We start from the raw sequence: 230,686 nt of genomic DNA, 5'->3' as shown, positions 1-230,686 counted from the left end.
GACTGGGTATCGGGGAATTTTCGTATGAAGCAACCGCGGTTATTGTAGCGAGTGGTGGTATCGGTGCAAATATAGATTTGGTACGCAAAAATTGGCCAGAGCGTCTCGGCACACCTCCAAAAAATATGGTTTGCGGTGTGCCTGCATATGTAGATGGCCGAATGCTAGAGATTACCGAGCATGCGGGTGGACGCGTCGTCAATCGTGACCGCATGTGGCATTATACTGAGGGCTTGAAAAATTGGGATCCTATTTGGCCAAATCATGGTATTCGTATTTTGCCAGGCCCTTCCTCATTATGGTTTGATGCAGAGGGTAATCGCTTTGGGGCACCAAATTTCCCAGGTTTTGATACGTTAAGTACGTTAGAAGCCATTCAGAAAACAGGGTATGATTATTCATGGTTCATTTTGACAGAAAAAATTATAGAAAAAGAGTTTGCTTTATCTGGATCTGAGCAAAATCCTGATTTAACCAATAAAAGTATTCGTGAAGTATTAAAACGTGTATTACCCGGCCCACCTGCAGCGATTCAAGCATTTAAAGATCATGGTGAGGATTTTGTTATTGCTTACGATTTAAAGGATTTAGTCGACGGAATGAATAAGCTTGCTGGCAATGAACTCTTGGAATTTATGAAAATAAAGGAGCAGATTTTAGCCAGAGACCGGGAAATGGACAATAAGTTCACGAAGGATTTACAGCTTACTGCCATTCAAGGTGCAAGAAATTATGTGGGAGATAAGATTGTGCGTGTTGCGAAACCACATAAATTTTTAGATACTAAAAATTGGCCACTGATTGCAGTAAGGTTAAATATTCTAACGCGTAAGACATTAGGCGGTTTACAGACCAATCTTGATGGTGCCGTACTCGGAATGAATGGTGAGCCCGTACCTGGATTGTATGCCGCCGGAGAAGTCAGTGGCTTTGGTGGTGGCGGTGTGCATGGCTACCGCGCATTAGAAGGTACATTTGTGGGAGGCTGCTTATTTAGTGGACGACAAGTTGGACGATATTTAGCCATTGATAAATAAAATATATTAAAATAGCGAGCAGTATCTTATCTCACTAGGAGGGAAGGTTACTGCTCGGGTGAAGTACCGTATCGCTCAGATGGAGAGGAGTATTGCTCGGGTATAGTGCCGTACCGCTCAGGTAAGGCGATCCCTGATCCCCCAGCTCAGAAGAAGTCATTGTAAGTTCAACTGGATGTATGGGTCGCTCTAAAACAGAAAACTTGTCACTATTTTGTTATTTAAAGTGCAAAAAAAGCATCTTCCTAGGGAGATGCTTTTTTCTAATCATTATCAGACTGTACTCAGTGCATAATTAGATTGCAGATATTTGAGCCTGTGCAATTTTTGCGATTTGTTCCTCAACTTGCTCTTTTGTCCATTCATTTTCTTCAACGAAGAAGTTACGTTCAGCTCGACGGCAATCGTCTGAGCAGCTGCGCATATAAAATCCCTCGTGTTTTTCTTCGCATAGCAATAATTTATGGCAAGCGGGGTTAGCGCAGTTGGTATAGCGCTCTGTCGGCTCGCCTGTGAAGTAATCTTTGCCTACAACAACATGCTCCACCTGATTAATTGGTACACTGCGACGTCGGTCAAAGACAAACATTTGACCATCCCATAATTGTCCTTTTACGTCAGGGTCTTTTGCATATGTGGCAATACCGCCATGTAATTGGCCGACGCTTTCGCCATATCCTTCACGTTTTAACCAGCCAGAAAACTTTTCACAGCGGATACCCCCTGTACAATAAGTTAATATTTTCTTACCAGCAAAATCTTCCTTGTGTTCCTCCATCCAAGCGGGTAAATCTCGGAAGTTCTCGATATCAGGGCGCACTGCTCCACGGAAATGTCCTAAGTCAAATTCATAGTCATTGCGTGCATCGATGACAACCGTATTGTCCTCTTGCATACGAGTCATGAATTCCTTTGGTGTTAAATAATCCCCTGTGATTTCTAATGGATTAATGTCGTTTTCTAAGCCAAGATGCACAATTTCGCGACGAGGACGGACATGCATTTTTTTAAAGGTATGTCCTTTTACCTCATCGATTTTCCACATAATATCGTTAAAACGCGTATCAGCTTTCATATGATTCATGTAGGCCATTGTTTGCTCGACAGTACCAGAAACAGTGCCGTTTATGCCTTCTATACCAACTAATATACGGCCAAGCAGTCCGAGTTCATTGCATAATGCTAAATGCTCTGCAGCAAATGCTTCAGGGTCTTCAATTGCAATATATTTATAAAAAAGTAATACACGATAGTCTTTTTGAGTCACAACGATTTACCACCTTTAATTCAATATTCGACATTAAATATAGCATATCAAGTGTTATTTTGCGTAGGAGAGAAGGATTTTTCACAAAAAACACGAATAGTACATAGTGAATGACTATTCATATTCGGGGGTGTAGTACATGGAATTTACAACAATTACATTAGAAAAATTAGAGCGCCGCGCTACGTTAACGCTAAATCGACCACAGGCCATGAATGCGATGGATGGTGTAATGATGCGAGAATTAGCAGAGTGTTTTGAAGCTCTTCAACAAGAGCAAGAAATACAAGTTTTAGTTATTCGTGGGGAAGGAAAAGTCTTTTCTGCTGGTGGTGATATAAAGGCCATGGTAGATCCAGATAAGCCACTTGATATTGATGAGGCTATGACCTATTTAACGCGAATTGTGAAGGCTTATTATCAACTGCCGATGCTAGTCATTGCAGCAGTTCATGGTGCGTCAGCAGGCCTAGGGTTTAGCTTAACGCTAGGAGCAGATATCATTGTTGCTTGTGAAAATAGCAAACTAGCTATGAATTTTATTGGAATTGGCTTAATTCCTGATGGTGGCGGTCATTTCTTCATGAAAGAACGTGTTGGCAATGTGAAGGCTAAACAAATGATATGGGAGGGCAAAGTGCTAACAGCAACAGAAGCGCAAGAAGCGGGCTTAATTGATTATGTAGCCCCAGAGGGTACTGTTTTTGCAATGGCTGACCAACTAGTTGGTAAAATGCTGGCGTCTCCAATCGTATCCATGATTACAACGAAGAAAATACTACATGCGCAAAATTTACCGCAATTAGAGCGCATTTTAGAGATGGAAGCAGAAGGACAATCGGCTATGCGTAAAACAACCGATCACGTTGAAGGTATCCATGCATTTATAGAAAAAAGAATGCCTGTTTTTACAGGTAAATAAATAGCAAGTCATGGCAAAATGATTTCTTTTGTTGCCGCTTTACTTTCAGTTTATGAACAACATTAAAAGGCACTTAGCATAGTTTGCTAGGTGCCTTTGCCTATTCCAACGCCTAAACATGAAATAGAATTAATTTTCCAGATGCATTAACAAGTCGATGTGTTTTTTCAGATACACCTTTTTCTTCAATTTGCTGTTGACCGCTTATTTTTGCGGCTTCATCGCTTTCAAATGTCCATGTTTCATCAAATAATGTTTCTCCTGTTTTTTCAAAAGCTGTAAAGCGGTAATTCTCCATACTAAACCCCACCCTTTATTTGAAGATATTTCTATTATACATAGAAGAATTATAAACTTCACGAATAACTAGCGAATATTTTGATAATTTATAAAAAATGTGGAAATATTTTTACAATGGTGAGAAGAAATAGCGCTGAATTCTTTTTCATCTGACATGAATTATGATAAAATAGAACAAATATTCGCTTTCGGCAATGTTTAGAACAAGGACTATTTCCAAAAGTGTTGGTCTGAAAACATTAGATTAAATTCATTTAGAAGGAATCAATTGTATCAGCACAATTGAAAATTTATACTTACCATAATTACGCCAAGGCGTAATTTATCTATTACTTGAGGTGATTGGATGACAGCAATTCGTTTTTTCCACATGGCAGATTTACATTTGGATAGCCCGTTTAAGGGTTTATTTGGTTTGCCAGAGCAAAATTTTAAAAAAATACGTTCTAGTACTTTTGAGGCTTTCGAGAAAATTATTCACAAGGCAATTGATGAGAAACCTGATTTTTTACTAATAGTTGGTGATCTTTATGATGGAGAACACCGCAGCCTACAAGCGCAAAGACGTTTTCAAGACGCGATGGAAGTACTATTTCAGCACAACATACCGGTTATTTTGAGCTATGGTAATCATGATCACTTAAATGGTTCGTGGACACGCTTTGCTCTGCCTAGTAATGTGTATGAATTACCAGCTGAGACAAGTGTTGTACAATTGAAAATACGTGGTCAAGTGGTTAAAATCTATGGCTTTAGCTATAGTGAACGACATATAAAGGAATCAATGATTGAAAGTTACCCTACTGCGAATGATCAGCATGCTATTCATATCGGCATGTTGCATGGCAGTGAATCGAGTGATACAACACATGCTGTATACGCCCCATTTAAAAAAGAACAACTTCTAGAGAAAAACTACCATTACTGGGCGCTTGGTCATATTCATAAGCGTCAGCTTTTACACAAGGAGCCGCCAATCGTATATCCAGGAAATATTCAAAGTCGCCATCGTAATGAGCAAGGGGTAAAGGGCTTTTACGATGTCACATTATCACAAATTTCGGCTGAATTGATGTTTGTGCCAACTTCTGCAGTTGTTTATAGCAAAGTAGAAGTTGACTGTACAGGAGTTTTTCACGCAAATGAATTACTAGAAAAATGTGGAGCGGCACTAGCTGATAATCGTCAAGAATACGGTGCATCTGTCGTAGAATTACATTTGAAAAATATCGATGAGCAGGCAGAAGCCTTATTTGAACACGCTACAGTAGAAGCTTGGCTTGAAACCATTCGAGAGGAAGAGGAAGGTATCGAGCCGATGTGTTGGGTACAAAAACTTATGTATCATCGAACGGCAACACCTTATGAACCAACTACGGCAACTGAATCTGTGATAAATTTAATGGAGCAATGGGACATTTCGGCGTGGAAAGATATTCTAAGGGATTTGTATCAGCATGCGGGTGGTGCACGATTTGTCGAGCCATTAACTGAGCAAGATATCGAACATTTAAAGTCTAGCGCACAAACGTTATTAGCAGATGAAATTCAAAGGGCGTGAAAGACATGCTAACAATACAAAAACTCCAAATATACGGCTTTGGCAAGCATGAAAATGTCACTATCTCTTTACAAGATGGTGTTACAATTTTTTATGGCATGAATGAAGCAGGGAAGACGACGATTCAACAGTTTATATTACAAATTCTTTTTGGTTTTCCAACAAAGCAACAAGCACAGCGAAAATATGAACCGAAAGCATCGACAAAATTTGGTGGTCAGCTGACGATAGTGCATCCGATTTATGGCCAGTGCACAATTGAACGAGTCAAAGGAAAGGCAACTGGTGATGTTACTGTTTATATGGCAGACGGTGCTAAGGGTCATGAGGAGCTCTTAGCAAAATTATTATATGGCTACACAAGGGCATCATTTGAGGCTATTTTTTCCTTTTCTATTCATGAACTGCAAGGCATTGAAAAAATGTCAGAAGAAGAACTGACTCATTTATTACTGGCATCTGGGACAACGGGCATTCATCAATTATCGTCACTTGAAAAGAAATTAGACAAGGATGCTGGAGAACTATTTAAAAAGGCTGGTAAGCTACCACTCATTAACCAAAAGATTGAGCAAATGAAGCAACTTGAAAAGACAATCAAACAAGAGCAAACAGCTATTCAAACATTTGAAGACAAGTCACGCAAATTACAACAACTGGATCACCAGCTGTTACATTTGAATAAACAACAAAAAGAACTACAACAAGACTGGCAACAACTTACGATAATGCAGCAGGCAACGCCACTTATTCAGCAGCAACAGACGCTACAGCAGACCTTAACAAACTATGCACAAGTTGAATTCCCGGCTGAAGGGATAAGACGCTATGAGCAGCTAAAGGATCGACTCACACACGTAACATTACAAATGGCGCAGCTAGAAGAGCAATATCAAGCATTACAAAAAAGGCTACAACTAACGGTAGATGAGTCAGTAATTGATGAAATGGCTAGACTTATGCACCAAGAGGCAACATGGAATCAATTACTCGTCAAGGAGCAGAGTTTTATTGATGAGCTTTTCTTAATCGAACAAGATATTGAAGCACAGTTCCGCTTATTAGGTGTACAAGAACAGGAAGCACAAAAAATCCTGCTTGAGAAAACTGTCTCATTACAACAGGAAGAACAGTTCCAGCATCAGTTAAGTATCTTATTAAAAACTGAAGAAGAGCTGAAATTTCATCTGCATTCGATAGAACAAATACATGCGGAGCTAGATGGTATAGCTCGACAGAGAAAGCAACTGGAACAGGAGTCATTAACAACTGAGGAAGAACATATTTTAGCACAGTGGCCTCAACGTAAAAAACGACTTGAACAATTACGACACGTAAAGTTACAGCGTTCGAAGCAAAAACAGCCGGCATCATTACTATTTTTTGCTTTGGTTATTTGTCTGTTCGTTTTGTTATATGGTGTTTGGCAAAAAAATATGGCAGTTATCATTGGTGGCGCAGTGATGTCGCTATTTTTTGTACTGTTGTTAAAAAACGTGTGGCCAACTGACGAGCCTACAAGCGAGCAACATAGGCAATTACTACGGGAATTAGAGCAAGAGGAAAATATTGTACAAGCTTTACTTATGAAAAAGCAACGACTTGAGGATCGCCGGACGCTTATAACAGAACAACAGCAGGAAAAGGAGCGTCAATATGCACAATTAGAGCATAAAATTCAGCAGGCAGAGCAGGTGACTGTAGAAGTTACTCAAATGCTTCAAAGTTTTTTAGGGCGTTATCATTTACAAGGCAATGTGCCAAGAGCTTTATTACCTGAGCTGTTTATGCGTATTCGCGGTGTACAAGAGCTGGCAACCAAGAAAAAAAGTACTTCCCAGTTGCTTCATTCTATCCAAGCTGAAAAAAGAGCGCTTTATGAACAAATACAGAAGCTATTACAGGAACATTATAGTGAGCAGGAAATTTTTATGCATCTGCGGACATTTTATCTTACTATACAACGGGAACAACAAGATATGGCACACATCCAAGAGCAGCTTACTAACCTCGCATCAAACATGCAAGAAGCACAGCTTCTTATAGAAAATTATGAAAAGGAAATTGCTCAGTTATTGCGTGCTGCAAATGTACAATCAGAGAACGCATATTACGAGACATTTGCACAGTATGAACAACAACAACAATTAAATACTGCACTACAAGCAATTCAAAGTCAGTTAGCATCCCTAAATGTAAGCAATCAAGAGACTGTTATGACCGAAGAGCAACTCAGCGAGAAAATGCATGTGTTAGAAGAACATCGCATTGCAATTCAAGTAGAAATCGATCGTTGCTTAGAAGAGAGAGCCGCACTACAAATGCAAAAAGAGTATCTTCTCAATGATGAAAAATATGGACAATTATTGCAACAATTTGAGGAAGAAAAATCGGCATTACAACAGTTAATTGAGCAATGGACTGCAAAAAAGGCGTTAGCAACAGCAATACATGACACATTATTCCAACTGCGAGAGGAAAAATTACCTCACGTCCTTTCACAGGTCAATGCTATTTTTAATTTGTTAACAGGTGGTCGTTACGACAAACTTTCAATTAGTGAAAGAGGTCATTTTGAGGCACAGGCAGTTTCAGGTGTGCGTTATCATGTAGCAGAATTATCACAAGCCACAAAGGAGCAAGCCTATATCTCATTACGAATAGCACTAGCGAAAACGCTTGCAACATCTGCGCCTTTCCCATTTATTATGGATGATCCTTTTGTCCATTTTGATCGAAACCGTACAAACAAAATGGTACAATTAATGAAAGAAGTAGGATATGAACGTCAAATTTTATATTTTACTTGCCATGAAGCGATGCTCGAGTTTTGGCAAAAAGAGCAAATTGTCGATCTAGGAGCACTAGCAAATGAAAGGGGAGTGACGTCAACATGAAAGGTATTACGACGCTCCAAGTAGGAGAATCAGTTGATCAATTTTTATTAATTAAACAGGCGACAAAGGGTGTCACGACTGTAGGAAAGCCATTTATGTCACTGTTACTACAAGATAAGAGTGGAGATATTGAGGCAAAGCTATGGGATACAAATGAAGATCATGAAAAAATGTACCATGCAGAGGCGATTGTTCGCGTAGGAGGAGAAATCCATGACTATCGTGGTAAAAATCAATTACGCATTAAGACAATTCGTGTTGCAAAACCAGAGGAGGGGATTGCTATTAATGATTTAGTTCCTTCTTCGGCAACGCCAAAAGAACAACTGTATGAGGAATTAACGCAATTCTTCTTTGATATTAAAAATCCAAACATCTCACGTATTACACGTGCAGCTATTAAAAAGCATCAGGATGCTATTTTAGTATTCCCGGCTGCGACAAAGAATCACCATGACTATGCCTCCGGTTTACTGGATCATATGGTGTCTATGCTAAAACTAGGTAAGGCGATTGCTGACTTATACCCAACGCTAAATCGTGATTTGTTATATGCGGGTATTATTTTACATGATATCGGGAAAGTCGTTGAATTATCTGGTCCTGTTGCGACCATGTACACTATTGAGGGAAATTTACTTGGTCATATTACCATTATGGTGAATGAAATTGCAAAAATCGCCGAAGAGTTAGAGATTGAGGGCGAAGAAGTTATGCTCTTGCAACATCTGGTGTTATCACATCATGGGAAAGAAGAGTGGGGTAGCCCCAAAAAACCAATGATTCAAGAAGCAGAAATATTGCATTATATTGATAATATTGATGCCAAGATGAATATGCTCACACGCGCACTTGGCAAAACTGCGCCAGGTGAATTTACCGAGAGACTATTTCCTCTTGATAACCGCTCATTTTATAAACCAACTATTGAGTAAACAAAAAGGGTTACGCCTGTATGAGCGTAACCCTTTTTCATATAGTAAATTAATCACTATTTAGATTCTTTATCAGTATCTTCAGCTTTGTCTTCATCTTCAGCAGCTTTTTTAGCTGCTTCTTCAGCAGCTTTTGCTTGCTCATCACTTGTAGTTGTGAAGAATTCTAGTGATTGTTTTAAATCTTTATCTGATGTTTTGACTTTCGCATCTTTCGCCATTTTTGCGATGATGTCTTTTAGAATTGTTTGTGCTTCACCTGTTTGGTTTAACTTGCCAAGCATTGCCGTACGAATGTTTTCTTCTTCGTCCTTGAATGAGCCAACATCTTTCACGTCACGCTTGTCCGTAATTTCGATAACGTGGTAACCAAAGCTTGATTGCACAGGTGCACTTAATGTGTTTAATTCTAGAGCATAAGCAGCATCATTGAATTCATCTACCATCATACCAACTGAGAACCAACCTAGTTCGCCCCCTTTTTCTGCAGAACCTGTATCTGTTGAGTATTCTTTTGCCACATCAGCAAATGAAGCGCCACCTTTAATTTTTTCGATGGCTTCGTTCGCTGTTTTCTCATCAGCTACTAGAATATGACGACCATTTAATTCTGTTTTCATTTGTTCATAATGTTTTTTTACGTCTTCTTCTTTAATACCTTGATCTTTTAATGCTTTTTCTTGAAGAAGTTGAACACGTAATGAATCTTTAAAGCCTTGTTCTGTTAAGCCACTTTCAGCAAGTGCTTGTGCAAAGCTATCACCAAACTGAGAGGCAGTTGTGTCATAAGCTTCTTTAAATTCTTTGTCTGTTACTTCATATTTGTCAGCTAATACTTTTTCAGTCACCATTTGTTGTAATACATATGGGCCTGTTAAGCTTTTCGCTTTTTCGTTAAAGTCAGCTACTGAAATATCGCCTACTTTAGAAGTAACTAATGCTTTGTCATCTGCTCCGCTACAAGCACCAAGGGCTAAAATAGAGGCAGCTAATGTTAAAGATAAAACAGTCTTTTTCATAATGGATATTCTCTCCTAACTTTCATTTCGTCCATTTTTTACTATAACATAAACGATTTAAAAACAAAATGGTTCCCCCCCTTGAGTATAGCCTATATTTCAAAAATCGAAGCGCATAGGATATAGAAAAGAAAGGGGGTGAAGTTATGAGCAACGGAGGATACGGTGGTGGCGGTGGCTACGGCTCAGGCTTTGCTTTATTAGTTGTGCTCTTTATTTTATTAATTATTGTTGGTGCAGCGTTCCTATACTAATTAATAAAATGGCGAAAAGCTAAGGGTTCAAAGTCCTTAGCTTTTCTTATCAATTTCTAGGCATTCGCGCCGCACGTATGAGGTTGGGGCCAATAAAGTATTGGTCTATCATCATTTTAGATGTTCCCTCCGCGCGTGCGGACGGGCGCGGATGCACTTTTCTTTTTCATTATACTGCAAATAAAATTTCAACATAAAATGAGACAAGTAAAATTGTGATGAGTATATTGATAGTTCGGAATATTTTTGGTTGGTTTTCTTCGGGAATTTCACGTCGCATGCAAAGTGCATAGGTCATGCGATTAATTTGAAATAAATAGAATACCGAGAATAGAACTACAATCATTAATAGCAAGTCTATTCCTCCCCTCTTTCAGTATTAACAGCATAACAAAAAACGTCGATAGAACACAAGTACAAGCAATTTAGTTAATTGTTGGTGGCACTAAAATTTCATAACCCTTAGGCGTTTCCTCGATTTGGGCATTTTTGGGTGAATTGTATAAATATTTTACGTAAAGTATATCAATTAAACATAAACTGCAATGATACGCTAAAAGTAAGGTGCCGTAATGCGTATAGGCAGGTAAGAGCAGTGTACCTAGCACAATAATTGTATTTAGTACAAAAAACGGCGTTAATAATGCTAAAATATAGCGGTTTTTCGATAAAGGTTCACGAATACGCATATGCAAGACAGGAATAAAGTAAAATTGGACACGCACGCGTAATTTGAGATGCTGGCGTAAGTCAAATAAAGCAAGAAAGTGTAAACATTTATGGATCGGATACAGTGCGAGTACGGCAATAATGAATAGCCAGAATAAATGATCTGTAAACTGTTCTTCATGGAACAAATTGAGTGTCACATAGGACACTGAAAAAGTCGTTAAAAAAACAATTACAGCCAAGATACTAATTCGTGTAGTCCCGTAATGATGTTCGAGATTTAAAATTTTCCAACAATGCATTGATATATCAACTCCGTAATTAGGAAGGGTCCTATTTAATGTAAATTGAATTATGTGAGAATGCAAGAAAAAGGAGGTATCTCAGAATTGTTTCTGAAATGCCTCCTTTTAGCATGTTTTATCCCACGCAATAACTGTCGTTAGACGCCTACTTCCTTATGAAGCTGAGAATGAGTCAGCCAGATTGACGATAAAGCTCGACTGGTCCAATTATGACAACAGTGGATAAAAAACATGGTGAACGAAATTTCACTTTATCCTTTTACAGTTGGACGTTGTTCTATCGTGTCAAAGGAATCACGGAAGTGTTGGAAAGAACGCTCGAAAATATCGATGAAATCCTCACCATAAATATTACGTATAACAGCCATAACATCTAAAAATTCTGGGAAGCGACCGTATAAGTCTTTTAGCGCTAACGAACCCTCTAAAACAGAATGATACGTATTATGATAATTGCTATTCATCTCGATGATTAGTTCTGTACCTGTTTCTGTTAATTCAACGTAAGTATTCCGTTTGTCGTCATCACGTTTGGAAAACTTAAGGAATCCTCGTTCTTCTAATTTTTTTGAGAAGTTAAAGGCTGTTGAAACGTGCATCACACCAAATTTAGCGACATCAGAAATTGATGCTCCTTTTAAATGATATGAAATCCATAAAATATGATGCTCGTTAATGTTTAAATCGTAGGGTTTAATCCACTGTTGCCAATCTTTTTCAACCGCTTTCCATAAGGCTTTTGATAATTGTGCGATTCTTTGGCTATAAAGCATCGCTTCTTTTTGAGTGTATAATTCCTCTGACAAAGCCATCACCTACTGCTTTCTTTAACATTTTAAAAATATTATAGCAATAAAGAAAAAAAGTTTAAAGTTAGAAAAATTAAAAAATTGAAATGTGGTTAAAAAATAATAATATAATCATATATTTTGGTAGTAAAATAGTTTTTTTATCACCGATAACAAACTTTAGTCCTACTCGATTTCTTGCGGTTTTTTCTTTTTATCCGTGAATTGTGCAATATTTTTCTCGATTTCGCTAATTGAATTCTGTAACGATTCTATTTCTTGTTGCAGGTTATTCTTGGAAGGTTCGATTTCTTGTGAAAATGTCGTAATGGATTGTTTTAATTCATTTATTATTTGCGGTATATTATTTTTGGCTTCGTTTGTAAGCATGTTTACGGATTGTTTCACATTGCTAGCTTGTAATTTTATATCATGTAGTTTGTCTTTCGTACAATCGGCATTTGTCACTAATGTAGCACGAAATTGTCGTCCTGATTGAGGTGTTGAAAAAAGTACAGCAATAGTACCACCTACGATGCCAGTTGTTAGTCCGATTAAAAATGGTTTTGCTTTCATAATTAATTCCCTCATTCCTATGTTTGTTATCTTACCCTCTATTAAACCATGAAATGCGCCAATACAAAAAGAAAAAAGAAGCTAAACGAGTGATTTTGCATCACGGTTTAGCTTCTTAAAATAGTGATTACGCTAAAATGCTTATCTCACGAATCAATGTGACTGTGAGAGACGAGCGTTTAACCCTGTTCCATGTTATGCTTGGGAGATGGCTGTTTTGAATTTAGAACGCTTCACTAATTTTGTGACGATTGGATAAATAATCACAAAAGCAACAACGTTAAATGCGACAGCTGGTAACACAACACCTACAAATAGCATTGCGAATGTAGCGCCAACGTTTGCATTGAACACGAAAAGGGCAACCGATAAAAAAACTGTACCCGATAAAATAGTTCCTAAACCAACTAAAACAGCTGATCCTACAAAATTGCTAAGCACTTTTTTTAGCACCATTAGGATGGCTAAAAAGACAAAACCAGTTACAGCTTTATCAATAATGTTTGGGACTAAACCTGCCGGAAATGTTGTAAACAAACCGGAGAGCACCCCTGTGGCTAAAGACAGTAAGAACGTTTCTTTTGCTGTAGGGAATAACAAAATTCCAATAAACATCATTGTTAACATGAAGTCAGGCTTCATGCCATTTACCATACCAGGTGTGACTACATAAAGTGCAGCACCGACACCAACTAAGAGTGCCATCAAAACTAAGTTCTTTGTATTCATTTCTAATCTCTCCTCGACTATGCTAATCTATTTGTCTCCTAACGTGTCCTCTTGACCGTTAGCGAAACTTATTTGTGATTGTACGATAAAAATTATTGATTTGCAATATACTATTCTGATCATTGAATACACAATTTAGTTAATTCTTTCGCTGCATATCAAAAAAATGAATAGCAAAAAAATAGCCTATCAGTACTCATACACAGACGAAGAAAATTAAAGGTTGGCTTTAATGCTTTCTGCAACTTCAGCTAATTGCTCAAGAGTATAGTTTTGTGTTTGCCAATTTAAGCCTAAGCCTTCTTTTTCATCGTAACGCGGAATAAAATGTAAGTGGTAGTGAAAAACAGTTTGTCCAGCAGCAGCTCCGTTGTTATTTATGGTATTCATGCCAATTGGATTAAATGCTGCCTTAATAGCATTAGCCACTTTTGGTGCTACCGCATATAAATTCCGTGCGACATCTTCTGGCATTTCAAAAAGATCTTGGCAATGATGCTTTGGAATTAATAGTGTGTGACCTTTTGCTACAGGCGCAATGTCTGCGAAAGCATATACATGGTCGTCTTCATAAACTTTTGTACTCGGAATTGATCCGTCAATAATTTTGCAAAATAGGCAATCGCTCATTCGTAAAATCCCCCTTATTTATATAGGTAAGTTCATTCTATCATACTCATAACTGAATCATTTGCTAATTTTTGATAAAATAAGAACAAGAAGAGGAGTGAGGGCATGTCGGTATTAGAGTTACAGCAAGTGACAGGTGGCTATACAAGAAAGCCTGTTATTAAAGAGTTATCATTTACGATTGAAAAAGGGGAACTAGTTGGGTTAATTGGATTAAATGGAGCAGGAAAAAGTACAACCATTAAGCATATTATTGGAACGATGTTACCAAAAGAAGGTGACATCCGTTTAAATGGTGTGACCTTACAAGAAGATACGGACAAGTATCGCTCCGCGTTCTCGTATATTCCAGAAACACCTGTTTTATATGATGAGTTAACACTACGTGAACATTTAGCGTTAACAGCGATGGCTTATGGTTTAGATGAGGCTTCACTTGCAGCACGTTCAGAAGTTTTGTTAAAGGAATTTCGTATGGAAAAACGACTCAATTGGTTTCCATCCCATTTCTCAAAAGGGATGCGGCAAAAAGTTATGATTATGTGTGCTTTTTTAGTCAATCCAAGTCTTTATATAATTGATGAGCCGTTTGTTGGTTTAGATCCACTTGGCATTCAATCATTATTAGATCAAATGGATGAAAAGAAAAAAGAGGGCGCTTCGATTTTAATGTCTACACATATCCTATCGACAGCGGAGAAGCATTGCGACCGAATTATTTTATTGCATGAAGGACGCGTGCGTGCACAGGGAACGATGGCGGATTTACGCAGGGCTTTTGGGATGCCACAAGCGACCCTGGATGACCTATATATTGCGATGACAAAGGAGCGGGACCATGAAGAACTTGCGTGATGTATGGTCCTCGCGCTTCATGCATTATATAGGTGAAGTGCAAAAATATATGCAGTTTATTTTTACGGGGCATATAGCAATTGTACTTGTATTTCTTGTTGGGGCAGGGGGCTATCAATATAGTGAATGGCTGAAAATCGTAGAGGCTGATTTTCCAGCAGAGCCTTTAATTGCTTTAATAATTGGTGTGTTGCTAGCGTTTAGCCGACCAACGACATTATTGCGTGAGCCAGACCAAGTCTATTTACTACCATTAGAATCAAAAATGTCTCAGTATTTTAAGAAAGCTCTTGCATGGACATTTTGGTCACAAGTATGGATTGTTGCGATTGTTTATATTGTCAGTATTCCTTTACTAAAGGCAGTTACAGAGTTAACTACTGTCGGTATTTGGGCGGTATTTTTCCTTATAGTTGTACTGAAGTATATCAGTGTGCAGGGGGAGTTCAATTATCGATATAGTGAACGAGGACATTTTATTTGGGTTGATAGACTCGTGCGTGCTGTGGTATTTGGCGTAACCATGTATTTTGCCCTTCAGACCAAGCTTATCTTAGCATTAATTGCTGCTGTAATTGGTTGTGCTTATATAGCTGTGTTCCGCAAAAAATCTGTAGGACAGCCAGTTGCTTACGAACATTTTGTAAAGTTAGAACAAAATCGAATGATGAGTTTCTACCGCTTTGCCAATTACTTTACGGATGTACCGCATTTACGTGGCAGTATTCGCCGTAGAGCGTGGTTGGATTGGCTTTATAAGTTTGTACCGTATACCAAGGGGAATACTCAGAAGTATTTGGTGTTCCGTACATTCGTGCGTACAGACGATCATTTTTATTTATGGCTCCGATTAACGGTGATTTCTGCTGTTATTGCTGCTTTTGTAGATATTCCAATGGTTACATGGATTGTTGCAGGTGCATTAAGTTTTGCCACAACGATTCAGTTAAAGCAGGCATTATTATCAAGTGGAGAATTCCGTATGGACATGCTGTATCCACTGCCAGAGAATGCGCGTAATATAGCAGTCAAACAGGTAGTACGTATTGCCATGATTACTCAGGCCATTATTGTGGGCCTAAGTGGTGTGACACAGCCGATGTTCTATGTGACATTTATAATAGTCATTATCGTAAGTGAATTGACAGCGAAGATGTCGAAATCTTAACTAGCGTTGATAGTTTCACATAGATGAGATAGGAGGACGTTCGGGTATCCAAGTCCGCTCAGGCACTAGTTCTAAATACGAAATAAAGCTCATTTTTTCCAAGTAAATTGGGAAAAATGAGCTTTACATTTTTTATTCCACGAATTGATAGTCTAGGGCAGCGGTTAACAGCACTTTCGCTGCAACCAGCATTCCTTTTTCATCGATATCGAACTTAGGATGGTGATGTGGCGCGTATTCAGTAGGCGCGGCACCTGTGAAGAAGAATGTACCTGGTTTCTCTTCTAAGTAGTAAGAAAAATCCTCACCACCCATTGTTGCTTCAATTTCAACCACTTCACAAATATCCTGTGCAATATCCCGTACAAATAATGTTTCCTTTTCATGGTTAACGATTGCTGGATAACCTCGGCGGTAATCAAGTTCAATCGTACAATCATGGGCAATTTCTGTGCCTTGCACCACCCGTTTAAATTCACGTTCCATTGTTTCACGTATATCCTTGTTGAATGTACGGATAGTCCCGTTTAAATAGGCTGTATCAGCAATAATATTGTCGGCGTTAGATGCTACAAACGAGCCGACCGTTAGAACTGCAGATTCAGTTGGGGCAACACGACGAGCAACTAGCTGTTGTAGGTTCATAACCAACTGAGAGCCGATGACAATGGCATCCTTCGTTTGGTGAGGGTGTGCACCATGCCCACCTTTACCTTGAATTTTCATTTCAAAGCTATCAACTGCTGCCATCATGGGACCTACACGATAGCCAATCATGCCAGTCGGATGGTTAGATGATAAATGTGTACCGAAAATGGCGTCAACACCATTTAATGCACCTGCTTGCACCATTCCAATTGCGCCGCCTGGATCAGCTTCCTCAGCATGTTGATGAATGAGCACATATTCTCCAGCTAATTCCTCACGCATTTCCCAAAGTAACTTACCTAAGATTAATAATGTGGCAGTATGGCCATCATGACCACAAGCATGCATAACACCAGGAACTTTTGATTTGTATGGCACATCCTTTTCATCTTGAATAGGGAGTGCATCAAAATCTGCACGTAAGGCAATTGTTTTGCCTGGTTTGTTTCCTTTTATGCGTGCGATGAGTCCGAAGCCGCTGAGTTTCGGTTCAACCAGTACACCAAGTTTTTTATAAAATTGAATAATGTAGTTTGCTGTTTCTTGCTCGTGGAAACTAAGTTCTGGATGCATATGTAGATGGCGGCGAATAGCCACCATTTCATCAAAATGAGCATCGATCTTTTCAAGTAAATTTGGTTTCATCTATGAATGCTCCTTTAAAAAGTTATGCTTCGTCTTCTTCTTTTGGTGCAACACTGTAGGTTGAAACATAGGAAGCCGCAGAGAAGATATTTTGCTGTTGTACGCCCGTAGGCTCTGCCCGCTCAGCATGTGCTGTTTTATAAGCTTGGGAATTTTTCCATGCTTCAAAAGAGTGCGGACCATGCCATTGTGTCATGACGATATATGTATCGCCATTTATTGGGCGTAGTAAACGAAATGCTACGAAACCAGGTTCGTCCTCGATAGCTCGGGCCCGATTTAAAAAACGATGTTCAAATACAGGTCGACCTTCTTCAGTAACCGGAATATTATTGAAGACAAAAAAGCCATGATCTTCTAATTCATTGACAGCATCTAAAACTTCAAATTTACGTGGTGTGGCAAAAACAGATTTCCCTTCAGTTTCATGTATGAGAACTGAGTTACCGTCACCGTGTATTAGCATCATGTGCTCGTTCGGATACTTTTTTTTCACCTGTTCCATAAATTCAGCTGTGCCAGAAGTTAAATAAATATACATAACTTTGCCCTCCTTATGAATGTTCATAATAGCGTGATTATCTCCATTTAAGTGTAACTCTAACGCTTTGTCAAAAAAGAAGACACCAGAAAGAACAATTTTATGACATTTCTCTAGGAAAACTATACAATAACAGAGGAAGCGTTTACTATTGAAAACGGATATCAATAATAATGGAATAAACAAGAGAATTTTACGGTATGAATTATATTGAGGGGAAGGAAATATTCATGACAACATTTAATGATACACTTCTTCGTGCTGCACGAGGAGAAAGAACACAACATACACCGGTCTGGTATATGCGCCAAGCAGGACGCTCTCAACCAGAATATCGTGCGATTAAAGAAAAGTATTCTTTAGAGGAAATTACACATAGACCAGAACTGTGTGCCTATGTAACAAAATTACCAGTAGATAATTACAATGTAGACGCCGCAATTTTATATAAAGACATTGTTACACCACTACCGGGTATTGGAATAGATGTGAAAATCAAAGCAGGCGTAGGTCCTGTTATTTCTAATCCAATTCGCACGGTTGCTGATGTAGAAAAACTAGGTGAGTTCAATGCAAAAGAGCATACGCCATTTGTATTAGAAACGATAAAACTATTAACAGAAGAACAATTGAATGTACCGCTCATTTGCTTTGCAGGGGCACCATTTACACTAGCGAGCTATATGATTGAAGGTGGACCTTCTAAAAACTATAATAAAACAAAATCATTTATGGTTTCGGAACCACAAGCTTGGTTTGCTTTAATGGATAAACTCGCAGATATGATTATTGCTGATGTTTCAGCTCAAGTTGAAGCGGGTGCCAAAGCGATTCAAGTATTTGACTCTTGGGTTGGAGCTTTAAGTGTCGAAGATTATCGTGTGTTCATTAAACCTGTTATGACTCGTATTTTTGGCGAGTTGAAAAAAGAAAATGTGCCAATTATTCAATTCGGAGTGGGTGCGAGCCATCTGGTAAAAGAATGGCATGATCTACCGATTGATGTCGTGGGCTTAGATTGGCGCTTGCCAATTAAAGAAGCGCGAGCAAAAGGTATTACAAAACCAGTACAAGGAAACTTAGATCCATCATTATTACTTGCTGATTGGTCTGTTATTGAAAAACGTACGAAAGATATTATCGATCAAGGTTTAGAAGTACCGGGTCACATATTTAACTTAGGTCATGGTGTGTTCCCTGAAGTCGATCCAGATGTGTTAAAACGTTTAACTACACTTATTCATGAATACAGTGCACAACAAATTCAAGCACGTTTTTAATGAAAGATGCTGCACTATAAGTAAAACAATCTTATGAGGGCAGTCTTTCATCTTTTTAAATGTTAGCGGCAGGCACTTGCATTCGTCACAATCTGTTCAATAAACATACAAAAAACATAGTTTAACTATTCTATAGAGGTGAAAAGATTAATGAAAGAAGTTAAAGGCTTATTAGTAATGGCATATGGTACACCCTACAAAGAAGAAGATATTGAACCCTATTATACGCATATTCGACATGGACGTAGACCATCAGATGAGCACCTAGAAGATTTGCGTAGTCGTTATGAGGCAATCGGTGGTTTATCACCATTGGCAGCAGCTACGCAAGCACAGGCGGAAGCTTTATGTGCACGTTTAAACGAGGTACAAGACGATGTAGAATATAAACTATTTATTGGTTTAAAACACATCCATCCATTCATTGAAGATGCGGTTGAAGAAATGGTTGCAGCAGGTATTAAAGAAGCGGTCTCTATCGTGCTAGCACCTCATTTCTCAACATTCTCTATCAAATCTTATAACGGTCGTGCAACAGAGGCGGCAGGCGAACGACTAACGATTACAGCTGTTGAATCTTGGTATGACGAACCAAAATTCATTGCGTATTGGCACAACAAAGTAAATGAAATATTTGATGCAATGTCCAATGAAGAACGTGAAAAAGCATGCTTAATCGTATCAGCACACTCACTTCCTACGAAAATTAAGGAAATGGGTGATCCATACGAAGACCAATTAATTGAAACAGCTCGTTTGATTCAAGAAGCCTCTGGCGTGAAAAATGTAGAGGTAGGCTGGCAATCAGCAGGACAAACGCCAGAGCCTTGGTTTGGACCAGACGTGCAAGATTTAACACGTGATCTTTATGAGCAAAAGGGTTTTCGTTCATTTGTTTACACACCAGTTGGCTTCGTAACAGAACATTTAGAAGTTTTATACGATAACGATTATGAGTGTAAAGTTGTGTGCGATGAGCTAGGGGCAAACTACTATCGCCCAGCAATGCCAAACACGCATCCATTATTTATAGATGCGATGGTAGACGCCATTCATAAAAAATTAAGCTAAGCGAAAAGAAAGTGATGATGTTGGTGACTCAAAAAAGACGTAAGGTAGTTGTAATAGGTGGTGGCATTACAGGCCTAACAGCTGCGTTCTATATGCAAAAGGAAGCGAGCGCAAAAGAATTGCCCGTAGATATTGTACTTGTCGAGTCGTCATTGCGTCTTGGCGGGAAAATCCAAACACTAAAAAAAGATGGCTTCATCATCGAGCGCGGACCAGAATCCTTTTTTGACCGTGAAAATCATGTTCATGTACTTGCACAGGATTTAGGCATTGAACAAGAGATAATCACAAGCAATTCAGGCCCAACTTACGTAGCTGTTGGTAGTCAATTATATCCTATTCCAAGTAGTCTTATGTCGGGAGCAACACCTCATATCTCCTCATTTATTACATCAGGGTTGTTTTCACTCAGCGGGAAAATTCGTGCAGCGGGAGACTTTGTCCTCCCTCGGTCTGCACAGAATGACGACCAACCTTTAGGAGAATTTTTTAGAAGAAGATTTGGAGCAGAGGTTGTAGAAAACCTGGTAGAGCCCTTACTAGCTGGGACATTTGCTGGTGATATTGAACAACTAAGTATGCGCTCAACATTTCCTCAATTGTATGAATTAGAACAAAAATATCGTAGTTTACTTATCGGTATGAAAAAATCAGGTGCGAATTTTTTAAGTGACAACAGCATTGCTAAAGATAAGGGAATATTCCAAACGTTCGAGAATGGACTAGAAACACTTATTGAAAAATTAGAAGAGTCACTGATTCCTGGGACAGTTCAAAAAGGTGTCAAAGTAGAAGAGATAGAACATGGCAAGGATGGAGCTGTGCAAATTGTGTTAAATAATTTTTCGCAAATTAAAGCAGATGCTGTCATTATTGCTACACCGTTTCATGTTGCGGAGAAAATGTTTAGTAAGTATCAAATATTGACAGAATTGAATTCTATGAAAGCTGCAACAATTGCTACGGTCACTATGGCTTTTAAAAAGGAGCAGCTTGGTGAATTGGACGCACTGTCATTTTTTGTCTCACGAAATAGTGATTTTTCTATAACTTCTTGTACATGGAGCAATCGCAAATGGCCCAATACTACACCAACGGATTATGTATTGTTACGCAGTTACATTGGACGTGTTGGCGATGAAGCCATTGTAGCTCTTTCTGACTCAGAGATTGAAAAGACGGTCTTACAAGATCTAAGGAAAACAATCGCTATCGAGGGAATGCCAATAACAACCGTTGTATCTCGTTGGAAAAATGCAATGCCTCAATATACAGTTGGACATGAAACAAAAATTGAACGTGTGAAACATGAATTGAGTGAACACTTCCCAACCGTTAAACTCTCAGGTAGCTCGTTTGAAGGGATATCAATTCCTGAATGCGTACAACAAGGGAAAAAAGTTGCTACTGAATTATTAACTGAAATGTTTACACAACAATGTATATAAAGGAATAAAGTGATAGGGTATAAACTGATGCTAATGATAAGTTCAAAAGCAGAAAGTTTGTACCTTTTCATTTTCTTCGAAGTGCACATAGATTCAGAGATTTGGGTGACAAAACTAAACCGCCTTTTATTTTTAAAGCCACCTATCATCAGAAAATTAATGATGCACAAGAAAAGAAGGAGGTTTTTACCTCCTTCTACTTCTTTGTTGCATGTGAACTAATGTGTTAGGAAATACGATGACATGACCATACTATCCCACCAGAGTTAGCTCCTCCAAGGTTAAGGGCAATAGTTAAACCATTAGCCTCATAAAATAGGTCGATGGCATCGCCAGCATTTAAATTGACTTCTCCTGCTAGTGTTACAGTACCGTTACCTAGAACTGCTCGTAAAGTTAATACGAGCGCAACATTGACATTTAGTACTGGGAATAATCCACTAATTAAATTTGTAGTAGCATTTCTACGAATGGAAAATGAAGGGTTTATACCCGCCCCTAAACTTATGCTTAATGCAGCAACTGTTGAATAGTTGATGGTAGCTTCAAATGCGTATCTCCCTGTTGTTGGAACAGTGAATACACCAGTAGTTGGATTAAAGGCAGGTGTTGTGAAATAAGGAGATGCTACGCTCCAGTTGCTAATTGTAGTAGAGCTGTTAACATTCAAATTAGTATTAAAGGCTGAGAACCCTTCAGTGAATGCTGGTCCAGTAGCCCCAGTAGCCCCAGTAACACCAGTTGCTCCAGTGGCTCCAGTAGCGCCGGCAAGACCGGCAATACCAGTAGCGCCTGTTTCACCAGTAGGTCCAGTAGCCCCAGTAACACCAGTGGCTCCAGTGGCGCCAGCAAGACCGGCAATACCAGTAGCGCCTGTTTCACCAGTGGCTCCAGTAACACCAGTAGCTCCAGTAGCGCCAGCAAGACCGGCAATACCAGTAGCGCCTGTTTCACCAGTAGGTCCAGTAGCCCCAGTAACACCAGTAGGTCCAGTAGCCCCAGTAACACCAGTAGGTCCAGTCGCTCCGGCAAGACCGGCAATACCAGTAGTGCCTGTTTCACCAGTAGGTCCAGTAGCCCCAGTAACACCAGTGGCTCCAGTGGCGCCAGCAAGACCGGCAATACCAGTAGCGCCTGTTTCACCAGTAGCTCCGGTAGCCCCAGTAACACCAGTGGCTCCAGTAAGACCGGCAACACCAGTAGCGCCTGTTTCACCAGTGGCTCCAGTAACACCAGTAGCTCCAGTAGCGCCAGCAAGACCGGCAATACCAGTAGCGCCTGTTTCACCAGTAGGTCCAGTAGCCCCAGTAACACCAGTGGCTCCAGTAGCGCCAGCAAGACCGGCAATACCTGTTTCACCAGTAGCTCCGGTAGCCCCCGTAACACCAGTAGCTCCAGTCGCTCCAGCAAGACCGGCAATACCAGTAGCGCCTGTTTCACCAGTAGGTCCAGTAGCACCAGTTACGCCTGTGGCCCCAGTAGCGCCAGCAAGACCGGCAATACCAGTAGCACCTGTAGTACCAGTAACACCAGTAGCGCCAGTAGTACCAGTAACACCAGTGGCTCCAGTAGCGCCAGTAGTACCAGTAGCACCTGCAGTACCAGTTACACCGGTAGCGCCAGTAGGTCCAGTAGGTCCAGTAACCCCAGTAGCGCCAGTAACACCTGTAGTACCAGTTACACCGGTAGCCCCAGTAGCCCCAGTAGCCCCAGTAGCCCCAGTAGCTCCAGCAAGACCGGTAATACCAGTAACACCTGTAGTACCAGTAGCACCTGTAGTACCAGTAGCACCTGTAGTACCAGTAACCCCAGTGGCTCCAGTAGCGCCAGCAAGACCGGCAATACCAGTAGCCCCAGTAACCCCAGTGGCCCCAGTCGCTCCAGCAAGACCGGTAATACCAGTAGCGCCAGTAGTACCAGTAGCACCTGCAGTACCAGTTACACCGGTAGCGCCAGTAGGTCCAGTAGGTCCAGTAACCCCAGTAGCGCCAGTAACACCTGTAGTACCAGTTACACCGGTAGCCCCAGTAGCCCCAGTAGCTCCAGCAAGACCGGTAATACCAGTAACACCTGTAGTACCAGTAGCACCTGTAGTACCAGTAACACCAGTGGCTCCAGTAGCGCCAGCAAGACCGGCAATACCAGTAGCCCCAGTAACCCCAGTAGCCCCAGTAACCCCAGTGGCCCCAGTCGCTCCAGCAAGACCGGTAATACCAGTAGCACCTGTAGTACCAGTAGCACCTGTAGCACCTGTAGCACCTGTAGTACCAGTAGCACCTGTAGCACCTGTAGCACCTGTAGTACCAGTAGCCCCAGTAGCGCCTGTTTCACCAGTAGGTCCAGTAACACCAGTTGCTCCAGTAGCGCCAGTAGGTCCAGTAGCGCCAGTAGGTCCAGTAGGTCCAGTAGCGCCAGTAGGTCCAGTAGCGCCAGTAGGTCCAGTAGCGCCAGTAGGTCCAGTAGGTCCAGTAGCGCCAGTAGGTCCAGTAGCGCCAGTAGGTCCAGTAGCGCCAGTAGGTCCAGTAACGCCAGTAGGTCCAGTAGGTCCAGTAACCCCAGTAACCCCAGTAACCCCAGTAACCCCAGTAACCCCAGTAACCCCAGTAGCGCCAGTAACACCTGTAGTACCAGTTACACCGGTAGCCCCAGTAGCCCCAGTAGCCCCGGTAGCCCCAGTAGCCCCAGTAGCCCCAGTAGCCCCAGTAGCCCCAGTAGCCCCAGTGACCCCAGTAGCGCCAGTAGGTCCAGTAGAGCCTGTACTGCCAGTAGGTCCCGTAACTCCTCCTGTTGGTCCAGTAGGTTTAACTGGCCAAATTGGGCATCTTTGAACTGGCCCATTATTACAACAACAAGGATGTGATAGACATTTGCCACAAATATTATTTAGATTAAAATCATGAAATTTCATTTTCTCACCTCCTCTCTCAAATATCGTATTCATATAGATGATAGAGGAAATGGATGATTAACTATTTGTTATCTCTAAATATGCAAATAAGGATATTAGTACCTCCATATATATCATGGAAGAGTTACTTTACTTTCTTACTTCTCAAGAAAAAGCTGGAAGAGCAGATTAACAGTACTAATTATTGAAAGATTACTCTTAAAATAAGGGGATTTATGGGATACAGAAGTGATAATAGTGAAGCACTTTATGCATTGATGACAATTTAGTAATTAAGAATGTTAGTGGAAAAGGTCATTTTAAAAGCTATACAAATGTTGGTCAGCAGTGAACTAGGCTATGCAAATATAACAAGATGCACATCAAAAAGATGACTCAGCGAAGCTAAAGCCATCTCATCAGTAATTTGGTATTGTTTCTCATGGTTATTAATTTTTGAAGACAGTTTAGATTCCTAACTATCCTTTTCTAAAATACGCTCAAAATAGTTTTTGTTATATAAAATTTTCTCGTCATTAGGTAAGAAGGTTCTTGCTAATTCATTGTGGGCATTCGCTAGTTCGTATTGTTGTAATCGATCATAGAGGACACATAGTTGTAAATGCGGTAACCAAGTAGTGTAAGTTTTTTCTTGGAAGGGTGCATTAGGTTTTTGTATAATCACAAGCGCTTGCTCATACCAAAAAATTGCTTCGTAGTTTTTAGATTGCTCCATAAAGTGAAAGCCCAATCTACAGCACGCTTCTGGACGTGGTATGTCGTATTCAAAGCTTCTCAAAATGGAAGTTAGGTTATTCTCCTTGTCGTTTAAATTAGTGTAACAATCTGCTAATTTAAAGCAGGCGCGAATATTATCTTCAATCCAACCCAATTTAGACGTTAGAAATTGTTCATAGTAAAATATTGCATCTTCATAATGTTGATGATCCATTAATTCATTGGCGTAATAGAAAGTGTCCCGTGGTGAAAGGGCCTCTCCGGATTGAACTAGTTGTTTATAGATACTAATATTTCGAGTGTGATCATGACTGAGCGGTAAATGGCTTACTGCCACATCGCTATCATACAGTTTTCCGCTAACTTCTAAATATTCGTGTACTGCACCAATCCATTGAAATTGCTTATCTCTTCTAACTAAACGATATCTTCGTAATAATGAACTAACGTTTCCTTGATCATCAAAACTCAAATTATAGTTCATAGAAATGGCATCACTATCAGTGGGAAAAGAGTTTTTTAGTGCTTTGAATTTTTTTTGATCTTCTTCTGTGAAAACATCGTCTGCGTCTAACCAAAGAATGAATTCTTTAGTTGCTTGCTGAAATGAATAATTACGGGCAGCAGCGAAATGTTGAATCCATTCAAAATCAAAAATACGCTCCGTGTATTGTTCAACAATTTGCTTTGTGTTGTCGGTTGAGCCTGTGTCTACTATATTAATCTCATCTACTAAATCCTTTACCGATTCAAGGCATCTGCCAATGACCTCTTCCTCATTTTTTACAATCATACATAAACTAATTGTCACCATTTTGTGATTCCTCCTTGCAATAATCTTTGTAGTATATGTGAATTTAGATTTTTTGCTTAGATATGTGCTTGTTCTATAGTGTTCTACATAAAAATTTGTAGTTTCTGCTGGTTAAGTTTGTCATAAATTTACCTTTCAAGTTTCACGCAGATTTCACAATTGTGAAGTATAGTAAGGACAGAGGTGATGACGTTGAAAAAATGGGCGTTCTTCATTTTTTCTTTAGTGCAAATTATATGGCTAGCGGGATGTTCGGAAAAATCGTTTAATCCAATTGAACGCGAAAGGGACTTTATTGCGTCATTAAATATACAAGAACCATCATTAGATTTTATAGATGAACAGGGCAATGTCTTTACGACGTGGTCATTTGAAAAAGCCTATTCTGGGGCATTATTGCTCGGGGATGATCGTGTGTTACTATATGGTCATCAGCTAGACAAAATAGATGTTTATACATTATCGACTGGGAAAAAACTGTATTCAAAAAAGGTGAAGATTGGTACGACAAATGTCTATTATGCGAAAAATGTAAACCAGTTTTTTATTACGAATAGCAAAATGAATACTGTGACAAGCTTTGATGAAGAAGGAAATGAGCTTGCCTCAACACAGCTCGGTAATTATCCGATGTCGATGGCTTCCTATAAAGATCAGCTATATGTGATCAACTATAAAGACACGAAACTAACGGTGTTAGCGATTGAGGATTTATCGGTGAAGCAAGAATGGCCAATCGAAAAATCTTCACATGGAATTGCCATTGTTGAAGAAACAAATGAGCTATGGATTGGTGGACATGGAGAAGGAAGTAAGCCAAACAGTTCCGTGAAACGGTATGATTTAATGACCGGTGCAGTGCAAGGGGTAATTGAGATGCCCTTAATGCCTGTCGGATTAACAAAGACAGAGGACAATGTATTAGTTGTTAGTCATGGACACAATGAATTATATGTAACCGATTTTGATGGCAATGTGAAATGGCAGCAAGAGGTTGGCGCAAACCCCTTTGTCGTGAATCAGTTTAATGATTACATTGTTGTCGCTGGCTATGACGACCACACTTTATATTTTATTAAAGAGGGTCAGGTTCAAAAAACAGTTGATGTTGGGAAAGGTGCATTTCAGCTGTTAGTGAGGGAGGGGAAATTGTGACTAGCGTATTAATAGTGGATGATGAGCAAGATATGCGAAATTTGATTGAAATGATGCTAGGTAATTCTAAATTTGAGACATTTACAGCCGCGAGTGGTACAGAAGCTTATGATATTATAGTGCGCGAACAAATCGATTTGGTACTACTGGATGTAATGATGCCACATGAGGATGGCTTTGTTGTTTGTCAAAGTATTCGTGCCATGTCGGATGTTCCAGTTATTTTTCTTACGGCACGAGATGCGAATGAGGACAAAGTGAAGGGGCTTACGCTTGGTGGCGATGATTATATTGTAAAGCCGTTTACCAATGATGAACTTGTGGCCCGAATACATGCAGTGCTGAGAAGAAGTGGTACAAATATTGCAGACTTACAACAGAAATATATTATGTTTGGATACATTAAACTTGATGAAATTGCACGTAAAGTATCGGTAAATGGCAAGGCTATTCCTCTCACATTGAAGGAATTTGAATTATTGCATTTGTTTATGAAAAATCCAGGAAATGCGTATTCACGGGAGCAACTGCTTGAGCGAATTTGGGATATTGATTATGTAGGTGGAACACGAACTGTTGATACTCATATTAAAACCTTACGCTTGAAGCTTGGAAAGGAAGCAGCGGGGCATATTCAAACCGTCTGGGGAGTCGGCTACCGTTTTGATCCAGGCGAATGAAAAAGATTTCTACACGCATTTGGTTATTAATTTTTGCATTTTTAATCATTACAGTTGTTTTTATGTATGTTCTAACAGATTTTTTGTATGAGCAGCTATATGTGGAAGACACGGAAAGTACGATGATTGAAGTAGGTACCAAATTACAAACAATGTATACAAGTGGTAAGGTAACAGATGAATTTATTGCAGATATCGAGCATTACAATGATTATTCTAATTTGAATATTTTTGCAGTGCGGAACCCCCGGGAGCTTAGTGCTTGTGTACCGTTTGATATTGATTATGAAACACTGATTGGTGCAGAGGAACGTCAACAATTATTAGCAGGCGAGTATGTGCAAAAGATTGGTTATGAGCCACGGTTTGATCGGCAACTTATTTCAGTTGTTTTACCCCTAGTGGATCAAAATAGATTAGAGGGCATTATTTATATTTATTTTCCATTAGCAAAAATTAGTGAACTGGCCAGTCAAGAGGTAATTCTACTATTTGTCAGCGCCTTTTTCTTTCTAATCGTTATCAGCTTTTTTGTTTATAAAGGCTTACGACATATTATGCGTCCATTAAATGAACTGCAAACAGCTGTCGAACAGATGTCGTACGGTAATTATGAAACTAGGGTACCGGTTAATTCAAGTGATGAAATTGGGAAACTATCAAGTACATTTAATGATATGGCCGAGGCAATACAGCGCGAGGATGAGGTGCAAAAGTCTTTTTTAGCAACCGTTTCACATGAATTACGTACACCAATTAGTTATGTAAAAGGATATAGTGAAGCGATGCAGGATGGAATTATTTCAGACACGCAAAAAGAAGAAACAATTCAACTTATCGTGCGTGAGGCAAATCGTATGGAACGTTTAACAAATGAACTTCTGCAGCTTGCACGAATGGAAAATGAACAAAAAGAAATTATATTATATCCAATCCCTCTAGCAGAAACTTTACGTGAAGTACAGCAAATTTTGATGCATCAAGCACAGAAAAAGGATATAACACTACAACTTACTGCGGATGATTCGTTGATAGTCAAAGCAGATGAAGTGAAACTTAAGCAAATTTTTATAAATATTATTGAAAATGCTATCAATTATTCGCATGAGCAATCGAAAGTTGAAATCACAGCAATTGAAAATAATGAATTCGCTCACATTACAATCAAAGACTATGGTATTGGCATTCCGCAGGCAGATTTATCACATGTCACTGAGCGCTTTTATCGTGTGAATAAAGCACGAAGTCGTGCGGATGGTGGCAGTGGATTAGGCTTATCAATTGTCGAACAATTGTTAAAGCAATTGCTTGGGAAAATAGAGATTGAAAGTGAAGTAGAGAAGGGTACAAAGGTCAAAATTACGATACCATTAATGGAGGAATAGAAGATGAAGAAATGGTTATTTGCATGTATTGCTGTAACAGCATTACTAGTGGGGTGTGGGGACAAGAAAGAGCCAGCAGCTTTACCAGAACCTGAAATGCCTGAAATGTTGAAAGTTGATATTTTAACGCCCAAAGAAGTTGCTATAAATGAACCAATTGAGCTGGCAGCTCATGTTGAACAAGGCGGAGAAAATATTGATGATGCAATAGTAGAATTTGAAGTTTGGGAATCAGGTAAACGTGATGAAGGGCAAATGATTGATGGGACGTTAGACAAAGATGGCGTCTACAAGGCAACAATAACATTTGACCATGACAGTGTATATTATATGTTTGCACATACAACTGCTAATGGCATTCATAATATGCCTATGCAACAAATTACTGCTGGCACACCTGATATGACACAAATATTACCGGAAGATGAAAAAGCAGATACAAATATGATGGAACATGGTAATGGTACATCGGGAGATGCACAGCAAGGTGAAGACGAAAAAGATGAAAAAAATCATCATTAAATGCTTGCATTATTTTTAAAATAGGAATATGATAATGACCAGATGACCGAAACGGTTTTCTGGTCACTTTAATTTCCGTGTACAAAAGATGTACAGAACCCAACAGGAAAGGATGTCGCAAATGGATCGTAGGCAGGAAATTCTTGAAGCCGCTGCAAAATCTTTTACGTTGTTTGGCTATAAAGCAACAACAATGGAGCAAGTAGCGAAAATTGCCAATGTCGGTAAAGGAACAATTTACACATTCTTTGCAAATAAAGAAATCTTATTTCAAGAGATCGCTATGTCACTTGTACAAGAGATGAAGGCAGAAGCGGATGCGGTGTTGGATTCATCAGTAAGCTTTATGGACAATGCGCATAATGCTTTAATGAAAATGCTTCAGTTCCGCGAAAAACATCTTTTATTTGCGAAGTTAATAGAGGAAGAGAAGGAATTACGCACCCCAGCAGTTAAACAAGTGTTAATTCGCATCGAAACTGAAATATTATCGTACGTAGCAGCTTTAATTCAAAAACGTATTGATAAAGGGGAGATACGAGATTGTGATGCTGAATTAGTAAGCTATTTGTTGTTCAAGGCGTATTTGGCGTTTATTGTCGACTGGCATGAGTTACATGACGACAAAATACCGGAGGAAAAGATACTGAATCTTTTTAAGGAAACAATCTTTCGAGGACTAATTCTTTAAGAAAGAATCTACAAATTTTGCAAACTGTGAGGTTTGAGATTTTTTTTGCAGGAAATTGACCAAATGACGTTTTCGGTCGAAATGTATAGGAGTGAGAAAAAGTATGATTAAAGCTGAATGGCTGAAAATCTTTAAAACAAGAAAAATGCTTGTTTCGATTATCGCTGTACTATTCATCCCTGTCATGTACGCAGGAATGTTTTTATGGGCGTTTTGGGACCCGTATGCGGGCTTACCAAATTTACCAGTAGCGATTGTCAATGAAGACACTGGTGCGGAAATGGATGGAGTTAAATTAGATTTGGGGGATACCTTGGTCGATAAGCTTGTCGATAGTGAGCAGTTTAACTTTATCGAAGTGTCAAAAGAAGAGGCTAAAAAGGGTTTAAATGGTCGTGACTATTACATGATCCTTGAAATCCCAACAAATTTTTCTGATCATGCAACAACATTATTAGACGACAAACCATCTAAATTAGTAATCAATTATATTCCGAATGAAGGTTTAAACTTCCTTGGTGCACAAATTGGTGAAACAGCAATGGATCGTGTACGTGCGGAAGTAAATTCACAAGTTTCTGCTACATATGCAGAAAAATTATTTGATTCTATTGCAACTTTAGGTGATGGCTTTACAGAAGCAGCTGATGGTTCCATTAAGTTAGATGAAGGTGCGAAAAAAGTAGCGAATGGTGCCAAAGATTTAAAAGGCTATCTGGAGCAACTAGCATCAAGTACAATCGAACTTTCCAATGGTACTGACAAAATAACTAAAGGTGCTGGTCAAGCGGCAACTGGGGCTACTGAATTATCAACTGGTCTTGTGAAATTACAAGATGGTACAGTTCAGCTGCAAAAAGGTGCACAACAAGCAGCAACAGGTGCAACAAATCTTGAACAAGGCCTATCTCAATATACACAAGGTGTGGCTAAGGTAGAAGCAGGTCTTACAACGTTAAATGAAAAACAACAACAAATTATAGCTGGTGCAGCTTCTGTTGCTGAAAGTGCAGGCACATTAAACGGTGCAGCTAATCAGTTAACAAATGGCTCAGCAAAAGTAGAAGCAGGAATTAGTGCTTTAACAGCGCAATTACAAAGTGCAATTGCTTCAATGCCAGAAGAGCAAGCGGCGGCATTAAAGCAAACACTTGCAGAGTTACAAGCAGGAAGTGCAAGTGTGCATAACGGCTTAAATTCTTTAGCAAGCGGTACAGAAAAATTACAGGCAGGTGCGAACCAAGTAAATTCTGGTGCAACACAAATTGCAGCAGGTCAAGCAGATGTCTTAGCAGGTGCCAATTCATTATCAGCAAAAAGTAATGCATTAGTTAATGGTGCCAAAAATTTACAGGCTGGTAACGCAACACTTGCCGCTAAACTAGGTGAATTAAATGCTGGTGTAAATACAGCTGTAGCTGGATCCAAAACATTAGCATCTGGTTTAAACGAATTAGCAACTGGAACAACAACATTAAACGAAGGTACAACAACGCTTGCGTCCAAATCTGGTGAATTAGCAGATGGTTCTTCGACACTAGCAGAAGGCTCTACTGAACTAGCAGATGGCACAGCAACATTAACAAGTAAGTTAGGCGAAGCAAGTGAAAAAGCAAATGAGGTACACGCTAATGACGACACATATGATATGGTTGGTAATCCAGTAGAAGTTGATAAAGAATCTGTTAACCATGTACCAAACTATGGTACAGGTTTCTCACCTTACTTTATCTCACTCGGCTTATTCGTTGGTGCATTACTAATTTCAATTGTTTTCCCACTTGTTGAACCAGCAATTCGTCCGAAAAACGGTGCATCTTGGTTTACAAGTAAAGTGACTGTATTAGCAGTTGTTGGATTGATTCAATCTTTATTAACGGTTGGTATTGTAAAATGGGGCTTAGGTCTGGAAGTACAAAATTTAGGATATTTCATACTCTCAGCGCTATTAACAAGCTATGTTTACCTAGGGTTAATTCAAATGCTTGTTTCCATTTTCGGTGATCCAGGACGTTTCATGGCAATTGTTGTATTAATTTTACAACTAACAACAAGTGCAGGTACATTCCCACTTGAATTGATTCCAGAACCATTACAAGTATTCAATAAATTACTACCAATGACTTACTCTGTTCAAGCATTTAAAGCAAGTATATCCACAGGTGATATGTCTTACTTATGGCAAAACTATGGTATGTTGTTTGGATACATGGCTGTATTCTTAGCTATTACTTTCGGTTATTTCATGTTATTACACACAAAACGTTACTCAAAAGTAGCCGAAGAGAATTAATAATAAAGTTTTTGCACTCACCAAAACTATGGTGAGTGCTTTTTTTATGGCTGACGGACGATGCTGTGGAGTATTAGGGTGGTGTGAGATTATTACTCAGGTCGAGTGAGGTATCGCTCAGGTAATCGTGACATAGTGTCGTTCCACTTGGGTATTCGTAAACTGTCTCAGCTTTAGAGAAGTTGAGGTAGGCAACAACAAAAAACAGCGACTGATATGAGCGTATCAGTCGCTGTTTCGTAAGTGTAAGAGATTTAATTAAGGGTTCATCAAAAATATGATGAGAGTTGTCATTATTATTACGTGTGGGGCACGTATATGACGATCACAGAATAGGCAAATGCTTATAGGCAGTTACATTTTTCACAAGTGTTGCTGTAGCATTCGCTTTGTTCTTCGATTTTTTCTCCGCATTCCGTGCATTGTTTTGCGGGTAAATTCTTGAAAAATTCAACTACGTTTTCTAACATTGTGGACTCCTCCTTTAAGTTCATCTGTACTATTACTGTTTTGATATTTCTTAGTGTATTATAACAGATGCGTTTCGTCAACACAAAATGCCTAATTTACGTTAAAATAAATAAGGATATTTTGTGAAGGAGGAAACGCGAGATGATTTTCGTTGATAATAAAGGGATTCATGATCCACGCATTAACCTTGCCATTGAGGAGTATTTATTAAAGACAATGGATGTTGAGAAGGAACCGGTGCTGTTATTTTACATAAATCAGCCGTCCATCATCATTGGTAAGAATCAAAATACAATTGAAGAAATTAATACAGATTACGTGGAGGATAATGGCATTATTGTTGTGCGTCGTCTTTCAGGTGGCGGTGCTGTGTATCATGATTTGGGAAATCTAAACTTCAGCTTTATTACAAAAGATGATGGCGATAGCTTTATGAATTATAAAAAATTTACACAGCCAGTTGTAGATGCACTTGCAAAACTAGGTGTCAATTCAGAATTATCGGGTCGTAATGATATATTAGCGGAAGGACGTAAAGTATCTGGAAACGCACAATTTTCTACGAAGGGCCGTATGTTTAGTCATGGAACATTAATGTTTGATACAGAAATCGACGCTGTGGTGTCTGCACTAAAAGTTAAAAAAGATAAAATCGAATCAAAGGGCATTAAATCGATTCGTTCACGTGTAGCTAATATTTCAGAGTTTTTAAAAGAAAAGATGACGGTTGAAAAATTCCGCTTAGAAATTTTAAAATCCATCTTTGGTGGTGAAGAGAATATCCGTTATTACAGCTTGACAGAAAAAGATTGGGCCGATATCCACAAATTGTCAGTTGAAAGATATCAAACATGGGAATGGAATTATGGTAAATCTCCACGCTTTAATATTCAAAAAACACATCGTTTCCCAACAGGGGGCATCGATATTCGCTTAGAAGCGATTCACGGCATTATTGAAGAAGCGCATATTTTTGGTGATTTTTTTGGTGTAGGTGATATAAATGATGTTGAACAACGCTTAGTAGGTACAAACTATGATCGTACTGCAATTGCTGAAGCATTAGCTGATATTGATATTGCGAAATACTTTGGTGGTGTTACAACAGAAGAGTTTTTACAATTAATTTATTAAGAAAAGCTGGAGGGTAAGAGGATGAACGCCTTCATCTCAAAAATATAGCTGGCGCTGGAGCCATTCGTTTCTAAATGATTATTGCGGCTGATTGCTATCATTTTTCTGAGTAGAAACTTAAGGCTAGCGGTACATTATTTTCTGAGCTAAAAATAAGTAGCTGACATTTTACAGGCGCTATAGAAAAAAGGTTCGTTGGCAATTATGTCGCCGAACCTTTTTTTGGTACAATATATAGAGAGAAAGGAGTGTGGATATGGAGAAGCATCGGATATTTATTGTCGAGGATGATGTAAAGATTGCATCGTTGCTCGCAGAAACGCTTAGAAAATATCAATACGAAGTTGAAACAATCCAAGAATTTGATTATCTCATTGAAGAGTTTAAGGCATTTAATCCACATATGGTATTACTTGATATAAATTTACCAGCATATGACGGCTACTATTGGTGTCGCCAGTTGCGTCAATATACAACTTGTCCAATCATTTTCATTTCGGCGCGTTCTGGCGAAATGGACCAAATTTTTGCGCTTGAAAATGGGGGCGATGATTTTATTACGAAGCCATTCAATTATGAAATTGTATTGGCTAAAATCCGAAGTCATTTGCGCCGTACATATGGTGAATATGCTTCTAGACAAGAAGAACGAACAATAAAGCAAGGACAGCTTGTATTACATTTAGAACGTATGGAGCTGCATAAAAATGAGTTAGAAATTCCATTGCAAAAGAAAGAATGTATCATTCTAGAGCTTTTAATGGGACAGGCACCAAAAGTGGTAACACGTGAGCAACTGCTTGAAGAGCTTTGGGATGACCAGGCTTTTGTAGATGAGAATACATTGAATGTCAATATGACGCGAGTACGTAAAAAGTTAGCGGATTATCATATTTCGTCTACGATAGAAACAGTTCGTGGTGCTGGATACCGCTTCATTTTAAGTGCGGGTGAGCTGTAATGGGCTGGAAATTATTTTTGCGAGACTATGCGTCATTCTTTATCTTCCAGCTCCTATTAGTGGGTTTTATCATGGTGTTGTATTGGTTAGATGGTTTTCGGAATGTCGATACTGCTATCTACTCAGTCAGTATTAGTTTGGTGTTGTTGTGCTCATTTCTACTTGTTCGCTATTTAATGCGTCAAAGTTACTTAATGAAAATTTCGCAGCTCCCAAAAACGATGGAAGATGGGCTGCAGAAAAATGCAAAAACACCTGAGGCTATGCAGACAGAAAAATATATGCATGAACTTTATCGACTGTATCAACATGAACTTCATTCTTTGTATGCCAGTCAAAAGCGACATGATCAGTTTATGAACCAATGGGTGCATCAAATGAAAACGCCCATTTCTGTTATTGAATTGTTATTGCAGGATGAACGCCCACTTGACAAAAAGAATGTGCAGGAGGAAATTGATCGCTTGCGCAGAGGCTTAGACATGGTACTAGTCAATGCTCGATTGGAGAACTTTGAAGAAGACATGCAAGTAGAACAGATTGCGTTAAAATCAATTGTGACTGCAACTGTTAATGAAAATAAACGTTTATTTATTACGAAACGAGTTTTTCCTGAAATTCATATTGAGGATGACATCATCGTAGCAAGCGATTCTAAATGGCTACGTTTTATTATCGGACAATTCGTCACAAACGCGGTGAAATATACATTTGAAGCGAATAAAAAAATAGTGATTTCTGCCATTAAAAAAGATGAATACATTCAGCTAGCAATCTGTGATGAGGGCATTGGTATTCCTGCTTCCGATCTTTCTCGTGTGACAAAGGCCTTTTTTACTGGTGAAAACGGACGTAAGACTGGGGAATCGACAGGGATGGGCTTATATTTAGCCAATGAAATATGCGAAAAGCTCGGCCATGAACTAGACATTACGTCCGAAGTAGGAAAAGGCACGGTTATTACAGTGACATTTACGAATTAGGGGGAGCGAGAATGAAAGAAGTTCGCATTGAAGATTGGTTATTAAATATTGAAGTAGAAAAGACAGCGGCTATATATGAGGACTTCACAGAAGTTTGTGCTGGTCAGTATTATGAAAATTTTTGCAAGGCAAGTCTTTTACTTGATGATGAGGTGTTACATTTTGGTGATGTGCTTGGGCTAGATTTACATAAGCCAAGTGCTATGAATGCCTTCCCAGTAGAGGGAGAACAAGTGATGTACAGCGGTCATTATACAATCTGTGGTGAAATCATTGCTGGTGAACTTGAAGCTTGGGATATAGTTATTGGAGCGCATTGTTTTAGTTTAATCGAAGAAGACGATCACAAGCCAAAATTAGTGACAGAGCCGCATTTTCTTATCGGCTTTGAGGTTGTATTGCCATGGCAATTACCGGAGTCTATGGAATTAATCAAGAAATAAGGTGAATAAGGTATGCCTATTTTACAAATAAAAGATGTTACAAAGGTGTATGAGGGGAAGGTAACTCATCGTGCGCTAAATCAATTAAGCTTTGAAGTGGAGAACGGCGAATTTTTGGCCGTCATGGGTCCATCTGGAAGTGGAAAAACCACATTATTAAATATTATCTCTACTATTGATGAACCGACAAGCGGAGAGATAATTTTAGACGGTATGAATCCCCATAAGTTAAATGCAACCGAACTTGCCTACTTTAGACGACGTCAACTTGGATTTATTTTTCAAGACTTTAATCTATTGCATATGCTGACTGTGGAAGAAAATATTGTGTTACCGTTAACACTTGATCAGCAACCACTAGAGGTAATGGAAGAGCGACTTGCAAGTATTGTGGACAAGTTGGATTTAACTTCTTTCCTGCATAAACGACCGAATGAAATATCAGGAGGGCAGGCACAGAGAACTGCTATTGGCCGTGCACTTATCCACAATCCGAGCCTCATATTAGCAGATGAGCCAACGGGGAATTTAGATTCTAACTCTTCTCGCGATGTACTAGAACTATTAACGAAGATTAATAAGGAAAAACAAACAACGATTGTAATGGTGACACATGACCCAATTGCAGCAAGTTATTGTGATCGCGTGTTATTCATAAAGGACGGAGAGTTTTTCAACGAAATTTATAAGGATGATCGCCGTCAAATGTTTTTCCAACGAATTTTAAATGTATTGAGCTTACTAGGGGGAGGGCAAGTAGGTGACCTTTCGACAATTCGCTTACCGTAATGTCGTGCGGAACAGCCGTATTTACGGTGCCTTTTTTATGGCAAGCTTTTTTTCAGTAGCCGTATTTTTTATCTATTCAATGCTTATGTTTCATCCAGATATTGAGCGAGGCATCTTAGGAGAAGTATCGCTAATAGGGATGGTTGGTGCGGAAATCGTCCTCGTCCTCTTTACGTTATTCTTTTTATATTATTCCATGAGTGCCTTTTTAGAGGCAAGATCACATGAGTTTGCTATTTTGTTACACCTAGGTATGGAAAAACGCCAGATGAATAAGCTGATTTTTTTGGAGACAATGATAATTGGTTCAGGCTCAATTATCGTTGGCATTATTTTTGGCTTTTCATTTTCAAAGTTTTTTTTCATGATTGTGCGTGAAATTTTGCATTTGGAGCAATTACCACTCTATGTATCGTGGGAGCCATTTTTACTAACGATTGGCGTTTTTACAAGTGCCTTTGTCGTTATTTGTTTTATTAGTGTGTATTTTAAACGAGAGCGAAAATTGCTTGATTTAATCAAAGGAGATGCTTATATAAATAGCACTTCCACCTTTTCGCAAGTTCGTGCGATATACGGAGTAGCGTTAATTTTATCGACCTATGTACTGGCATTTATAGTCTCGCATACGTCAATGATTGGCTTAACACTATTAATACCGTTCTCTGCAACTTTTGGGACGTATTATTTTTTTAGTGATTCAGTACCATTCTTTTTAGATTTAGCACGTGGCAAACGTAAATTTCATTGGCAACGTTATCGCCTTTTGTCACTGGCAGAACAGACACACGTTATGATGGACAATGTAAAGATGTTCTTTGTTGTGACGATGGTGTCCACAATGGCGTTTTTATCTGTGGGGGTATTAGCAACAATGTCCTCATATACGACACAGTATGATCGTTTAAATCCACTCGGCCTTATTTATAAGGGCGATGTAGATAATCCGTATGAAGGTAAGCATATTAATTCTCTTCGACTACAATTAGAGGACAAGGGCCTATCTTATCATTTATCTCGTTTTGTAGTTGTCAAGCAAACCTCTTCTTATACACATAATGAGGTCGAAGTATTCCGCGAATCAGATATGAATGCTTTGCTTACTTCATTTAGTTATCCGATGCTTAATCTAGCTTCGGGTGAAGCAGTCTTCATACCTTATTCGGAGGATTCTCTGAAAAAACTTAAAAATAAAGTGGTCCATACAGTACTAGAAGAGAACTCAATTTCTTTAACCATTGATAGTGTCTACCCTGAAATTGTTTTTCCTGGCTCAATAGTAAGCGTAAATTCGATTGTCATTAGCGATGAGGATTTTGTGAATCTGATTAAGCCTGTTGCAGATGAAGATATTGTACAGCCAAGCTATCATCTATTTACGTTTTATATTCCCCAATGGATGGAAACGAAAGAAATAGGAAAGGACATCGATGATTTAACTACAAACGAATATTTTATTAAGAAAGATAAACATAGCCCATTTTATTTCGAAAATGCAGGATTAAATTATTCTTATATACTAGCTACTTACTCATTATTTACTTTGGTAGGTGTCTTAGTGGCAACGGTATTTCTACTCGCGGCAGGTAGCTTTGTTTACTTTAAATTGCATACTTCCCTTGAACGTGAGAAGCGTAAATTTGATGTGTTAAAGCGAATGGGCTTAACGGATACAGAGCTGAAAAAACTAGTCAATCGTCATTTATTCCCCCAATTTTTCCTGCCATGGGGTGTGGCAATGATGCACAGTGCTTTTGCTTTCCTTATGGTTCAGAGCATACTGAAGGACATTGCCAATATTTCGATTGTTAAAGAAGTTTTCTTTGCATTCGGTTTTTTTGTCTTAATTCAAGTTATTTATTTCTATTTAATTCGTTGGCGTTACATCTCACATATTCGTTCTTAAAAAAGATACCCAAAAGAGAGAAAAATGATTTTTTTAACGCAAATTATGACATGAAATAAAAAGATTCATTGTCTTTTAGATATATTTCTTATATAATATTAATGAATAACGATTCATTTTATACGATAAGGGGATGGTGTAATTGAATTTAGTTTCATGTGTTCGTCAACAAGCAAAAGAACAGCCAGAAAAAGTCGCGTATCATTTTATGGGGAAAGATACGTCTTATGGCGAGTTTGAAAACACAATTAGTCGCTTTGCACAGGGGTTACAGGATTTAGGTGTACAAAAAGGGAATCATGTGGCGTTTTTACTCGGCAATACGCCACATTATTTAATTGCTCTATATGCCACGATGAGTTTAGGGGCAACAGCAATTCCCGTGAATCCAATTTACACGCCAGATGAAATTTCATATATTTTGCGTAATGGTGATGTAAAGGCTGTTATTGCACTCGACGCATTACTTCCATTAGTTGAAGTGGGTGTACAAGCTTTACCTCAAGTAGAGGTATTTATAATTTGTGAGACAGCTGTAGATGCTGCTGAAAAGGTAGCTGCTTTATCAGATGCTGCACAAGCTAAAACACATCTATTTACGCAAGTGATTGCCACTGCCACAGGCTCTTTCGAACCCGTAGAAGTAGCGGAGGATGAAAACGCCATTATTTTATACACATCAGGTACAACAGGCAGTCCAAAAGGTGCGATGTTAACACATGGAAATGTCTACTCGAATGCACGTGATGTAGCAGATTATTTAGGCTATAAAGCAGATGATCGTATTATTGCAACATTACCAGTCTTCCATGTCTTTGCGTTAACAGTTGTTGTAAATGCACCATTGATTAGTGGTGCAACGGTATTGCTAGTACCACGCTTTAGCCCAATTGAAATCTTTGCATTAGCAAAACAACAACAAGCTACTGTTTTTGCGGGAGTACCTACCATGTATAATTTCTTGTATCAATTACCTGAGGGCAATCCAGAAGATTTTTCAACAATTCGTTTGGCTATTTCAGGTGGCGCATCTTTACCTGTTGCATTATTACATAATTTCGAGGAGAAATTCAGTGTACGTGTATCAGAGGGGTATGGCTTATCAGAAGCCTCACCTGTAACATGTTTCAATCCTTTAGACCGTGATCGAAAAGCAGGTTCAATAGGTACATCTATTAATAACGTTAAAAATAGAGTTGTCGACACCAATGGACAAGAGGTACCTGTTGGCGAAGTAGGGGAGCTAATCGTTCGTGGACCAAATGTAATGAAGGGCTATTACAAAATGCCGGAAGAAACAGCTATGGCCATTCGTGATGGTTGGCTATACACAGGTGATTTAGCGAAGGTTGACGAAGAAGGCTATTTCTATATCGTCGATCGGAAAAAGGATATGATTATTGTTGGTGGCTTTAATGTTTATCCTAGAGAAGTAGAGGAAGTGCTTTTTGCACATAATAATATAGTTGAGGCAGCGGTTGTCGGTTTCCCAGACCCTAACTTTGGTGAGGCTGTTCATGCATATGTTGTTTTGAAGGAAGTAGCAGCATCTACGTCAGACGATCTTTTAGCGTACTGCACAAAGCATATGGTGAAATATAAAGTGCCGAAAGTAATTGAAATTATGGAAGAGCTACCGAAAAATACAACAGGTAAAATTTTACGTCGCTCGTTAAAAGAGAAAGTATAAATTGTAAGTATTGCAGGACAGCGAGTCGAGCAGGACCTCACAGTTGCTGTAGCAACTGAGGGGCTTGCGAATTGCTTTCGAAAAGTGAGCAAACTGTATTATATAAAAATTTTAATAGTTTAAACAAGGCAGAGAAATGACAAAGGGCTTTTTGATAGCTCTTTTTTTTATGTCGTAAAAGACATAAAGTGAAAATTAACTCCGAAAGTGCCTATTAAATTAGTTGAGCGCCTAGGACTGTAATGATAAAATCAGTCATGTGCAAAACTTCTACATACTTCAAAAGAGCATGTCATATAGTGAGGGGAGTAGTAACACAAATAGCGGTGTAATCATCTTAAGAAAAATAGGAACCCTTTGATGTATAGCAGCGTCAAAGCTTTTAAGTAAAATTTAATCGAAAGAGAGCATACAAAAAATGATAGGACTCGTTCAAGAGTTAATTAGCTTTATTATGCATATTGATGTGCATTTAGAAGAAATCATTCGTGATTTTGGTAATTGGAGTTACCTCATTTTATTTGCCATAGTTTTTGTAGAAACAGGCGTTGTGATTTTCCCATTCTTACCGGGTGATTCATTACTATTTGCTAGTGGTACATTAACAGCTGCGATGGGCGCGTTTGATTTGTGGATATTAATTCCCGTATTTTTAGCAGCGGCTATTTTAGGGGATACGATGAACTATCATATTGGTCATAAAGTAGGGACGTCCATTCCTCCTAAGAGCTTCCTGGGTCGTATCATCAAAAAAGAACGTATGGAAGCGGCAGAGAAGTTCTTTAATACGCATGGTGGAAAAACAATTGTTATTGCGCGTTTCATGCCTTTCATTCGTACGTTTATTCCATTTGTTGCCGGGGCAAGTAAGATGCATTATAGCTACTTTTTACTGTATAACATTGTAGGTGCATTTTTGTGGGTATTCAGCTGTACATTACTTGGTTATTTCTTTGGTAATATTCCAATTATTAAAGATAATTTCTCTGTAGTACTTATTTTAATTATTGTTATCTCTGTTGTACCAGCAGTTATCGGTGCAGTGAAATCAAAATTTAGTACAAAATAAAAAAGTGTCTCAGAAGTGATTCTGAGGCACTTTCTATTTGTTAAATCATTTTTCTGTAATTTCCATATTAGTATAAATATACTTACTTAATAGTAGACAACCGCTTCGCGGGGTGTGAAATAAATTTCTCGTACATGTGGAAGTAATAAAAAGGTTTAATTATCCAATTATCTAGGAATAAACTAATCACGCCATAAGAAAAAAATACTAAAGTTTTGAAAGAATAAATGTATAGTAACGAAAGATGCTATAATTATTACTAGAAAAAGGAGAATTGGGGGCAACGAAATGGAAGTATTTATCGGAAGACAGCCAATTTTTAATCTTCATGAACAAGTCGTTGCATATGAATTGCTATATCGAAGTAAAAATATAAATTCATTTCCAATGGTCGATTCCGATGCGGCAACAGTTGACGTTTTAGTAAACTCATTTTTGACAATAGGTATCGACGAAGTAACGAAAGGGAAACCTTGCTTTGTAAATTTTACAGAAAACTTACTTATGAGTTCAATAAATGAATTTTTAAATCCTTCGCAAGTTGTGATTGAGATTTTAGAGGATGTACCTCTTACACCGAAATTAGTACAGCGGGTGAGTGAGTTAAAGTCATACGGATTTAAAATTGCTTTAGATGATTTTATTTTGCATGAAGATATACAAATCTATGATGAGCTTTTCGTACATATCGATTTTATAAAAGTGGACTTCTTAATGTCACCGTTACTTGAGCGTATGGAAGTTGAAAATAAAGTAAAAGAAAGTTTTCCTCATATTAAACTACTAGCCGAAAAAGTTGAAACACGAAATCAATTTGAAGTTGCCAAGCATTCTGGCTATGAATTATTTCAGGGTTATTTTTTTGAACAACCTCAAATTATTAAAGCAACAGATATACCAGGGAATGCTATTCAGTATTTTCATATTATCTCATTGTTAAAAGAAGAGGAGCCTAACATTGATTTATTGGCAGAAAATATTGAACGTGATATTTCGTTAACGTATAAATTGTTGCAAATGATTAATAATTCTAATAGACGCTCTAAATCGAAAGTTCGCTCCATTAAACAAGCGATACTATTGCTTGGTTTAGCAAACTTGCGCAAATGGATTTATTTACTGGCTATGCGTGAAATCGATGTCAATGCTGATTCAGACCTTTTTAAGGAATTGATGTGTACTTCTCTATTTAGAGCGAAGGTATGTGAAAAACTGGCCAAGCTTTCCTATAAGCAAAATTTCTCTGAATACTTCCTGATTGGGATGTTTTCATTAATTGATACTTTATTGCAGAGACCGATGAATATGATTTTACAACAATTACCCTTCTCGGAAGAAATTACAGAAACCCTTTTAGGTGTTCAAACAGAGATGACGCCCTATTTGGAATTTAGTATTGCATTAGGGAAATTGGATGGGGATTCCTTAAAGGAGCTATCATCCCAGCTTGACCTAGATATGGCACATATCAATGTTCTATATACTGAAGCATTGGAATGGGCCGAAACATCCTTTTAAAATAAACAAAAATGCACAGAATAAGTTACCTGTTCCTTCAGGTAACTTATTTTTGCTTCATGACTTTAAAATTCTCATAAATAGATTTCGCCTTGACAAGATGTTAAGTCTGTAAACTATGAATCTGCTCTTCATCAAGATGAAGTTCTCAACGTGAAAACTATTTGCTATAATCATCTCGTCTTTAGAAAAATTCAGATAGTTGAAGTGGGCGTGGGGAAATGAATCAAACACAGGATGTAAGAGCAAGTATTTTGGAATATGTGTATGTTATTGTTGGTGCAGCGGTTATAGCAATAGGCTTTAACGTTTTTTTATTACCAAATCAAGTAGCTTCTGGTGGGGTCAGTGGAATAAGTACCATCTTACATGGTTTATTTGGCTGGAATCCAGGGCTTGTACAATATGCGTTTAATATTCCGTTATTTTTAGCTGGTGTTGTGTTACTCGGGAAAAAATTTGGTGTAAAATCCTTTATCGGTACGGTAATTTTACCGTTTATTGTATTGTTAACAAATAGCTGGGAACCGTGGACAAGTAATCCTTTACTAGGTGCACTTTTTGGGGGAATTGTTGTCGGGTTAGGAATAGGACTTGTCTTTAAGGGGAATGCTTCTACTGGTGGCACTGATTTACTAGCGCAAATTATTACAAAATATACCGGCTTAACGCTTGGTACCAGTGTACTGTTGATTGATGGTGTTATCGCCATTAGTGCAGCAATTGTTTTTGACTTAGAGAAAGGCCTGTATGCCCTTATCGGGTTATATGTAACAACAAAAACGATTGATATTATTCAACTCGGCTTTAGTCAATCTAAAATGGTATATATTATTACGATGAAACAAGATGAAGTCCGTGATGCCATTTATGCCGAAATCAATCGTGGCGTAACAAAATTACCTGCCATTGGTGGTTATACAGGCGAAGCAAGACCAGTACTGATGGTTGTTGTCTATCAGACAGAATTCACAAAGCTGAAACAACTCATTAAAAACGTTGATCCATCAGCGTTTGTCATCGTTTCTGATGCCTACGAGGTATTAGGAGAAGGTTTCAAACGTGCATAATTTTGGTATACTATCTGGGTAAGATATCTATTTACTATGAGGAGGGGTACTAATGAAGAAAGCAATGTTAACATTAGTGTTCGGTTCTGCAATTTTCTTAGCTGCATGTGGTGGCGGAGATAAAACTGCGACAAATAACAATGAAGGTGCAACTGCTCCAGATGGTGAAGCAATTGCAATGAAATCATGTATTTCTTGCCACGGCGGGGAGTTACAAGGTCAAGGTAATACACCTGCACTAAATGATGTAGGCTCTCGTTTATCAGAAGAAGAAATTTTAGATATTATTAATAACGGTAAAAACGGAATGCCTCCTGGTGTTGTTAAAGGTGAAGATGCTGAAGCTGTAGCAAAATGGTTAGCGTCTCAAAAATAATGATAAAATGAAAACTAGCGGAGCTGGAGAGCCGCTAGTTTTTTGTTTTATAAGGTGAATGGCTTTATGCAGGTGAAGGGATTTGAGAGGGATTTCCATATTTTCTGCCACAGTAGCAAGTGCAAAATCATTTCTTTTATACATAGACATGCTAAAATAAAACAATATTCAAGTCGTTTGAATGGAGGCTACAAACATTGGTCGTAGTATTAACAAGGGACGTAATGGAGAAATTTAAATTAGAATTATTAGGCGGCGAGGAAGGAATCGGAAGAACGATTGCTACGAGCGATATTTCAAGACCAGGACTGGAAATGGCTGGATATTTTACGCATTACCCTGCAAACCGCGTACAATTGCTAGGTAAAACGGAACTGTCCTTTTTTGAAATGCTACCAGCAAATGTTAAACTTGAGCGTATGCGATTGCTGTGCTCGCAAGATACACCAGCAATTATTATCTCTCGTGACTTAGAGGTGCCCGATGAACTTATTCAAGCTTCGAATGAAAAGCATGTACCAATTTTTAAAACACATATGACAACGACAAAATTTTCCAGCAGACTGACAAATTATTTAGAGGGTCGCTTGGCACCTATGACAGCCGCTCATGGTGTTTTAGTCGATGTGTATGGCATTGGTGTACTGATTATCGGAAAAAGTGGTGTTGGGAAAAGTGAAACAGCGCTAGAGCTTGTGAAAAAAGGACATCGATTAGTAGCGGATGATTGCGTGGAAATTCGCCAAGAATCAGAAAATTTTTTAATTGGTAGTCCACCACCGCTTTTAGAGCATTTACTTGAAATCAGGGGTATTGGCATAATCGATATTATGACCCTCTTTGGTGCAAGTGCTGTAAGACCATATAAACGTATTACTTTGATAATTGAACTTGAAATTTGGGACCCAGAAAAGGTATATGATCGATTAGGTTTAGAAGAGGAAAAAATGAAAATAATTGATACAGAGTTAACTAAGTTAACAATCCCAGTTAGACCTGGACGAAATGTATCTGTCATTATTGAAGTAGCGGCAATGAATTATCGTCTGAAAAAAATGGGCGTCAATGCAGCCGAAGAATTTTCAAGACGATTAGATGAAGTAATTTCATCTACAGATGAGCTAGATGATTAGCTTTTGACAAGGTGATGCACAAACATCGACGTGTGAGTGATGGATATTGAGAGGAGCATAAAATGGACTTACTACTATTAGACATTAACCCGATTGCGTTTCATTTAGGCCCTATACCTGTTCGTTGGTATGGTTTATTAATAGTATCGGGTATTATTTTAGCGTACTTTGTAGGGCAAAGAGAGGCTGTAAAACGAGGTCTGTCAGAGGATTTTCTAGCAGATTTATTATTATGGGCAGTCCCTATTTCAATCATATGTGCACGTATATACTATGTATCAATGCGCTGGGACTACTATGGACAAAATCCTGGAAAGATAATTGAAATTTGGAATGGTGGTATTGCTATTCATGGTGCACTGTTAGGTGCCTTTGCGACAGCTTACATATTCACACGTATAAAAGGAGTAAGCTTTTTACGAGTGGCAGATATTGCAGCACCAAGTATTTTAATTGGACAAATCATTGGGCGTTGGGGAAATTTTATGAACCAGGAGGCGTTCGGAGGACCAGTATCACGTGGATTCCTAGAAAATTTAATGTTACCTGATTGGATTATCAATCAAATGTATATTGAGGAATTAGGCACTTATGTACATCCAACTTTTTTATATGAGTCTGTTTGGAACCTTATCGGTTTAATAATATTATTAGCGTTGCGGAAAGTGAATTTAAATCGTGGGGAAATTTTCTTTAGTTATTTAATATGGTATTCAATTGGGCGTTTCTATATCGAAGGCTTACGTACAGATAGTCTTTATTTAGTGGGAGATTTACGTTCGGCTCAAGTTGTCTCAATTATAGGCATCGTAGTTGGTCTTGGTGCGATACTTTGCCGACGCTGGATGGTCAAACCTACTGTGAAATATTTGGATAATAAATAAGGGGTGCAACACATGGCTGTAAAGGCATTGCTGTTTGATTTTGATGGTACACTACTCAATACGAATGATTTAATCATTCAAACGTTCATGCATGTTTTAGAAGAAAGATTTCCCGGGCAATATTCGTCAAAAGATTGCCTGAATTTCATTGGACCGTCATTAAAGCAGACATTTAGTGACATAGCGCCTGGCGAAGAAGATGCAATGATGGCAAAATATCGTACTTGGAATGTGCTTCATCATGATGAGCTAGTGACAGATTACCCTGATGTTGTTGCAACTTTAGAGCATTTAAAGTCGATGGGCATTCAATTAGCGATTGTCTCAACAAAACGTAATGAAATGATTGACCGTGGACTGGGTGTACTAGGTGCGACTCATTTATTTGATGTACGTATTGGAACGGATGATGTAAAGAATGTAAAGCCCAATCCTGAACCTGTGTTGCTAGCTCTTGAACGCCTTGGCGTAGCGAAAGAAGATGCCATTATGATTGGAGACAATTCTCACGATATTGAGGCAGGACACAATGCAGGTGTTAAAGCAGCTGGTGTTGCTTGGTCGATAAGAGGTGCGGACTACTTACTGCAGTTTAAGCCGGAATATATGTTGCAAGCTATGACGGATTTAATTGACATCGTGAAAGAGGGGTAAGTTGATGGCTCGTAAAACAGAACGTTACCGTGTCGAAGGAGCGAACTCGCTGTGGAATATTTATGATACGGTGTCCTTTTGGAAGGTGATGAAGTGTTTCATTGTCATTCAAATTGGGCGCTTCACACCATTTTTACGTGTAAAAAACTGGCTGTATCGCACTATATTAAAAATGGATATTGGTCATCAATCGTCGTTAGCTTTAATGGTCATGCCAGATACAATGTTCCCTGAACGTATTCATGTTGGAAATAATACGGTTATTGGCTTTAATACGACAATATTGGCACATGAATATTTAATTGAGGAATACCGATTAGGGGATGTGCATATTGGCAATGAAGTGATGGTGGGTGCCAATTCAACAATTTTACCAGGTGTGACGATAGGTGACGGAGCAATTGTTTCAGCTGCAACCCTTGTACATAAGGATGTGCCAGCTGGCTGTCTAGCAGGTGGTAATCCTATGCAAATTATTTTTACAGCTGAACAGATGGCAGAGCGTAAACGTAATGAAGTTGTGCAATGGAGTACACCTAAAAAGTAAGATAAAACTCACGATGCGTGAATGCGCATCGTGAGTTTTTATATGCCTTGTGATAAGGATAATGCATAAAAGGCGGATGACGTATAAGAATGTTTGCAAGTGCCGCTTTCGCGTCGGAAACGCTACCGATTAAAGTTTCTCTTTACATAAATAAGTGTATAATTAACAGAATAGTAAGTATCGAAATTATTCGAGAACTTATAGAGGAATTACATTGACTGATTGGGAAGAATGCGTTAAAATTCTTTCATAATCTATTTCTCTAATACTCTAGTGGATTAAAGTGAAACGTAAGGAAGTGTCAAAATGTCATCGATTAAAATGTTTGAAAAGCCGCTTGGTATGCGTGATACATTTCCGCAAATTTATGAAAAAGTAGAAGCTGTAAGACATACAGGACGAGAATTTTTACGCTCAAGGGGCTATGAATTTATAAAAACACCAACGGTAGAATATTTTGATACGGTTGGGAAAGCATCTGCAATTTCTGATGCGCACTTATTTAAGTTGGTTGATAGTCAAGGGAACACGTTAGTACTTCGCCCAGATATGACCACACCAATTGCTCGCGTGGCTACTTCAAAATTATTAAAAGAAAAGATTCCGCTACGCTTAGCTTATTTTGCAAGTGTCTTTCGTGCACAGGAAACAGAAGGCGGCCGACCAGCAGAATTTGAACAAATGGGTATCGAGCTGATTGGTGATAATTCAGTTTTTGCTGATGCCGAGGTTATTGTTACAGCAATGGAGCTATTAAAGCAGTTTGGCTTAGAAGAATTCAAAGTAACAATTGGACATGCGGGTGTACTAAACTGCATTTTGCAGGACTATACAGAAAGCATTGAGCAAGAAGATACTTTACGTACATTGCTGGTGCAGCGCAACTATGTAGGATTTGAGGAAGCTGTGGAAGCCTTTGATTTACCAAAGACTAAATCGGATGCATTGTTACAATTCATAGAAGAAGCCATGACTTTAAAGGAAATAAAAGATATTGAAAAGTATGTGCGTAAAAATGATGCACTTGATTATATGCAGCAGCTCGCAAAATTACTCGAGGTAGCAAATTTAGCTGACTATGTTGCGTTTGATTTTACGCTTTCTAGCCATATGAGTTATTACACAGGAATGCTCTTTGAAGTGTTTGCATCCGGTAGTGGCTTCCCACTAGGAAACGGTGGTCGATATGATGGTTTGCTTGAAGTGTTTGGCTCAAAAGTAGGTGCGACTGGATTTAGTATTCGGGTGGACCGCTTACTAGAAACGTTAGCAGGACAAACTGTTGAGAAGGAAGAAGCAATTGTCGTATTGTTTGCAGAAGAAGACTTTGAAGCCGCGCTTGAAAAGGTGCAAGCCTTTCGTCTAGCTGGTAAACAGACAACTTTACAATTGAGAAGTAGTTTAGTCGATGAAGAGGCCTTCCAAGCACATTTTACAAAGGTAGTCGTTGTGGGACTGGGGGGAAATGATGATGAATGAATTAACAATTGCTATGCCGAAAGGACGCATATTTGAAGAGGCATACCAGATGCTTATTGAAGCGGGCTTTAATTTACCTGAAGAAGTAGAGATGTCACGTAAATTAATGATTGAAATCCCTGAAGAGAAAATTCGTTTTATTTTAGCGAAGCCTATGGATGTACCTGTCTATGTAGAGCATGGTGTAGCTGATATAGGCATAGCTGGAAAAGACGTATTATTGGAGCAACAGCGTGTGGTGCATGAGTTGCTCGATTTGAAAATTAGTGCTTGTTATATTGCATCAGCAGGTTTACCCAAGACAACAATGAACGAAATTGCGCCAAGAATTGCTACGAAGTATCCAAATATTGCCATGAAATATTATAAAGGTATCGGTGAGCAAGTCGAAATTATTGAATTAAATGGCTCAATCGAATTAGCACCAATGATCGGTTTAGCTGATCGCATTGTGGATATTGTCTCAACCGGACGTACGCTCAAGGAAAATGGCTTAGTGGAGTATGAACATATTACAGATGTTTCATCTCGTTTAATCGCCAATCCAGTAAGCTATCGCATGAAGGGCAATCGAATTATTGACCTTGTAAAGCGCTTAAAACAATGTGTCAATTAAAGGGGACTTTGTGAATGAAGATTACCAAACTAGCAAAAGGAATATCTTTAAAACGCCCACTTGAGGGTGGTAATGAAGAACAATTAAAGGTCGTACGTCAGGTATTAGCAGATGTACGAGCACAAGGGGATACAGCAGTACGCACCTATACAGAAAAATGGGATGGTTTTGCGCCAGACAAGTTACATGTGACAAAAGAAGAGATTGAAGCAGGTGCAAATGCTCTTGATGCCCAATTATACACGGATTTAAAGGAAGCGGCAGATAATATTCGCCTATATCACGAGCAGCAAATGCGTACAGGCTACCGTTTAGACTTAGCTGATGGCTCTTGGCTTGGACAGCGTATAACAGCGCTTGATGCAGTAGGTCTATATGTCCCAGGGGGGACTGCAGCCTATCCTTCATCCGTGTTAATGAACGTTATTCCTGCCCAAGTTGCAGGTGTAAAGCGTATTGTAATTACTTCACCTGCTGGAAGAGATGGACATTTACCAGTAGGTGTACTTGCAGCAGCACATATTTTAGGTGTAGAGGAAATATACAAAATCGGTGGTGCACAGGCAATTGCGGCTCTTGCATATGGCACAGAAACCATTTCAGCCGTCGACAAGATAACGGGCCCCGGTAATATTTTTGTAGCGCTTGCCAAACGAGAAGTATTTGGTGAAGTAGCCATTGACATGATTGCGGGACCAAGTGAAATTGCAGTACTAGCAGATGAAACAGCCTTTGCAGATGAAATAGCAGCGGATCTTTTATCGCAGGCAGAACATGATAAAATGGCTTGTCCAATTTTAGTCACAACTTCTGAAGAACTTGCTCATAGGGTCGCAATAGAAGTAGAAAAACAGTTAGTTACGTTACCGCGTGCGGAAGTAGCGCGTGCATCTGTTGAAAATTTTGGTGCCATTTATATTGCAGAAACGATGGCAGATGCTGTGGATGCTATTAATTCACTGGCACCTGAACATCTAGAAGTTGTCACGAAAAATGCAGAAGCTGTAGCTGAAAAAGTACGTCATGCAGGTGGGATATTTATCGGTCGTTATAGTTCAGAGCCGGTTGGGGATTATTTTGCTGGCACTAACCACGTGTTACCAACCAGTAGTACAGCACGTTTTGCAAGTGGGTTAAATGTCGATGATTTCTTGAAAAAATCAAGTATCGTTTATTATAGTGAAAAAACTTGGGCAGCAAATGCGCCGAAAATTGCACGCTTAGCACGCATGGAAGGCTTAGAGGGTCATGCACGTGCAGTAGAATCGCGTGGATGGGAAAAGGAGTAGCAGGATGACAGAAAAGACACGGTATGCAAAAGTAGAACGAAAAACAAATGAAACACAAATTTCTGTGGCTATTAATTTAGACGGTGAAGGAAAAGCAGACATTAAAACAGGTGTCGGCTTTATGGATCATATGCTTGACTTATTTATTAAGCATGGTCTTTTTGATGGTACTATTCAAGCTGATGGTGATACATATATTGATGATCATCATACGACAGAAGATCTTGGCATTGTATTAGGACAAGCGATACGGGAGGCGCTAGGAGATAAAAAAGGCATTAAACGTTATGGCACTGCTTTTGTTCCAATGGATGATGCCCTTGCACAAGTTGTTGTGGATTGTTCAAACCGTCCGCATTTAGAATACCGTGTACCGGCACTAAAAGAGAAGGTGGGTACATTTGATACGGAATTAGTGCATGAGTTTTTATGGAAGTTTGCGCTAGAAGCACGTATGAACGTCCATGTCATCGTGCCATATGGACATAATACACATCACATTATCGAAGCGATTTTCAAAGCTTTAGCACGTGCTATTGATGCGGCAGTAGAGATTGATCCACGTGTTAAGGGCGTACCTTCAACAAAGGGGCTGTTAACGTGAAAGTTGGTGTGATTGATTATGGAATGGGCAACTTGTTCAGTGTTGAACAGGCACTAAAACGTCTTGGGTGTGATGTTATAGTTACTGCGGATGTAAATGAGCTGGATGCTACAGATGCTCTTTTATTACCAGGAGTTGGGGCATTTCCTGATGCGATGAAACGTCTAGCTGACACAAATCTAGCTAGTTACTTACAAAAAGTAAAAGCAGAACATCGCCCGTTGCTCGGTATTTGCTTAGGTATGCAACTACTATTCGATGACAGTGATGAGGTTTCATTGACGAAAGGCTTAGGTTTCTTTAAAGGAAGTATTCAACGTTTTAGCGGTGAGCATGAGGGAAAACAATACCGTGTGCCACATATGGGGTGGAATGAGCTAGTTGTAGCTAACCGCCCAGCTTGGCTAAAGGATGAAGCACAGGCGAAGCATGTCTATTTCGTACATTCATTTTATGCAACAGGAATGGATGCCAATGAGCTTGTAGCCTATGCGGATTACCATGGTATCAAGGTACCAGGCATTGTCACGAATGGAGCGATTACGGGCATGCAGTTCCATCCCGAAAAATCAGGAGAACTTGGTGTGTACTTATTAGATCAGTGGTTAAAAGGGGTGGCGGCGTGCTAACAAAGCGTATTATTCCATGTCTGGATGTTAAGGAAGGACGTGTTGTAAAAGGTGTACAGTTCATGTCATTACGTGATGCAGGGGACCCTGTAGAACTTGCAAAGTTTTATGATGAGCAAGGAGCAGATGAGCTAGTGTTTCTTGATATATCGGCATCACATGAAGGGCGTGAAACAATGGTAGATGTAGTGCGCCAAACAGCGGCCACACTTGCCATTCCATTTACGGTGGGTGGTGGTATTCGCACATTAGATGATATGAAACGTATTTTACGTGCAGGTGCAGATAAAGTATCCGTCAATACCTCTGCCATAGAACGTCCAGCGCTTATTAAAGAAGGTTCCGACTTCTTCGGCGCACAATGTATCGTTGTGGCAATTGATGCCCGCTACAGTGAAGAAGACAGCACATGGATGGTCTATACTCACGGTGGCCGTAATAAAACAACTTGGCAAGCAACGGAATGGGCAAAGGAAGCTGTTCGCTTAGGTGCAGGTGAGATTTTATTAACAAGCATGAATCAAGACGGAGAGAAGTCAGGTTTTGACTTAGCATTAACAAAAGCGGTACGTGGGGCTGTGACAGTTCCTGTAATCGCTAGTGGCGGTGCAGGAAATGCCGAACATTTTTACGAAGTATTATCAGAAGATGTTGATGCAGATGCAGCACTTGCGGCATCTATCTTTCACTATAAAGAAACGAGTGTAGCACAAGTAAAAGAGTACTTACGTGAAAAAGGAGTGGCAATAAGATGATTGACAATATCAAATTTGACCATGCAGGTCTTGTTACAGCAGTAGTGCAAGACGCTACTACAAAAGAAGTATTAACTGTAGCATACATGAACAAAGAATCCTTGAAAAAAACTATTGAATCCGGTGAAACTTGGTTCTACTCACGTTCACGTCAGCAACTTTGGCATAAAGGGGCTACAAGTGGTCATACGCAAAAGGTCGTATCCATCAAAGCAGATTGCGACGGCGATGCAATAGTCGTTGAAGTGCTTCCTGCAGGTCCCGCTTGTCATAACGGCACAACTTCTTGCTTTACAGAAGTTCTTCAAGAAAATGCCAAGGTCGGTTCAGTCGGAATTATTCCAGAGCTTGTAAAAATCATTGAAAAACGTGAACAAGAAATGCCAGAGGGTGCTTATACTACATATTTATTCGAAAAAGGTATCGATAAAATTTGTAAAAAAGTTGGTGAAGAAGCTACAGAAGTTGTCATCGGTGCGAAAAACCGTGATGCAGAGGAAGTTAAATGGGAAGCAGCGGATTTAATGTACCATTTATTAGTGTTATTACAGGAACAGAAAGTAAGTGTGTTTGACGTATTACATGTGTTGGAAAAACGTCACGAGGAGAAATAACAGCATATTGCTTATAGTATGGTATAATGAAAGTTACTGTGAAAGGAACGTGTAATGCGTTCCTTATTTCTTGTTTCGGAGGAAATATTTTGGAAAAGAAACGTCAAAAAGAGAGTCAAACGAATGTCGTATCGTTCATTCCAACAGGCGACTATTATTATAAAAAATCAATTCAAGCAATGAATAGTGGGCAAATGAATAAAGCTTATAAATATCTACAACGTGCTGTGGATCTAAGCCCAGATGATCCGATGATTTTATTGCAATTAGCCATTGTAGAACTGGACGGTCAACGTTTTGAGGAAGCGTATGATCTACTTCGTCGTGCCTATCAATTAGACCCTGGTGAGCCTGAGATTATTTTTTATATGGCAGAGGTATCTGGATGCGTCGGTATGATTCAGGATGCAAAACGATTTGCTGAGCAATATTTACAAATGGAGCCAGAGGGCGCATATGCAGATGAAGCGGCTGAGATTTTAGATTTTGTCGCTTTTGAGCAGGATGATTTTGAAGAGCCAGAAGGTTCAGGAGAGGATTTATATCGTCAAGAACAGGCACGACGTTGTATGGAAAAGGGCGATTTTCCTGAGGCTATTAGCATTTTAGAAGATTTAATTGAAGATAGACCTGAATTTTGGTCGGCTTATAACAATTTAGCATTGGCTTATTTTTATGTTGGAGAGCCTGAGCAGGCCAAAGCATTACTGAATAATGTTTTACGAGACAATAAGGGGAATTTACATGCACTATGTAATTTAACCGTAATCGCGTACTATGAAAAAAATGATGAGGAATTAAAAGCACTTTTAGATGTCCTGGTGAAAATTCAGCCATATGCATGGGAGCATCGTTATAAACTAGGTGCAACGTTAGCACTTATTGGACAATATGAATTAGCCTTTAAATGGTTGCGTAGTATGCAAAAACGTGGTTATTTGGGCGATGCTGGATTTTATTTTTGGTTATCACATGCGGCTTATTTTTCAGGGCATGAAGATATTTCAAAAAGTGCTTGGGCACAGTTGCTTGAACAAGATCCTGAAAAAGAAGGCTTTGAACCTTGGAAGCAACAGGAAAATACGTATGAACTTGATGCGTTAGAACATGATCGTGATTTTATAGTGGAGAAACTCGATAGTAGTTATGCAAGCGACCGTATTTTTGGCTTATTTTTACTAAGTAGTACAGCACATAAACAGGAAATTATAGCGCATCCGAAATGGATTGATGTTGAGCAGTACAATGCGTTTGAAAAACTTTTTTTGGCCTATGCACTTGGTCATCAATTTGATGAGAAAAACAAGGTGGAAGCAAGCTTTTTACGTGCTGTAAAGGTACCAGAGATTTTACTTGAACAGTATGGAAAACTTACTACTGTTGTTACGCCAATGTTTCAAATGTGGTTTGTACTATGTGAACAAGCACTCACACAAAATTATCGCTTTACGAACCCAGCGGCGATTGCGGGAGCTAATGATTATTTATTTCGCTCATCGCGCATGTTAAAGGTGACAAAAAAAGAAATAGCTGAACAATATGGGGTATCTGTGTCAACATTATCGAAATATATTGATGAAATTTTGATGTTTTTACCAAACAGTCATAATTAGACTGTGAGCAACATAGTTGAATAACTTTATACTTTCACATACGATGAACATACTAACATTATTTATAAAGTGAAGCTTTAATTCAGTGGGATTTTTCTTCATCCTTGCTGAGTGAATAACTGAAGCAATTGGGTACTTATGGATGCTGATTTACGGCTTATACGCATTTCACAGTGGAAGTCTTAGCTCCATTCGTACTTATAAAAAGCAATAAAAGTTTAGGGGGAAGTAGTTATGTCAGAAGAAAAAATTTATGATGTTGTCATTATTGGTGCAGGTCCTGCAGGGATGACTGCTGCAGTATATACGTCACGTGCGAATCTTTCAACGTTAATGATTGAACGTGGTATTCCAGGTGGTCAAATGGCCAATACGGAAGAAGTAGAAAACTATCCTGGTTTTGATACAATTCTAGGCCCTGAGCTATCTACAAAAATGTTTGAGCATGCGAAGAAGTTTGGCGCTGAGTATGCTTATGGTGATGTAACAGAAATCATCGACGGTGACGAATACAAAACAATTAAATCGGGTGCTAAAGAATATAAAACACGTGCCATAATTCTTTCTACAGGCGCAGAATATAAAAAAATGGGCGTACCAGGTGAAAAAGAGCTTGGTGGTCGTGGTGTCAGTTATTGTGCAGTATGTGATGGGGCGTTCTTCAAACAAAAAAATCTTGTTGTCGTAGGTGGCGGAGATTCAGCAGTTGAAGAGGGTGTTTATTTAACGCGCTTTGCAGATAAAGTAACAATTGTACACCGTCGTGATAAACTACGTGCACAAAAAATTCTGCAAGACCGTGCTTTTGCGAACGAAAAAATTGATTTCATTTGGAATGCGACTGTCAAAGAGATTAATGAGGCTGATGGTAAAGTTGGAAGTGTAACATTGCAATCAACTATTGATGGCACTGAGTCAGAATTTGTTGCTGATGGCGTATTTGTTTATATTGGGATGCTACCATTAACAAAACCTTTTGAAGCGCTAGGAATTCTAAACGATGCAGGTTATATTGTGACAAACGACAATATGGAAACAACTGTACCAGGTATTTTCGCAGCAGGCGATGTGCGAGAAAAATCACTTCGCCAGATTGTAACGGCTACTGGTGATGGCAGTATTGCTGCACAAGCAGTACAGCATTATGTGGAAGAATTGCTAGAAAAAATTAACGCATAATGGCATGTCACGTTAATACCGGAAAAAAATTGAATTTTTAATACGGTTTTAATATTGCTGTAACTTGAATGACATATAAAAGGTGTATGATACAAAGTGTAATTAGCAATCCCCCTTTTATTTTGTTTAGTAGGTTGTTTCCGCCTAAATTAGGTGGTGGCAACCTATTTTTGATGTCTAGGTATCGCATTCCCGTTGTTTGTTATTGCGGAAGGACCGAGCATTGTGTTATTTCATAAATTTATAGAATTTTGCGTATAGTATTGCCTACGTAAAAGCATGGTATCTCACATCTTTTTATGTTCTCATGAAGACGGTAAAGATTAGTGGCAACCAGTTGTGAACAGCAGTTAAGTGTGAAAGATTTGTATAGATGTGAAATCAGGACAAACGCTGACAGGTCTTGCTATAATAAAAGGTAGAATGCAAAAGAGATTAGAGGTGTGCCTATGCAAAGAATTGCGAACTTAATTGCCGTTAAAGACGGCCAAGTATTATTACTTCAAAAGCCAAGACGTGGCTGGTATGTAGCACCAGGCGGTAAAATGGAGAGCGGTGAGTCGATATATGAAGCCGCTGTCCGTGAGTTTCAAGAAGAGACAAATGTTACACCATTGAATGTACATTTAAAGGGTGTATATACAATGGTCATAAAAGATAATAACGTTATGATTGACGAATGGATGCTTTACACTTTTGTTGCTAAAGATGTTGAAGGTGTAGCATTTGAGGAAACGAGAGAAGGTAAGCTTGCATGGCACCTAGTGGAGGATTTGAAGCATCTGCCAATGGCTGAGGGTGATCGAACAAATTTACAATTTGCTGTTTCACAATCAGGTATTCAGTATGGCACGTTTGTATATACGTCGGATTTTGAATTACTTCATGAGAAAATACAAATATCATTAGAACAATAAAGGAGCTGCATGACAGTGGTGGTTGAAAGTCAACAATGTACACATGAATTGGTCATTATTACAGGAATGTCTGGAGCTGGCAAAACAGTAGCTATTCAAAGCTTTGAGGATTTAGGGTATTACTGTATTGATAATTTACCACCAGCATTACTTACAACTTTTTTAACCTTGCTAAAAGATTCAGGTAAAAATATTACACGTATTGCAGCTGTCATGGATATGCGTGGCGGCGACTTTTTTGATTCGCTTATAGGCGCACTTGACCATATACTAAAAGAAGGCGATATCGTTGTACGGATTTTATTTTTAGATGCGGATGATCAGACGCTAGTTAGACGTTATAAAGAAACGAGACGTGCGCATCCATTAGCTGTAACAGGCTTACCATTAGACGGCATTAAACTAGAACGAGAATTATTGTCGGAAGTAAAAGGTCGTGCTAAATTCGTTTATAATACATCGAATATGAAGCCTAGAGAGTTACGAGAAAAAATCGTTAAAGAATTTGCAAGTGATGCAGATAATATTTTTTCTGTAAACATTATGTCCTTTGGATTTAAGCACGGTATGCCAATTGATGCAGATTTAGTTTTCGATGTCCGTTTTTTAAAAAATCCTTATTATGTAGAGGATTTACGCCATAAAACAGGTCTACAAACAGAAGTTTCCTCCTATGTACTTGCTTTAGAGGACACACAAATACTTATTCAAAAACTAACGGATTTGTTTGAGTTTATGATTCCACTCTATAAACAAGAGGGTAAATCCCAACTTGTCATTGCTTTTGGTTGTACAGGGGGGCAGCATCGCTCGGTGACGTTAGCAGAATATTTTGGTGAATATTTAACCAAATATGAAAAAGCTGTTATTACGCATCGTGACATCAATCGAAGAAAGGATTGAGTGAATGGGGAAAAAGCAAACCAAGCTGGTTGTTATAGGTGGTGGGACTGGGCTTTCCACGTTGCTACGTGGGTTAAAGCATCATCCATTTGATATCACTGCGATTGTCACAGTAGCAGATGATGGAGGCTCATCAGGACGTTTACGGGATGATTATGATATTCCACCACCAGGTGATGTACGTAACGTGATTGCTGCATTATCAGATGTGGAGCCACTTGTAGAGCAAATGTTTCAATATCGTTTTTCAGCATCAGAAGACTTAAGTGGGCATTCATTAGGTAATTTAATGTTAACAGCTCTAACAGATATAACGGGTGATTTTAATCATGCTATTAGTGAAATGGGTAAGGTGCTAAAAGTGCATGGTCGTGTCATTCCGGCAGCGAATAAGAAAATTTCCCTACATGCAGAGCTAGAAGACGGCTCAGTGATTGAGGGGGAATCAAAAATTCCCTCAGCAAAAAGCCGCGTGAATCGAGTTTTTCTAGTGCCTGAGAATGTGCAACCGTTACCAGAAGCCATTCGTGCGATAAATCGAGCAGATTATATATTAATTGGTCCGGGAAGTTTATATACAAGTATTATTCCAAATTTGCTTGTGAAGGGAATTGGAGAAGCTGTTGTCAAAGCAAAAGGGCGTAAGATTTATGTTTGTAATTTAATGACGCAAAAAGGTGAAACTATTACTTATACAGCAGGCGATCATGTTCAAGCTATCTATAAGCATGTTGGGGATTCCTTTATCGATTCTATTTTAGTAAATGACGAAAAACTACCTCACCCTGTAAAAGAGCTTTATAAAGAAGAATGTGCTGAGCCAGTAACATTTGATGTTGCAAAACTTGAAAGTATGGGTTTAGAGGTTATTAAACGTGATATTGCGACAATTCGACCAGATGGAACGGTTCGTCATAACGCTGCAAATTTTGCAGCATGGCTTGTAGATTATGCAAATATCTATAAACATAAAGAAGTGAATCGCTAATAGAATCATAAGGAATGCTTGTTGTATATGGTAAGATGAACATATACATAGAAATAAAGGTTGAAAGGGGGGGCGTGACATGTCTTTTGCTTCTGAAACAAAAAAAGAATTAACGCAAGTAGAAGCGGACGATCATTGTATGAAAGCGGAAGTATCTGCCTTAATTCGAATGAATGGTTCATTATCCTTTGCTAACAAACAGCTTAGCTTAGACGTGCAAACTGAAAATGCTGCCATCGCAAGAAGGCTTTATACAATTATGAAGAAATTATATCCTTATAATGTTGAGCTTCTTGTCAGGAAGAAAATGCGCTTGAAAAAAAATAATGTTTATATTTGCCGTGTACGAGATGGTGCACGTGAGCTATTAATTGATTTGGCGATAATTTCAGATGATTTTCAATTCAATCATACGATTTCTAGAGAGCTTATTAAAAAGAGCGGTCAAAAAAGAGCGTATTTACGTGGCGCTTTTTTAGCAGGCGGCTCGGTAAACAATCCAGAAACGTCAGCCTATCACTTAGAAATTTATTCTTTGTATAAAGAGCATGGTGAGGCATTAATGGATTTAATGAATGAATTTGAGTTAAATGCGAAAACAATTGAACGGAAAAAAGGCTTTGTAACATACTTAAAGGAAGCTGAAAAAATTTCTGATTTTCTAAATATTGTTGGTGCACATCAAGCGATGATGAAATTTGAAGACGTTCGAATCCTGCGCGACATGCGCAATAGTGTCAATCGTATTGTGAACTGTGAAACGGCGAATTTGAATAAGACAATTGGAGCAGCACTGCGACAGGTAGAGAATATTCGCTTTATTGAAAATTCAATTGGTTTAGATCAGTTGCCAGAAAAACTAAGAGAAATTGCACGTCTACGTGTTGAATATCAAGATGTGACATTAAAAGAATTAGGCGAGATGGTATCAAGCGGCACCGTTAGTAAGTCAGGTGTTAATCATCGATTACGAAAAATTGATGAAATTGCAGATGCATTAAGACGCGGTGAAAAAATAGGTGGTTAACTTTCATATACAAAATGTATGAAAGTGATACGCAATCGCTTATTGTTCTTTTCCTATTAAGTGAGGTAAGATAAAACTAATAAGATGAACGGTAGTGAAAGGGAGTTTTGCGAATGACTGAGAGAACAGTCCAAGTAAAGTTAAAATTAGGACTACAAGCTAGACAAGCAGCGCTATTTGTGCAAGAAGCAAATCGCTTTAGCGCTGATATTTTTCTTGAAAAAGATGAGAAAAAAGTAAATGCCAAATCCATTATGGGTGTTATGAGCTTAGCCATAGCAAAAGGCACAGAGGTTGTTTTAAGTAGTGAAGGCAACGATTCTGAGCAAGCGGTTACATCATTAGCGGCACTTATTGAAAAAGAAGATTAACATAAAACGGGAGCTAATAATTGCTTAGCTAGTAAGCACCCAGTCAAAAAAACCTCTGAGCCAATGGGACTCAGAGGTTTTTTATTATTTACGGTCGTTACGTTCAAAGATATGATCGATTAAGCCATATTCTTTGGCACGTTCTGCTGTCATGAAGTTGTCGCGATCAGTATCTCTTGAAATAACCTCAAGAGGCTGGCCAGTACGCTCAGATAAAATACCGTTTAATTTTTCACGTAGGAATAAAATGCGTTTTGCAGCGATTTCAATTTCAGTCGCTTGGCCTTGTGCACCGCCAAGTGGTTGGTGAATCATAACTTCTGCATTTGGTAATGCACAGCGCTTACCAGGTTCACCAGCAGCAAGAAGGAATGCCCCCATTGATGCTGCCATACCGATACAAATTGTTTGTACTTTTGGCTTGATGAATTGCATTGTATCATAGATTGCCATACCAGCTGTGATAGAACCGCCAGGAGAGTTAATGTAAAGAGAAATGTCTTTATCTGGATCTTCTGCTTCTAAGAATAGCAGCTGTGCAACGATTGAGTTCGCTACGTTGTCATCAATTGCACTTCCTAATAGGATGATACGGTCTTTTAGTAGTCGTGAATAAATGTCATATGCACGCTCACCACGACTTGTTTGTTCAATAACTGTAGGAATTAAATTCATGTTAAATCCTCCTTAAAAAACTAAATTCGAATACTTTTACTGAAATCATTCATTGAATTTCAGCTGTAACCTTATCATACACATTATAGTCAGGGAAGGTCAAATATTAACACTGATATTGAGAAATTTAATCTATAACAAAAAAATTTAAAACTTTTTCATTCTATAGTTGAATTGTGAGCAATACGTTTGTATAATAGAAAGGTCGCAAGTTAAAGTACAGTACACTATTTTGCAGGTATGCTTCAAAAAATGAGGGTTATCTACATGATGCTTTACCGTAAAGCCTAGAGTGAGTACTTTTTTTTTGTGTTCAATTGCCCTCGTGGTGTAATGGATAACACGTAAGATTCCGGTTCTTGCACTGGGGGTTCGATTCCCTCCGAGGGCGCCATTTTACTGTGAAATTGATATATTTTTATAGCTCGACTCTCTAATAAGTAGCTTAGCAGCCTGCTTAGCAGAGAACGAGGGGAACATAGTGAGGATAACCTATATGGCATTATTCCCGTATTAATTCCCTTCAAACCTTCAAAAAAGCAACAACTCCAAATTATTTTAGTGAACATAACTGAACGTGAGGCTAGCTCGCTAGTCCAAAAGAAGAATCCTTTTCTGAGGGGGATTCTTTTTTTGTGTCTAAAATTATGTTATTTTTGCTAAAAAATTATATCAACAATGTATTAGTATACATTTAATGTTATTAAATCGCTAAGTTAAACATTATTTTTCTAAATAATGGATGTTGAATTTATTATTATAAAATTACTCTTACTTTTATGCAATATAGTATTGTATCTAGACTCTATTATCACTATAATTGACCTAATAGTCTAACATTTCCGAATTGAGAGAATTGAAGTGTGCGGAATATTATTTAAACTATTAGGGGGAGACAACTATGAAAAAACGTATATGGACGTTATTAATGATTGTTGCAGCGTTTTCACTAGTCCTAGCAGGCTGCGGTACAAAAGAAAACACATCTTCAAGTGACGGTGGCACTTCGGAAGATAATGGAGCCAAGAAACAGGTATATAAAGTAGGTACAGAAGCTACCTTTGCACCATTTGAATCAGTAGACGATAAAGGAAACATTGTTGGGATTGATGTAGATGTACTGCAAGCAATCGCCGATGAAATGGACTTTGAAGTGGAATGGAACAACATCGGTTGGGAACCAGTATTCCAAACAATAAAAAATAGTGAGACAGATATCGGTGCATCAGGTATTACGATTAATGAAGAGCGTAAAGAATCATTTGATTTTACAGAACCTTATTATGAATCTCAATTATTAATCGTAGTAAAAGAAGATTCAAAAATTAAATCATTAGCAGATTTAAAAGATAAAAAGATTTCCGTACAAATTAATGCAACAGGTCATATGGCTGCGAAAAAATTGCAAGGTGAAGCAAGTACAAACATCATGGCATTTGAAAATCAACCAGTTGCCATTCAAGAGATGTTAAACGGCAACGTAGATGCAACTATTGGTGATAATGCGGTTATATACGAATACATGGAGGCAAATCCAAAAGCGAAATTAAAAGTTATTAAAGATGATGCATTTGAAAAAGAATACTACGGCTTCATGGTGAGAAAAGGCAATGAAGAATTATTAAAAATATTAAATGAAGGTTTACAAAAAATTAAAGACAACGGTAAGTTAAAAGAAATTACAGGTACGGACTTTAAGTAGTAGAGGATGCCGCTAGCCTAAATATGCTAGCGGCTCATTTGATTTTTTAGGGTAATTCAATAGCAAGAATCTGAAAGGGAAAGTAGGGGTTCGGATGGACATCTTTGACTTACGCTGGGACATAGTCTGGAACTACCGTGATATGTTTGTACGTGGTATTGGTGTGACAATCATTTTAACGCTCAGTGGTTATTTTGGTGGTATTATATTAGGTTTACTGCTAGGGTTGGGGAAATTATCAAAGAAAAAATGGATTTACTGGCCATGTAAACTTTATGTAGATTTATTCCGTGGGACACCAATGCTGGTGCAAATCTTATTAATTCACTTAGCCGTTATTCCGACAATTTTTGGGCATTCATTAGGATATATGGTGTCAGGTATTACCGCACTGGTTTTAAATTGTGCAGCTTATAATGCAGAAATATTCCGTGCTGGTATTCAAAGTATTGATAAGGGGCAAATGGAGGCGGCACGTTCACTCGGCTTAACTCATAATCAAGCCATGCGTAAAGTGATTTTGCCACAAGCTTTTAGACGTATGATTCCGCCATTAGGCAATGAATTTATTGCCTTATTAAAAGACTCATCTTTAGTTACAGTAATTGCGGCACCAGATATATTATATGCAAGTAAAGTAGTGGCAGGTGCAAGCTTCCGTTTCTGGGAGCCTTATATTGTAGCCGCATTGTTATATTTAATCTTAACGTATGGTGTAACAAAAGTTGTTGCCTATATAGAGAAACGTTTTAGCAATAGCTATGTCCCTCGTAAAGTAGAAGGGCGGGAAGCGCGATGATTAAAATTGAAAACTTACACAAATATTTTGGTAAGCTAGAGGTACTAAAAGGCATTGATTATGAAATACAAGAGAAGCAGGTTGTATGTGTAATTGGGCCATCGGGTTCTGGAAAAAGTACTTTTTTACGTTGCATTAATATGCTAGAGCAAGTGACAGATGGTGCAATATATGTGGAAAATGTAAAAATAAATGATCCGAAAACAAATATTAATGCAATTCGAGCGGAGGTTGGCATGGTGTTCCAACAATTTAACCTGTTTCCTCATATGACAGTGTTGGATAATATAACAATGGCTCCGATGCAAATCCGCAATTTGAAGCGTCCTGAAGCTGAAGAGCTGGGACATGAGCTCTTGAAAAAAGTGGGTCTCGATAGCAAAGCTTACAACTATCCTGAGCAGCTTTCAGGTGGCCAACAGCAACGAGTTGCAATTGCCCGTGCATTAGCAATGAAGCCTAAAGCAATTCTATTTGATGAACCAACTTCAGCTCTTGACCCAGAGATGGTAAAAGAAGTATTAGATGTTATGAAAAATCTAGCAGTTGAAGGGATGACAATGATTGTTGTGACACATGAAATGGGCTTTGCTCGTGAAGTAGGTGATCGAGTGGTGTTCATGGACGGCGGTTATATCGTAGAAGAAGGGACTCCCCAAGAGCTTTTCGGTAATCCACAAAATGAACGAACAAAAGCCTTTTTAGGAAAAGTCCTTTAATAATTAGTGAAACGAACGGTACTCGTTCGTTTTTTTTTGCTCTGATGAAAGTTGAGCGATACATGTAAAAAATAGAGCGATAAAATAGCAAAGTGTTTCGATAAATTTACACGTTATGTAGTGCCATTCAAGCAAAGATGCAGTCCCCTAGTGATTTTCCATCACCTTTGGGACTGCATTTTTTGTATTTAATGAAGGGGATTTGTCGTAGTTGCAAAGGAATCAAGCATAGTACGCATATCTTGTTGTGAGTATTGAGGCACTTGATAGTAGCCATGTTTATTTTGGTAAATAGATAATTCGTATGCCATCTCAATGCAGTTGGGAATACTATCAGCAACAACACGTCGAACGACAGGGTTCGTTGTTTCTGTTGCTGCAACAGTCATACATTTTGCTGCATCCTTTTGTGCACCAAGTAAAAAGCCAGAAATGGTTTCATCATTAATTTCATTTGCATTTTGCATTGGCTTCTTCGGCTGTGAAGGAGTTAAGCCATATTTAAAATCATTACCCGTTTCCATTTGATAGCGCCCAGTAGGAACAGATGGATCATGTCCTGTTTTAAAGGATTCAACAATCGTGTTGTACATTCCTAGGGTGAAATTATATTGGCGATCCAAAATGCTTAATAGCTCAGGATCTTTAACATGTGGACGTAAAATTATGCTCTGGTTTAGTCCGGCAATGATTTCGCCAATTGTTTCATGCATGTCCATTACTTCATGGCCACCATGATTTAGGCTTTGTTGTTGGTTGAATGATGTCGCGTCAGATGACTCATTATAAAATGATTGTGACAAAAATAATTCCTCCTCTATGTCATATTTTGTTGCAGTATTTAGTATGTCTATTAAGACATATTTCATACGGGGGAAATACTTTTGCATATATAGAGAATAGTGATGTTTTTTTAACAACACATTAGTGGTAAAGAAAAGAAAGTAGAGGAGGGCATATTGAATGAAAAAATTACTTGGACCAGTGGGAATAATTATTATTATACTTGTTGGATTAGCATTGCTCTTTATACCAAAATACAATAGCCTCGTGACAGCAGAAGAAAATGTTGATTCCAAATGGGCGCAGGTCGAAAATCAATTGCAGCGTCGCTATGATTTAATCCCGAATTTAGTGGAATCCGTAAAAGGTTATGCCAATCATGAACAAGAAGTCATTGCTAGTATTACCCAGGCACGTGCACAGATGGGCAGTGCAAACACGCCTGAAGAGCAAGCATTAGCAAATGATGCGTTGAATGGTGCACTGAGCCGATTGTTAGTAGTTGTGGAAAATTATCCGAATTTAAAAGCGGATGCAAATTTCCGTCAACTAATGGATGAATTAGCAGGAACGGAAAATCGTTTGGCAGTAGCACGTGAAGATTACAATAATGAGGTACAAGGATTTAATAAAATTGTTAAGCGTTTCCCAGGCAATTTAATTGCGGGTATGTTTGGCTTTGAACAAAAAGAATATTTTAAGGCAGCTGCAGGAGCTGAACAGGCACCGTCAGTAGATTTTAGTGAATCGGGTAAACAATAATGAATCGTTTTACATGGCTATTCGCAATCGTTTATTTTGCCTTTGTGGTGAACATAGGCGTCACACAAGCAGCGATGCCAAAACCAATGGAAAATACGTATATCCATGATTTTGCGAATGTGCTGTCGACTCCTGTAGAAGATGAGTTGAACCATTATTCTGAGCAGTTAGACAATGGTACAGGGGCTGAAATAATGGTCGTGACATTGGATAGCCTAAATGGGCAAGATGCCAAAATGTTTGCAACAAAGATGATTAGAGAATGGGGTATTGGTGATAAAGAAAAAAATAACGGTGTCCTTATTTTAGCCACATTTGGACAAGGAGAAGGAAATAATGATGTCGTTATTAGTGTTGGGCAAGGCCTAGAAGGTGCTTTACCAGACGGTAAATTAGGACGAATCTTGGATTCGGCTTTTTATCCATATGCAAGTACTGGAGAAATCGGTAAAGCCTTTCAAACAACCTATGCCGAAGTATTTCAAACCGTCGCACAAGAATATAATTGGGATGGCGATAAGCCTGAGCAACAAGAAGCGGATGAATCGATGCCCACATGGGTCTTTATCTTACTTATCATTATAGTGCTCATTGTCATTACGTTTTCATCCAATGGTGGCGGTGGCGGACCGCGCTCAAGAGGACGTCGAGGCTATCCAGGTAGTTTCGGTGGAGGTTTTGGTAGTGGTGGTTCACGCGGTGGGGGCTTTGGTGGTTTTGGAGGTGGCTCATCGGCAGGTGGAGGTGCAAGTAGAAAATTTTAAAAAAGTCAGCATCATTTCCGCAGAGATGCAATAAATTTAATTCTAACAGTAGACACTTCAAGTGGCTTGCCTAAAGGTAAGTCGCTTTTTAATTGGTTGAAAAGGAAATTTTCTTTAATTATTATCATTTATTGACAAAAATGCTGAAATTGTTATAATTTTATTATATCGACAAACGATATAACGCGAACTGATATAAGGAGGAGTCATTTTGAAGAAAAGATTTTTAACAGCATCATTAGCAGTCATTTTAACAGCATCTGCTGTCTATCCTGTTTCGATGCAGGAAGTACGCGCTGCCAATGAAACTAGTAGTCAAGTAGAAGTAAAAGAGGAAAGTCTATCTGCTAAAGATTTTCTAGGTTTAACTGTAACAGCTCTAACATTCCAACATGGTTCAGAGACAATGCGTCAACAAATCATTGATAAGTGGGTAAAAGGTGAGGAATTAAAAGATTTAAGTGTTCATATTAAACGTGATGAAGCAGCACGTATTTTAGTCAGAGCTTTAAATAAAGAGGAAAAAGAAACTACACTTGCTGAGTATCAAGAAAAAGCTAATAAGCTTGGTTTATTTAACGGTCTGTCAAATAGTGAAACGATTTCAAAACAAGATGCAGTCAAAATTTTAAACAATGCTAAAAATGTGAAAAACGGAGTTAGTAATGAAGGCGTGAAAGAAATTTCCGTTGAAGATTTCATGAAAAATCCTGGTAGCTTTGGCTATTCACTTTCACCAGATGGTAATTATCTTACTTATTCCGCTGCATGGGAAAATCGTTCAAATGTTTTTGTGAAAAAAATGAATGATGATAGCGAGCCAGTACGTGTATCGAGCTCAACGGATCGTGATATCGCTGGATCCTTCTGGAAAGATGATAATTTACTATACTTAAAGGATAAAGGTGGAGATGAAAACTTCCACATTTATTCAACATCATTTAATGGCAATGAGGAAAAGGATTTAACACCATATCCAAATGTAACAGTTGGGTTATTAAGTGGTTTACAAGGCGTTAAAGATGAAATTCTAATTATGATGAATAAAGAAGATGCAACTGTCTTTGATGTGTACAAGCTAAATGTTAAAACTGGCGAGACAAAACATGTTGCTAAAAACCCAGGTAATATTGCGAGCTGGCTAGCTGATCGCGATGGAAATATTCGAATTGCCGTTGCTTCAGATGGTGTAGAAGGTACTGTTTTATATCGTGAGACAGAAAAAGATGAATTCAAACCATTTATTGAAATGGCAGCAGGAGATGAAGTTACACCACTTGCTTTCTCTAAAGATAATAAACATATTTACGCAACTACTAATAAAGGAAGAGACAAAGTAGAATTCGTAAAATATGATTTAGAAGGCAAAGAAGAAGTCATTATGTCTAACGCAGAGGTAGATGTAGCGGGCGTATTATATAGTGCAGAGCAAGATAAGTTACTTTACGGAGCTTATTTAACAGATAAAACGCATTATCAATTTTTCGATAAAGACTTTGAGGAACTATTCCGCAAGTTACAAACTAAATTAGGCGTTGAAGAAAGCGAATTAGGCATTAACGATTACAATAAAGAAATGACGAAATTTATTGTCAGCGTGTCAAGTGACACTGTATATGGCAAATATTATTACTATGATTCAACAACAGATGAATTAACAGAGCTGACAACTTTAAGCCCATGGTTAAACCCAGAAGAGTTAGCACAAATGCACCCTATTTCATATAAGAGCCGAGATGGACTAACTATTAACGGTTATTTAACACTACCAAAAAACAAAGATGCTAAAAACCTACCACTTATCGTCAATCCACACGGCGGTCCATGGGCACGTGATATGTGGGGCTTTAACCCAGAAGTCCAATTACTTGCGAACCGTGGCTATGCTGTATTACAAGTGAATTTCCGCTCTTCTACAGGTTATGGTAAAGAATTCCTGGAAGCTGGTAATAAGCAGTGGGGTCTGAAAATTCAAGACGATATTACAGATGGCGTACAATGGGCTATTGATCAAGGTATTGCAGATCCTGAGCGTATCGGTATTTACGGTGCATCATTCGGTGGTTATGCAACATTAGCAGGTATTACGAAAACACCTGATTTATATGCAGCGGCAGTTGATTATGTAGGTGTATCAAATATCTTCACATTGTTAGATACAATTCCACCATATTGGGAAACAATGCGTAACATGTTCTATGAGCGTGTAGGACATCCAGAAAAAGATAAAGAGCTATTAACAGCTGCTTCACCAGTGTTCCATGTAGATAAAATTAAAACACCGTTATTCGTAGCTCAAGGCGCTAATGACCCACGTGTAAATCAGGCAGAGTCTGATCAAATCGTAAAAGCGTTACGTGATAGAGGTGTCGATGTTGAGTACATGTTGAAGGAAAATGAAGGGCATGGCTTCCAAAATGAAGAAAATCGCATTGAGTTCTATAATGCTATGCTTAAATTCTTAGATAGCCATTTAAAAAAATAATAACTAGACTGTGTAGGAAGTAATCTTCTTGCACAGTTTTTTTTGTAGTAACAGGCTCACACAGAACAGACTATTTCGTTTTATAATAGCGTTAGGAGGTGGGACAGAATGAACGTAAAATTTTTTAGTCGATCTAACTGTGAATTATGTGTAGAAGGCTTACGTACTTTAAAGCTTGTGCAAGAAGATATCGCGTTTGATATAGAAATAATCGATATTGAGGTAGACGAAGTCATACATGAAAAATATATGCTCATGATTCCTGTAGTGGAAAAGGATGGTCATATTCTACAATACGGCAATTTAGATTACGCAACCCTCGCACAAGGGCTTTTATAGCTGTATTGAATAAATAGAAGAAAGGGGTTTTGCTCATGTATATACCAGCAGCATTTAAAATCAAAGATGACTCGGAAATGATAGAAATAATACAAGTGAACAGTTTTGCAACTTTGTTTTCAACTTATGAAGGGATGCCATATGCTACTCATCTTCCTTTAATATTCGATGAAACGCAAAATTGTTTGATTGGCCATTTTGCAAAAGGCAATCCGCAATGGAAGAACATCGAGCACCAACATGTTTTAGCGGTCTTCCAAGGTCCTCATTGCTACATATCTCCATCATGGTATGAAACAAATCAAGCTGTCCCTACATGGAATTATGTAGCGGTGCATGTTTACGGAGAAATAGAGCTTATTGAGAAGGAAGAGGAATTAGTCAATTCTTTTAACAATATGATTGCAAAATATGAAGGCAAGGGTAGTCCCTATAGCTTATCTGAAGTGGATGCCCAGTTAATAACGAATTTAAATAAAGGCGTTCAGGGCTTTAAAATAAACATCTCACGCATGGAAGGTAAAAAGAAATTGAGTCAAAATCATTCAATAGACCGACAAAATTTAGTCATTAAGCATTTAGAAGAAGTAGAGCAATCAAACGAACAGCAAATTGCCCATTTAATGAAGCAAAATATGAAATAATTATAAACACTCAGTTTAAAAGAAGCGCTCTTTTAAACCGAGTGTTTTATTGTTTATGCCTATAAAATAATAGTTTTCACAATTTGTTCAATGAAAGCGTTTTGAATATGAACAGTTTGTGAAGAGCTTCACGTAATGCTTTCTTTTAAAGAAAATCGGAGTACAATAGGAAGCAGTAAGAAGTTGTTATAAGACAGTTCGAATGAAATTATCACATTTTAGTGTTTGTTATATTACAAAAACAATTTGAAGGGAGATTTTACAATGTGGGTTATTACAGTATTTGAGAAAAAGGATATTCGTATTTTTGAATACACAAACAAAAATGAGGCTACAAAAGCTTTAGCAAGTTTCAAGAAAAACGCTGTATTATCTTTTACAAATTAATTGACAAAAAATCTCGTAACCGCAATTGAAGGTTACGAGATTTTTTTGTAGAGGGTGAGAACGGATTGTTTCTTATTACCGAAGTACACCGTTTTCAAAACAATGATGCTCCTAAGTTTTTTTATCCTTTTACAAAATACCTATTTTTGGTTTTATAACGATTAATTAGGTAAAAATATTCATGGAAATTTATTGGTAAATAAGTTATTGTATGGATTGGATTTAACAAAAGGGCGGGGAAGTGTATTGTTTGAACATTCATTTTTTTGAAATTCTTTATTTCATACTTTTTTATGTTATTTTGTCTTTGATATATTATAGGACTGCAAAAGCAAATGGTTACGAGGAAGTTGCATATCTAAGTTTTATACCTATCATCAACATATATATAATGTTTTTACTTATTGCAAAAGGCAATTCAGATATCGAACGAAGAGCTTCAGCTAAGAAAATGGTAATTCTATTTACTTGCTTATTCATTGTCGGAATTGTGTCAATAAGATTAATAGTTATACTTATTGTAAGTTATTTAATATATCGTATATTTTATCGATGGGTAGGTGATAAAACCTATGGCATTTTTATATGATACTAAATGTATTTACTTGCGGAATCTTTTTCATTATTTACGGGTTGTTACATATGAATAAACCATTTCGTGTAGCTTAAACATGTTCTACATATAAAATAAACCGATTTTAAAAAATGAGAAGCCACAAAGAACTATAAAAAAGTTTTTTTGTGGTTTTTTACCTTTGCCTGCTAGGTCAAATAAATAAATGTGAATACCATTATTTACTTGCCCTTTTTTAATTTAAGTATTATAATGAAATCATAAGTGGGACACAATTTTATATAGTGGGATAAAAAACGTCCCATTATAATAGAAAGGTAGTAGATGTGTATGTTAACCATACCAGAGGCACAGCAAAGACTACTTCCGGAAATGTATCCGCTTCTTCAATCAAGATATCGCATCTTGCAATCGATTCAACTAATGCAACCTATTGGACGACGAACACTTGCAGAATCACTAAAAATGACAGAACGTGAAATACGAAAAGAAACAGACATTTTACGTGAGCAAGGGTTATTAGATATTCAAAAATTGGGTATGGTATGTACGAGTGATGGCATCGCCGTTATTGAACAGCTACGAGCATTGGTTTATGAATGGTCTGGACTTACACAGCTTGCTAAATTACTCGAAAAACGTTTTGGCTTGCAACATGTGATCGTTGTACCAGGCGATTATAATGATGATGAAACGGTATTGACATTGCTTGGTAAAGAGGCAGCACACCAATTTTTATCAAACATTATTGGTGAGCAAGTTGTCGCTGTTACAGGTGGCAAATCGGTGGCTTCGCTTGCGCAATTTTTACAACCAATTGACGCCAAGCAGAACGTAACATTTGTTGCTGCACGTGGGGGAATTGGACATGAAATGCAAATGCAGGCCAATACACTTGTCGCAACATTTGCAATGCAGATGAATGCCCAACATCGAACTTTGTTTTTACCAGAGCATTTAAGTGAGCAAGCCTATCAAGCGATGCTGAAAGAGCCAATGGTTATTGAAATGATGGCTTACTATGATCGGGCAGACTGCGTGATTCATGGTATCGGCTCTGCGGAGGAAATGGCAGTTCGTCGTAATTCGTCGCCAGAGGATTTACGGATTCTCGAGGAAAAAGGAGCTGTCAGTGAAGCGTTTGGCTATTACTTTAATGCTGAAGGAGCAATTGTCCATCGTATTCGTACGATTGGTATTCAGCTTGAACAAGTAGAGCAATGTAAGCATGTCATTGCGGTGGCAGCAGGTAAACAAAAAGTGAACGCGATGCTTTCTTATTTTAAAGTAGCGCCAAAGCAGACTATTTTTATAACGGATGAAGCGGCAGCAAAAGAAATTGCTGAACGTTACCTGTAAATATAAATACAAACATTATTGGAGGAATTTACAATGGCATTAAAATTAGCAATTAATGGATTTGGACGTATTGGACGATTAGTATTTCGTGAAGCAATGAAGCAGGAAGAATTTGAAGTCGTTGCAGTGAATGACTTAACAGATGCTGGCCAACTCGCGCATTTATTAACATATGATTCTGTACACGGTATCTATGATGCTGAAGTATATGCAGATGGCGATTCTTTCGTAGTGAATGGTAAAAAAGTGAAAGTATTTGCTGAAAAAGACCCTGCGCAATTACCTTGGGGTGAGCTTGGTGTTGATGTGGTGCTTGAGTGTACAGGTAAATTCCGTTCAATGGAAGAAGTAAGCAAGCATATTGAAGCAGGTGCAAAAAAGGCGATTCTTTCTGCGCCAGCGAAAGGTGACATGCCGACATTTGTAATGGGTGTTAACCACCAGGATTACAATCCACAAACTGATGATGTGATTTCCAATGCATCTTGTACAACAAACTGTCTTGCACCAGTAGCAAAAGTGCTAGATGAAAAATTCGGCATTGAACGCGGTATGATGACAACAATTCACTCATATACAAATGACCAACGTATTCTAGATTTCCCGCACTCTGATCCTCGTCGCGCTCGTGCAGGAGCAGTGTCGATGATTCCTACAACAACAGGAGCAGCAGTTGCGGTTTCTAAAGTATTACCACAGTTAAAAGGGAAATTAGATGGCTTCTCTATGCGTGTACCGACACCAAATGTTTCTTGTGTGGACTTAGTTGTCGAGTTAAAAGCAGAGGTGACGAAAGATGCTATCAATGCTGCTTTAAAAGAAGCTTCTGAAAATGAGCTGAAAGATATTTTAGGCTACAATGAGTTACCGCTCGTATCAATTGACTACAATGGCAACCATAATTCTTCAACTGTAGATGGTCTTTCTACGATGGTATTAGAAAATAGCATGGTAAAAGTTCTTGCGTGGTATGATAACGAAATTGGTTACTCTACTCGCTTAATGGACTTAGCTTTATATATGGCACAACAAGGTTTAAATCATAAATAAGTGTCATAATTCGTGATTTGAAGTAAAAAGTGTGACATAATACCGCTTTTTACGCATAAAAAGTATAGCCTTTATAATATCTAAAAGATATAATATACAAGGGTAATGGGAGTAGGGGACGTTTACCCTTACTCCTTTTTTGATAAAAAAATAATACAGTTTTTTAAAAGACATATAACGTGACTTTTGCTACTATTTAGTAAAAGTATTTTCACAAATAAAGGCATCGGTGGAAATTGTGTAGAACCAAGATGGGGGAAGCACATAACAGACTCGAGCCAAAAAAACTTTGAAGGGGGTTTCTTCATGTTAAATAAAAAGACAATGAAAGATATTGATGTAAAAGGCAAGCGGGTATTCGTACGTGTAGATTTTAATGTACCAATGGCTGATGGCGCAATTACAGATGAAACGCGTATTCGGGCAGCTATTCCTACAATCGAGTACTTAGTAGAACAGGGGGCTAAAGTAATTTTAGCGTCCCATTTAGGTCGTCCAAAAGGTGAAGTCAACGAAGGTATGCGTTTAACAGCAGTGGGTATTCGCTTAGCTGAATTGATGGGCAAATCGGTGACAAAATTGGATGAGTCAATTGGTGAAGTTGTAGAAGCAGCAGTTGCGAATATGCAAGACGGCGATATCGTACTACTTGAAAACGTGCGCTTCCATGCTGGTGAAGAGAAAAATGATCCTGCACTTGCCGCACAATTTGCAAGTATAGCGGATATTTATGTCAATGATGCCTTTGGAGCAGCACACCGGGCACACGCGTCAACTGAAGGAATTGCGAAGCATATACCTGCTGTATCCGGCTTCTTAATGCAAAAAGAGCTAGATGTTCTTGGTAAAGCTTTATCTAATCCAGAACGTCCGTTTACAGCGATTATTGGTGGTGCCAAAGTAAAAGATAAAATCGGTGTGATCGAAAGCTTATTAGAAAAGGTAGATCACTTAATTATCGGTGGTGGACTATCATTTACTTTCATTAAAGCACAGGGGTACGATGTTGGTAATTCATTATTAGAAGAAGATAAAATTGAGTTAGCAAAATCTTTCATTGAAAAAGCAAACGCAAAAGGCGTGCAACTACATATGCCAATTGATGCTGTTGTAGCAAACGAATTTTCAAAAGATGCTGACACGAAGATCGTAGATGTAAATGCGATTCCATCAGATTGGATGGGTCTAGATATCGGACCAAAAACAGCTGAAAAATATGCTGAGGTTATAAAAAATTCTAAGTTAATCATCTGGAATGGCCCAATGGGTGTCTTTGAAATGGATAAATTCGCTAATGGTACAAAAACTGTTGCACAGGCAATGGCAACAACAAATGGCTATACAGTGATCGGTGGTGGTGATTCTGCTGCGGCTGTGGAAAAGTTCGAAGTAGCGAACAATATGGATCACATCTCAACAGGTGGCGGTGCTTCACTTGAATTAATGGAAGGTAAAGAACTACCTGGTATTGTAGCGTTAAATGATAAGTAGAAGGTTAAGCGGTGGATTTCAAATAAACTTCATACCTACCCGTTAGTTCGGGAAAAATAAAAGATAGGGGACACCAACGATGCGTAAACCAATTATTGCAGGAAACTGGAAAATGTATAAGACATTTGATGAGGCGATACAGTTTGTCGATGCCGTACAGGACAAACTCCCTTCAAATGACAAAGTAGATGCTGTTATTTGCGCACCGGCGCTATTCTTGCCAACACTTGTACAGGTAGCTAGCGAATCTGAGCTAGCCATTGGTGCACAAACGATGCATGACGCAAATGAGGGTGCTTTTACCGGAGAAATTAGCCCAGCACAACTTGCGAGTGTTGAAGTAGACTATGTGATCTTAGGACATTCTGAACGACGTGAATATTATAATGAAACTGATGAAGCGGTAAATAAAAAGGTCGCAGCAGCTTTGGCACATAGTATTGTACCAATAATATGTTGTGGTGAAACGCTTGAGGAACGAGAAGCAGGTATTACAGAACGCAAGGTAGCTGGCCAAATTACTGCAGCACTTGCTGGTTTTTCTGCACAAGAAGTAGAGCATATGGTCATCGCCTATGAACCTATTTGGGCGATTGGCACAGGTAAAACTGCAACAGCGGACGATGCCAACCAAGTATGTGGCGCGATTCGTGCAGTTGTGAAAGAACTTTATGATGGTGAAACAGCAGAGGCTGTGCGCATTCAATACGGCGGTAGCGTGAAACCAGACAATATTAAAGAATTATTAACGAAAGAACATATCGATGGTGCACTAGTTGGTGGCGCGAGCTTACAACCAGATTCATATTTGAAATTATTGGAGGCGGCAGCAAATGCCTAAAAAGCCAGTAGCATTAATTATTTTAGATGGCTTTGCATTTCGTGATGAAACATTCGGAAATGCAGTAGCGCAAGCAAAAAAACCAAATTTTGATCGTTATTGGAATCAGTTCCCACATTCAACATTAACTGCGTCTGGTGAAGCTGTAGGGTTACCAGACGGACAAATGGGGAATTCTGAGGTTGGACACTTAAATATCGGTGCTGGCCGTATTGTGTACCAAAGCTTAACACGTCTAAATAAATCAATTCGTGAGGGCGACTTCTTTACAAACCAAGCTTTTTTAGATGCGATAGCACATGCCAAAGCACATAACTCGAAGCTACATCTCATGGGCTTACTATCAGATGGTGGTGTGCATAGCCATTATCAGCATTTGTTTGCCTTATTGAAATTGGCGAAAGAGCAAGGGTTAGCGGATGTATTTGTTCATGGTTTCTTAGATGGTCGTGATGTTGGTCCAACAACAGCCATTGCCTATATTGAAGAAACGGAAAAACAAATGGCTGACATCGGCATTGGTCAATTTGCCTCGATTCATGGACGTTACTATGCCATGGATCGTGACAAACGCTGGGATCGTGTAGCACTCACTTACAACGTATTAGTTGATGGAGTCGGTCAATCAGCAGAAAGTGCAAAAGGGGGCATAACTGAATCGTATGAACGCGAGGTAACAGATGAATTTGTAATACCTTTTAGTGTTCAAGAGCATGGAGAAGCGGTGGCGACAATTGGTGATAATGACGCTGTGATTTTCTTCAATTTCCGTCCGGATCGAGCGATTCAACTATCTAAAGTGTTTACGAATAGTGATTTCAATGGCTTGGCCTTATCGGCAAACCATCCTAAAAATTTAAAATTCGTATCTTTCACGCATTATAGTGATGAAGTGAATGCACAAGTTGCCTATGAAAATGACAACTTAAAAAATACGGTTGGTGAAGTGCTAGCCTCTAATGGCAAAACCCAGCTTCGTATTGCAGAAACAGAAAAGTATCCACATGTTACATTCTTTATGAGTGGTGGACGTGAGGACAAATTTGCTGGTGAAGAGCGTATTTTAATTGCTTCTCCCAAAGTAGCGACATACGATTTAAAACCTGAAATGAGTGCTTATGAAGTAACAGAAGCATTGCTTGCAGAGATTGCTGCTGAAAAATTTGATGGTATTTTATTAAATTTTGCGAACCCAGATATGGTTGGGCATAGTGGGATGTTAGAACCAACAATTAAAGCAATCGAAGCAGTAGATGAATGTCTAGGTAAAGTAGTAGATGCCCTACTTGCAAAAGGTGGCGCAGCTATTATTACAGCTGACCATGGTAATTCGGATGAAGTGATGACTTTAGAAGGACAGCCAATGACAGCTCATACAACAAACCCTGTTCCAGTGATTGTGACAAAATCAAATATAATGTTAAGAAATGGTGGTATTTTAGCCGATTTGGCGCCTACCATGTTAGAATTATTAGAGGTGTCACAACCTATTGAAATGACAGGTCAATCATTAATTAAAAAAGAGGAGAATTAATTATGCCATTTATTACACAGATTTATGCGCGCGAAGTTTTAGACTCACGTGGGAACCCAACAGTAGAAGTAGAAGTATTTACGGAATCAGGCGCTTTTGGCCGTGCGATCGTGCCATCTGGTGCATCTACAGGTGAATACGAAGCAGTAGAATTACGCGACGGTGACAAATCACGTTACCTAGGCAAAGGTGTATTAAAAGCAGTTGAAAATGTAAATACAATAATTGCAGAAGAATTAGAAGGTAACTTCTCTGTTCTTGACCAAGTTGTCATCGACAAAGCTTTAATCGAGCTTGATGGCACAGAAAACAAAGGAAAGCTAGGCGCTAATGCAATTTTAGGCGTATCAATGGCAGTGGCACATGCTGCGGCAGATTATTTAGATGTACCTCTTTATCAATATCTTGGCGGTTTCAACTCAAAACAATTACCAGTCCCTATGATGAACATCATAAATGGAGGTGCTCACGCTGACAACAACGTAGATATTCAAGAATTCATGGTAATGCCTGTAGGGGCTGAAAGTTTCCGTCATGCACTACGCATGGGCGCTGAAATTTTCCATAACTTAAAAGCCGTATTAAAAGACAAAGGCTACAATACAGCTGTCGGTGATGAAGGCGGTTTTGCACCAAACCTTGGTTCAAACGAGGAAGCAATTACAGTAATTATTGAAGCAATCGAAAAAGCTGGCTATAAAGCAGGTGAAGAAGTGAAACTTGCAATGGATGTTGCTTCATCTGAGTTATTCAACAAAGAAGATGGCAAATACCACTTAGATGGTGAAGGCGTTGTGAAAACTTCTGAGGAAATGGTTGATTGGTACGATGAGTTGACTGCTAAGTATCCAATTATCTCTATCGAAGACGGCTTAGACGAAAATGACTGGGCTGGTCATAAGTTATTAACAGATCGTATTGGTTCTCGCGTACAATTAGTAGGTGATGATCTATTCGTAACAAATACACAAAAATTAGCTGCTGGTATTGAGCAAGGCGTAGGAAATGCTATCCTTATTAAAGTGAACCAAATCGGTACTTTAACAGAAACATTTGAAGCAATTGAAATGGCGAAACGTGCTGGCTATACAGCTGTTATTTCTCACCGTTCAGGTGAATCAGAAGATGCTACGATTGCTGATATCGCTGTAGCAACAAACGCAGGTCAAATTAAAACAGGTGCTCCATCACGTACAGACCGTGTTGCGAAATATAACCAACTACTTCGCATCGAAGATCAACTTGGTTCAACAGCAGAGTATCTTGGATTAAATTCTTTCTATAATTTAAAATGATTGTCATTGATGTTTAATTGCTTGATACATTTCGAATGTCGAGCAGTTCACTCAAATAAATTGCCTCAGAAGTATATGAATGCTTTTGAGGCAATTTTTTTAGGTAGCAGTGCTTATTTTTGTTATTTAAAATAAATTGTATAACTGTTATGGAGGAAAAAAATTGAAGTTTTCCAACTTCATATAGGCTATAATTGAAACAAATAAGGAGGAATAGTATGGGCGTATTGCAATCATTAGTTGAGACTTTACCGGTTTTTCATGAAGTATTTAATAACGACATTGCCATTACATTAAATGATAAAGACACAAGGAAAGTACTATTTATAACAGATGGTACAAAGGTAAAAACACAGTTGAAGGTTGGCTCTATCGCTGAGAATACACCAGATTTTCAGCAAGTGGTGAAAGGGAAAATTATTAAACGTAGTATTCCAACAGAACATTTTGGTATTCCAATAAATAGTGAAATCTATCCTGTACGTGAAAATGGTGCAGTTGTAGGGGTATTAAGCTTGCTCTTTCCGATAGAGGCACAGGGTAAAGTGGAAGCTTTTATGGAAAGCCTGCAATCTATTATTCAAGAATTACAGTCGAAAATACATACTATCGCAGCACATTCTGAAGAATTATCAGCAACGAGTGAATCGATTGCTGAGAAATCTCGCCATGCGTTAGAGAACTCGTCTCGCTCTAATGAGGTGACGGACTTCATCAAAACGATTTCCAAGCAAACAAATTTACTAGGCTTAAATGCATCTATTGAGGCAGCACGTGCAGGACAATATGGTGCTGGATTTAATATTGTGGCACAAGAAGTACGTAAACTTTCGAGTGAAACGTCCACTGCGACAGAACAGATTGAAACATCCCTTAAAACAATTACAAGTAATATACAAGCCCTTATGGAAAGTGTCGGGCATATAGAAGCTGCCTCGAACGAACAAGCAGAGCTCGTGCAACAGTTTAGCGATGCTATCGAAAAGCTCAGTGATGTCAGTGGACAAATGGCGCATTATGTGAAGGAAGTATTGCGTTAGACATCTTTTAAATATTGTAGTTAAAGGGTCAGCCCTGAGTGATAAATACGATCACTTAGGACTGACCCTGTTTGTTTTTAAGATTGTTCCCAATATTTATCGAGTTCCTGGTCTAGGTATACCCAGCCCTTCCACGCAATATGAATCGTATCCATAATAAAATATGGATCATACTCGTGGTCAGAAAAATCGACATACGGCACATCTGCAGCTGTTAATACTTGCTCCATCTTTTTGTAATACTCCTGACGACGATCTTGTGGATAGTGTCCGTAATCATACCAGCGACCATTAACTGGAATAGACACGAATAGAGGCTTTGCACCTGCATCCTTCAACACATCAATGACTAACTGAAAATCCTTATATTCAGGTGATTCAGTATAGTTTTCATGTTTACGGAAGCCCTCTAACTTTTTAAGGTTAGAATTTTCCAGTCGCTTGTAAAACTTATTTTCAATCATTAATTCATTTGAGACACGTTTTTCTCCGTAGGCCTCTGCATGTTGTAGTTGCTGTTCAAATGTTTGATTAGTAATAAGCTTGTCATTACTTTTTAAATTATGAGACTTATGAGGGAAAAGAGAGTAATATAAATCCTTTTTCTCTAGTAATGCTTTATGCACATGACCTGCCATCATAGCAAAACGCCCCATAATTGGATTTTCCTTACCATCAGACATTTTATATTGATACATAGTTTGTAAGAGATGGTCACGCTTTACCGTATCGAATTGCAGTAGACGTTCCATCGCATCATTTCGAAGTGTGGCATCGATTTCCTTATTAAATGCTAAATCATAGGCATGTAACATGGAATAGTTGGGCGAGAAATGAAGCTCTCCCATGCCTTTTTCTGTGAACCATTGTGGCGAAATGATAAAGACAATTTTTTTATCTTTTAAATTTTTCTCTTGTGCAGCAAAATTTAAAAAGTGTGTTATGGATTGCATACCCCCACGTCCAATCATAAATGTCGAATAGGGGGCATCCGTAGCACGCACGTAATTATAAGGATGAAAGGGGTCAAAACGATTTAACTCCGAAGAACCGTATAATGGCATAGAATTAGACTCTTGTAACATGCGTTCCTGTAAATACATGCCTTGAAACATCAAGGGGGCCATACTGGTCTTTGCTTGTTCAACATGTGCGTCTGAAATCCATGCCTTTATCCAAGAATTCGGAAAGAAAACAAAGGCAGCAAATAGAACAAATGCTACTAAAAGTGCTAAAAAACCTTTTTTAATCATTGTCTTTCAGCTAATTTCGCAGCAATACGATTAGGCGTGTTCCATTCCTCACGATTAAAATCTGTGATTGGCACTGAGATATCAAAGCGAGTTTCAATTTCTACTAATAGATTGATGGTACCAAAAGAATCAAGAAGCCCTTCTTCAAATAAATCGATGTCCGTGTTTTCTAACACTATATCATCCTCACATAAGTCTACGAGCATTTCTAGTATTTGTTGTTTTTCCATTTTAATCATTCTCCTTTAGTGTTTAAAATAATTGACCTGAAAAAATATAGAAACCAAAACAAACCGCATTAAAGGTGATAAATATGCCTATTGCATGTGTCCATTTATTTTTTGGCCAGCGTTTATGTTTTTTGTTCCAGCGTTCAAATTTATCGAAGCTGATAATTAGCATGGCATGATACAGTCCGTACACGACATAGTGCCATTCGAGTCCATGCCAAATACCCATTAAAAAGAACAGTAAAAAGAAGCCAAGATACGAAACAGTGTACTTGTTTTTAATCCATTTTTTTTTCGTCATCCATAGCACAAACCGCATATAGACATAATCTCTAAACCAGAAGGAAAGGCTCATATGCCAGCGATTCCAAAAATCTTTAATATTACGACTTGTAAACGGTCGGTTAAAGTTAATCGGTGTTTGAATGCCCATAATGCGACTAACACCAACAGCAAATGCACTGTAACCCGCAAAATCGAAAAATAAATAAAAGCTGTACATATACATATACGCTATATGTCCTTGAAAAGGTGTCAAATAGTTATACGTATGGTTAGGTAAATAAATAAGCGTATAATTATAAATAAGGTAAGCTAAAATAAATTTATATAAAAAACCTACAAATATATAGTTAATGCCACTGAACAGTAGCTTTTGATAGTCATTAGCAGAGGGCACTGTTTGCATATCTTTATAAAAGCGGCGCCAGCGATCGATTGGACCGGAGGATACTGTTGGAAAGAACAATAAGAAGTATGCAAGTTCTATCACAGAAATTTTATCTTTTATCAGGCCATCGCGTGTTTCTAAAATCATTTGTACAGATTTAAAGGTAATGTAGGACACGCCAAGAAAACCAAATAAATGATGTAGCCCTAGAATTGGTAGTACCTTCACAAGTACCAGTGGAAAAATAGCAAGTACTACGGCTATGACAAATACCATAGTGCTGTTTTTTTGCAACCGATATTTTTGGTAACTAATAATCAGTACTAATTGGAATAAGGTGAAAAGTACAAGTGAAACAGTACCGTTGACTGAATGACCGAAAATAATGGCTAAAATAACTATTGAAATAAAAATATTATAGCGCTTGGCCGTTTTCCCGCTTAGTCCTAATAGAATAGTAGGTATCAATAAAATACTAATTATGATGAAAAAAGTGATATTTCCATAAGGCGTCATACTTTCTCCATAACCGCCAATCCTTTACGATCAACCTTACCATTTGTATTTAAAGGTAATGAGTCGATGTATATGAATTTTTTTGGAATCATGTAAGAAGGTAATCGATCCGATAATAAAGATTTAAGCTGTTTCGTCATCTGAAATGCCGAATCTAAAAGCTGGTCACGAAGAACAATATAAGCACTTAGCGATACAATGTCATCCCCTTTTATCACAGGAACAACGACACAGCCATTTACAGGCGATAAATCGCCAATCTGTTTTTCAATTTCTTCAATTTCTAATCGATAGCCATGCAATTTCACCTGGAAATCCGTTCGGCCTGCAAAGAATAAGTAACCATCCTTTTCATAGCCAATATCCCCTGTTTTATAAACACGAGAGCCCTCTACTGAAGGAAATGCCTTTGACGTTAAATCTGGTGCTCCAAGATAGCCTGCACTTACAGTTGGCCCAGAGATGATAATCTCACCATTTTCGTGTAGAGATAGATTAGGCTCAGTCATAGAAGCAATCGGTAACTGTTCAAATCGTTGCAAAAGTTCTTTAGTTACTTCAACGTATGAAACGGCAACTGTTGTTTCAGTCGGTCCATATAAATTGAAGATAGAAGCTTGTGGGAAGCGAAGCATTAATTCTTTTACGACTTTTTTAGGCAAAATCTCGCCACAGAACAAGAAAGTATTTAACGCGGGCATTAATCCCTGATGCCAATCCTTATTCATCAAACACATTTTGGCAAAGGACGGGGTAGAAGTCCACACACCTATACCTGAGCCTGCTAAATCATCGAATAATGACTTTGGATTCGAAATTTGTTCGTGCGTGATGGCGTAAAGCGTGTGTCCCCCAACTAGTGAAGGATACAAATCCATCACAGACAGATCAAAGGAGTAAGGTGCTTGATTTAGAAATACACCTGATTGCTGGATAGGGAAGTGCTCATTCATCCAAGCTACAAAATGAGCTAAATTATTTGCCGTAATTTGGACACCTTTTGGCTTCCCAGTAGAGCCTGATGTGTAGATGATGTAATGAATCTCTTGATCTTTTACCCAAGTGGTAGGCTGAATTGTCGTGTTTGTTTTTTGTGTCATACAGTCGCTTACTGCTACTACGGGAATGGATAGGGGCGTAGTTAATTCCTCTGTCGTAAGTAACAGGCAAGCTTCTGATGCTTCTATAATGACTTGAAGGCGCTCCGCTGGTGTAGAAGAATCGACGGGTACATAAGGATGCCCTGATTTAACGGTGCCTAAAAAAGCAACAAGCTGTAAAGGGGACATATGTCCGTAAACAATAATAGGCTGTTGTCTTGTTAACTTTAGTGCCATTAAATGATGTGCTAAACAATCCGAGTAATCCCAAAGTTCACCATATGTTATTGACTCATTATTGGTTTCGTAAGCTGGATGATTAGGATTTTGTAGGGCCGCATCTCGAATAGCGGCTATTACACTTAACATATTAAAATCTCCTTTTTCTAAAATTCCGTATATATAAATGGCCCGGCGTTCATATCATGGAAGCCATGAATTAAAAATAGTAATACCAAGACGATGAAATAAAACAGTGTCAAACCTATAAAACGTAGATGCTCATTTTTTTTGATGGATTGCATCTATCCACCTCCAATTTTTAAAAAATGTAAGTAATAACAACTTGTGTAAATATACTAGATTACGAGTTATTATTTCAAGTTATTTTTGTATATTTATTTTTTAACACTGTTTTGACGGTATGTGTAGAAAAATGTTGCTAATTCATAGCGAATTCATAAAATAATAAGATTAAATTAAGATTAAATTAAGATTCATTGGAAGTAGATTGATATGAAGGGGAATGAGGGAATTTTTTTGAGTAAATGTTGTGAATCAGTTTATACGAAAATCGTTCAAAGAACAATAAGGTAAGGAAGAAAGAATGCGATATCATAAGTTGATTAACGCAACTTATGATATCGCATGATTTTTTATTTTTTTCAGCCTGAACGGTCAGTAAAAGGTCCATCGTGGTCGATGAACTGACCGTAAAGCCCGATTGGGTTCAACTAACAATCCGTGGGATAGAACACCCACGGAAAGAAGTTTCACTTTATCCCGCTAAACGGTCAGTAAGACTTCCCGTATGGTAAATGAACTGACCATAAAGCCCGATTGGGTTCAGCTAACAATCCGTGAAGCACGGAAAGAAGTTTCACTTACTCCCGCTAAACGGTCAGTAAGACTTCCCGTATGGTAAATGAACTGACCGTAAAGCTCGATTGGGTTCAGCTAACAATCCGTGAAGCACGGAAAGAAGTTTCACTTACTCCCGCTAAACGGTCAGTAAGACTTCCTACATGGTAAATGAACTGACCGTAAAGCCCGATTGGTTCAACTAACAATCCGTGAAGCACGGATAGGAGTTTCACTTACTCCCGCTAAACGGTCAGTAAGACTTCCCGTATGGTTAATGAACTGACCGTAAAGCCCGATTGGTTCAACTAACAATCCGTAGGAAAGAGCACCCACGGATTGGAGTTTCACTTTATCCCGCTAAACGGTCAGTAAGACTAAATGAACTGACCGTAAAGCCCGATTGGTTCAACTAACAATCCGTGGGAAAGAGCACCCACGGATTGGAGTTTCATTTTAGCGTATTTAATACTTTTTGTGAAATGTAGAATTCTGAGCCATTGTAAACATGGATTGTATCAAAAGTTTGCGTTTTTGAAGTTACTTCGCCATTCGTTGAAATTTGATCATAAATCACTATATTCTTGTTCACTGGAATGGTTACGGTCATGTCGTCTTTTTTAGCAATGAATTTTGGGTTCTCCTTATCAGTTAGGTCAATTTTTGTTGTAAAACCTTTTGCTGTTAATTCTTTCGTTGCAGGTTTATATAAATTGTCCGTAAGCTTAGCTAAATCAAAGTCCATAAACTGAGCCATTGCATGAGCTAAATCAGTATTTTCTACTAGGCCAGTCACTTTTGATGGACCGAATGAGTATAAGAATACATCTTCGCCCGTATGGCCACCCGTTGTAAAGCCGATATTTGCACGGTTAGCGAGCATTTTTACCATTTCACTGCTCAAGTCTTTTGCTGTGTTTAACGTGGAAAGTTCGTCCTCTGTTAAATTATCTAAACCGTATAATGCAGCTACTTCAATTAGATTTGATTTGTCTTCTTTTAATTGACTAAGCGCACCTTCAATTGTCATCGTTGCTTTTTTCAATGGGTCGATATAGGCAGAGACAGGGATGCTTGAATACGTACTTGTTGTATTGGCATTTCCCATCGTAATTCCGCTATTACCGTGGTCTGTTACGGCGATAACCATTGTGTTACCATCTTCTTTAGCAAAGTCAATTGCTTCTTTCACAGCATCATCGAACGATAAAATATCACTAATCATACCAATTGTATCGTTGGCATGTGCTGCCCAGTCTACCTTACTACCTTCCACAAATAAGAAGAAGCCGTCTTCATCTTTTTTGAGCGTATCAATGGCTTTGTTTGTCATTTCAGCAAGAGTTGGTTCTGAGGCTCTCGTTTTCGCACGGTCTAAATCATAGGCAAGTGCACTAGGTGCAAAGCTGCCCCAAATTTTAGCTGATTGACTATTTAGTAGCTCATCGCGTGTTTTAACAATTTCGTAATTCTTCTCTTGTAAGACATTCACTAAATTTTCGCCATCTTTACGAGCATTCTTCGTCGTCCCTGGTGAGAGCGATTCTAAACCGCCGCCTAATACGACATCTATGTTTTGATAAACTTGTTGCTCTGCTATTTCACCATATTGACTTCTATTGTTAACATGAGCAGAAAAGCCTGCTGGTGTGGCATGTTGAATTTCAGACGTGGAAATTAATCCAGTTGATTTACCCTGTTGCTTTGCCCCTTCTAAAACATTGGCTACAGGTTTAAAGCCGTCTTCTTGTGCAATCTGTTCTAGTCCTGGAGAGTTAATGACAGATGGTAAAACACCGACATATTTATCATTAGATTTATGGCCAGTTGCTAACGCCGTTGCAGCAGGAGCTGAGTCCGTGATAGCTGATTCAGCAGAGTACGTACGCATAGCACCCGTTAAAATTTCGTCCATTGCCAGGGCTTCACCTTTATACCAACGGGAAAGAGTGATGGCATTATTACTACTACCATCCATCACCAACATAATAACATTAGTTGGTTTCTTCACCTCTGCTGCTTGTACTGCTGGTTGCGTCATGCTAAGCGATGATAAGGTAATAGCACTTGCTAAAAACAATGAGCTCCATTTTTTTGAGTATTTCATGATTTTCCTCCTTTTAGGTGAATTCGTTACTAATTGTAAAGGAGTAATGTGAAGAGGAAATGATAGATTTGTTAATAGATTATGGTAATTTTGTTAAAGTGCGTATAGCTCATAACTAATACCTAATAAAAGAGTTCTTATTTAAGTACTTCTTCCATAATCTCACCGTCTATTGTTTCATAGTAAAGTACATCATTTTCCAAATTAAGATTAAGTACTTCCTGCTCGAGCAAAACTTCTTCACTGCCATCACTCGAAAGAATTTTTGTTAAGTAACCAGCATTATCATAATCACTACAATATATAGCATCGTGATGGACAGCTAAATAGTAGCACGATGTTTCTGTAATTTGCTTATTAACATTTGTTGCTAAATCATACTTATATACTTTGCCATCCTGAATGCTGTTATAGTAAATCGCGTTATTGGCTGTATCTGCATACCACATATTATGCATAATAGCATAGGCATCGCTTGTGGCAGCATGGTAGTTTTCTGTTTGCCAAAGATGATCTTGGCTTAGTTTTTCATCATTTAATAAAAAGTATTCGTAGGAAATTGCATACGGTTCACTGGCGTCGATGTCATTCCATGTTGTATCGATATGGTACCAATCGCCATCGACGTTCACTAAATTCCAGGCATGCAATTCGTCGTTACTATAGCCATATACGTAGTCAGCATCAAGACCAGCTGCCAAAAATAAACGATAGGCTAATAATGCGTAAGCTTGACAAACGGCAGTACCATCTTGAATAAGCTCATAAACGGTTTGACCTTCTGTAGCGCCTTGTTCTGTGTAAGTGGCTAGTAAAACAACGTGGTCATTTACGGCCTTCGCTCGTTCGAAATCATTCATATCATTTGAAATGTATGTATTCACAAAGTTTTTTACATAGGCATCGATATGCCCTTCTTTTTTAGCATCTGTTAAATAGGTAATATTTAATTTAACTGGGTACTCTTTATCTTCTTCCCAATATGTCCACTGATAGTCAAGGAAATAACCTGCTGTATAAGGGTTAACATGGGACAGTAAATTCGCCAGATCATTGAGTTGCTGCTCAAAGTCTTCACCCCGCAGTTTACCTGTATACGTCACTTCGAAGTCTTTCTCTAATTTTGCAATATGTTTTTCTATTTTTTTGATGAATTGGAGCAGTGCGGGGTCTTCGTCAAACAATGTGGTAGAAAAAAGATCATTGGTTGATATTTTAGAGGATAAAGCCTTACTTTCCGGGTGCTTTAGTTCTCCAGCAGATTCAGCAGTATCTTGGGAATCTTGGGATTCTTCAAGCGCCACCTCTTCTTCCGTTAGTGTTGTATCAATCTCACCTGCACAAGCCCCAAGTAAGCTTACTAGCCAAAGGAAAAGAACAAGCGGTATTTTTTTCTTCATACATAACCCTCCCGTTTTTAGATTTCAATACATTATATTCCGCAAAAATAGAAAGGTAATGCCATTTTAAAAGAAATCTACTAATAATAGACAAATATTGTGATTTTGTGATCTTCGATTGTCATGGTACCCTTTTTTTGTTATAATGTAGTGTGTTGTGATGTTTCAAAGTTCGGGAGGTGCAGTAGATGCATACAGTAGTATTAGTATCATTAGTTGTCGTATCATTAGCATTGGTTGTTGTTGTATTACTTCAATCAAGTAAAAGTGCAGGCTTGTCAGGTGCCATCTCGGGTGGAGCTGAACAACTATTTGGAAAACAAAAAGCACGTGGTATGGATTTAATTCTTCACCGCGCAACAATTGTGTTAGCAGTATTATTTTTTATTTTAGCAATCGCTATTACAAAAATCTAATAGTTGAAGATGTATCGCCTAACCACGCATGGTTGGGCGTTTTCTTTTATAGTCATTCAGAATAAGACGCCAAGTTGGTTGGCGAGTGGGTGTACATAAATTTATTGAGTGAAGATGACACTCCAGGGATGTCATGGGTTTTGAAAAGCGTTAGTTGAGCTGGCACAAATTCAAAATTCGGACGTATAACGTCAAGGCGTAATGGATTGTGGGTATAATAGACATAGATGTTTAATGATGAAGGAGAGCTTGCAATGAATAAATCACTATCACAGCCTTTTTTCTTTCAGGCAGGACCTCGTGCGGTACTATTATTGCATGGATTTACGGGTAGCTCTGCAGATGTGCGTATGCTAGGAAGATTTTTAGAGAAAAAAGGGTATACTACATTAGCACCTCATTATAAAGGTCACGGTGTGGAACCTGAAGAACTAATCACAACAGGCCCAGCGGACTGGTGGCAGGATGTTGTAGCGGCCTACCAACAATTACAGGAAGCGGGTTATCGAGAAATTGCCGTAGCAGGACTTTCACTAGGCGGTGTTATGGCTTTAAATGTTGCCTTAAATAATCCTGTAAAGGGCATCATTACGATGTGTGCACCTATGACAATGCGGACTACCGATGTTATGTTTGAAGGTGTATTAAAATATGCAAAAGACTATAAAAAATTTGAAGGAAAAAATGAAGCACAAATTGATACTGAAATTTCTGTCATTGCAGAGCAAGGCATGCCTTCTTTGCAAGATTTACGTGACTTTATCTCACAGACACGTAAGGAAATCGATATGATTTATGCGCCAATTTTTGTCATTCAGGCTACTAATGATGAGGTAATTGAGACAGAATCTGCCAACATTATATATAATCAAACTGAGTCACTTGAAAAACACATCAAGTGGTATGAAAACTCAAAGCATGTTATTACACTAGATCAGGAAAAAGATCAATTACATGAGGATATTTTGCGTTTTTTAGAAAGCTTAAATTGGGCACACTAAAATGTATAGTTAGGATTTTCACAAGAAGGAGGGAATATGTATGACAGAACATAAAGATTCACTACAAAGTCGTTTACTCGATTTTTTCGGTGAAGAAGAATATAAGCCATTAACAGTGGGTGAAATCGAGGACAAATTTGGCTTTGAGGATGCTGAAGAATTTAAAGAACTCGTCAAAACGCTCGTGCGTATGGAGGGACAAGGTTTGGTAGTCCGCTCTCGTTCCAATCGTTATGGCCTACCAGAGCGTATGAATTTAATGCGTGGTAAATTTATCGGACATGCAAAGGGCTTTGGCTTTGTTGCACCTGATATTGAGGGAATGGATGATGTGTTCATTCCACCGCACGAAGTAAATGGTGCCATCAATGGTGATACGGTGCTTATTCGTGTTTTAAAGGAATCATTCGGTGATCGCCGTGAAGGGACAATTACGAAGGTAGTGGAACGAGGACAAACGAAATTTGTTGGAACATTCCAAGCAAATCGAGGTTTTGGCTTCGTGGTGTTAGATGATAAAAAACTGCCAATGGATATTTTCATTGCAAAGGGCGATACATTAGGAGCTGTTGATGGACATAAGGTTGTTGTGGAAATAGCAACATGGCCAGAAGACTTAAAATCAGCAACAGGCTACATTACAAAAATTTTAGGGCACAAAAATGACCCAGGTGTGGACATCTTGTCGATTTTATATAAACATGACATTCCACCTGAATTCCCAGATGAAGTTATTACGGCTGCGCAAAGAGTGCCAGATGAAATTTCACAAGCAGATTTAGAAGGTCGCCGTGATTTACGTCATGAAACGATTGTCACAATTGACGGAGCAGATGCAAAAGATTTAGATGATGCTGTGACAGTAACGAAAAATGTGGATGGTACTTACAAACTTGGTGTACATATTGCAGATGTTAGCTATTATGTAACACAAGGTTCAGTGCTAGATATTGAAGCCTATGATCGTGCAACAAGTGTCTATTTAACAGACCGCGTTATTCCGATGATTCCTCATCGATTATCAAATGGTATTTGTTCATTAAATCCACAAGTAGATCGTCTAACGTTGTCCTGTGAAATGATTATTGATGGGAATGGTAATGTTATTTCACATGAAATTTTCCAAAGTGTTATTAAAACAACGGAACGTATGACCTACACAGACGTCTACAAGATATTAGAGGAACAGGATGAAGCACTGATTGCTCGTTATGAGCCGCTTGTACCAATGTTTAAAAACATGGCTGAGCTTTCTAAAATTTTACGCCGTAAACGTGAAATGCGCGGTGCCATCGACTTTGACTTTAAGGAGTCCAAGGTAATCGTCGATGAAGATGGTTGGCCAGTTGATATCGAGTTGCGTGAGCGTACTGTAGCAGAGAAATTAATCGAAGACTTCATGCTAGCAGCCAACGAAACAGTTGCTGAACATTTCCACTGGATGAATGTCCCATTCCTATACCGTATACACGAAGATCCAAAACCAGAAAAACTACAACGTTTCTTTGAATTTGTGACAAACTTCGGTATTTTAATTAAAGGTACAGGAAATACAGTGCATCCAAAGGCATTACAAGATGTCTTAACGGCAATTGAAGGCATGCCAGAGGAGCCTGTTATTTCTACAATGCTCCTACGTTCGATGCAACAGGCAAAATACTATCCTGAAAGTATAGGTCACTTTGGTCTATCGACAGATTTCTATACGCATTTCACGTCGCCGATTCGTCGTTATCCAGACTTAGTGGTACATCGCTTAATTCGTACGTATTTAATTAATAAAGATACGTCAAGAGAGACAGTAGCCCAGTGGAGCATGGCTATGGATGAAATTGCCGATCATACTTCGGAGCGTGAACGTCGTGCTGTTGATGCAGAACGCGATACAGATGCATTGAAGAAAGCACAATATATGTCCGATAAAATTGGTGAAGAGTTTGAGGGCATTGTTTCTTCCATTACGAATTTTGGGATGTTCATTGAGCTACCAAACACCATTGAAGGTCTGGTGCATATCAGCAATATGACCGATGATTATTACCGTTTCGATGATCGTCAAATGATCATGATCGGTGAACGTACAAACCGTCAATTCCGCATTGGAGATGAAGTAACAGTACGAGTTGCGAATGTCATCGTTGAGGAATCATCGATTGACTTCGAAATTGTAGGAATGGTTACGTCTTATGGACGTACGCGTAAAACAATGCCGACTGTCATTCATGCACGTAAAAACTATAACGATAATAAAGATGGCCGCAGTAGCCGCAAGGGTCGTCGTGAGGATGATAAATCAGGGCGTGGGGATTCTTCAAAACGTGGAGACTCAAGTAAACGCGGCGATTCTTCGAAACGCAGCGACTCCTCGAAATCTGGAGAGCGACGTGAAAGTGACCGCGATCCACGTGGTCGTCGCAAAGATGGCTCAAGCCCAGGTCCTAAAAAAGGCGTAAAACAAAAACAAAAGTTCTACGAAGGCATCGCCAAAAAAGGCAAAAAGAAAAAATCAAAACGATGATTAGATAAGGTGAAGAGCCCCAGGGTATTGGGTGGGTGCTCGAAGCTAGATAAAATAATCGAGGGCGAAAGTGCTCGCATTTGTCACTTTCGCTTGTGTAATTATAATCCTGAGTGGGCAGGTGTCATCCTGCTCCACCTTTGAATAGAGGGTGAATCGTATGGCAAAAGGTGCTGGAAAAGTATTAGCACAAAACAAAAAGGCAGGGCATGACTACTTCATTGAAGAGACGATTGAAGCAGGCATGGTACTAACGGGAACAGAAATTAAATCAATTCGTGCCGGCAAAGTCCAATTAAAGGATTCCTACGTGCGTATCAGTAGTGGCGAAGCATGGATTAGCAACATGCATATCAGTCCATTTGACCAAGGGAACCGTTTCAACCACGACCCTCTGCGTTCTCGCAAGTTGCTCTTACATAAAAAGCAAATCGGCGAGTTAGTGGGTGCTGTTAAGCGCGATGGTTACACTATTGTCCCATTGAAAATGTACCTGAAGGACGGCTATGCCAAACTCCTAATTGGCGTTGGGAAAGGGAAGAAAGACTACGATAAGCGTAATGACATGCGCAAAAAAGAAGCAAAACGCGAAATAGAACGTGTTTTCAAGGCAAAAAATCAAGTTTAAGAGAATCACAGCTCACCACATTGTGTGGTGAGTTTTTTTTGTTTGGCGGATAAAAGAATGGGATATCTCATTTGCGGATAGAACGATCGAAGTGATGGATAGAAAGGTTGAAGTGGCGGATAGAAAGGTCAAAGTGACGGATAGAGAGGTTGAAGTGATGGATAGAAAGGGAAAGTGACGGATAGAACGGTCAAAGTGACGGATAGAGAGCTAGAAGTGACGGATAAAGTACCCAAACTGACGGTCACAACTTGGAAATAACCGACTTTAAGTTCTAAATAATTAAGGGTAGAAAATATAATAAAGAACGAACTAGCAGCTAGCGATTTAAGGAGGAGAAACGATATTAACGATTAAGCGGAAGTTGATGTTTGTGGAAATGGAGCATATTTATTTTGCGGAACAATGTGACGAAGTGAAAGAAAGAAAAAAGCTAGTTTGCTATACACAAACAAAGCAGCCTGAGCAAAAGCTTGAAGGCCATACGACATTGCAAATCATCTTGCAGCAAGAGGAGGACGCGTTGTTAGCTGATTTATCTAAAATGAATCGCTACATGCTCCGTCGTGCAAAAAAGGAGCCCTATCAAGTGATTGTGAAAGAAGATCCAACAGATTTAGAGCTAAAGGAATTTCAGCAATTTTACAATGCATTTGCAAAAATGAAGGATACAAACCGCGTACGGAAATTTCATATGCAGACTTTACAACTTCTTCGTGAAAAGGGTGCATTGGTTTATACAAAGTTGCAAAATAATGAAGGCGATGAACTGTGTTATCGCATTTATATTGTAGATGGTGATATGGCATTGAATTTATACACGGGTACGGCTGCCTGGATAAAAGATCGACCCGATTTAAAGCAGCAAATACGTTTTGCCAATCGTTACTTACTATGGGAAAATATCATGATGTTCCGAAACAGAGGCTTTGCGCGCTATGATTTCGGTGCATTGACTAACAAGGAAGAAATCAAAGAATTTAAGCTAGGCTTTGGTGGGCAAGAAGTGGATGTCTATTTTGGTTATCTCACCGACTCTAGGATAGGAAAGCTATTTTTACAATTGCGCAAGCTGAAATTTAAGGTAGTGAAATAATCAACCAAGGCGGCACACTTGAAGTGTCGCTTATTTTGTTCTATAATATGAATTACTGATTGCCAGATTTCATGGAAGCGTACTTTTAGCTCCCACCGTACTAGAAGAAATTCTAGCCTACTTGAAAGCTTTTCTGTTGAAAAGTTATAAAGGTTTCAAGACGCGAGTATTGTTCATGGAAATGAACGAAAATACGATGTGTATTGGAAGCCGAATCAAGGGGACGTTACGGATTCGACAGGGATGGTTCAAGCTTTGGTCGCGCGTCGGAGGTCTCGGCTCCGTCATCAACGGAAGTTATATAATAACTGGCAAACAACAAAACTTAGCTTTCGCAGCGTAAGCTCTTAAGCGCTCTGCCTATGCATCGCCCATGTGCATAACGTAGGGCCCAACTTTAGTGGGATACGGTCGGTGGTACCACCTGAGTCACCGACAAGAGATTTCCAGGTTAGCGTACAGGACGCCTGTTTGTCGGCATAATGCTACGTGAAATGCGAATAGGCAAACTACACGCGTAGAAGCTGAAGTATTGGAGTTTCTGGACGCGGGTTCGACTCCCGCCGTCTCCATAATTGAATTTTCTAGAGTTGTCTAGAGTGGTCAAAACCCTTGTATATCAAGGGTTTTTTCTATTTTTGTTGTACTGAGTTTTCTGGGCTTTTCAGCAGAAACTGGCTAAAAAACTGGTCACTTTTGGGTCAAGTTTATGAGTTTAAGTACGTCACAAACTTATTAATTGTATCGTTTTTTGCACGCTTTGATAGGTGAGTATATATGTTGAGCGTTGTTTGCACATCTGTGTGACCTAATCGTTCTTGTACTTCTTTGACACTTGCACCTGCTTCAAAAAGTAAAGAGCAATGCACATGACGAAATGAGTGAACATGTGTATAGGGCAAGCTGTAATTGTCGATGATTTTCATGAGCCATTTTCTAGGAACCGTTTGTTGCAATAAGCCGTTTTGTTCGTTTGTAAACATTAATTGGCTTTTGTCATTCGCTTTTGGAAATTTAACTTGCTGGATCTTTTTCCATTCAGATAAGATGCTGCATGTTTCATCATCAATTAAAAGCTGGCGTATCGTATCGGTTTTCGTTGATTTGATATAAAGCTTGTTATTTTTACCTCTTGAAAGAGCTTTTGTAATGAGCAGTTCCTTTGTATCGAAATTTAAATCCGCCCAGGTTAATGCAAGTGCCTCACCTTTACGAATACCTGAAAAAGCAAGCAGGTAGAAAAATGCGGTTATTTGAGCGTTACCATACTGCTTTAAGCATTGAAGAAAATCAATTAGCTGCTCTTTTGAATAGTAGTTGACCTCGGTATCTAATACAGCAGAAGCTTTGATTTTAGGTAGATCCACTAGCTTGAATGGATTTGAACTGATGTACTCACGCTTAATAGCGAAATCAATTACTTTAGAAGCGTAAGTTTTAACCATTCGAAATCTTTTTAGTTTCAAGGAACAGTCATCAACAAAGCCTTGGCAGATTGCTACACTCAATTTCTCAATTCGGTAGTGACCTAATGCAGGTAGAATATGATTCTTGAAAATTCCTAGCGTTTTGACAAAGGTGCTTTCTTCGACCGTTCTTTCGTAGTGTTGAATCCAAACATTATATAGATCCTCGTATGTTTCAGTTATAGGCTTCTTATATTCCCCTTTACTAACTTCGACTCTTAATTGAGCTAAAGTGAGACTAGCCTCTTTTTTTGTTAGAAAGCCTCGTCTAGTAACGTGAATTTGTTTGCCTGTTTGGCTATCTATTCCTAAATAAAGCTTAAACATGTAGTAGGTCTTGCCATCTTTTTTTGTATACGATTTAATAGGGTCTTTCATTAAAATGCCTCCTAGAACCATACAGGGAAACTAGGGATACAGTTAATGCTGCGATTAACTATATTGTTAGTATAGCTTATAAAAAATGGTTTCCCAATAAATAAACTACCTTTGTTTTGGGAGCATTTAGTGTTTAAAATAATGACGATAGTAAAAAGGCTATTTGTAATTAGTGGTTGAATATTTGCAAATTATTTTATTACACTACACAATTGAAACAAACGATGCATTAAGGGGGGATTATTTTGGGTACACAAAAAATAAATCTCTATGTGGATGATTTAAGAGATTGTCCGAGTGGTTTTGTTGTGGCAAGAACGTTTCAAGAAGCAATTCACTTACTTGAAAATCACGAAGTAGATATGCTTTCTCTTGACCATGATTTAGGAGAGGATCTACAAGGTAATCTATTGCCAACAGGTTATGACTTAGTAAAATATATTTGTGAAAAAGGGTTACGGGCAAACAAAATATATATTCATACGGACAACCCTGTTGGTAGAGAGAATATGTATCACACACTACGTGGAGCGAAACGGAGAGGTTTCATTGATTCAGATATTGAAATTTACCATTATCCGATTACTAAAAATAAGTACTCTGGTTAGTTAGTTGTAAAATTTTTGCTACACATTCGTTTGGAATTATTGAGTGCTTCATAGTATTTAAATAACGTTCCCAGATACTTTTGGAACGGGATTGGACTGGATTAGGTGGTGCATGTTTTAATTATTTTGGATAAACCTTCTCAAACCGAGTACAAACTGTCAGCATATCTTCCGTAAACTCCAAGTTATACTGAGGCAAAATGCGGCTAAAGAATGCCACATGTACTTCCTTCCATTCCTCATATGTACCTTCGCCTTCCGCTAGTGCAAAGTCTAATGGTACCTCGTTAAACGGATAAATATCGATGGCATAGGATTTTAAAATTGCAACTGGCTCATTGTGAATGTTCAATGCAATTTGATAATCGCCCATTTTAGGTAGTGGATTCCCCTCAATTTCATATAATGGATAGCTTAAGCATGTTGCTATTTTTATTTCATTCATTACTAAACTTGTAAGCAAATTTGCTTTCTCTCCAAATTGTAGTGTTTCCGTATAACGAATGTTTTCCAAACCTTCTATTTCACAATAATTTTGCCAAAAAGCTTCGATTTTGTTCATTGTAATAACTCCTTTTATTAAAATTTCACCCATTGTTGGGACGTTAGTATTGTAGAATCGTGAGGTGTATAGTTGTTGGTAAGGGCGAAGCAATGATGATAGCTATACGATTTTCAACACTTATCGTATCTGTAATTGCATTGTCATTTGCTTTTACAAAAAAATAAACCGCCCTCGCCCTCAAAGTTGAGTAGTGGTTTATTTTTTTACTTTTTATTCGCGAATCGCCTTTGGATCGATTCTGCTTATTGCTAAGATTGTTTGGTGTACCACCACTAAACAGTCTTATTTATAATCTCTTCACACCGGATTATAGCGTGATTTTTGAATTTACTCAATATACTTTGAATTGATTTATTAATTATGTTGCTCTCAATAATGTATGATTTAGCCCTAGTAAAATGTGTTATTATATGATTCTTTAAAATGATTTTTCGGAGCATCTCAGAGCGTTATTTAATGTTAAAATTGAGGAGAATTTTAATGAAAAAGCTATACAGGAGGGTCAAACATGGGCTTGAAACGTACTATAAAGAGAAAATCTACACAGCCTCACACCAAAGTAACTAATTTTGGATTTGATAACACGATTAAGAAAATTGATAAGGCGATTGCTCTGATTGAACGAAAATAGCTCATTTAGTAAGCTTAAAAATTAGAAATTACTTAAAAAGTTCTTTGTGTGTATTTAAATTAATTCAAAGCGACATTTGAGGACATTTTGCAATTAATCCATGCAAAAAATAAACACAGAAAAACCGCAGCACTCATGACTTCGATTTAAAATAAGCAAAAAAACTACAGATGATAGAACATCCGTAGTCACTTTCACTAAAAAAAGTAAACCGCCCTCGCACCCAAAGCCGAATAATGATTTACTTTCCTCGCTAATCGCCTATAAAGCACTTTTAATATATCAAAAAAAGAACGTTTGTTCCAATGAATTTTCTGTATTTTATTTTTTCTAATGTCGGTCGGTAGTAAATATATGTACAATTTTCTCGTTTTTTGTCTGTACCCCAGGTAAAATAAAAAGATTAAAAAACCTCTTTTCGTATTTGTCCTGTGGAGAACGTTTAATTTATTCGACAATCTAGTTTATTTACCTACCAATTGAATATCGCGATTCAAAGCATGTAGATTGACGATACGAACACACTATGAAAGGAGCGATTCTTTGCAAGCACAGCAAATTAAGCACGATTTAGCAGTAGCATTACAAGACGATTTCAATACACATAACCTGTACAAGCATGTAGCTCAGACGATTCGAACGCTACTTGACGCTCAGCTAGATGAAAAACAATACGTAGAATGCCATTTTAATGACTACATGGTGAAGGCTGGGGTAATAGAGCGTTCCGAAAATAAAGAACTCTCTATTATTGTTCTTGTATTTCGAGAAAATATTAACGGTGAAATATTGATTCAACTTAATATCGCTGGCAATTGGTTAATCTTGTACAATCAGTTTTCAAATGCAACGATTGAGATCATTGATTGGCGAAAAATAGAGTAGATGCATATTTTGCATCTCTTTTTTTTGCACAAAATGGGTAGGGGAGATTTAATACATGAATAAATACGAAGGGTGTATGCTGCTGTTTAAGCTATAGTATAAAGTTACTTTCTAAACAATTAAAAACATGTCTGATGGTGTATTAGAGAATATCGCAGTACACCACTTTTATAATATAATAGAGGAAACATTAGATATTATGGAGGTGATTGTATTATAAAAGAAGAAACAAGAGACATATTATTATATATTGCATCAGGTTTTTATTCGAGTATGCAACAAACCGCTAGATGCTTAGCCTACTTTTTTATCGTTTTCTATGTTCCATATGTGCTCGCTCATTGGGTGATGGTAACATATGCACAGGTTGATCCGCTACAATTCATACATGTATATGCGTATACAGTGACGCTGGCATTCCCATTAATGATGATCGTATCGCATTACATTCCAATGGAGCTAAATTTTGAAACGATGCAATTTGAGGTCGTTGACTAAATGGCTCTCAGTTGAATCGGGAATTAACTTTAAAAACAAACTTATCCATCTGAATTCATCTCATGCTTATTGGTCATATAAGATTGATAAGCTTTTTTTATGATTACATACTGGCTATCTCTTTCCCTCTTCATTTTACATGTGTATAAATCGTTCGGACATTAGTATTGTAGAATCGCGAGGTGTAAGCTGTTGGTAAGGGCGAAGCAATGATGATGGCTATACGCTTTTCAACACTTATCGTATCTGTAATTGCATTGTCATTTGCTATTACTAAAAAAAATAAACCGCCCTCGCCCCCAAAGCTGAGTAGTGGTTTATTTTTTTACTTTTTACTCGCTAATCGCCTTTGAATCGATTCTGCTTATTGCTAAGATTGCTTGGTGTACCACCACTAAACAGTCTTATTTATAATCAATTCACACCAAATTATAGCATGATTTTTGAATTTTCTCTATACGGTTTAATTTGAATTATTAATTTTGATGTTCTCAAGTATGTTGATTTATCTCTAGTAAAATGTATGTTAAGTAACATTTTTACTATGCCTTTTAAACGTGAATTATGCCCGCAAAGAATCCGTGTAAAGCCTACCAGTAAACATGCTGTCTCGATGATCTTATCTACCAGAATAATCTAGTATTTCGGTTGCGATATGGCTCACATATCAATTACGAAATAAACGTCTATAAAACCATCGTTTAGTAGACAAATTAAAGAGAGAGCATAAATTAACGTTTGTGCCCACTTTTTTTATGGAATTTGTCTATAAACTCGTCTATTATTAGGTGTATATAAAACGTATAAGTTTGTAGAAAGTGGTGTCGAAAATGGGACGAGTAATTGGATATTGTCGTGTTAGTACGGAAGATCAAAATTTAGATATGCAGGAGCAAGTAATTCAAAAATATGCAGATGAAAAAGAACTGGAGCTTATTTTGTATGTAGAAAAGATCTCTAGCCGTAAAGTCGAAAGGCAAGAACTTGAACATGCGATGAAAGCTGCAACTAATGGAGATTTGTTTGTTGTTTATAAATTAGACCGTTTAGCTAGAAGTACAAAAGAACTTTATACACTAACAGAACAACTAAAGGAAAAGGGAGTTGAATTTGTTTCAATAAACGATTCATTTGATACTACGACACCTACAGGTAAAGCTATGTTTGGTATGTTAGCTGTATTTGCTGAGTTTGAAAGGGATATTATTCAACAGAGAACAAAAGCAGGATTGGAAGCTGCGAAAAAGCGAGGACGTATTGGTGGACGACCAGCTATTGATGAGAAGAAAAAGAAACAGGTAAGAGCTTTATTTGAAGCTGGTGAAAGTGCTAATGATATTGCTAAAGAATATGGTATAGGCAGAGCTACTGTTTATAAAATTGTTAATGAATCCTAATTTTAAAATAAAAGACGAGTTGCAGTGTTTCTTCTCGTCTTCCATTAATTATATAACTTTTTTAGTCCTTTGAAGCTCATAGTATCCGAAATTGAAAAAATTTCTATATATAATGGATAAAGAAATTAATACTTCATTACATAAATGAGGAATTTATTCTATAATTAATCCATAAAATGGAGGTTGAGCAATGTTAACTAAATACGATTATATAGAAACTATAGCATTAGAGTTAAAAGCAACTACGGATTATAATTTTCAATATAAAATTGGTGAAGTTCTGAAAGTGTATTCAAAATACAAAAATTGGACTTATGAAATGCCTAATTCTTCTGGTGGTGACGATAAAAATGATGGGTGGATTGTGGAAGAAAAACGCTTCTATCAAATTTACTCTCCACAACAGTTAAGGGATTCTTTAAGAAAAGATATTCAAGAGAAATTTCAAGAAGATTTAGAAAAGCTATTAAAACTAATTTATGTTGATAATAAATGGAATGGAGATATTAACGATTTTATTTTTATAGTGAATACAATGGATAGAAATCTTCCGCATGATAGTACAAGATATTTTGATAATGAGAAGGAAAGACTAGAAAGCTTGTATGGTATCACTTTTAACGCTAAGGTTGTAAACGTAGATTATATTAAAGATTTATTGGAGGAAATGGAAATTAATGAATTACAAAGCATTAGTGCAAGATTGAGAGTAACTTCTATTATTGATTACAATGCTTTGAGTGCTAAATTCTTTTATGAGTTTATTGACATTTTAAATGAAGGTATTCAGAGAAAATTTAGAGAGAGGATAGATACCGAAAGTACCAGCTATGAAAGGATTTCTTCACCGAGAAAAATAGTGATTAATAATTTAGAAGAAGTATCGCAAGAGATTGAAGGGATTATTTTAGAATTGAATATTTTAGAGGATATAATTAGTACTGTTTATCAAGATATTGATTACGCAGATAAATTTGAACGAATTGTTTCTTATACTATTAAAACTTATGAAACTCTTACCAATAATTATAGTGGTGTTGAACTATATCATAAGATAGTAGAAAATTTAATTTCTTATACTGAATTTAAAAGAAGTTATGAGTATCCAGCTAAAATATTAATCGTATACATATTTGACAAGTGTGACATCTTTGAAAAAGAGGAAGTGAGTTGATTTGTAATGATTTTACCTAATAAATATGTAAACGCTTCGGAAAGTTTAATGGGCTTAAGTGCACTAATATTAAATTGTATAGGAAAAAAAACGATGCCAATAGATAAGGTATGGAAATCGTTTGAAAAGAAGTATGTGATAAACGATAAATTAAATAATCCTCCAACGTACCAGAAATTCATTTTAACAATAAATTTTATGTTTATAGTGGGGATGATTGAATATACCGATAAAGGAGAGATTTTTAATGAAAATATTAAATCTAGTAATTAGAAATCCTAAATCTGAAAAAATACGAGAATTGGATTTTGAAGAAAATGGGCTTTCAGTGATTTATGGTAAAGTAAATAAACCAGAGAATGAAAAAGAAACCTCTAATAGTATAGGAAAAACCTTACTTTTAAAATTTATTGATTATATTTTTGGTGCAAATGAAAGTTCAGAAGTTGTTAAGCCTATAATACATGGGTGGTATTTGGAAGCAACTGTGAAGCATAAAAATAATATTGTAAATGTTAAACGTATATTAGGTAATTCTGAGATTGAAATAAATGGAGGGAAATATTCACTTGGCGAATATAGAGAATTTTTCAATATTGAAAGAAAGCTTTACAATAAACAAATTTTTCTAAGTCAAAAAAATCACTTGATTAGTGGTAGAAGTGAAGCGAGTATGGATGATTATACTTCCATGTTTAATTTATTAAAATTAGAGAGTCTTTCAACAGAATTAATAGAATATTATGCAGTACAAGATAAGATAAAGGAGTTGAAAAATTTAGAAAAAAGATTTATTGAATTATTTAATGAAGTAAAGATTTCGGAAGTAGAACAAAAAATTTTCTTATTAAATAAAACTATTGTTGAAAAAGAAAATGAACTTAAATCATTGGATGAAAGAATAAGTAATATTCAGATTGGTCATGAAAAGACAGAAATGATGAATGATTATGCTGAAAAAAACTATACACTTAAACTATTGCAAGCTGAATATCAAAAATTAAATATTGAGTTTAAAAGGTTAGAAAAATCCTATAAACAGTTTAAAAATCTAGATATATCATCTGAGGAACTTCAAAAGCTATATGAAAAAGCTTCTTTTGAAGTTCCTGAGCTAATTATAAAGAGATTTGAAGAAGTACAAAAGTTTCATGAAAATGTATATTCTGATAGAAAAAAGTTGACTGAAGAAAGAATAGAAGAAATTGAACAAAAAAAAGTATTATTAAAAGAAAGGATTGATACATTAAATTCTGAAATGAACAATATAGCAAATGTAATTTCTCAAAATGAAATATATCAAGAATCAATGGCAATATATAAAGAAAAGAATATGGAACTTCAACAACTTAAATATGAACAAGGTGAATTGTCTAGATTTGAAGGATTAATTAATGAAAGAAAAAATGAGGAAGATTCATTAGCAATTAAATATAACGATATTAAAAACGTATATAATGATAACCAGAAAAAAATTGATAACTATAGAGATTTTATTTATGACATGATCCCTAATCTTTATACCGAAGATGTTAATGCTTATTTTTCAATAAATCTCAAAAATCGTCATAAGAGAAATAGACCTTTTGCCATAGAACTTAATTTAACAGGTGATACTGGTGAGGGAGTTGGCGAAGTAAGAAAAATATTAATAGATTTCTTATTATTTAAGTTTAATATTCTATTAGATATATTACTTCAAGATTCATCTTGTTTCTCTGGTATTGATAATAGACAAGTTTCGAATTTAATAAGACTAGGAAATTCAGTTGCAGTTGAAACGAATAAACAATATATTATTTCAATTAATGACTATCAGCTTAATAAAAATGATAAAGCAACAATGGAAATAATTTCAAGTAAAACTAAATTAGAGTTAGATGAGAATGATAAATTATTAGGATTTACTTTCTAGTTAGCTTTTTATAATAAAATTTAATTTATAATTTTACAAAGTGTAAAGCTTATGACGCCAGAGCAGTTTATGTTATCACATGAAAGAATTAATCTAACTTCTACTAGAAAGCCATTAAACGGGTATCAAAAGGCAAATGCTTCTATTGCTATAGACCGATTTCAATTGAAAGTAACCAATTGAGTACTTGTGACATAGATCATTTCGTGCCACTGTCAACACAGTTCAACAGTACACATGATTTAGACCTAAATGGTGTTTGGCATCTAGTTCTAAGCTGTCAGGATTGTAATAGAGGAGAAGTTAATGGAAAGTTTGCTAGACTACCTGAAGACCATCTGTTACAACGGTTATATGAACGTAATGAGTATCTAATCGAAAGCAATCATCTGCTAAAAGAAACGATTATTTTGAAAACTGGGAAAAAACCGCAGCAAAGAGCAAACTTTTTAAATACTATATTTGGTTTTGCGAAGTCCATAGGTAGAGCTAAGTGGCACCCTAAATTTAAATTTGATATTGGATTTTAAGTATGTGATTTTTTATATGGTTAGTGGATTAACAATAGGGGGCGTGTTTTCCTATATTGAGGTTAGGTAACTTCTAATTAATGGGTATCCTATTGAAACCACATGAATTGAGGTTGCTAACGAAACAACATGTTCATTATTCAAAATAATACCGTTGTAACCAGGGGTTCACCTGCTACAATCGAGGACAATAATTACATGAATTGAACGGAATTTTCTGTTTTGATAAACAACTAGAAACTCAATGGTATCAGTAGTTTGAGAGTGTACTGTATGACATCACTTCTAAGCCACTTGCAACTATCGAGTGGGAATAACAAATATAATTAAATTGAAGTTTTTATGCTGATTTAATAGGGATTTATGGGATATAGGAAGGTTGATTTTTACTGGAAATTAATTGATTCCCCGCCAGATTCCCCACCAAAGCTCTTCTATCTAAATGATAGAAGAGCTTTTTATTTTTTGAGGTCCATCTAAAAAAGTGTAGCTATTTCATATACTAAAGTTAAAAATTTAACTGAACATGGCTTTGAGAACAAGTACTCCTTATTACGAAAATAAGGGGCATTTGATTTAGTATTTATCAAACAAGTTTTTTTTCATAAAATATTTATTTCTGATATTATAAAAATAGGTAATATATTCTAAGAGTATAATCCTAAATCATAAATATTCAGGAGGTATAAAAATGGTTAGATGTACAGCTCCAGTAAGAGGACATAGTTCAGCAAGTGCTGCAGCAAATTGCCCAGCATGTAGAGGACGTTCTCGTGGTAATTATTACAGTTCCAATACTTATTTCCCGTCTTATTCTTCAGTTTCAGAAAATACGGGAAGAAGTAACTCAATCAGCAATGGAAGTGCGGCTCGTAATTCTAAAGCACGTTGGTCAAAGTCTACTTCCACAGTACTCTATACTTCAGCGGAAATTAGAAGTCTTACGCCAATTCGTGATAAAGTAGAAGAAATAACTGTTACTCAACCAGATTTAAGAGATGTTTTTTTATGTCATGCCTGGGATGATAGAAAAGAGTCTGCTAAAGACTTACATGATTTACTTGAGACTTTAGGTGTATCAGTATGGTTTAGCGAAAAAGATGTCTTACTTGGTCAACCATTATTACGAGCTATTGATAAGGGGTTGGTAAATTCAAAGGTCGGAATTGTACTAGTGACTCCTGCTTTCCTGAACCGTCTTTCGAATGAAGGTGTTGCGGATAAAGAGTTGTCTGTATTACTTGCTACAGATCGTCTAATCCCAATCGTTCATGGTACAACTTATGATGCCTTGAGAGAAGTAAGTCCCTTATTAGCGTCTAGAAGCGGATTAGATACATCTGAAGAATCACTCGGAGATATAGCTGATAAACTAGCTGAATTAGTAAATCTCTAAATCTGTATAAAATATACTTCAAACAAAGCATGTTCTTTAGCTATTGGTATTTTGAAAGTATCATTTTTATTTAGTCTAACTATGTGTTACTAGTGTAGTGGGGTTAGGTATTATTTAATGGGAATCAAAGTTATAAGAGATAACCCCGCCAATGTCCCCGCCAAAACTATTAAATGTTTTGGGAAGTGCAGTAGTAACAAGGGTTTACCTTATAAGATTTCTATTGAGTAGGGATAATTAATAAAAATGTAAAAAGCCTGATAGAGCCTTATTTAATAAGGTTTCTGCCAAGCTTTTTTTAAATTAATGTATAAATAATAGGGTAGTTTTGAGTATTTCTATACTTATTGCGAATACCCGTTAAAACAGAGAAAGAACAAGTGCCAAAATACAAATGTACTTTGGCACGAATTGAGATTCAACTAATGATCTTTTATGCAGTACGATTAAATCGTTTTACTAAGATATTTCCTAATTCAGGAATACAATGAATATACGTATCTATCGTTGTTGTTATGTCTGTGTGACCTAAGAAATGTTGAATGAATTTTACATCATTCGTTTGATAATAGATGCGGGTAGCACAAGAGTGACGTAAGCCATGAACTGAAACAAGCTTTAGTCCGTGTTGAGTTTGGAACTTTTTTAACCAGGTATTTAACTTGCTGTTAATATAAAAAGTATTTTTATTGTTTGGGAAGATAAACTGCTTATCGCCTTGATGCTCAAGACTTTGCCACTTTAACTGCTCTGCTTGGAGTTCCTGCCATTTTAATAATGCTTGGAAAGTTTCCTCATCAATATCAAGTGTTCTTTCTAAAAAGTTCTTCGTAGCTTTAATATAGGGCTTATTCGATTCATCTGTACCAACAGCTTGATGAATATGGATTTTTTTATTTTGAAAATCAATATCTTGCCATTGCAGTGCAAGAAGCTCTCCTTTGCGTAAGCCTAAATTTACAAGCAAGAGGAAACTTGCAATTTTTGGAATATCATCTGTTGTTTTTAGCTTTTGAATAAATAAATCTATTTCATCTGATGTATAGAACAGTTTATCGCCTTGTGCATTGTCTCTCTTTCTTTCTTCTTTTTTTTCCCATAATCGTAAACCATCAAGTTTAACGGGATTTTTCGGAATGAAATCGTTATGGTCAGCTTGATCTAAGCATTTATTTAGTTCGATTGCTATCTTTGACGGTTTTTGTAATTTTTCTTTCCATAATTCAAAAGACCGCAAAGTATCTTGATAAGAAATATTTTTAAGCTTTAAATCTCCGTAAAAAGGTAGGATGTGGTTTTTGAAAATACCTTTAATTTTCCCTAAAGTACTTTTTTCCAGGGAACAATTATGAAGGTATTTTTCATAGTAAGAATGATAGAATTGCTTAAATGTAAGGTTTGGATTGTCAGTATCATTTCGTTGTAGCATTTCAACTTGCTTTTGAGCATAAAAAGCTTTTGCTTCATTTTTTGTTTTAAAACCACGCTTTGTAATGTCGATTTGCTTTTTCGTATAAGGATCGATACCCCCATACATTTTTACCATATAATGAAGAACGCCTCTTTTCATATATTCTTTAACTGCTTTGTCCATTGTTGTCATTAGAATAATCTCCTTTTGTGTTTTCCATTATTTTTTATGCTTGTACATTTTTTAAAAAGTGATTTATTTCCGTTATGGAGAATCGCTTGCTACGACCAATTGAAGTAAATTTAAGCCCTTGATCAATTAGCTTTCGTAAGCCTTTGTAGGAAATTCCTATATAGTCGCAAGTTTCCTGAACGTTCAGCCACTCTTTAGCTGTAAGCTCATTATGCTGTCTAATTGTTTCATCAAGTTTTTTTTCAAAGATTTGTTCAAGGTTTTTATCAAAAGAAAATCCAAGCTTTTTTCCAAGGAAAGAATCAAGCTTTGCATCAAAGATTGATTCAATGTTTTTTTGAAGGATTGTCTCAAGGCTTTGTGTAATTAAGTTTTCCATTTTTTCTTCGATTGATTTTTCAATAGTATTTTTCATTTGTTTGATCCTCCGTAATAGGTAGTAAGTGTTTTTAAGCCATGTAGGTTGCTGAAGTGTTAATACGACATTCTATACACTTGCAGAAAAAGTGATTCCAAAAAAAGTGTCGGACACATCAAATCACCGATTATAAAGAATGAAGGTTGCTAAAGCATTAATACGACATTCTATACACTTGCAGAAAGGATGATTCCGAAAAAAGTGTTGGACACATCAAATCAGCAGTTATAAAGAATGAAGCTTGTTGAAGTATTACTAAAACACTCTATACACTTGCAGAAAAGATGATTCCAAAAAAAGTGTCGAATACATAGAATCAGCTATCTATAAGCTTTCTAAGTCAGACAGAAGCTAGAATTAAGATAAATAAAATTGTTTACTTCTGAACATTTGAATTAGGTAGCTATGTTGTATAATTGCAAATTTCGGGTTCGAAGAGTGGGTTATTATGGAGAACTGTTCATTATGTTTTTAGAGTTGGAACCGACACAAAATATCATCTTAAGTAATGAGTATTGCATGTTTTTACAATTAGGTCAGGCACGCATAAAGGTGTTCAGTTGGAAGGAGCAGGTATCATAGTGCCTAAAATACATAGAGAGACAGAATTTGATTTATCAGTAGAAGAATGGAATGCAACCTATACACTTCTTCATGTTGACTTGGAATAAAGATAGATTAAAACGTAGCTATAAATGATGATTCTTATAGAAAATCATAGCCCCTATTTTTCATTTCTGTATTGGGCTTTTTGTATTAAAGATTGATCATTTCAGAAATCAAATATTCAACTAAAGCACTCCGTTAGTTTAAATTACTATAGAAAAGTATCAGCCACTGAATTACTAACTTCTCTTAAATAGTAAAGGTAATTATCTCCACCATAGTTGTATCGTTTGTTATACATTTAGCTACAACAACATTGTATTCAGGAATCACTAGAAGAGTTGGTCCTGTTATTCCTAAAATTTGATAAGAACCTTTTGGAACACGTTCCCCAAGCTCACTATAAACAGCAGGAGCACCTTGTATATACCGAAATAATCCTTTTTGGGGAAGCATGTTATTTTTATAAATAGGGCTTTAAATTTGAGTTGCAATTTCAATCACATCTTTCGGAACAATTTGTTTCCCATTCATTAATCCTTTGTTTAAATGTAGATTTATCTCCATTGTGCAAACTCTCGTGCAGTCGTATGAAGGTTTGATTCAGTTCCATCATTAAAACGCCCCAATTAATAGGAACCCTCGACATAGTAATTTCTTTTACTAAAGTATCATTATCCTTAGTTTGCCAAGCTGTTTCCTTCATACCCAAAGGTAAAAAGACTCTTTCATTTAAAAGTTCTGGAAAACTCTTATTGATGGGTATATAATTTCATGGGAATATTAATAAAAAATATTTATTATAATTGTAATTGAAATTATCCATTTTATTTTGGGAATAATGGGATTTGTGATAAGACCTTTACTTACTTAGTAAGGTCTTTTCTTTTGTCTAAATAAGCATTTTAAAAAGAGAGGTATTACATTTCGTTATTTGAAAGAAGGATAAATTTTTTTGGTTCTATGAATACTTGTGTATCATGTCCACTGGTTTACATTATTTTTTCAAAATGATTATGAATATCTATTGCCAATTGTTACAATAGACTCAAATTAAAACATAAGGAGAAAGTGAAATATGTCTGGAATTAATAATGTTTCAATGGATCAAAAAGCGTCTCTAATCTGGAATAACGCAGATATTTTAAGGGGGTATTATAAAGAACACGAATATGGCGAAGTTATTTTGCCTCTTACTGTTATAAAAAGATTACATGATACGCTGTTACCGACTCGGGAATCGGTTATAAATACTTTTAATGATAATAGCATTCCTAAAGCTTTTCTAGATACAAAATTGAAGAAAGCATCTGGATTTGATTTTTATAATACTTCAAGTTGGACGTTTAGTTCACTGTTGAGTTCGAAGAATTTGGAGGAAAATTTTAATGAGTACTTAGACGGTTTTTCTGAAAATATTCAAGATATTATTGATAGATTTAAGTTCAGAGAAAAAATTAAAGAACTTGCTGATCCCGATATTAATATGTTGTTTCCTATTATACAGGAATTTAACAAAGATTCAGCAGACTTTAGTGCTGATAAAGTTTCAACTGATGAAATGGGATATGTTTTTGAACAATTAACTAAAAAGTTTTCTGAAGCAATTGGTGATGGAGCCGGGGAACACTTTACTTCGAGAGATGTTGTTGAATTAATGACAGATTTGCTTCTTGCAGGTGCAGAAGATGTGATTAATGGAGAAGGTGAAACAATTACAGTTTATGACCAAACTATGGGTACCAGCCAAATGTTAACAGTCATGGAAGATAGACTAGTGAATTTAAATAATACATTAAATGTTGAACTATATGGTCAAGAGTTGAACCCAATGACATTTGCAATTGCAAAAAGCGAAGCGTTAATTCGTGGGAAAAATCCAGAGAATATGAAATTTGGTGATACACTTTCTAACGATCAGTTTGAAGGATATGAATTTGATTTTTGTATTTCTAATCCGCCATTTGGTGAGCCTTGGAAGAAAGAACAATCTGTTGTTGAGAAAGAACACAGAGAGAAAGGATATGAAGGAAGATTTGGACCAGGAACTCCCAAAATCAGTGATGGTCAGCAGTTATTCTTACTTAATGGATTTTCTAAGTTAAATGAGAATGGTCGGATGGCTATTATTCAAAATGCATCTAGTCTATATAGTGGAGATCCGGGAAGTGGCCCTTCAAAAATAAGAGAATATTTTATAAAAAATGATTTTGTAGAAGCGATTATTGGACTACCAACGGATTTATTTTATAATACTGGAATTCAAACTTTTATTTGGATTATTTCAAACAATAAATCGGAAAATAGAAAAGGAAAGATTCAACTTATTGACGCATCTCGAATGTTCACTAAGCGTAAGAAAAATTTAGGTGATAAAAAAGTAGATATATTAGGAGAAGAAAAGGATTTGATAGTTCAAGCATATGGCGATTTTGCTGAGAAAAGTTACTCACTGACAAGCGAAAAATTTATAGAATCTAAGATTTTAGACAATGATTGTTTTGCTTATACCCGTATTATTCTTGAATCAGTTAAAAAGGACTCACAAGGGAATACAGTTTTCAAACTTAATAAAAAAGGCGAGAAGACTAATATTCCAGAAATTGAAAAAGAAGCTGAAAATATTCCTTTCGGTGAAGATATTGAAGAATATATTATTCGTGAGGTGTACCCTTTTAATCCAAATGCAAAGTGGAATAAAAAGCTTGATAAAATTGGCTATGAAATTCCGTTCACTCGCCTTTTCTTTAGATACGTAAAGCCTGAGGCCAGTGAGATTATTGCTGAAAGAATCAAGGTTCTCGAAGAAAGTATAATTCTTTCGTTTGAAAAACTGACAAATAAGGATGTGAAAGTAGATGAATAGTAAAGAGTCATCTTACCTTTCGTTCAAACGAAAATGGAGCTTACCTGAGGATTGGAAAGTGGTACCTTTTAAAACTTATTACTCAACAAACAAAGGACTATCAATTACAAAAGCAAATCTTGTTGAAAAAGGAATTCCGGTAATTAGTTACGGCCAAATTCATTCAAAAACTGGTATTTTTTTTGAAGCCGAGGGACTACCATTTGTTGATGAATCATATCTAAATAATTCTAGTGCTATTTTAGATAAAGGCGATGTTGTGTTTGCTGACACTTCAGAAGACATCGAAGGATCTGGTAATATTTCTATTAAGGATTCGGATGCTACGATTCTTGCTGGGTATCATGTCGTTGTTGCTAAACCCAAAAAAATAATCAATTACAGATACGCTGGGTATATGTTTGATTCATTTTCATATCGGAGTCAGATTCAATCGAAAGTTCAAGGGATTAAAGTTTATTCTATTACTCAAAAGATGATCTTGGATACTAAAATATGGATTCCGCCATTAGAAGTTCAAGGAAAAATTGCTAGTGCAATTGACAAAGATGTAACTATTATTGACGACATACTTGAGAATACTAAACTTTCAATTGAACAGTTAAAGCAATACAAGAAAAGTTTAATAACAGAAGTGGTCACAAAAGGAATAAATCCAAACATCGAATTCCAACAAAGTGAAATTGGTTGGGCTGAGAAGATTCCAAGGCATTGGAAGGTTAGACGGTTAAAAGAATTGTATCATGTAATTGATGAGAGAAATCTTGATGAAAATGCAACTCTACTTTCACTTTTCACAGCGATTGGTGTAAAACCAAGAAAAGAAATGGAACAAAGAGGAAATAAAGCGGTAACAGTAATAGATTATAAAAAAGTAGAAGTTGACGACTTAGTAGTCAATAAATTACTTGCATGGATGGGATCAATTGGTTATTCAGACTATGTTGGAGTTACAAGTCCAGACTACGATGTGTATAGAAAAAGAGAAAATGCCAATGTAAGTCGAAGATATTATAATTACTATTTTAGAGATACTGACTTTAAATCAGACTGCTATAAAGTAGGACGTGGAATAATGATGATGAGATGGAGAACTTACCCAGAACAGTTTCTTTCAATACTTGTTGCAAATCCTCCATTTGAAGAGCAAGAAGAAATTGCAGACTATCTTGATAAGAAAGTTGTTGAAATAGACAAGCTTATTGAATCAAAAACTAAAATAATATTAGAGCTAGAAAGTTATAAAAAATCTCTGATTTTTGAATATGTAACAGGTCGAAAAGTTGTTGAATAAACAGTAGAAGGAAAGTGGGGGAGTTAATTGGCAGACAATAGAGAGAAGGATTTTGAAAAGGATATCGAGAAATTTTTAAATCAAAATGGATGGAATTCTGAGAAATTTAATAACCTTAGTTTTAATGTCAAAAAAGGATATTCTCCAAGAATATTGTTGGAGTTTGTAAAGACATCTCAGCCTGAACAATGGGAAAAGTTACAAAAAGTATTTAAGCATGAGGCTGAAGAAAAATTTCTTTCAAATTTTGAAAGGCAAACACAGGACTATGGGTTATTAGCAGTTTTACGTAATGGTGTGAAGCTTACACGAGCAAATATACGTATTAAGACACTGATTGTTCCTGATGATGGAGAGAATGGTCGTAAGAAAATTGAAAAAAATATATTTCAGATAGTTCGGCAGTTTTATTATGATGGTAAAAATTCGATAGATACAGTGCTGATGGTAAATGGCCTTCCAATCATAGGCATTGAGCTAAAGACTCTACAAACTCATCAAACATATAAGAATGCGGTTAAGCAATGGAAAGAAAATCGTTCACCTAATGAACCTATATTTAGATTTAATCAACGGATGCTCGTATTCTTTGCAATGGATCCGTACCATATAGAAATGACTACTAAGCTAGAAGGAAATGAGACATTTTTCTTGCCTTTTAACCAAGGAAGTAATGGAGCAGGAAAAGTTGGTGGAGCAGGGAATCCGTCTGTTTCAAATCAATATCCTGTTCACTATCTTTGGGATGATGTTCTTAGACCTGAAATGATGTTAACTATTATTTCTGATTACATGAAGTTGGACTGGAAAGAAGATAAAAAATCGAAAACTAAGAAAATGGATAAGCTAATTTTCCCTCGTTACCATCAGCTTGATGTTGTCCGAAAGTTAGTGAAAGATGTTTATGCCAATGGAACAGGTATTAATTATCTGATACAGCATTCTGCAGGGAGTGGAAAGAGTAATTCTATCGCCTGGTTAGCTTATTCTCTAAGTCATATGCTAGATGAAAATCGGAATCCATTTTTTACATCAGTAATAGTCGTTACGGATCGTCGCGTATTAGATAGGCAATTGCAAGATACCATTAAAAGTTTTGAACAAACTACTTCTTTTGTAGAAACAATTGATAATAAAAAAGGATCGAGGGGGCTAAAACAAGCGATTGAGGATGGGAGAAAAATAATTATTACAACTCTTCAGAAGTTCCCTGAAATATATCAAGAATTAGATATTAGAAGTAATGCGAGATTTGCAATAATTGCTGATGAAGCCCATTCTTCTCAGTCAGGTAAGTCGGCGGAAAGCCTAAAAGTTGGACTTGGAGATCCTGAAGAACAATTAAGACTTTACGCAGAAATTGAAGGTGAGGAAGAAGCGAACAAACTGGATTACCAGGATGAATTAGTTCGTTCCCGTCTTGCTTCAGGGAAACAAGGGAATCTATCATTCTTTGCTTTTACAGCTACCCCAAAGAATAAAACTTTAGAAATATTTGGAACGAAAAGAGATGATGGAAAGTACCATCCATTTCATATTTATTCGATGAAGCAGGCTATTGAAGAAGGATTTATTCTTGATGTATTGAAAAACTATACAACGTATAAAGAAGCATATAAGATGGCAGAGAAGAGTGAAGAGTATAAGAAAGTCGATGCTAAACCTTCTGAAGTAAAGAAAGCAATTCTTAGGGCAAAAGACTTACATCCATATGTTATCAGTCAAAAAGTAGCTATTATAGTGGAGCATTTCCGAGAAAAAGTAATGCATAAAATTAATGGGAATGCTAAAGCAATGTTAGTTACTAGTTCTCGTTTGGCAGCTGTTCGTTATAAATTGGAAATAGAAAAATATATTACATCCAAAGGTTATACTGATATTAAGACTCTAGTCGCTTTTTCAGGTGATGTTATTGATGAAAGAGTTCCTTCTACAATCTTAAAACCATTTACAGAGCCTAATATGAATATAGGTCCGAATGGAAAAAATATTAAAGAGTCTCAAACTAAGGTAGTATTTCATGAGCATAATGAATATAAGGTTTTAATAGTTGCTATGAAGTATGATACAGGATTTGATGAGCCATTACTTCATACAATGTATGTAGATAAGAAATTACAAGGGATTAAGGCAGTTCAAACACTGTCACGAGTGAATAGAGTGATGAGAGATAAAAATGATACATTCATTTTAGATTTCGTCAACAATGCAGAGGATATAAAAAAAGCGTTTCAACCATATTATACGGAAACGGGCTTAGTAAATGAGACAGACGATGAAGGATTGGATAAGCTCAAATATAAAATGAGAGTATTTGGCGTTTATTCCGATGTAGATGTTGAGCAAGTATACGAACTGTTTAATATTAAAGTTGGTGAGGATTTGAATCGTGAACGACTTCATTCACTGCTTCTACCTATTCAAAGAGAGTATTTGGACATTCAGGATGAAGAAACGCAAAAAAATTTCCGATATGTTGTTCGTAAATTTGTAAGAGCATATCAATACACTAGTCAACTATTTCCACTTTATGATGTAGAGTTAGAAAAGGAAGCTGTTTTTGCTCGCGTACTTTTACCAGTATTGGAACTTACAACTAGCGATTCGGTTAATTTCGTAGATAAAATAGAACTCGATTCATATAAAATTGTACAGGATGTTAAAGAGCAAAAAATTGAACTTGAAGTTAAAGATGGTGAGTTTAAGGTTCCTTCAATAGATGCAGATCCTCGTCAAGAAGAAGAACCAGAAAAACTTGAGAAAATTCTTGAAGATATTAATTCTCGATTTGGTATTGGCTTAACTTCTCAAGACAAGCTAGTGGTAAAAAAACTTTGGGATGAAGCAGAGAAAGAAATGATGAAAGATAAAAGTGTCATCTCTGCAAGTAAGAATCCAATACAAATGTTCACTGCAACAGTAGTACCCAAGTTTATTCGACTAATTGCAGACTATGTGGAACGGAATAAAACAGCTTATGAAAAGATTTTTGATTCTAATGAAGGTATTAATCAGATTGCTACAAACTTTGCAGAAGATTTATATTCTAAACTTCATAAATTTTATTAAAATAAAGAATAGCAGAATGAGCCTCTGCTATTCTTTTGTTTCAAGTCTATTATTTTTCTTAGACATCCTACTCCATTCTCGAGATGTTATCTAAGCTTCTATTTGTTTTCTTTCTCGCTCTTTAAGTGATACGACAACAAATAGGTTTACGCACGCATGTATGAACACATATACCTGCTTCTAGTTCGAAGGTAAAAACGTGTCTGTGCACACATATAGGAATTTGTTGTACACAGTTGTCACAATTTCGACATATTCTTAGCGTGAAATAGTATGCCTTAGCAGTAAAAACGAGTGTGTTTAAAGGAGCAATTGGTTGGAAAATGAATCAGATATATGCTTAAAATGTGTAGTAACATGGCTATATGCATCCCATCAGATTTGGAGATCACTAGATAGCATTCCGTTGTTAAAACAGCGTTGCGTGCTTTTTCTTTTGACATTAGTTATGCAATATTTTATACAAATAGCTTAATCAATTGAAGTAGCTGTATTTGTGCTTGTAAGCCGAGTTCATCTTTTTGCATAAGTTCGAGTTTATTTCTTAACACTGTATATCAGAATTTTTCTGATTGGCTCTGAAACACTGGTGATGCTTTTTTGCTTCCGATATGTTTTTTCAATTTGAACGAGCATTAAAATGACAAATGCTATTTTTAATTTAAGTTGTATAACATTTATACAACTGTTATATAAGTTTAAAGAAAATTCAATAGGAAGAAAATGACCGAAAAAAACTACAATTAGATTCTTCCGATGAAAAAGCTCTTACAATTCAAAATAATGCAGCTATTATGCGAAAAAGTTGTAAATGTTATATAACTTATGCAAAAAACAATATAAGTTATATAACATTTATACAACTAAGCCATAGGGTGTTTCTCAAATATTAGTGCCGCATTTATATGAAAAATGATATAAGTTATACAACATTTATATAACATTTATACAACTGTTATATAAGTTTAAAGAAATTCAATAGGAAGAGAATGACCGAAAAAACTACAATTAGATTCTTCCAATGAAAAAAGCCCTTACAGTTCAAAATAATGTAACTATTATGCGGAAAAGTTATATAACATTTATATAACTTATGCAAAAACAATATAATTTATACAATATTTATACAACTTAAATCAAAAAGCTATAGGGTTCTCGAATATTCATGCCGCGTTTATATGAAAAGTGATATAAGTTATATAACATTTATATAAAATTGGGGGATTTATACTTGGTAGGATTTGACTGATAAAACTATTATTTGATTCTTCCAAGGATATTAAGCTTAATTAGAGCAGGAATTGTGTTAGAAACTTGAAAAAAATTTCGAAAAAAAGTTGAAAAAAATATTTCATTTTTTTATTAAGAGTCCTTTAGTATCAAGGGTTGAAGGGCATTTTCACTTCGGCAATATCCCCCTAACCAATCCCTTACACGTAAGAGAAATATTGCATTACTGAACTTGCTGCCATGGTTGAAGTTAAAATGGGAAAGTAGCTATGAGTGCTTGCCAAATTTAGTGACGTTAAGTAGCGGGATCGGCAAAAATGATTGAACCATACACTGGCTTGAAATCTGTAGAAGTTAATGAGCTTAGTTTCTTACATCATAGCTTGCTGATTCAATGTATATAATCAACATAGTAATGGTTGTGTATTTGATTTTGTACTTGAAGTAAACCTTTGATGAGAATAAAGTAAGAATAAGATATAAATATTTTACTAATAATGTAATTGAGGTGTTTCAGGCAAAGGCTATGTAATAGATGCGTATTGGCAAGAGGCGATAACTGAAGAAGAACTTATTTTAGATGTACATAGTATGTATTTAAATAACTCTGACAAGCTAATGAAGGATGGGATTTTTACAAAAATCGTTCAGCAGCAATGTGGAAAAAGAAGACTTGTTTTAATTATGAAAATTATGAAAATTAATAAGTGGAATAGTCTTGTAAGAGAGTAAATGATGGATGACAATGAAAATTGAATATTCATCTGTCTTAACAAGTGCTATAGGTATAAATGTATAGGAGGAGTAAAGTGCATATTTCAAAACTCAATATTTCAGGATATAAAAACGCGAAAGTAAATTCAGAAATTGAATTTAGTAAGGGCTTAAATATATTAGTTGGTGAAAATGGAGCAGGTAAGACAACAATTATTAATGCCTTAAGGTTAGCACTTAAAGAAAATGAATTTTCTTATATGAATATATGTGAAGATGATTTTTATGTTGCATTAGACAAATCATACATAGCCCCCAAAATTTCTATTGATTTAACATTTGAGGCATTGAATCAGGATGAACAAATAACTTTTCTAACTTGGTGTGATGAGAAATTTAAAGCACAGCTGCATTTAGAAGTAAATTCATCTCCAAATAGAAAGGGATACTATAAAAAGGAAATTTGGGGTGGAGCATCTAAAGCTAGTATTTTTGAAGAAGAAACGTATGAATACATTGATTGTATTTACTTGCCACCTCTAAGAGATGCAGAAGAAAAATTAATTAATGGAAGAAAATCGCGATTGGCTCAATTGTTAAAAAAGCAATATGGTGAAAATAAAGATACATTAGTGGAAAAAGTTTCAGCTTTTAATGAGCAAATCACAACTAATACAAATGGTGATTATAATGAAATGGAATCTGCTAGAAACAGTATAAACAAAAAGTTAGAAGAAGCTTTAGGAAGTAGGCTTGGTCAGAGCATTAATTTACAGTTTGCAGAAACTAACTTCAATCGAATTGTAGAAAGTATAAAAATGGTCTTTTTCCCAGGTGTTAAGCAAACGAATCAAGAGTTTTTTAGAGACATATCAGTAAATAGCTTAGGATACAATAATCTGCTTTATATAGCAACTGTATTTGCGGAACTTGAATTATTAAAATCTACAAATATGATGACGGTCTTATTAATTGAAGAGCCAGAAGCACATTTACATCCACAATTACAAATTAAATTTATTAAATATTTAGAAAATATAACAATTGAATTAGACAATATCCAAGTTATTGTTACAACGCACTCACCAGTATTAGCGGCATCTGTAGATTTAGATCATTTAAGTCACATTACATATCTAGATGAAAAAATAGTTGCTTCATCACTAAAAAATATTGATTTAGGTAAGAGTAAAAATTATCTCAATCGTTGGCTAGATATTACAAAATCTACTTTATTATTTTCAAAAGGTATTATTTTAGTTGAGGGGATAAGTGAAGCAATGCTTATTCCAACATTAGCTAAAATTGTTCTAGCGGAGTATAACTCAAAAAATACTAATGATCAATTGCCAAGTTCTTTAGAAGAAGCAGGAGTGTCTGTAATCAATATCAATGGTATTAATTTTACACATTTCATGAAACTATTTGCAAATTTTGAGGATGCAACAGGAATTCAGAAACTACCGATTTTTTGTGCAGGTATTACAGATAATGACCCAGCAAAACAAAAGGTAGAAATTCGTGATGATGATGGTGAATTAGTAATGAAGGGCGGCAACCCAGCGACGGAATTAAAAGAAGTTTATCCAACTGAACGAGTTTTAGGAGCTAATAGTGCATTGAAATTAAAAGAGGATATTAATAAAAGCGATTGGGCTAGATTATATAGTTCACCACTAAAAACTTTTGAATACGATTTATTGATGGAAGGCAATATTGTAATAATGACGGAGGTTCTTAAAGGTTTGTGGCCGTCTGAAGCAGGAAGTGTATTTAAAACATGTAAGGAAATTGTTGAACGAGATAATATTTATTCTGATATAAGTTTAAAGGCACAGGATGCAATATATACATTTACGCATATTGATGATGAGAAAGTTGGCAAAGGGATGTATGCTCAGTCTTTGACATCTTATCTTGAGGGGGAAATATGTGGGGTAAATAAATTAAATTTAGAAGCAAATGAAAAGTTACATAAAATACAAAAAAATTTTAAAGTACCTACCTATATTAAGCAGGCGATCATTTGGGCATGTAAAGGGGATGAATGGTGCGAATGAATAAACGGGAAATGGAACAAGAGATTTTGAAAGTTTTAGTAAGTGATCCAAATATTTCGGACGAATTTAAAAATTTTATCTTTGAAAAAGTACGAGAAAAAACTGAAGAACAATTACAGTATATTTTATCACCTATTATTCAGAATATATTTTTAGAAGCATGTGCAGGAAGTGGTAAAACAGAAGTGGTTGGTATGAAGGCGGCCTATGAAATAAATAGATGGAATAATCAAACAGGTGGATTAGCAATTTTAACATTTACAAACGAAGCTACTGAAATGATTCAAAAAAGGGTGAATCAATATTTAATTAGATTCTCGTTACATCCACACTATATTGGTACTTTAACGGGGTTTATTCATGGATATGTTTCACAAAAATTCGGAAGTAGGTTTATAAAAAATAGTAAATCGGAGGCTGATAAATCATATTCCCTAATTGAAAAAGATACATCAGTGTTTAATAATTCATGGCTTACTAAGTATAAGTTTGAAACTCCGTATTTTACTAACGTTGGAGGGAAGATTAATATTTATGCACATCAAGTATATTACGATAATAAAATAGAAGATTTCAAAATAAATTTATTCAATACTTCTGTAGCATTAAAAGAATATTATGAATCTAAAGTTTTTCAAGATTTTGTACAAGCTTTAAGAACAGAGAAACAGCAGCCTTGGCTTTTACAATATGACTATATTAAGGATCAATTTAAAGAGAATAAAGCAGCTTTCTATAAGGACGGTTTTGCAAATTTTGAAGATATGTACCATTTAGCATATTATGTTCTGAAGAATGATTCGTTTTTAGCAAAGCAAGTTGTTAAACGATTTCCTGTTATTATTGTAGATGAATGCCAAGATTTATCATGGCTTGAGCTGGCTATTTTAAAAATATTGGGTGATGCAGGAGCTACCGTACATTTTGTTGGAGATTTAAATCAAGCTATATATGAATTTAAAGATGCTGATCCTGAAGCTACATTAGAGGTTGTTGCAACTTTTAATTGTTTAAAATTAACGAATAATTTTAGAAGTCATGATTCAATTGTCAAGGTATCCAACAAAGTGGCATCTATTAGTCAAAAAATGATTGGGCATGCAACGTGTAATTTCGTTCAAGAGAGCGTTTGTTATTATGAATATAATGATGTTCAATCATTGAAAGATAAATATATAAAATTCCTTAAAGACAATAACATTGCCATTAAAAATTCCATAATGTTAGTCCGACAACAAAAATTAAAAGATACTATAGGAAATAGTCAAGAAAACCCACATCCAATCTTAGAGGCATTGCACCTTTGGAATAAGGGGGTTCCTTCCAAACAAATTCAGGCTCTCGAATTAGTAGGGCAGGGTCTTCAAAAATATTTTGGTATTACGAAAAACAAAAGAAGTTATTATTGTCCAGTGTCAATCGATTCATTATATAGATGGAGAATTTTTTTGAAGGAGTATTTAAATTTGTTTAATGAATATCCAGAGTTAATGACTTTTGATAATAAAACTTATGGTGAGTGGTACAAGCTGTTTAGGAAGAATGCAATCAGTATATTAAATAAGGCTTATAAAAATTTGAAGCAATATGATAAAGAGGACCGCGATTTTAGTAAGGTAAAGATTATTTGTCCTAGTGGAACGGCGAAAAATGAGATAACTTTTACTTCTATTACAAGCGATGATAACTACCCTAAAGTTAATACTATTCATATGGCTAAAGGAAACGAATATGATTCAGTGATGGTGGTATCTAGTGAAAGAAATACAGGGCAAGGGAATGGGCATTGGAAGAAATGGATAGATGGAAATGGAGAGGGGAGACGAATCGGTTATGTCGCAAATTCAAGAGCTAAGTATTCTTTAATATGGGCAGTACCGATTCTAACTGATGAAGAAAAGAGCTTGATAGAATCATATGGTTTTAAGCCTATTAAAATTTAAAAATACTCTTTTTTTTTTTCGAAGCTCTAAATCGTTTAAGCATTAACATTTCTTGAATATAGGAGGATGCAAAGCATGACAGATATATTTAAAGATCCAATCTTACATTACAAAAACTTTAAAATGGGAACAGAAATCGAAATTGCCGGTACATTTATTTATAATGGGATGAAAGAGCTTGAACAAATTAATATATTTGATATTGAAAGTGAAATGTTCATGCTTCTCTATAATTTAGCTGTTGGCATTGAGAGGTTACAGAAGGTAGCAATCGTATTATCTGAAAATATTGAGGATATTACAGATTTTGAGGATAGCTTGAAAAGTCACAATCATCAAGACCTACATAATCGTATTTTAAGAAATGATATTGATATTAGACTAAGCTCGAGGGAAAATGCTTTTCTACAATTATTAAGCAGATTTTATGATAAGCATAGATATGGTCGCTTTCATGTGTCAACGAATTTGAATGCAGAAAAGCTCGAATTATCGAGCTATATAAATCAGCATTACACTGGAATTTTCGAAGATGACTTTTTTACAGGTAGCATTAGAAATAACGAAGAACTTAAAGATTTTTTTGGTAGAGTCATTGGTTCAATTGCTAAAAAGTACTATTTAGCAATTAAACGTTTATCTAGACAGCAAAATTTATATACGTATGAAATTAGGTATGGGTCTAAGGCTGAAAAGATATTTTTACAGGAATTCAGGAAAGACTCATTACAAGTGCAAAATATAAACGAAAAAATAGCAGCTAAAGAGCTAATCGTTTATTTAATGAAGACGAACGATAAAAATCCTTTCATCCGATATATCAATAGTATTGAACCTTTAGATTTTGATATTGCATTGGCTAATGATTATCTTGAACAAGTTATAGCTGGAACAGTTTCCCAAGATTTAGTTAGTACCGTGGAATTTGAATACTTTGAGAATGGTTATTCTATAGAAAGAGTTAGGCAAATAGACTTAATAGGAAATAGTAATGTTCATTTTGATTTTGCACAAATTCATAGGTGCAACGATGTACTTAAGAGCTTTTTGAATGATGAAGTCGATAGCTATACTTTTGCAAATGTTTTTTTAGATGAAGTATCCTATTTAGATGATATTTATGGCAATAGCATTTTAAAGGAAATGCCAGAACTTTGTCGAAAATGCATTAAACAGCATGAGAATGGTGTAGATATGAAGAAACAATTGAAAAATCAGTTTCTTGAAATTTACGAAGAATTTAAAGAATTTTATTGTCTTCATGAATTTCAGCATGAAGAATCGAAAGAAATTATTCAAAAGGATAATTTAGAAACGGAGCAGCCGTTTTAAAAAACATATACTATACACCGAATTCCTTACAAGCCTCTAAAATTAGAAGAGGCTTTTTTGAGTTTTCGGCTATAATATAAGATGAGGTTATTCATTTGAATATTAAACAAATAGAATCTACATTACAGGATGCATTTAGTGAGCCGTTGAAAAGTGGCGAGCAGCATAAAATTGTATTCTGGGTAGATAAGGATCTCTATGTTGTAGGTCAAGCACTGACAGGTATGTTAGGTGTTTATAAATTAGAAAACCAAGTTGTCAGTGGCACAGGCAAGTTTGATAAAGCGGGTATAGGCTCTAATCGAGAGGTAAAAGAAAGCCTTGATACCGAATTCCGTTATTTCACTGCCAATAGTAAGAGTGTCAGCAGTTCGATTAGTACCAAGACGAAGGATTATTTAATGCATCTTACAGACTTACAGGGCATTGGATTAACTGCTCAGGTTGCAATTGCAGAATTAATCGGTCTTTGTTCAGGAGCGTTAGAGAAACCTGTACAGGAAGGTCTTGTGATTGTTGGAAATATGACAGTAGGTGGGACGATTTCGAAAGTAGAGGAATTAGCTAATATACTTCAAGTTTGTGTGGATGCAGGTGCAAAGAAAATATTGCTACCAGCACCATCAGCAGGGGACTTCTATACCGTTCCATCAGATTTAATTGTAAAAGTTCAACCAATCTTCTATTTAGATCCGATAGATGCGGTTTATAAGGCATTAGGGGTGAGTTGATTAGCTTTAAGTATTGGTGAATTAACGTTTTTTGATGATTAATATTTGTAAGTAGTAAAAGAATTAATAAAATTGTATTTAGTATTATTGGGGTGAAACAGAAAGGGGAATAGGAAGTGGCAACGACAATCGAAGTGAACAAACAAAGTGTTAAACAATTATTAGAAACAGGAAAAGTTAATAAGTTCATTATTCCTGAGTATCAACGTCCATATGCTTGGTCAGATGAACAAATTCAAACGCTCTTTGAGGACTTAGTAGAATATACAAAAAATAATAACGAAAGTACCTATTTTCTAGGGACAATTGTTTCTTATGAAAATGAGAATGGCGAACAAGAAATTATAGATGGTCAACAGCGAATTACCTCTTTGTTTTTATTACTACGTGCACTTTATTCAAAACTAAATTCAATGACAGAAACAAAAGAAGTTAAAAACTTTAAGGGACAAATTGAATCTGCGTTGTGGGAACAGGATGAATTAACTGCTGAGGTCGATTTCGAAAAAACACTTATTGAATCCAGAGTAATGAGAGACGAAGGAAACAAAGTTTTTTCAGAGATACTTATTACAGGCAAAGTTGAGAGTTTGGCTAAAGATAACTATTCGTTAAACTACAAATTATTTACAGAGCTAATAGAGAAGTATGCTACAAGTGAGCCAGAGTTGTTTTTCTGGTTCATTCGAAATGTACTAAATAAAGCGATTTTATTACCTATTACGGCAGATTCCCAAGATACAGCATTAACAATTTTCTCCACTTTGAACGATAGAGGATTAGCTTTATCAGATGCGGATATTTTTAAAGCTAAGATTTACAATCAGTTAGATACTAATGGGAAAGCAACTTTCATTGAGCAATGGCAAAAACTTGACGATGAAGCAACTAATGCGAATGAAAGTATTCAAAAACTGTTTTATTATTATATGTTCTATTTGAGAGCGTTAGAAAATGATAGAAATACAACAACACCAGGAATAAGAAAATACTATTCTAGAAATAATTTTGAACAGTTATACAAGAGCGATGTGATGACAAATTTGAATAAGTTACTTAACTTATGGCTTGTAGTGAATAATCGTGTAGAAATTGAAGATGAAGAATGGTCGAAAAATATTGAGATTAAACAAGTACTGGATATATTAACTTCATATCCAAATGAGTTTTGGAAGTACCCAGTTGTTATATATTATCTTAAATACAATGATTCGGACGGTTTCGAAGAACTATTTTTAAAATTTCTAAAGAAACTACTTGCAGTTTTGGCAGCAAGATATATAGTTACTCCGACTATTAACGCTGTTAAGAGAGGAATTTTAAATTTAAACTCCGAAATTATCAAATCTTCAGTTCCAGCATTTAACTTTCCGAGAGTAAGTGAACAAGAATTAAAAGATAAAATTAAACTCGCTCATCGTAATACAGTTCGAATGATATTAAAGATTCTTGCTTATCAAAATCAGAAGGACCTACTTCCTGAAAAGTGGGAAATAGAGCATATCTTGCCTCAAAAATGGCAATCAAATTATTTTCCAAGTAACTCTGATAGCGAAGTACAAGAATTGGTAGAACATATTGGAAATAAGATTCCTTTTGAGAAAAAACTAAACATTATTGCAGGAAACGGGTATTTTAAAAAGAAGCAACAAAGCTATGAAAAATCAAAAGTCCAGCTATTGCTTAATCTCTCTAACCAGTATAAGGATTGGGGATTAAATGAAATTCGAGAAAGAGACATTCGGATTTCTGATGAGCTATTAATCATACTTAATGATTGGGGCTTAAATCAATGTGAAATACCTAATCAGGAAGAATCCACTCCAGTTCCAACGGCTAAAGAATTAAAGATAATTGAAGAGCTTAAGAGAAAAGGTTTAATTTAAAGTGTACTGCAAATCACGTTGACTATCTTATTAACTGTATATATTCGATTTATCCAACTTATCTGATTTCCAATTAGATTAGCATGGATTAAAAAGAATACTAATAAACTTATAAGACAATATTGCCTAAAATAGAGGTCAGAAAATCCTATTCACAAAATATATTAGATTTCTATCCTACATCGTACATGGTGTAGGATTTTTTATTGCTCATTTTCTTCCAGGAAACAAAATTGTCTTGCTTTCACTAATCTATTAATCTTCTTCAGTCACTCCGTTTTTCCTCTCTTAAAATGTTAGCTAAATAACATTGAAAACTAATTTAGGTGTAAAGCATATTTTTTTGGAATAGTTTCTCTTTGAAGTTTGTAGAATGAAAAAGTTACTTGAAATACAAGCAGCTAAGAAAAATAAATAAGAGGCTGATTTGGCGTAAGAAAAAACGGCAATCCGTTGGGATACCTACGTTAATTAGAAATTCAGCTGCTTCAAAAGAGGATAAAATATGATACATACAGCGGAGTTATCAATCGTACTAGATAAAGAACATTTGCAATTTAGAGAGAATCACTATGGCACGGAACCGATAAACCAAATTTTACATATGCATATGATTAAAGGTATTAGTATCGTTGAATTTTCGAATAAGCCAATTGCATTTTGCAAGCTGGTAATAGATATTCCTTTGATTTTAAATAGAGGGAATGTGGACGAGAACGATTATGAGCAAGTTGAAAGCTATATAAGAAGAGCATTAAGCATCGTATATGGGGATGTGCTGTTATTCGAGCAGCACAATCTTAGTAGAATCGATTATCGATTTGATGTTGAGATTTCCAATGAAAATATTAGGAAGATTTACTTTGAATTATTCAGGAAGTTAAAAAAGAAAACGGCTCACTTGGAAAAAAAGATTTATTTTACGTCACAATATCATCAATGTAAAAGCATCCACATCATCTTCTATGATAAGGAACAAGAACGTGGAGATAAAAATGAACATGTAGAAAGATGGGAAAGAGGGGTGATGAGATTTGAGGTGAGCGTTGAAAAAAATCATTTGAAGTATAAAAAGTATAAAAAAGGTGAGCCACGGTTTTTAAAAGACTACTTTAAGAAAGAAAAATACGCCCACTATATGAACAACTACATTTTGAATATTTGCCCAACAGGTGATTTCTATTCTTACGCGAAGCTAGAAGCAATAATTGCTTCACTGGATTTATCAACTAGAGAAAAATTGCAAATGAAAGAAATTGTGAAATGTGTTTCTAAAGGAAGCTTAGACACGGCAGCTGAAAAATATTCAGCTAGCACATATCGAAAGTATTTGAAGCTGTTCAATGAGCATGGAATAAATCCGATCACGATCCCACCTAAGTACAAGCTGAATTATTTAGAAAGCTTAGTGAAGCAAGCGGTTTTATGAATAGGCGGAATTTCTTCAGTAAAACGCAAAATACCATCGCCTAGTATGTACTAAGCAATGGTATTTTTAGTTTGCAATTAGCATGGTCTTTTGAAATATTTAATAGATCGAATGCCATTGAAAGAATGATTTTTTTCATGTCTGTACTTATTATTTCACCATTGTAAAAGACATCTTGCTCCAGCAAAAGCGATTGCAATTCTAATTTACCAGCTACTACGTTCATTTCTACGATTCCTTTCCAATTGTCATGAAGACACCATTTTTATTTGATTGTTTACTATAAGCAGGGGGTTATTGATATATTCCGTTTTTGAGGAATTACAGCAAGAAAAAAAACTGCTAAATACGATTTTGGTTTGCAGATATAGATACCATCTTATAACCAAATAATTTTATAATGGTATAATTTAACTAGAACTTATATATAGAATACAGTAGGAGGGAATAAAATTGTTTGATAAGAAAAAGAGTTATTTTAGCTATTTATTTAATTTACAGAGCGGATTTGCTGCTTTAATGGTTTTATTCATATTATTTTTTAATAACTTTAACTCTATAGTATATTTGAATTTACTTTTTAGGGAGATTAGGAATGGAACATTATATCAAACTATAGATAAAAATTTTATTTCGTTTATTAATGGTGAAAGTATAGAGTTTATTAATAAAAGTTTTAATTTACTTAATGAAATAGCTCTTTTTTTAATAGTTATACTAGTAGCCTATTATGTTTTATATTTTGTCAAACAATATTTAGGTGAATTTAGAGATAACAATAAATTATACTTCTTAGTTTTATTTATATTTAAAGATAAATTAATTTTAAGGGGAGAAAAAGAGATTTTTAAAAAATTATTAAAATATGTTATAAAAGTTTTACTTATTAACCTCCCATTTATTATTGGTATAATTCTATATAATAACAACGAAATAGGGTTTCTATTTTTAATAGGAATAGTAATTGTCTATTTAATTTATGAAAAATTAGATTGTAATCTAATATTAAGAATGTGTTATTTAAATGTAGTAATATCATTTATTTTAGATACTGTAATTATCTTGAATAACATAAGTTTTAACGATATATTGAGTATTGCAGTACTGATAACAATAATTAAACTTTTTGCTTCAACATACTCAGTAGTTTCTTTAACAACTTTGTTATTATACATATTGTTTTTTTTAATTCGAATCGAATACAATATAGCGAGAATTTCCAAAAGGTATATATGTATAAATTTTTCGAAGATTAATTTTAAATCTAAAGAGAAATTCAATGAGGATTTATCAATAGAATTTAAAAATAGAGAAATAATAAAGAAGTCTAAAAGGATGAAAAAAAGGAAGGAATTATTGTATTTTAGGAATTTGGAAAATTTAGTAATAAGTATTTATTTAACAATTTATTTAACTTTATTAATTTTTATTTGTGCAGTATTTAATTTCGAAATTTTTAATAGTTTATTAATAACGTCATTTTTATTTATTTTTATTCGGTTTTTAACCCGTGGTTATGAAATAATTAAAGCATTTTTTAAAGATGCTACTTCTAACGACTTAAAATTATCTAGTTTAACTTATATAGATAGAATTAAGCTAGTAATTAAAAGTTTATTTGAAATTGCAATATATTCTACATTATTGAAGGCTATATATTTTTCTTTAAATAATGGCTTAGAATTGTCTTCAAAAACTATTAAAGACAGTGTAAGTTTTCTTTTTGAAAGTTTTTCAATACAATTCTTTAACATATCATATAGTATTGAAAATGGTTTGTTATTCGCTATAATTCATATTGTTCAAATATTAATATCAGCTTGTTTAATTTTATTATGTATAGCATTATATAGCGGTAGATCGGTAGCAACTTCATTCTATTATATAGAGAAAAATAGTAACAATATTTTTTATTTATACGAAGAACTTTTAGGTAATGGTCAAACAACTGCCAAAAGAATTTTGCAATTTAATTCTATTGGGAAATTAAATGAACTTTGGGGAAAAAATGATGTATCAAGTGATTTATATAATATTGCAATTCATGAATATGAAAATCATAAATTGTGGATTCAAGAAAATAAAGAATTAAAAGAAGAGATTCTATATATAAAAAGATAGAAAGTGTTCTCGCTTGGAGATTTCTTTCTATTTGAAATCTAAATAATCTACAAAATTCTGTATCGTCTCCGACTTAATCTTCTTAGTCATGTGAATGTAAATGTTCATCGTCATATGTTAGGTAGTGGGTGTTTGATACTCATACAGAAGATGTATTAGGGTGTTTGTTAGGCAATAAAAAGAAGCTAGTTTCCCTGTATGGAGATTTATAATATGGTGTTGACACGTCTGGCTATAATCTGGCTAATAATAATTTAAAGTGCTTGAAAACGTTGATATGACTAGGTTTATAAGCAATTAGTTCAAATCCCCGCCGTCTCCATAATGAAATTTTCTAGAGTTGTCTAGAGTGGCTGTGTGATTTTAAGTATATCTTTGCCGCGTTGGCAAGGGTATACTTAATTTTATTTTAGGTAAGATTATATTTAAAAAGTAAGCTAATCAAATTACATATATAATTAACTTGTCATCTCCGATACGATTGATAGATGAATCGAATGAAGGAACGTAGTGCGCCCAAATCTAAAGGGGGGTAGCTAACAAAAAGAATGATATGCAAGCCTCCTTTTAACACCACCGTCCCAACTACTGCCGGGTTGTTCCCCCCATCTCCCAGAATGTTACACTCCAACGAGCATGTGGTGGTCAAATGTATCCAGAATATTATGTACAAGCATAAAGTACAGATTATCGGATGTTTTCTACCTAAAAAAAGGACCGGGCGGCTTTTGGAAGCCACTGAAAAAGTCGATTTATACCTAAAATTTTGGTATAAATCGACTATTTAAATCCGCGAATACAATCAATAAAAGAAACTCGTTTTATTCCCATTAATCTGTAATTTTACTACAACACTTTTATTCTGTTTTTAAGATTTTGTTAAGGAGCCCATTATTTTACTATAAGATTATTCTATTATACTTACACTACTATGAATGAAAACTTTTCTATCATTGATTCGTAGTGGTACAGATGTGACTCACATTAAAACACTCAAGGAGGTAAAACAATTGAAGAATTGGGTTAAAAAATCAATTGCTATAGTTGCAACTACTGCACTATTGATTCCTACTACTTCAGCCTTTGCTGAAGCACCACAAAAAACAGTGAAGAACCAAGAATTAGTGAAATTGGCTAGCAATAAGGAACAAACATCGAAAAATGAAAAGGACTGGATTAGTAAGGATACCATTATCGTCAAACATTCTGGACTTGATAATAATGTACATAAAAAGATTGGCTCAAAAGTGATCCGAACGATTCCTTCATTAGGGTACGATGTTATCAAACTAAACAAAGGAACAACTTTAGAAAAAGCGGTTTCTTATTATGCCAAGCAAAAAGGAGTTAAGAGTGTATCCCCAAGCTACGTGTATCATTCCCTTGACACAGGAGAAGATCCAAAGAAAAAGGATATGTATCATCTAAACCTACTTCAAATGGATAAAGCACTAGAATTAGCAGGCAACAATGAAGTAAAAGTAGCCGTTATCGATTCTGGCGTTGATTTTAAACATCCAGATCTAAAATCTCAAGTGCTTCCACCATATAATGCTGCAGCACCTGCAAATACATATTCTCCTTCTGGCCATGGAACACACGTAGCAGGAATTATTGGAGCGGCAAAAGATAATGGTATTGGAGGACATGGGATTAATCCAAATGCTAAGATTCTTCCAATTGATGTATTTAACGGAGAAGAAGATGCCTATGATTTCGTCATTGCACAAGGAATCCTTTACGCTATTGAGCAAGGTGCTGATGTTATTAATTTGAGCCTTGGCCTCCCTGTAGATTCTACACTACTGAAGGAAGCTGTTCAGAAAGCGATTGATAAAGGAATTACCATTGTTGCAGCTGCTGGAAATGAATCGACAGATAATTACTCATTTCCTGCTTCTTACGAAGGCGTTATTGGCGTAGGTTCTACGAATAATAGAAATGAACTATCCTACTATTCAAACTATGGCCCGTCAGTTGACATAGTAGCTCCAGGGGAAGATGTATACAGTACATTTTATGATGAGAAAAAAAGATCATCCTTTAAAGTAGATAGTGGGACATCTATGGCATCTCCTGTAGTTGCAGGTATAGCGTCTCTACTAAAATCAAAATATCCAAATTTAAAGCCTCATGAAATAGAAGCAATTCTTGAAATGACTGCAAAGGATTTAGGTAAGAAGGGCTATGACCTTACATTTGGACATGGGCTTGTCGATTCTGTAAAAGCATTGCAATTCGACTTAAAAAATTTACCTAAACAGTATTCTGAAACAAAAGGAGAGCGTATGAAAAACGCAAAAGTCCTTAAAAAGAATACATTGAATACGGAACAAGGTGAATTCAAGCAACCGGACGAAAAGAAATGGTACAAGGTTGATCTAGAAGCAAATGAATATGCTCAACTGACATTAAAAGGTGCAAATAAATACGATTATGCATTTGATGTGTACTTCTACCCTGAAGGTCACTCCGGAGAAGTAGAACCTATTAACGTGAATGATGTTCGTGTAGGCAAGCAAGAAGGATACCTATATAAAGCAGATCAAAAGGGAACCCTACTTATTGGAATTAAAGATTATAATGGCAGCTATAGCACAAAGGGCGATTCTCACTACGTCTTCACAGCTCAAACGATTAAAAAATTGCCAATTGATTCATTAGATTTGGAACACAAGAAGGATATCCTAAAATTCCCATTCGGTACAACAGGAAAAAACTATACCCTACTTTCTGAAGATCATCAAGGAGACCAAGATTATTTTACATTTACAGTAAATAAAACAACGACACTGAAATTTGATTTATCTGATATTCCAGGTGTTACAACAGCATCTTTGGAACTTTATCTAAAAGAAGACTTAGATAAAGACTTAGGTCACGCCTATCCAATCCAAGCATCCTTCGGAACGGATAAAGGCAACGGAGTAAGCCTTGTTGTCGATGCTATTCCTGATAAAGAGTATGTAATAAGCGTAACTAATAGAAACGCTTTCGATACTATACTTAAGATGTTTCTTAGCGGCGGCACTGAAGAAATTATAAGAGAATCCATCATTCCTTACACATTAAAAGGTGAAATCGTTACCATTCCTAAAGATGAAGATGGGCTTCCATTAAATAAAGAAGTGCTAGAAAATAACGTACAAAATGCTCAATTACCTATAATAACTGATTTAATGAATAAGTTCTCGCCTCAAGATGGCTCTGGAAATCCAGAAGATGTGGAATTAAGTGACGTAGATTTAATAATGGAGAAAGCGATTCGTTTTGATATTGGTAAACATCAAAAAGCATACTTCCAAACAGAAGATGATGAAGATTATTTCTTATTTAAAGCTAAAGAAGATGTCTTATATAGTTTCCAATTTGAAAAAGGTATGAACCAATCACCAGCTAGTACTATATATGAATATGATGAGGAAACAAATAAATTAAGCCTAGTTACTTCATTAACTAATGGTTTGGGGCGTATCGATCAACTTCTTAGATCAACAAATAATGAAAATGATACAAAGCCAGTTGCATTGAAAAAGGGCAAAACCTATGTTGTGAAAGTAGTCAATCTTGGTGAGCGTTCTTCTGAACCATATACACTTAAAACAAGTAAAATAGGAGCTATTCCTGAAGCCTATAATAGAGATAATAAGACGCTAGAAGCACCTCAAATGATTCAACCTGGTATCACTTATAAAAATCATCTCATTTATCAAGATGATACTGATTTCTACTATTATAAACAACAGGGTAACGATGAGGTCATGAGTCTTCTTGTTTCTTCCGTAGCATTCACAAATGAACAGCTAGATAAGTTACCTAAAGAGCTTCAAAATGACATAAATTTTTCAGGCTTCCTAATTGAAGATACAAATGGCGATATGGAAATTGATGAAAAAGAAATAAAAACACAAATTTCATTTGGAGAAGGTGAAAACAACTTAGATACCTCTTTTAAAGCTAAAAAGGATCACGGTTATTTTATTGTTGTGAATGAAGCGAACCTTGGACAAGTATCAATTCAACCTTATACTTTAACTTTGATTGATCATAAAAGAGTAGATGAAGATATAGATTCTAAGTTAGTTAACGGTATACCGACAAAGCCAACTATACTTTCGAAAAAAGACAATAAATGGGTTGCTACTCAATATCTAAATGCAGGTGTTCCATTTGGTGATAAGGACTATTTTGAATTTAACAATGACCGCAAGCGCGATGTATTCTTCTCTCTCCAAACAGAAAAAGCACTAGATGGCGTCATTCGTATTATTGACGCAAAAGGAAAAACAGTAGCGACTTTAGATTTTCACGGAGCTGGTGATGCTGAAGTAGGTACTGTCCAACTGGATGAAGCAACATACTATATTGAAGTAAGAGATTATTACGATAGAGCTAGTACACAACCATATACACTTGAAATAATATAAGATTAGGATAAAAGATAGTGTAGTAGAGGCACTATTTAAAAATGGTAGTGAATCCTTAAAGTTTTTATTATGCAGTTAATTGGCTGGCATGAGTTCGGTATTTTACGAGGGCACTGAAAAACTTCATCTGGTTCCACTTAGCGAGGTATTCGACGATTCATTCGTCGAATACCTCGCCTTTTTAATTTATAATTGAGAGACTAAATGCAGGTGGTGTTCACAATGATTTCAAACCAAGAGACTTTCAACTTAAGTCCATATATGGCCATTTACGATATTGTCGTGCCAAAAGGTAATATGCTTCGTCAAATTAACGAACTAGTGGATTTCTCATTCATTTTAGAAGAATTGAAAACAAAATATTGTTTAGACAATGGAAGAAATGCGATACCTCCGATTTGAATGTTTAAGTACTTATTGTTAAAAGCCATTTTTAATATATCTGATGTAGACCTTGTCGAACGTTCAAAATATGACATGTCTTTCAAGTATTTTTTAGGTATGGCGCCAGAAGATGACGTGATTGATTCAAGCTCTCACAAAATTCCGCAGACTTCGTCTTCAAGACGTAAGTTTATTAGATATGCTCATTGGATAAACAGTTGAACTCGCACTCGAAAAGAACATTATCAAAAGTAAAACAATCATGGTGGACGTAACACTTACCAAAGCACGTTATAACCAAAAATCACCGAAAGAATTTTTACAAGAAAAATCAAAACATACCCGCAAAGCAGTGTATCAATTTGATAAATCCATGAAAGAAAAATTTCTAAAGAAGAATACTTCTAACGAAGTAAAAGATGAATTAACTTATTGTGAAAAATTGAACGTGTTAAAAGAAGCTGTAGAAGATACGCAAGAACATCTAAATTATTCAACAGACACCGATGCACGAGTAGGACATAAAACAGCAGACAGTTCTTTCTTTGGGTATAAAACACATTTAGCAATTAGTGATGAACGTCTTATTACAGCAGCAGTCGTTACAACAGGTGAAAAATCAGATGGAAATTATCTACAAGAACTGATTGAAAAAAGTAAAGTAACAGGAATGGAAGTTGAAACAGTCACCGCTGACACGGCTTATTCAGGGAAAAACAATTTACTTTATACAAAAGAACAAAGCATTCAACTGATTTCTAAGTTAAATCCAATGATTACTCAAAATGGGCGAGCAAACGGAAAAAGGATTTGACTTTAATAAAGATGCAGGTTTATTTGTATGTCCAGCAGGACATTTAGCAAATAGAAAAAGTAAAAAATCAGATTCACATCCAGGAGCAAGTGCAAGAATGGTTTATTTTTTGACGTTGAAAAATGTAAGGTCTGTCCACCCCGAGAAGGATGTTTTAAAGAAGGTGCAAAAACTAAAACTTATTCTGTTGCCATTTCAGAGGAACATTTAGACCAACAAGCTTTTCAAGAAACAGAAGAATTTAAACGCTTAGCTCGAGAACATTATTAAACCTGTGTGTAACTTTTAGGGGTCACTTCAATCTAGGATTTTTTTATTATCCAAAATTTTTGTGCATGTGTTTTTGAAATAAAAATTGGTAATTTATATTAAAGTCAGATAAAATGTTCTGTAAAAAATGGTTCTTTTGTTCAGTAATGGATCATTTAATTGAATACTAATGAAACCAATAAAACGTACATTATGCGAATAAAATCAGAGGAGAGGAGTTTGTAGTTGATGAGCGATTTGAGTAACTGAAAAACACCTATACAAGCATTAAAAATCGTAGAGGAGTTGCTGGAAGTTCGATAGTCAGGGTATATCTATTTGGTTCTGCAGTAAATGATGGCTTACGCATTAAGTGATGTGGATGTACTAGTGGTCGCGAATCTTAGTTTACCTGAAGTAACTAGAAAAAAACTAACAGACAATCTAATCCTCAAATACCTGTTTTATATTTAGAAATATTTTTTTCTTTTTCTAAAATAGAAGTATTCCGTTCATATTTTTTTGAATTAGATATCTTTTCAAGCTGTTGGATCAACATATCGTGAGAAATATCATTTAAATTTCCGGACTCTTTCATGTTTTCTTGGGTTTGTTTAACCTCCATAATAAGTACTCTTTGTCCATTTGGTTTCACAATATATTTACGTATATAACCATGTTCATACCTGATTTCAAGTTTAGTTTTGTTATTTTTTTCGTCTTCGTCTTTATGTATATCTTCATTACCAAATAAATCTAAGAGACTTTCATTTTTCACATTTTTATTTACCTCTATTTTTAAATAATTTAATGTATTACCAGCTTGAATTTTCATGTATAATTCTCCTTTTTAAAAAAATGTAAATTAACGCTTTATGTTAAACAAAATTAAAATAGGTTTAATTTAGTTTTGTTATAACCTTTAAAGTTAATAAATGGGGCTTTTATTATTAAAATTCGTTCAGGACTTTTAACATCAATTTCCTGATGCATAAGCATTAACTAACATTAAAGACTACACTGTTAACTCGCCCAAAAACAGGAGTTTTCACAAATGCGAAATTACTTACTTTCCTTTTTATTAATAATCATAATTCTTATTGCAATGGTAATTAGGAACAGCCATATCAAAGCCGATTATAGCAGATATTCAAGTGCAGACATGGAATGGGACATTAGGATATACTATCCATTTTCACCAGCTTGTACTAATGCTGTCTGTTTTCCTCTACCATACTAGCAACATCTCTGGCAATCCCGCTTACATCTGAATAGCCTTAGCGTAATATCCAAGTAAATTAAATCCTCGCATACAATCAATAAAAGAAACTCGTTTTATTTCTAAATGTGCAACTTCATTACCTTACTGGTTGAGTCGGAAAACTAAGCTAGGAGGACTATGCCTTTTTTCTTTTTATGTTGCCAAAGATATTAGCAAAGATATCATATATTAAGTTAGCAATTGCAAAGACGCATGTTAAATATATAAATGTCAGCATTTTATTATCCTCCTTCTGTGCGTCCACATATGTAAAACCTGTTCAAATGGACCCGCTTATTTTTTTAGTAGAAAAAGCTCGCTACACATTTCAAACTATATACTTTCCTACGATTCCAAAATGAAAATAAGTAAATTTGCAAGTATTATCCCAAGTAAACGGAACCTTGCATACAATCAATAAAAGAAACTCGTTTTATTTCCAAAAAGTAACCTCATTATTCATTATGTTGCTATTAGACCCAAGCATAGGAGAGCTATTTTTTGTTTCTTTTTGTTTTGTCAAAGATATCAAATATAAAGTCAGTTATTACACTGGAAAATACTTCATATATAAACGTCAGCATTCTAATAACCTCCTTCTGTGAGGAGCTCGCTACACATTTTATGTAACCTCACTATTCGTTCAATTAATATAAGTATATTGGAATTACCTTATCGTAAAATAAAGGGATTCTTAATAAAATCTTAAAAACTGAATACGAGGTTTTAAAGTTTTAAAAGAAGATATATGACTTTTAAATTGATAGGGGGTCATTGTCAAAAACATAAGTAAGACCATTAAGATGTAAGAAATATTATGGCTTAATTAAATACATTTTGTTATATATAATTCATTCATTTAGAGGTTGTCCAATATTGGAAGACTATATAGGGTAGCAGTCTTTTCGGGAAGTTTCCTCGAAAATAAGGAATCACCATATTTGAGGGGACTTACTCAGACTTATGTATTTGGAAAGAAAATTCAACTACGGCTAAATTGTCGCTATAGATATCTTCAGAGTTAGATTTTACGGCGGGAAAGACTGTAGTGAATTATTTCTGATAAAAAGACATGGAGAAGATTTTTTTTGGGAGTAATCGAATACAGCGTTTTTAGTGAACGGATTTTTAACGAATGCAGAAAGGTTAATACTTCCTAGCAAGCAACTTCCTCACCCGGTAAAGGCGCTAAGCATACCCGGTTCTGCATAATATTGAAAAAAGGTTGTAATTAAAGGGATAATTAAATACTTCTCCCTCGTTGTAATTTAAAATAGAGAATTGTGAAAAGATCACTCTTTGATGACGCTTTTGTTGTATATTCATTTATCCTTAGAGGACAAACACTAGCTATTAAGGGCCAAACCCACGTTTATGGAATGGCATGCTCGAAGCAGACAGCTTTTATTTAAGCACAGTTTAGACAATATAATAACTAATGCTAAAAAATATACTCCTGATGGGACAAAGGTAAGTGTAGAAGCGCAAAATATTGACAATAAAATTATGCTGACCATTGCTGATAAAGGTCCTGGAATCCTCAGGAGGAGCTTGATAACCTCTGTAAGCGATATTATCAAGGGACTAATACATCGGACGATACAAAAGGTACAGGTCTACGCTTGGCTATTACTAAGCAGTTAATCGATTTGCACGATGGATCCATTAGTGTCCAAACGGGAGCAGCAGGTACAGTTTTTATGTTGAAATTTAAACAATAAAATATTATAGATTTGGGCAGTACAGGTGAAGAATCATTCACTCTGTACAGCTATTTTTTTGTGAAATGTCATTACTTATTTCAATTACACTCTTCACAGTTAATCTAAGACTTTTTTGATGTTAATTTAATGAATAATTGTTTGAACATGCGCGTAACTAGAGAAAAATAGCAGTGACGCATGTTTTTTAAAAATAATATAACATTTTTCAAGTTCTTTTTAACTTTTTTGTCGGTTATAATGAGAAAACACGAAACATGATTTAAGATTCATAACTAATTCTTGAATTAATCGTGAGATTTAGTCCATAGAGAGGGGAACTAAGAATGTTTTTAAAAAAAGAACTGAACATATCAATTGGTAATCTTCTTAAATTGAGTGAGGTTCACTTGCAATTGGCTAAACAGGGTCAATTTGATTATGAGTACACATTAGCCTCAACAAATGAAGAATTACAAGAGTTTGTACATAATTTAAATCAAGTGAATAGGCTTCGACAAGAATCTGAAGAGCAATTACAGAAAAAATTGGATAATACATTGAAGAGTAATGAAATTGGTCTTTGGGAATTACAAGTATTGAACGGACACTTGGATGATCCAAACAATATATTTACAGTTTCGACAGAATTAAAAGAGTTCTTAGGATTTGATAGTTATGCTCTTAAAGACAATTTTCAAGATTTTTTGAAGTTAATTGCAGTGGCGCATCGTTCTGATTTTAAAGAGATGCTAGAGGAGAGTTTAGCGACACAAACTCCATTTAATATGGAGCATTTGTTATGCTTTAGTGATGGTCAAGAGCACTGGATACGGGCTACAGGAACAGTTTCCCGTCTTATAGATGATCAGTATAAAATAACAGGAACGATTATGAATATTCATGATAAAAAAATAAAAGTAGAAAAATTACAGGGATATGTAACACGTTATGATTTAATCAATAAAGCTCTAGTAGAAGCTCCATGGGATATGGTTGTAGATCAAGGTGATCCATTAAATCCACAGAATTCCTTTTGGTGGAGTGAACAATTTCGAAGAACATTAGGCTTCAAGGATGAACATGATTTTCCGAATATTATGAGCTCTTGGAGTGATCGCTTGCATCCAGAGGATAAGCAGTTTGCATTAGATTCGTTTAGTGCACATTTATTAGACTTTTCTGGGTGTACGCCATTTAAAGTAGATTATCGCCTTCAGTTAAAATCAGGTGAATATCGCTGGTTTCATGCGAGCGGTACAACGCTTCGTGATAGTGAGGGAGCTCCTTTGCGAGTGGCAGGAACGATTCGAGATATTACACATGAAAAAATGAAAGAGCAAAATGTGCAAGAAACGATGACACGTATGGAGGAGTTATCAGCTTCTATTAATGAAATGGTTGTAGGCATTAATTCTATTACATTGCAAGCACAGGAACTGGCGAACACACAGGAAAAAACAACAGGAGCTGCCAATGACGCGAAAGGGTTAGCAGATGAAACACAGCTTATATCAAATTTTATTCGAGAGATAGCGGATCAGACAAATTTACTAGGGTTAAATGCCGCTATAGAAGCCGCACGTGCCGGAGAACAAGGAAAAGGTTTTGGTGTAGTAGCTGAAGAGGTAAGAAAATTAGCAGTTAATTCTGCTGAGGCAACAGGTAATATTGAATCAAGTTTAATGCAAATAAAGGTTTCCATAGATACAATTATTGATTATATGGATAAAATTAGTGAGCTTGCGCAAATGCAAGCGGCTCTTACAGAACAATTGAATGCCTCAGCAGATGAAATTGGTACAATGTCACAGGACTTAGTGGAATTTTCAAAGCAACAATAAAATTCTGTAATTTTAAGTTAACTTCGCCGTGTTGACAAGGATTTACTTAATTTAATTTTAGGCAAACTTTTAATTCTTTATATTCTGTGAGTAAACAATTTTTGATGAGTTAAATAGAGAATTGAAAGGACCAGGCTCAGCATTGAACCTGGTCTTTGTTCTTTGAATATGTCTTGATAATACTCTTGGCATTTTGAACAATAAGAAGGGCTTACTTTTTTTGTGTGAGTAGAAACAGGAGAATCCATAGTACTACCACATTGCATACATAAACCTTTTTTTGCTCTAGCCTTATAATCTTTTCTTTTGTAATCACGCCATTTATTCAAGCAATATTTAGCAACGCTCTTTCATACGTGCCTCTTGAGATTTTGTTTTAAGCAGCAGTACTAGCAATGGACTGATGCTAAGGATGAGAGCAACAAATCCCACTTTCAAATCAAGCCGGAATAAAAAGAGTGAGGTGAACAAGCTATTATAGAAATAGTGACAGAAAATCGCCGTTTTAAAGCCAAATTTTTTATAAATGAAATAGAAAAATGATCCGATAATCATAAATTCAATTATACGTAAATACCATGGGTATACGTCATAGCTTAAGTGTTGGATTCCCCAGAAAAATGATGTCAAAATCACAGAAGCGACGACAGAAAATCGATCAAAAAATGGGATCATGTATCTGCGGAAAACAGCTTCCTCCCAAATGGCTGCGCTTAAGCCAATAAAAAGGGGAACAATCGGAAGAATCCATGGGTTGACGTTAATCAAGAGATCGTAATTCAGCACTGGGGACTTCCACGCCCCAAAGATTCCAGCGACAAAAAGGAAGAGTTCCGTTAACGAAAAACCAATGAGCATAAAAAGAAACCCTTGAAAAATGGAGTTTTTCCATTCAAGAATATTCGTATCCTTGCTTTCGGTAGACTTCTTCCAACGAATTAACAAGGTTGCGAAGGTAAGGTAGGCCATTACTGCAGACCCAAGCACACCTAAACCAGTTATGGAACCTTCTTTTGCGCTAGCTAAGAAGAACGAGCTAAAACCAACCAGTGCTGACCATAAGAATGGCCAGAAAAAGGTCTCAATTTGCTTTTTTCTTAACCTTTTAATAAGCTGTACGGTAACAATAAGGAGAAGCACACCAAGAAGTAGAGCCGAGAAAGTTTCAGTAATCATTGCCCAGATGGATTCCTCTGTGAGTGGAAATTCATTGGCCTCCCCAAAATGCTGGAATTTAACAATTGCATCATTGATTGTATAAATTTCAATTACTTTGGTAATATCATTTAGTGATGTTGGAGCTGTAAAAACATACTTCTGATCCCAATCTTCGAAAATTCCATTATCTGAAACTTCCTTCGTTTGAGAAACATATTCCTCGCCAAAGTATGATTTTACGAAGTTATCTATCCCGTTTTGTCCACTGACAGGCATTTGGATTCCTGATGCCATTGTTAATTGTCCGGTAACTGGATTAATTTGATACACTTGCTTATCTGCATTAATTTCAATCGAATAAAGGGGCACCTCTTGTTGAAGTAAAGCTAATTGATCTTTATTAAACTGATTTTTTTCTACATAGCGGCCGATGCTATTATTCGCTTTTGCATCCATGGAAATGGCTTCAGGAGAGAAAGGTGGGAGCTTTAATTTTTCACTCTCAGTTCCGAGGTATTGATAAATATCTGTTTTTGTAAAATCAGTTAATGGATATTCGGTTTTAAATGAACCGAACAGAAGTAGTAGAATGTAAATTGCTAATGAAAGAGCTGTAATAATACTTAATTGCTTATTTCTTTTAAACATAAATCCTCCTAAATACTTTGTTTATTGTTTTTAAGTCTACTTTTATTTCGACTTCTATAATTATTTTTACAGAGAAAGATTATCTCGATATAAACAGTACCTTACGAAAACCTTAACAATTCATTATGAATTTGGCCAGAAAGCTAAGTCATATAACATCAGCAACAATTTACCACTTAAAACCGGAGATTAACCATATATTTGGTGATGGACTAATCTAAGTTAACCTTAATCTGAGAAGAGACAGGGAAAAACTGGTCAAAACCACAAAAAGCATGAGAAATCAATTTTGATTTCTCGCGCTTTTCTGATGTGGAAATTTTTAATTTTGCTTTAAAAATTACTTATGTCTCAGCCTCTTTAAGTCTTATTGATGTAGTTACAATCGCTGCAATTCGTTGAATTGAGAAAAAATCAGATCAAATTAAAAGAGCTTAAAAGTGCCTAAAATGGGTGTGGGGTTAGTCAGAGCCGATCAATGAAATTATACTGACCATTGCTGATAAAGGTCCTGGAATCCCTCAGAAGGAGCTTGATAACCTCTTTGAGCGATATTATCGAGGTACTAAAACTACAGACGATACAACGGGTACAGGTCTATGGCATTAAAGATTCGATCTAAATCCTGTTCAGGAATGCCAGAGCCTGTATCACTCACTTGGATAACCATATGTTCTTCATGGACAGGAGAAACCCTTACTTCACCAGTCATCTGGTTAGATGAAAACAATAATTCCTCTACTAAATGCCCTAAACGCTGTGTCACATTATGAATCAAAATGTCTTGCTCCTGTTGCTTAAGCTGGAGTACCTCAGTAGTTGCATGTGTGACAATTGCAGGTAATTTATTTATTGGATGGAAATCAGAATGTGATTAAGTGGCGCACAAGAAAGGCACGTGAACTATTTTTATACTTATTTTTTCATCAAAAAAGACCCATCTTAAACTCTATTCTTTTAGAGGAACTTTGGCCGGACTTAGTCTTTGAAAAGGCATCCAGTAATTTACATACAACAATTTATCAATTAAGAAAGCTACTAAAAGACAATGGCATTCATAATCCAATTCAATTAGTCAATAATCAATATCAACTTAATATAGAAATTAAAAGTGATTATGATGAACTCAACCAGCTATTAGAACAAGAAAAGCATAATGAGAAGTCCATTCAACAGTTAATTGATTGCTATGAGGATGATTTTTTAGTAGAAGAAGAATATTTATGGGCAAATCATATAAGACTCCGCTTAAAGCAAAATGTTTTACATTTGATTGAACAATATATTTCTTGTGCAAATTCAAGTAATTCTTTACTGAAATATAATTGCTTACACAAACTACTAGAGCTAGATGAATTCAACGACCAATACATGTTTCTCTTTTTAGAATTCTTAATGGAGCAAAACAGGAAACAAGAATGCATAAGATTCTATAAAACTATACAGGCTAAATTAGCTGAAATAGGTCTTTCTGTTCCAGAAAGGATTCAAAGAAGATATAACGAATATTTGGTCAATATATAAATTAAAGACTAAGAAATAACTGATTGGAAAATTGAATATTTCCAAATCCGTTTCTTTTTAAAAAGCTAGGAGAATTCTGCTATTAATGGGTCTGCGTTGAGAATTGATGGGGGATTAGTACGTAGTGTCTTTTAAGAGGGGTTCAAATAAAGTAAATAATCACTAATTGGCATGGGAATTTCAATCCTATGCCTTTTATTTATCACGTAAAACTGTAGGGAAAGATTACATACATAGCTACACATTTTACAACTAAATCAGCATAGGAGAGGATTTAGTTAGCTCTTTGCTAGTGAAAGAAAGAAGATACTAGAATGAATGATCAGCATTCATGTTCAGCAAAAGATCATGCTGTCTTACTTTTAGTTGATCATTAGACGGAATTAGTCTCTGTGTTATAAGACTGTGGTGTTTGATAAAAACAGCGTCCTCGCCCATTGCATTTCCCCCTATTTTCCTTGTAATTATAAAAATCAAAGAATATATTATAAAAAATTTTATCCCTCTAATCATTGCCAACTCACAAAAGTTACCTCGACGTTTCTATGAAACAAAAAAGTGCGTACTTTTTTTTACGCTGTCGGGACATCATAATGAAAAAGCAATCAAGCACACACATAATTGGAGGAATCAACATGATTAATCATTTACAAGATACAATCACATTAAATAATGGGCTACAAATGCCTGGTATGGGTTTAGGGGTCTTTCAAGTAGCGAATGATGCTACAGCAGAGATGGTGAAAAATGCTATTGAGGTTGGATATCGAAGCATCGATACGGCGGCTATTTACGGCAATGAAGCAGGTGTAGGAGAAGGTATTAAACAAGCACTAGCATCTACAGGCTTACGACGTGAAGATTTGTTTATTACATCAAAAGTATGGAATAACGGATTAAGCTATGAGGAAACCGTTGCTGCCTATGAAGAGAGCTTACAAAAAATGGGATTAGATTATTTAGATCTTTATCTTATTCATTGGCCAGGTAAAGATAAGTATGCGGAATCTTGGAAAGCGCTTGAAGATCTATATGAACAAGGCAAGATCAAAGCAATTGGTGTATGTAACTTCACTGCGACACATTTGGCAAACTTATTATCATTTGCTCGTATTAAACCTGTTGTGAATCAGGTGGAATTCCACCCACGCTTACAACAAGTGGAGCTTCGTTCATTCTGTGACAAGCACCAAATTCAACTTGAAGCATGGGCACCTTTAATGCAAGGTGGACTTCTTGAAGATGAAACTATTTCTAAAATCGCAACAAAATATGGAAAATCAAATTCTCAAGTTATTTTGCGCTGGGATGTACAAAATGGAGTTATAACAATTCCAAAATCAGTGCGTAGAGAACGCATGATGCAAAACGCCGATATCTTTGACTTTAGTTTAACAGACGAAGAAATGGCTATAATCAACGCGATGAATCTTGAACAACGTGTGGGACCAAATCCAGATGAATACGACTTTGCTCTATAAGCATTAAAAGGAAAAGAGACTGTCTTGTGTTGGACAGTCTCTTTCTCCTCTCATTACGATGTTTGCTGCATGGCTATATCTTCATCACGTTGTTTTAAAATTATATCTTCGCCTTTATCCTGTAATACTTCAACGTGCTTTTCGCCCCAAGTGCAAAGCATGTTCAGAATAGGTTCCATTCCTTGTCCATAGGGTGTTAAGGAATATTCAACTTTTGGTGGTACTTGATTGAAGACCTTTCGAAGGATTAATCCATCTTGCTCTAACTCTCTTAATTGACTTGTGAGCATTTTTTGTGAAATTCCTGGAATCAATCGTCGAAACTCATTTGTTCGAATTTTACCATGGTGATTTAAATGACAAAGAATGACTGGTTTCCATTTACCACCAATGACTTCAAGCGTAGCTTCAACACCAATATTATAAATTTTTTGCATTGTAATCCCCCGTAATATTCAATAGTAACCTAAAGTACTCTACGTATCTTTTAGGTATGTATGAATATTACTACACATGTTAAAAAAAATCAAAGGAGATAGTAGTAGTATGTCACAATCAAAAAAGCCAAGTGCTAAATTAACTTTGCTAGCACTTGCAATAAGCGCATTTGGTATAGGGTCCACTGAATTTATCAGTGTTGGGCTTTTACCATTAATTACAGATGACTTTGGTATATCTTTAAGCACAGCTGGCTTAACAGTTTCTATATATGCACTCGGCGTCACTGTTGGGGCTCCATTATTAACAGCCTTAACATCTCGCCTCAGTCGAAAAACCGTTTTATTGCTCGTCATGGCCATTTTTATTGTTGGTAATTTAACTGCAGCTCTAGCACCTAATTTCTCTATTCTGTTAATAGGACGCATTATTTCAGCATTAGCACATGGTGTCTTTATGTCCATCGCTTCTGTCATAGCAGCCGATGTAGTTGAACCAAATAAACGAGCAAGTGCTATTGCCTTTATGTTTACAGGTTTAACATTAGCTACTGTAACAGGTGTGCCACTTGGTACATTTATTGGCCAAGTAATGGACTGGCGTATGTCGTTCATCTTTATTGTCATCATTGGGATCATCGGTTTACTTAGTAATGCTATGTTAGTACCTAGCCAATTATCGAAGGGCAATCCAATTTCTATACGTGATATCGGTAAAGTATTAGGCAATATCCGCATGTTATTAATACTTTTCATTACCGCAATTGGATACGGTGGTGCCTTTGTTGTCTACACTTATGTCTCACCTATTTTAGAGCAATATATGGGCTATTCACCACATGCTGTTGTCATTATTTTAGTTGTCTATGGTATTTGCGTTGCTATTGGTAATACACTAGGCGGCCATTTCGCGAATCAAAATCCGCTTCGTTCAATCTTTTTTATTTTTGTTGGGCTTGCTTTAGCATTACTTGGCATTGGCTTTACTCTCGAATCGCCAATTATCGGCTTAATCATGGTATTGATAATGGGGCTATTTATGTTCATGAATGTCCCTGGATTGCAACTATATGCGGTTATACTGTCTGAAAAGTATGTACCATCAGCTATTTCAATGGCCTCCGCATTGAATATTTCTGCTTTCAACATTGGTATATTTTTAGGATCCTATATTGGAGGCTTTATTATTCGCCATCAATCGTTAGCACATACACCTCTTTATGGATTCTTAATGGTTATGCTTGCAGCGCTTGTTACACTATTATGGCTACTTTTCGATAAAAGGAAAAAATAGTGAATGTTCTTAGTCTTTTAAAAGAAGTAGAGTTTGCAAAAGAAATAGATGATGTCTTAACTGACATGGCTTCCTTTTGTTATGTTTATATGTATAATCCATCCTTATGCCGTTTGGATTATCGACAATTTTCTGCTGGGTAGCGAAGTACGGCAAAATTTTATGCAATTTATACGATTGATCATGATATTTTATGTTCCGAAGAAGGGATAGGCAAATCCTTAGAGCAAGCATTAACAGTAGTATCGGCATTAAAAATTATATTAGCCGTATGCTTATTTGGCATAGAATAGTTAGAAGAAAACAGATGCCCTACAAATGATTGAAAAATTGTTGTTGGGTCTCTTTAAAATCACATGTCAAAACCCTCGTATATCAAGTTTTCTTATTTTAAGCAATTTCACGTGATTTCAATCAGATGTAGTGAAAGCGTAGCTCGTTCAACGAAAGTTTTTTGCAAAGTGATTCAATAATTTCCTATCTGAAAAGGCCAGTCGTGATAAAATCAAACAAAAAGAGTGATGAAATCTCATATAGGAAATATGAAATGGCTAACACGTAAACGTGAAAAAAGCCATGACAATAAAGGGGAAGATATGAATGGCAGAATTAATAGATTGGAAAAATAGTGCTCGCGGGCGTAAATTTATTGCTTCTTTTAGCGGAGGGAAGGATAGTGTTTTAGCGCTGTATAAAGCAGTGAGAGTTGGAGAAGCGATTGGACTGATTGTTATGCTGGAGGAACAGGGGAAAAGTTCGAGATCCCATGGAATGCCTCCGGAACTCATACATGCCCAAGCTAAATCGCTTGGATTGCCTGTCTATACTGCAGCGGCAAGTTGGGCAGATTATGAAAAAATATTTATGGGTCTTTTAGAAAATGCTAAAAATCAAGGAGCCGAAGTGTTAGTAACAGGAGACTTAGATATGCCTGCTCATGGCTGTTGGCATGATAAGGTTACGAAGAATGTTGGATTAAAGCTGGGGATGCCTTTATGGGAAATGAACCATCACGAAGCTGTCGAGGAGTTCATAAATCTAGGGTTTATCACCATCGTTGTAACTGTTAACTTATCATTGGGAATGAGAGAGGAAGATTTAGGGCGAACGTTAACTCATGAATACGTCAAGGAGCTGGTTGCCCGTGGTATTGACCCTTGCGGAGAGGGTGGAGAGTTCCATACGACAGTAATAGATGGACCAATTTTTAACTATCCGATCCCAGTCCGTAAAGGTGAGATCATTCAAGACGGAGAGTATGCTTTCTTGCCGTTAGAACTAGATCAGTTGGCGATTGCGGATAGCATATAATGTATTCATAAACGACTATAAACAACGTGAATAGAAAAATATGCATTTCTATATAAAGGTCTTTGTCATTGAATGTACAACTAGTGCAGTAACGGGATTTGTTTGCATAAGCTACGTTTAATGCAAAGTATAACACTTCCTAGTATACGTTTTGAATTACGCGGGATGCTGGCCGACGCATTCTATATGTTATAGGATTCGAAGTGGAGTTTAAATTAGCTAACATAAAAGGAGAGGAGACTTGCATTTAATCTCCTCTCCTTTTTTATCATTTTACTAGTGCTCTATTGCTTTTTAGGAAACTTTATAAAGCTCATTTTCCGTTTTGCACTTACATATTGAACTTGTTGAACGCTTATTTAGCAGGGAAATTTAATTTCAAAATAGTATTTTCCAATTTTGGTGGTGCGTTGCTTGAATGGTCGGATGCTCTTCAAAATAATGAGTAATGAGTTCGGTCATATCCGTTTGCACATCCTTTACAATGGGACATTGTGCAAAATAGGGGAAGTTCCCAGCACCAGTCGCTCGATAATTATTCATCACGACATCATAACAAGCTTGCACATGTAGTGGCTCACCTTGAAAAGTCACTGCTGTTACTCTTTCGCCAATGGGACGACGAATATCTAGGGTGTAGTTGATTCCTTCCCACATATCATAATTATAGGGTTGCGATTTGGGATAAAGAAAGCTTGTTGATATCGTCAATTCCCCATCCTTCAATGAAAAATAGCTGGCATTTTGTTCAAGAGCTTGGACAATATCTTGCCCCTTTACTCGTAACACTTTTAAGGTATTGGGAAAAATATAATTTGTCACAATATGCCTTCTCGTGACATCTTTTGGAAGGCCCCCAGGTCCATCGTGAAATAATGCTGTACATGAGATTGAGGTGTTGGTCACTACCATTTGTACATTTTGAATAAACTCGATATATGGATGTTTATAGACACGTACATGAAAGGCATCTTCAAACAACATGTTTCCTTCAATTGCCCCGAGAGGCTCATCTAACCAGTTTTCCGTCTGTTGATGAATGGCTTCCACCAGTGATGTTACTTGCGCACAAGCGGGTGTATCTTCTTTTACGTAATGTAAGGCTGCTTCATGGTGCATGTTGATGATTTGTCCATTCTCTCTATCGAGTTTAATGGTAATTGCAGCTAAGCAATTTCCTTTCGTGCCAGTCTGTACAACAGTTTTGTCGAAGGCTTTTGTAGCTATTTCTCGATGTTGATGGCCAGTGATGACAATATCGCAATCAAGTTCTTTACACATGAGATAACCTTGATTTTCTCCTGTATCAGGTTCTAGTAATTCCCCAGATGATAAGTCATGTGAAAATCCACCATGATAACATAGCACCACCACATCTACCTTTTCATGATGACGTATATGCGTAATCCACCTTTTTGCACTTTCAAAGGCATCATGAAAATCTAAGCCCTCTATATGACTTGCTTCCTCCCATATGGGGACAAAATGCGTTGTGATACCAATGATAGCAATGCGTATCCCGTCTAATTCTTTGACAATGTAAGGTTGCGTAAATGTTGTGCCATCTTGATGATAAATATTGCCACTTAACCAAGGGAATTGTGATTGTGTAACGGCTTTTTTTAAGAAAGGAAGCCCGTAATTAAATTCATGATTCCCAAATATTGCAACATCATAGTTTAAGAAATTGGCTACATCAATAATGGGATTTGGTTGATGTAAGTGATTGGCATGATAATAAGAAGCCAGCGGACTACCTTGTATTAAATCGCCATTATCAATTAACAGACTTGGTGTTTGTCCACGCAAAGCCTCTATAATGCTTGCTAATTTCCCTAACCCTAAAGGTTCTAATGTACGGCGATAGGTAGTAGGCATAAGGTAGCCATGGATGTCACTTGTTACAAGTAATTGCAGTTTTTTTGTCTCCATAAAATTGCTTGACCTCCAAATGGTTTGCATTGACTTAAGTATACGATGATTATGCAGCTAAAAAAGAAGTAATAAAAGAAATTTACAGTAAATTTACATATTTTAGAAAATAATATAAACCTTTCACATGTGTTTAACAATGCTTTGCTATATTTATGGAGCATTAAAAAAATCGGAGGGGGAGACACATTTTGAAAAAGTTTCTTATGTTCGCAACAACTTTTCTGCTTGCTGTAGTACTCGTAGCATGTGGAAATGAATCAACAGAAAATAAGGATGCAAGCGGAGCAACGAATGCTACAGATAGTCCAGATACAGAAGAGAATGCAGGTAACAAAAAGCTTGAAAAATTATCGATCGGATTTGTGCCATCCCGTGATCCACAAGAAATTATTACAGCAACAGAACCGTTAAAAGATTTATTGAAAACAGAGCTAGCAAGTTTAGGTTATGACGTTGCTAAAATCGATATTACAGTTGGGACAAATTACGAGGCAGTGGGCGAAGCATTATCTGCTGGAACAACGGATATTGGATTTATTCCAGGAGGTACATATGTCCTTTATGACGATGGAGCAGAAGTAATTTTAACAGCCACGCGTGCAGGATTAAACAATGATTCAGATAACCCTGCTGATTGGAATCAAAATGAACCAACAGAAGCAACAGCAGAGCAAGCCATTTCTTATCGTGGGATTTTAATTGCAGGTCCATCAGAAAAAGGTCAAGAACTTGCAGCGAAAGTAAATAAGGGTGAAGCATTAACATTTGAAGATTTAGATAGTGCAAACTGGAATGTTATGTCTTCTTCTTCACCAGCAGGCTATATTTACCCTGCATTATGGTTACAAGAAAACTATCAAAAAACGATTACTGATTTATCCAAAGTTGTGCAAGCAGATTCATATGGAACAGCCTTTGCTCGTTTAGCTGCTGGGCAAACAGATTTACTGGTTACGTTTGCCGATGCTCGTCGTGATTACGAGGAAGCTTGGATGACTGACTTTAATCGTAAAGCAGATATTTGGGCAGAAACAGATTTAATCGGTGTGATGCCTGCTATTTATAATGACACAATTAGTGTAAGTAAAAACTCAGAAATCATGGACGATGAGCTGAAAAAAGTATTACAACAAGCGTTTATTAATATTGGAAAGTCTGAAGAAGGCAAAGACGTTATCGCTGTGTATAGTCATGAGGGTTATCAAGCAGCCAACGATTCAGACTATGATAATGAGCGTAAAGCACAAGAAATTGTACAACAATTAGGTTCGAAATAAACGAAATAATAATCAATCGAATAACAAGTGAAATGAGAACGTTCTAGCAATGTTCTCATTTTTTCTAAGAATGGAGTAAGGACATGATTGCATTTAAACAAGTTCAAAAACAATATCCTAATGGCTATTCAGCATTGAAAAATATAAACTTGCAAATTCAACAAGGCGAATATGTCGCAATTATTGGGCTTTCAGGGGCAGGGAAATCAACGCTATTACGCTGTATTAATCGCATGCATGAAATTACGGGGGGAACATTATTGGTTGATGAGGTGGACATTAATACGTTGAAGGGAAAAAGCGTACGTCAATTTCGACGTAATATTGGCATGATCTTTCAATCTTTTAATCTAGTCACACGGATTTCGGTCATCAAAAATGTACTCGTGTCTTTCGTTCCAGAAATGCCCTTTTGGAGAAAACTGTTGGGGATTTTCACAGAACAGCAGAAGAAGCAGGCTTTGATGGCATTAGATCGCGTAGGAATTTTAGATAAAGCCTATGTCCGTGTAGATCAACTGTCAGGTGGGCAGCAACAACGTGTGGCACTGGCACGTACGCTAGCACAAAATCCCAAAATCATATTAGCAGATGAACCAGTAGCTTCACTAGACCCAGTAACAGCCCATCAAGTAATGGACGATTTCCGCCGAATCAATAAAGAGCTCAACATGACCGTTATTATGAACATTCATCATGTGGAATTAGCGCTCGAATATGCTAATCGCGTTATTGGCATTCGCGCTGGCGAAATCGTATATGATGGAGCGGCAAAGGATGTCACAGAGGCAGTACTTCGGCAAATTTATAATGGTCAGGTTGAAGAAGGGAGTAGCGTAGTAGATGTTCGACAAGCTGTTACCAACTAAAAAAATCATACTCCCAAATGGAAAAGAAGTGACCGAAAAGCGTGCTCTTACGCCTTTCGTTGTGGTAGCGATTCTTGTACTTACTTATATGTCCGCTGTAATTACAGGCTTTAATGTTGAAACGATTATAAAACGAATCGAACAATTTTTTGTGATTTTACAACAGATGGTTCCTCCGACTTGGGCGTATTTCCCTCACATTTGGCAACCATTACTAGATACGATTAAAATGTCGCTTTTGGGCTCTTTAATGGGTGTGCTATGTGCATTACCTTTAGCCATTCTTGCAGCAAGTAATATAACGAAGTGGAAGTGGTTGTCAGCAACAATGAAGTTTTTTCTTAGTTTACTGCGTACACTACCGACTTTAATTGTCGCATTAGTTGCTACTTTCGTTTTTGGATTAGGGACGGTTGCCGGTACCGTGGCCATTTTCTTATTTACAGTCGCCTATGTCGGAAAATTATTATATGAGCAAATCGAAAATGCCAATATGGATGCTTATGAGGCAATGAATTCAATGGGCTTAACAACTATCCAGTCATTTCGTTATGCAATTTTCCCACAAATTCTGCCTAATTATTTATCGACGTCTTTATTTTGCTTCGAAGGAAACGTACGGTATGCCTCTATTTTAGGGTATGTCGGAGCAGGTGGAATCGGGCTATTGTTAAATGAGAGTTTAGGTTGGAGAAATTATGCGAACGTCGGCATGATTTTACTCTTACTGGTCATCACGGTCTTTATAATTGAAACAATTAGTGAACATCATCGAAAGAAATTAATGTAGGAGATTACGCATGAATGTCATTGAAAAACAATATGAACTAGAACCGAATCGCCGTGTCACCCAATTAGTGACCATCTTCATTTTATGCCTTCTTTTTGGTTGGTCTTTATCGGCCATTGAATTGGAGCAACTGACAACAAATGGCTTTACAATTGCTAAAAATATTTTAGTCGGTATGGTTCAACCAGATTTGTCCTTATTAGTGAATGTTACGACAAGCGGTGTGCCCTATTTATTAATCGAAACGATGGCAATTGCATTTTTAGGAACAGTCGTTGGTTCGATCTTAGCCATTCCACTTGCGTTTTTATCCGCTTCTAATATTGTGCCAAAGCCGATTGCACATGTTGTTCGTTTTTTATTAATTTTGATTCGAACAATCCCAGCAATTGTGTATGGCTTAATGTTTATTCGTGTTACGGGACCAGGACCATTTGCGGGTGTTCTTACAATGTCACTCGTCAGTATTGGGATGTTATCGAAATTATATGTAGACGTCATTGAAGATTTAGATATATCGATTCTGGAATCAATGGAATCAATCGGTTGCACAACTTTAGAAAAAATTCGATTTGGTATATTGCCACAGCTTTTGGCATCATTTTTATCGATTGTGATTTATCGTTTTGATATGAATTTACGAGATGCAACCGTGCTTGGTTTAGTGGGAGCTGGAGGTATAGGTGCGCCATTAATCTTTGCGATGAATGCCTATCGATGGTCAGAGGTTGGTTCGATTTTAATAGGTCTAATCTTGCTTATTTTAATCGTTGAATATATGTCCAACAAAATTCGCGCAAAATTAGTTAGGGGGTAATAACTAGGTTTCGATGAATAGTTGGAAACGGGCTAGAAGTTTATTAAAAAATGGAGGATGATTTATCATGAGGAAGAAATCTAAATTTGTGTTTTCAGCACTATTGAGTACAGTGATGTTTAGTTCAATATTTGTTAATACAAGCTCGGCAGAAAATGCACAAGATCCAGCTCCTATTATTACGCCTGTGCACGCGAATGGTTATTCTGTATTATTTGATAATAGTCATGGACAAACAGCTGGTCAAGCTGATTGGGTAATTGATGGCGCTTTTTCTGATTTTGCTGATGGATTAACTGCAGAAGGATATACAGTAGAAGAATTCCGTAGTGATGCGCCATTAACTTTAAATGATTTGATCAATTATGATGTCTTTGTCATTCCAGAGGCCCAAATTCCATTTACCACTTCTGAACAAGAAGCAATTGCTACATTTGCGGAATTAGGCGGTGGTGTGTTCTTTATCGCAGATCATTATAATGCTGACCGAAATTTAAATCGTTGGGACTCCAATGAAATTATGAATGGCTGGCGTCGTGGTGCTTATCAAAATCCAACATTAGGCATGTCTTCAGCCGAAGCAAATGCCTTAAATGGCGTTGAAAGCTCTACATGGTTAAGCGATGAATTTGGGGTAGAGTTCCGTTACAATGCAATCGATAATACGGTGGCAAATCAAGTGGTTTCTACAAGTGAGTCATTCGGAATTACAGCAGGTGTATCAGAAGTTTCCATTCATGCAGGTTCTACACTGGCAATTACCAATCCTCATCTGGCGAAAGGGATTGTCTATTTACCAAATGGTTTAACAGCATCGGCCAATAAATGGTCGAATTCAGTGGATCAAGGTGTCTATGCTGGCGGTGGTGTAGCAGAAGGACCATATGTTGCAATTGGTAAAAAGGAATTAGGAAAAACAGCATTTATTGGGGATTCTTCACCGGTTGAAGATGCCACACCTAAATATCGCAATGAAGAAACTGGAAATGTAAAAAGAACATACGATGGCTTTATAGCACACGATAATGGCGAATTATTAATTAATATTATTGACTGGCTAGTACAAGATGAAAGTTATACAACATTTGCACAAACATCGATTACATTGGATAGTGTAACGCCTAGATTGTCATTAGAGAATCCTCAAACTTCAAGTGAAATTTTAGGTGAACCTTGGCGCCAGCCTAATGCAGGCTATTTATGGTATGATCGTTCAACATTTGCAGATGGATCCTATGGTTCAGATGTAGAGCCTTTACCTACATTAAGTTATGCTGTAGCGGTTCCTGCTGTATTGCCTAATAATGGTGATACATTTAATGCCACAGTTACTGTTGGTGGGTTAACACCATTAACTTCTGCTAATGGCTATCGCATTCAAGTTTATCTACCGGGCGGAACATCGATTTCTCAAGTGCAAAATTCAGATGGGACTTGGCCGACAAGCTATGGCTACTTTGATATTGGTACTTTAACGGCTAATAGCCAGGGCATTGCTCAAAAAATAATCACTATGCGCTTAAACCCATCAACATCTGTTACGGAAGGTACTATTCGTTTAAAGAATAGTAAGGGAGATAATGTCGTAACAAAAGCAGTCTCTATTGGAGCAGGTTCAAGTGTTGAGTAACTGAACGGCACCCAAAATATTGGACGTTAAAATCTAATAAAGTCGGTGCAGTTAGGAAAGTACACATCAGCTTGCAAAAAGATTACAGCTTGACCATCGATACACAATCGAGAAAGTAAAATGTATGCCTTTATTTGATTGAGTAAAGCCAAAAAACCCTGTTGATTCATCATTTAGAATCAACAGGGTTTTGAGCTATTCGCACATGTAACGCTTATTGGTGCCTAACGCGATTAGCCTTTCAGGAAATCAGGTTTTGCAAAGTTTGGGTTCGGATATTTGTAGAAGCCTTCGCCCGTTGCTCGTCCTAATTTTCCTTTGTCGATATACTCTGTTTTTAAGAGGTTGGCTAATTTGTTCATGTTGTCATCGCCAGTAGCGGCAGCTTTAGCTTGGACAATATTAAATGCCGTGTTAATGCCTACAAGGTCTAAAATAGCGAATGGGCCAAGTGGCGCACCAGTACCAATCATCCAAGTTTTGTCGATTGTTTCTGGGTCAGCTACTTCTTTTACTAATAGCATTTCAGCTGCATCTAGGAAAGGTACTAGTAATGAATTTAAAATATAGCCTGGTTGTTCTTTATATAATGGTAGTGGCACCATGCCGATTGCTCTAGCGAAGGCTACAACTTCATCAAATACGTTCATATCTGTACCTGGGTGCTTCATGATTTCAGCTGTGTTGTTTTTCCAAATTGTATTGGCGAAATGGAGCGCTAAAAACTTTTCAGGTCGTCCAGTTGCATCTGCAAATTGACTTGGCAATAATGTTGATGAGTTCGTTGCAAAAATAGTTTTTTGTGGTGCTACTTTGCCAAGATTTGTGTAAAATTCTGTTTTGATTTTTACGACTTCAGGAATTGCTTCGATCACAAGATCGGCATCCGCAACAGCTTCTGCTAAGTTGCTATTAAAAGTCAGACGAGCATAGGCAGCATCTACTTCTTCTTGTGTCGCGCCTAAATCTTGTTGATACAATGGTTTTAAAGTTGAAATACGGTCTTGTGCATTTTTTAACGCATCATCATTTATATCATAAACAGTCACATTAAACCCTTTAAAAGCTGATTGATAGGCAATTTGACTTCCTAGAACGCCACTTCCTGCAACCGTAATATTTTGATAATTCATCTTAAATCCTCCTCTGATATTGTTACATTAGTATAATAGTTTGTGTGTGCAATAATTTCCTTAATACAACTCCATACTACTGCTTCTCTCAAATAAAAATCAAATGAAAGCCTTTATTATTATAATGATATAAAAACATGCGGCCGAGCCACTTAAAATACACTTTTCAAGTATGTGCTTACTAGTGCCAAAAATACCTTGGGTTCGGGAATGTTCAAGACTACAAAGTATTGATAGAGTACTTGATGACTTCATCATTAAATGTACAATCAGGGCTTATATGCTCAGTAGCTGGATTCCTTAGACATGGTACAGCTATAGACAAAAAAGGGAAAGCTATTAAATATCGTTTTTTTTTCTTGCGTTTACTTACCTAGTTGAACATAGTGCTTTATAAATAGCTTCCGCTAACGCAGATGAATAATTTGGAAGTGAAAAAATAGGTCTTTTAGATATTTTTGCAGTACTTACATATTTTTATAGATTTTCTAACTGTTGTTTTAGTACACTAAAATTATGAAAAGAGAGGGGCAAGAAAAATGAAAAAAACGATGTTAGCAGGAGCACTTAGTATTGCATGTTTAACAGGAGGATTCGGACTGCAAGCACAAGCACAGGAGCATGTAGACGTTTCAAGCATTGTGAATAAACAACTGTTCGTGGCATCAACAAACACTAGCCAGGTACAATCGATGTCCTATCAAGACATCTATAAAATGTTTTTACTTTCTAAACTATTCTCAGATGATCAACTGACACTCGTATCCACTAGTAATAGTATTACTGTAAAATTGTCATTAGTAGCAATGATGAAAAGTTATGAGGATGGGACAAACCTATATCCAGAGGGAGAAAAGGCATTTAAAGAGAACTTTGAAGAATATAAGAAAATTTTTGGCGATTCCATTCAAATGAAGCTTACGCAATCGGGGAATTCCTTTAAAGCTGAAATTTACACAGCAGGAAAATGGGAAGCTGTAAGCGGAGAAGATATAAATGATTTAATTATGGTCTTTAATCGTGCAGATTTTGAGTTAAAGCCAGGTGGATATTTCACAGATACATTGGGACATTGGGCTGAAAGTTATATCCAATTACTTTATCAAGCGGGGATTGTGAGCGGCACTACTGATACAACATTCAATCCAAATGGACAAGTAACGCGCGGTCAATTAGCAGCTATGATTTTCCGTGCATCTGGCCTAGACGTAAATGAAGATTATGAAGGACCTGCAACATATCAAGATATGCAGGATTTTTGGGGTGCGAAAGAAGTAGCAATTTTACAAGAGTATGGCTTAATCGATATTTTTGATGGCAATAATTTTGAGCCAAATAAACCAGCTACACGTGAGGAAATGGCCTATGTAACGGCAAGCTACTTGGAAGGAATGGACTTTGATGTAGCGAAAGCTAGCAAAACTAATACATTTACTGATAAGGATCAAATGCGTATGGAAACAGTTGAATCGATCGGATTATTACAGCAATTAGGAATTATTGATGGTGCGAATGGTAAATTTAATCCTAAAGGCAACCTGACACGTGCGCAGTTTTCTAAAATATTATCGTTGACGTTGATGACGATTAACGAAGAGTAAATAGCAAGGCTAGATTTTCAAGCTCGTTTAAACAAGTAAGGTGATGTGATGGGGGGATACTACGCCATCCTATCACCTTTTTTTGTTATCTAGGGTTACTTACAAGAATATAAACTGTCTGCAACATTTTTATTAAGGAAATCTCTTTTACTACTTGAAAGGAAAGTTAAAAAGAATGTTAGCTAATCGTAATGCCGGATATTTGTCATATTGTCATGCAAACTAAGTTATACTGGTGGTTACGATGAATTTATCTTTATATCAGCAAATTTTAAAGGTGCTGACTGTGTAGCTACCAATATGAAAAATTTACACCTTAAAAGATGGTGAAACGTAATTTGGCCTGAATGAAGATAAATACCTTTGGCGTAATTGATTGGAGCTGACGAATTGTTAAAAAAACAAATGGAATTATTATTGAATGGGCAAGTAAACCTTGCGCTATTAGATGTGGAAAAGGCGTATGTAGAAAAACATGCATTGCTACATGAAGGAGCAATACAACATAAAACTTCTTTACATTTTAATGTCATTGAACGATGTGACAAGTTAAATGAAGAGTTGTTAGCTGAAGAAACAGAGACGTTCTTGGCAATGCCTGTACAATATTTACAGGAACATGCTCATGAATTTATGTATGTGGAATCTGATCGTTTTGAAGTCATTCGGGTGGATTCCTTTGCGCTGGAATATGATGAGGCATTTGCTGTCTATAGTGTGCTATTTGGGCTGCGATTGCAAAAGAAACAAGGTGAGTTTTTACATACCTATTTAACAACACATTTACAACATGAGAATATAACGTATAGTATGGCATTTTCTGGGCAGGATGGACTTTGGGAAGTGAATCTTGCGTTGAATGCTCTTGAAGGATTTAGTGAGCAACAATCGTTTGGTGAAGTATTCGTACTGTTATATCGCTTTGTTTTTGAGCTGCTTGTGGAACTTGAGGAGACACTATGAACACGCAAACAATTACTTCTTATCTTTATACGTATGCGTGGCAAACGAATGAGCAGGAGCTCTGTCATTTAGAAATGCGTGCAATGTTTGGCTTTGATGTAGCATCGAATATACTACTAGCATCCAAAAAAATTGAGCCAAGTAGAAGTCCATTCATTCGAAGTCGTTTAGATGTGTTATACGAAGCAGAAAAGGTTAAGGATATTGCGCTGTTTGCACAGCAACTTGTATTAGGCGCCGGTACATTTAAAGTAGTCTGTTTAAATAAATTTGACCTTGGGGATATTCAAAAAATTCAGCAGCATGAACGTCATCAGGTAGAGCGAGAGATTGGTTTATGTATACAGGCAGAAGCAGATTTGGTTAAGCCTGATATTGTCTTTGGTCTTGTTTGGCATAACAATCGTTGGTATTTTGGAAATTATGTGGAGGGGGAGGCAATTTGGCTTAAGCATCAGCAAAAGCCTGAAATGTATTCGACAGCTCTTAGCACACGTGTAGCACGAGCAGTCGCGAATATTGCCATTCCGAATCCCTTAGGTATACGAGCAATTGATCCGTGCTGTGGCATCGGTACAGTTTTAGTTGAAGCACTTTCGATGAATATGGATATCGTTGGACGTGACATTAATCCACTTGTCGCTAAGGGCTCACGCACTAATATTGCTCACTTTGGTTTACAGGGAGAGGTATTAATGGGCGATATCGCACAAATAACGGGAAGCTATGATGTAGCGATTATTGATTTGCCTTACAATTTATTTACTCATATTTCAGTGGATTCACAGTTTACGATTATTAAATCAGCACGTCGGATTGCTAAAAGAGTCGTACTAGTGACCATCGAAACAATAGATAATATGGTAAATGAGGCAGGGTTTGAAATTATTGATCGTTGTGTCGTCAAGAAAGGTACTTTTGAGAGACAAGTATTAGTATGTGAATAGAACCTTCCGGAGCAAAAAATCCAACAGAGTCATGTTTGACATTGTTGGATTTTTTATTGACGTCATCGATTTGTAATTATTAGTTACTCACGTTTACACCATTAAATGGAATGCATAACTCAAAAAATAGCCTAATAATAGATAGGTCAAAAATACCCTTATCGATACGGAGCGAATATGGTGCAAGATAAATTCAGATATACTAGTTGTAGCAATCAAGCCGATGGAGACCCCCATTAGTATACCTTGCATCTTGATGGTCAAATTTGTGTATTGACCAATCCAAATAAAAATACTAAAGAATATTGAAAAACCTAAAAAATAGAGTAACAGTCTCCATAGTTTTTCACCTTGAGAAAGAAGTGCCGTACTAACAGCAAAACCCTCTGGAAGGTGATGGAGAATGATTGAGGCTGTAATGGTAATGCCAAGTGCCGAATTCCCTAGTAAATTACCTACTGTAAGACTGATTGGAATTGTATGGATGATCATAGCGAATGCAAGTAAATATACGGAGGGATTTTGTGAATGAGCAGGGTGAAATAAACTACTAAGAACTTTAAACATGAGATAGCCGATGATTATGCCTAGAATTATGCCAAAAGACTTGTACATGTGAACAGAAGTTGGAATAATATCTAACACGAGCAAGCCTACTAAAAATCCACCACATAATAGTGATAAACCTTCAGTCGTATGTTGAAATAGCTTTGAAAAAATCCAAGCAATAGCCCCGCCTATACTGACACTGAAAAAGAGAAAACCACCAAGTATCATTGCACTCAACTACAGTATTCCTCCACCCATCATAATCTTTAAGCTGTTTTACCAAATATATGCAAACTAGAACTTTATATGATAGTTCCTGCAGTGTCTAAAAATAAAATAACCCTCAGTACGATATGTCTGTAGTTGAAAATTGACTATCTAACCGTTTAGAAAGGAATTGATAAAGGGTAGAAAGTAGATAACTTGAATAATTGGAGGTGTCTGAATGATTGCTGAATACAACGACTTATACACGGAGATAATGTTGAACAATACGCTTAAATATACGTAATAAAAAATATTTATGATGGTGTTAAAAAGTGATGAGGGAGATGTTTAGATGAAAGCAGTAACCTTTCAGGGCATTAAAGATATTGCAGTAAAAAATGTAGATGATCCTGTGTTAAAAAAGAAAGATGACATTATTGTGCGAATTACATCCACAGCAATCTGTGGTTCGGATTTGCATATCTATCAAGGGGCTATTCCGGCCAATAAGGATTATGTAATTGGACATGAACCAATGGGAATTGTAGAAGAAGTAGGTCCAGAAGTAACAAAGGTTAAAAAAGGAGATCGTATTATATTACCTTTCAATGTATCGTGTGGGGATTGCTATTACTGTAACCACGATATGGAAAGTCAATGTGATAATTCGAACCCCGATCTAGAAGTAGATTCAGGTGGCTATTTTGGTTTTACAGAACGTTATGGTAATTATCCAGGAGGACAAGCAGAGTTTCTTCATGTACCATACGGGAATTTTATGCCATTTGTTATTCCTGAATCGTGTGATTTAGAGGACGAGGCATTGCTGTTTTTATCGGACGTGCTGCCTACTGCTTATTGGAGCGTGGAAAATGCAGGCGTGAAAAAAGGGGATACAGTCATCGTGTTAGGCTGTGGACCTATCGGCTTAATGACGCAAAAATTTGCATGGATGAAGGGAGCTAGTCGTGTAATTGCTGTCGATCATGTGAAATACCGTTTAGCCCATGCTAAAAAAATGAATAATGTAGAAGTTATTAATCTTGATGACTATGATGAAACAGGATTCTATATTCGTGAGATTACTAAAGGTGGAGCAGATGTGGTGATTGACTGTGTAGGAATGGACGGCAAGAAAACTGCAATGGAAGCGATTGGTCAAAAGATGAAACTACAAGGAGGGACATTAAGTCCAATTCGTATTGCAATGGATGCTGTACGGAAATTTGGAACACTTCAAATAACAGGCGTATACGGTGCTAAATATAATCAGTTTCCACTAGGGCATTTATTCGAACGTAATATCACCCTCAAAATGGGGCAGGCGCCTGTCATACATCTCATGCCAAAGCTATTTGACAAAATTGTAGCTGGTGAATTTGATCCAACAGAAATTATTACACATAAGATCCCCCTCGAAGAAGCAAGCAAAGCCTATCAAATCTTTAATGATCGTGAAGACGAGTGCATTAAAGTAATTCTAAAACCGTAATTTTAATGAAAAGGGAGCGGCGCAAAAGCTCTCTTTTTTTCGTTTAGAGCGTAGTAATAAATACAACGTTTATACGTAAATCATAAAACGATATAAAGAGTAATATAAACATTAAAACGTGAAAATCTATGCAAATAATCGTATAAGTTATTATTTGGAAAAATAGTAGTAGATTCAATTGACTGAATATTGGTTTAATTCTATACTTTTAGTAGTTATACAGATTCATGGATTTAGTAACTACTAATGAGAGTGAGGAATGTGTGTATGAATTGGGATGCGAGTTATGATGTGGTAGTGGTAGGTTCGGGAGCAGCAGGATTAACGGCAGGGCTGACAGCAAAGCTACAGGGAATGAAGTCATTAGTCATTGAAAAAACTGATCGTTATGGTGGTGCATCAGCATTATCTGGTGGAGCACTGTGGATTCCAAATAACCATGTAATGAAAGGTGCGGGCGTACCTGATACACACCAACAAGCTCGTTCATACTTAGATTCGACTATTGGGGAACGAGTGCCGGCACCACTGAAAGAAGCATACATTACACGTGGACCTGAAATGTTAAAATTTTTATACAATCATACCAATCATATGCGCTTCCAGTATGCGGCAGGTTATTCGGATTATTATCCTGAAAAACCTGGTGGCTTTGCTCAAGGGCGTTCGATAGAACCACTTTTATTTGATGTGAAAAAGATGGGTACTTTAGTAGATACAATGCGTCGATCGACAATGTCTACTAAGGGATTCACGATGAATAGCTGTGAATTCCATAAGGTCAATATGATGAGACGTACAATGATAGGTAAAACAACTGCATTGAAATTAGGCGCGAGGTTATTGAAATCGAAAGTAACAGGTAGTCAGCCAGTAGCCTTAGGTGAAGCATTGATTGCACGTTTGAGAATGTCACTAGCAGAGGCAAATGGTGAGCTCTGGCTTTCAACAGCGTTTAAAGATTTTATCGTTGAAAATAATCGTGTGGTTGGTTTATTGGTAGAACGACAAGGACTAGAATTGCATATTGAGGCGAAACAGGGTGTGATACTGTCATCTGGTGGTTTTTCGCATAATCAAGCATATCGTGAAAAATACTTACCGGGTCCTACCGATGCCAAATGGACCTCTACGCCAGAAGGCCAAACGGGTGATATTATCGAGCCCGGTTTACGCATCGGTGCAACACTAGATCTAATGGATAAAGTGTGGGGGGCACCATCAGTGATTGATCCAAATGGACAACCATTTTTCCTAGTAGCGGAACGTGGTGTGCCAAATATGATGGTTGTTGATAATGAGGGGAAACGCTATCTAAATGAAGCTGCCCCTTATCATGAATTTGTAGACAATATGCAAGCACACCATACAGAGACACATGAAGCTGTACCTTCTTGGATTCTGATTGATGCAACCGCGAAGAGTCGATATATTTTTACAGGGTTATTTCCTGGGCAAGCATTCCCGAAAAGCTGGTTTGAACGAGGTATTGTGAAAAGTGCACATACACTTGAAGAACTGGCACAACAAATGGCTGTACCGACAAACAATTTAATAGAAACAGTAGCACGTTTTAATGCCTTTGCACTTACTGGCTGTGATGATGATTTCCATCGAGGAGATAGTGCCTATGATAATTATTATGGTGATCCGACGTTGAAAAATCCAAACTTGGCTGAATTCACCAAGGCGCCTTACTATGCTTTGCGACTATACCCCGGTGATATCGGTACAAAGGGTGGCTTAGTAGTCGATGAGCAAGCACGAGTTGTCAAGGCAGATGGTACACGAATAGAAGGTCTTTATGCATCTGGAAATTGCTCGGCTTCTATTATGGGCGAAACCTATCCAGGGCCAGGTGCGACACTTGGGCCAGGGATGACTTTTAGTTATATTGCAACCTTGCATATGGCGAAAGCAAGTAAAAAACAACAACGAGCGACTCTATTAAAGGTATAAAACTTACTTACTATAAAACCTTCTCATTCATCATTGAATTGGGAGGTTTTTCAATATGTTTATAAAAGGTAAAGTGATATAGATTTATACCTATGAATATGAATGAACGGGTTTAGGCTAATTGTTCTAATGTTTTGGAGCGACGAATATAGTGGCTACTAAGTGCAAGTGCGAAAATTCATAATGACTTGCTTGAACACAACAAAGCATTTTCAGCGAAAGGAAAAAAGGAGTGACGAAACACACGTGTTAGTGTATAGACTCGTGACAAGGATTGAAGAGCTAGAGTCGTATAAGGACACTTGGTCAGGGATACTTGAACGTGAAAAAAACGATAATCCTTTTATAGAGTATGAATGGGTTTCGACTTGGTGGAGGACACTCGGCAGCAAAGAAAACGTAGAAATTCACATTGTTGAGCGCAACGGTGAATGCTTAGCATTTTTCCCTTTCATCCGCTTTGCTCGCTTTGGTGGTATCCATCAATTTAGCTTTCTAGGACAAGGATTTGCTACGTATATGGAAGTGATTGCTGAGAGTATTTGGAAGGAACAAGTAATGGAATATTTATTAAAAGAGCTCACGCAAAAATATCAAAGGGTTATTTTTGTGTTGCATGGCTTATTAGAAAGTAAGCAAACATCTTATCTACTGGAAAAATACGCGCAAGAACGACAACTACCTCATTCAGTTTTCCGCACTGTGACACCTTATATAGATTTTAAATCAGTGGAACTAAATGCTTTTCTTCAGAAGCATCACAAAAATTTTAAGAGCATTAATCGTCGTGAAAAACGATTAAAGGCTCTTGGTCATTTAAAATTTCAGGAGGTTAGTGCGAAAAATTTAGATGGAATGTTTGAGTTGTTTAAAAGAAGATGGCGCAAAAAAATTGATAGAAGTGGATTTACTGAACAACAAACACGGCTTTTTTTTGAACGTTTAGCCATGCAACAAAGTAATGCTTTTTGTGTGGAAGTAGATAACCTCGAATTTGAAGATCATTGGATTGGCTTTACAATCGATCTTTGTTGCAGAAATCGAAATTTTTGTCAGGCGATGGGCCATGAGCCTGATTTCAATATCTTTGGCCCTGGTCGTTTAATTGAAAAAGCAAATATGTTGAAGGCACATAGCTCGAACTATCGATTTTATGATTTCGGAAGCGGTTATGAGCCATATAAATTTGAATGGTATACACATTTGGATTTTACGCGAATTTTTGTTATGAGTAGTGAAGGAACTCGGGAGCGCCTTTTACGGTTGATGATGGTAGTTCGCGATACATTGAAAAGAAAACTAAGTGGGTATCATCAATTGGTAAAATTGAAACGGGATCGATTGGGGGAGTTTCAATATTTTTTAAAAGAAGCCCGTCTAAAAGATTGGTTTATTGCCTTAAAAAAAGGAATAAATCGCATGATAGCTGTAACTAGTTTTGACTTGTACTATCTTCAGAGTACTGAATGTCAAACATCAATTGATTTACCTGAAATAGCCATTCAGGATGTAATGGAAAGTGATAATCGATCACAACTCATCCCACAATATTATAGAGGTTATAAGCTTTATGGTGAAAACGCACAACAAATTTTATATTTACGCCATGACACTTTCATACGTGAGGAAGCGTTGGGTTTTACACAGCTACTACCACCAAATTCAACGTATATAAAAGAACATGCCATAGAGCTATTTCCAAAAATAGTAGCGCAAGTGCAACAAGAAGGAAGGGCGGTATGCACCACTGTAAATTGGTATGAATGGCGCAAACGGAAAATGCTTGTGAAGCTAGGGTTTGAAAAAGTGGAGCGCGTACGTATTAGTCGTTTATTTAAATGGCAAAGGATTTCTCGTCAAGACAATAAATGGGCAAAGCACATTCACTATAAAGGGCAAAAACTTGATCATATATGGCACTTAGTGTTGTTCCCCTTACTAATCTAAAAATCCTCGATGCCTACAGTCTTTTTCTTTTTGAATAAATGGTAAGAAAACTGTTGTTTTCATGTTCCAGGCGCTCCCTTTCCGTAGGCATAACTCCAACTAATTTTTGCAGCGTATCGCCGCAAAAATGGAGTTTCCATACGTGCTGTTCCTACAACTTGTATCTACTGATAGTCTATTCTGCTCGAGACGATGAAAACAGGATGGCGAAATATCCAATCAATGCGCGTGAACAGCTTGAAATACACTTTCAAAACGACAAAAGGTATTTGAAATGATCACATTTCGAATACCTTTTGAAATTTTATCAGCAATCCTGCCTGTGAAAAGCGACCGCCATGGCGGACATCAAAGGATTCCTATAGGTACCTCTATTTTAAAAGAAAAAGTGACTGTCAACAACCTCAATTTTTTGAATTAGTCGACAGTCCCTGGCCTTTTACTTGGCATGAGGATTCATTATGTTTAGAAGTGGACACCTGACTTGTCAGTTAGTTTGCAACCAGTGCCATATTTTGCTTTTAATGCACCTTTGAAAGTTGTCTGTTCAAGTTCAGGATAGGCCTGTTTCCATAATTCAAATACATTATGATTAGATGCTACTCCATCTTTGGTTAAGCGAACAATATGGAAACCATACTCATCGTTACATCTTGCTAAAGGGCGATTTTCACGAACGGTAAAAATACGACCGCTCTCAGTAATTTCATATAAACCTTCAAAGCCAGATAGAGCCCGTTTTTCCTCATGTAGTTCTGCTGTTTTTTCATCAGTTTCTTCGACTTCAGAAGTACCCTCAGTAGTACTTTCCGATGGTAAATCTTCTACAATGATAAAATCTTTTTTCGAAGCTTTGTCACTCATTGTGGACATTACATTCATAATTGAGCCCACATAATGCATAGGTTTTTCATTGTTTTCTTCATAAACAAAAATATTATAATCGGTTTTATTGGTTTTTTTCATAATTATATTGCCAGTTGTAATAGTAAAACCGATAAATTTATTTTTATTGAGTGCTTGTAATGCTTGTTGCTTAGTTAAAATCATCATTAAATCTCCTAAAAAAATATTTTCTCTATTTTACCATAAATTAAGGTCAACTGTTTTTCATAAAAGCACTACAAACATAACTATCCTATAAAATATAAAGATGGTAATATTAAGTATTATTGGTTTTTGTAAATAGTTATCGAATTTTATATATCATTTGTAAAATTTTTCATAAGGAGTGTTTATAGTTTGATTAATGTATTAGGGGGCATTGGTTTATTCTTACTCGGTATGACGATGCTAACTAACGGCTTAAAAGAGCTTGCTGGGGATGCTTTGAAAAAATGGTTGAACCGGTTTACAGGAGGCACTATAAGTTCGGTGCTATCAGGTACATTGATGACAATGCTAGTGCAATCTTCTACAGCTACTACGTTGATTACAATCGGCTTTGTTAGTGCGGGACTATTAACATTTGTGCAATCCATTGGTGTCATTATTGGTGCCAATATTGGTAGTACAAGTACAGGATGGATTATTTCGCTCATTGGTTTTAAGATTAATATGCAGACAATGTCATTGCCTTTCATCGCACTTGGTGTATTTGTGCAATTATTAGCACCTCGCGACTTTAAAGCAGCGGGTGGTCTTTTTACAGGCTTTGGCTTATTATTTTTAGGCATTGATGTACTCCAAGGCGGCATGGCCTCAGTTCAGGACATGATTCCATTTGATTCGTTTCAGGCGGATACAATGGGAGGCAAAGTTATTTTGATTGTGTTGGGGCTTATCATGACAGTCATTATGCAGGCATCAAGTGCAGCAATAGCCGCTACACTGACAGCATTATACGCAGGGGCTATTGACTTTGAACAAGCGGCATATTTAGTCATCGGCCAAAATATTGGTACGACTGCAACGGCACTTTTTGCGGCGATTGGTGCTTCAACGGCTGCCAAGCGCACCGCAATGACGCATGTGCTATTTAACGTAGCGACTGCAATCATTGTAACGTTCGGTGCAACGTTCATGTTTAAACTAACTGAATATGTGACAACTACCATTCATGATGGCTTCGATGAAACACTTGGTATTGCAGTATTTCACACATTATTTAGTGTGGTAGGTGCAATTATTTTTGTGCCTTTTGCACGTCCATTTGCACGAATGATTGAGAAAATAATTCCAGAAAAAGGTAGCTTCTTAACGCGCAATCTTGATGATAGCGTAGCAAAGGTGCCTGGAGTTGCTGTAGAGGTTTCATTTAATACGCTACAGGACATTACGAAGGAGTTAACAACAGTTATTATTATGCTTATTCGAAGTCAAAAGAGAACGACGGAAGCTGACAGTAAGCTAAATCAAATTGATGAAGCAATTGAAAAAACACGATTGTTCATGGATTCTATACAATCAACATCTAAGAAAGATCGCTATAAGCATATTTCACTGTTACATGCATTGGATCATTTGTATCGTTTGGCAAAGGCACTTCGTGAACAACATCCAAATTCACTCCAATTACAGCCAATGTTAACGAAAAAATGGCTGACAGTGCTGGAGGAAGTGCTGATGATCATTGATGAGGATAGCCGTCTACCTGAAATTTCAATGCTTTTACAGGAAACTTCAGCTGAAATGGCCGCAGAACGTCGTGATAAACGCAATGCTTACTTTGAGAACTCTGTTGGCAACATGGTAGAGTTAGAGACGGCGGTTTCAAAAGTAGAAGCATTACTGTGGATTGATCGCCTTGTCTATCACTACTGGCGTACAACGGCACGTTTAGCAGAATATCAAACCGCGACGAAAAAAAGCCGACATGGAGAAGCAACGAAAGACTTTGCTTTAACAGATTAAAAGAATGCCCGACTCTCTTGGTTGTTGCGAGAGCGGGCATTTTAATATGGACTTATTCTTACAGATTATTGGACACCGCTCGATTCCCAGCTAGTATCGGCTCAGGTCTCCACTGAAACTACATTCCTTAAGCCCCTTATTTATGACTCCTTGTTTGTAAGAAGGCAATGACTTTTTCAAACGTCTCTATAGCTTCAGGGCGATTCATCATAAATTGATATTCATGTGGAAGTTCAGATCCATCTTCAAAAAATTGACGGACAACAGGAATATTGAGTGACTCAAGCTTATCTGCCATTGTCATGCCATCTTCTGTGAAGGTCATTTCTGTACCATCAGTTATAAAGGTTGCTGGGAAATTTGGCGAAACATATTCTAACATATTGGCATATGGAAGTTGCTCGTGTTCTTGCCATTTTTTTTCGCCGATATAACTCCATGCTATTCGAGTGAATAAATAATTGATAACAGGATTATTACTCTTTTCTGTAATATTGGAGAAGTCATATGGACCACAAAATAGTAAAGTCCCTTGAATGGAGTGAGCAGGAACAACAGCAATTTGTTTAAGAAGTTTTGCATACTGGGAATCGACTTGAATATTGACAAATTGGCTGGCAATTTGTGCGCCGGCAGAATCGCCAGCAAAAAATATTTGGTCTAAGTCGAACGGGTAGTCGGCGGCAATTTCAGTAATATACTGATAGGCATCTGTTAATTGAATAATAGGTCCTGGATATGTGGCGCTAGGAGCAAGTTCATAGTTGATGTTCACGACAGCAAAGCCATGACTGGCAATTTGAATGGCATATTCCGTAACATCTTTTTTATCGCCGCCAACGTAGGCGCCACCGTGTATCCAAAAAATAACAGGTATTTTATCTTTTACATCCTTTGGGAAATGCATATCTAACAGGTTATCTTTGTGGTTAGAGGGATAAATAAGGTCTTTAATGGTTGAAACAGTTTCTTCTATTTCATTATAATTAGGTGGCTTTACGGCCATGCCATTTTTGAATAAATTATGAACAAGCCAAGTAGTAGGTCGAGGAGAAAAATGAACCCAACCTGTAAAAGATACAAGTATAGCAAGTAATATTGTTATAAATACTTTGAATATTTTCAATGACAGCACACCATTCTAGTTAGTTTTAAACAATTATAAACAATCACTAACGATATTGAAAAGGGGAGATTTAAGTGGTTCAACATAAGTTTAATATGAATTTGACGTGGTCAGAGGGAAGAGATGGTGCAGGGAATTTAATAGCAAGCAAATTGAACACTAAAATTTCTATTCCACAGGAAATGAATGGGCCAGGAATTGGCACAAATCCAGATGAAATGTTACTTGGTGCAGCGGCTACCTGTTATTTAATAACACTGGCAACGCTATTAGAAAATTCGAAAGTACCCGTGTTGGATTTGTCGATGCAAGCACAAGGGTTTGTAGATGTCACAAATGGTGTTTTTACATACGAGCGCATTGTCCATAAGCCAACTATTGTTGTCAAAGATTTAACTGATCGTGAGCAGAGACGCATTCATCGAATAGCTGAGAAGGCAGAAAAAACATGTATGATTAGTAAAGCGTTACAAGGAAATGTTCGAATTGAATGCCAAATTCAAATTGAACAAGGATAAATGGAAAAAATTACTAACTAAAACAATGAGTCACTTTTATCTTCAAACTTTTGAGGAGTTATTTCAGAAATGTATCTGAAGTAACTCCTTTTTTGTTATATAAACTGTGTAGTAGCTTTGCCTGAAATAGTTCTATAAGTGTGGGAAATGAATATATAAAGTTAAGTGCTAAAAAAATGCAAAGGATGATGTATTGCACGTGCAGGCAACTGAGACTAACACATTTTACGGTCAGTATGGCAAGCGAATATTTGATATTGTAGGGGCATTTCTCTTACTTTTCATAACAATTCCTCTTATGTTAGCAATATTCCTCCTATTATTAATGACTACAGGTCGCCCCATTTTCTTTAAACAAATTCGAACAGGCTCTGATCATCAACGGTTTATCATTTGGAAGTTAAGAACGATGAACATTCAGGCAATCCCTATGAATATGCCTGCTATGTGTGCGGAAGGCATACCTGATGATTATTATTACAAAACTGACCAAGATGCGCGTATTACAAAAGTAGGGGCTATTCTTCGCAAGTTAAGCATTGATGAAATTCCTCAGCTCATAAACGTATTAAAGGGAGACATGAGTATTGTCGGACCGCGGCCGGAAGTTCCAACAATTACAAATGCCTATAACACATTGCAGTCACGACGCTTAGAAGTAAAGCCGGGGTTAACGGGGCTTGCTCAAATTAACGGCCGATCAACTATTTCACATGGGCAAAAAATTTCATATGACATTCAGTATGTAGATAACTATAGCTTTTGGCTGGATTTAAAGATTGTTGTCAAAACCCTATTTGTAGTATTAGCAAGAACAGGTGCTTACTAAATAACGTAGGGAGGCGTTGGATACTGAAAATTGTGCAACTGATTACGCGAATGGATGAAGTAGGTGGCGCACAAAAGCATGTAGAGGCACTTGCCATCAAATTAAAACAAGATGCTTATGAGGTAACGATTGTCACGGGCTCCTATGATCCATCCCTTTGGCGGTTACAAGATGAAAACATTGCTGTCATCAGTATACCAGCCATGCAGAGAGCCATTCATTTATCGAAAGATATACAGGCGCTTTGGCTGCTGAGGTCCACTTTAAAAATAATAAAACCAGATGTAATAGCTGCACATTCCTCTAAGGCAGGTGCAATCGGGCGCCTAATCGGCAGATTTTTAGGTATCCCTACTGTTTTTACTGCTCATAGCTGGAGCTTCACAGACGGGGTTCCACCTAAGAAGAAACTTATGTATCGTCAGTTAGAAAAAGCAGTGCAGCCGTTTACAACGAAAATAATAACAGTATCTGAGTTTGACCGTCAGCTTGCACTGACAAAAGGCATTGCCCCTGCACATAAATTAATGACTATCCATAATGGTATTACACAATTAGCTGACCCGGCTACACTTAGTAAGAACAGTCTAGAATGTCCACTGATTATGATGGTTGCTCGCTTTGAAATACCAAAAAGACAAGATACATTATTGGAAGCATTGATAGAACTACCTGAAGTGCCATGGCGAATTCAGTTTATTGGTGATGGTTCACTACGCCCGGCTCTTGAGAAATATGTGACTGATAAAGGATTCGCACACCGTGTGACGTTTTTAGGTAATCAAACAGAGGTCACGGAACTGCTCGCAAAGGGTCAGATATTTGCGTTGTTATCGGACTGGGAAGGGTTACCGATTGCAATTATCGAGGCTATGCGAGCGGGCCTTCCGATTATCGCAACGAATGTAGGAGGCGTAAGTGAGTTAGTCACTGATACCGACAACGGTTTTTTAATTGACCGTGGTGATAAAGAACTGCTCAAACAAAGACTGAGACAATTATTAACAGATGAAACACTACGTCAAAAAATGGGAGATGCAAGTGAACGTTGCTTTTTAAGAAATTTTACATTCTCACCGATGTACCAGAAAACAGTAGAGGTTTATGAACAGGCCGTCTCAAAGTTATCGAAGAAAGGTGATTAACATTGCAATTAATACGTATTAGAACTGATGATGAACTTACATTATATAAAGACATCTGGGATCAGATTTTAGCTCGTGAAAACAATGATAATCCGTTTATTGAATATGCTTGGTTTTATAATTGGTGGAAAATAATTGGAAGAAAAGAGCGAGTAGAGTTATACGCTGTTAAAGAGGGAGAGAACATCATCGCCTTTTTTCCATTCACAGTGAGAATGCAATGGGGGGTAAGGATTTACGCTTTTGCAGGTGAAAATATTGCGAATTATTCAGGGATTATAGCGCTTGAAAAATGGTTATTATCGGCATCAACTTTTGTATTTGATGAATTAATCAAAAAGCATCGCCATGTAATCTTCTCGTTCCATGGTCTGTTGGAGAGTAGTCAATCTTCGAAAGTAATTGAACAATATTTCGTTGAAAGGCAAATGCGGCCAAGTATTTTTCGAGTAATAACACCGTATCTTGCCTTTCCGGAAATAGATTTTTTAAGTTATTTTAATAACCGTCGCAAAATGCATGGGGTAGATAGACGAGAAAGAAAGCTAAAAAATCTAGGCACCTTAAGTAGCAAAACTCCTAACCACAACGAGCTTTGGCAGATGTTCAGATTATTTGATAGACGTTGGGCGAAAAAAATGGATACGAGCAGTTTCACGAAGGGTAAGAAGAGAGAGTTTTTTGAGCACCTAACGCTTCTTCATGATGATGCATTGAAAGTAGATATAGAGGCTCTGGTATTTGAAGATCAGTGGATTGCCTTCACATATGGTTTTAGCTGTCGAGGACGATATGTGTCTTATGTACTTGGCCATGAGCCTAACTTTAATTCATTTGGGGCCGGTCGTATTTTGTATCACTATTTGATAAAGCGCTCCTTTAATGAAGGCTATAGCAAGTTTGATATGAGCATTGGCTATGAGCCCTATAAGTTTGATTGGCGCTCTGGGATAGATTTTACAAGACGCATGATTATCAGTAGCGATACGAAGCGTGCAAAGTTTGTAAAAAGTCGTTTTGCTTTCAAGGAACGTCTAAAGGAAACGTTAAAAAGTAGTCATCGGGTAGTGGAGTGGAAACGTAATACCCTTGGACAATTACGTTATTTAGTAAAGTATGGAAAAGGGAAAGATTGGCTAGAATATGGACAACGATTCGTAGAAAAGTTTATTCGTTTTAAGCAAGTGGATGTTTTCGAATTACCGCCTACTGATAGTGTTACACCTCTTCGTCCAGTTGGACTGTTGTTTGAAGAAATGTCGATTCAAGAGGCTATGCATCTCAATCAGGAAGCACTTATTTCCTTGTTCTATCAGGGATATACAATCTACAAAGATTCCTTTGCAGAAACGACTAAACCTGCTTTCGCGTTGCATACGGATAACTGGCGTATTGACGCATTGCAAATCGTTGAATCTTTGCCTAAGCAGACCTATTTTCTAACATATGATGTCTATAAAAATATCGATATTATTACAGACTTCTTTCAAAAAATAAAACCAGCACATACACTTTGGGTCACTGCAAGCGTTTGGCAATGGCGTAAGCGTAAACGATTACAGCAACTAGGTTATAAACGTATTTCTCGAATAAAACATTTCAAATGCGGTCGCTATGAGCGCAAACAAGTAGAAAAATACACAGAGAGTGGGGGCGATGTTCATTCTGTCCATTAGAAGTAAGCGATGGAATATCGCAATGCAGCATATTTATTTTGCAGAGAAGCCAGCAAATATTAGAAAGCCGATGAAGCTTGTTTGTCATACACATTCACTTGTACCAAGTCGCAAACTTGCCAAAAGTGAAACAGTTCATATTCAACTAACGGACCATGAGCGGACAATGTATACAGCGTTGTCGAAGAACAATCAAAAAATGCTTCGTCGTGCACAGCGGGAAGCTTATCAAATATTTTTATATGAAGAACCGTCACAAGAGAATTTACGTGCATTTCAACGGTTTTATAATGATTTTGCGAAAAGGAAAAAAATTGAGCAAATTAATAAAGTCCAAATGGAGTCTATTTCGCTGTTAAATAACAGAGGAGCTTTGTTCTTGTCAGAGGTTCGTAGCATTTGTGGACAAACACTATGCTATAGACTTGATATTGTCCATGCTAAAAAAGCTATGTCTTATTATGTGGCGACCTGTCACCCTCTTTTAATGCCAGCTGATTTAAAGCGACCAATTCGTTATGCTAACCGCTTCTTGCTATGGCATAATTTATTGCATTTAAAGCAACAAGGTTGTTTGCTATACGATATGGGCGAGTTGACGAATGTAGCAACCATTCGAAAATTTAAGCTCAGCTTTGGTGGACAAGTTGTCGATGTTTATTCGGGTTTCATTGCACAATCGAAAATAAGTGCTCTGTTACTGGGTGTGCAAAAATGGAGGAAACAGCAATCGAGGTAAATCGTGGCGGTTTCATTATTTCCTTGGATTTTGAGCTGAACTGGGGCGTTCATGATGTGTTTAGACATGGACAATATGATGAAAATTTATATGGAGTACGCCATGCATTGCCTAAAATACTGACATTATTTGAGAAGTACGGCGTTCATGCAACATGGGCAACGGTCGGTTTATTGTTTGCAGAAACGAAAAATGAAATGGCACATTATTTACGAGGAATCCCAGTGAAATATGAACAAAAACGCTATGCAGCGTATTTGCAGCTTGCGAGTGTAGGTGAAAATGAGCAAGATGATCCCTTACATTTTGGTAAATCTTTAATTGCAGAAATAATGCAGACACCACATCAGGAGATTGGTACCCATACCTTTTCACATTATTATTGTCTGGAGAATGGTCAAACAGAAGCTGATTTTCGTGCAGATTTACAGGCAACAACAGTGATAAGCGAAGATTACATTGTACCCATGAAGTCGATTGTTTTTCCTCGCAATCAGGTCAATGCCAGCTATTTTAAGGCATGTATGGAGGCGGGGCTTATATGCTATAGAGGCAATGAAGCACACGCCTTATATAGCCCTAAAAAGTTCACAAAAAAAAGTAGGCTCTTAGGTGCGATGAAATGGTTAGATAGCTATGTTAATATAACCGGCAATCATTTGATACGACTGGAAGAGATGAAGGACGATGTTTTCGTCAATGTACGTTCCAGCGCATTTTTAAGACCATACTGTAAGCGCCTAAGCGTATTGGAAGGTCTTAAGATAAAACGAATCAAAGAAGGAATGCTTGCCGCTGCGAAGGTAGGTGCTTTTTATCATTTATGGTGGCATCCTCATAATTTTGGCAAGCATACTGAAAAAAATTTAGCTATGCTTGAGGAGCTTTTACGTTATTATCGAGAACTACAAATGAAATATAATTTCCGAAGTTACTCCATGTATGAGGTAGCAATGCTATGTAAGCAATAACATTTCTAAACAGGATGTTATTGCTTTTTTTTATGAGTGTATGTTTTAGAGATATTTTGTGAGAATAAGAGGGAAAATGCCGAAGGATGACGAAGTTGATAGATGATACGCTTTACGCATATATAGGGGGAGTTTGGGATGACGGGATTGTCACAGAAGCCAATTTGGGTTCAAAATATTTCACAATTAGTGACACTAGCTAGCGATAAAAAAGGGCCACGTGTGCGCGAAGAAATGCGAGAGCTCGGTATTGTTGAGGGAGGAAGTGTATGGATTGAGAACGGTTTGATTCAAGATTTGGGGACGACACGGGACATGATTCTAAAATATTTACATCGGGCACAAGAAGCTGAGATTGTAGATGCAACTGGAAAGATTGTCACACCTGGATTAATAGATCCTCATACGCATGTTGTTTTCGGGGGTAGCCGTGAGCATGAATTTGAGATGCGTTTAGAAGGTGCGAGTTATATGGACATTATGAATGCTGGGGGAGGTATTCATGCAACAACCAGAAAAATGCGTACTTTATCTGAAGAACATATTTTCAATCAAACGGCAAGGCGATTGGACTTATTTTTACAGCATGGTGTCACAACACTGGAAAGCAAAAGTGGCTACGGACTGGACCTAGAAAATGAGTTAAAGCAATTACGTGTGATGCGAAGATTGCATGAAAAACATCCAATGGATATTGTCCCAACCTTTATGGGAGCGCATGCGGTGCCAGAGGCGTATAGAGAGAACCCGGATAAGTACGTCGATTTAGTCATCGAAGAAATGATCCCAGCAGTTGTTCAAGAGGATCTTGCGAAATTCATAGATGTATTTTGTGAGGTGGATGTCTTTACCCCTGAGCAATCCGAGCGAGTTTTACTAGCTGGTAAGGAATATGGGCTTATTCCAAAAATTCATGCGGATGAGATTGAAGAAAATAAAGGTGCGTATGTCGCAGCAAAGGTAGGGGCAATTTCTGCAGAACATTTATTAAAAGTATCAGATGAAGGAATAGAAGAGCTTGCAAAATCAGGTGTTATCGCTTGTTTATTGCCAGCAACGGCACTGTATTTAGGAGAAAAGCCAGCACGTGCACGAGACATTATCGATGCTGGTGTACCTGTGACAATTTCTACAGATTGTAACCCAGGGTCATCCCCGACAATCTCATTGCCACTAGTCATGAATCTAGCGTGTATTACGATGAACATGACACCAGCGGAAAGCTTATGTGCTGCTACATATAATGCTGCCTGTGCACTGCAAATTGAGGATCGTGTTGGCTCGATTGAAGTAGGAAAGCAAGCAGATATCGTCTTATGGGATGTGCATAATCATCAAAAGTTACATTATATTTTTGGTGTTAATCATGTGAAAAAAGTATGGAAAAAAGGCGTGAAGGTGGTCGGTTAACATGTTTATTCAACCTGAATGGCAGTGGAAGCAAGAAAATGGCTCGGGTATGCATCAATGGATAAAACAAAAGGAAAATCCACAGCCGAGTGATGTTGATATCATTGTCTATGGCGCGTTATTATCGTATGCAAGTGAGTCGTCCAAAAAAGCACAGTATCCACATGCTTTTCGCAAGGCATGGTCTAGTTTTCAATCCTATAATTTAGATGAGCAAGTGGATTTACGGGCGCTGGCTGTTGTTGATATTGGTGACGTCGCTATTCATACGACAGATAAAATGATTTCTGAATCGGCTATTGAGGCTGCGGCAGAAAGCTTAAGTGTTGCCTATCAGAAAAGCTTTACCTGCCTCATTGGAGGGGATCATGCGATAACCGCTTGTTCTCTACGTGGCATAAAAAATGCTTTTCCACAGGATCGTATTGGTGTTATTCAACTTGATACGCATTTAGATGCAAGGAACCAGGAAGAAATTGGCCTAGCAATGGATTCTCCTATACAGCAATTGATTGCGGCAGGTGTTGTCGAAGGAAAGCATATTTATAATGTAGGCTTGCATGGCTTTTTCAATTCACCGGAGATGATTCATTACGCACGTGAACAAGGTATTCATATGATTACCCTAAAGCAAATGCGCAGGGATGGTATACAGCTTACAATTCGTGAAATGCTTCGTCAGCTAATGTTTGAGGTAGATCGTATTTATGTATCAGTCGATTTGGATGCACTTGATATAACATTTGCACCTGAAGTCCCTGCCGCGACACCGGGTGGTTTAACGGCTTATGAATTATTTGATATTGTAAAGCTCATTGGCGAAAATGAAGGTGTTCGCCATATTGACTTTGTCTATGCTGATCCTAAAGAAGGGGAATTACGTATAGAAACAGTGAAAACGGGTGTGACTGCATTTTTACAATGGATTACAGGTATTCAACTCGATCATCGACATCGTATTGCGAAAAAATAAAAAGCAACTGTCCCAAATGTGAAAATAGTATGCTAGTCATAGCATACTATTTTTTGATATCTAGATAAAAATCCGCTTAGACGCATGGGCGACGAAAACGTGGGTAGCAGGCAAGCAAGAGCATGAGACTCAACATGGAGCATATGCAAGCCCTTGCGGAAAGCGCAGCGGATTTTTAACATAATAAACGCCCTTCACATCTTAATAATCGTCTTCCATTATTTGATACCATTTTTACGTGCCAAGGTTACAATCCTCGCGTCATCATTAGGTACACCTTTTAGCAAGTCAGTTATTATGTTTGCGCCAATCATGCTATAAACAGTACCGTTCCCGCCATAGCCAAGTAAATAGTAGTAACGAGGATGATCAGGATGTTCGCCTATAAAGGGTAGACAATCTATTGAATCTCCAAAAGTTGCACAATAACTGTAATCGATTTTTACATTAAAATGAGGAAATAGTTCATGCAATGATGCAAGTAGCTTATTAGATTGCTTCTCTAGCTTTTCTTCAGATTTCGGTACTTTAGCTTTATCTTCATCAAGACCACCGATGATAATTCGATTGTCTGGCGTTGTGCGCATATACAAGTAAGGACGCTTCGTTTCCCAAATAAGTGAATGTTCATACCATGGTTTAAAATTGTCGATCGAATTGGTCACAATGGTATAGGACCGTTTGAAATCCGAGCCCTTTAACTGTCCATATGGTAAATGTTGATAGCCAGTAGCAAAAATTAAATGACGTGTAGTGAATTGACCATTTATAGTATGCAAAATAGTGCTGTCATGCATATCCTCTAGCACATTCACCATAATATTGGTAAATATATGGAGACCTCTTTGTTGGCATTGTTCAGCAAGTGCTTGAACGAATTTTACAGGGTTAATTTCAGCGTCATTAAATGTAACAAGGGCACCTTCTTTTTCAAAACCAAGGCGCTCTTTTATAATAATGTCATTCCAATACTCACAAGGAAATCCATGTGTATGCAACGCATTAAATTCACGTAATAGCTTGGAAGCATCACGTGTTTTGCTAGCAAAGCAAATACTTTGGCGACGTCGGAAATCCGCTTGGTCAGGCAGTGTATTAGTAATCGTTTCAATGTGTTGAATCGCTTCGTAGCACATTCTATAAAAGCGGACCGCATCTTTTTCACCAATTTGATCGATTAGTTCATGTAACATCATGTCATTACTAAAGTGTAAAATCCCTGTGTTAGCGACAGTACTGCCCTTTGCAATGTCATTTTTTTCGATCAGGGCAACTTTTAGGCCAGCTTCTAAGCAAGCATGTGCAGTTAGAAAACCAGATATGCCACCCCCAATAATAATGACCTCATAATAAGGTGCAATCGGGTTTTTTATAATAGAAAGTTCGTTGTGAATGGTTGTTGGCCAATATAAAGTACCACTATGGATTTTCATATTAGTAATCCCCCTTACATTATCTTTAATGATTCATTCCCATTTAAAGCATAGTTCAATCATTGTTGCTATAATAAAGGAATGTTGAGAGAGAGGAATTTTTTAAATGACAACTAAACCAAAACTTTTAATTGTAGATGGCATGGCTTTATTATTCCGGTCATTTTTTGCTTCAGCTGCGATGGGGCATTTTATACGTCTAGAAGACGGCACACCGACAAATGGTGCCCAAGGATTTGTACGTCATGTAATGACAGCACAGTCCATCATGCAACCAACACATATAGCCGTATGTTGGGATATGGGCGCCCATACGTTTCGTAACGAGTTATATGATGGGTATAAGGCAAATCGCCCAGCACCCCCAGTGGAAATGCTGCCACAATTTGATATGGCGAAAACTTTATCTGAGGAAATGGGCTGGCAAAACTTTGGAGTTGCAGGTATGGAAGCCGATGATGTCATTGGTTCGATGATTTCTAAATGGCAAGACGTAGCCAACATAACGGTCATTAGTGGCGATAAAGATTTATTGCAACTGTTAACGCCATCGACAGAGATTGCGTTTACGAAAAAGGGTTACACGGAGTACGATGTCTATACGCATACAAGATTTATAGAAGAATATGGGATTAAACCTATGCAATTTGCGCAGGTGAAGGCCTTTATGGGCGATACCAGTGACGGCTATCCAGGGGTAAAAGGAATTGGGCCGAAGCAAGCATTAACACTTATTCAAACATACGGTTCTATCGATAAGGTCATTGCTTCTTTAGAAGAGTTAAAGCCGGGACAACGAACGAAGATTCAAGAGAATGTTGATATGTTGAAATTATCACACGAACTCGCGACAATTCAAACAAACGTACCAATAGAAGCTGAGTTTACGAGTTTAGCAGTGCCAGGTTACGAGCAACATACATTTAAAGCGCTAGAAGAGCGAGGCTTCACATTAATTGCCAAGCAGGCACGCTCATTATATTCGCTTAGTTAGGAGCGATTTTTACAAAGCGTAATACTTTCTTGTTATCTTTATAAAAGATTGAACGTATTTTACTATCACGATGTGGACCACCATTATCATGAAAAATTAATAAGAGCTCATCGTTGTGAATTTCATAGCCAATGAGGGGTACCCAATGATAGGCATAAGCAGATTTTTTATCGCGCCATTGTAAGCTAAAATAACGATCGAAACGCATCGCTACGGGACGACCTTCATCAATTTCCTGCATGGCTTCTTTTAAAGTACAATCTCGTATAGCCCATGTTGGAAACAGCTTGCGAAGATTATGGATTAAGCGCCATTTAAACAGACCAATTTTGGTGCCACCAAGCATTGTGTAAAGTTCGTTAACAGCAGGGATATTTTTGTCATTGTGTAAGTATTGTAGGATAACATGGACAGTAGTTGGGCCACAGGCAGAATTACGATAGCTTGGTGAGATAGATGCATCGTATTGTGATGTTCCTTGTAATGGTAATTGACAGTGCATAAATAGCTCCTTTTAAAAAATAGCTGCATTTCATTGAAGAAATGCAGCTGCTTTTTTTTTTTGTAGATGAAAGATGTCACTTCGCATTCACAGCTTAAGTGACTCAGAAAGATAAGCCCTTTGGCATCATTACTGAGCAGATAGAAACTCGGTAACTTGCTGTGGTGATTTTGCGTTAGCACTATGTAAATGCGCTAATTTTTCACCATTTTGGAAAATTAGTAAGCTTGGAATACCCATAACATCATATTTTTCTGCGATTTCTGGAAGCTCATCACGGTTAAGCTCATACCAGTCATATTGATTGTATTCTTCGATAATTGGGTCGATGAACATATTCATACGAGTGCAGTCTGGGCACCAGCCAGCATAAAATTTCACTAGGACCTTTTGTTCGCCAGCGATCAGCTCATTAAATTGTTCTGCAGTTGTAATTGTTTTCATTAGTATTTCACGCTCCTTGGTTCCATTTTACACATTTTTTATTAATCCTGAAAGTTATCTGTTTACGCTCTTTGTGAATCTACTTATTGTCGTATTTTCGCTCGTAAAGAACAAAAAAAGTTGTATACTGCAAAAATAATTGGAGAAAAAAAGATTGCTAATTTAGTCAAAATAATCTACACTAAAAACAGAAAAAGTAGTTTTATCTTCTTTTCAGGGGAAGACTGCTACCTCGAGAGGTAGTCGGTGAAAATTAGTTAATTTTTTATTCATCATCTGTCAAAATGTCAACTGAACGAAGATATGCCGCAGGCGTATTCCACAAATTTATTGCATGAAAACGGTAAATGTTGAATTGTGCTAGTCTAATTCAACTTCTGGACTAAAATACGCTCAGGTGAATTTGATTTTTTTTGGCCAAAAAATGAATGGCTATTCATTCAATGGGAGAATAAGGGGGAATTGCTTGTGACTTACAATATTAACAAAGCAGCTGTTCTAGGTTCTGGTGTAATGGGTTCTGGAATTGCAGCACATTTAGCAAACATCGGTATTCCAACACTATTACTAGATATTGCACCGAAAGAACTAACAAAAGAGGAAGAGGTAAAGGGACTTACTCTTGCGCATCCAGCTGTACGCAATCGCTTTGCACAGGGAGCTCTACAAAAGTTAGTTAAGCAAAAACCGGCACCACTTACTTCTAAGCAAAATTTATCACTACTAACAGTCGGTAACTTTGAGGATGATTTAGCAAAGCTAAAGGACGTCGATTGGATTATTGAAGTAGTCGTTGAGAATTTAGCCATCAAGCAAAATCTATATGAAAAAATTGATGCTGTGCGTACACCTGGTACAATCATCAGTTCGAATACATCGGGAATTAGCATTAATGCAATGGCGGAGGGACGCTCAGAAGATTTCCAAAAGCACTTCCTAGGGACGCATTTCTTCAACCCACCACGTTATTTGAAATTACTTGAAGTGGTTCCAGCAAAGACGACAGCACCTGAAGTCATCAATTTTATGAAGACATTTGGTGAAGACATCCTTGGAAAAGGTGTTGTTCTTGCTAAGGATACGCCAAACTTCATTGCTAACCGTATTGGAACATATGGTTTACTTGTCACATTGCAAGAAATGATGAAGGGTGGCTATTCGGTCGGTGAGGTAGACTCTGTAACAGGTCCATTAATCGGCCGTCCGAAATCAGCAACATTCCGTACTTTAGATGTTGTCGGACTAGATACATTTATTCATGTAGCGAAGAATGTATATGACCAAACAACAGCTGAAGAGCAGCAGGTGTTTGCAGTACCAGAATTCTTGCAAAAAATGGTAACGAATGGCTGGCTAGGGGCGAAATCTGGGCAAGGTTTCTTTGTAAAAAAAGGTAAAGACATATTAGAAATTGACCCAAATACATTAGAATATAGTCCAGTAAAGAAATTGCAAACGCCTTCTATTGAATTAGCAAAACAGGCACGTGGTCTAGCAAACAAAGTAAAAGCATTGACATATGCGAAGGATCGTACAGGGGACTTATTATGGCGTATTTTTGCGCCAACATTAATTTACTCTGCACAGCTACACGGTGAAATTGCTGATGATATTGTAGCCATTGATAATGCGATGAAATGGGGCTTCGGTTGGCAACAAGGTCCATTTGAGATTTGGGACGCAATCGGCGTTAAAGAATCCGTGGCAAAAATGGAGGCGGAAGGTCGTGTAGTACCAGCCTTCGTCAAAGATATGTTAGCGAATGGCTTTGACACGTTCTATGCTGAAATTGATGGTGATTTAGCGTACTACAACGGTACAGAATACATGAAAGTACCAGTAAATGAAAAAGAAATTAATGTAAAGCGCTACAAGAAAAAACATGGTGTTATCAAATCGAATACAGGTGCTAGCTTAATAGATTTGGGTGATGGCATTGCATTGCTAGAGTTCCATTCTCAATCCAATGCTATTGGTTTAGATATCATTCAAATGATTAACTTTGCCATTGATGAAGTAGAAGCTAACTATAAAGGCTTAGTCATTGGTAACCAAGGCAAAAATTTCTGTGTGGGTGCAAATCTAGGTATGATTTTAGTAGAAGCACAGGATGATAACATTTTTGAGCTTGATTTCGTTATAAAAGCTTTCCAAGATGCGATGCAAAAAATTAAGTATTCTCGCAAGCCAGTAGTTGCGGCACCGTTTGCTATGACACTTGGTGGAGGCGCAGAGGTTTGCTTACCGACTGCACATATTCAAGCAACGATGGAAACCTATATGGGCTTAGTGGAAGTCGGCGTTGGACTAATTCCTGGTGGTGGAGGTAATAAAGCACTTTACCAAAAATTCATCAAAGGTTTACCGAATGGCGTGGAGGTAGACTATCAAAATATCGCCAATAAAGTATTTGAAACAATTGCGATGGCAAAGGTTTCTACGTCAGGTGAAGAGGCACGTGTTAATAACTTCCTAGATTTTGCAGATGGTATTTCTGTGAATCCAGATCACCAAATTTATGATGCAAAGCAAGCAGCATTAGCACTATATGAAGCGGGCTACCAAGCACCAGTGCCAGCAAAAATCCCTGTTGTAGGTGCATCAGGTTATGGAACACTACTGATCGGTGCACAAGGTATGTTTGAATCAGGCTTTATTAGTGAGCATGATTTAAAAATTGCCAAAAAGTTAGCTTATGTTATCGCAGGTGGTAAAGTTCCGTATGGCACATTAGTTGACGAACAATACCTATTAAATCTTGAGCGTGAAGCTTTCTTAAGTTTAGTAGCTGAACCGTTGTCACAACAAAGAATGCAACACATGCTTTTAAAAGGCAAACCACTTCGTAACTAATGAAGGCGTTTATGACTATATTTTGCACAGGACACAAAGGGGGATTTAGAGAATGCGTGAAGCCGTTATTGTAGCAGGAGCACGAACTCCTATTGGAAAAGCGAAAAAAGGTTCTTTAGCAACAGTCAGACCAGATGATTTTGGGGCAATTGTTGTCAAAGAAACATTAAAAAGAGCGGGCTATGAAGGTCCAGTGGATGATTTAATATTAGGTTGTGCGATGCCAGAAGCAGAGCAAGGCATGAATGTAGCGCGGAGCATTGGGGCTCTTGCAGGATTACCAGATACAACGCCTGCACTAACGATCAATCGATTCTGTTCTTCAGGTTTACAAGCAATTGCTTACGCCGCTGAGCGCGTTATGCTTGGCCATTCAAAGGCGATTCTTGCGGGTGGCGTTGAATCAATGAGTATGGTGCCAATGGTCGGCAATACACCTCGCTTAAATCCGGCATTAGCTGAAACTGCACCACAATATTACATGGGGATGGGGCATACAGCTGAGGAAGTGGCACGTCAATACAATGTGAGTCGTGAAGATCAGGATGCTTTTGCGGTGCGTTCACATGAGCTAGCAGAGAAAGCCATTAAAGAAGGTAAGTTCAATGATGAAATTGTACCTATCGAAGTGGAACAACATTATGTGGACGACAATAACAAACCACAAGTAAAGAAATTCACTTTCAGTATGGATGAAGGTGTGCGCTCAGGCACATCTGTTGAAGGTTTAGCGAAGCTTCGCCCAGCTTTCCATGTGAAAGGAAGTGTTACAGCAGGAAACGCTTCACAAACTTCTGATGGAGCAGCAGCTGTGTTAGTAATGGATCGTGAGGAAGCAGAAAAGCAAGGAATGACTCCAATGGCGAAGTTTTTAGGCTTTGCAGTTGGCGGTGTACCACCTGAAGTAATGGGGATTGGTCCAATCGTTGCTGTCCCAAAAGCACTTGAAATTGCAGGTCTAGCTATTGAGGATATAGACCTGTGGGAAATTAACGAAGCATTTGCTTCACAATCATTACAAGTTGTTCGTCATTTAGGTATCGACCAAGAAAAGGTCAATGTAAATGGTGGAGCAATTGCATTAGGACATCCACTCGGCGCAACAGGCGCAATTTTAACATTAAAGCTCATTCATGAGCTGAAACGTCAAGGCAAGAAATATGGTGTCGTGACAATGTGTATCGGTGGCGGTATGGGTGCTGCTGGAGTATTTGAAATAATATAACTTTACTAGTTAAGCTCGGGGTATTGCGTTTTCGGTTGCCTCCGAACAAAGTACTGCGAGCTTTTCTATATATGACAATTGTAATTGTGTGAAAATTGTGTGAGTGCCAGGCACCATAAAACTAGGGAGGAATTTAACATGACAGAAAAAACAACGGATATCATTAAAGGCGGCGGATTTATCATTGAAGACGTGGAATTAGATCGTGTATTTACACCCGAAGATTTCACAGATGAGCATAAAATGATTGCAAAAACGACTGAAGAGTATGTTGCAAACGAAGTATTACCTGTAGTTGAGAACTTAGAGCATCACGAGTTTGAACATTCAGTACGTTTATTAAAAAGTGCTGGTGAACTCGGTTTACTAGGGGCTGATGTACCTGAGGAATATGAAGGTCTTGGCTTAGACAAAGTTTCTTCTGCATTAATCGCAGAAAAAATGTCTGTAGCAGGTGGCTTCTCCATTACGCATGGTGCGCACGTTGGAATTGGTTCATTGCCAATCGTACTTTTCGGAAATGAAGAACAAAAGAAAAAGTATTTACCAAAACTTGCTTCTGGCGAATTAATCGCAGCATACGCATTAACAGAACCAGGTTCAGGTTCTGATGCATTAGGTGCTAAAACGACTGCAAAGTTAAATGCTGCAGGTACACATTATGTATTAAACGGTGAAAAACAATGGATTACAAACGCTGGTTTTGCTGATGTATTTGTTGTTTATGCAAAAATCGATGGCGATAAATTCTCGGCATTTATCGTAGAACGTGCATATAGTGGTGTTTCGGTTGGTCCCGAAGAGAAGAAAATGGGCATTAAATCATCTTCAACTCGTACACTAGTACTTGAAGATGCAGAAGTACCTGTTGAAAACTTGTTAGGTGAAGTGGGTCGTGGCCATGTGATTGCATTCAATATCTTAAACATCGGTCGTTATAAATTAGGTGTTGGCACAATTGGTGGATCAAAACGTGCTTTAGAGCTTGCCATTCAGTATACAAATCAACGTCAGCAATTCAAAACGAAGCTATCTGACTTCAACTTAACAAAAGAAAAATTATCAACTATGGCGTCTCAATTATATGCGTCAGAATCCTTAAATTATCGTACAGTAGGATTATTCGAAGATCGTTTAAGCATGTTAAGTCCTGAAGAACAAAAGCAAGGAAAAGTGATTGCAGATGCCATTGCTGAATATGCAATTGAATGTTCTATTGCAAAAGTTTTCGGTTCAGAAACATTAGATTACATTGCAGATGAAGCGGTGCAATTACACGGTGGCTATGGCTTTATGGCAGAGTATGAAGTAGAGCGTATTTACCGCGACTCACGTATTAACCGTATTTTCGAAGGAACAAATGAAATTAATCGTATGATTGTGCCTGGTACATTCATGAAAAAAGCATTAAAAGGTGAGCTTCCTTTACTGCAAGTGGCGCAAAACTTACAGCAAGAGTTGCTGATGTTAATGCCTGAAGAAGTGGGCACGGAAGCTTTAGCACAAGAGAAATATCTTGTGAAAAATGCGAAGAAAATTGCTGTGTTAGCTGCTGGTATGGCTGCACAACGCTTCGGTGCAAAACTCGATCAAGAGCAAGAAGTGCTTGTGAATATCGCCAACATTGCTAACCAACTATTTGCAATGGAATCAGTTGTATTACGCACAGAAAAGGCCATTGCACGTGACGGAGTAGACAAAGCACATCAAAAACTTCTCTATACACAAATCTTCTGCCAAGAGGCCTTTGCAGAAATAGAAAAAGAAGCGAAAGATACAATTCTTGCTTCAGCGGATGGAGATGCTGCCCGCATGACATTGTCTGCGTTACGTAAGCTAACGCGTAACAATCCTTATAACCTAATTGCGAAGAAACGTGAAGCTTCTGTTAAACTAATTGAAGCTGAAAAATTCATCGTCTAGAATATCTCATGAACTAGCTACTCGTTATAAGGTAGCTAGTTTTTTGCGTGAAGCGGATAGAATCGCGAAAGTGATGGATAGAACGACAAAAGTGACGGATAGAACTTCTCAAAAGGTTTCATTTTGGTTCATGACAGCTATGATGGTATACTACAGAAAATGACTGTAGAGGAGCCTACATATGACGATTCAATTTATCCATTATCCAAAATGTACGACATGTAAAAAAGCACAAAAATGGTTAACTGACAATGGTGTTTCATTTGAAGAGGTACACATCGTGGAACAACCACCAACAAAGGAACAATTAGAGAGCTTTTGGCAAGCAAGTGGGCAACCATTGAAGAAATTTTTTAATACTTCTGGTATGAAATATCGCGAGCTTGGCTTGAAGGATAGACTTGCTGAAATGTCGGAAGAAGAGCAACTGACACTACTTGCATCAGATGGTATGCTGATTAAACGACCAATCGTTACTGATGGAGAAAAAGTGACATTAGGGTTTAAAGAATCCGAATTTGAGCATGCTTGGAAATAACCGCTTTTATCCTTGTTTTTATGGGAGAAGTATGGCACACTGATAGTGAATATATTACATATTTATGGAGGGGTTTTTTGCATGAGCACACCTAAAGACTTACGATACTCTGAAGAACATGAATGGGTAAAAGTAGAAGATGGTAAAGTACGTATCGGTATTTCACACTTCGCACAATCTGAACTTGGAGATATCGTTTTCGTTGAGCTTCCACAAGTTGGCGACGAAATCAAAACAGATGATCCATTCGGTAGTGTAGAATCAGTAAAAACTGTTTCTGAATTATACGCGCCTATTTCAGGTAAAGTAGTTGAAGTAAATGCTGATTTAGAAGATAGCCCGGAATTCGTAAATGAATCACCATATGAAAAAGCATGGATGATCGTTGTAGAGCCTGCTGACACATCAGAAATTGAAAAACTTATGACAGCAGAACAATACGAAGAAATGATTGCTGAATAATGATAAGCCTGTAACACATGGAAACGTCGGAGATTACCGGCGTTTTTTATTATATAATAGGGTATAGTGGGTTGATGTTTAAATGGGGGTGTCGTGATGTTCGGAGGGAAATGCTTAATCGTGGAAGGCCGTTCGGATAAGCTTCAAATTGAACCTATTTTGAATGAGAATGTACTTATACTGTGTACAAATGGTACAATCGGTGTTCATCAATTAGAAGAGCTTCTCGATCCTTATGAGGGGTGTGAGCTATACACATTTTTTGATGCAGATGCATCAGGTGATAAGCTACGGGCATTAATGGACAGACATTATCCAGAGGCGGAGCATTTACGCACGATGCCAACCTATAAAGAAGTAGAGACGACACCGAGGAAAGTGCTAGCGATGATTTTACTGCGCGCGCATTTCTCCATCCATAATGAATATATTTTGTAAGGTTGCGTGAAAAGATGGAAGAATGGTCAAAAGAGCAGTGGGAAGCGGCGATGCAGTCTGGTGAAAAAACTGCCTTTTATTTATATACACCAATGTGTGGGACGTGTGCAGTCGCATCAAAAATGATGGATATTGTTGAGCAATTGCTGCCACAGTTACAGCTTGGTAAAGCGAATATGAATTTTATGGAGCAAATAGCTTATGATTACCAAATAGAAAGTGTACCATGTTTACTTATAAGTGATGGCGAAAAAGTTACAGAAAAGGTATATGCTTTTCAATCCGTACCATTTTTATACGAATTGTTAAAAAAACCAATTGACTGAACTTTACTAGCATGGTAAAGTATCAACTATATTAATTTTATTTCAGCATAAGTTTTAAATAAAAATAAAATATCGAACTCTTATGAAGAGTGGCGGAGGGAAGTGCCCGATGAAGCCCGGCAACCATCACATTAGTGAAAAGGTGCCAAATCACCCAAAGAAATTTTCTTTGAAAGATGAGAGAACGGTTCAACGTATAAAGTACGTGACCCCTTCAACTTGTCGTGAGTGAAGGGGTTTTCTATATGAGAAAAGGAGTATTCGCTATGATAAAGCTTCAAAATATTACCAAGAAGTACAAAACCGCGAATGGCGAATTAACAGCAGTCAAAGATGTCAATCTATCCATTAATAAAGGTGAGATTTTTGGCATTATCGGCTATAGTGGCGCTGGTAAAAGTACAATGATTCGTTTATTAAACGGTTTAGAAAAGCCAACATCCGGTACGGTGACGGTGAACAACCAAGAATTTTCATCGATTAAAGGGCAAAAGCTCCGAAACGCTAGACAAAAGGTAAGTATGATTTTTCAACATTTCAATTTACTTTGGTCTCGAACAGTTGCGGAAAATATTGCTTTTCCTTTAGAAATTGCAGGTGTACCTAAAGCGCAACGAGAGGCGCGCGTGAATGAATTGATTGTCCTTGTTGGTTTAGAGGGACGTGATACAGCGTACCCATCGCAACTTTCAGGTGGACAAAAGCAGCGCGTTGGGATTGCGCGTGCGCTCGCGAATAATCCAGAAGTATTGTTATGTGATGAAGCAACATCCGCACTGGATCCGGAGACAACAGATGCCATTCTTGATTTACTTGTAGACATTAATGAAAGATTAGGGTTAACGATTGTCTTAATCACACATGAAATGCATGTCATCCGCAAAATTTGTCATCGTGTGGCAGTGATGGAGGCGGGGGAAATTGTAGAACGTGGAGAAGTATTACAAGTTTTCCAAGCACCACAAGCAGCTATCACGAAAAAGTTTGTTTCTCAAATTACAGATACGAAAGAAACGCAGGAAACAATGGCACAGCTAAAAGTAAATTATCCAACGGGCCAACTTGTCAAGCTGGTCTTTGTAGGAGAAAAAACACAGCAGCCAGTTATTTCACATCTAGTGAAGCAGTTTGATGTTGAAATGAGTATTGTACATGGTAACATCTCGCAAACGAAAAATGGCGCATATGGTACACTCATTGTCCAAATTGATGGTTCAGCGAACAATGTGACTGCTGCATTAAGTTATTTAAATACAGTGGAAGTACAAACGGAGGTGATTACAGATGCTAACTAGTCTCTTTCCGAATGTCGACTGGGAAAAAATGTGGGAAGCCACATATGAAACACTATATATGACTTCTATCTCAACGGTTGTAACCTTTATTCTTGGGTTAGCCATTGGCATCATCCTATTCCTAACAAGTCCTAACCAACTTTGGGCTAATAAATTGGTTAACTTTTTAACAGGGTCGGTCGTTAATATTTTCCGCTCCATTCCATTTATCGTGCTAATCATTTTATTAATCCCATTCACGAAATTTTTACTTGGGACAATCCGTGGGGCAGATGCAGCATTACCGGCACTAATCATAGGTGCCGCACCGTTCTATGCACGAATGGTATTAATCGCTTTACGTGAAATTGATAGAGGCGTTATTGAGGCGGCTCGTTCAATGGGGGCAAAAACTTCAACAATTATTTGGAAAGTTTTAATTCCTGAATCCTTACCTGCACTTATTTCAGGCCTTACAGTAACTGCGGTTGCACTTGTCGGCTATACAGCAATGGCAGGAATTATTGGTGCTGGTGGTCTCGGAAACTTAGCCTTTTTAGACGGTTTCCAACGTAATCGTCAGGACGTAACATTAATGGCAACGATTTTAATTTTAGTTGTAGTATTTATCATTCAATGGATTGGCGACATGATTACAGCCAAAACAGACAAACGTTAAGGTTATTCCGGTTTCATACCGCTAACATATTTTTAACAAGATAAAAGGGAGTGTAAACAAATGAAGAAATTTTTAGCAGGTTTATTCTTATCAGTCCTTGTACTAGCTCTAGCAGCTTGTGGCGCTGATAAAAAAGAAGATGCAGGTTCAACAACTGGAGATAAAGCAGACGATAAAGAAAATACAACAGTAACTATTGGTGCTTCAAATACACCACATGCAGTCATCTTAGAAAAAGCAAAACCAATTTTAGCCGAACAAGGTATTGATCTAAAAATTGAACCATACCAAGATTACGTCCTACCTAACCAAGATTTAGAATCTGGTGATCTTGATGCAAATTTTTTCCAACATATTCCTTACTTAGATTTACAAATTAAAGATAATGGGTATGATTTCGTCAATGCTGGCGGTGTCCACATAGAACCAATCGGAATCTATTCTAAAAAATACAAGACTCTTGAGGATCTTCCAGAAGGAGCAACAATCTTACTTTCTAACTCTGTTTCAGACCACGGTCGTATGCTTTCATTATTAGAAGCTAAAGGCTTAATTAAATTAAAAGAGGGTATCGACAAAACAGCAGCTGAAATCAAAGACGTCGCAGAAAATCCTAAAAACTTTAAATTCGATGCAAATACTGCACCAGAAATGCTAGTGCAAATGTTCGAAAACGAAGAAGGCGATGCTGTTCTTATCAACTCGAACTTCGCAATTGATAACGGTTTAAACCCAATGGAAGATGCTATCTCTCTGGAAGATAAAGAATCACCATATGTAAACATTATCACTGTGCGTGCTGGCGATGAAACAAAACAAGAAATTAAAAAATTATTAGAAGTATTAACGTCTAAAGAAATCCAAGACTTCATCCTTGAAGAATGGAAAGGCGCAGTTGTACCAGTTAAGTAATTAACTTTGCTAAATAAGGGTATGTAAGTGATAAACTTGCATATCCTTTTTGTTTTTGTGAATAAAAACGATTGTGTTTATCTTTGTGTTGTAGTTCATTTATCAGAAAATATACATATTTGCTTTTTGAAATCTTATTCTAGTTTTTATATCAAATATATAATATATTTTAGTATAATGAATGTGCGTTATTATAAATTATGTATAGTAATATCTTTATTACTATAGTTATAATGTAAAATATCGGATTTAATTGCATAAAACGAAACAACGACAACGATAAATTCTTAGTGAATACTGAGGTGATAATAAATGAATAAAATAATCATTGCAGAAGATATCATGCAGGAACATGAAGTAAAGAGATATTTTGAAATTTGGCGTGAAAGTGTCATTCGTTCACACCTTACAATTACAGCCGTTTTTTTAAAATTAGCAAATTTTACACCAAGCACTGAGGTAGAGCGGTGCAATATAAATGTGCAAATTTCTAATTTTTTAAAGTCAAAAATAAGAAAAACTGATTTACTCTTCCAATCAGCAGATGGAGATCATTGGGGTATACTATTTTTGCAAAGCAGTGATGTGGAAGCAGAGGCGTTTTTGCGACGCATTTTTAAAATGCTAAAAAACAATAACGTAGTGAAAGAGTTTAATCAGTTAGGGATAAAAGCTTCAATCACGGAAATACGCAATAATCATGTTACTTTTGATACTTTGCTGGAAAAAAACAAGGAAAAACTAGCAGATGACAGTCAACCGATGTGGCTTATTGAGCGAGTAACAGATTATAGGGTGCAACCAATCGAACAGGTAAAGGTGAGTATTATTGAACAAAATGTCATTTTTAGAAAAGTGCTAGAGACAACATTACATCAACTACACATACCTAATTTTGCATTAGAGGTAACAGCTTATGAGGATGGCTATAGCTTTTTACAATCAAACACTTATAAATCTGGTCATACACATCTAGTTGTTATGAATGATATTTTACCGCGTAAAAATGGCTTAGAAATTTTACACACTTTGCGAAAAATGCCGAATGAGAAAAAATTTATTATTTATATGATGTCAGAACGTAATTCTGAAGGGGCAATACTCAATGCTTATGAGGGCGGAGTAGACGAATATATAGTTAAACCCTTTAATTTGCGTTTATTAGAAGCGAAAATTAAACGAACCTTTGCGAGGTTTTGGCTATGATTGGTTTATCGATTCACTTTCTACTTAGCGTAATAGCCTTAATGTTGGTTCTGTTTTTTATATTTGTGTTGTATTTGTTTTTTCAACGAGAACGTGAGAATCACTTTCTGACAGCACGTGAAACTTATATAAAAAACTATTCACAATGTTGGTATGAATATCTATTTAATGATGAAATTTTTTCTGTGGTGCTCGTTCCTCGCGGCAGGGCACAAGTGGAAGCAATTGAAATTATATTTTCATCTTATTTAAAAAACATTATAAATGAAAACGTAAGACAAAAAATAAAAGAATTTTCTAATGTATATCTAATAAAGTTCTATGCGCAAGATTTACGTAGTAAGCGATGGAGCATTCGAATGAACGCTTTGTATCGTATTTCAGAATTGCACATAGATGAATTACTAGAGGCTTGTAAAAAATTAGAAAGAACCAATATTTCGGAAACCGAATACTTTCAATTGTTAAAAATATACTCATCGTTCCAACCTGATCTATTTATCGAAAAAATAAAGGTACCCAATGCTAGTTATTCTGAAAGCGAATATAGAAGATTATTTGTTTTGCTAGAGGAAGATGTGTTTATACGATTTTTTGATGAATTTGATAGATGGCCTGCTAATATACAATATGCTGTTATTGATACGGCTGCAGCCAAGAAGAATATGAAATATATCGATAGATTAAAGCAGTTGTTAACACATGATGTGACTGAAATTAAAATAAGAGCATTAAAGGGTCTTTTTGAGATCGGTGTGATAGATGACATTGAGCACTTTGTGCCGTTCGTGACTTCTGATTTTTGGGAAGCAAGGTTAATGGTAGGGAAAATTTTCAAACATGTACCATTAACCTATACCTATTCATATTTAGAACTACTTCTACAAGATGAAAATTGGTGGGTGCGTTCACAAGCAGCTAAGACGATAGCGGAGGACCGAGAAGGTTTAGCAAAACTACAGCAATTTATAGCATCATCAAGCGATCAATATGGGATAGAAATGGCACAGGAAATAGTAGCGAGAAAGCAGGGGAACAGATGAAAATTGTAGATTATTCTATGTGGTTCTTTGGTGGCGTTATTTTATTTTATATGCTATTCGTTATTGCTTCATATTGCATGATGTTTGTTATTGCATTGTTTGATTTACGTAAACGTTATAGCTTAGATCCTTCGGAATACGATGATGCGCATATCGATGCCTTTTATTCAAAGCCTGTATCTTTACTTGTTCCCGCTTATAACGAAGAGGTAGGGGTTGTGGATACGGTTTATTCTTTGCTCAATTTACGTTATCCGCAAACAGAAATTATTATTATTAATGATGGTTCTACTGACAACACGCTACAAACAGTGATTGAGCATTTCCAAATGAAACCAGTAAATAAAATAGTACACACAAATATTCAAACAAAGCAGGTCATACAAATCTATGAATCCGAAATATATATGAATTGTATTTTGGTCGACAAAGAAAATGGTGGGAAAGCTGACGCACTGAATGTAGGGATTAATGTATCTCAATATCCGTATTTTTGTTCCATTGATGGAGATTCAATTTTAGATGAGAAATCATTATTACGTGTCATGAAGCCTATTATTTTATCTGACGGAGAGGTCATTGCTGCTGGCGGAAATATCCGTATTGCCAATGGGGCAAAAATGCAGTTTGGCTCTATTTACGAGACTCAATTATCTAGAAATTACTTAGTCATCATGCAAGTGATTGAATATTTACGAGCTTTTTTAATGGGACGTATTGCGTTAAGTAAATTCAATCTTGTGCTCATAATATCAGGGGCATTTAGTGTTTTCTCAAAAAAATGGGCAATAGAAGCTGGTGGTTATTCCACCGATATCATTGGAGAGGATATGGAGCTCGTTGTTCATATCCATCGACTCATTAAGGAGAAAAAAGAAAATAAGCGCATAGAATTTGTACCAGACCCCGTATGCTGGACAGAAGCGCCACAGACATTAGGTGTACTACGCAATCAGCGAAGACGCTGGCATCAAGGGATGTTTGAAAGTCTATGGAAACATAAAAAAATGACTTTAAATCCAAAGTATGGATTGATTGGCATGATCTCATTTCCATATTTTTGGTTTGTTGAATGCTTAGGACCTATTATCGAATTGGGTGGTTATATCTATATCATCGTAGCGTTTTTCTTAGGGGACATTTATTATGAAGCGGCAATTTTGTTATTACTGCTCTTTGTAATTTACGGGGTAATTTTTTCTGTAGCTTCAGTATTATTTGAAGCTTGGAGCATGAATACGTATCCTAGAAAAAGAGAGTTGCTACGTATGATTCTGTTAGCATTCACAGAAATTTTCTGGTATCGCCCGCTTACACTAATGTGGCGTTGTGAAGGGGTAGTGCGCTTTATGCGAAGAAAAAGCGACTGGGGAAATATGAAACGTGTCGGCATTGCAAAAAAGGAGAAAAGTGTATGAAGCGAATCTATATAGGGGTTGTAGTAATTTTAATTCTTGCCATCACACCTATTGCATTGTGGTATTTGGATGATGAGAAACCACTAAATGTCGCTATTTTAGATAAAACAGTTCCAAATGAAACGTATCGTGAACATTTGGGAGTTAATTGGTTTTTAAACCATTATAAATATACAATGGACAATCAACCCTATGATTTACAAAATAATTATTACGGTACGATTCCAAATGATAAATTAAAAAGTGTGACTGAAAAAAAATTTCCTACTGACTATAGTAAGTATGATGTTATTTATTTAGCAGATACGTATGGTGTATATAAAGATGATTTGGAAGAAGAAAAACGTTTTGGTCAACGTTCTGAAAAAATCGTTGGTGGACTGGAGATGGACGAATGGCAAGGAATTGTATCGCGTTTGGCGAGTGAAAAGAAAAGTATGTTAATAGCTGAGTACAATTCATTTGCTTCTCCGACCACGCAAGCTGTCCGAGCAGAGCTACAGGATTATTTAGGAATTTCATGGTCCGGATGGATTGGTCGCTATTTTAACGAACTTGATTTTCATAAGAACCTAGAAATCCCCCAATGGGTCGTTGATGAATATGGCGATGACTGGCCATATAAAGGGGGAGGCTTTCTTGTATTTAATGAAATCACGGAAAAGCTGATTGTGTTAGAAATGGACAAGCATGTAAAAACAGAAGGAATTCAGGTGCAATTTACTGACGCGGGTAAACAATATTTTAATACCTCCACTAGTGCTGAATATGGCTATTGGTTTGATATTATTACCCCGAAATATGAAGAGGACGCACTGGCTAATTATAAATGGGATTTAACTGAAGCAGGTACAAAATTAGTAGAGGAAAATAATATTCCGCAACAATTTGCAGCTATAGTATCCCAAGATAAAAGATATACTACAAGCTATTATTTTGCCGGTGATTTTAATGACATGGCGAAGGTCCCAACGTTATACAAATTTAAGGGCTTACCAACTTTTTATAAATATGCGGAGCAATTTGCCGATAGCTCATTCTATTGGTCTATCTACATTCCGGTCATGAACAAAATATTCGAGAACTTTGAACAAAAAGAAGTTCAAAAAACGATAAATAGAGAAGATTTAAATTATAATGCGCGCATTAAGGGTGAAGCATTTGAAGTTTTACAACATGGAAAATGGAAGCCAATTGTAATTAAAGGTGTAAATATTGGTATGGGGAAACCGGGTGCATTTCCTGGAGAGGCAGCGATTACTGAAGAAGAATATTATCGCTGGTTCAAACAAATAGCAGATATGAATGCCAATACGGTCCGTATATATACATTACATCCGCCGGGTTTTTACCGAGCGCTGGCAAAGTATAACGAAGGAAATCCAGCTAAGCCAATATATGTTCTGCATGGGGTCTGGATTCATGAAGAGGGCTTATCGGAATCACTCGATGCTTACGATGAAGCGACTTTAAAAGATTTTCAAAATGAAATGAAGCGAATGGTAGATGTAATTCACGGGAATATTTATGTGAATCCAGTAGCTGGTCATGCTTCGGGCTTATATGATGTGGATGTTTCACAATATGTTATTGGTTGGGTATTAGGAATTGAGTGGTATCCACATATGGTTGTCGGTACGAATGAAAAACATGCGAATATTGGTCAATATAACGGGACGTATTTTGAAACCAAAAATGCAACACCTTTTGAGCATTGGCTAGCGGAACAGATGGATGCCATTACGGTTTATGAGAAAGACAAATATAATTGGATGCGTCCAATGAGTTTTACAAACTGGGTCACAACGGATTTACTTGAGCATCCATCTGAACCCTCTGAGGAGGAAGATTTAGTAGGTGTTAATCCCAATGTTATCTATACAAAGGGAGATATGCAAAAGCCAGGTCAGTTTGCCTCCTACCATGTATATCCTTATTATCCGGATTTCTTTAATTTTGATAAAGAATATTTAAATTATGTAGATTTCCGAGGCAATAAAAATAGCTATGCTGCCTATTTAAAAGAATTACATGAGGCGCATAACATGCCTGTCCTTATAGCGGAATTTGGCATTCCCGCATCACGTGGTATGACGCATGAAAATGTCTACGGTTGGAATCAAGGGCATATGTCAGAGCAGGCACAGGGTGAGACACTGCAGCATTTATTTGAAGATATTATGCATGAGGGCTTGCTCGGAGGACTGGTTTTCACATGGCAAGATGAGTGGTTTAAGCGCACATGGAATACGATGGATTATGATGATCCAAACCGTCGTCCGTTTTGGTCCAATGCCCAAACAAATGAACAGCAATTTGGGCTTATGAGCTTTGACAGAAATAAAGTAAAAATAGATGGACAGATCGATGAGTGGGAAGGTACACAGTTATATCCTAGAAATCCTACTAGTGAGACAGATTTTGCAGTCGATTTTGATGAAAAATATTTATACATGAAGCTAAAAAGTGAGGAGCTACAAAATGCATCACCACGCATATTACTGGATGTAGTGCCTGACCAAGGTAATACCTCAGCATCAACCATAAAGAATTTGAAGTTTTCAAATGGTGTAGATTTCATTGTAGAGTTAAATAAAAATAGCGATTCACGAGTTGTTGTTGATGAATACTATGATTTCTATGATTATTTGTATGGGCATCGCTTAAAAATGAGTCCACCACGCATGGTAAATGCAATAAAAGATAGTGGTAAGTTTGCGCCGATTTATTATGTGTTAAATAAACAACTGTATTTACCAGAACAAAAAACCACAACGGACTTTAGTTTTTATGAAACGGGCAAGTTACTTGAAGGAAATGCAAATCCTGAAGCAAAGGCGTACAATTCACTTGTTGATTACACATGGAGTGATAATAACGTCATAGAGTTGCGAATTCCTTGGCTGTTGATTCAAGCAAAAGATCCAAGTCAGCGTGAGTTTATGGGAGATTTATATAAAAATGGTGAATTGGCTTCCATCAAAGTAGATAATATTTATATTGGGGCAGTGTTTGTGGACGAAGAGGGTACAGTAGTTCAATCTTTACCAGAAGCAGATAATCAACTTTTGCCAGCTCTTTCAGCATATACTTGGGATGCATGGCAGACGCCAAAATATGAAGAGCGATTAAAACAATCTTATTATATTTTACAAGATTTATTTAAAGAGTATTAATCATCAAAAGAGCCTTTAGGTAGACGTAGTTTAGTCTATCTAAAGGTTCTTTTTTGAATAATTACTAATACTGACATGTTTTTGCCAAGGAAAAGAAGTTGTCCAAGAAAGATTATCGAAGCAGGAAGATAATCAAGGAAATACATAAATAATTTGACGGATTGTACTTGTAGATTTTCAAGTTTATTCGGTTTACATTTACTTATTAATAAAGTTATAGAGTTAGTGAAAAATAAAAATTTTTATCGACAAAATATCGGATATTTTTCAAAATAAAAAGTTGTAGAAAAGCGATAAACGATGTTTTTTTATCGAAAGACATTTAAACCTAACGAATTATGGAATGTAAAATGAATAATTTAATGAATGGCATAGTCTTTTCGACATTTCGTTAAGATTATGTTCAGAATTTGTTTAGTATCAATTAGTACTATAGATATGGTGTATAAGTGTTTGGATATGTTTTTTTAAAATAATGGTCTATTTAGACCAATAACGATATAAAGTGTGTGAGGAGATGAAAAACTACCAATCGCAATACACGCTTACGTGAGGGTATTTGTATTTCATGGTTAGTACAACACAGACAATTCTTAAGAGGTTTTTATAACAAACAGATAAGAGGAGTATTCACTTATGGAGACTAAAACAGAATCGCCAATCGTCACTTTATCAGAAAATATTAAAACAAGAAAGGTGAAGATTGGCGTTATAGGACTCGGTTATGTAGGGTTACCACTTGCACTAGAGATTGTGAATAAGGGGTTTCAAGTAATTGGTTTCGATAAAAATGATGAAAAAATCAATTTTTTAAAAAGTGGCCGAAGTTATATAGCGGATTTGCCTGAGACAATCATGCAAGAAGCCATCTCTAAAGAGAAATTTGAAGCTACTGATAATTTCACTAAGCTTGCAGAGGTAAATGTCATTATTATTTGTGTACCTACACCGACTGCAGAAGACGGAACACCTAACATTTCGTACATTGTAGATGCTGCGCATGCAATCGAACAAAATATGTCGGCTGATACTCTAATTATACTTGAAAGTACCACTTACCCAGGGACAACGGAGGATGTTGTTCGCCCTATTTTAGAAAAGCAGGATTTTGTTATAGGACAAGATATATTTTTGGCGTATTCGCCAGAGCGTGTGGATCCAGGTAATCAAAATTTCACGGTTACAAATACACCAAAAGTAGTAGGCGGAATATCCAAATCGTGTGCAGATATCGCTAGAATTTTCTATGAAACTGTGATTAATACGAATGTCTATGCTGTAACAAGCCCAAAGGTTGCTGAAATGGAAAAATTGCTAGAAAATACGTTCCGTCAAATTAATATTGCTCTTGTCAATGAAATGAGTCAGCTCTGTTATAAAATGGACATCGATATTTGGGAAGTGATTGACGCGGCTTCAACTAAGCCATATGGTTTTATGCCATTTACGCCTGGTCCTGGGGTAGGCGGACATTGTATACCAGTGGATCCAAAGTATTTATTATGGGCAGGTCAACAGCATGGCATCACTGCAACCCTAATTGAAACAGCAGATAAAATTAATGAGTCGATGCCTAACTTCGTTGTAGAAAGATTGGCTCATTATTTAAACACGCAAAATAAGCGGTTACATGATGCTGAAATTGTCATTATTGGGGTAACGTATAAACCGAACGTTAATGATTTCAGAGAATCACCAGCGTTAAATGTTATTAACATACTGAGAAAAAATCATTGCAACATAAAAATTGTCGATCCATTTTTAGAAACAGTTATAGCAGATGGTAGTACGATGAACACTGTTCCGTTAACGGAAGAAATAATACGGAGTGCTGATGCTGTGTTGATATTAACAAATCATACAAATATCAATTACGCGTTGATTGATGAACATGCAGCTTTAATTTTTGACACACGCAATACCCATTTTTTATTTAAAAATCAAAATTATTACAAATTATAAAAGGAGAATTCTTAGGCAAATGAGACGACTAAAAATAAGTAGTCTGCTAGTGGCTGTTTTCTTAGCAGGATGCCAATCAGCTACTTCAGTTGATATGGCTCAACCAATTGAATCCTCAATTGAGGTCATAGCGCATGATGGAACAATGAGTGATGTGATAAGCCACGCCGGTATTCTTAGTCCGGAAGTTGCTTTAACCTTTAATGGGCTGGCAGACAATGAAACAATGCAACGTTTATTAAATGTCTTGGAGCAATTCGACATGAAGGCAACATTTTTTCTAGAAGGTATGCGAGTTGCACAAGAACCTGAGTTAGTTAAAGACATATTGGCTAGAGGACATGAAGTTGAAAATGGGACACTAACATTTCCTGATATGACAGATTTGAACTATGAAGAGACGTTCAAAGAGGTATTATTAGCAAATCAAGTTTTTGAAGAACAATTAGGTTATACGCCTCGCTATGTTCGGAGTCGATCAGGTGATGCTACTGACAATATGCGTTTAGCTACTAAAGCGTTGAATATGGGGGGAGTTGTGGAGGCGTCCATTAACCCTAGTGATCGAAATATGCAAAGTGCTCAAGATATTATCGATTATATAGATCGCTTTCTTAACAGTGGTTCCATCATTCATTTAAATACGTATATAAATCCAGCGATTATTGATGTGATACCGTTATTAGCACAATTAGCAAAAGAAAAAGGTTATACAATGACCACATTAAATGGTGTAGTAGAAAAGCAATACCAAGTAAAATCGTTAGAGGAAATTGAAGGTTTCGATGCTATTCAAGTAAATCTAGATTATGAAAATGCAAAACCCAATATCTTTTATCGAAAAATTACAGCCAAAAAAGAAATTGCATTGACTTTTGATGATTGGGCTAGTGAAGAAAGAATCAAAGAAGTATTGGATGTGTTAGCGAAATATAATATCAAATCTACATTCTTTTTAATTGGGAAGGGTGTGGAGAGAAATCCTCAGCTAGCACGCTTAATTTTAGAACAAGGACATGAAGTAGCAAGCCATTCATATAATCACCTAGATGTAACTACAATGACTCCTGAAGATTTACAACAAGATGTTATGAAGGCACATAGAGCACTAACACATGCTTTACAACAATCACCATTGCTCTATTTTAGGCCAACACAAGGTGTGATTGATGATGAATCCGCTAAAGTTATTGCGGCAACTGGCGTAAAGGCCATAGCGATGTACGATATTGCCTCATTTGATTGGAATTTAGATTATACGGCTCAAGATATTTATAATCGTGTGCTAAGTAAAGCTGCTCCAGGAAAGGTAGTTGTTATGCATATATTAGATGATACAAAGACGGTAGAAGCATTACCGTTAATAATTGAGCAGTTACAAAGTGAAGGCTATAGTTTTGCAAAGATGTCGACTTGGATTGAAGAAGATTCAAATGAGAAAGTGAATTGATAATCATGAAAAAGAAAAAAGAGATTTTGACGATACCACGCTCTGATCGACGTATTCTATCGAATATCCCTGATCCGGAAAATGTACGAAGTCTTGTGAACCGTCGAGGTGCTTCTTATCAAACAGAAGAAATTGATCCAACAGATGTCAATGAAATTTATCGTTTACAATTACTAAGTTTGCGTTATGTTACGAAGTTTGAAGTTCAAATTAAAAGAGCACGCCAGAAAACAAAAATCATTGACAAACAATACTCAGAAGATATTTCCGTAACGGGTATACTTGTCTATTCTGATAAGCCTAATCATCTATTAATAGATGAAATAATCACGATGCACTTTACAATACCTAATGGAGCGATGCCAGAAGGTTATGAATCCAAAGTAAAATTAAAGGCTCAGGTTGTTCGTGTATTTACGAAAGAAGTGGATGGAGAAACTCTGTACTATTACGCTTGTGAATTTTTGCAACCTTTAAATGAATATATGACAAAGAAACGTTGGGGTCTTTCAATCTTTGTCTCAAGTATATTTCTACTAGTGGTCTCCCTAATTGTAATGTTAATGCGAGCGGAGAGCGTAATTTATTTCCGCTTTAATAAATTCCTCTACTTATATAGTATTATTGCAGCAACATTTTTACTAAGTAGATATTTCTTTGGTATTTTATATAAAAATGTACCGATCAATCCGAAGTTCGAACCAGGCGTTTCCATTATTATTCCTGTATTTAATGAAGAAGAATGGATTCATAGGACTATATTGAGTTGTATTAATCAATATTATCCAGTAGAAAAATTAGAGGTTATTGTCGTAGATGATTACTCTACAGACAGTACTGAGGAAAGATCGAAAGAAATGATTGAGTTAATTCACAGTGAGGGGGAACGTTTCAAAACGAAGGAACGCTTGAAGTTTCATAAATTACCTCAAAATGGTGGAAAACGAGAAGCTTTAGTGGCGGGCGTCCATATTGCACAACACGACTTAGTGGTGTTTGTAGATTCTGATAGTTTTTTAGAGCCTCATGCCATAAGAAATTTAGTACAGCCCTTCCAAGATCCTAAAATGGGTGGTGTTGCTGGAAGAACAGAAGTAGAAAATAAATTTACAAATGCATTAACAAAATTACAAACAGTACGCTACTATATTGCTTTTCGTATTATGAAGGCCGCTGAGTCTTGGTTTGATACGGTAACTTGCTTATCAGGTCCGTTAGCCTGTTATCGTAAAGATCTTATATTAAAAAACGAAACTGCATGGTTGAATCAAAAATTCCTTGGGCAACCAGCTACCTTTGGTGATGATCGAAGTATGACAAATTATATTTTAAAAACACATCGTACGGGATACCAAGATAATGCTGTCTGTTCAACAATAGTTCCATCGGACACAAAAGTCTTTTTGTCACAACAAATGCGTTGGAAAAGATCATGGTTAAGAGAATCATTAAGGGCATTTTTATTTATGTGGAAGAAAGAGCCTTTTATGTTCCTGTTCTTTATTATTGGTTTAATTGTACCGATAGCTGCGCCAATAGTCGTTGTTTATAATTTGTTATATGTACCGATTATGCACGGTGTATTTCCTACTACATTCTTAATAGGTTTACTATTAATGGCCATGTTAATGAGTTTAGCGCATTTGTACTTTAGAAAAAGTAAATTGTGGGCGTTTGGCTTTATTTTCGTGCTTTTCTATGAATTTATCTTACTATGGCAAATGCCTGTTGCATGGGTTACGTTCTGGAAATCAACGTGGGGAACGAGAGAAACACCACAAGATGTACTCGCAAAGGAAAAGAAACTGGAAAAACAAAAGCTAAGAAAATCCCGATTTTCGCTTAGAAAAATTAGAAAAATGGGTGATAGGGAATGAGTAAAAAAAATGTCGCGTTAAATTCAGATAAGAAAAATCGCCAAAAAAAAATACGCTCCATTATTCAATTAGTGATCGTCATGTTTTTAGCGGTAATGTTAATTCAAGTCATCTTCTTAACAGAAAAAAAGGTAGAAGAGACTGTACCATTGGATAATGATGAAGGATTCGTTTCTTTATCTTATTTTGGTGTGAGTAGAAACGACTCACCGAAATATGTATCAAAGAAAAATTTAGAAAAACAATTAGAATTACTTGCCTCTCAAGGCTATAAAACGATTTCACAACAAGATATTTTAGATTTTTATGCAAAGGGTAAGCCATTACCAGAAAAAGCGCTATTTTTATCTTTTGAGGATGGACGCACAGATTCGAGTATCTTTGCCCAAAATATACTGGAAGAGCTGAATTACAAAGCGACAATGTTTAGCTATGCCAATAAAATGGATACGCGTGACAACAAATTTTTAAAGCCAAAAGATTTGTTACTCATGCAAAAAAGTGGTTTTTGGGAGTTAGGTTCTAATGGCTATCGACTTACGTATATCAATATTTTTAATGATAAAGGACAATCTCTGGGTGTTATTGATGAAAATAATGTCCCAAATAAAACAACAATAGAATATTATAATCACTATTTAATGGACTTTATTCGAAATCAGTACATGATCCCAAGTGAAACGCGTAAAGAAATGGAAACGCGCATTGCGCAGGATTACAAGCTGATGCATGATATTTATGATGAAAAATTAGGTGGAGTGCCAAAAGCTTATGCAATCATGCATGCAAATGCGCTCTATAATAATATGGATCCATTAGTAGAAACCGTGAATGATAAACAAATCAAAGATAAATTTAGCATGAATTTCAATTTAGAGTTGGGAGCTTTTAATGCTGCGGATGCAGATATTTATAATTTGTCCCGCTTACAAGTATCTCCGTATTGGTCAACGAATCATGTGATGATGAAAATCCGTCAAGCAAGTAAACAGAATGTAACTTTTGATGTAGGCGATCATCAATTAGCAGAACATTGGTCAGTGATGCATGGTGCAACTGAATTTAAAAATAATGAAATTATCGTAACATCTGCGCCATCTAGTGAAGGACGAATAATATTACAGGAAAATCTCCCTGAAAAGTATAATATGCGCTTCGCATTTAATGGCAATGTTGTGGGGCAGCAAGCAGTCTACGTAAATTACGATGAAAAAAATAATAGCTATATGCGTGTTGCTTTAGTAGACAATGAAATTGTTATATCTGAAAAGCTACCAGGTGCAAAAGTTGTTGAAAAAGAACGTTACCCATTGGAGAAGATAAAATGGAATGAAGAAGAATATGCATTTAATAAAGCTACAGTCTATTCTTATCAAGATACGCAAAAAGGCACTAGAATTGATGAGGAAGAGTATCCAAGAAACCTAACACAAAAAAGAGTATTTAACATTACAGTAAATCAAGATAAAATAAGCATAGATGTAGATAAGGTTTTATCGAAGACCATTCACATAAATCCGCAAATTGAAGGCTCACAAATTGCTTTTGGGGCATTGTTCAGTAAGAAAGAAACTACACATGAACAATATGCGGATGATATTTATGATACTTTAATTGAAGATATTTTGATTAAAGATGACAACGATAATACACTTTTTACAAACCAATACACGAATTTCGATAAAGTAAAGTATAAAGTGACGACTTGGTTTAATAATGTTGTAGACTTCTTTATTGAAACCTTCTAATCGGGGTGAAACTAAATCCAAGTGAGAAATTTTTTTTGGTTTATCTGTATGGCCTTACTAATTATAACTGCATGTAGTAATAGCAAAGAGGTACCGGTAGAAGCAAAAGAGGAGTTGAAAAATAAAAACAAACTCCAATTATCAATGTGGTTACCAGAGTGGCAAAAGAGTTCAGCAATCGAGGATACTAAAAACTCAAGACAGGGCTTAGAAGATATTCGTGTTTTCGGTGCTTATTTTAATAGTAACGATCAATTATTATTAACGGATAATGCTATTGAAATGTTGAGTCAGACGCATAAACAGTTTAATGACACACATCATGTTATTTTAACGTTAATCAACGATTATGTGACAGAAAACGCCGCTTCTGTACAGAAGGATAGTAAATTACTGCATAGATTGTTACAAGACTCTGCTACAAGGCAAAAACACATTGATAATATCATACAAATAATTGACCTTTATCAGATAAATGGGATTGAAATTGATTATGAAAAAGTAACGAACGAAGATATTCCCAACTATGTACTTTTTTTAGAGGAGCTCTATCAACAGCTATCTAAAAAGAATGTATCCTTACATGTTGTATTAGAACCACGCTTTCCATTTGACGTGAAGTTGCCAAATGGACCTAAATATACAGTGATGGCCTATAATGTTCACGGATATCATAGTGGCCCTGGAGCAAAGGCAACCTTTACATTTTTAGATGAATTGATGAAGAAAATTCAAAAGTCCAATCAAAACTTAGCAATTGCATTTGCAACAGGTGGGTTCGAATGGGTCGCACAAGGTCAAACGATTGCATTGACGGAGATAGAGGCAGAACAATTATTAGCCAAAACTAAAGCGGTCAAACAACGTGATGCAGGAAGTAGTGCTGTGTATTTTAATTTCTTAGATGAAAATAATATCAGGCATGAGGTTTGGTATGCGGACCAAGAAACACTGGAAAAATGGATTACCCATGTGCAAAAGAAAAGCTACAATGAGATTGTTTTATGGCGTGCAGGCGGTTTGAGTACAGAAACACTTAACTGGATTGCAGAGCAGCATCCAAATGATCCGAAATAACGGATAGGGTTGTCAAAGTGACGGATAGAACCACAATATAGACAACTAGCAATTCCCCAAAAAAATCGCCCTATAGGGCGATTTTTTTATTGGAATTGCGAAAGACGAGAAAAGAAGTTTTTGACGAAGTCTAAGAATATTTTTTCGGACGGTGCAATTTCGCGGTTAACGGGAGAGATGATGCCCACTGTTCTTGGTATAGTAGGAGATTCAATTGGCACTTTTATTGTAAAGCGGGCAGCAGAATCGTATAGTGAGCTTTCGGGAAGTAAGCTAACTCCTATACCTGCGGCAACAAGGCCTTTCAGTGCATCCAGGTCCTCTCCTTCTGAAATGATATTTGGTAAAAAGCCTGCAGCACGACATGCATCCATTGCGACTTTATGCAAAATATAACCATCTGGGAATAATACAAATAAATCATTACGTAAATCAGCTAGTTGGATACTTTCTTTTTTCGCTAATGGGTGGTTTGCTGGTAGTAAAGCTGCTATATTTTCTGTGAATAATATTGTTGATTGTATAGACTCATCTTTTGGTGGAAGCGGCCCTAAGAATGCTAAGTTTAACTCACGGTTTTTGACAGCATCTATTAAGAAACGATAAGAGCCTTGACGGAGCTGGAATTGTAAGTCGGGGTATTCACGCTTAAAGGCCGAAATAACGGTTGGTAGTACATAACTAGCCAAGCTTGTAGGAAAGCCGATTTTAATAGTACCTTTTGCTGGATCTAAATATTCTTCTACCTGCTTGGCCGCAAAATCAATTGCTTTTAAAGCAGTGATTGTATGTTCAAGAAAAGTTCTTCCAATCGGTGTCAATTTTACATTTCGTCCGATGCGTTCAAAAAGTGGCGTGCCTAATTCATCCTCTAAATTGGCAATTTGACGGCTAATTGCTGATTGTGCAACATGAAGATGTTCTGCGGCTTCTGAAATATGCTCACGCTCAGCCACTTCCACAAAATAACGTAATTGACGTAACTCCACTAGATATTCACCTCTATTTATCGAAAAATACGATTGTTTATATCTTAATTATATAATATTTAGTATTAAAAATGATTGTAAATATGTACATAAACTAAATAAAAGTTAAATAGATGTTTAGTGCTGCTTAGTTTTTCGTTACACTCGGCGGTATTTTGTGTGAAACATCAGTACTATTTCTAGCAAAATAGATGGATGACAACGGATAAAATTTTTTTGAACTAGTACTCTATAATTTTTCTTCTTATTATTGATTCCATTCTAATGAAAAAGGATATAGTATAGATATTGTCGTTTATGCATAATTGTCACAAATCCGCTACATTTAGCGCTTCCTGCGAGGTTTCCACTATGTAGCTAGATGAAATCCATTCTCAATTAGTTATATTTTATTGAAAATGAAGTAAGTTGATTCTCATTGACAGTATCCTTTAGCAATAAACTGAAAATGCTTTCAAAGTCTTTGTTTTGCAAGATTTCATTAGAGAAGCTGGAAAGTGATTGAAATGGTTTGCATAGAGAACGATTTTCAGTTAAGATTAGAATGATGATAATTAAGGAATGGTTCCCCATTCAATGAACACACTATGGAGGTAATTTCATGTCAACTTTAGTAATTAAAGATCTTCACGTTGAAATCGACGGGAAAGAGATTTTAAAAGGCGTAAACCTTACAATTAATACAAATGAAATCCATGCAATCATGGGACCGAATGGAACAGGTAAATCTACATTAGCTTCTGCTATTATGGGTCACCCTAAATACGAAGTAACTTCGGGTACCGTTGAACTTGATGGTGAAAACGTACTAGAAATGGAAGTAGATGAACGTGCACAAGCTGGTTTATTCCTAGCAATGCAATACCCATCTGAAATTGCTGGTGTCACAAATGCAGACTTCTTACGTTCAGCTATCAATGCTCGTCGTGAAGAAGGCGATGAAATTTCTCTAATGAAATTCATTCGTGAATTAGATAAAAACATGGCATACCTTGAAATGCATGAAGATATGGCACAACGTTACTTAAATGAAGGATTCTCAGGTGGAGAGAAAAAACGTAATGAAATTCTTCAATTAATGATGATTAAACCGAAATTTGCCATTTTAGATGAAATCGACTCTGGTCTTGATATTGATGCATTAAAAGTTGTATCTAAAGGTATTAACGCAATGCGCGGAGAAGGCTTTGGTTGTTTAATGATTACTCACTACCAACGATTACTGAACTACATTACGCCTGATCATGTACACGTAATGATGCAAGGTCGCGTTGTGAAATCTGGTGGAGCAGAGCTAGCTCAACGCTTAGAAGCAGAAGGCTATGACTGGATTAAAAGAGAACTAGGAATCGAAGAAGAAACAGAAGAACAAGAAGCATAAGAAGGAGGACGAATTAGCATGACAGTGGAAATTAACTTGCCTGTAACTGTACAGGACGTGCGCTCGTTCTCTGAAGCTAATGGAGAACCAACTTGGTTTACAGAGCTTCGCGCGGCAGCACTAGACAAAGCAGCTGGTTTAGAAATGCCAAAACCAGATAAAACAAATATTACAAAATGGGATTTCATGAACTTCCCAACACATACAGTAGAAAGTGAAGGATTTGCTTCACTTGATGCACTTCCACAAGAAGCTAAAGGTTTAATTGACCTTGAAGCACAAGAAAACTTATATATTCAACGCAATAACACACCAGCATTCATTAAAACATCACAAGAGCTATCTGACAAAGGTGTTATCTTTACAGATATGTTAACTGCTGTACGTGAACATGGTGAACTTATTAAAAAATATTTCATGACCGAAGCAGTGAAGGTAGATGAGCATAAATTAACAGCGCTACACGCAGCACTTGTTAATGGAGGTGTGTTTGTCTATGTACCAAAAAATGTGATTATCGAACAACCGCTACAAGTGGTATTCTTAAATGATAATGCAGAAGCTTCACTTTATAACCATGTATTAGTGGTTGCTGAAGCAAATGCTGCTGTAACGTATGTAGAAACATACATTTCAACAGTTGCTGAAGCACAAGGTCAAGCTAACATTATTGCGGAAGTCATTGTTCAAGATAATGCACAAGTAACTTACGGTGCGGTTGATGTTTTAGCAAAAGGTTATACTACCTATGTTAACCGTCGTGCACGTTTAGCTCGTGATGGAAAAATTGACTGGGCACTTGGCTTAATGAATGATTCAGATACAATTTCTGAAAATATTACACACCTTATTGGTGATGGTTCTCACGCTGATACAAAAACAGTAGTAGTTGGTCGCGGAGAACAAAAACTTAACTTCACAACTGAAGTTCGTCACTGGGGTAAAAATTCAAATGGTCACATCTTAAAACATGGTGTGATGAAAGACGCAGCACAATCAATCTTTAACGGTATTGGCTACATTGAGCACGGTGCAACAAAAGCAGACGCGCAACAAGAATCACGCGTGTTAATGCTTTCTGAAAAAGCACGTGGCGATGCGAACCCAATTCTTTTAATCGATGAAGACGATGTAACAGCAGGACACGCAGCATCTGTTGGCCGAGTAGATCCACTACAACTGTACTATTTAATGAGTCGTGGTATCTCGAAAACAGAAGCAGAGCGCCTTGTTATCCATGGATTCCTTGCGCCAGTTGTTACGCAATTACCAATTGAGGGCGTTCAAAAGCAACTGACGGAGGTTATTGAAAGGAAAGTTCGCTAATGATGAATAAAGACATTAAAAGCTATTTCCCCATTTTAAATCAGGAAGTCAACGGACATAAGCTTGTTTACTTAGATAGTGCCGCAACGTCACAAAAGCCTATTCAAGTAATTGAAGCGATTAAGCATTATTATGAATTTGATAACTCTAATGTTCACCGTGGTGTGCATACATTAGGAAACCGTGCAACAGACAAATATGAAGGTGCACGTGACAAGGTTCGTAAGTTCATCAATGCTAAAACAACAGAAGAAATTATTTTTACTCGCGGTACAACAACTGCGTTAAATACAGTAGCATCTAGTTATGGTCGTGCCAATGTTGCTGAAGGTGATGAGATTGTTATCACTCACATGGAGCACCATTCTAACATTATTCCTTGGCAGCAACTTGCGAAAGAAAAAAATGCTATATTAAAATATATTGAACTTGAGGCAGATGGTACACTTAACTTAGATACGGTTCGTGCAACGGTTACACCGAAGACAAAAATAGTTTCAGTGTCAATGGCGTCAAATGTTCTTGGAACTATTAATCCTATTAAAGAAATTGCTAAAATTGCACATGAAAATGGTGCGGTAATGGTAGCAGATTGTGCCCAAGCAGCGCCACATATGAAAATCGATGTGCAAGATTTAAATGTAGATTTCTTAGGGTTTTCAGGACATAAAATGTGCGGACCGACTGGAATAGGTGTACTATATGGTAAAAAAGAGCACCTAGAAAAGATGGAGCCAATTGAATTTGGTGGCGAAATGATCGACTTTGTGGGACTTCAAGATTCGACGTGGAAGGAACTGCCGTGGAAGTTCGAAGGCGGTACACCGATAATTGCAGGTGCAATTGGTTTAGGTGCTGCAATTGATTTCTTAAATGAAATAGGGCTTGATAATATTGCAGAGCATGAACATAAACTTGCAGGCTATGCAATGGATCAGCTTGAAACAATTGAAGGACTTAAAATTTTCGGGCCGCGAGATCCCCAAAAGCGTTGTGGACTTGTCACATTTAACCTAGACGATGTACATCCACATGATGTAGCAACAGTGCTTGACATGAATGGTATTGCTGTTCGTGCAGGACACCATTGTGCACAGCCACTAATGAAATGTCTTCAACAAGTAGCAACAGCGCGTGCAAGCTTCTATCTGTATAATTCAGAGGAAGATATTGACCGTCTCGTTACAGGGTTGCGTTCTGCGAAGGAGTATTTTGGCGATGTCTTTTAATAATTTAGATCAATTATACCGTTCAGTCATTATGGATCACTATAAGAATCCTCGTAATAAAGGGTCTCTAGAAACCGATGCTGTAACGATTGATATGAACAATCCGACTTGTGGTGACCGAATTCATTTAACGCTTAAAGTGACTGACGGAGTGGTAGAAGATGCGAAGTTTGATGGTGAAGGCTGTTCAATTTCGATGTCTTCCGCATCCATGATGACACAAATTGTTAAAGGGAAAAAGGTAGAGGAAGCATTAGAGCTTGCTGACATTTTCTCTAAAATGATGATGGGCGAAGAATACAACGACAAATACGACCTTGAGGATGTTGAGGCACTACAAGGTGTTTCTCAATTCCCAGCACGTATTAAATGTGCAACATTGGCTTGGAAAGCAATGGAAAAAGGCGTAAAAGAATAAACGTGCTAAAATAAACTGCTTATGTATCCCCAAAAAGTGCTGTAGAGCCTAAAAGTGAAAGCAGCTTTTAGCTTTTACCCAGATGCTCGAGGGAATGATGGCAACACACTAGCATACAGTACAACATTAATTCGTGAACGGAGGAGAAATAATGGCTAAAAAAATGCCTGATATTGGCGATTACAAATACGGATTCCATGACAAGGACGTATCAATTTTCCGTTCAAAGCGTGGTTTAACTGAAGAAATCGTCCGTGAAATTTCAAATATGAAACAAGAGCCAAAGTGGATGCTTGAATATCGCTTGAAAGCACTTGAGACTTTCTATGCAAAACCAATGCCTCAATGGGGTGGCGAACTCGGCGATTTAGATTTTGATGAAATTACGTACTACGTAAAACCATCTGAAGCGACACAAAAATCTTGGGATGAAGTACCTGAAGAAATCAAAGCAACTTTTGATAAATTAGGTATTCCAGAAGCAGAACAAAAATACCTTGCGGGTGTATCCGCTCAATATGAATCTGAGGTAGTATATCACAACATGAAACAAGATCTTGAAGATCTAGGTATCGTGTTTAAAGATACAGACTCAGCACTTCGTGAAAACGAAGACATTTTCAAAAAATATTGGGGTACAGTGATTCCTTACTCTGACAATAAGTTCTCTGCTCTTAACTCAGCAGTATGGTCAGGTGGTTCATTCATCTATGTACCACCAGGTGTAAAAGTGGAAACACCGCTGCAAGCTTACTTCCGCATTAACTCTGAAAATATGGGACAATTCGAACGTACGCTCATTATCGTAGACGAAGGCGCACATGTACACTACGTTGAAGGTTGTACAGCACCTGTTTATACAACGAACTCTTTACACTCAGCAGTAGTAGAAATTGTTGTACGTAAAGATGCATATTGCCGTTATACAACGATTCAAAACTGGGCGAACAACGTGTACAACTTAGTAACAAAACGTACAGTTGTTGAAGCGAACGGTACGATGGAATGGATCGACGGCAATATTGGGTCTAAATTAACAATGAAATACCCAGCATGTATCCTTAAAGGAGAAGGCGCTCGTGGTATGACGTTATCCATTGCTTTAGCTGGTAAAGGACAACACCAACATGCTGGAGCGAAAATGATTCATTTAGCGCCAAATACTTCTTCAACAATCGTATCTAAATCGATTGCAAAACAAGGTGGTAAAGTAACCTATATGGGGCAAGTACGTTTCGGTCCTAAAGCAAGTGGTGCACGTGCAAACATTGAATGTGATACGTTAATCATGGATAACGAATCTACTTCAGATACAATTCCATACAACGAAATCTTAAATGATAATGTTTCTTTAGAGCATGAAGCGAAAGTTTCTAAAGTATCAGAAGAACAATTATTCTACTTAATGTCTCGTGGTATTTCTGAAGAAGAAGCGACAGAAATGATCGTTATGGGCTTCATCGAGCCATTCACAAAAGAGCTACCAATGGAGTACGCAGTAGAAATGAACCGTCTCATCAAGTTCGAAATGGAAGGCAGTATTGGTTAATACTTCTTTCAACAATTAGTATACAAGAGGAGCTTTCAGTGACTTACAAATAGTCCTGAAAGCTCTTTTTTTCACAAATTTATCAATTAATGTGTTTTTTATACAAGTCGAGTGTATTGCGCTCGATTTTATTTTGGTAAATAGATTATCGCCTTAAATAACAAACAATAAATTAGGCAACTTTAAAGGAAGCTAGCCCACTGACAAACTATCAACCGAGAAAAGGCAGGGCAGTTTAAAAAACAAAAAACTGCTTAACCATGTTTAATGATTAAGCAGTTGGACAATGTAACAAGTTGATTTTAGCATAGATAAGTTGGATAATTTCATCAACATTTGTTCGTTTTTATCAATATCAAGAGAATCCATGTTCTATGTTTATTTGCGTAAAATCACCAATCACAATTTTTTTATCATAAAATGATTGACATCTATTTTAGCTGTAACTATAATAGTTACAGATGGAGGTGCTATATATAAAAATTAGTAGTCGTTTTACAATGGCTGTTCATATTTAATCCATTCTAAACAAAACCCATCAACTGTCTGTACCTCATAATTCATAGCGTCGTGTAATGGGGGAAGCTCATTTACGTAAAGCTTTGCAGCTAATTACATTATTAGAGGTTTATCGAGCTGTTGAAGTTGTTGAGAAAGAAAACCTATTTCATTGTCATGAACAACCGAATCCTAATTGTCCTATAGGAGCACATATTCAAACTGTTTTAGAACTAATTTTGGTTCAAGCACAGGAGGCCATGGAGCAAGTTTTAGCTAAAGTAGTGACATCTTTATTAAATGAAGTTCATAACAAACCGTAACAAAGAATGCATTCAATTTAGAATGCATATTAATTTGACTCAGTTGTAACCGAATTAGTTACAACCAAAAGAGAAAGTGAGGGGTTTTAAAATGACGCTAAAGATTAAAGCCTATTCGGATTTTATTTGTCCCTTTTGTTTTTTAGGAAAAGGCCCGTTAGATGACATTGTAAAAGAGAAGGATGTAGAAATTGAGTGGATGCCATTTGAATTACGTCCTACTCCTTATCCAAAGATTGATCCGTGGAAAGAACCCGACAAATTAGGATCTTGGGATACCTTTATACTTCCTACTGCGAAAAAGCTTGGGATTGAAATGCGTTTGCCGCGTGTCTCCCCACATCCATATACACATTTAGCTTTTGAAGGATATCAATTCGCAAAACAACAAGGAAAAGGGAATGAATTTCATCATAGAGTCTTTACAGCATTTTTTCAGGAAGAACAAAATATTGAGGACATTGAAGTGTTAACACAATTGTCGAGCGAAGTAGGTCTCTCTAAAGATGATTTTAAAGAAGCATTACTATTAGGAATGTACCGTGAAGTCCATCAAGAGGCTTTAAAACATGCGTATGAAGAAGCAAACATTACTGCTGTACCGACGCTCATTATTGGTGATGAAATGATACAAGGATTAGCTAGTAAAGAAAGATTAGCACAAATCATTGATGAACAATTAAAGAAATAAACGCATATTTGCAAACTGTTGAAAAAGATATAGCTACTAATTACCAAGCAATATTAGTATATAAGCCAATCGTAAAAATTTTAATTAAACTTTGGAGGAATTTAGAAATGTCAGTAACTACAACAAATGTAAAAGAAGCAATTATCAACCGTCGTTCAATTCGTAAAGTGCAAAAAAACGAAACGATTACTAAAGAAAGAATCAATGATGTGTTAAAAACAGCTGTACATGCACCATCATCCTTTAATATGCAAAGTGCACGTGTCATTGTCGTGATGGATAAGGAGCATAACAAGTTCTGGGATATTGTCAAAGAAACACTACGTTTACGTGTTCCAGCAGAAAATTTTGCAGCAACTGTCGAAAGATTACAAGGATTTAAAGAGGGCGTAGGAACAATCCTATTCTTTGAAAATCAAGAAACAATAAAACAAATGCAAGAAAACGCACCATCCTATAAAGAACAATTTCCATATTGGTCTCATCAAGGAAGTGCCATGTTACAATACGCTACATGGTTGTCTTTATCCGCTGAAGGTATTGGCGCATCCATTCAACACTATAATCCAATTATCGATGAGGAAGTAAAACAAACATGGGATATTCCAAGTGAGTGGAGCTTAATCGCACAAATGCCATTTGGTGAACCAAATGAACAACCGGGGGAAAAGGCTTCTTTACCTTTCGAAGATATTGTGAAATTTTATTAATATAAACAGCGTTTAATAATAATAAATGCAACGTAAAGGCACCTTATAAAGTAGTGGTATGCTCCCCATTAAGTAGACAGATTAAAAAATAAAATCTGTTTATCAAATGGGGAGATTTTTTTATGAGAACGTGTAGTTTTTCAAAAGAAGAAAAATTAGAGATTTTAAAATTTTATCATACTGGCCAATTTACTCTTAATGAAGTTGCCGAATTATATAAAGTGCATCGTGATACGATTAAAGATTGGCAAAATGATTATCGTTATTTTGGAGAAGAGGGTCTTGAACGATTAAACCAGCAGAATCGTTATGCTAAGGAATTAAAATTAGCGGCTGTCCGAGACTATCTTTCAGGCGAATTTTCATTAAGAGAGGTTGTAAGAAAGTATAGACTTTCTAGTAGATCGGTTTTAAGGAATTGGATAAAAAAGTATACTAGTCATAGTGAATTAAAAGATTCGGGTAAAGGAATGAGCCAAACTATGACTAAAGGTAGAAAAACAACAGTACAAGAGCGCATTGAAATAGCACAAGTTTGTATTGCCAACGATAAGAATTATCAAGTAACAGCTGAACAATATGCGGTTTCTTACCAACAAGTATATCAATGGGTAAAAAAATTCGAAAAATACGGGGAATTAGGCTTGCATGATCGCCGTGGGCGTACAAAGTTAGAAGAAGAGTTAAGCACTGAAGACAAGTTTCGTTTAGAAATCCAGCGTATGGAACGTGAAAATGAACGATTACGTGCAGAAAATCTCTTCTTAAAAAAGTTAGAGGAAATCGAAAGGAGGCGTCGTTAAGTAAAAGCCGTATACATAGCCGTTATATTGCCATTCAAGAATTAGCAGCGAAGGAAGCACTGCCAATCATTTTATTATGTGAAATTGCCGATGTTACACGTGCTGCTTATTATAAGTGGTTGAACCGTCAGTCATCAGCACGAGAAATCGAGAATGAACAGCTTCTAGAATCAATTCAGTACCTTTATACACAAGTAGATGGGATTTATGGATATCGTCGCATCACACTTACAATCAATCGTCATCGTGAAAAAGTAGATTTACCGAAGGTAAATAAAAAACGTATTTATCGTTTGATGAAAATGTGTCGATTAAAATCGGTGATTCGTCGAAAACGAAAAAAATATCGTAAATCGAATCCAGATTATGTAGCAGAAAACATACTCAGTCGCAAGTTCAAAGCAGATAAACCGAATCAAAAATGGTGTACAGATGTCACGGAATTTAAATATGAGAATGGTAAAAAGGCTTATTTAAGCGCCATTATTGATTTATACGATAATTCGATTGTGAGTTATGTATTAGGGCACTCGAATAACAATAAACTTGTTTTTCAAACGATGACACTAGCCATACAAAAATTAAAAGAGGATGAGCATCCACTTATTCATAGCGATCGTGGTTATCAATATACTTCAAAACTTTTCAAACGTATGATAGATGATGCCGAGATGGTACATAGTATGTCTAGAGTGGGACGTTGTATCGATAACGGACCAATCGAGGCTTTTTGGGGTACGCTCAAATGCGAAAAATACTATTTAAATAAATATGATACATATGAAGCGCTAAAAAAAGCAATTTTAGGATACATTTCGTTTTATAATTCAGAGCGCTATCAAGAAAAATTAAACAGCTTGAGCCCCTTGGAATTCAGGTCTCAAGCCGCGTAAAGCATTTTTATTATTTCCACTGTCTACTTGACAGGGAGCAGTTCATAGACAATAAAGTTTACTTTATAAGGTGCTTTTTATTATGCCTAGTGAAGTCTTTATTAAAAAAAGTGCTATACACCACTTCACATAAACTCTTTGATTTCTCCAGATAAACTTCGACATATCTTCATATAAGCTTCAGATTGCTGCTATATAGTAGAGCTATCAAGGAGGTAATGTAAATGAATTTTATCAAACGTGCAGTTTTGAGTGTCAAAGCAAGAATGGGGAAATCGCTTATTTTATTTGCTGTATTTTTAGTTGTTGCTAATTTAGTATTAGCCGGATTTGCCATACAAAATGTCTCAAAGACTGCAAATGATCTAGCTAGACAAAAGTTAGGCGTTGACGTGAGTCTTAGATTGGACGAAGAAAAACTGATGCAAAATGTAGCGAAACAGCGAGAAGAAAATCCAGGTGGGAAAATAAAACATCCGGAGCTTTCTGCAGAAGAAGCAGATCAATTAGCAAAATTATCATACGTAGAAAATTATAATTATCTAAAAAGTGAGATGCTTGTTGCGGATGGTTACACACCCATTAATGCTGACAAAGGTGGAGAGGCAGTAGGAGGATCGGTAGGGGGCAATAATCATGGCAACATGAAAATGCCAGATACTTTCTTTCAAGGTGTGAGAAGTTCTGATTTATTGAAGGATTTTCAAGAGGGCACAAATAAAATTGTTGAGGGACGACCAATAACACCTGAAGATAAGAATAAAAAAGTAGTGCTGATTGAAGAACGATTAGCAGAACAAAACGAGTTTCAAGTTGGTGATAAGTTAAAGATCAAATCATCTGATGAAGTTTCGATAGTGGAATTGGAAATTGTAGGTATTTACAAAAATACTGGCATAACTAACTTTGAGGAATCATTACCACCAATGATGCATCCTTCAAATAGAGTGTATGCTAATTATGATTCAATGAAAGAATTTAATGAAAATGATAATGTCAATGATACAACAATTACCGAAGCAATTTACTTCTTAAAAGATCCCGAAAGTATTGAGGACTTTAAAGCAGAAGGGAAGAACACAACTATTGATTTTGATTTATTTAAATTAGATGCACATGATGCGTTGTATCAAAAAATGGTAGGCCCTATTGAGAATATAGCCTCCACTTCAAAGTGGATCGTATACTTAGTTTCCATTAGTGGATCCATCATTTTAGGTTTAATCATTATGTTGACAATAAAAGAAAGACGGAAAGAACTAGGGATTTTATTGGCAATTGGTGAGAAAAAAAGAAAATTAGTTGGGCAACTTTTAGTAGAAGTATTATGTGTAGCTGTATTAGCGTTTGGCATTTCGATAATTACAGGTGAAACAGTATCTCAAAAAATGGGGGACAGTTTATTGCAGAAAGAAGTTAGTGCTGCTGAAGAGCAACAACAAGAATCAAATAATCTAGGGTTCTCGTTTGGCATGATGAATGGCCAAGATAAAAACAAAGAGGTGGATCCTATTGATAATATTGATGTAAGTATATCATCCCAAGATGTCTTGAATTTAGGGGGATTAGGTCTATTAATTGCGATGTTCTCAACACTTCTTCCAGCACTATCGATTCTTCGATTAAATCCAAAAGAAATTTTATTAAAAGATGAATAGGAGAGACTAATGGATACTATTTTACAGTTTAGAAATCTACAATACCATTATCAAAGTAATAATAAGAAAAACACGCTTTTAGAGAATGTGAATTTTACGTTTGAAGCGGGGTGCTTTTATAGCATTTTAGGACCATCAGGTTCAGGAAAAACAACAGCACTTAGTTTAGCAAGTGGATTAGATAACCCTAAAGAAGGACATGTACTCTACAAAGGAAAAGATATACGAAAAATTGGACTAAATACTTATCGAAATAAATACGTTTCGATAATCTTTCAATCATATAATCTGATTACGTATATGACTGCTCTTCAAAATGTAGTCACGGCAATGGAAATTACAGGGGTTAATGTGAAAGATAAAAAGGGGAGAGCGCTAGAGTTATTAGGAAAAGTTGGCTTAACGGAAGTAGAAGCAAAACGAAAGGTATTACAATTAAGCGGTGGACAACAGCAGCGTGTAGCAATTGCTCGTGCATTATCTAGCGATGTAGATTTATTAATTGCTGATGAACCGACTGGGAATCTCGACGAAAAGACTTCTGTGGAAATTGTTGAGTTATTTAAAAATCTAGCCCATAACGAAAATAAATGCATCATTGTTGTCACGCATTCTCAGGAAGTAGCTAAACAATCAGATAAAGTAGTGTTTCTTGAAAAAAGAAATTTAGTGTGCAAAAGTTTGTAGGGAAAATTAATAATAAAACCTTTATCAAAACTCGTTTTGATAAAGGTTTTAAAATATACTAGCGGCCAACTAACCAATCGATATAAACAATTTTTGATAATCTAGAAAATTTAAAAAGGAGAGTTAACAATGTGGGGAAAACTAGCATTTTCCATTGGCTTAGTGTCTATGGGGATAGTAATTGGTTCTTTAACGAATTTGGTGAATTTAAATGGGAGTGAAGAATCTAATCTTAGCGAAACAAATATGCAGCAAGATAATAGGATACAAAATCCAGGAGAGATGAAACCTGAACAGTTTGAGGAGTATAGTCCAATTCCAGAAGAAATGAGGCCAGAGCAATGGGGAGAATATGACCTAAATCAAAAAATGATACCAGAACAGTGGGATGAGTATTCTTCAAATCAAAGAGAAATGTCACCAGAACAACGGGGAAATGACGCTCCAAACCAAGATGGCACTATTTCAGGAGCAGCGTCTCCTAACTGATCTATATAGATCAGTTTAATAAATTGTTGTCGAGCACCAACTATTAATAAAAAATAGTTCAGTCTGTAGACACACTCAAAAAATAGAGTTTGTTTACAGACTTATTTTCTTTTTAAATAGAAGTATTTATATGAACCCGTAGATTCCCGCTACGGTGGACGCTTTTCGCGGGCATGGTTTCAGTCTCCTCGTCGCTACGCTTGTGCGGGGCCTTCTCGCTCATGCTATTCTTCGCAGAAAGTTTTGATCTGAAGCGAAAAGCGAGTGCCATCAGCACACTCACCGCCTGCGCTCCAATCAACTAGTGTACTTAAGTGATCTTGTGGAACGGCTTGATTATACGTATTTATGCCAAGTTGAGTGTGTTCATTCTTTAAGTTTGTTCGACCTTAACCGGACAACGCAGTTTGATTCTGAAGAGAGAGGGAAAAGCTGCGGGACTCCTGCAGAAGCAAGAACTAACTAGACCCCGCACGACACGAAAGTGAGGAGGAGGCTAGTTAGTACACAATACTTATTTTTTCTATGTTTTGTTGCGAGTCATTTATCAACAGTAATCCTTTCTTTAATGGACAAAGGGATGGTCATCGAAAATTGTATGCCTTGATCGGTATTATTCATAGAATAGGTGATAGCAAGGGAATCAAAAATTTGCCGTACAATATAGAGTCCGAGGCCACTTCCGCCAGTATTGCGGTTTCTTGATTTTTCGATTCGATAAAATGGTTCGAATATCTGTTGTATATCCTGTTCTTTAATTTTGACACCTGTATTGATAACTTGTATTTCGATAGTATTTTGATTTGGGTGCTCAGTTAACTCTATATAAACTGACTCTCCTTGTGGGGAATACATAATGGCATTATGAATAATGTTTTTTAAGGCTTTTTCTAATAAATCACAATCTGTACGTACTGAGAGATGAGGAGCAATTTGTTTTATGATAGTAATATTTTTTTGAGAAGCAAAAAACCCGAGATCTTTTGTCAATGTATCAATCAATTCTAAAAGTTTTACTTCGCCCAATTTCAGTTTAAAGGTATCTTGTTCTAGTTTTGACATACTTAATATTTCGCGGACTAGCAGCTCCATTTCTTCAATAATTTTATGATTTTTTTCTAAATATTGGTCACGATTTTTATAAGGGCCAATATTATAAATCATCCCTTCTAAGTAACCCTTCATAACAGTGAGCGGTGTTTTTAGTTCATGGGCAACCGTTGCAAAAAATTCTCTGCGTTTTATTTCGATTTCTCGCTCTTTTTCAATATCACTTTTTAATTGTTCATTGGCCTTTTGTAAATCAAGCATGGTTTGTTGTAAATTTTTTGACATATCATTCAGGCTATTAGATAGTTCCCCTAATTCATCCGTGGAATGAAGTTGGATTTCTTTTGAAAAATCCAAGTTTGCCAGCTTTTGTGCGCCCTCATTAATATAGATAAGTGGTTTTGTTATGAACCTGGAATAAAAATAAGCACTTCCTAGACCAATTACAAAGACAATGATACTTATATAAGGAAGGAAACGTACTAAGACCTGTGATGCTTCACCAATAGGTTGAAAAGTTGCAAACACAACTAGCACTAAATTACCATCTTTGAATTGAATAGGCATGGTAGCATTATATGAATTACCAGTAATATCGGGATTCTTTACTGGAGACGTTTTAGCAATCACTTTTGATTGAGTACCACCCTGAACAAAGAAAGAAGGCGAATAAACAATTGTTTCTTCGTTATTTTGAAGGTAGATGAAGGCATTATTTTGTTTTGCGTATTCATCAAAGAGTGGGATAGCATCTCTAAATGTAAGATTCTTAGATTTAGAGATGATTTCTTCTATGCCTGATTGAAGCTGATTTGTTTTATATTGCTCATGAAATGTTGGAAGAAAGAAGTATAGAGTTAGATAAATCATGACAGCAAAAGCTAACAAGATGAGAGAGGTTATGATAAAGAGTTTATAGGTAATCCTCTTCATCCTCAGAAGTTTTAGTATACTATTCATCGATTTTATAACCAATACCCTTTACGGTTTTAATACAGGGAACATCTAATTTCTTCCGTATATTTTTTATATGCGTATCAATCATGCGTGTTTCACCAGAATAATCGTATCCCCAAACTTTTTCTACGATGATTTCTCTTGTGATTACTTTTTGCTTATTTTGAAGTAGCAGTTGCAAAATTTCAAACTCCTTTGTCGTTAATGGTATTTCAATATCATTAACATATACTTTATAGGCGTCACAATCGACACGTATTTCATTAAAATTTAATTGATTTCCAGTATTTTGATGACAACTTCTTCTCAAGACAGCCTCGACTCGCCTCATCAAAACATGAAAGGAAAAGGGCTTCGTTATATAATCATCGATTCCGACATCAAAGCCTTGCATTTGATCTTGCTCTTCCTCTAAGGCAGTTAGCATAATAATCGGTACATTTGACTGACTTCTAATCATTTTAGCTACTTCAAAGCCATTCAGGTTAGGCATCATTACATCTAATAGAATTAAATCAAAGGATTGCGCATTAAAGCGTTTCATCCCTTCTAAACCATCTGATGCCACTTCAATCGTATATTTTTGTGTCATTAAAAACTGTGTAATTAATTCTTGTATTTCTTGGTCATCTTCTACTACAAGAATTTGATAGTTCATCATTACATCACCTCATGAAGACATTATAACCTTGCAATCTGTAGTTTATGTGAAGACGTATTATATATAGTAATAATATAAAGACTCCAGAATACATGTGACTAACGCTACTCAGCTTTAGTCGCATTTTTGCTGTACGGTCATTCGCAGTCAGAAAGTGTGTGCTATGATAATGTACATAGAGGAGGGAGTCACATGATTCGAGTTGGATTAACAGGCTGGGGCGATCATCCTTCACTGTATAGTGGAGTGACTGCCTCAAAGGAAAAACTATTCGATTACACGGGGCATTTTCTGACGGTAGAAGTAGATACTTCTTTTTATGCGATTCCGTCTATAGAAAATGTACGTAAATGGTGTGAAAATACACCAGAACATTTCTCTTTTGTTGTAAAAGCCTATCAGGGCATGACAGGGCATTTACGTGGAGACATTCCATTTGAATCGAAAAATGATATGTTTAATGCATTTATTGCATGTACGAATGAGTTTAAACGTCATGGTAAATTAGCGATGATTTTAGCACAGTTCCCACCATGGTTTGATTGTCAGGCTAAAAATGTACAATATTTATTGTATATTAGGCAGCAATTGAAGGACTTTGAGGTGGCAATTGAATTTCGTAATCAGACTTGGTACGCAGACAAAGTAGTGCAGCAAACAATAGACTTTTTACGAGAGCATCAGTTTATTCATACGATTTGTGATGAACCACAGGCTGGTGTAGGCTCAGTGCCATTTTATCCAGAAGCGACCGCCAATAAAGCGCTTGTACGCATACATGGGCGAAATATTCATGGCTGGCGCAATACAGGCAATACAGAAAATTGGCGCAAGGTTCGTTTTTTATACGATTATAATCAGGAAGAACTACAGCAACTGGGGCAAGATATTAAAAGCCTACAAGCACAGGTGCAGGAGCTGTTTGTGTTATTTAATAACAATTCTGGTCAACATGCTGCAAAAAATGCAAAACAATTACAAGAAATCTTAGCAATTAAGGATATTGGTTTGGCACCGAAACAATTAAATATGTTTGAAGGGGAACTATAATGGAATTTTTGCTTTTAGTTTTTATTGCCATACTTTCAGGGTTAATCGGCTCTCTTGTTGGGCTGGGTGGCGGTATTATATTAGTGCCAGCAACATTATTTATAGGGTTAAATCTAGGTATGATTCCGGAGTTAACACCGCAGAAAGTGGTTGGCTTATCTGTTGTGATGATGATATTCACAGGTCTTGCTTCAACACTGAGTTATATGAAATCCAAAACGGTTGATTATAAAAGTGGATTTATTTTTTTTATAGGTAGTATACCCGGTACCATGCTAGGCGCATGGGTCAACAAAGGCCTGGATTTGCCTTCCTTTAACTTATATTTTGGCATTCTTCTTATTATTTTGGCGACAATATTACTTGTGCGTGACAAACTGAAACCAGTTCAATGGTTTGTGAAAAAGGGCATGAAACAACAATTTACAGATGCATCTGGTAAAACATATGTTTACGGTTATCCAATTTGGTTTGCAGTGACAATCACATTTGCAATTGGCTTTGCCTCAGGATTATTTGGCATCGGTGGTGGCTCAATGATTGTACCGGCCATGATTATTTTATTTTTATTTCCACCACATGTGGCGGTGGCGACGTCAATGTTCATGGTGTTTTTATCGTCAATAGTTAGTTCAGCTAGTCATATTTATTTAGGACATGTCCCATGGCTGTATACGATACCTGTTATTCCAGGAGCATATATTGGTGCAAAACTTGGTGCAGCATTAAACAAAAGAATTAAATCAGATACGCTTGTGCTAGCACTTCGAATTATTTTATTATTATTAGGAATTCGCTCAATAATTGATGGGTTATTATAAAAAAGAGGTGGCTTGAATGCTTGAAAAAATTCATATTTTTCACACGAATGATTTGCACAGTCATTTTAAGTATTGGCCACGCATGCAAAGCTATGTGAAAGAAAAACGTGCACAGTTTGCGGCTATTGGAGAAACAAGCTATTTATTTGATGTCGGGGATCATTTAGATCGCTCAAACATATATACAGAGGCAACAATTGGACAGGGCAATATTCAATTATTAAACGAAGCTGGCTATGATGTTGTGACTATAGGAAACAATGAAGGCATTACATTGTCTCATGACGAGCTGTATCATTTATATGATGAGGCTACATTTGATGTCGTAGTTGCGAATGTCCATGCATCACTAGGGGATAACCCAACATGGATGAAGCCATATGTTGTATTAACGACCACACATGGCACAAAGATAGCAGTTATTGCAGCGACGGCAATGTTTGAAATCTATTATAAGGAACTAAATTGGCAGATGGATGAGGCACGAAGTACATTAATCCGTTTAGCTCTTCAACTTCGCAAAGAAGCAGATATCGTTGTTTGTTTGTCTCATTTAGGTATTACTGAAGATGAGCTTTTAGCGGAAGAATGTCCCGACATCGATGTGATATTTGGTTCACACACACATCATGTATTTCCTAATGGCAAACTTGTGAATGGTGTACTGCTTACAGGTGGAGGGAAATATGGGCAATTTACTGGCTATCTTGTAGTCGAGTATGATAAAAAAACGAGGAAAATTGTTGAAAAAAAGGATACTTTAATTCATAATAAGGACTTGCCTGAGGTTGAAAACGAACAAGAAATACTGTTTTCATTCGAAGAAAAAGCTACAAGATTACTAGATAAACCTATTTTTAAAACTGAAAAATCTTATAATAAAGAATGGTTCCATTATTCGCAGTTATCTCATTTATTTGCACAGGCCATTTTAGAGAAAAGTGGTGCAGATGGTGCATTGTTTAATGCCGGTATTTTTCTAGATAGCCTTCCAAAAGGAATTGTTACAGCCCTTGATTTGCATAAAATTTTTCCGCATCCAATTAATTTATGTACTATTGAATTGTCGGTTTCAGAACTAAAAGAAATTTTAGTGCAATCGAAAAATGAAGAATGGCCTTATATTGAGCTAAAAGGTTTAGGCTTTAGGGGCGTTATTTTTGGTAAGATGCTACTTTACGGTTTTGCAATGAATGACGATCGACAAATACTTGTTAATGGTAAGATTGCAGATAGCGACCGTATTTATAAATTAGTTACACTTGATATGTTTACTTTTGGTTACTTTTATCCAAGCTTTAAATATGCTAAGAAAAAATATATTTTACCTGATTTTTTACGAAACATCATGTTAGATTATGGGCAAAGGTTCTTTAAGCAATAGATAAAAATAAGCTTTAAGAATGGATTGGGGAAGAAGTCATGCGATTAATTTCAATCGAAGTATTAAAAGAAGGAATGGTATTAGGAAGAACCATTTGGAATGAGGCGGGTCATCCACTTTTAAAGAAGGACGTTGTCATTAACGAACGTATTATTCAAAGACTTCAACAGTTGAATACGCATTATTTATATATTGACGACGAAATTTCAGAGGGAATTGAAGTAAAGGAAACCGTTCCTCCTGCTGTCCGAAATAAAACAATCTCGACCATTAAAGATTCTTTCCAATCATTAGATGGTTTAAATGCAGTTAACGCCTCTTATGTGCTTGATCAGCAATCAAAAGCGATTGTATCCATTGTGGATGAGCTACTGTCAGCTGTAACTGGTAATAATGAAATTTTAACAATTTTAACAGATGCTTATTTATTCGATGAATACTTGTACCAACACTCCTTTCAAGTAACACTTTATTCAATAGCCATTGCAAAAGAGCTAGGACATTCAGCAGAGGATTTGCGCTTAATTGGTATTGGCGCTTTACTGCATGATGTCGGAAAGCTTATGGTACCGAAGGACATCTTAACAAAACCAGGTCGCTTAACACATGAAGAGTTTGAAATCATGAAAATGCACACCAGATATGGTTTTGATTTGTTACGTAATTTACACTCTATTTCTTTGCTTGTTGCACATTGTGCCTTCCAACATCATGAACGAATTGATGGAAGTGGCTATCCACGTGGCTTAGTTGATTTTGAAATTCATCCATTCGCCAAAATTATCGGTGTAGCTGACGTTTTTGATGCGGTAACAACCAATCGTGTATATCGTGAAAAAATGCTCCCATCACAGGGATTAGCGATTGTAGAAGCGGGCTCCGGTACCATCTATGATGCACGTATTGTGAATGCGTTAAAAAAGGCAGTTGTACACTATCCAAATGGTGTAATTTTAAAATTGTCAGATGGAAGAAGAGGTATTGTATCCAAACAAAATACATTGAATGCCGCATTGCCTTGGATTCGTGTTTTTGAAGAAAATAATGTATTATTAACAGCTACATATGAGATTAATTTAGTGGACTACCCAACGATTACAATTTCAAGTATTGAAACGGACTATGTAGTACCATCGAAAGTTGAATAATTTTCTCCTCCTGTTCATACGTTATGGAACAGGAGGAGATTTTTTTGTTATTCCCTCGAAAAAGAATGAAATTAAGAACAAATAGTAACAAAGGTTTACCGCTAAATCGTTTAACCTTGCTAATTGTAAGTAGTATCGTATGCTTATTGCTATTTTTGTATTTTTTAAATGAACGTCTTATGCCCACCTACTTACAATATGCAGAAGTACAAACCAATAAAATAGCTTCCTATGTTGTAAGTAAAGCTATCAATTCACGTACTTCCAATGTATTAGACGTCAATGATATTATCGAAGATTTACCACCAGGAGCGTCTGAAATGGTGACGACAAAATTTAATACGGAAATTATTAATCGTGTCCGTGCAGAAACCTTGGAACTTGTAAAAATGTATTTAGAACAGGCTGAGCAAGGAGAGCTGGCACACTTGCCGGAATTAGAAAACGTAGAGTACGACATTAATAAAATTCAAGAAGGTGACGGCATTGTTTTCTTTGTACCGCTTGGGCAAGCTGCAAATATTCCATTGCTCGGAAATTTAGGACCTAAAATACCCATTCGTTTTCATGTAATTGGCAATGTGCATAGCAATGTTACATCAAGTATTCAAGAGTTTGGCATTAATAGTGCCTATGTGGAGGTAGGGATTCATATAGAGGTAAACGTGCAAATAATTGTTCCATTTGCAAGTAAATCTTCTACAGTGTCACAAGATATTCCAGTAGCAATGGGTTTGACAAGAGGACCAGTACCACATATTTATACAAATGGTAGCGAAGCGCCACAGCCATCACTTGAGGTACCTGTACCTTATGATTAGAAATGTTGCTTGAATAGTAAATGTTAGTTGTTGCCGTTCGTATATTATGTTACATTGACAACAGTGAAGGTAGATGATATTTAACAATATATAATTTTGATAGGGGCGAAATTTGTATGACATCTTGTAAACCTACAAGCAAGGAAAAAGAAGAATATTTAAGAAAACCAGACTGGCTAAAAATCAAACTAAACACGAACGATGAATATAAAGGGCTAAAAAAGCTCATGCGTGAAAAAAATCTACATACAGTATGCGAAGAAGCACGCTGTCCTAATATTCATGAGTGCTGGGGTGAACGCCGTACAGCTACAATGATGATATTAGGATCTGTTTGTACACGTGCTTGTCGTTTTTGTGCTGTAAAAACAGGTTTACCGAATGAGCTAGATTTAGCTGAACCAGAACGAGTAGCGGATTCTGTAGCAATCATGAACTTAAAGCATGTTGTTATTACGATGGTTGCTCGTGACGACTTAAAAGATGGCGGATCAGAGGTATTAGCTGAAACGGTACGTGCAATTCGTCGCAAAAGTCCTTTGACTTCTGTTGAAGTTTTACCATCTGACCTTGGCGGTATCAAGGAAAATCTCCAATTTTTAATGGATGCTAAACCTGATATTTTAAATCATAATATCGAAACTGTACGTCGTTTAACACCAAGAGTACGCGCGCGTGCGAAATATGAACGTTCGTTAGAATTTCTTCGTTTAGCTAAAGAAATGCAACCAGACATTCCAACGAAGTCGTCGTTAATGATTGGTTTAGGAGAAACTCACGAAGAAATTTTAGAAGTTATGGATGACCTACGTGCAAATAATGTAGACATTATGACGATTGGCCAATATTTACAACCAACGAAAAAACATCTACCTGTAAAAAAATATTATTCACCAATAGAATTCGGTAAATTACGTAAAATTGCTATGGAAAAGGGCTTTAAGCATTGTGAAGCAGGACCGCTTGTACGTAGTAGCTATCATGCAGATGAGCAAGTGAATGCAGCGACAAAAGAACGCCAACTACAAGCAGATGTGTAAAGCTAAAAGCTAGAAAAGAAAGGTGGTGTCACTTTGATAATTATTGAAGGATATGAATACGAGCTTATCAATGATTTCCGAGAGGCTTTTCAAGAGGAAGCCTTTAAAGAACGGTACTCGGATATTTTAGCAAAATATGATTATATCGTAGGGGACTGGGGTTATAATCAGTTACGTTTAAAAGGTTTTTTTGATGATAAAAATCAAAAATCTACCTTTGATACAAAAATCAGTACGCTGCAAGATTACTTATATGAATATTGTAATTTTGGCTGTGCTTATTTCGTATTACGTAAATGCGGTAAAACGGTACAGCAACCTGAAATGGCAATAAACGAAGCAGCCGAAGTGGCAGAGCCTGTTGACAATCCACGAATAACAGAATAGCAATAATCATGACCTGATGCGGAAATTTGCATCAGGTTTTTTTAGTTTTGTTAGGTTTTATAAAATTGGTAACAATATAAAAAGAATGAGTACTACGACAACATATTTTGACGTAAAGGTGTGAGACTAATGAAAAAAGCTGTATTTTTAGATCGTGATGGTGTCATAAATGAAGTATTAACGAATAGAGTTAAATTTGTAAACAAACCGCAGGATCTCTATTTCTTGCCATCTGTTCCACAAGCAATAAAAAAATTGAATGAGTTCTTTGATTTTGTATTTGTGGTGACCAATCAAGGTGGTGTTGGATTAGGATATATGAAGGAATCAAAACTTCAACAAATACATGTCCATATGATAAAAGAATTGGAAAAAAAGGGAGCCATTATTCATGAAGCTGTTTATTGTCCTCACAAACCTAAGGCAGGCTGTGGTTGCCGCAAGCCAAATAGCAAACTAATTGTTGATTTAGGAAAAAAATATGATATTGATTTAGCGAAATCCTATATGGTAGGGGATACGGATACAGACATAATAGCTGGCAAAAGAG

197 protein-coding genes, 1 tRNA gene, 1 other RNA gene, 6 pseudogenes and 1 riboswitch (2 of these 206 only partly in view) are annotated in these 230,686 nt (G+C 36.8%); of the genes and pseudogenes, 161 read left to right on the top strand and 44 right to left on the bottom strand.

All coding sequences use genetic code 11. The features are described 5' to 3' along the window. Positions 1 to 1,037, top strand: the 3' portion of a protein-coding gene (locus C9J31_RS19675) for an FAD-binding dehydrogenase (protein ID WP_107951256.1). The gene continues 616 nt to the left of window position 1, outside the view; 1,037 of the gene's 1,653 nt are visible here — the last part of the coding sequence; the start codon falls outside the window, past its left edge; its stop codon occupies positions 1,035 to 1,037. A gap of 295 nt (positions 1,038 to 1,332) precedes the next feature. Here the strand turns inward: C9J31_RS19675 and trhO are convergent, their stop codons facing one another. Beyond that, complete coding sequence (gene trhO, locus C9J31_RS19670) at positions 1,333 to 2,304, bottom strand: oxygen-dependent tRNA uridine(34) hydroxylase TrhO (RefSeq protein WP_107951255.1); 972 nt, start codon at positions 2,302 to 2,304, stop codon at positions 1,333 to 1,335. 139 nt (positions 2,305 to 2,443) lie between these two features. Between trhO and C9J31_RS19665 the strand changes: the two genes are divergently transcribed. Then, the gene (locus C9J31_RS19665) at positions 2,444 to 3,226 is read left to right on the top strand and encodes an enoyl-CoA hydratase (RefSeq protein WP_107926754.1); all 783 of its coding nucleotides are present in this window, start codon (positions 2,444 to 2,446) and stop codon (positions 3,224 to 3,226) included. A gap of 112 nt (positions 3,227 to 3,338) precedes the next feature. On the opposite strand, the gene C9J31_RS19660 is transcribed toward C9J31_RS19665, so the two are convergent. After that, a complete protein-coding gene (locus C9J31_RS19660; protein ID WP_107926752.1) occupies positions 3,339 to 3,524 on the bottom strand; it encodes a YhzD family protein in 186 nt (61 codons plus the stop codon). A 348-nt stretch (positions 3,525 to 3,872) separates the two neighbouring features. Between C9J31_RS19660 and C9J31_RS19655 the strand changes: the two genes are divergently transcribed. The 3 genes from C9J31_RS19655 to yhaM are packed head-to-tail and all read left to right on the top strand — an operon-like array spanning position 3,873 to position 8,919. Beyond that, on the top strand, positions 3,873 to 5,087 hold the full coding sequence (locus C9J31_RS19655) for a metallophosphoesterase family protein (RefSeq protein WP_107951254.1): 1,215 nt from the start codon (positions 3,873 to 3,875) through the stop codon (positions 5,085 to 5,087). A gap of 5 nt (positions 5,088 to 5,092) precedes the next feature. Further along, positions 5,093 to 7,984, top strand: a complete 2,892-nt coding sequence (locus tag C9J31_RS19650) for an ATP-binding protein (RefSeq protein WP_107951253.1) — start codon at positions 5,093 to 5,095, stop codon at positions 7,982 to 7,984. Further along, positions 7,981 to 8,919 (top strand): 3'-5' exoribonuclease YhaM, encoded by a 939-nt coding sequence (yhaM, locus tag C9J31_RS19645; protein WP_107926745.1) that lies wholly within the window; start codon positions 7,981 to 7,983, stop codon positions 8,917 to 8,919. The genes C9J31_RS19650 and yhaM overlap by 4 nt, the downstream gene beginning before the upstream one ends. A gap of 56 nt (positions 8,920 to 8,975) precedes the next feature. On the opposite strand, the gene C9J31_RS19640 is transcribed toward yhaM, so the two are convergent. Next, positions 8,976 to 9,938: a peptidylprolyl isomerase gene (locus C9J31_RS19640; protein WP_107951252.1), complete on the bottom strand. Its 963-nt coding sequence runs from the start codon at positions 9,936 to 9,938 to the stop codon at positions 8,976 to 8,978. Between the two features lie 146 nt (positions 9,939 to 10,084). Here C9J31_RS19640 and C9J31_RS19635 point away from each other — a divergent pair, with 146 nt between their 5' ends. Continuing rightward, positions 10,085 to 10,192 carry a YjcZ family sporulation protein gene (locus C9J31_RS19635; protein WP_080647610.1) on the top strand — a complete coding sequence of 36 codons (108 nt, stop codon included), beginning with the start codon at positions 10,085 to 10,087 and terminating at the stop codon, positions 10,190 to 10,192. A 169-nt stretch (positions 10,193 to 10,361) separates the two neighbouring features. On the opposite strand, the gene C9J31_RS19630 is transcribed toward C9J31_RS19635, so the two are convergent. The 6 genes from C9J31_RS19630 to C9J31_RS19605 form a co-directional block, all read right to left on the bottom strand. Then, entirely contained in the window at positions 10,362 to 10,547 is a 186-nt protein-coding gene (locus tag C9J31_RS19630; protein WP_010857338.1) for a hypothetical protein, read from the bottom strand. A 70-nt stretch (positions 10,548 to 10,617) separates the two neighbouring features. Further along, positions 10,618 to 11,163: a DUF3267 domain-containing protein gene (locus tag C9J31_RS19625; RefSeq protein ID WP_107926741.1), complete on the bottom strand. Its 546-nt coding sequence runs from the start codon at positions 11,161 to 11,163 to the stop codon at positions 10,618 to 10,620. Positions 11,164 to 11,417: 254 nt separating this feature from the next. Further along, a complete protein-coding gene (locus C9J31_RS19620; protein WP_054768706.1) occupies positions 11,418 to 11,978 on the bottom strand; it encodes an HTH-type transcriptional regulator Hpr in 561 nt (186 codons plus the stop codon). A 162-nt stretch (positions 11,979 to 12,140) separates the two neighbouring features. Then, positions 12,141 to 12,530 carry a YtxH domain-containing protein gene (locus tag C9J31_RS19615; RefSeq protein ID WP_107926739.1) on the bottom strand — a complete coding sequence of 130 codons (390 nt, stop codon included), beginning with the start codon at positions 12,528 to 12,530 and terminating at the stop codon, positions 12,141 to 12,143. 195 nt (positions 12,531 to 12,725) lie between these two features. Next, on the bottom strand, positions 12,726 to 13,259 hold the full coding sequence (locus tag C9J31_RS19610) for a tryptophan transporter (protein ID WP_107926737.1): 534 nt from the start codon (positions 13,257 to 13,259) through the stop codon (positions 12,726 to 12,728). 216 nt (positions 13,260 to 13,475) lie between these two features. Beyond that, on the bottom strand, positions 13,476 to 13,889 hold the full coding sequence (locus C9J31_RS19605; protein WP_054768707.1) for an HIT family protein: 414 nt from the start codon (positions 13,887 to 13,889) through the stop codon (positions 13,476 to 13,478). A gap of 105 nt (positions 13,890 to 13,994) precedes the next feature. On the opposite strand from C9J31_RS19605, the gene C9J31_RS19600 reads away from it, so the two are divergent. Together C9J31_RS19600 and C9J31_RS19595 are read left to right on the top strand one after the other, a co-directional pair. Further along, positions 13,995 to 14,744 (top strand): ABC transporter ATP-binding protein, encoded by a 750-nt coding sequence (locus C9J31_RS19600; protein ID WP_107926735.1) that lies wholly within the window; start codon positions 13,995 to 13,997, stop codon positions 14,742 to 14,744. Next, positions 14,728 to 15,912 (top strand): ABC transporter permease, encoded by a 1,185-nt coding sequence (locus C9J31_RS19595; protein WP_107951251.1) that lies wholly within the window; start codon positions 14,728 to 14,730, stop codon positions 15,910 to 15,912. The genes C9J31_RS19600 and C9J31_RS19595 overlap by 17 nt, the downstream gene beginning before the upstream one ends. Positions 15,913 to 16,044: 132 nt before the next feature. On the opposite strand, the gene C9J31_RS19590 is transcribed toward C9J31_RS19595, so the two are convergent. Together C9J31_RS19590 and C9J31_RS19585 are read right to left on the bottom strand one after the other, a co-directional pair. Further along, a complete protein-coding gene (locus tag C9J31_RS19590) occupies positions 16,045 to 17,205 on the bottom strand; it encodes an amidohydrolase (RefSeq protein WP_107926731.1) in 1,161 nt (386 codons plus the stop codon). Positions 17,206 to 17,227: 22 nt separating this feature from the next. Then, entirely contained in the window at positions 17,228 to 17,746 is a 519-nt protein-coding gene (locus C9J31_RS19585; protein WP_107951250.1) for an antibiotic biosynthesis monooxygenase family protein, read from the bottom strand. Between the two features lie 230 nt (positions 17,747 to 17,976). Here C9J31_RS19585 and hemE point away from each other — a divergent pair, with 230 nt between their 5' ends. The 3 genes from hemE to hemY all read left to right on the top strand — a co-directional run bounded on the left by hemE (position 17,977) and on the right by hemY (position 21,545). Further along, the gene (gene hemE, locus C9J31_RS19580) at positions 17,977 to 19,026 is read left to right on the top strand and encodes a uroporphyrinogen decarboxylase (protein WP_107951282.1); all 1,050 of its coding nucleotides are present in this window, start codon (positions 17,977 to 17,979) and stop codon (positions 19,024 to 19,026) included. Positions 19,027 to 19,176: 150 nt separating this feature from the next. Further along, entirely contained in the window at positions 19,177 to 20,097 is a 921-nt protein-coding gene (hemH, locus tag C9J31_RS19575; protein ID WP_107926729.1) for a ferrochelatase, read from the top strand. A 14-nt stretch (positions 20,098 to 20,111) separates the two neighbouring features. Continuing rightward, positions 20,112 to 21,545, top strand: coding sequence for a protoporphyrinogen oxidase (hemY, locus tag C9J31_RS19570; protein ID WP_107951249.1), 1,434 nt, complete (start codon positions 20,112 to 20,114; stop codon positions 21,543 to 21,545). Positions 21,546 to 21,771: 226 nt separating this feature from the next. On the opposite strand, the gene C9J31_RS19565 is transcribed toward hemY, so the two are convergent. Further along, positions 21,772 to 24,453, bottom strand: coding sequence for a beta strand repeat-containing protein (locus C9J31_RS19565; protein ID WP_211634925.1), 2,682 nt, complete (start codon positions 24,451 to 24,453; stop codon positions 21,772 to 21,774). 454 nt (positions 24,454 to 24,907) lie between these two features. After that, the gene (locus C9J31_RS19560; RefSeq protein ID WP_107925283.1) at positions 24,908 to 25,984 is read right to left on the bottom strand and encodes a glycosyltransferase family 2 protein; all 1,077 of its coding nucleotides are present in this window, start codon (positions 25,982 to 25,984) and stop codon (positions 24,908 to 24,910) included. 192 nt (positions 25,985 to 26,176) lie between these two features. Here C9J31_RS19560 and C9J31_RS19555 point away from each other — a divergent pair, with 192 nt between their 5' ends. The 6 genes from C9J31_RS19555 to C9J31_RS19530 all read left to right on the top strand — a co-directional run bounded on the left by C9J31_RS19555 (position 26,177) and on the right by C9J31_RS19530 (position 32,710). Beyond that, entirely contained in the window at positions 26,177 to 27,139 is a 963-nt protein-coding gene (locus tag C9J31_RS19555) for a YncE family protein (RefSeq protein ID WP_107949398.1), read from the top strand. After that, the gene (locus tag C9J31_RS19550) at positions 27,136 to 27,819 is read left to right on the top strand and encodes a response regulator transcription factor (RefSeq protein ID WP_107949383.1); all 684 of its coding nucleotides are present in this window, start codon (positions 27,136 to 27,138) and stop codon (positions 27,817 to 27,819) included. Before C9J31_RS19555 ends, C9J31_RS19550 begins: the two co-directional genes overlap by 4 nt. Then, the gene (locus C9J31_RS19545) at positions 27,816 to 29,204 is read left to right on the top strand and encodes a sensor histidine kinase (protein WP_107949381.1); all 1,389 of its coding nucleotides are present in this window, start codon (positions 27,816 to 27,818) and stop codon (positions 29,202 to 29,204) included. Before C9J31_RS19550 ends, C9J31_RS19545 begins: the two co-directional genes overlap by 4 nt. A 3-nt stretch (positions 29,205 to 29,207) precedes the next feature. After that, positions 29,208 to 29,726, top strand: coding sequence for a FixH family protein (locus C9J31_RS19540; RefSeq protein WP_107949379.1), 519 nt, complete (start codon positions 29,208 to 29,210; stop codon positions 29,724 to 29,726). A 121-nt stretch (positions 29,727 to 29,847) separates the two neighbouring features. Further along, the gene (locus C9J31_RS19535) at positions 29,848 to 30,417 is read left to right on the top strand and encodes a TetR/AcrR family transcriptional regulator (RefSeq protein WP_054768004.1); all 570 of its coding nucleotides are present in this window, start codon (positions 29,848 to 29,850) and stop codon (positions 30,415 to 30,417) included. 103 nt (positions 30,418 to 30,520) lie between these two features. After that, on the top strand, positions 30,521 to 32,710 hold the full coding sequence (locus C9J31_RS19530) for a YhgE/Pip domain-containing protein (RefSeq protein ID WP_107949378.1): 2,190 nt from the start codon (positions 30,521 to 30,523) through the stop codon (positions 32,708 to 32,710). A 344-nt stretch (positions 32,711 to 33,054) separates the two neighbouring features. On the opposite strand, the gene yhfH is transcribed toward C9J31_RS19530, so the two are convergent. Then, positions 33,055 to 33,180 carry a protein YhfH gene (yhfH, locus tag C9J31_RS19525; protein ID WP_069514604.1) on the bottom strand — a complete coding sequence of 42 codons (126 nt, stop codon included), beginning with the start codon at positions 33,178 to 33,180 and terminating at the stop codon, positions 33,055 to 33,057. 142 nt (positions 33,181 to 33,322) lie between these two features. Here yhfH and lplA point away from each other — a divergent pair, with 142 nt between their 5' ends. From lplA to C9J31_RS19380, 29 genes are all read left to right on the top strand, one after another. Next, positions 33,323 to 34,315 carry a lipoate--protein ligase gene (gene lplA, locus C9J31_RS19520; protein ID WP_107949376.1) on the top strand — a complete coding sequence of 331 codons (993 nt, stop codon included), beginning with the start codon at positions 33,323 to 33,325 and terminating at the stop codon, positions 34,313 to 34,315. Positions 34,316 to 34,571: 256 nt separating this feature from the next. Further along, positions 34,572 to 35,276 (top strand): response regulator transcription factor, encoded by a 705-nt coding sequence (locus tag C9J31_RS19515; RefSeq protein ID WP_054768005.1) that lies wholly within the window; start codon positions 34,572 to 34,574, stop codon positions 35,274 to 35,276. Beyond that, on the top strand, positions 35,276 to 36,259 hold the full coding sequence (locus C9J31_RS19510; protein WP_107925278.1) for a sensor histidine kinase: 984 nt from the start codon (positions 35,276 to 35,278) through the stop codon (positions 36,257 to 36,259). The genes C9J31_RS19515 and C9J31_RS19510 overlap by 1 nt, the downstream gene beginning before the upstream one ends. Positions 36,260 to 36,270: 11 nt before the next feature. Continuing rightward, the gene (locus C9J31_RS19505; RefSeq protein ID WP_107949374.1) at positions 36,271 to 36,702 is read left to right on the top strand and encodes a hypothetical protein; all 432 of its coding nucleotides are present in this window, start codon (positions 36,271 to 36,273) and stop codon (positions 36,700 to 36,702) included. 12 nt (positions 36,703 to 36,714) lie between these two features. Further along, positions 36,715 to 37,491 (top strand): ABC transporter ATP-binding protein, encoded by a 777-nt coding sequence (locus C9J31_RS19500; protein ID WP_107949372.1) that lies wholly within the window; start codon positions 36,715 to 36,717, stop codon positions 37,489 to 37,491. Beyond that, a complete protein-coding gene (locus C9J31_RS19495; RefSeq protein ID WP_107949370.1) occupies positions 37,463 to 39,397 on the top strand; it encodes an FtsX-like permease family protein in 1,935 nt (644 codons plus the stop codon). Before C9J31_RS19500 ends, C9J31_RS19495 begins: the two co-directional genes overlap by 29 nt. 142 nt (positions 39,398 to 39,539) lie before the next feature. Beyond that, on the top strand, positions 39,540 to 41,087 hold the full coding sequence (locus C9J31_RS19490; RefSeq protein WP_107949368.1) for a fatty acid--CoA ligase family protein: 1,548 nt from the start codon (positions 39,540 to 39,542) through the stop codon (positions 41,085 to 41,087). Positions 41,088 to 41,508: 421 nt separating this feature from the next. After that, on the top strand, positions 41,509 to 42,156 hold the full coding sequence (locus C9J31_RS19485) for a VTT domain-containing protein (RefSeq protein WP_420798411.1): 648 nt from the start codon (positions 41,509 to 41,511) through the stop codon (positions 42,154 to 42,156). Positions 42,157 to 42,444: 288 nt separating this feature from the next. Further along, positions 42,445 to 43,674, top strand: coding sequence for an EAL and HDOD domain-containing protein (locus tag C9J31_RS19480; RefSeq protein WP_107949364.1), 1,230 nt, complete (start codon positions 42,445 to 42,447; stop codon positions 43,672 to 43,674). Between the two features lie 221 nt (positions 43,675 to 43,895). Next, positions 43,896 to 44,744 carry a YitT family protein gene (locus tag C9J31_RS19475; protein WP_107949362.1) on the top strand — a complete coding sequence of 283 codons (849 nt, stop codon included), beginning with the start codon at positions 43,896 to 43,898 and terminating at the stop codon, positions 44,742 to 44,744. A gap of 52 nt (positions 44,745 to 44,796) precedes the next feature. Further along, the gene (gene cccB / locus C9J31_RS19470; RefSeq protein WP_054767960.1) at positions 44,797 to 45,120 is read left to right on the top strand and encodes a cytochrome c551; all 324 of its coding nucleotides are present in this window, start codon (positions 44,797 to 44,799) and stop codon (positions 45,118 to 45,120) included. 197 nt (positions 45,121 to 45,317) lie between these two features. Further along, complete coding sequence (gene hprK, locus C9J31_RS19465; protein ID WP_107925271.1) at positions 45,318 to 46,253, top strand: HPr(Ser) kinase/phosphatase; 936 nt, start codon at positions 45,318 to 45,320, stop codon at positions 46,251 to 46,253. 62 nt (positions 46,254 to 46,315) lie between these two features. Beyond that, positions 46,316 to 47,137, top strand: coding sequence for a prolipoprotein diacylglyceryl transferase (gene lgt / locus C9J31_RS19460; protein ID WP_107949360.1), 822 nt, complete (start codon positions 46,316 to 46,318; stop codon positions 47,135 to 47,137). A 12-nt stretch (positions 47,138 to 47,149) separates the two neighbouring features. Next, on the top strand, positions 47,150 to 47,791 hold the full coding sequence (gene ppaX / locus C9J31_RS19455) for a pyrophosphatase PpaX (protein WP_107925270.1): 642 nt from the start codon (positions 47,150 to 47,152) through the stop codon (positions 47,789 to 47,791). A 4-nt stretch (positions 47,792 to 47,795) separates the two neighbouring features. Further along, complete coding sequence (locus C9J31_RS19450) at positions 47,796 to 48,338, top strand: acyltransferase (RefSeq protein ID WP_107925269.1); 543 nt, start codon at positions 47,796 to 47,798, stop codon at positions 48,336 to 48,338. Between the two features lie 306 nt (positions 48,339 to 48,644). Then, positions 48,645 to 49,817 carry an ATP phosphoribosyltransferase regulatory subunit gene (locus C9J31_RS19445; RefSeq protein WP_107949358.1) on the top strand — a complete coding sequence of 391 codons (1,173 nt, stop codon included), beginning with the start codon at positions 48,645 to 48,647 and terminating at the stop codon, positions 49,815 to 49,817. Beyond that, positions 49,810 to 50,433 (top strand): ATP phosphoribosyltransferase, encoded by a 624-nt coding sequence (hisG, locus tag C9J31_RS19440; protein WP_054768006.1) that lies wholly within the window; start codon positions 49,810 to 49,812, stop codon positions 50,431 to 50,433. Before C9J31_RS19445 ends, hisG begins: the two co-directional genes overlap by 8 nt. Before the next feature lie 14 nt (positions 50,434 to 50,447). Then, positions 50,448 to 51,722 (top strand): histidinol dehydrogenase, encoded by a 1,275-nt coding sequence (hisD, locus tag C9J31_RS19435; RefSeq protein ID WP_107949356.1) that lies wholly within the window; start codon positions 50,448 to 50,450, stop codon positions 51,720 to 51,722. Between the two features lie 4 nt (positions 51,723 to 51,726). Next, positions 51,727 to 52,326 carry an imidazoleglycerol-phosphate dehydratase HisB gene (gene hisB / locus C9J31_RS19430; RefSeq protein WP_107949354.1) on the top strand — a complete coding sequence of 200 codons (600 nt, stop codon included), beginning with the start codon at positions 51,727 to 51,729 and terminating at the stop codon, positions 52,324 to 52,326. Then, positions 52,323 to 52,955 (top strand): imidazole glycerol phosphate synthase subunit HisH, encoded by a 633-nt coding sequence (gene hisH / locus C9J31_RS19425; protein WP_107949352.1) that lies wholly within the window; start codon positions 52,323 to 52,325, stop codon positions 52,953 to 52,955. The genes hisB and hisH overlap by 4 nt, the downstream gene beginning before the upstream one ends. Next, positions 52,949 to 53,710, top strand: a complete 762-nt coding sequence (gene hisF / locus C9J31_RS19420) for an imidazole glycerol phosphate synthase subunit HisF (RefSeq protein ID WP_107949351.1) — start codon at positions 52,949 to 52,951, stop codon at positions 53,708 to 53,710. Before hisH ends, hisF begins: the two co-directional genes overlap by 7 nt. After that, entirely contained in the window at positions 53,707 to 54,324 is a 618-nt protein-coding gene (gene hisIE, locus C9J31_RS19415; RefSeq protein WP_107949349.1) for a bifunctional phosphoribosyl-AMP cyclohydrolase/phosphoribosyl-ATP diphosphatase HisIE, read from the top strand. Before hisF ends, hisIE begins: the two co-directional genes overlap by 4 nt. Before the next feature lie 89 nt (positions 54,325 to 54,413). After that, complete coding sequence (locus C9J31_RS19410) at positions 54,414 to 55,937, top strand: tetratricopeptide repeat protein (RefSeq protein WP_107925265.1); 1,524 nt, start codon at positions 54,414 to 54,416, stop codon at positions 55,935 to 55,937. 234 nt (positions 55,938 to 56,171) lie between these two features. Further along, complete coding sequence (trxB, locus tag C9J31_RS19405; RefSeq protein WP_107925264.1) at positions 56,172 to 57,116, top strand: thioredoxin-disulfide reductase; 945 nt, start codon at positions 56,172 to 56,174, stop codon at positions 57,114 to 57,116. Between the two features lie 449 nt (positions 57,117 to 57,565). Further along, positions 57,566 to 58,033, top strand: a complete 468-nt coding sequence (locus tag C9J31_RS19400) for an NUDIX domain-containing protein (protein ID WP_107949347.1) — start codon at positions 57,566 to 57,568, stop codon at positions 58,031 to 58,033. Between the two features lie 9 nt (positions 58,034 to 58,042). After that, the gene (rapZ, locus tag C9J31_RS19395; protein WP_107949346.1) at positions 58,043 to 58,936 is read left to right on the top strand and encodes an RNase adapter RapZ; all 894 of its coding nucleotides are present in this window, start codon (positions 58,043 to 58,045) and stop codon (positions 58,934 to 58,936) included. Positions 58,937 to 58,940: 4 nt separating this feature from the next. After that, positions 58,941 to 59,924 carry a gluconeogenesis factor YvcK family protein gene (locus C9J31_RS19390; protein WP_054767966.1) on the top strand — a complete coding sequence of 328 codons (984 nt, stop codon included), beginning with the start codon at positions 58,941 to 58,943 and terminating at the stop codon, positions 59,922 to 59,924. 79 nt (positions 59,925 to 60,003) lie between these two features. Next, positions 60,004 to 60,951, top strand: a complete 948-nt coding sequence (gene whiA / locus C9J31_RS19385) for a DNA-binding protein WhiA (protein ID WP_107925262.1) — start codon at positions 60,004 to 60,006, stop codon at positions 60,949 to 60,951. Between the two features lie 113 nt (positions 60,952 to 61,064). After that, positions 61,065 to 61,322 (top strand): HPr family phosphocarrier protein, encoded by a 258-nt coding sequence (locus C9J31_RS19380; RefSeq protein ID WP_107925261.1) that lies wholly within the window; start codon positions 61,065 to 61,067, stop codon positions 61,320 to 61,322. Between the two features lie 84 nt (positions 61,323 to 61,406). Here the strand turns inward: C9J31_RS19380 and clpP are convergent, their stop codons facing one another. Next, positions 61,407 to 61,997, bottom strand: a complete 591-nt coding sequence (clpP, locus tag C9J31_RS19375) for an ATP-dependent Clp endopeptidase proteolytic subunit ClpP (RefSeq protein ID WP_054767967.1) — start codon at positions 61,995 to 61,997, stop codon at positions 61,407 to 61,409. A 319-nt stretch (positions 61,998 to 62,316) separates the two neighbouring features. Here clpP and C9J31_RS19370 point away from each other — a divergent pair. From C9J31_RS19370 to C9J31_RS19355, 4 genes are all read left to right on the top strand, one after another. Next, positions 62,317 to 62,391: transfer RNA gene (locus C9J31_RS19370), tRNA-Arg, on the top strand. A gap of 507 nt (positions 62,392 to 62,898) precedes the next feature. Beyond that, the gene (locus tag C9J31_RS19365) at positions 62,899 to 63,699 is read left to right on the top strand and encodes a basic amino acid ABC transporter substrate-binding protein (protein WP_107925260.1); all 801 of its coding nucleotides are present in this window, start codon (positions 62,899 to 62,901) and stop codon (positions 63,697 to 63,699) included. A 94-nt stretch (positions 63,700 to 63,793) separates the two neighbouring features. Beyond that, complete coding sequence (locus C9J31_RS19360; RefSeq protein ID WP_107925259.1) at positions 63,794 to 64,498, top strand: amino acid ABC transporter permease; 705 nt, start codon at positions 63,794 to 63,796, stop codon at positions 64,496 to 64,498. Next, positions 64,495 to 65,217, top strand: a complete 723-nt coding sequence (locus C9J31_RS19355; protein ID WP_107949344.1) for an amino acid ABC transporter ATP-binding protein — start codon at positions 64,495 to 64,497, stop codon at positions 65,215 to 65,217. Before C9J31_RS19360 ends, C9J31_RS19355 begins: the two co-directional genes overlap by 4 nt. A 188-nt stretch (positions 65,218 to 65,405) precedes the next feature. On the opposite strand, the gene C9J31_RS19350 is transcribed toward C9J31_RS19355, so the two are convergent. Beyond that, positions 65,406 to 66,020, bottom strand: a complete 615-nt coding sequence (locus C9J31_RS19350) for a spore coat protein (protein ID WP_107949342.1) — start codon at positions 66,018 to 66,020, stop codon at positions 65,406 to 65,408. A gap of 160 nt (positions 66,021 to 66,180) precedes the next feature. On the opposite strand from C9J31_RS19350, the gene C9J31_RS19345 reads away from it, so the two are divergent. From C9J31_RS19345 to C9J31_RS19290, 13 genes are all read left to right on the top strand, one after another. Further along, positions 66,181 to 66,762, top strand: coding sequence for a LemA family protein (locus C9J31_RS19345; RefSeq protein ID WP_107925257.1), 582 nt, complete (start codon positions 66,181 to 66,183; stop codon positions 66,760 to 66,762). Next, positions 66,762 to 67,526, top strand: coding sequence for a TPM domain-containing protein (locus tag C9J31_RS19340; protein ID WP_238602033.1), 765 nt, complete (start codon positions 66,762 to 66,764; stop codon positions 67,524 to 67,526). Before C9J31_RS19345 ends, C9J31_RS19340 begins: the two co-directional genes overlap by 1 nt. 211 nt (positions 67,527 to 67,737) lie before the next feature. After that, positions 67,738 to 70,011 carry a S9 family peptidase gene (locus C9J31_RS19335; RefSeq protein WP_107949340.1) on the top strand — a complete coding sequence of 758 codons (2,274 nt, stop codon included), beginning with the start codon at positions 67,738 to 67,740 and terminating at the stop codon, positions 70,009 to 70,011. A gap of 108 nt (positions 70,012 to 70,119) precedes the next feature. Continuing rightward, positions 70,120 to 70,350 (top strand): glutaredoxin family protein, encoded by a 231-nt coding sequence (locus tag C9J31_RS19330; RefSeq protein ID WP_107949338.1) that lies wholly within the window; start codon positions 70,120 to 70,122, stop codon positions 70,348 to 70,350. 35 nt (positions 70,351 to 70,385) lie between these two features. Beyond that, positions 70,386 to 70,994: an FMN-binding negative transcriptional regulator gene (locus C9J31_RS19325; RefSeq protein WP_107949336.1), complete on the top strand. Its 609-nt coding sequence runs from the start codon at positions 70,386 to 70,388 to the stop codon at positions 70,992 to 70,994. Between the two features lie 264 nt (positions 70,995 to 71,258). Then, a complete protein-coding gene (locus tag C9J31_RS24055) occupies positions 71,259 to 71,381 on the top strand; it encodes a hypothetical protein (RefSeq protein WP_010857399.1) in 123 nt (40 codons plus the stop codon). Positions 71,382 to 72,285: 904 nt separating this feature from the next. Further along, the gene (locus tag C9J31_RS19320) at positions 72,286 to 73,314 is read left to right on the top strand and encodes a sugar-binding transcriptional regulator (protein WP_107949332.1); all 1,029 of its coding nucleotides are present in this window, start codon (positions 72,286 to 72,288) and stop codon (positions 73,312 to 73,314) included. A 33-nt stretch (positions 73,315 to 73,347) separates the two neighbouring features. Then, positions 73,348 to 74,364: a type I glyceraldehyde-3-phosphate dehydrogenase gene (gap, locus tag C9J31_RS19315; RefSeq protein WP_107925253.1), complete on the top strand. Its 1,017-nt coding sequence runs from the start codon at positions 73,348 to 73,350 to the stop codon at positions 74,362 to 74,364. A 306-nt stretch (positions 74,365 to 74,670) separates the two neighbouring features. Next, positions 74,671 to 75,855 carry a phosphoglycerate kinase gene (locus C9J31_RS19310; RefSeq protein ID WP_107949330.1) on the top strand — a complete coding sequence of 395 codons (1,185 nt, stop codon included), beginning with the start codon at positions 74,671 to 74,673 and terminating at the stop codon, positions 75,853 to 75,855. 79 nt (positions 75,856 to 75,934) lie between these two features. Further along, positions 75,935 to 76,696 carry a triose-phosphate isomerase gene (tpiA, locus tag C9J31_RS19305; RefSeq protein ID WP_054767973.1) on the top strand — a complete coding sequence of 254 codons (762 nt, stop codon included), beginning with the start codon at positions 75,935 to 75,937 and terminating at the stop codon, positions 76,694 to 76,696. Continuing rightward, a complete protein-coding gene (gene gpmI / locus C9J31_RS19300; protein ID WP_107949329.1) occupies positions 76,689 to 78,230 on the top strand; it encodes a 2,3-bisphosphoglycerate-independent phosphoglycerate mutase in 1,542 nt (513 codons plus the stop codon). Before tpiA ends, gpmI begins: the two co-directional genes overlap by 8 nt. A gap of 2 nt (positions 78,231 to 78,232) precedes the next feature. Continuing rightward, positions 78,233 to 79,525: a phosphopyruvate hydratase gene (gene eno, locus C9J31_RS19295; RefSeq protein ID WP_107949327.1), complete on the top strand. Its 1,293-nt coding sequence runs from the start codon at positions 78,233 to 78,235 to the stop codon at positions 79,523 to 79,525. Positions 79,526 to 79,743: 218 nt separating this feature from the next. Continuing rightward, positions 79,744 to 80,565, top strand: a complete 822-nt coding sequence (locus C9J31_RS19290) for a methyl-accepting chemotaxis protein (protein WP_107949325.1) — start codon at positions 79,744 to 79,746, stop codon at positions 80,563 to 80,565. Between the two features lie 77 nt (positions 80,566 to 80,642). Here C9J31_RS19290 and dltD read toward each other — a convergent pair whose 3' ends face one another. From dltD to C9J31_RS19255, 7 genes are all read right to left on the bottom strand, one after another. Next, the gene (dltD, locus tag C9J31_RS19285; protein WP_107949323.1) at positions 80,643 to 81,818 is read right to left on the bottom strand and encodes a D-alanyl-lipoteichoic acid biosynthesis protein DltD; all 1,176 of its coding nucleotides are present in this window, start codon (positions 81,816 to 81,818) and stop codon (positions 80,643 to 80,645) included. Next, positions 81,815 to 82,048 (bottom strand): D-alanine--poly(phosphoribitol) ligase subunit 2, encoded by a 234-nt coding sequence (dltC, locus tag C9J31_RS19280; protein WP_054768007.1) that lies wholly within the window; start codon positions 82,046 to 82,048, stop codon positions 81,815 to 81,817. The genes dltD and dltC overlap by 4 nt, the downstream gene beginning before the upstream one ends. A 22-nt stretch (positions 82,049 to 82,070) precedes the next feature. Then, positions 82,071 to 83,234 carry a D-alanyl-lipoteichoic acid biosynthesis protein DltB gene (gene dltB / locus C9J31_RS19275; protein WP_107949321.1) on the bottom strand — a complete coding sequence of 388 codons (1,164 nt, stop codon included), beginning with the start codon at positions 83,232 to 83,234 and terminating at the stop codon, positions 82,071 to 82,073. Next, complete coding sequence (gene dltA / locus C9J31_RS19270) at positions 83,231 to 84,703, bottom strand: D-alanine--poly(phosphoribitol) ligase subunit DltA (protein ID WP_107949320.1); 1,473 nt, start codon at positions 84,701 to 84,703, stop codon at positions 83,231 to 83,233. The genes dltB and dltA overlap by 4 nt, the downstream gene beginning before the upstream one ends. A gap of 17 nt (positions 84,704 to 84,720) precedes the next feature. Next, entirely contained in the window at positions 84,721 to 84,858 is a 138-nt protein-coding gene (locus tag C9J31_RS19265) for a teichoic acid D-Ala incorporation-associated protein DltX (RefSeq protein ID WP_054767976.1), read from the bottom strand. A gap of 1,007 nt (positions 84,859 to 85,865) precedes the next feature. Further along, positions 85,866 to 87,521, bottom strand: coding sequence for an alkaline phosphatase (locus C9J31_RS19260; protein ID WP_107949318.1), 1,656 nt, complete (start codon positions 87,519 to 87,521; stop codon positions 85,866 to 85,868). Between the two features lie 137 nt (positions 87,522 to 87,658). Continuing rightward, positions 87,659 to 88,921: a transglutaminase domain-containing protein gene (locus C9J31_RS19255; RefSeq protein WP_107949316.1), complete on the bottom strand. Its 1,263-nt coding sequence runs from the start codon at positions 88,919 to 88,921 to the stop codon at positions 87,659 to 87,661. 188 nt (positions 88,922 to 89,109) lie between these two features. Here C9J31_RS19255 and secG point away from each other — a divergent pair, with 188 nt between their 5' ends. The 6 genes from secG (at position 89,110) to ssrA (ending at position 95,155) form a co-directional block, all read left to right on the top strand. After that, positions 89,110 to 89,337 carry a preprotein translocase subunit SecG gene (secG, locus tag C9J31_RS19250; RefSeq protein ID WP_010857413.1) on the top strand — a complete coding sequence of 76 codons (228 nt, stop codon included), beginning with the start codon at positions 89,110 to 89,112 and terminating at the stop codon, positions 89,335 to 89,337. A 254-nt stretch (positions 89,338 to 89,591) separates the two neighbouring features. Continuing rightward, positions 89,592 to 90,338 (top strand): alpha/beta hydrolase, encoded by a 747-nt coding sequence (locus C9J31_RS19245; RefSeq protein ID WP_107949314.1) that lies wholly within the window; start codon positions 89,592 to 89,594, stop codon positions 90,336 to 90,338. A 40-nt stretch (positions 90,339 to 90,378) separates the two neighbouring features. Then, positions 90,379 to 92,856 carry a ribonuclease R gene (gene rnr, locus C9J31_RS19240; protein ID WP_107949312.1) on the top strand — a complete coding sequence of 826 codons (2,478 nt, stop codon included), beginning with the start codon at positions 90,379 to 90,381 and terminating at the stop codon, positions 92,854 to 92,856. Between the two features lie 160 nt (positions 92,857 to 93,016). After that, complete coding sequence (gene smpB / locus C9J31_RS19235) at positions 93,017 to 93,484, top strand: SsrA-binding protein SmpB (protein WP_107925243.1); 468 nt, start codon at positions 93,017 to 93,019, stop codon at positions 93,482 to 93,484. A gap of 373 nt (positions 93,485 to 93,857) precedes the next feature. Beyond that, a complete protein-coding gene (locus tag C9J31_RS19230) occupies positions 93,858 to 94,580 on the top strand; it encodes a hypothetical protein (RefSeq protein WP_153062521.1) in 723 nt (240 codons plus the stop codon). A gap of 219 nt (positions 94,581 to 94,799) precedes the next feature. Beyond that, positions 94,800 to 95,155: a transfer-messenger RNA gene (gene ssrA / locus C9J31_RS19225) on the top strand. Between the two features lie 132 nt (positions 95,156 to 95,287). Here ssrA and C9J31_RS19220 read toward each other — a convergent pair. Next, a complete protein-coding gene (locus C9J31_RS19220; protein WP_238602034.1) occupies positions 95,288 to 96,424 on the bottom strand; it encodes a site-specific integrase in 1,137 nt (378 codons plus the stop codon). 245 nt (positions 96,425 to 96,669) lie between these two features. Here C9J31_RS19220 and C9J31_RS19215 point away from each other — a divergent pair, with 245 nt between their 5' ends. Further along, complete coding sequence (locus tag C9J31_RS19215; protein WP_107949309.1) at positions 96,670 to 97,032, top strand: cyclic-phosphate processing receiver domain-containing protein; 363 nt, start codon at positions 96,670 to 96,672, stop codon at positions 97,030 to 97,032. Positions 97,033 to 97,153: 121 nt separating this feature from the next. Here the strand turns inward: C9J31_RS19215 and C9J31_RS19210 are convergent, their stop codons facing one another. Beyond that, complete coding sequence (locus C9J31_RS19210) at positions 97,154 to 97,594, bottom strand: ASCH domain-containing protein (RefSeq protein WP_107949307.1); 441 nt, start codon at positions 97,592 to 97,594, stop codon at positions 97,154 to 97,156. Positions 97,595 to 98,105: 511 nt separating this feature from the next. Between C9J31_RS19210 and C9J31_RS24050 the strand changes: the two genes are divergently transcribed. From C9J31_RS24050 to C9J31_RS19165, 9 genes are all read left to right on the top strand, one after another. Then, positions 98,106 to 98,228 carry a hypothetical protein gene (locus tag C9J31_RS24050; RefSeq protein WP_274520154.1) on the top strand — a complete coding sequence of 41 codons (123 nt, stop codon included), beginning with the start codon at positions 98,106 to 98,108 and terminating at the stop codon, positions 98,226 to 98,228. A 543-nt stretch (positions 98,229 to 98,771) separates the two neighbouring features. After that, positions 98,772 to 99,113, top strand: coding sequence for a hypothetical protein (locus C9J31_RS19205; RefSeq protein ID WP_107949305.1), 342 nt, complete (start codon positions 98,772 to 98,774; stop codon positions 99,111 to 99,113). Between the two features lie 273 nt (positions 99,114 to 99,386). Then, positions 99,387 to 99,611 (top strand): hypothetical protein, encoded by a 225-nt coding sequence (locus tag C9J31_RS19200; protein WP_036221088.1) that lies wholly within the window; start codon positions 99,387 to 99,389, stop codon positions 99,609 to 99,611. An 830-nt stretch (positions 99,612 to 100,441) separates the two neighbouring features. Further along, entirely contained in the window at positions 100,442 to 101,008 is a 567-nt protein-coding gene (locus C9J31_RS19195) for a recombinase family protein (protein WP_107949303.1), read from the top strand. A gap of 190 nt (positions 101,009 to 101,198) precedes the next feature. Beyond that, on the top strand, positions 101,199 to 102,182 hold the full coding sequence (locus tag C9J31_RS19190; protein ID WP_107949302.1) for a hypothetical protein: 984 nt from the start codon (positions 101,199 to 101,201) through the stop codon (positions 102,180 to 102,182). Positions 102,183 to 102,188: 6 nt separating this feature from the next. After that, a complete protein-coding gene (locus C9J31_RS19185) occupies positions 102,189 to 102,455 on the top strand; it encodes an ABC-three component system middle component 6 (RefSeq protein WP_107949300.1) in 267 nt (88 codons plus the stop codon). Then, a complete protein-coding gene (locus C9J31_RS19180; RefSeq protein WP_107949298.1) occupies positions 102,430 to 104,097 on the top strand; it encodes a DUF2326 domain-containing protein in 1,668 nt (555 codons plus the stop codon). Before C9J31_RS19185 ends, C9J31_RS19180 begins: the two co-directional genes overlap by 26 nt. Positions 104,098 to 104,276: 179 nt before the next feature. Then, positions 104,277 to 104,627 (top strand): HNH endonuclease family protein, encoded by a 351-nt coding sequence (locus C9J31_RS19175; RefSeq protein ID WP_238602035.1) that lies wholly within the window; start codon positions 104,277 to 104,279, stop codon positions 104,625 to 104,627. 691 nt (positions 104,628 to 105,318) lie between these two features. Next, on the top strand, positions 105,319 to 106,023 hold the full coding sequence (locus C9J31_RS19165) for a toll/interleukin-1 receptor domain-containing protein (protein ID WP_107949296.1): 705 nt from the start codon (positions 105,319 to 105,321) through the stop codon (positions 106,021 to 106,023). Positions 106,024 to 106,456: 433 nt separating this feature from the next. Here the strand turns inward: C9J31_RS19165 and C9J31_RS19160 are convergent, their stop codons facing one another. Both C9J31_RS19160 and C9J31_RS19155 read right to left on the bottom strand, forming a co-directional pair. Further along, a complete protein-coding gene (locus tag C9J31_RS19160; RefSeq protein WP_107949294.1) occupies positions 106,457 to 107,626 on the bottom strand; it encodes a site-specific integrase in 1,170 nt (389 codons plus the stop codon). A gap of 34 nt (positions 107,627 to 107,660) precedes the next feature. Further along, positions 107,661 to 108,041, bottom strand: a complete 381-nt coding sequence (locus C9J31_RS19155; protein ID WP_107949293.1) for a helix-turn-helix domain-containing protein — start codon at positions 108,039 to 108,041, stop codon at positions 107,661 to 107,663. A 451-nt stretch (positions 108,042 to 108,492) separates the two neighbouring features. Here C9J31_RS19155 and C9J31_RS19150 point away from each other — a divergent pair. Beyond that, positions 108,493 to 108,697, top strand: a pseudogene (locus tag C9J31_RS19150) (HIT family protein); the annotation flags it as partial. 164 nt (positions 108,698 to 108,861) lie between these two features. Here the strand turns inward: C9J31_RS19150 and C9J31_RS23840 are convergent. Then, positions 108,862 to 109,270 (bottom strand): annotated as a pseudogene (locus C9J31_RS23840) (penicillin-binding protein); the annotation flags it as partial. 458 nt (positions 109,271 to 109,728) lie between these two features. On the opposite strand from C9J31_RS23840, the gene C9J31_RS19145 reads away from it, so the two are divergent. From C9J31_RS19145 to C9J31_RS19100, 10 genes are all read left to right on the top strand, one after another. Continuing rightward, entirely contained in the window at positions 109,729 to 111,516 is a 1,788-nt protein-coding gene (locus tag C9J31_RS19145) for a type I restriction-modification system subunit M (protein ID WP_107949290.1), read from the top strand. Next, positions 111,509 to 112,810 carry a restriction endonuclease subunit S gene (locus C9J31_RS19140; protein ID WP_107949288.1) on the top strand — a complete coding sequence of 434 codons (1,302 nt, stop codon included), beginning with the start codon at positions 111,509 to 111,511 and terminating at the stop codon, positions 112,808 to 112,810. Before C9J31_RS19145 ends, C9J31_RS19140 begins: the two co-directional genes overlap by 8 nt. A gap of 27 nt (positions 112,811 to 112,837) precedes the next feature. Then, positions 112,838 to 115,879, top strand: coding sequence for a type I restriction endonuclease subunit R (locus C9J31_RS19135; RefSeq protein WP_107949286.1), 3,042 nt, complete (start codon positions 112,838 to 112,840; stop codon positions 115,877 to 115,879). 1,761 nt (positions 115,880 to 117,640) lie between these two features. After that, on the top strand, positions 117,641 to 117,841 hold the full coding sequence (locus C9J31_RS19130) for a TIGR04540 family protein (protein WP_107949284.1): 201 nt from the start codon (positions 117,641 to 117,643) through the stop codon (positions 117,839 to 117,841). Between the two features lie 77 nt (positions 117,842 to 117,918). After that, on the top strand, positions 117,919 to 119,883 hold the full coding sequence (locus C9J31_RS19125; RefSeq protein ID WP_107949283.1) for an ATP-dependent nuclease: 1,965 nt from the start codon (positions 117,919 to 117,921) through the stop codon (positions 119,881 to 119,883). After that, positions 119,880 to 121,826 (top strand): ATP-dependent helicase, encoded by a 1,947-nt coding sequence (locus C9J31_RS19120; RefSeq protein WP_193767015.1) that lies wholly within the window; start codon positions 119,880 to 119,882, stop codon positions 121,824 to 121,826. The genes C9J31_RS19125 and C9J31_RS19120 overlap by 4 nt, the downstream gene beginning before the upstream one ends. Before the next feature lie 75 nt (positions 121,827 to 121,901). Beyond that, positions 121,902 to 123,158, top strand: a complete 1,257-nt coding sequence (locus C9J31_RS19115) for a hypothetical protein (protein WP_107949279.1) — start codon at positions 121,902 to 121,904, stop codon at positions 123,156 to 123,158. 95 nt (positions 123,159 to 123,253) lie between these two features. Next, positions 123,254 to 123,889, top strand: a complete 636-nt coding sequence (locus C9J31_RS19110) for a S16 family serine protease (RefSeq protein ID WP_238602037.1) — start codon at positions 123,254 to 123,256, stop codon at positions 123,887 to 123,889. Between the two features lie 116 nt (positions 123,890 to 124,005). Then, the gene (locus C9J31_RS19105) at positions 124,006 to 125,775 is read left to right on the top strand and encodes a DUF262 domain-containing protein (protein WP_107949277.1); all 1,770 of its coding nucleotides are present in this window, start codon (positions 124,006 to 124,008) and stop codon (positions 125,773 to 125,775) included. 505 nt (positions 125,776 to 126,280) lie between these two features. Continuing rightward, the gene (locus C9J31_RS19100) at positions 126,281 to 127,204 is read left to right on the top strand and encodes a hypothetical protein (RefSeq protein ID WP_107949275.1); all 924 of its coding nucleotides are present in this window, start codon (positions 126,281 to 126,283) and stop codon (positions 127,202 to 127,204) included. A 40-nt stretch (positions 127,205 to 127,244) separates the two neighbouring features. Here C9J31_RS19100 and C9J31_RS19095 read toward each other — a convergent pair whose 3' ends face one another. Further along, positions 127,245 to 127,430, bottom strand: a complete 186-nt coding sequence (locus C9J31_RS19095; RefSeq protein WP_107949273.1) for a hypothetical protein — start codon at positions 127,428 to 127,430, stop codon at positions 127,245 to 127,247. Between the two features lie 227 nt (positions 127,431 to 127,657). Between C9J31_RS19095 and C9J31_RS19090 the strand changes: the two genes are divergently transcribed. The 4 genes and pseudogenes from C9J31_RS19090 to C9J31_RS19075 form a co-directional block, all read left to right on the top strand. Next, complete coding sequence (locus C9J31_RS19090; protein WP_107949271.1) at positions 127,658 to 129,325, top strand: hypothetical protein; 1,668 nt, start codon at positions 127,658 to 127,660, stop codon at positions 129,323 to 129,325. Positions 129,326 to 130,299: 974 nt separating this feature from the next. Then, the gene (locus C9J31_RS19085) at positions 130,300 to 133,752 is read left to right on the top strand and encodes a S8 family peptidase (RefSeq protein ID WP_244854835.1); all 3,453 of its coding nucleotides are present in this window, start codon (positions 130,300 to 130,302) and stop codon (positions 133,750 to 133,752) included. 222 nt (positions 133,753 to 133,974) lie between these two features. Next, positions 133,975 to 135,217, top strand: a pseudogene (locus C9J31_RS19080) (IS1182 family transposase); the annotation flags it as partial. A gap of 261 nt (positions 135,218 to 135,478) precedes the next feature. Then, positions 135,479 to 135,649: pseudogene (locus C9J31_RS19075) on the top strand (nucleotidyltransferase domain-containing protein); the annotation flags it as partial. A 1-nt stretch (position 135,650) separates the two neighbouring features. On the opposite strand, the gene C9J31_RS19070 reads toward C9J31_RS19075, so the two are convergent. Next, entirely contained in the window at positions 135,651 to 136,034 is a 384-nt protein-coding gene (locus tag C9J31_RS19070) for a hypothetical protein (protein ID WP_107949268.1), read from the bottom strand. Between the two features lie 1,800 nt (positions 136,035 to 137,834). Here C9J31_RS19070 and C9J31_RS24170 point away from each other — a divergent pair. Both C9J31_RS24170 and C9J31_RS24045 read left to right on the top strand, forming a co-directional pair. Then, positions 137,835 to 138,181: pseudogene (locus C9J31_RS24170) on the top strand (sensor histidine kinase). 326 nt (positions 138,182 to 138,507) lie between these two features. Further along, complete coding sequence (locus tag C9J31_RS24045; protein ID WP_107949266.1) at positions 138,508 to 140,004, top strand: methyl-accepting chemotaxis protein; 1,497 nt, start codon at positions 138,508 to 138,510, stop codon at positions 140,002 to 140,004. A gap of 336 nt (positions 140,005 to 140,340) precedes the next feature. On the opposite strand, the gene C9J31_RS19055 is transcribed toward C9J31_RS24045, so the two are convergent. Continuing rightward, the gene (locus tag C9J31_RS19055) at positions 140,341 to 141,810 is read right to left on the bottom strand and encodes a CPBP family intramembrane glutamic endopeptidase (RefSeq protein ID WP_107949264.1); all 1,470 of its coding nucleotides are present in this window, start codon (positions 141,808 to 141,810) and stop codon (positions 140,341 to 140,343) included. A gap of 474 nt (positions 141,811 to 142,284) precedes the next feature. Here C9J31_RS19055 and C9J31_RS19050 point away from each other — a divergent pair, with 474 nt between their 5' ends. Continuing rightward, positions 142,285 to 142,419 (top strand): ATP-binding protein, encoded by a 135-nt coding sequence (locus tag C9J31_RS19050; RefSeq protein WP_211634941.1) that lies wholly within the window; start codon positions 142,285 to 142,287, stop codon positions 142,417 to 142,419. Here C9J31_RS19050 and C9J31_RS19045 read toward each other — a convergent pair. After that, on the bottom strand, positions 142,382 to 142,588 hold the full coding sequence (locus C9J31_RS19045; protein ID WP_238602039.1) for an ATP-binding protein: 207 nt from the start codon (positions 142,586 to 142,588) through the stop codon (positions 142,382 to 142,384). The genes C9J31_RS19050 and C9J31_RS19045 overlap by 38 nt on opposite strands. A gap of 92 nt (positions 142,589 to 142,680) precedes the next feature. Between C9J31_RS19045 and C9J31_RS19040 the strand changes: the two genes are divergently transcribed. Continuing rightward, positions 142,681 to 143,334 (top strand): AfsR/SARP family transcriptional regulator, encoded by a 654-nt coding sequence (locus tag C9J31_RS19040; protein WP_238602040.1) that lies wholly within the window; start codon positions 142,681 to 142,683, stop codon positions 143,332 to 143,334. Positions 143,335 to 143,969: 635 nt separating this feature from the next. Beyond that, on the top strand, positions 143,970 to 144,815 hold the full coding sequence (locus tag C9J31_RS19035; RefSeq protein WP_107949259.1) for an aldo/keto reductase: 846 nt from the start codon (positions 143,970 to 143,972) through the stop codon (positions 144,813 to 144,815). Positions 144,816 to 144,868: 53 nt separating this feature from the next. Here C9J31_RS19035 and C9J31_RS19030 read toward each other — a convergent pair whose 3' ends face one another. Continuing rightward, complete coding sequence (locus C9J31_RS19030) at positions 144,869 to 145,252, bottom strand: winged helix-turn-helix transcriptional regulator (protein WP_107924203.1); 384 nt, start codon at positions 145,250 to 145,252, stop codon at positions 144,869 to 144,871. Positions 145,253 to 145,361: 109 nt separating this feature from the next. On the opposite strand from C9J31_RS19030, the gene C9J31_RS19025 reads away from it, so the two are divergent. Beyond that, complete coding sequence (locus C9J31_RS19025) at positions 145,362 to 146,546, top strand: MFS transporter (protein WP_107949257.1); 1,185 nt, start codon at positions 145,362 to 145,364, stop codon at positions 146,544 to 146,546. A 600-nt stretch (positions 146,547 to 147,146) separates the two neighbouring features. After that, positions 147,147 to 147,857 (top strand): Dph6-related ATP pyrophosphatase, encoded by a 711-nt coding sequence (locus tag C9J31_RS19020; RefSeq protein ID WP_107949255.1) that lies wholly within the window; start codon positions 147,147 to 147,149, stop codon positions 147,855 to 147,857. A gap of 378 nt (positions 147,858 to 148,235) precedes the next feature. Here C9J31_RS19020 and C9J31_RS19015 read toward each other — a convergent pair whose 3' ends face one another. Beyond that, on the bottom strand, positions 148,236 to 149,789 hold the full coding sequence (locus tag C9J31_RS19015; protein ID WP_238602041.1) for a bifunctional metallophosphatase/5'-nucleotidase: 1,554 nt from the start codon (positions 149,787 to 149,789) through the stop codon (positions 148,236 to 148,238). 191 nt (positions 149,790 to 149,980) lie between these two features. On the opposite strand from C9J31_RS19015, the gene C9J31_RS19010 reads away from it, so the two are divergent. The 5 genes from C9J31_RS19010 to C9J31_RS18990 all read left to right on the top strand — a co-directional run bounded on the left by C9J31_RS19010 (position 149,981) and on the right by C9J31_RS18990 (position 155,175). After that, complete coding sequence (locus C9J31_RS19010; protein ID WP_420798410.1) at positions 149,981 to 151,069, top strand: phosphate/phosphite/phosphonate ABC transporter substrate-binding protein; 1,089 nt, start codon at positions 149,981 to 149,983, stop codon at positions 151,067 to 151,069. Between the two features lie 83 nt (positions 151,070 to 151,152). Then, positions 151,153 to 151,938, top strand: a complete 786-nt coding sequence (phnC, locus tag C9J31_RS19005) for a phosphonate ABC transporter ATP-binding protein (protein WP_107949251.1) — start codon at positions 151,153 to 151,155, stop codon at positions 151,936 to 151,938. After that, on the top strand, positions 151,913 to 152,728 hold the full coding sequence (phnE, locus tag C9J31_RS19000; RefSeq protein WP_107949249.1) for a phosphonate ABC transporter, permease protein PhnE: 816 nt from the start codon (positions 151,913 to 151,915) through the stop codon (positions 152,726 to 152,728). Before phnC ends, phnE (C9J31_RS19000) begins: the two co-directional genes overlap by 26 nt. A gap of 10 nt (positions 152,729 to 152,738) precedes the next feature. Beyond that, on the top strand, positions 152,739 to 153,545 hold the full coding sequence (gene phnE, locus C9J31_RS18995) for a phosphonate ABC transporter, permease protein PhnE (protein WP_107949247.1): 807 nt from the start codon (positions 152,739 to 152,741) through the stop codon (positions 153,543 to 153,545). Between the two features lie 67 nt (positions 153,546 to 153,612). Next, the gene (locus tag C9J31_RS18990; protein ID WP_107949245.1) at positions 153,613 to 155,175 is read left to right on the top strand and encodes a motility-associated ABC transporter substrate-binding family protein; all 1,563 of its coding nucleotides are present in this window, start codon (positions 153,613 to 153,615) and stop codon (positions 155,173 to 155,175) included. A gap of 233 nt (positions 155,176 to 155,408) precedes the next feature. Here C9J31_RS18990 and C9J31_RS18985 read toward each other — a convergent pair whose 3' ends face one another. After that, a complete protein-coding gene (locus tag C9J31_RS18985; RefSeq protein ID WP_107949243.1) occupies positions 155,409 to 156,308 on the bottom strand; it encodes a 3-hydroxyacyl-CoA dehydrogenase in 900 nt (299 codons plus the stop codon). A 539-nt stretch (positions 156,309 to 156,847) separates the two neighbouring features. On the opposite strand from C9J31_RS18985, the gene C9J31_RS18980 reads away from it, so the two are divergent. From C9J31_RS18980 to C9J31_RS18970, 3 genes are all read left to right on the top strand, one after another. After that, complete coding sequence (locus tag C9J31_RS18980; RefSeq protein ID WP_107949241.1) at positions 156,848 to 157,909, top strand: S-layer homology domain-containing protein; 1,062 nt, start codon at positions 156,848 to 156,850, stop codon at positions 157,907 to 157,909. A 390-nt stretch (positions 157,910 to 158,299) separates the two neighbouring features. Then, the gene (locus C9J31_RS18975; protein WP_107949239.1) at positions 158,300 to 158,872 is read left to right on the top strand and encodes a branched-chain amino acid aminotransferase; all 573 of its coding nucleotides are present in this window, start codon (positions 158,300 to 158,302) and stop codon (positions 158,870 to 158,872) included. After that, entirely contained in the window at positions 158,869 to 159,819 is a 951-nt protein-coding gene (locus C9J31_RS18970; protein WP_107949238.1) for a TRM11 family SAM-dependent methyltransferase, read from the top strand. Before C9J31_RS18975 ends, C9J31_RS18970 begins: the two co-directional genes overlap by 4 nt. Before the next feature lie 93 nt (positions 159,820 to 159,912). Here the strand turns inward: C9J31_RS18970 and C9J31_RS18965 are convergent, their stop codons facing one another. Beyond that, positions 159,913 to 160,596: a ZIP family metal transporter gene (locus C9J31_RS18965; RefSeq protein WP_235616238.1), complete on the bottom strand. Its 684-nt coding sequence runs from the start codon at positions 160,594 to 160,596 to the stop codon at positions 159,913 to 159,915. Between the two features lie 331 nt (positions 160,597 to 160,927). Between C9J31_RS18965 and C9J31_RS18960 the strand changes: the two genes are divergently transcribed. The 3 genes from C9J31_RS18960 (at position 160,928) to C9J31_RS18950 (ending at position 165,973) form a co-directional block, all read left to right on the top strand. Then, entirely contained in the window at positions 160,928 to 162,067 is a 1,140-nt protein-coding gene (locus C9J31_RS18960) for a zinc-dependent alcohol dehydrogenase (protein WP_107949236.1), read from the top strand. 267 nt (positions 162,068 to 162,334) lie between these two features. Further along, positions 162,335 to 164,026, top strand: a complete 1,692-nt coding sequence (locus tag C9J31_RS18955; protein WP_107949234.1) for an FAD-binding protein — start codon at positions 162,335 to 162,337, stop codon at positions 164,024 to 164,026. Between the two features lie 246 nt (positions 164,027 to 164,272). After that, positions 164,273 to 165,973: a GNAT family N-acetyltransferase gene (locus C9J31_RS18950; protein WP_107949232.1), complete on the top strand. Its 1,701-nt coding sequence runs from the start codon at positions 164,273 to 164,275 to the stop codon at positions 165,971 to 165,973. Between the two features lie 465 nt (positions 165,974 to 166,438). Here the strand turns inward: C9J31_RS18950 and C9J31_RS18945 are convergent, their stop codons facing one another. Beyond that, entirely contained in the window at positions 166,439 to 167,026 is a 588-nt protein-coding gene (locus C9J31_RS18945) for an NUMOD4 domain-containing protein (RefSeq protein ID WP_235616234.1), read from the bottom strand. A gap of 189 nt (positions 167,027 to 167,215) precedes the next feature. Between C9J31_RS18945 and C9J31_RS18940 the strand changes: the two genes are divergently transcribed. Next, positions 167,216 to 168,826 (top strand): Na/Pi cotransporter family protein, encoded by a 1,611-nt coding sequence (locus tag C9J31_RS18940; RefSeq protein WP_107949230.1) that lies wholly within the window; start codon positions 167,216 to 167,218, stop codon positions 168,824 to 168,826. Positions 168,827 to 168,962: 136 nt separating this feature from the next. Here the strand turns inward: C9J31_RS18940 and C9J31_RS18935 are convergent, their stop codons facing one another. After that, positions 168,963 to 169,952, bottom strand: coding sequence for an alpha/beta hydrolase (locus tag C9J31_RS18935; RefSeq protein ID WP_107949228.1), 990 nt, complete (start codon positions 169,950 to 169,952; stop codon positions 168,963 to 168,965). A gap of 74 nt (positions 169,953 to 170,026) precedes the next feature. Here C9J31_RS18935 and C9J31_RS18930 point away from each other — a divergent pair, with 74 nt between their 5' ends. The 8 genes from C9J31_RS18930 (at position 170,027) to C9J31_RS18895 (ending at position 178,213) form a co-directional block, all read left to right on the top strand. Beyond that, positions 170,027 to 170,470: an SACOL1771 family peroxiredoxin gene (locus C9J31_RS18930; protein ID WP_107924187.1), complete on the top strand. Its 444-nt coding sequence runs from the start codon at positions 170,027 to 170,029 to the stop codon at positions 170,468 to 170,470. A gap of 199 nt (positions 170,471 to 170,669) precedes the next feature. Then, entirely contained in the window at positions 170,670 to 171,299 is a 630-nt protein-coding gene (locus C9J31_RS18925; protein WP_238602043.1) for a sugar transferase, read from the top strand. A gap of 32 nt (positions 171,300 to 171,331) precedes the next feature. Next, on the top strand, positions 171,332 to 172,444 hold the full coding sequence (locus tag C9J31_RS18920) for a glycosyltransferase family 4 protein (protein WP_238602044.1): 1,113 nt from the start codon (positions 171,332 to 171,334) through the stop codon (positions 172,442 to 172,444). A 2-nt stretch (positions 172,445 to 172,446) separates the two neighbouring features. Then, positions 172,447 to 174,120, top strand: coding sequence for a GNAT family N-acetyltransferase (locus C9J31_RS18915; RefSeq protein WP_107949224.1), 1,674 nt, complete (start codon positions 172,447 to 172,449; stop codon positions 174,118 to 174,120). Continuing rightward, the gene (locus tag C9J31_RS18910) at positions 174,101 to 174,859 is read left to right on the top strand and encodes a hypothetical protein (RefSeq protein ID WP_244854832.1); all 759 of its coding nucleotides are present in this window, start codon (positions 174,101 to 174,103) and stop codon (positions 174,857 to 174,859) included. The genes C9J31_RS18915 and C9J31_RS18910 overlap by 20 nt, the downstream gene beginning before the upstream one ends. Further along, positions 174,835 to 175,830, top strand: a complete 996-nt coding sequence (locus C9J31_RS18905; RefSeq protein ID WP_107949223.1) for a polysaccharide deacetylase family protein — start codon at positions 174,835 to 174,837, stop codon at positions 175,828 to 175,830. The genes C9J31_RS18910 and C9J31_RS18905 overlap by 25 nt, the downstream gene beginning before the upstream one ends. A gap of 138 nt (positions 175,831 to 175,968) precedes the next feature. After that, positions 175,969 to 177,240: an imidazolonepropionase gene (gene hutI, locus C9J31_RS18900; RefSeq protein ID WP_107949221.1), complete on the top strand. Its 1,272-nt coding sequence runs from the start codon at positions 175,969 to 175,971 to the stop codon at positions 177,238 to 177,240. A gap of 1 nt (position 177,241) precedes the next feature. Then, entirely contained in the window at positions 177,242 to 178,213 is a 972-nt protein-coding gene (locus C9J31_RS18895) for an agmatinase family protein (protein ID WP_107924182.1), read from the top strand. Positions 178,214 to 178,431: 218 nt separating this feature from the next. Here C9J31_RS18895 and C9J31_RS18890 read toward each other — a convergent pair whose 3' ends face one another. Further along, positions 178,432 to 179,646, bottom strand: coding sequence for an NAD(P)/FAD-dependent oxidoreductase (locus tag C9J31_RS18890; protein ID WP_107949219.1), 1,215 nt, complete (start codon positions 179,644 to 179,646; stop codon positions 178,432 to 178,434). Positions 179,647 to 179,752: 106 nt separating this feature from the next. Between C9J31_RS18890 and C9J31_RS18885 the strand changes: the two genes are divergently transcribed. Continuing rightward, complete coding sequence (locus tag C9J31_RS18885; protein WP_107949217.1) at positions 179,753 to 180,640, top strand: 5'-3' exonuclease; 888 nt, start codon at positions 179,753 to 179,755, stop codon at positions 180,638 to 180,640. On the opposite strand, the gene C9J31_RS18880 is transcribed toward C9J31_RS18885, so the two are convergent. Both C9J31_RS18880 and C9J31_RS18875 read right to left on the bottom strand, forming a co-directional pair. Next, a complete protein-coding gene (locus C9J31_RS18880; RefSeq protein ID WP_107949215.1) occupies positions 180,633 to 181,142 on the bottom strand; it encodes a C39 family peptidase in 510 nt (169 codons plus the stop codon). The two genes, C9J31_RS18885 and C9J31_RS18880, sit on opposite strands and share 8 nt — an antisense overlap. 129 nt (positions 181,143 to 181,271) lie before the next feature. Continuing rightward, positions 181,272 to 181,586, bottom strand: a complete 315-nt coding sequence (locus C9J31_RS18875; protein WP_054767598.1) for a thioredoxin family protein — start codon at positions 181,584 to 181,586, stop codon at positions 181,272 to 181,274. 468 nt (positions 181,587 to 182,054) lie between these two features. Here C9J31_RS18875 and C9J31_RS18870 point away from each other — a divergent pair, with 468 nt between their 5' ends. The 19 genes from C9J31_RS18870 to C9J31_RS18780 all read left to right on the top strand — a co-directional run bounded on the left by C9J31_RS18870 (position 182,055) and on the right by C9J31_RS18780 (position 207,173). Beyond that, the gene (locus C9J31_RS18870) at positions 182,055 to 184,439 is read left to right on the top strand and encodes a 3-hydroxyacyl-CoA dehydrogenase/enoyl-CoA hydratase family protein (RefSeq protein ID WP_107949213.1); all 2,385 of its coding nucleotides are present in this window, start codon (positions 182,055 to 182,057) and stop codon (positions 184,437 to 184,439) included. 52 nt (positions 184,440 to 184,491) lie between these two features. Next, entirely contained in the window at positions 184,492 to 185,664 is a 1,173-nt protein-coding gene (locus tag C9J31_RS18865; protein ID WP_107924177.1) for an acetyl-CoA C-acetyltransferase, read from the top strand. Positions 185,665 to 185,802: 138 nt separating this feature from the next. After that, positions 185,803 to 187,587: an acyl-CoA dehydrogenase family protein gene (locus C9J31_RS18860; RefSeq protein ID WP_107949211.1), complete on the top strand. Its 1,785-nt coding sequence runs from the start codon at positions 185,803 to 185,805 to the stop codon at positions 187,585 to 187,587. 181 nt (positions 187,588 to 187,768) lie between these two features. Further along, positions 187,769 to 188,125 (top strand): arsenate reductase family protein, encoded by a 357-nt coding sequence (locus C9J31_RS18855; protein ID WP_107924175.1) that lies wholly within the window; start codon positions 187,769 to 187,771, stop codon positions 188,123 to 188,125. 81 nt (positions 188,126 to 188,206) lie between these two features. Further along, entirely contained in the window at positions 188,207 to 188,587 is a 381-nt protein-coding gene (gene gcvH / locus C9J31_RS18850) for a glycine cleavage system protein GcvH (protein ID WP_054767599.1), read from the top strand. A 96-nt stretch (positions 188,588 to 188,683) separates the two neighbouring features. Next, entirely contained in the window at positions 188,684 to 189,025 is a 342-nt protein-coding gene (locus tag C9J31_RS18845) for a toprim domain-containing protein (protein ID WP_054767600.1), read from the top strand. Between the two features lie 14 nt (positions 189,026 to 189,039). Beyond that, positions 189,040 to 189,351, top strand: coding sequence for a thioredoxin family protein (locus C9J31_RS18840; RefSeq protein WP_107949210.1), 312 nt, complete (start codon positions 189,040 to 189,042; stop codon positions 189,349 to 189,351). Between the two features lie 77 nt (positions 189,352 to 189,428). Next, positions 189,429 to 189,534, top strand: a riboswitch (SAM riboswitch). A gap of 83 nt (positions 189,535 to 189,617) precedes the next feature. After that, positions 189,618 to 190,646: a methionine ABC transporter ATP-binding protein gene (locus C9J31_RS18835; RefSeq protein ID WP_107949208.1), complete on the top strand. Its 1,029-nt coding sequence runs from the start codon at positions 189,618 to 189,620 to the stop codon at positions 190,644 to 190,646. Beyond that, positions 190,636 to 191,304 (top strand): methionine ABC transporter permease, encoded by a 669-nt coding sequence (locus C9J31_RS18830; RefSeq protein ID WP_054767601.1) that lies wholly within the window; start codon positions 190,636 to 190,638, stop codon positions 191,302 to 191,304. Before C9J31_RS18835 ends, C9J31_RS18830 begins: the two co-directional genes overlap by 11 nt. 60 nt (positions 191,305 to 191,364) lie before the next feature. Next, a complete protein-coding gene (locus C9J31_RS18825) occupies positions 191,365 to 192,216 on the top strand; it encodes a MetQ/NlpA family ABC transporter substrate-binding protein (protein WP_107949206.1) in 852 nt (283 codons plus the stop codon). 312 nt (positions 192,217 to 192,528) lie between these two features. Then, positions 192,529 to 193,422, top strand: coding sequence for a response regulator (locus C9J31_RS18820; RefSeq protein ID WP_107949205.1), 894 nt, complete (start codon positions 192,529 to 192,531; stop codon positions 193,420 to 193,422). Further along, the gene (locus C9J31_RS18815) at positions 193,419 to 194,465 is read left to right on the top strand and encodes a HEAT repeat domain-containing protein (protein WP_107949203.1); all 1,047 of its coding nucleotides are present in this window, start codon (positions 193,419 to 193,421) and stop codon (positions 194,463 to 194,465) included. Before C9J31_RS18820 ends, C9J31_RS18815 begins: the two co-directional genes overlap by 4 nt. Continuing rightward, positions 194,462 to 195,883 (top strand): glycosyltransferase family 2 protein, encoded by a 1,422-nt coding sequence (locus C9J31_RS18810; RefSeq protein ID WP_107924170.1) that lies wholly within the window; start codon positions 194,462 to 194,464, stop codon positions 195,881 to 195,883. The genes C9J31_RS18815 and C9J31_RS18810 overlap by 4 nt, the downstream gene beginning before the upstream one ends. Continuing rightward, positions 195,880 to 199,059, top strand: coding sequence for a hypothetical protein (locus tag C9J31_RS18805; protein ID WP_107949201.1), 3,180 nt, complete (start codon positions 195,880 to 195,882; stop codon positions 199,057 to 199,059). The genes C9J31_RS18810 and C9J31_RS18805 overlap by 4 nt, the downstream gene beginning before the upstream one ends. 636 nt (positions 199,060 to 199,695) lie before the next feature. Further along, positions 199,696 to 201,021, top strand: coding sequence for a nucleotide sugar dehydrogenase (locus C9J31_RS18800; protein ID WP_107949200.1), 1,326 nt, complete (start codon positions 199,696 to 199,698; stop codon positions 201,019 to 201,021). A 19-nt stretch (positions 201,022 to 201,040) separates the two neighbouring features. After that, positions 201,041 to 202,471, top strand: a complete 1,431-nt coding sequence (locus C9J31_RS18795; RefSeq protein ID WP_107949198.1) for a polysaccharide deacetylase family protein — start codon at positions 201,041 to 201,043, stop codon at positions 202,469 to 202,471. A 5-nt stretch (positions 202,472 to 202,476) separates the two neighbouring features. Continuing rightward, entirely contained in the window at positions 202,477 to 204,348 is a 1,872-nt protein-coding gene (locus C9J31_RS18790) for a glycosyltransferase family 2 protein (protein ID WP_107924211.1), read from the top strand. Then, positions 204,345 to 206,096 carry a polysaccharide deacetylase family protein gene (locus C9J31_RS18785; RefSeq protein ID WP_107949196.1) on the top strand — a complete coding sequence of 584 codons (1,752 nt, stop codon included), beginning with the start codon at positions 204,345 to 204,347 and terminating at the stop codon, positions 206,094 to 206,096. The genes C9J31_RS18790 and C9J31_RS18785 overlap by 4 nt, the downstream gene beginning before the upstream one ends. 21 nt (positions 206,097 to 206,117) lie before the next feature. Beyond that, entirely contained in the window at positions 206,118 to 207,173 is a 1,056-nt protein-coding gene (locus C9J31_RS18780; protein WP_244854829.1) for a glycosyl hydrolase family 18 protein, read from the top strand. Between the two features lie 86 nt (positions 207,174 to 207,259). Here the strand turns inward: C9J31_RS18780 and gltC are convergent, their stop codons facing one another. Next, complete coding sequence (gene gltC, locus C9J31_RS18775) at positions 207,260 to 208,162, bottom strand: glutamate biosynthesis transcriptional regulator GltC (RefSeq protein ID WP_107949192.1); 903 nt, start codon at positions 208,160 to 208,162, stop codon at positions 207,260 to 207,262. Positions 208,163 to 208,763: 601 nt separating this feature from the next. On the opposite strand from gltC, the gene sufC reads away from it, so the two are divergent. From sufC to C9J31_RS18715, 12 genes and pseudogenes are all read left to right on the top strand, one after another. After that, on the top strand, positions 208,764 to 209,543 hold the full coding sequence (gene sufC / locus C9J31_RS18770) for a Fe-S cluster assembly ATPase SufC (RefSeq protein ID WP_107949190.1): 780 nt from the start codon (positions 208,764 to 208,766) through the stop codon (positions 209,541 to 209,543). Between the two features lie 18 nt (positions 209,544 to 209,561). Beyond that, on the top strand, positions 209,562 to 210,869 hold the full coding sequence (gene sufD, locus C9J31_RS18765; protein WP_107924163.1) for a Fe-S cluster assembly protein SufD: 1,308 nt from the start codon (positions 209,562 to 209,564) through the stop codon (positions 210,867 to 210,869). After that, entirely contained in the window at positions 210,869 to 212,098 is a 1,230-nt protein-coding gene (locus C9J31_RS18760; RefSeq protein ID WP_107949189.1) for a cysteine desulfurase, read from the top strand. Before sufD ends, C9J31_RS18760 begins: the two co-directional genes overlap by 1 nt. Continuing rightward, positions 212,088 to 212,516 (top strand): Fe-S cluster assembly sulfur transfer protein SufU, encoded by a 429-nt coding sequence (gene sufU, locus C9J31_RS18755; RefSeq protein WP_054767603.1) that lies wholly within the window; start codon positions 212,088 to 212,090, stop codon positions 212,514 to 212,516. The genes C9J31_RS18760 and sufU overlap by 11 nt, the downstream gene beginning before the upstream one ends. Before the next feature lie 151 nt (positions 212,517 to 212,667). Next, positions 212,668 to 214,065, top strand: coding sequence for a Fe-S cluster assembly protein SufB (gene sufB / locus C9J31_RS18750; RefSeq protein ID WP_107924161.1), 1,398 nt, complete (start codon positions 212,668 to 212,670; stop codon positions 214,063 to 214,065). Positions 214,066 to 214,541: 476 nt separating this feature from the next. Then, a pseudogene (locus C9J31_RS18745) lies at positions 214,542 to 214,886 on the top strand (Rrf2 family transcriptional regulator). Positions 214,887 to 214,977: 91 nt separating this feature from the next. Further along, on the top strand, positions 214,978 to 215,577 hold the full coding sequence (locus tag C9J31_RS18740) for a DsbA family oxidoreductase (RefSeq protein WP_107949187.1): 600 nt from the start codon (positions 214,978 to 214,980) through the stop codon (positions 215,575 to 215,577). A gap of 107 nt (positions 215,578 to 215,684) precedes the next feature. Beyond that, entirely contained in the window at positions 215,685 to 216,287 is a 603-nt protein-coding gene (locus C9J31_RS18735) for a nitroreductase family protein (RefSeq protein ID WP_107949185.1), read from the top strand. 122 nt (positions 216,288 to 216,409) lie between these two features. Continuing rightward, a protein-coding gene (locus tag C9J31_RS24365) for an IS3 family transposase (RefSeq protein WP_420798456.1) occupies positions 216,410 to 217,983 on the top strand; the annotation gives its coding sequence in 2 pieces (ribosomal slippage) (positions 216,410 to 217,052 and positions 217,052 to 217,983; 1,575 coding nt in all). A 224-nt stretch (positions 217,984 to 218,207) separates the two neighbouring features. Further along, entirely contained in the window at positions 218,208 to 219,641 is a 1,434-nt protein-coding gene (locus C9J31_RS18725; RefSeq protein WP_107951248.1) for an ABC transporter permease, read from the top strand. Positions 219,642 to 219,650: 9 nt separating this feature from the next. Beyond that, positions 219,651 to 220,328: an ABC transporter ATP-binding protein gene (locus C9J31_RS18720; RefSeq protein ID WP_107924159.1), complete on the top strand. Its 678-nt coding sequence runs from the start codon at positions 219,651 to 219,653 to the stop codon at positions 220,326 to 220,328. A gap of 129 nt (positions 220,329 to 220,457) precedes the next feature. Next, a complete protein-coding gene (locus C9J31_RS18715; protein ID WP_107924158.1) occupies positions 220,458 to 220,817 on the top strand; it encodes a hypothetical protein in 360 nt (119 codons plus the stop codon). A 540-nt stretch (positions 220,818 to 221,357) separates the two neighbouring features. Here the strand turns inward: C9J31_RS18715 and C9J31_RS18710 are convergent. Together C9J31_RS18710 and C9J31_RS18705 are read right to left on the bottom strand one after the other, a co-directional pair. Continuing rightward, positions 221,358 to 222,827: a sensor histidine kinase gene (locus C9J31_RS18710; protein WP_107924157.1), complete on the bottom strand. Its 1,470-nt coding sequence runs from the start codon at positions 222,825 to 222,827 to the stop codon at positions 221,358 to 221,360. Then, a complete protein-coding gene (locus C9J31_RS18705; protein WP_107924156.1) occupies positions 222,820 to 223,485 on the bottom strand; it encodes a response regulator transcription factor in 666 nt (221 codons plus the stop codon). Before C9J31_RS18705 ends, C9J31_RS18710 begins: the two co-directional genes overlap by 8 nt. Before the next feature lie 192 nt (positions 223,486 to 223,677). Between C9J31_RS18705 and C9J31_RS18700 the strand changes: the two genes are divergently transcribed. From C9J31_RS18700 to C9J31_RS18665, 8 genes are all read left to right on the top strand, one after another. After that, a complete protein-coding gene (locus C9J31_RS18700; protein ID WP_107924155.1) occupies positions 223,678 to 224,535 on the top strand; it encodes a DUF72 domain-containing protein in 858 nt (285 codons plus the stop codon). Continuing rightward, complete coding sequence (locus C9J31_RS18695; protein ID WP_107951247.1) at positions 224,535 to 225,356, top strand: sulfite exporter TauE/SafE family protein; 822 nt, start codon at positions 224,535 to 224,537, stop codon at positions 225,354 to 225,356. Before C9J31_RS18700 ends, C9J31_RS18695 begins: the two co-directional genes overlap by 1 nt. 16 nt (positions 225,357 to 225,372) lie before the next feature. Next, on the top strand, positions 225,373 to 226,740 hold the full coding sequence (locus tag C9J31_RS18690) for a bifunctional metallophosphatase/5'-nucleotidase (protein WP_107951246.1): 1,368 nt from the start codon (positions 225,373 to 225,375) through the stop codon (positions 226,738 to 226,740). A gap of 38 nt (positions 226,741 to 226,778) precedes the next feature. Then, positions 226,779 to 227,888 carry an HD-GYP domain-containing protein gene (locus C9J31_RS18685; RefSeq protein WP_107924153.1) on the top strand — a complete coding sequence of 370 codons (1,110 nt, stop codon included), beginning with the start codon at positions 226,779 to 226,781 and terminating at the stop codon, positions 227,886 to 227,888. A 23-nt stretch (positions 227,889 to 227,911) separates the two neighbouring features. After that, positions 227,912 to 228,709 carry a sporulation protein YunB gene (gene yunB, locus C9J31_RS18680; RefSeq protein WP_107924152.1) on the top strand — a complete coding sequence of 266 codons (798 nt, stop codon included), beginning with the start codon at positions 227,912 to 227,914 and terminating at the stop codon, positions 228,707 to 228,709. A 116-nt stretch (positions 228,710 to 228,825) separates the two neighbouring features. Continuing rightward, complete coding sequence (lipA, locus tag C9J31_RS18675; RefSeq protein WP_107924151.1) at positions 228,826 to 229,749, top strand: lipoyl synthase; 924 nt, start codon at positions 228,826 to 228,828, stop codon at positions 229,747 to 229,749. 33 nt (positions 229,750 to 229,782) lie between these two features. After that, on the top strand, positions 229,783 to 230,136 hold the full coding sequence (locus C9J31_RS18670; protein ID WP_107924150.1) for a YutD family protein: 354 nt from the start codon (positions 229,783 to 229,785) through the stop codon (positions 230,134 to 230,136). A 129-nt stretch (positions 230,137 to 230,265) separates the two neighbouring features. Further along, a protein-coding gene (locus C9J31_RS18665) for a D-glycero-alpha-D-manno-heptose-1,7-bisphosphate 7-phosphatase (protein WP_107924149.1) crosses the window boundary here: on the top strand, positions 230,266 to 230,686 show its 5' portion. 107 nt of this gene lie beyond the right edge of the window; the window shows 421 of its 528 coding nt (coding positions 1-421); its start codon is at positions 230,266 to 230,268; its stop codon lies off the right edge, out of view.

This window comes from Lysinibacillus parviboronicapiens (assembly GCF_003049605.2).
GTDB classification, from domain to species: domain Bacteria; phylum Bacillota; class Bacilli; order Bacillales_A; family Planococcaceae; genus Lysinibacillus; species Lysinibacillus parviboronicapiens.
This window is presented reverse-complemented; position numbering and strand designations above follow the sequence as displayed.

Bases quoted from the DNA above. Each gene is read 5' to 3' on its own strand.
- C9J31_RS19665 (WP_107926754.1), top strand. From the start codon at position 2,444: ATGGAATTTACAACAATTACATTAGAAAAATTAGAGCGCCGCGCTACG.
- C9J31_RS19660 (WP_107926752.1), bottom strand. From the start codon at position 3,524: ATGGAGAATTACCGCTTTACAGCTTTTGAAAAAACAGGAGAAACATTA.
- C9J31_RS19655 (WP_107951254.1), top strand. From the start codon at position 3,873: ATGACAGCAATTCGTTTTTTCCACATGGCAGATTTACATTTGGATAGC.
- C9J31_RS19650 (WP_107951253.1), top strand. From the start codon at position 5,093: ATGCTAACAATACAAAAACTCCAAATATACGGCTTTGGCAAGCATGAA.
- yhaM (WP_107926745.1), top strand. From the start codon at position 7,981: ATGAAAGGTATTACGACGCTCCAAGTAGGAGAATCAGTTGATCAATTT.
- C9J31_RS19640 (WP_107951252.1), bottom strand. From the start codon at position 9,938: ATGAAAAAGACTGTTTTATCTTTAACATTAGCTGCCTCTATTTTAGCC.
- C9J31_RS19635 (WP_080647610.1), top strand. From the start codon at position 10,085: ATGAGCAACGGAGGATACGGTGGTGGCGGTGGCTACGGCTCAGGCTTT.
- C9J31_RS19625 (WP_107926741.1), bottom strand. From the start codon at position 11,163: ATGCATTGTTGGAAAATTTTAAATCTCGAACATCATTACGGGACTACA.
- C9J31_RS19620 (WP_054768706.1), bottom strand. From the start codon at position 11,978: ATGGCTTTGTCAGAGGAATTATACACTCAAAAAGAAGCGATGCTTTAT.
- C9J31_RS19615 (WP_107926739.1), bottom strand. From the start codon at position 12,530: ATGAAAGCAAAACCATTTTTAATCGGACTAACAACTGGCATCGTAGGT.
- C9J31_RS19610 (WP_107926737.1), bottom strand. From the start codon at position 13,259: ATGAATACAAAGAACTTAGTTTTGATGGCACTCTTAGTTGGTGTCGGT.
- C9J31_RS19605 (WP_054768707.1), bottom strand. From the start codon at position 13,889: ATGAGCGATTGCCTATTTTGCAAAATTATTGACGGATCAATTCCGAGT.
- C9J31_RS19600 (WP_107926735.1), top strand. From the start codon at position 13,995: ATGTCGGTATTAGAGTTACAGCAAGTGACAGGTGGCTATACAAGAAAG.
- C9J31_RS19595 (WP_107951251.1), top strand. From the start codon at position 14,728: ATGAAGAACTTGCGTGATGTATGGTCCTCGCGCTTCATGCATTATATA.
- C9J31_RS19590 (WP_107926731.1), bottom strand. From the start codon at position 17,205: ATGAAACCAAATTTACTTGAAAAGATCGATGCTCATTTTGATGAAATG.
- C9J31_RS19585 (WP_107951250.1), bottom strand. From the start codon at position 17,746: ATGTATATTTATTTAACTTCTGGCACAGCTGAATTTATGGAACAGGTG.
- hemE (WP_107951282.1), top strand. From the start codon at position 17,977: ATGACAACATTTAATGATACACTTCTTCGTGCTGCACGAGGAGAAAGA.
- hemH (WP_107926729.1), top strand. From the start codon at position 19,177: ATGAAAGAAGTTAAAGGCTTATTAGTAATGGCATATGGTACACCCTAC.
- hemY (WP_107951249.1), top strand. From the start codon at position 20,112: ATGATGTTGGTGACTCAAAAAAGACGTAAGGTAGTTGTAATAGGTGGT.
- C9J31_RS19565 (WP_211634925.1), bottom strand. From the start codon at position 24,453: ATGAAATTTCATGATTTTAATCTAAATAATATTTGTGGCAAATGTCTA.
- C9J31_RS19560 (WP_107925283.1), bottom strand. From the start codon at position 25,984: ATGGTGACAATTAGTTTATGTATGATTGTAAAAAATGAGGAAGAGGTC.
- C9J31_RS19545 (WP_107949381.1), top strand. From the start codon at position 27,816: ATGAAAAAGATTTCTACACGCATTTGGTTATTAATTTTTGCATTTTTA.
- C9J31_RS19540 (WP_107949379.1), top strand. From the start codon at position 29,208: ATGAAGAAATGGTTATTTGCATGTATTGCTGTAACAGCATTACTAGTG.
- C9J31_RS19535 (WP_054768004.1), top strand. From the start codon at position 29,848: ATGGATCGTAGGCAGGAAATTCTTGAAGCCGCTGCAAAATCTTTTACG.
- C9J31_RS19530 (WP_107949378.1), top strand. From the start codon at position 30,521: ATGATTAAAGCTGAATGGCTGAAAATCTTTAAAACAAGAAAAATGCTT.
- yhfH (WP_069514604.1), bottom strand. From the start codon at position 33,180: ATGTTAGAAAACGTAGTTGAATTTTTCAAGAATTTACCCGCAAAACAA.
- lplA (WP_107949376.1), top strand. From the start codon at position 33,323: ATGATTTTCGTTGATAATAAAGGGATTCATGATCCACGCATTAACCTT.
- C9J31_RS19515 (WP_054768005.1), top strand. From the start codon at position 34,572: ATGGAGAAGCATCGGATATTTATTGTCGAGGATGATGTAAAGATTGCA.
- C9J31_RS19510 (WP_107925278.1), top strand. From the start codon at position 35,276: ATGGGCTGGAAATTATTTTTGCGAGACTATGCGTCATTCTTTATCTTC.
- C9J31_RS19505 (WP_107949374.1), top strand. From the start codon at position 36,271: ATGAAAGAAGTTCGCATTGAAGATTGGTTATTAAATATTGAAGTAGAA.
- C9J31_RS19500 (WP_107949372.1), top strand. From the start codon at position 36,715: ATGCCTATTTTACAAATAAAAGATGTTACAAAGGTGTATGAGGGGAAG.
- C9J31_RS19480 (WP_107949364.1), top strand. From the start codon at position 42,445: ATGGAAGTATTTATCGGAAGACAGCCAATTTTTAATCTTCATGAACAA.
- C9J31_RS19475 (WP_107949362.1), top strand. From the start codon at position 43,896: ATGAATCAAACACAGGATGTAAGAGCAAGTATTTTGGAATATGTGTAT.
- cccB (WP_054767960.1), top strand. From the start codon at position 44,797: ATGAAGAAAGCAATGTTAACATTAGTGTTCGGTTCTGCAATTTTCTTA.
- lgt (WP_107949360.1), top strand. From the start codon at position 46,316: ATGGACTTACTACTATTAGACATTAACCCGATTGCGTTTCATTTAGGC.
- ppaX (WP_107925270.1), top strand. From the start codon at position 47,150: ATGGCTGTAAAGGCATTGCTGTTTGATTTTGATGGTACACTACTCAAT.
- C9J31_RS19450 (WP_107925269.1), top strand. From the start codon at position 47,796: ATGGCTCGTAAAACAGAACGTTACCGTGTCGAAGGAGCGAACTCGCTG.
- C9J31_RS19445 (WP_107949358.1), top strand. From the start codon at position 48,645: ATGTCATCGATTAAAATGTTTGAAAAGCCGCTTGGTATGCGTGATACA.
- hisG (WP_054768006.1), top strand. From the start codon at position 49,810: ATGAATGAATTAACAATTGCTATGCCGAAAGGACGCATATTTGAAGAG.
- hisD (WP_107949356.1), top strand. From the start codon at position 50,448: ATGAAGATTACCAAACTAGCAAAAGGAATATCTTTAAAACGCCCACTT.
- hisB (WP_107949354.1), top strand. From the start codon at position 51,727: ATGACAGAAAAGACACGGTATGCAAAAGTAGAACGAAAAACAAATGAA.
- hisIE (WP_107949349.1), top strand. From the start codon at position 53,707: ATGATTGACAATATCAAATTTGACCATGCAGGTCTTGTTACAGCAGTA.
- trxB (WP_107925264.1), top strand. From the start codon at position 56,172: ATGTCAGAAGAAAAAATTTATGATGTTGTCATTATTGGTGCAGGTCCT.
- C9J31_RS19400 (WP_107949347.1), top strand. From the start codon at position 57,566: ATGCAAAGAATTGCGAACTTAATTGCCGTTAAAGACGGCCAAGTATTA.
- rapZ (WP_107949346.1), top strand. From the start codon at position 58,043: ATGACAGTGGTGGTTGAAAGTCAACAATGTACACATGAATTGGTCATT.
- C9J31_RS19390 (WP_054767966.1), top strand. From the start codon at position 58,941: ATGGGGAAAAAGCAAACCAAGCTGGTTGTTATAGGTGGTGGGACTGGG.
- whiA (WP_107925262.1), top strand. From the start codon at position 60,004: ATGTCTTTTGCTTCTGAAACAAAAAAAGAATTAACGCAAGTAGAAGCG.
- C9J31_RS19380 (WP_107925261.1), top strand. From the start codon at position 61,065: ATGACTGAGAGAACAGTCCAAGTAAAGTTAAAATTAGGACTACAAGCT.
- clpP (WP_054767967.1), bottom strand. From the start codon at position 61,997: ATGAATTTAATTCCTACAGTTATTGAACAAACAAGTCGTGGTGAGCGT.
- C9J31_RS19365 (WP_107925260.1), top strand. From the start codon at position 62,899: ATGAAAAAACGTATATGGACGTTATTAATGATTGTTGCAGCGTTTTCA.
- C9J31_RS19360 (WP_107925259.1), top strand. From the start codon at position 63,794: ATGGACATCTTTGACTTACGCTGGGACATAGTCTGGAACTACCGTGAT.
- C9J31_RS19355 (WP_107949344.1), top strand. From the start codon at position 64,495: ATGATTAAAATTGAAAACTTACACAAATATTTTGGTAAGCTAGAGGTA.
- C9J31_RS19345 (WP_107925257.1), top strand. From the start codon at position 66,181: ATGAAAAAATTACTTGGACCAGTGGGAATAATTATTATTATACTTGTT.
- C9J31_RS19340 (WP_238602033.1), top strand. From the start codon at position 66,762: ATGAATCGTTTTACATGGCTATTCGCAATCGTTTATTTTGCCTTTGTG.
- C9J31_RS19330 (WP_107949338.1), top strand. From the start codon at position 70,120: ATGAACGTAAAATTTTTTAGTCGATCTAACTGTGAATTATGTGTAGAA.
- C9J31_RS19325 (WP_107949336.1), top strand. From the start codon at position 70,386: ATGTATATACCAGCAGCATTTAAAATCAAAGATGACTCGGAAATGATA.
- C9J31_RS24055 (WP_010857399.1), top strand. From the start codon at position 71,259: ATGTGGGTTATTACAGTATTTGAGAAAAAGGATATTCGTATTTTTGAA.
- C9J31_RS19320 (WP_107949332.1), top strand. From the start codon at position 72,286: ATGTTAACCATACCAGAGGCACAGCAAAGACTACTTCCGGAAATGTAT.
- gap (WP_107925253.1), top strand. From the start codon at position 73,348: ATGGCATTAAAATTAGCAATTAATGGATTTGGACGTATTGGACGATTA.
- C9J31_RS19310 (WP_107949330.1), top strand. From the start codon at position 74,671: ATGTTAAATAAAAAGACAATGAAAGATATTGATGTAAAAGGCAAGCGG.
- tpiA (WP_054767973.1), top strand. From the start codon at position 75,935: ATGCGTAAACCAATTATTGCAGGAAACTGGAAAATGTATAAGACATTT.
- gpmI (WP_107949329.1), top strand. From the start codon at position 76,689: ATGCCTAAAAAGCCAGTAGCATTAATTATTTTAGATGGCTTTGCATTT.
- eno (WP_107949327.1), top strand. From the start codon at position 78,233: ATGCCATTTATTACACAGATTTATGCGCGCGAAGTTTTAGACTCACGT.
- C9J31_RS19290 (WP_107949325.1), top strand. From the start codon at position 79,744: ATGGGCGTATTGCAATCATTAGTTGAGACTTTACCGGTTTTTCATGAA.
- dltD (WP_107949323.1), bottom strand. From the start codon at position 81,818: ATGATTAAAAAAGGTTTTTTAGCACTTTTAGTAGCATTTGTTCTATTT.
- dltC (WP_054768007.1), bottom strand. From the start codon at position 82,048: ATGGAAAAACAACAAATACTAGAAATGCTCGTAGACTTATGTGAGGAT.
- dltB (WP_107949321.1), bottom strand. From the start codon at position 83,234: ATGACGCCTTATGGAAATATCACTTTTTTCATCATAATTAGTATTTTA.
- dltA (WP_107949320.1), bottom strand. From the start codon at position 84,703: ATGTTAAGTGTAATAGCCGCTATTCGAGATGCGGCCCTACAAAATCCT.
- C9J31_RS19265 (WP_054767976.1), bottom strand. From the start codon at position 84,858: ATGCAATCCATCAAAAAAAATGAGCATCTACGTTTTATAGGTTTGACA.
- C9J31_RS19260 (WP_107949318.1), bottom strand. From the start codon at position 87,521: ATGAAATACTCAAAAAAATGGAGCTCATTGTTTTTAGCAAGTGCTATT.
- C9J31_RS19255 (WP_107949316.1), bottom strand. From the start codon at position 88,921: ATGAAGAAAAAAATACCGCTTGTTCTTTTCCTTTGGCTAGTAAGCTTA.
- secG (WP_010857413.1), top strand. From the start codon at position 89,110: ATGCATACAGTAGTATTAGTATCATTAGTTGTCGTATCATTAGCATTG.
- C9J31_RS19245 (WP_107949314.1), top strand. From the start codon at position 89,592: ATGAATAAATCACTATCACAGCCTTTTTTCTTTCAGGCAGGACCTCGT.
- rnr (WP_107949312.1), top strand. From the start codon at position 90,379: ATGACAGAACATAAAGATTCACTACAAAGTCGTTTACTCGATTTTTTC.
- smpB (WP_107925243.1), top strand. From the start codon at position 93,017: ATGGCAAAAGGTGCTGGAAAAGTATTAGCACAAAACAAAAAGGCAGGG.
- C9J31_RS19220 (WP_238602034.1), bottom strand. From the start codon at position 96,424: ATGAAAGACCCTATTAAATCGTATACAAAAAAAGATGGCAAGACCTAC.
- C9J31_RS19210 (WP_107949307.1), bottom strand. From the start codon at position 97,594: ATGAACAAAATCGAAGCTTTTTGGCAAAATTATTGTGAAATAGAAGGT.
- C9J31_RS24050 (WP_274520154.1), top strand. From the start codon at position 98,106: ATGGGCTTGAAACGTACTATAAAGAGAAAATCTACACAGCCTCACACC.
- C9J31_RS19200 (WP_036221088.1), top strand. From the start codon at position 99,387: ATGCAACAAACCGCTAGATGCTTAGCCTACTTTTTTATCGTTTTCTAT.
- C9J31_RS19195 (WP_107949303.1), top strand. From the start codon at position 100,442: ATGGGACGAGTAATTGGATATTGTCGTGTTAGTACGGAAGATCAAAAT.
- C9J31_RS19190 (WP_107949302.1), top strand. From the start codon at position 101,199: ATGTTAACTAAATACGATTATATAGAAACTATAGCATTAGAGTTAAAA.
- C9J31_RS19185 (WP_107949300.1), top strand. From the start codon at position 102,189: ATGATTTTACCTAATAAATATGTAAACGCTTCGGAAAGTTTAATGGGC.
- C9J31_RS19180 (WP_107949298.1), top strand. From the start codon at position 102,430: ATGAAAATATTAAATCTAGTAATTAGAAATCCTAAATCTGAAAAAATA.
- C9J31_RS19165 (WP_107949296.1), top strand. From the start codon at position 105,319: ATGGTTAGATGTACAGCTCCAGTAAGAGGACATAGTTCAGCAAGTGCT.
- C9J31_RS19160 (WP_107949294.1), bottom strand. From the start codon at position 107,626: ATGACAACAATGGACAAAGCAGTTAAAGAATATATGAAAAGAGGCGTT.
- C9J31_RS19155 (WP_107949293.1), bottom strand. From the start codon at position 108,041: ATGAAAAATACTATTGAAAAATCAATCGAAGAAAAAATGGAAAACTTA.
- C9J31_RS19145 (WP_107949290.1), top strand. From the start codon at position 109,729: ATGTCTGGAATTAATAATGTTTCAATGGATCAAAAAGCGTCTCTAATC.
- C9J31_RS19140 (WP_107949288.1), top strand. From the start codon at position 111,509: ATGAATAGTAAAGAGTCATCTTACCTTTCGTTCAAACGAAAATGGAGC.
- C9J31_RS19120 (WP_193767015.1), top strand. From the start codon at position 119,880: ATGAATAAACGGGAAATGGAACAAGAGATTTTGAAAGTTTTAGTAAGT.
- C9J31_RS19115 (WP_107949279.1), top strand. From the start codon at position 121,902: ATGACAGATATATTTAAAGATCCAATCTTACATTACAAAAACTTTAAA.
- C9J31_RS19100 (WP_107949275.1), top strand. From the start codon at position 126,281: ATGATACATACAGCGGAGTTATCAATCGTACTAGATAAAGAACATTTG.
- C9J31_RS19095 (WP_107949273.1), bottom strand. From the start codon at position 127,430: ATGAACGTAGTAGCTGGTAAATTAGAATTGCAATCGCTTTTGCTGGAG.
- C9J31_RS19070 (WP_107949268.1), bottom strand. From the start codon at position 136,034: ATGAAAATTCAAGCTGGTAATACATTAAATTATTTAAAAATAGAGGTA.
- C9J31_RS24045 (WP_107949266.1), top strand. From the start codon at position 138,508: ATGTTTTTAAAAAAAGAACTGAACATATCAATTGGTAATCTTCTTAAA.
- C9J31_RS19055 (WP_107949264.1), bottom strand. From the start codon at position 141,810: ATGTTTAAAAGAAATAAGCAATTAAGTATTATTACAGCTCTTTCATTA.
- C9J31_RS19035 (WP_107949259.1), top strand. From the start codon at position 143,970: ATGATTAATCATTTACAAGATACAATCACATTAAATAATGGGCTACAA.
- C9J31_RS19030 (WP_107924203.1), bottom strand. From the start codon at position 145,252: ATGCAAAAAATTTATAATATTGGTGTTGAAGCTACGCTTGAAGTCATT.
- C9J31_RS19025 (WP_107949257.1), top strand. From the start codon at position 145,362: ATGTCACAATCAAAAAAGCCAAGTGCTAAATTAACTTTGCTAGCACTT.
- C9J31_RS19020 (WP_107949255.1), top strand. From the start codon at position 147,147: ATGGCAGAATTAATAGATTGGAAAAATAGTGCTCGCGGGCGTAAATTT.
- C9J31_RS19015 (WP_238602041.1), bottom strand. From the start codon at position 149,789: ATGGAGACAAAAAAACTGCAATTACTTGTAACAAGTGACATCCATGGC.
- phnC (WP_107949251.1), top strand. From the start codon at position 151,153: ATGATTGCATTTAAACAAGTTCAAAAACAATATCCTAATGGCTATTCA.
- phnE (WP_107949249.1), top strand. From the start codon at position 151,913: ATGTTCGACAAGCTGTTACCAACTAAAAAAATCATACTCCCAAATGGA.
- phnE (WP_107949247.1), top strand. From the start codon at position 152,739: ATGAATGTCATTGAAAAACAATATGAACTAGAACCGAATCGCCGTGTC.
- C9J31_RS18990 (WP_107949245.1), top strand. From the start codon at position 153,613: ATGAGGAAGAAATCTAAATTTGTGTTTTCAGCACTATTGAGTACAGTG.
- C9J31_RS18985 (WP_107949243.1), bottom strand. From the start codon at position 156,308: ATGAATTATCAAAATATTACGGTTGCAGGAAGTGGCGTTCTAGGAAGT.
- C9J31_RS18980 (WP_107949241.1), top strand. From the start codon at position 156,848: ATGAAAAAAACGATGTTAGCAGGAGCACTTAGTATTGCATGTTTAACA.
- C9J31_RS18970 (WP_107949238.1), top strand. From the start codon at position 158,869: ATGAACACGCAAACAATTACTTCTTATCTTTATACGTATGCGTGGCAA.
- C9J31_RS18965 (WP_235616238.1), bottom strand. From the start codon at position 160,596: ATGATACTTGGTGGTTTTCTCTTTTTCAGTGTCAGTATAGGCGGGGCT.
- C9J31_RS18960 (WP_107949236.1), top strand. From the start codon at position 160,928: ATGAAAGCAGTAACCTTTCAGGGCATTAAAGATATTGCAGTAAAAAAT.
- C9J31_RS18955 (WP_107949234.1), top strand. From the start codon at position 162,335: ATGAATTGGGATGCGAGTTATGATGTGGTAGTGGTAGGTTCGGGAGCA.
- C9J31_RS18945 (WP_235616234.1), bottom strand. From the start codon at position 167,026: ATGATGATTTTAACTAAGCAACAAGCATTACAAGCACTCAATAAAAAT.
- C9J31_RS18910 (WP_244854832.1), top strand. From the start codon at position 174,101: ATGTTCATTCTGTCCATTAGAAGTAAGCGATGGAATATCGCAATGCAG.
- C9J31_RS18905 (WP_107949223.1), top strand. From the start codon at position 174,835: ATGGAGGAAACAGCAATCGAGGTAAATCGTGGCGGTTTCATTATTTCC.
- hutI (WP_107949221.1), top strand. From the start codon at position 175,969: ATGACGGGATTGTCACAGAAGCCAATTTGGGTTCAAAATATTTCACAA.
- C9J31_RS18895 (WP_107924182.1), top strand. From the start codon at position 177,242: ATGTTTATTCAACCTGAATGGCAGTGGAAGCAAGAAAATGGCTCGGGT.
- C9J31_RS18890 (WP_107949219.1), bottom strand. From the start codon at position 179,646: ATGAAAATCCATAGTGGTACTTTATATTGGCCAACAACCATTCACAAC.
- C9J31_RS18885 (WP_107949217.1), top strand. From the start codon at position 179,753: ATGACAACTAAACCAAAACTTTTAATTGTAGATGGCATGGCTTTATTA.
- C9J31_RS18880 (WP_107949215.1), bottom strand. From the start codon at position 181,142: ATGCACTGTCAATTACCATTACAAGGAACATCACAATACGATGCATCT.
- C9J31_RS18875 (WP_054767598.1), bottom strand. From the start codon at position 181,586: ATGAAAACAATTACAACTGCAGAACAATTTAATGAGCTGATCGCTGGC.
- C9J31_RS18865 (WP_107924177.1), top strand. From the start codon at position 184,492: ATGCGTGAAGCCGTTATTGTAGCAGGAGCACGAACTCCTATTGGAAAA.
- C9J31_RS18860 (WP_107949211.1), top strand. From the start codon at position 185,803: ATGACAGAAAAAACAACGGATATCATTAAAGGCGGCGGATTTATCATT.
- C9J31_RS18855 (WP_107924175.1), top strand. From the start codon at position 187,769: ATGACGATTCAATTTATCCATTATCCAAAATGTACGACATGTAAAAAA.
- gcvH (WP_054767599.1), top strand. From the start codon at position 188,207: ATGAGCACACCTAAAGACTTACGATACTCTGAAGAACATGAATGGGTA.
- C9J31_RS18845 (WP_054767600.1), top strand. From the start codon at position 188,684: ATGTTCGGAGGGAAATGCTTAATCGTGGAAGGCCGTTCGGATAAGCTT.
- C9J31_RS18840 (WP_107949210.1), top strand. From the start codon at position 189,040: ATGGAAGAATGGTCAAAAGAGCAGTGGGAAGCGGCGATGCAGTCTGGT.
- C9J31_RS18835 (WP_107949208.1), top strand. From the start codon at position 189,618: ATGATAAAGCTTCAAAATATTACCAAGAAGTACAAAACCGCGAATGGC.
- C9J31_RS18830 (WP_054767601.1), top strand. From the start codon at position 190,636: ATGCTAACTAGTCTCTTTCCGAATGTCGACTGGGAAAAAATGTGGGAA.
- C9J31_RS18825 (WP_107949206.1), top strand. From the start codon at position 191,365: ATGAAGAAATTTTTAGCAGGTTTATTCTTATCAGTCCTTGTACTAGCT.
- C9J31_RS18820 (WP_107949205.1), top strand. From the start codon at position 192,529: ATGAATAAAATAATCATTGCAGAAGATATCATGCAGGAACATGAAGTA.
- C9J31_RS18815 (WP_107949203.1), top strand. From the start codon at position 193,419: ATGATTGGTTTATCGATTCACTTTCTACTTAGCGTAATAGCCTTAATG.
- C9J31_RS18810 (WP_107924170.1), top strand. From the start codon at position 194,462: ATGAAAATTGTAGATTATTCTATGTGGTTCTTTGGTGGCGTTATTTTA.
- C9J31_RS18805 (WP_107949201.1), top strand. From the start codon at position 195,880: ATGAAGCGAATCTATATAGGGGTTGTAGTAATTTTAATTCTTGCCATC.
- C9J31_RS18800 (WP_107949200.1), top strand. From the start codon at position 199,696: ATGGAGACTAAAACAGAATCGCCAATCGTCACTTTATCAGAAAATATT.
- C9J31_RS18795 (WP_107949198.1), top strand. From the start codon at position 201,041: ATGAGACGACTAAAAATAAGTAGTCTGCTAGTGGCTGTTTTCTTAGCA.
- C9J31_RS18790 (WP_107924211.1), top strand. From the start codon at position 202,477: ATGAAAAAGAAAAAAGAGATTTTGACGATACCACGCTCTGATCGACGT.
- C9J31_RS18785 (WP_107949196.1), top strand. From the start codon at position 204,345: ATGAGTAAAAAAAATGTCGCGTTAAATTCAGATAAGAAAAATCGCCAA.
- sufC (WP_107949190.1), top strand. From the start codon at position 208,764: ATGTCAACTTTAGTAATTAAAGATCTTCACGTTGAAATCGACGGGAAA.
- sufD (WP_107924163.1), top strand. From the start codon at position 209,562: ATGACAGTGGAAATTAACTTGCCTGTAACTGTACAGGACGTGCGCTCG.
- C9J31_RS18760 (WP_107949189.1), top strand. From the start codon at position 210,869: ATGATGAATAAAGACATTAAAAGCTATTTCCCCATTTTAAATCAGGAA.
- sufU (WP_054767603.1), top strand. From the start codon at position 212,088: ATGTCTTTTAATAATTTAGATCAATTATACCGTTCAGTCATTATGGAT.
- sufB (WP_107924161.1), top strand. From the start codon at position 212,668: ATGGCTAAAAAAATGCCTGATATTGGCGATTACAAATACGGATTCCAT.
- C9J31_RS18740 (WP_107949187.1), top strand. From the start codon at position 214,978: ATGACGCTAAAGATTAAAGCCTATTCGGATTTTATTTGTCCCTTTTGT.
- C9J31_RS18735 (WP_107949185.1), top strand. From the start codon at position 215,685: ATGTCAGTAACTACAACAAATGTAAAAGAAGCAATTATCAACCGTCGT.
- C9J31_RS18725 (WP_107951248.1), top strand. From the start codon at position 218,208: ATGAATTTTATCAAACGTGCAGTTTTGAGTGTCAAAGCAAGAATGGGG.
- C9J31_RS18720 (WP_107924159.1), top strand. From the start codon at position 219,651: ATGGATACTATTTTACAGTTTAGAAATCTACAATACCATTATCAAAGT.
- C9J31_RS18715 (WP_107924158.1), top strand. From the start codon at position 220,458: ATGTGGGGAAAACTAGCATTTTCCATTGGCTTAGTGTCTATGGGGATA.
- C9J31_RS18710 (WP_107924157.1), bottom strand. From the start codon at position 222,827: ATGAATAGTATACTAAAACTTCTGAGGATGAAGAGGATTACCTATAAA.
- C9J31_RS18705 (WP_107924156.1), bottom strand. From the start codon at position 223,485: ATGATGAACTATCAAATTCTTGTAGTAGAAGATGACCAAGAAATACAA.
- C9J31_RS18700 (WP_107924155.1), top strand. From the start codon at position 223,678: ATGATTCGAGTTGGATTAACAGGCTGGGGCGATCATCCTTCACTGTAT.
- C9J31_RS18695 (WP_107951247.1), top strand. From the start codon at position 224,535: ATGGAATTTTTGCTTTTAGTTTTTATTGCCATACTTTCAGGGTTAATC.
- C9J31_RS18690 (WP_107951246.1), top strand. From the start codon at position 225,373: ATGCTTGAAAAAATTCATATTTTTCACACGAATGATTTGCACAGTCAT.
- C9J31_RS18685 (WP_107924153.1), top strand. From the start codon at position 226,779: ATGCGATTAATTTCAATCGAAGTATTAAAAGAAGGAATGGTATTAGGA.
- yunB (WP_107924152.1), top strand. From the start codon at position 227,912: ATGGAACAGGAGGAGATTTTTTTGTTATTCCCTCGAAAAAGAATGAAA.
- lipA (WP_107924151.1), top strand. From the start codon at position 228,826: ATGACATCTTGTAAACCTACAAGCAAGGAAAAAGAAGAATATTTAAGA.